The following is a 227,087-nucleotide window of genomic DNA, read 5'->3' on the forward strand; positions in this document are numbered from 1 at the left end:
CGCGCCGACATCGTGCTTGTTCGCATGGATGACCTGGATATCGCCCCCGTATTCGACCCGTTCAATTCACTGGTGTATTCGGGGCAGCCGGAGAATGTCGATACGGTGATCGTGGACGGCCGCATTTTGCGGCAAGGCGGCCGGTTCCTTACGTTCGATGTTGGCGAGGTCGTTCGTAACGCCACCCGTTCGGCCGTGCGTTTGCGACGCGAGGCGGGATTGGCGTAGCGCGCTCGGCAGGCGGCTTGCGCATGCCGGTTTTCCGTCCAGGCGGACGACGGGCGTGCGCCGAGCCGACTGCGCGTCTTGGATGGGGGGCGAAGGTGAGGTTGAGGGCTAAGAGGGAAGGGTGATGCGTGAGAGGTGAGAGGCGAAAAGCGAGAAGTGCGAGGGGAGAGGGAGGATGGGTGAGGGGGAGGATGGGTGAGGGGGAGGGGGAAGGTGTGGGCGGCGCTGCCGCCGAAGGGCGCGTTTCACGGCGCGCCAGCGTTAGATCGGGGCGCGGATTGGGGGCGCTACGGTTCAGGTTTTCGTGGGGGGGCGCACCGTTTCAAAGCAGGTCGTCGCTCGGCAGCAACGTGACGGCGCCTGCCACCGCATTGCGCCAGAATGACGCATAGGGTTCAACGTCGAAGGTGCGCGGTTGACCATTCTCCTCGCCGATCCAGCGCAGCGCCGGAAGCGTCGGCGGGGTGATCGGCGGTGGCGTGGCGTGGTTGGCGGGTGCCAACTCGACGCGAAAACTGGCATGGGGTGACGTCGCCCGGTCGAAAATCCGTGCCATGTGCTCGGCAAAATCCGGGCTGTGGATCACGATCGCTAATTCCGTATTCAGACGCACCGACCGCGGGTCCAGATTAAACGAACCGAGGACGACGTCACGCCGGTCGATGACATAGACCTTGCCGTGCAGGCTGGCACGCGACGTGCTGCCGAACGAGACGCGTCGCAGCGAGCGGGCTCCGTTATTCGTGCGCATCGGCTTGAACTCGTATAGCGCGACGCCGGCTTGCAGCAACGCCGTGCGATAGCGTGCATAGCCGGCGTGGACTGCCACGACGTCGGTCGCCGCGAGAGAGTTCGTCAGCACGCGTACCTTGACGCCGCGCTGCGTGAGCGTCGACAGAAACCTTACGCCGCCGTCCAGCGGGACGAAGTACGGGGAAATGATCAGAACCTCTTGCTGGGCATTCGCCGCCAACTGGCGCAGCTTGTGTCCGGGTGCGCTCTGGGTCTCGGCGGCAGGGGTGTCTATTTTGTCGGGACCGTCGGCCGCAAGCTCGGCGGGCGCCCAGAAGAGCGGGAGCTTGCCGTTGTGCAGACGCTCGGCGAGCGGGGGCGGGTGAAGCGCCAGATGTCCCGCGGGCGTTCGGTCGGTGTCGCGCCAGTGGCGTGCCAACGCGTCGCGCGTGGCGTCGAGCGTTGCTTCGTCGATCTTCGACTGAACCTGCTTGAGCGGATAAGACTGTTGGCTCGTCCAGAAGTGGTCGAAGCTACGGGAGACGGCGTCGACGATCGGGCCGGCACAGAGCAGATCGAAGTCGCGGAAGGACAATTCGGGATTGGCGTCGAAATACTCATCGCCCAGATTGCGGCCGCCCACGATGGCCAGCTGATTGTCGGCGACCAGCGCCTTGTTGTGCATGCGGCGGTTGAGCTGGTCGAACCGGGTGAGCAGATTGCCCGCTCGTTCGATAAGCGTGGTGTCGCGGGTGCCGAATGGGTTGAAGACGCGGATCTCGATGTTGGGATGTTGATCGAGCGCCGCAAACGCCGGGTCGGTATGGCGACGGTTGATGTCGTCGACCAGCATGCGTATGCGTACGCCGCGGTTGGCGGCGTCGAGCAGCGCCTGGAGCAGGAGGCGGCCGGTGACGTCCTCGCCGGCGCTGTAGTACTGAACGTCCAGACTGTGCTGTGCGGCCTGAACCAGTGCGAGGCGGGTGGTGAATGCGTCGGAGCCGGTGGCGAGGAGTTGGAAGCCGGACTGGCCCGAATGGGCGCGGACGGCCGTGGCCAGGGTGCTGGCGAGCGTGCCGGGCGTAGCGGCCGAGGTATGGCTCGTCCAATGAGACGGCTCGGGAGGTGGACGCACCGAACTGCAGGCGGCAACGATGAGTGCGAGCGGGAGAAGCGTGGCCAGGCGCCGCAGGACATCGAGAGAGCGCGACGGAAGGATGCGCGAATGGACCATCTCGAACGCTCTATATATAAGTATAGGAAGGGAAGAGACCCGGGTCGCTGCGTCGCCTTTCCCTATGGGCAAGGTTCCGGCAAGGATAGGCGATTTCGATGGTTACGTCCCGGTGGGATGCCGGACCGATCGTGGATCGGTGTCCTCCATGTGACCCGCGCCGTGGATCTCGGCCCGCTCGAATCGCTGTCTTTTTTGCCCGGCCCCGACCTTTTTCAAATTATTTTCACAAAGGGCTTGCCAGGGTACGGGGTTTTCACTAATATTCCGTCTCTCGCAACGACGGCGACGCAGCGAAAGCGGCGAAGCGGTGGGGGCGACGGGCTGGAAAGCCCGGTGGTTGGTGGTTTTGGAGCTGGTGAGTTGCTACGGCGACGAGCGAAGAAGGCGAAAAAAACTGTTGACGACGACGAGAAGCTACGACATAATCTTGCTTCTCTGCTGCAGATGCAGCGACGCAGAAAACGAAGCGACGGCGCGGTAAGTGTGCGACGAAGCGAAGTTCGATGCGATTGATCTTTAAAAACTAGACAACCGATAAGTGTGGGCACTCGATGAATGGTGCGTCTGCTTCGGCAGATAAGCTTTAAATTTATTGAGGCTCACATAAGTAATAGGTAAGTTAAGTAATTAACTTGTCAGCATACTTTGAGAGCGACCGGTTCGAGTGATTTATCACGAAAAACCGAAAACAGTAACAGGTTTAAACTGAAGAGTTTGATCCTGGCTCAGATTGAACGCTGGCGGCATGCCTTACACATGCAAGTCGAACGGCAGCACGGGTGCTTGCACCTGGTGGCGAGTGGCGAACGGGTGAGTAATACATCGGAATGTACCTTGTAGTGGGGGATAGCTCGGCGAAAGCCGGATTAATACCGCATACGCTCTGAGGAGGAAAGCGGGGGACCTTCGGGCCTCGCGCTACAAGAGCAGCCGATGTCAGATTAGCTAGTTGGTGGGGTAAAAGCTCACCAAGGCGACGATCTGTAGCTGGTCTGAGAGGACGACCAGCCACACTGGGACTGAGACACGGCCCAGACTCCTACGGGAGGCAGCAGTGGGGAATTTTGGACAATGGGCGAAAGCCTGATCCAGCAATGCCGCGTGTGTGAAGAAGGCCTTCGGGTTGTAAAGCACTTTTGTCCGGAAAGAAATCCTCTGGGTTAATACCTCGGGGGGATGACGGTACCGGAAGAATAAGCACCGGCTAACTACGTGCCAGCAGCCGCGGTAATACGTAGGGTGCAAGCGTTAATCGGAATTACTGGGCGTAAAGCGTGCGCAGGCGGTTTTGTAAGACGGATGTGAAATCCCCGGGCTTAACCTGGGAACTGCATTCGTGACTGCAAGGCTAGAGTATGGCAGAGGGGGGTAGAATTCCACGTGTAGCAGTGAAATGCGTAGAGATGTGGAGGAATACCGATGGCGAAGGCAGCCCCCTGGGCCAATACTGACGCTCATGCACGAAAGCGTGGGGAGCAAACAGGATTAGATACCCTGGTAGTCCACGCCCTAAACGATGTCAACTAGTTGTTGGGGATTCATTTCCTTAGTAACGAAGCTAACGCGTGAAGTTGACCGCCTGGGGAGTACGGTCGCAAGATTAAAACTCAAAGGAATTGACGGGGACCCGCACAAGCGGTGGATGATGTGGATTAATTCGATGCAACGCGAAAAACCTTACCTACCCTTGACATGTACGGAATCCTGCTGAGAGGTGGGAGTGCTCGAAAGAGAACCGTAACACAGGTGCTGCATGGCTGTCGTCAGCTCGTGTCGTGAGATGTTGGGTTAAGTCCCGCAACGAGCGCAACCCTTGTCCTTAGTTGCTACGCAAGAGCACTCTAGGGAGACTGCCGGTGACAAACCGGAGGAAGGTGGGGATGACGTCAAGTCCTCATGGCCCTTATGGGTAGGGCTTCACACGTCATACAATGGTCGGTACAGAGGGCTGCCAAACCGCGAGGTGGAGCTAACCCCAGAAAACCGATCGTAGTCCGGATCGCAGTCTGCAACTCGACTGCGTGAAGCTGGAATCGCTAGTAATCGCGGATCAGCATGTCGCGGTGAATACGTTCCCGGGTCTTGTACACACCGCCCGTCACACCATGGGAGTGGGTTTTGCCAGAAGTAGGTAGCCTAACCGTAAGGAGGGCGCTTACCACGGCAGGATTCATGACTGGGGTGAAGTCGTAACAAGGTAGCCGTAGGGGAACCTGCGGCTGGATCACCTCCTTTCTAGAGCATGCACTGGAAGTTGAGTGTTCACGCTTATCGGTTGTTGACTGCGTAGATCTAAGTCGGGTCTGTAGCTCAGGTGGTTAGAGCACCGTCTTGATAAGGCGGGGGTCGAAGGTTCAAGTCCTTCCAGACCCACCAAACTCTTTCCACCGACGCCTGGTAGAAAGAAATCTGGCTGAGGCAAGGCACAAAAGGCCGCCGCATACATCGGTATGTAAGGTTTTTTGTAACGCCGCATCAGACTGATTTGGGGGGCATAGCTCAGCTGGGAGAGCACCTGCTTTGCAAGCAGGGGGTCGTCGGTTCGATCCCGTCTGCCTCCACCAATTCCTTAGATCGCACATCGATGTCAGTCAAAAGCTTTTACGTCTGTAGTAAATCCCAATAGTGATTTAGCGTGAACGTTTTTGAATGACAGCAATGTCATGCAGTATTTGTTCTTTAACAATTTGGAAGAAGTAGTAGTACAACGGAAGCGCGTTAGAGATGGCGCGTGGAAATTGTACGGGTTGTGATTGTATCAACTAGTATTTAAGTGATCGAAAGATGACTTGGAATACGGCACAACGCGAAAACTCAACCTATAGGGAATGTGCCGAAAGACACACTCGTTATAGGGTCAAGCGAATAAGTGCATGTGGTGGATGCCTTGGCGATTACAGGCGATGAAGGACGCGATAGCCTGCGAAAAGTTGTGGGGAGCTGGCAAATAAGCTTTGATCCACAAATGTCCGAATGGGGAAACCCGGCCCTTTGGGTCATCCTAGACTGAATACATAGGTCTAGTGAAGCGAACGCGGCGAACTGAAACATCTAAGTAGCTGCAGGAAAAGAAATCAACCGAGATTCCCAAAGTAGTGGCGAGCGAAATGGGACCAGCCTTCAAGATTTAGCACCGGTGTTATCAAAACGGAATGGAAAGTCCGGCCATAGTGGGTGATAGCCCCGTATGAGAAAACCCTGGTGTGGAACTAAGCTTGAGAAAAGTAGGGCGGGACACGTGAAATCCTGTCTGAAGATGGGGGGACCATCCTCCAAGGCTAAATACTCGTAATCGACCGATAGTGAACCAGTACCGTGAGGGAAAGGCGAAAAGAACCCCGGGAGGGGAGTGAAATAGATCCTGAAACCGCATGCATACAAACAGTAGGAGCCTCGCAAGGGGTGACTGCGTACCTTTTGTATAATGGGTCAGCGACTTACATTCAGTGGCAAGCTTAACCGAATAGGGAAGGCGTAGCGAAAGCGAGTCCGAATAGGGCGTTCAGTCGCTGGGTGTAGACCCGAAACCAAGTGATCTATCCATGGCCAGGTTGAAGGTGCGGTAACACGTACTGGAGGACCGAACCCACTAATGTTGAAAAATTAGGGGATGAGCTGTGGATAGGGGTGAAAGGCTAAACAAACTTGGAAATAGCTGGTTCTCTCCGAAAACTATTTAGGTAGTGCCTCGTGTATCACCTTCGGGGGTAGAGCACTGTCATGGTTGAAGGGTCCATTGCGGATTACTTCGCCATAGCAAACTCCGAATACCGAAGAGTGCAATCACGGGAGACAGACATCGGGTGCTAACGTCCGGTGTCAAGAGGGAAACAACCCAGACCGCCAGCTAAGGTCCCTAAATATTGCTAAGTGGGAAACGAAGTGGGAAGGCTAAAACAGTCAGGAGGTTGGCTTAGAAGCAGCCACCCTTTAAAGAAAGCGTAATAGCTCACTGATCGAGTCGTCCTGCGCGGAAGATGTAACGGGGCTAAGCAATATACCGAAGCTGCGGATGCGAGCTTGCTCGCATGGTAGGAGAGCGTTCTGTAAGCCTGTGAAGGTGTCTTGTGAAGGATGCTGGAGGTATCAGAAGTGCGAATGCTGACATGAGTAGCGATAAAGGGGGTGAAAGGCCCCCTCGCCGTAAGCCCAAGGTTTCCTACGCAACGTTCATCGGCGTAGGGTGAGTCGGCCCCTAAGGCGAGGCAGAGATGCGTAGCTGATGGGAAGCAGGTTAATATTCCTGCACCGTCGTATGATGCGATGGGGGGACGGATCGCGGAAGGTTGTCCGGGTGTTGGAAGTCCCGGTCCCTGCAGTGGAGAAGGCGCTTAGGCAAATCCGGGCGCGTAATTCAAGGCTGTGGGGCGAGTACCTTCGGGTACGAAGCAATTGGAAGTGGTTCCAAGAAAAGCCTCTAAGCTTCAGTCATACGAGACCGTACCGCAAACCGACACAGGTGGGCGAGATGAGTATTCTAAGGCGCTTGAGAGAACTCGGGAGAAGGAACTCGGCAAATTGGTACCGTAACTTCGGGATAAGGTACGCCCTTGTAGCTTGACTGGCCTGCGCCAGGAGGGTGAAAGGGTTGCAATAAACTGGTGGCTGCGACTGTTTAATAAAAACACAGCACTCTGCAAACACGAAAGTGGACGTATAGGGTGTGACGCCTGCCCGGTGCCGGAAGATTAAATGATGGGGTGCAAGCTCTTGATTGAAGTCCCGGTAAACGGCGGCCGTAACTATAACGGTCCTAAGGTAGCGAAATTCCTTGTCGGGTAAGTTCCGACCTGCACGAATGGCGTAACGATGGCCACACTGTCTCCTCCCGAGACTCAGCGAAGTTGAAGTGTTTGTGATGATGCAATCTACCCGCGGCTAGACGGAAAGACCCCATGAACCTTTACTGTAGCTTTGCATTGGACTTTGAACCGGTCTGTGTAGGATAGGTGGGAGGCTTTGAAGCAGGAACGCTAGTTTCTGTGGAGCCGTCCTTGAAATACCACCCTGGTTTGTTTGAGGTTCTAACCTAGGTCCGTAATCCGGATCGGGGACAGTGCATGGTAGGCAGTTTGACTGGGGCGGTCTCCTCCCAAAGTGTAACGGAGGAGTACGAAGGTACGCTAGGTACGGTCGGAAATCGTGCTGATAGTGCAATGGCAAAAGCGTGCTTAACTGCGAGACTGACAAGTCGAGCAGGTGCGAAAGCAGGTCATAGTGATCCGGTGGTTCTGTATGGAAGGGCCATCGCTCAACGGATAAAAGGTACTCTGGGGATAACAGGCTGATACCGCCCAAGAGTTCATATCGACGGCGGTGTTTGGCACCTCGATGTCGGCTCATCTCATCCTGGGGCTGTAGCCGGTCCCAAGGGTATGGCTGTTCGCCATTTAAAGAGGTACGTGAGCTGGGTTTAAAACGTCGTGAGACAGTTTGGTCCCTATCTGCCGTGGGCGTTGGAAGTTTGAAGGGGGCTGCTCCTAGTACGAGAGGACCGGAGTGGACGAACCTCTGGTGTACCGGTTGTCACGCCAGTGGCATCGCCGGGTAGCTATGTTCGGAAGAGATAACCGCTGAAAGCATCTAAGCGGGAAACTCGCCTTAAGATGAGACTTCCCTGGGAACTCGATTCCCCTTAAGGGTCGTTCAAGACCAGGACGTTGATAGGTCAGGTGTGGAAGCGCAGTAATGCGTTAAGCTAACTGATACTAATTGCCCGTGAGGCTTGATCCTATAACCAGTGTGTTTTTCCTGGTGTGAGTGTCGTGCAGTGTGCCGATACAACTCGCAACCCAACCAATGTAGTACTACGCTTCTTCCAAATTGGTTTTGTTGAGCCCCGCTCAGCAGAACATACAAGTTATGCCTGATGACCATAGCGAGTTGGAACCACCCCTTCCCATCCCGAACAGGACCGTGAAACAACTCCACGCCGATGATAGTGCGGATACCCGTGTGAAAGTAGGTAATCGTCAGGCTCCCCCTAAAAACCCCTTGCTAACTCGTGTAGCAAGGGGTTTTTGCTTTGTGCACCCAGCATGGGCGCATTCCTGCGGGTGTAAGGTAAGCGGCTGGCGAACCCGTCTTAACGGTAATGGTTTCAACGGATGGCAGGTGTCCAACGGTGCGGCAGTGACCTGCCCGGGAAACTTCGTACCAACGGAATCTAGAGATAAGGTCACCACTTATCCGCCCGTCCGAATTTGCGCGTCCACCTCTGACCGACATCGTTTCTTCTTCTTGCTTCACTTTACACCCTCAGCAAGGGATTCGTTTTTCGGGAGCGAGGTCATTACATGCTAATCTTCGGACCGGCGGGATTGAAATTTCCCGATGCCTCAGCCGCCCGAGCATCTTGTCTTGCCCGGAAACGCCTTCGGGCATGGCTGACAGCGAAACCGCGACAACTATATCCTCCCAAACGGCCGTGCTGTGCCCCCCACTGGGTGACCACGTCTAGTTTGCTTATCAATTGAAATATCCAATTCTTTCGACGAAAGAACGTTGGTAGATATGAGTGACTTATACAGCGTTGTTATCCCTGTGTTTAACAGTTCGAGAATCATCGCTGAAACCGTGAGGCGAGTTCACGAGTATTTCACATCGTCCGGAAGGTCATTCGAGATCATCTTGGTCAACGATGGCAGCGCCGACGAAAGCTGGAACGTGGTCCGGGACATTGCGCGTGAAAATCATGAGGTCGTGGCGATCAACCTGTTGAAGAACTACGGGCAGCACAACGCGAACTTGTGCGGTTTTCGCGAGGCAAAGGGGGACTATGTCATCACTATGGACGATGATCTGCAGAACCCCCCCGAAGAGATCGGCAAGCTTATCGAGGCTGCGCGAGAGGGCGGGTGCGATCTGGTGTTGGGCCGGTTCGAAACCAAGCGGCACTCGATCATCCGTCGCGTCGGCAGCCGGTTCGTGGGATGGCTTAACCGCAAGGTGTTTGAAGTGAAGGGCGATTTAGTCTTGAGCAACTTTCGGCTCATCCACCGAGATGTCGTCGATCGCGTTTGCCGTGACAATTCGTACGCCCCGTACATTCCGGGATTGGTGCTCAAGTATTCGGCGCGTCGATGCAATGTGCTTGTGAAGCATCACCCCAGAGTCGACGGCAAGAGCAACTACAATTGGCGGAGAATTATCCGGCTGGTAGCCTCGATCCTGTTCAATCACTCCGCCATCCCTCTGCGATGTAGCGCTGCATTCGGATTCGTCGTCGCTGCGTGCGGATTCATCCTGAGTATTTATTTTCTGCTGGAAGCCTTGTTTCATGGAACGAAGGCCCCGGGCTGGGCGTCGCTTGCCGTGTTGTTGTCGTTCTTCAACGGGGTTCTGATCCTGATGCTCAGCGTGATCGGCGAATACTTGGGACGACTTCTGCGTGAGTTCGGGACGCAGCGTAGCTACGAGATCAGGGAGGTCGTGCGCGGATGAAGCATCTGTTTATCGTCGGCGCGCAACGCTCCGGATCGACTTACCTTTATGAGCTCCTCGACAGCCACCCGGAGGTAAGCATGGCGCATCCGGTGCGTCCAGAGCCCAAGTTCTTTCTGAACGCACAACGCGTAAGTTTGGGGATCGCGCATTACATCGATGCGCACTTCGCAGATCGTAAGGTGGGAGGGCTGTATCTTGGGGAGAAGAGCACCTCCTATATCGAGAGTGAGGCTGCGGCCAGGCGAATCTTCGAGTACGCTCCGGATGCTCAAATCCTGATGATCTTGCGAGACCCTGTCCGCAGGGCTTACTCGAATTACCGATTCAGCGTGGCGCACGGGTTGGAGGATTTGTCGTTTTCCGGTGCGATCGACGCAGAACCGGAGCGCTTGAAGGGCGCTCAATTCGCCACGTCGGTGACTCCGTATGCCTATCGTCAACGCGGTCACTATATCGACTACGTGGAGATGTATGAGCGGGTATTCGATCCGAGCCAGCTTCACATCCTCATTTTTGAGGAACTGGTCGGCAATCTTGGTGCAGTCCAGGCGTTTTATCGGCAACTTGAAATCGACGATACCGTTGTTCCCGAGTCATTGCATCGGGTCGTCAACCCAGCCACGGCCAGGAGTGAGGAACCGCGTGACGTCTTCAGAGATCTGGCACTGGGCTATCGGGACAGCATCTCAAGATTGGAGGCCAGGCTGGGTCGCGAGATCGGGGCATGGAGAACGTACCACCAAGCGCTCATCGGTGATGGATTGCAATGAAGCGCGTACTGAAGCTTTTGGTCAGCCTTGCGCTGATCGCTTTCGCAGCTTCGCTTCTGGATCTCGGGGCGATGCTGAGAACCCTCAAAGCGGGATCCCCGGCAAGTTTCGTGATCGCGATCCTGATCAATCTTGCGACGGTCCTGGTTATGGGGTGGCGGTGGTACAGACTCTCGGCCAATGAGGTGCGGCTATCGATTCGGTCGCAGCTTGCCCTCTATTTCAAAGCCACGTTCCTGAATACGTTTACACCGGCCAACCTTGGTGGCGATGCTTATCGCCTGGCTGCGCTGAGTCGCGAGTCGCATTCAACGGGGAGGCTGTTGCGTCTTCTGCTGCGCGAACGTCTCCTCGGCTTATACGGATACGTGCTGCTGTTCGCCCTCGCGTATGCGGCGGTTGCGCTGACTGCCGACGTTGATCTGGATCCTCGCACCAACCCCTATATCTACGGTGTCATGGTTGCGCTCGCAGCCGTGCTTGTCGCTTTGCTTGCCCGCCCGTTAGGACGATGGGCCGTGGCAATCATGCGTCGTGTCGTCAGCGCGCGCCGATTGCCGACGCTGGAGCGTTGGGCCGAAATCGGTGTGGGATTGCTGTCCCCGAAGGGCGCCGCCCCCCTGCTCGGACTGACGTTCGCCGGCATTCTGCTTTGGATTGCGTCCATCAAGGTCATTGCCTACGGATTTGGGCTCCCCGTGTCGTGGGCGCAACTTGCCGCAGTGGCTACCTTGGTCGAGCTGGTTCGCCTCATACCCATCACCATTCAGGGCGTTGGCTTGCGTGAAGGTGTATTCGCCTATCTACTGGGCTACTGGGGCTACAGTCATGAACAGTCCTATGTGGTTGCCATGACGGCGTACCTTGCACTGAGCATTTCGATTTTTCTATGTGGCCCGATCAGCTATTTGATTGGGCTGAGAAGACAAGAGGCTGAAGGATAATGCCGTCCCGGCCGTTATGTGGGGAGTTGATCGACGTGAAAGGGGTCACCAAGTACTCGGGACCGGCGCAAATCTATTTCCGCCATTTGCTGCGTCAAATTGTCGGCGTGGGACAATTGAACCGCCCGGATATCAAGATTCTGGATTTTGGTTGCGGTGTTGGTCAATTAAAGCAAATGTTGGGGCCGCGAGTGATCGGATACGACATCGTCCCCGAACTGAGCGATGTCGACGATTGGCGATCGGTCAACTTCGACGTATTGGTGGCCAATGAGGTTTTCTACAGCTTCTCTGAGAGCGATCTCGACAATCTGCTGAAGGAGTTGCGTTCGAAGAACCGGGATCTTGAGCTTGTCGTGGGGATCAGTCGACAAGGGGCCCTGAACAATATCGGGAAGTTCTTGTTAGGCCGGCCGGACGCGCACTCGGCGACAAGAGTCGGGCCGAAGAAGGAGCTGGAGGTGTTCGAACGTCACTGCACCATTGTGCGGCGGAAGAACGTCTGGAATTTGGCGAACGTGTATTCGTTCGTTTTCAGGTAGGAACGGCAAAGGCTTGATGGGCCCAGAGAGGCATGATGAACCTATTCACCAAAAAAATTCCCCGTGGCGTGATTTATCACACGGTGGGGCAGAGTGTTCGCTATTTGCTGGCATCGATCTTCAAGCCGCTGCATCGGCAGGAAAGGATTACGGCATTTGAACGGGTTTTCGCAAGCTATTGCGAGCGCAAGTATGCGGTTGCGTTCCCCTTCGCGAGAACGGCGATCTATTCGACGCTGAAGAGTCTGAACCTCCCAAAAGGAAGTGAGGTCATCCTGCCGCCCATCACGATCAAGGGGATCGTTGATGTCGTCGTGGACCTTGGCCTCTCGCCCGTCTACGTCGATCTGGATGTGGATACCGTCAATTTTCGAATCGAGCAGTTGCGGGAGAAGATTACCCCCAATGTGAAGGCAGTCATCATTACGCCATTGTTCGGCCTGGTGCCGGATATTTCCGCGATGGTGGCCCTCTTCAGGGACAGGGGAATTTTCATCATTGAAGATTTCTCGCAGTGCCTGAATGGTCGCTATGACGGAAAGCGTATCGGGACGTTCGGTGACGTGGGCATCTACAGTGCCTCCTCGATCAAGACGCTCGATACGCTGGGCGGCGGCATGGCCATCACCGACGACCCTGCCATCGAGACCAAACTGCGAACCGCACAAGCCGAGTTGAAGCCTGCTCGGCGATCGGCACTCGTCAAGAAAGCGTGGGTCAATCTGATCCGGAATGTCGGCACGACAGGGGCGGTGTTTTCGCTCGTTACGTTCCCGGTGCTGCAGGTCTTTCGCAAGCGAGATCCGGAATCCGCACTGAAACACACCGGACATCGAAACCAGGACCGAATTGCCACGCTACCTTCGCTCTGGTTTTGTCGCTATACGTCCCTCCAGGCCCAGATCGGCCTCGAGCAAATCGAAAAAGTGATGGCGGAGGACGCGGCGAGAGTGGCCAACGTGGAGTTCCTGAAGGCCAATTGCAGCATGGGTGACTTCCCCAAGACGACACGCGCATCTGGAAACGTCTATTGGCAATTGATACTGCCGGTGACGGATGCGTTTGAGGCGCAATCCTATTTCGCCAGTCAGGGGGTCGACAGTGCGACGTCGAGCCTCGAGTTGGTGTGTGCCTTGAAGGACTATCCGAATCGCGCCGATTTGCCGACGGCCGGAAATCTGTATCGAAACGGCATCTTCATCCCGTGTTTTCCGAATCTGAGTCGCGCGGACATGGAGCGGATCGCCACGGCGGTCAGGGGCTACTATCAGGCGCATGCTCATGTCCAAAGCCGTTGACGGCGATCTCGGTGCCTTGAATGTTGCCGTCATCGGAAGTGGCCTCTCGGCCGTCGGCGCCATTAAGTCGCTCATACACCGCGGCATTCGCCCGACGGTATTCGACTGGGGCGAGCAACTCGGCAGTGACCGCGAACAGCGCGTCGCCTTCCTGTCGACGAAGTCTCCGGAGGCCTGGACCGCGGAGGAGCGGGCATGGTTGAACGACAATCCCACGGTGAAGGGGCAAGCGGCGATCCCGCGGAAGCTGGCTTTCGGCTCGGACTACTTCTACGGCACATCAATGAAGGCTGCGCCGATCAGTGGTGCGGGAAATCTACCGCCGTTCAGTTATGCGCTGGGCGGATTGAGCAGCGGATGGGGCGCTGCGGTCCTGCCACCTCACGCGTGCGATCTTGCGGACTGGCCTGTGGATGCAGCGGTGTTGCAAAAATATTGCGAGATCGTCTTGGCCGACTTGCCGTACTCGGCGGCGGACGATCGCTTGAGCCGCGATTTTCCGCCCCTTTCGGGCGCCGCTCGACCGCTGCAACTGAGCCGCGCTGCGACCAGGATTCTGTGGGCACTGGAGAAGGCCCGCGTCCAGAAGCCGGGTGAGACAGTCTTTGGCCAGGCCAGATTGCTGGTGCGGGCGGGAGACGAGCGCGAATCCGGCTGCCGGTACTGCGGCCAATGCATGTCCGGCTGTGTCTATGGCGCGATCTACAAGGCGGGCCACGACATCCTGGCCATGGCGGCGCGCGACGAGATCGACTACATTCCGCGATGCTTGATCGATGGCCTCGTAGAGAACGGAGACCGGGTGACGGTCCGGTATTTCGACGCGAATGAGGAATTACACACGCGCGAATTCGACAGGGTCTTTCTCGCGGCCGGCGCGGTGAACAGCGCCAGGATCGTGTGCAACTCCTTGGCGCTGTTCGACGAGAAAATTGAACTCAAGAGTCGGGGCGGTTTTGTGCTGCCGGTATTCAGCCTGTGGCGCTTGCCGGTGGACTGGCCGAACTGTAATACCCAACCCGGACTCTTCCTCGAATTGAAGGGGAAAGGGCTTGAGCATTGGGTCCATGTGCAGATATCCACCGAGAACGAACTGGTGATGAAGAAGCTCGGCATCGCGTCAGGCCGCACAGGGTTTGTTGCCCGTATCAAGCGCTTTGTCGCCGAACATGTCTTCTTCTTGTTGGTGAACTATCACTCCGACCATGCCGGAACTTACGAGTTACGGGTGAAGCCCGCCGAGAACACGGCTGTAGGCGCCAATACCATGCATACCGTGCAGAGAAAGGCCTTTCCGCAGAAGGGCGTGATGTGGGCCTCCGGCCTCAGATTGCTGAAGGTATTCGCACGCATTGCCTGCCTGCCATTGTTCCCGTTCGCCAAGCTGAATAGCGGCGCCTATCATGTGGGGGGAACGTTGCCGATGAAGGCGGAAAAAAGTGGTCCGCTAGACACCGATAGCTTGGGGCGGGTTGGTTCATGGCAGCGCATTCACGTCGTTGATACCGCTGTGTTTCCGTCTTTGCCGGGGACCACCATTGGCTTGCTTGCCATGGCCAACGCCTATCGAATTGTCGATAACATTCACTGGTTCAATCAGATCGGGGCGCAAGAATGATCCGTTTCAATTCTCCTCACCTCGTGGGGACTGAGTTGGGCTATCTCGAAGACGCCATCACGCGCGGTCGTCTGGCGGGAGATGGCATCTATACACAGAAGTGCGCCGAACTGCTGGGCGTCTACCTTGATGGGCCGGCCGGGGTACTCCTAACGCACTCTTGCACTGCTGCGCTCGAGATGGCGGTGATCCTGGCAGACATCCGGCCGGGCGACGAAGTCATCATGCCGTCCTACACCTTTGTGTCCACGGCAAACGCCGTCGTATTGCGTGGGGGGACGCCGGTCTTCGTCGATATTCGCCCGGACACACTGAATATTGACGAACGGCTGATCGAAGCGGCGATAACCTCGCGGACCAAGGCGATTGTTCCGGTGCATTACGCCGGCGTGGCGTGCGAAATGGATGTGATCATGGACATCGCCTCGCGCCATGGCCTGCTGGTCATCGAAGATGCCGCGCAAGCGCTCGGCAGCACGTACAAGGGGCGCAAACTGGGAACGATCGGCGATTTTGCCGCGTTCAGTTTCCATGAAACGAAGAACGTCATTTCAGGGGAGGGGGGCGCGCTCGTCGTCAACAACCCTGTGTTCACGGAGCGTGCGGAGATCATCCGCGAGAAGGGGACCAACCGATCCCGGTTCTTCCGTGGCGAAGTCGACAAGTACACCTGGGTTGACATCGGTTCTTCCTATCTGCCCAGTGAACTGGTTGCGGCGTTCCTGTTTTCGCAGCTTCAGAACATCGACCAGATCAACCACGGTCGACTGGCGCATTGGGGGCAGTACCGACGCATGCTGGGCGAAGGCCTCGCCGATGAGGCCGACTCCATGCTCCCCCGCGTGCCGGACCACATCGCTCACAATGCCCACATCTTCTATGTGATGGCACGTGATGCAGCCGAGCAGCAGCGGTTGCTTGGTGGACTCAAAGCTGCGGGAATCAACGCGGTATTCCATTATGTGCCGCTGCACTCGTCCGACGCCGGATTACGCTTCGGGCGCGTGGGGTCCGCGATGACCGTGACCGATGATCTGTCGGCAAGGCTGGTGAGACTGCCGCTCTACTTCGACCTCGCCGAGTCGGAGGTCGTCAGCATCGCAAATACCACCCTGTCGATCCTGACGACCCCGCCGACGCAAAGCTGAGTCGGTCGCGATCGAGCGCCGTCAGTCGAGGGGCAGGAGCGCTTCGACGATGGCATCGACCCCGGCTTCCAGTGAGAAATCCTGGCCATCGATGACCACTTGCGGGTTTTCAGGGGGCTCGTAAGGGCTGTTGATCCCGGTCATATTGGGAATCATTCCGGCGCGGGCTTTCTTGTACAAACCCTTGGGGTCGCGGGTTTCGCATACGTCGAGCGGCGTGCTCACATAGACCTCGATGAAATTCTCGGGGCCGATCAACTCTCGCGCCATCTCGCGCTCGCGCTTGAAGGGCGAGATAAGCGCGGTCATCACGATCGTGCCGGCGTCCATCATCAGCCTTGCGACTTCCGTGACGCGTCGGATGTTCTCCACGCGATCCGCCTCGGTGAAGCCCAGGTCCTTGTTCAGTCCGTGGCGTACGTTGTCCCCATCGAGGATATAGGTGCGCATGCCGCGGCGGTGAAGCTCGACCTCCAGCGCGTTGGACAAGGTCGATTTTCCGGAGCCGGACAGGCCGGTGAACCAGACAACCTTGCCGGGGTGTCCATTCAATCGTTCACGATCGGCGCGCGTAATGGCGAGCGCCTGGTAGTGAACGTTTTCCGCGCGCCTGAGGCTGTGGCGAATCATGCCGGCGGCCACGGTGGCGTTGGTGAATCGGTCAACCAGAATGAAGCTGCCGAGGGTCGGCGAACTGGCGTAAGTGTCAAACACCAAGGGCTTGTTCGTCGCGATATTGCACGTCGCGATATCGTTCAACGAGAGTGATTTGGCGGCTTGGGTCGCGAGTGTGTTGATATCGATCCGATGCTTGATCGTGGTGATCGCCGCCGATGCCCATTGCGTCGCCAGTTTGATCTCATAGTTGCGGCCGGTCAGCCCCGCATCTTCATGCATCCACACCAACGTGGCCTCGAATTGATCCGTCGACTCCAGTGGGGCACGACTCAATGCGATCACGTCACCACGCGACGCGTCGATCTCGCGATCGAATCGAAGCGTGACGGCGTCGCCCACCGTGGCGGTGTCCGGTGATCCGTCCATGGTGACGATTTGTTCGAGCACCGCCTGCTGTCCAGAGGCGCTCACGCGGATCTCGTCTCCTACGCGAATCGTTCCCCCGGTGACATTGCCGCAATAGCCTCTGAACTCGGAATTGGGGCGATTGACCCATTGCACCGGAAACGCAAAGCGCTCCGTATTGGGGGGCGCGACCTTGATCGTTTCCAGATACCCGAGGAAGGTCGGGCCGACGTACCACGGTGTGTGGGGGGAGTGCTCGATGATGTTGTCGCCGGCGGTGGCGCACAGGGGGACGGCGGTGATCGACGAGAAGCCCAGGGGGTGCGCAAACGATTCGAAGTCGTCGCGAATCTGCTGGAACGTTTCGGCTTTGAAGCCCACCAGGTCCATCTTGTTGATGGCGAGCGCGACGTGGCGGATGCCCATCAACGACACGAGGTACGCGTGGCGTCGTGTCTGCGTGAGCAAACCCTTGCGCGCATCCACCAGCAGCACTGCGACGTCGGCGTTGGATGCGCCTGTCACCATGTTGCGGGTGTATTGCTCGTGGCCCGGCGTATCGGCCACGATGAACTTGCGCTTTGCTGTCGAGAAGAACCGGTAGGCGACGTCGATCGTGATGCCCTGTTCGCGCTCGGCGGACAGGCCGTCGACCAACAAGGCGAAGTCGATGTCACTCCCTTGCGTTCCGTATTTACGGGATTCGGCCTGCAAGGTTGCGAGTTGATCGTCGAACAGCTGACGAGAGTCCCACAGCAAGCGCCCGATCAACGTACTCTTGCCGTCGTCGACACTCCCGCAAGTAATAAAGCGCAAGAGGTCCTGGGCTTGTTGCCGCGCCAAGTGCGCCTCAAAGCTGGCCGGCTGCTGGGTGTCCTTGTCGTGTCGTGCGCGTGGCGACGCGGTCGATGAGCGGGGCGTGTCGGTTGAGGTGCGTCGCATCAGAAATATCCCTCCTGCTTCTTCTTCTCCATACTGCCGGCGGCGTCGCTGTCGATCGCTCGGCCTTGCCGCTCGGAGGCTCGGGTGTTGGCGAGCTCCATCACGATCTCGGGTACCGATTCGGCGCCGGATTCGACGGCGCCCGTGAGCGGGTAGCAGCCCAAGGTGCGGAATCGCACCTTCTTCTCGATGATTTCTTCGCCGGAGAGCAGGCGGAACCGATTGTCGTCAACCAGGAGAATCATGCCGTCACGCACGACCACGGGCCTGGGTTTGGCGAAATACAGCGGCACGACGGGAATGCCTTCCTGAAGAATGTATTGCCAGATATCAAGTTCGGTCCAATTCGACAGTGGGAATACGCGGATGCTTTCGCCGCGGTTCTTGCGCGTGTTGTACAGACTCCAGAGTTCGGGGCGCTGGTTCTTGGGATCCCAGCAATGACTTTGAGTACGGAAAGAAAACACACGCTCCTTGGCCCGCGATTTCTCCTCGTCTCGCCGCGCACCACCGAAAACCATGTCGAACTTGTATTTGTCCAGTGCCTGCTTGAGGCCCTCTGTCTTCGTGATGTCGGTATGCAGCGCGGACCCATGATCGAACGGGTTGATGTCCTTTTCAATCGCCTCTGGGTTCACATACACCAAGAGATCCATGCCTGACGCATGGGCCATTTGGTCCCGGAACAGATACATCTCCTGAAACTTCCATCGGGTGTCGACATGGAGCAGGGGGAACGGCGGCGGCGCTGGATAGAAGGCCTTGCGTGCGAGATGCAGCATGACGGCGCTGTCTTTGCCGACGGAGTAGAGCATGGCCGGATTCTCCGCTTCCGCCACGGCTTCCCGGAGGATGTGGATGCTCTCGGCCTCAAGGCGACGAAGGTGCATCGTGGCAGGGAATTCGCGAGCGCGAATCGGCTCAAGCGGGGGCAAGACGGGGGGATAGGCGCTGGGGTTCAAGGTGATTTCCGGCGTGGACGCCAGTGTGCGCAACCCCTTTACGAGTCTGCCGTGCGGAAACACCGCAATTTCCTTGCCGATATGCCGCTGAAGACGCACGAGCGCGTCACGGAGCGATGCAGGATCGTCATTTTCCTTGACCTGCAGCCAGTAGCGCGCACCGCGGGCGTCGTTGGCCTGCAATAGCGTCACGTCGTCAGGTGTCTTGTGCAATTGGGCGAATAGCGGAAGTTTCCGCTTACTTCTTGCTTCGGTGAGCGCCCATTCCAGCACGAGGCGGTTTGCAGGGCGTTCCAACTCATCCACCAGTGAGTTGGCGTTGAGCCGGTCAGCAAGAATACCGAGTTCGCGCAAGCGTCGCTCGGCCGTGCGCTTGGCGACCACTTCGCCAAGTGACTGCAGATACAAATGGGCCGCATCGATATTCCAGACGCGGTCTGCATGAAGGCCAGAGGCCTCGGAATTCGTCATTTGCGGTGTCTCAATATGCAGTATGTCACTTTTATATATGGGTATTGATGCATGTTACCATCTGTGCGCGTTTGATTGGACATGATATTGCATATCGGTACAGGCATCCCTAAACGTGAGGGCGCTAGCGCTCTCAACAATTTGAGGAATGGATGATTGATCTATCATATTCGGCGGCCGGGGCGCTGACCGGCTTCGTCGTGGGGCTGACGGGGGTGGGTGGCGGGGCGATCATGACGCCGATTCTATTGCTCGTCTTCGGTGTGGCGCCACACACAGCGGTTGCGACCGATCTTTGGTTTGCCGCGATTACCAAGTTGGTCGGTGCACCCATTCATCACCGCTCGGGACATGTCGACTGGCAGGTGGCGAAGCGCTTGTGGATCGGGAGTTTGCCCGTTTCGCTCGTGGTTGCGCTGTGCGTGAACATGGGGGGGGGGAGCGTCAAGGTTGACTGGCTGAGCAAAGCGGTTGGCGGTGTGGTCGTGATGACGGCGTTGGGTTTGATTCTGGCGCCGCAGCTGGCCTCGATGGCTCGGAAAAAGCGCTTGGGAGAGCCGGTCAAGTTCAAGGCGATGCAACCCGGGTTGACCGTATTGGTGGGTGCGCTGCTCGGACTGTGCGTCGCCCTGACATCGGTTGGCGCCGGGGCCATGGGCACGGTCATGCTGATGTATCTCTATCCCTTGCGGATGACGCCCCATCGCCTGGTTGCCACGGATCTGGTGCACGCCATCCCGCTGGCCCTGGTTGCAAGCTTTGGCTATCTGATTGCCGGAGCTGTCGATTGGCACATGCTGGCGAGCTTGTTGGTCGGGTCGATCCCGGCGGTGGTGGCGGGAAGCCTGCTCTCAGGTAAGGCGCCCGGGCGGTGGGTGCGAGTCAGCGTGGCGGCCGTGCTTCTTCTGGCCGGTATCAAGATGGTGGGGTGATGATTGCGGCACGGGGCGCGGTAGAATCGCCCCTCAACTGGGAATTCTCGGGATTTGCGATGATTGGTGTCGGACAGACGGTCGGGCAAGGGGTTGGGGAGACGTTGCTGGATTCCATCTCGGTCCCGGAAAATAAAATAAATATACTGTTCCTGTCCTTGCTCCTGACCGGGGTAGGGGTGTTTTTCGCTCAGAATCTGCTCGCGAGCGACATGGCGGTCGTAATGCAGTCGACGCCCATCTTTCTGGCGTGCATCGCTGTACTCTTTGTCTTTTACGCGCTGTTGCGCGGCCTTCGCAGCGTGACCTGGGCGCTGGTTCTGACTTACGGGTTGCTCTGCCTCGTGACCTTTGGCCGTTCGGGCTGGGTGAACGCCGTCTTTTATGCGATTGCCGTGATCGGCGCGGTGGCTGCCATTCGGTTTGTGCGTGCCGGATGGAACACCCTGCCGTCGATCGTGCTTCTGGCGGCCATGTCGACGTTGACGATACTCGGTGCCAAGCACGCCTACAGCTCGTTCGATATGCTGCAGCGCTTGAGCGCCGGGGCGATGCGGCCGGACCCTCTGTTTCACGCGAGCATTGCCGCGATGATCAAGAACTACGGGGTCGTCTCGAATGGTCTGGAGGGACTGGTCGTCACACCGTATCACGTCCTGTCCCACATTCTCATGGCGGGTATCAGTGACTTGTCCGGGGGCAGTGTCCTCGAAGTCTACGGCGTTGCGACCTGGGTGTTGTTTGCGCCGCTCCTGATTTTTTCCATCGTGGCCTGCAGCCAGATGCTCGACGCGGATGGGCGAGCTGACGTGCGGGTGGCGTGGGGCGTCACGAGCGTCATTCTGGTCGCCCTGCCGCAACTCTTGGGCGAATGGGCTCTCTGGGACACATACCTCGTATCCGAGTCATACATGGTCTCATTGGGGTTGTTGGTTATCGGTTTGCCCCTACTGTTCAAGCAGACGTTGACACGCGCCGACCTTGCATTGATTGCGCTGTTGGGGTTGGCGATAGGCGGAGCCAAGGGGTCTGTCGGGTTGATGTACGTGGGGCTCTGGTTCCTCCGGGTCGCATTTCCGGTCGGTCGAAGAACCGGGGCGGCGCTTGCGGCCTTCCTGCTGGTTTGCATCACGACGACGATCGTGGTGGCCAAGTCGGCGGCCGCGCACATGCCCAGCCAGATTGTGCTTTTCGGGTTGATTCGCTATTTCTCCCTGGGCGGGCGCGATCTGGGTGTTTTGATCGATCAACTGGGGCAAGGGCATTCGGTGACGCCCTCTGGGTGGGGGAGCGCCGGATTGGCGGTGCTCGGTTTCGTCGCCTGCCACTTCCTCATCTCGTGGCTTGCCATCGCGTGGCTTGGCGCAAAGGGCGGCGTTCGTCGTCTTCTGTCGATGCCTGGTGCTGTGTACTCCCTCGGCACTGCCGGCGCGGCTTTGCTGATTCTGACGGTCGTCTATATTGGCGGCGATGTTTATTACTTCACCAACGTCCCGCTTTTCATCTCCTTGCCGATCTTGTCGGGTGTCGTTGCGAGCTGGCTTGGGCCGCGAATTTCTGGGGGGGGGTGCCGCACGTGGCTGGTGCTGGCGCCGATGTTGGCTATCGTGATGTATTTCAGTGTGGATGCCGTCCGGGCCAAACGTGCTGCATACATGGGATACGCACAGAAGCACAGCATGTTCGTGGATTCGTTGATCCGTGCACGGGAGCAGGCTCCGCTCAACGCAGTCTTGCACCCCGGTCCCGACATGAAAGCGGAGGTGCTGCTGCCCGAGTGTTGGGCGCTGCCCTTTATCTACCCGGCGGTGTCGGAGCGCCCTTGGCAGGGCGTTATCGTGCCTCGTCCTGATTGCGTGTACCAGTTCTATAGCTACGCTGAATACGGGATTACGCCGGCGCACCCGGGCGTGGGTGTGACGCCACGACTGCTGTCGGGGATGCAGTCGATACCTTGGCCCCAAAAATAAGGCGGAAATGTAGATCGGGTGTTGACACGTCGCCGGGACATCCATATACTTTTGAATTCTCTGCGGAGGGGTGCCCGAGTGGCTAAAGGGGGCAGACTGTAAATCTGTTGGCTTACGCCTACGTTGGTTCGAATCCAACCTCCTCCACCAGAATGCGGAAGTAATGAGCGCCGGGAACTAAAATTTCCGGCGCTTGTTGCCTGAGGCGAGAGTCGGAATCCAAGCGGGTGTAGCTCAATGGTAGAGCAGAAGCCTTCCAAGCTTACGACGAGGGTTCGATTCCCTTCACCCGCTCCAGGTGACGCGCAGATGCAGCAGTAGTAATGGATTCGCCCATGTGGCTCAGTGGTAGAGCACTCCCTTGGTAAGGGAGAGGTCGGCAGTTCGATCCTGCCCATGGGCACCAAAGATAGTGTGAAGCGCGGCAATCATCATGCCGAGCAACCTCGGCAAAAGATAACCTCGTTAGGAGTCGGAAATGGCAAAGGAAAAGTTTCAGCGGACCAAGCCGCACGTCAACGTCGGCACCATCGGTCACGTCGACCACGGCAAGACGACCCTGACGGCCGCTATCGCAACGGTGCTTTCGTCGAAGTTCGGCGGTGAAGCCAAGAACTACGCGGACATCGACGCGGCACCGGAAGAAAAGGCACGCGGCATTACCATCAACACCGCGCACATCGAGTACGAAACGGCTAACCGCCACTACGCACACGTTGACTGCCCGGGCCACGCCGACTACGTCAAGAACATGATTACCGGTGCTGCCCAGATGGACGGCGCCATTCTGGTTTGCTCGGCTGCCGACGGCCCGATGCCGCAAACGCGCGAGCACATCCTGCTGGCTCGTCAGGTTGGCGTTCCGTACATCATCGTGTTCCTGAACAAGTGCGACATGGTCGACGACGCCGAGCTGCTCGAGCTGGTCGAAATGGAAGTTCGCGAGCTCCTGTCGAAGTATGACTTCCCGGGCGACGATGTGCCGATCATCAAGGGTTCCGCCAAGCTGGCGCTGGAAGGCGACAAGGGTCCCCTGGGCGAAGAAGCCATCATGCAACTGGCTGAAGCCCTCGATACGTACATCCCGACGCCGGAACGCGCCATCGACAAGGCATTCCTGATGCCGGTGGAAGACGTGTTCTCGATCTCGGGTCGCGGTACCGTGGTGACCGGTCGTGTTGAGTCGGGTGTCGTCAAGGTCGGCGAAGAAATCGAAATCGTCGGTATTACCCCGACGGTCAAGACGATTTGCACGGGCGTCGAAATGTTCCGCAAGCTGCTCGACCAAGGTCAGGCAGGCGATAACGTCGGTATTCTGCTGCGCGGCACGAAGCGTGAAGACGTCCAGCGTGGTCAGGTTCTGGCCAAGCCGGGCTCGATCACGCCGCACACGGAATTCACCGGCGAAGTGTACGTGCTGTCGAAGGACGAAGGTGGTCGTCACACTCCGTTCTTCAACAACTACCGTCCGCAGTTCTATTTCCGTACGACGGACGTGACGGGCTCGATCACCCTGCCGGAAGGCAAGGAAATGGTCATGCCTGGCGACAACGTGTCGATCACCGTCAAGTTGATCGCTCCGATCGCCATGACTGAAGGCCTGCGTTTCGCAATTCGCGAAGGTGGCCGTACTGTCGGCGCCGGCGTGGTTGCAAAGATCGTAGCGTAAGCCGGTACCTTAACGGTCCGCGCTTACGGGGTCAGCTTTTGGCGGCTGGCCCCACTGCTGTTTTAGGGGTATAGCTCAACTGGCAGAGCGTCGGTCTCCAAAACCGAAGGTTGGGGGTTCGATTCCCTCTGCCCCTGCCAAACAACTGTCTGCAAGCTGGAAATGGCGAATTCTCCCGTAGAAACTGTACGTACGACTGGCGACAAGCTGCTGCTGGCACTGGCCGGGCTGCTCGTGATTGCTGGTGTCGTGGCCTTCTACGCGCTGGGGCAACAGGCACTGTATGTGCGCGTTGCTGCCATCGTCGTCGTTCTCGCCATCGCAGCAGGTGTTGCATTGGCATCGCAAACCGGCAAAAGCTTCCTGGCTTTTGCCAAGGATGCGTATAGGGAAGTGGGTAAGGTCGTTTGGCCGACCCGTAAAGAGGCCGCTCAAACGACTGCGATTGTCTTCGCGTTCGTCATCGTGATGGCGCTGTATCTCTGGATCAGCGACAAGACGATTGAATGGGCGGTGTTCTCTTTGATTCTTGGCTGGAAGTGATATGTCTGATACCGGGGCTGCACCGAGTAAGAAGCGCTGGTACGTCGTTCATGCGTATTCCGGCATGGAAAAGAGCGTAGCCAAGGCGCTGCGTGAGCGTATTGCGCGTGCCGGCATGGAAGACTTGTTCGGCGAGATTCTTGTCCCGACCGAAGAAGTCGTTGAAATCAAAGGTGGCCACAAGTCGGTCACCGAGCGTCGTTTCTTCCCCGGCTATGTGCTGTGCGAGATGGAAATGACGGATGACACGTGGCACCTGGTGAAGAATACCGCCAAGGTCACTGGTTTTGTCGGCGGTACGGGCAATCGCCCGATTCCGATTCGACAGGCCGAGGTCGACAAGATCATGTCGCAAATCAAGGACGGGGTGGAAAAGCCGCGTCCGAAGACGTTGTTCGAGGTGGGCGAGCTGGTTCGAGTCAAGGAAGGTCCTTTCACGGACTTCAACGGCTCGGTGGAAGAAGTGAACTACGAAAAATCTCGCCTCCGTGTTTCCGTCACCATTTTCGGACGGGCAACTCCGGTAGAACTGGAGTTCGGGCAAGTCGAAAAGATCTAAGAATAAAATGCGCCGGCGCGACGTCCGGCGCGTTTTTGCGTTGGTGACAGCCGTCGCCGAGGAGCGTCAGTAGCCCGTTTTGGTGAACGCGCGCTATGACTCAACCCCGAATATGCGCCACATATTCGTTCCGGAGTAAACCATGGCAAAGAAAATCATCGGCTTTATCAAGCTGCAGATTCCTGCAGGTAAAGCCAACCCGTCGCCCCCCGTGGGCCCGGCCCTGGGTCAACGTGGCCTGAACATCATGGAGTTCTGCAAGGCGTTCAACGCGCAAACGCAGAGCCTCGAGCCGGGTCTTCCGACCCCGGTGGTGATCACCGCATTTGCGGACAAGAGCTTCACGTTCGTCCTGAAGACCCCGCCGGCAACGGTGCTGATCAAGAAGGCTGCCAACCTGCAAAAGGGTTCGAGCAAGCCGCACACCGACAAGGTGGGCAAGATCACCCGCGCACAAGCGGAAGAAATCGCGAAGACCAAGATGCCTGACCTTACCGCCGCCGATCTGGACGCCGCGGTTCGCACCATCGCTGGCAGCGCACGTTCGATGGGCATCACGGTGGAGGGTCTGTAATGGCTAAGATCTCTAAGCGTCAACAAGCACTGGCCGCCAAGGTCGACCGCAACAAGCTGTACCCGGTCGGCGATGCTCTGGCCCTGGTCAAGGAATGCGCAAGCGCCAAGTTCGACGAGTCGATCGACGTCGCCGTGCAACTGGGCGTGGATGCGAAGAAGTCGGACCAAGTGGTTCGCGGCTCGGTCGTTCTGCCGGCCGGTACCGGTAAGTCGGTTCGCGTGGCTGTGTTCGCTCAAGGCGAAAAGGCCGAGCAAGCCAAGGCTGCCGGCGCTGAAATCGTGGGTATGGAAGACCTCGCCGAGCAAATCAAGGCTGGCAAGATGGACTTCGATATCGTGATCGCTTCGCCGGACACGATGCGCGTCGTCGGTACGCTGGGTCAGATTCTCGGCCCGCGCGGCCTGATGCCGAACCCGAAGGTTGGCACGGTGACCCCGGACGTCGCTACGGCAGTGAAGAACGCCAAGGCCGGTCAGGTGCAGTTCCGCGTTGACAAGGGCGGCATTATTCACGCGACCATCGGTCGTGCGTCGTTCGACCCGGCAGCGCTGCGTCAGAACCTGTCGGCCCTGCTGGAAGCCCTGACGAAGTCGAAGCCGGCTTCGAGCAAGGGTGTCTACCTGCGCAAGATCGCCCTGTCGAGCACGATGGGCGTTGGCGTGCGTGTGGATCAGGCCAGCCTGGCTGCCTAAGCCAGACCGTATCGCAATCGCAGGGTGATGGCGTCCCCTGCGACGACTGCGATCCTCAGGATCGACAGTCAGCAGCAAAAGACTTTGGGCGGAAGCGGATTCTTCGGAAATCGCTTCCGGTTATCAAAGACCGTTGGCGGGAATGGGCATGTGTTGACGCTCCCTTAATACGCCAGCCAACGCAGATGGCGAACCCGAACAAGTTATGCAGTCACATCGCCTCACCTGGGCAACCGGGCGTGGTGGTTGAAACTCCAGACATGTCGGTAAGCCGTTAGTGGAACGGCATCACCATGAGGTGATGTCAATTTTGGAGGTTAACCGTGGCACTTAATCTTGATGATAAGAAAGCCGTCGTGGCAGAAGTTTCGGCGCAAGTCGCCGGCGCTTCGACCATCGTTGTGGCTGAATATCGCGGAATCACGGTTGGCGATCTGACGAAGCTTCGCGCCAATGCGCGTCAGCAAGGCGTCTACCTGCGCGTTCTGAAGAACACGCTGGCTCGCCGCGCGGTGGAAAACACCCCGTTTGCTGACCTGGCTGAGCAGATGACCGGTCCTCTGATCTACGGTATCTCGACGGATCCCGTAGCCGCTGCGAAAGTCTTGAACGACTTTTCGAAGGGCAACGACAAGTTGATCTTGAAGGCCGGCTCGTACGACGGCAAGGTGATGGACAAGGCAGGCGTGCAAGCGCTCGCCTCGATCCCGAGCCGCGACGAACTGCTCGCGAAGTTGCTGGGTGTCATGCAAGCGCCGGTTTCCGGCTTTGCTCGCGTCCTGGCTGCCGTGGCCGAGAAGAAGCAAGCAGAAGCTGCTTAATTCTCGTCCCGGTTACACGATCGCTGACTTCGGTCCGAACACAATCTAGGAGTTTTACAAATGGCAATCACGAAAGAAGACATCATCGACGCCGTTGGCGCAATGTCGGTTATGGAACTGAACGACCTGGTCAAGGCGTTCGAAGAGAAGTTTGGCGTGTCGGCTGCTGCCCTGTCGGTGGCTGGCCCCGCGGGTGCTGGTGCTGCTGCAGCAGCCGAAGAGCAAACCGAATTCAACGTCATCCTGGCGGAAGTCGGTGCGAACAAGGTCGGCGTGATCAAGGCCGTCCGCGAAATCACGGGCCTGGGCTTGAAGGAAGCCAAGGACGTGGTTGATGGCGCTCCGAAGGCTGTCAAGGAAGGCGTCGACAAGGCTGCTGCTGACGAAGCCAAGAAGAAGCTGGAAGAAGCCGGCGCCAAGGTCGAAATCAAGTAATTCGGCTCTGCGCGTAGGGAAGGCTGGCGACGAAACGTCGTCAGCCTTTTTGTGCTTTCAGGAGAGCCAAATCCCGAAAGGGGCGCACGCAACTCGAAAGCCAGCGCGAAAGTGTGCCAAGAGGTTGAAAGCAAAATGATTTCGCCGATGCATCCGTGATTTTTGCCGTTTCAAGCGCACGCATCATCGAGGGTACTGGCGATACACAGCAACAGAGAGGAAGCGAGGGTAGTACCGAAGAAATACCGAAGAGGCCAAAGAAAAGATCGCGCCGGGATTCGACCCGTGGCGGTTTTCTCTTTGTCTTCTGAAGCGACTGCAGAAGGCAAGTTTGGTCGGGCGACGGGCAACACAGGCATCCGTCGCCGTCAGCCAGCGGTTGGTAGCGGCCAACCACCAAGCTCGTTGCTCCACGGCAAGCCCGCCGCGGGGGACGTCTGGTCTCAGTCGATGAACACCCGTTGACGATGCCTGCCGTCGTCGCCAGCGTAGTGATTCGGAGATCGTAATGCACTATTCCTTCACCGAGAAGAAACGCATTCGCAAGAGTTTTGCGAAGCGTCCGACCGTGCACAAGGTGCCGTTTTTGCTGGCCACCCAGCTCGCCTCGTACACATCGTTCTTGCAAGCCGAAGCGCTTGCATCGGAGCGGAAGCCGGAGGGTCTGCAAGCAGCCTTTTCCTCCATTTTCCCGATCGTTTCTCACAACGGGTTCGCACGCCTGGAGTTTGTCAGCTATCTGCTCGGCACGCCCGCGTTCGATGTCAAGGAATGTCAACAGCGCGGCCTGACTTTTTGCTCGGCCCTGCGCGCCAAGGTTCGTCTGGTGATTCTCGACCGTGAATCGCCGAACAAGCCCGTCGTCAAGGAAGTCAAGGAACAGGAAGTGTACATGGGCGAAATTCCGCTCATGACCTCGACGGGTTCCTTCGTCATCAATGGCACGGAGCGTGTCATCGTCTCGCAGCTGCACCGCTCGCCGGGCGTGTTCTTCGAACACGACAAGGGCAAGACGCACAGCTCGGGCAAACTGCTGTTCTCCGCGCGTATCATCCCCTACCGCGGCTCGTGGCTGGACTTCGAATTCGATCCGAAGGACATCTTGTACTTCCGCGTCGACCGCCGTCGCAAGATGCCGGTCACGATCCTGCTCAAGGCGATCGGCCTGACGCCGGAACAGATCCTCGCGAACTTCTTCGTGTTCGATAACTTCAAGCTGATGCCGGAAGGCGCACAGATGGAGTTCGTGCCGGAGCGTCTGCGCGGTGAAGTAGCGCGCTTCGACATCACGGATCGCGAAGGCAAGGTCATCGTCCAGAAGGACAAGCGCGTCAACGCCAAGCATATCCGCGACCTGGAGAACGCCAACACCAAGTTCATCTCGGTGCCGGAAGACTACCTGCTCGGCCGAGTGCTCGCGAAGAACGTGATCGATGGCGATACCGGCGAAGTGATCGCCAACGCCAACGAAGAAATCACCGAAAGCGTGCTGGTCAAGCTGCGCGAGTCGGACGTGTCGGACATCCAGACGCTGTTCACGAACGATCTGGATCAGGGGTCGTACATCTCGGCCACGCTGCGCATCGACGAAACCGCCGACCGCACGGCCGCGCGTATTGCGATCTACCGCATGATGCGCCCGGGCGAGCCGCCGACCGAAGATGCGGTCGAGGCCCTGTTCAACCGTCTGTTCTACAGCGAAGAAGCGTACGACCTGTCGAAGGTGGGTCGTATGAAGTTCAACCGTCGTGTCGGCCGTGACGAAGTGCTCGGACCGATGACGCTGGGCGACGACGACATTCTCTCGACCATCAAGATCCTCGTGGATCTGCGTAATGGCCGCGGCGAAGTCGACGACATCGACCACTTGGGCAACCGTCGTGTGCGTTGCGTGGGTGAGCTGGCCGAGAACCAGTTCCGCGCCGGTCTGGTGCGTGTCGAGCGTGCTGTGAAGGAACGTCTGGGTCAGGCCGAGTCGGAAAACCTGATGCCGCACGACCTGATCAACAGCAAGCCGATCTCGTCGGCCATCCGCGAGTTCTTCGGTTCGTCGCAGCTCTCGCAGTTCATGGACCAGACCAACCCGCTGTCGGAAATCACGCACAAGCGTCGCGTGTCCGCACTGGGCCCGGGCGGTTTGACGCGCGAGCGTGCCGGCTTCGAAGTGCGCGACGTGCACCCGACCCACTACGGCCGCGTGTGCCCGATCGAAACGCCGGAAGGTCCGAACATTGGTCTGATCAACTCGCTGGCACTGTACGCCCGCCTGAACGAGTATGGCTTCCTCGAGACGCCTTACCGCAAGGTGGAAGACGGCAAGGTCACCGACCAGATCGACTACCTGTCGGCCATTGAGGAAGGTCGCTACGTGATCGCTCAGGCGAACGCGTCGATTGGCGAAAACGGTGAACTGACCGACGAACTGGTGTCGTCGCGTGAAGCCGGCGAAACGCTGATGGTCACGCCGGACCGCATCCAGTACATGGACGTGGCACCGTCGCAGATCGTCTCCGTCGCCGCGTCGCTGATTCCGTTCCTCGAGCACGACGACGCGAACCGCGCGTTGATGGGTTCGAACATGCAGCGCCAGGCCGTGCCTTGCCTGCGTCCGGAAAAAGCGGTGGTCGGTACGGGTATCGAACGTACGGTGGCTGTCGACTCGGGTACGACCGTGCAGGCGTTCCGTGGCGGCGTGGTCGACTACGTCGACGCAGGCCGTGTGGTGATTCGCGTGAACGACGATGAAGCCGTCGCCGGTGAAGTCGGCGTGGACATCTACAACCTGATCAAGTACACGCGTTCGAACCAGAACACCAACATCAACCAGCGCCCGATCGTGGAAGAAGGCGACAAGGTGGCGCGCGGCGATGTGATCGCCGACGGCGCGTCGACCGATCTGGGTGAGTTGGCGCTGGGTCAGAACATGCTGATCGCGTTCATGCCGTGGAACGGCTACAACTTCGAGGATTCGATCCTGATCTCGGAGCGTGTCGTTGCGGAAGACCGTTATACGTCGATCCACATCGAAGAGCTGAACGTGGTCGCTCGCGACACCAAGCTCGGACCTGAGGAAATCACGCGCGATATTTCGAACCTGGCGGAAGTCCAACTCGGCCGTCTGGACGAGTCGGGCATCGTGTACATCGGCGCGGAAGTCGAAGCCGGCGATGTGCTGGTGGGCAAGGTCACGCCGAAGGGCGAAACCCAGCTCACGCCGGAAGAAAAGCTGCTGCGCGCGATCTTCGGCGAGAAGGCATCGGACGTGAAGGACACCTCGCTGCGCGTGCCGTCGGGCATGAGCGGCACCGTCATCGACGTGCAGGTGTTCACGCGTGAAGGCATTCAGCGCGACAAGCGCGCCCAGCAGATCATCGACGATGAACTCAAGGGCTACCGCCTCGACCTGAACGACCAGCTGCGTATCGTGGAAGGCGATGCGTTCCAGCGTCTGGAGCGCTTCCTGGTGGGCAAGACGGCCAATGGCGGTCCGAAGAAGCTCGCCAAGGGCACCAAGCTCACGAAGGAATACCTGGCGGATCTGGACCGTTACCACTGGTTCGACATCCGTCTGGCGGAAGACGAAGGTGCGCAACAGCTCGAGCAGATCAAGGAATCGATCGAGCAGAAGCGTCACTCGTTCGATCTGGCCTTCGAAGAGAAGCGCAAGAAGCTCACGCAAGGCGACGAACTGCCGCCGGGCGTGCTGAAGATGGTCAAGGTGTACCTGGCGGTCAAGCGTCGTCTGCAGCCTGGCGACAAGATGGCAGGCCGTCACGGTAACAAGGGCGTGGTCTCGAAGATCGTGCCGATCGAGGATATGCCGTACATGGCCGATGGCCGTCCGGCAGACATCGTGCTCAACCCGCTCGGCGTGCCGTCGCGGATGAACGTGGGTCAGATTCTCGAGTCGCACCTCGGCTGGGCAGCGAAGGGTCTGGGCTGGCGTATCGGCGAAATGCTGCAGGCGCACACCAAGGTCCAGGAAGTTCGCAAGTTCCTGACGAAGATCTACAACGAGAGCGGTCAACAAGAAGATATCGACAGCCTGTCGGACGACGAGATCATGTCGCTGGCGCGCAACCTGCAGAACGGCGTGCCGTTCGCAACGCCGGTGTTCGATGGTGCCCATGAAGACGAAATCCGTCGCATGCTGGATCTGGCGTTCCCGGATCACGTCGCGAAGGAACTCGGCATGACGCCGTCGAAGAACCAGGTCACGCTGTTCGACGGCCGTACCGGCGAAGCCTTCGAGCGTCCGGTCACGTGCGGCTTCATGCACATGCTCAAGCTGCACCACTTGGTCGACGACAAGATGCACGCGCGTTCGACCGGTCCGTACTCGCTGGTGACGCAACAGCCGTTGGGCGGTAAGGCCCAGTTCGGTGGTCAGCGCTTCGGTGAAATGGAAGTGTGGGCACTGGAAGCATACGGCGCATCGTATGTGCTGCAGGAAATGCTGACCGTGAAGTCGGATGACGTGACGGGGCGTACGAAGGTGTACGAGAACCTCGTCAAGGGCGATCACGTAATCGATGCCGGCATGCCGGAGTCGTTCAACGTGCTGGTCAAGGAAATCCGTTCGCTCGGTATCGATATCGACCTGGAGCGCAGTTAATTGCGTTCAGGCAACAGGAGAAAGCAATGAAAGCTTTGCTCGATCTATTCAAGCAAGTTCAGCAGGTCGAACAGTTCGACGCGATCAAGATCGGTCTGGCTTCGCCGGACAAGATCCGCTCGTGGTCGTTCGGCGAAGTGAAGAAGCCGGAAACGATCAACTATCGGACGTTCAAGCCCGAGCGTGACGGCCTGTTCTGCGCAAAGATCTTCGGTCCGATCAAGGATTACGAGTGCCTTTGCGGCAAGTACAAGCGCCTGAAGCACCGTGGCGTGATCTGCGAGAAGTGCGGCGTGGAAGTCACGCTGGCGAAGGTGCGTCGCGAGCGCATGGGCCACATTGAGCTGGCCTCGCCGGTCGCGCACATCTGGTTCCTGAAGTCGCTCCCGTCGCGTCTGGGCATGGTGCTCGACATGACGCTGCGCGACATTGAACGCGTGCTGTACTTCGAAGCGTATGTGGTTCTCGAACCGGGCATGACGCCGCTCAAGCGGTGCCAGATCATGACCGAAGAGGATTACTACAACAAGGTCGAGGAATACGGCGACGAATTCCGTGCCGAGATGGGCGCGGAAGGCGTGCGCGAGCTGCTGCGCTCGATCGACATCGACCAGCAGGTCGAGCATCTGCGCGCCGAGCTGCAAGCCACGGGCTCGGAAGCGAAGATCAAGAAGTACGCCAAGCGCCTGAAGGTGCTCGAGGCTTTCCAGCGTTCGGGCATTAAGCCCGAGTGGATGGTGCTCGAAGTGCTGCCGGTGCTCCCGCCCGAGCTGCGCCCGTTGGTGCCGCTCGACGGTGGCCGCTTCGCGACCTCGGATCTGAACGATCTGTATCGCCGCGTCATCAACCGTAACAACCGTCTGAAGCGTCTGCTCGAGCTGAAGGCCCCGGACATCATCGTGCGCAACGAAAAGCGCATGCTGCAGGAATCCGTGGACTCGCTGCTCGACAACGGCCGTCGCGGCAAGGCGATGACCGGTGCGAACAAGCGCCCGCTCAAGTCGCTGGCCGACATGATCAAGGGCAAGAGCGGTCGTTTCCGTCAGAATCTGCTCGGTAAGCGCGTGGACTACTCGGGCCGTTCGGTGATTACCGTGGGCCCGACGCTCAAGCTGCATCAGTGCGGTCTGCCGAAGCTGATGGCGCTCGAACTCTTCAAGCCGTTCATCTTCCACAAGCTGGAAGTGTTGGGCGTGGCCACGACCATCAAGGCCGCGAAGAAGGAAGTCGAGAACCAGACGGCGGTGGTGTGGGACATCCTCGAAGATGTGATCCGCGAACACCCGATCATGCTGAACCGCGCACCGACGCTGCACCGCCTGGGGATTCAGGCGTTCGAGCCGGTGCTGATCGAAGGCAAGGCGATCCAGCTTCACCCGCTGGTTTGCGCGGCGTTCAACGCCGACTTCGACGGTGACCAGATGGCCGTTCACGTGCCGCTGTCGCTCGAAGCGCAGATGGAAGCGCGTACCCTGATGCTGGCCTCGAACAACGTGTTGTTCCCGGCCAACGGCGATCCGTCGATCGTGCCGTCGCAGGATATCGTGCTGGGTCTGTATTACGCGACCCGCGACAAGATCAACGGCCGCGGCGAAGGCCTGTCGTTCATCGACGTCTCGGAAGTGCTGCGCGCGTACGACAACAAGGAAGTCGAACTGGCTTCGCGCGTGAACGTGCGTATCACGGAGTACACGGTCGATCCGGAAACGGGCGAGAAGACGCCGAAGATCACGCTGTACCCGACCACGGTCGGCCGCGCGATCCTGTCGGAAATTCTGCCGCCGGGCCTGCCGTTCTCGGTGCTGAACAAGTCGCTCAAGAAGAAGGAAATCTCGAAGCTGATCAACACGGCGTTCCGCCGCTGCGGTCTGCGCGAGACGGTGATCTTCGTCGACAAGCTGATGCAGTCGGGCTTCCGCCTGGCAACGCGCGCCGGTATCTCGATCTGCGTCGACGACATGCTCGTGCCGACGAAGAAGGAAGAGCTGATCGGCGAAGCGTCGAAGAAGGTCAAGGAATACGACCGTCAGTACATGTCGGGTCTGGTCACGGCGCAAGAGCGTTACAACAACGTCGTGGACATCTGGGGTGCGACCGGCGACGCCGTGGGCAAGGCGATGATGGAGCAGCTCTCGAAAGAGAAGACGACCGATCGCGACGGCAATATCGTCGACCAGGAGTCGTTCAACTCGATTTACATGATGGCCGACTCCGGTGCTCGCGGTTCGAGCGCCCAGATTCGCCAGCTCGCGGGGATGCGTGGCCTGATGGCCAAGCCGGACGGCTCGATTATCGAGACGCCGATTACCGCGAACTTCCGCGAAGGCCTGAACGTGTTGCAGTACTTCATCTCGACCCACGGTGCACGTAAGGGTCTGGCCGATACGGCACTGAAGACGGCAAACTCGGGTTACCTGACGCGTCGTCTGGTCGACGTGACGCAGGATCTGGTCGTGGTCGAAGACGATTGCGGCACGAGCAACGGCGTTGCGATGAAGGCACTGGTCGAGGGCGGTGAAGTGGTCGAAGCCCTGCGTGACCGTATCCTCGGTCGCGTGGCCGTGGCCGACGTCGTGAATCCGGAAACGCAAGAGACGGTGTACGAATCGGGCACGCTGCTCGACGAGGACGCCGTCGAGATGATCGAAGCGCTGGGTGTCGACGAAGTGCGCGTGCGCACGCCGCTGACCTGCGATACGCGCTTCGGTCTGTGCGCCGCCTGTTACGGCCGTGACCTTGGCCGCGGCTCGCGTGTGAACGTGGGCGAAGCGGTCGGTGTGATCGCTGCGCAGTCGATCGGTGAACCGGGCACGCAGCTCACGATGCGTACGTTCCACATCGGTGGTGCGGCATCGCGTGCGGCCGTGGCCTCGTCGATCGAAGCCAAGTCGAACGGTACGGTTCGCTTCTCGGCGACCATGCGTTACGTGACGAACGGTCGCGGCGAACAGATCGCCATCTCGCGTTCGGGCGAAATCCTGATCACGGACGATCATGGCCGTGAGCGCGAGCGCCACAAGGTGCCGTACGGCGCCACGCTGCTGCATCTGGACGGCGCACAGGTCAAGGCCGGTGCCCAACTGGGTACGTGGGATCCGCTGACGCGCCCGATCATTACCGAACACGGCGGTTACGCCCGGTTCGAGAACGTCGAGGAAGGTGTCACGGTGGCCAAGCAGATCGACGATGTGACGGGTCTGTCCACGCTGGTCGTGATCGATCCGAAGCGTCGTGGTCCGGCGTCGAAGAACGTGCGTCCGCAGGTCAAGCTGCTCGACGAACATGGTGTGGAAGTGAAGATCCCGGGGACCGATCACGCAGTGACGATCGGCTTCCAGGTGGGCGCACTGATCACCATCAAGGACGGTCAGCAAGTGCCGGTGGGTGAAGTGCTCGCACGTATCCCGACCGAAGCGCAGAAGACGCGCGATATTACCGGGGGTCTGCCGCGTGTGGCCGAGCTGTTCGAAGCGCGCGCACCGAAGGACGCCGGCATTCTGGCCGAAGTCACCGGTACCACGTCGTTCGGCAAGGACACGAAGGGCAAGCAGCGTCTGGTCATTACCGATCTCGACGGCAACCAGCACGAGTTCCTGATTCCGAAGGAAAAGCAGGTGCTGGTGCACGACGGCCAGGTGGTGAACAAGGGCGAAATGATCGTGGACGGTCCGGCCGACCCGCACGACATCCTGCGTCTGCAGGGTATCGAAGCGCTGGCGCGTTACATCGTCGACGAAGTGCAGGACGTGTACCGCTTGCAGGGTGTGAAGATCAACGACAAGCACATCGAGGTGATCGTTCGCCAGATGCTGCGTCGTGTGCAGATCACCGACAACGGCGATACGCGCTTCATCATCGGCGAACAGGTCGAGCGCTCGGACATGCTGTACGAGAACGACGCCATGAACGCCGCGGACAAGCGTCCGGCGCAGTACGAGAACGTGCTGCTGGGGATTACGAAGGCGTCGCTGTCGACGGATTCGTTCATCTCGGCAGCCTCGTTCCAGGAAACGACGCGCGTGTTGACCGAAGCCGCGATCATGGGCAAGAAGGACGACCTGCGTGGCCTGAAGGAAAACGTCATCGTTGGCCGTCTCATCCCGGCAGGTACGGGTCTGGCGTATCACAAGGCCCGCAAGGCCCGCGAGACGTCGGATCGCGAGCGTCACGACCAGATCGCTCTGGAAGAAGCGTTTGCACCGATGCCAAGCTCGGTGGAAGAGCCTACGGCGGAGTAATCGGGCGGGCGGCGCTGGCGAGAGCGGGCGCTGCCAACCTGATACCCGCGTCGTAACGAAAACGGCACCCTAGCGGGTGCCGTTTTTTTTCGTTTACCGATCCTGCGGCGATCAGAACCCGAAGTGGCCCTGCACGTAGATCATGCGCGGCGCGCCGACCATGCGGCCGGCGTTGCCGTCGACGTTGCGCGTATAGAAGCGTTTATCGAAGACGTTGTTCAGACCCACCGTGACGTCGGCGTTCTTGTAGCCGGGGACCTTGTACATCGCCTGCAGGTTCCACAGACGGAAGCCGGGCACCTTGCCATTGCTGCCGTCGGCCGATTCCGCTTCCGTGTTGGCCAGATCCGAATACTGCGCGCTCTGGCGCGTGGTGGAGACGTTGAATGTCCACGCGCCGATGTCGTAACGGGCGCCGAGCGTATCCGTGAAGCGCGAGTAGAACGGCACGTCGAGACCGGCGGTCGCGCCCGATTTCTGGATCGCACGCGTGTAAGTGAAGTTCGCGTACACGTTCAAGCCGCGCAGCACGCTGTCGCGGTCGAAGGTGTAATCGACGGCGGTTTCGATGCCGTCGTGGTTCGTCGCGCCAATGTTCTGGAAGACGGGCGGGGTCGAGCCGGGCACTTGCAGAATCTGGTTGTCGAACTTCATCTTGAACGCCGTGAGCTCGGCCTTCCAACGCGAGTCCGACCAGCGGGTGCCGATTTCATAGGTGCGCGCGAGCTCCGGCGTCAGCGGGTTCGTGGCCGACATCGAATTCAACTGCGTGTTCTGCACCGGTCCGAACGACGTGCTGTAGTCCGCATAGACCGTCCACGCGCTGTTCACCAGGTACGACAGGTTCACCGAGGGCAGCGGCTTGCTGTTGTCCGAGCGGAAGGTGTTGCCCGTCGACTTGTCGACGCGCTGCGAGTTGATGATCTCGTAACGCACGCCCGGCGTGAGTCGCCAGTTGCCCCAGGCCATGCGGTCGTCGAGGTAGAACGCGTTCGCGCTGGTGTAGTTGTAGAACGTCTGCGTGGCGGAGTTGCGCCCGGTGGCCAGGGTCGTGGTCCAGTTGTTGTCGTCGCCACGCTCGTGCACGTAGCGATAGCCAACGGTCACGTCGTGCGCGGTCGGACCGACGAACAGGCGCTGCGTGAAGCGTGGCTCGATACCGAACGTCTCGTAGTTGCGAGGCTGGTGTGTGGTCTGCGTGCCGGCGGCGTTGATCAGCGTGCTCTGACGATAGCTCTCGTTGTAGAACGTGCGGATCTCAAATTCCTGCGTCTCGGAGATCGTGTTCAGATAGCCGACGTCGAGGCCGGTGCGGTTGCCGCTCCAGTAGTCGTTCGGCCGCGTGTTCTGGAAAGGATCGGCATTGAATTGCGCGACGCTCAGGCCGCCGGGCGTCTTCGACTTCACGTCGTAATACGAGACCTTGCCGTACACCTGCTGGCTCGACGAGATGTCGTACCGCCATTTCAGCGCGAGGTCGTTCACGCGCTCGTCGCTGCCCTTGCGCCAGTCGCGTCCGACCATGCCGGAATACAGCAGCGCGAGTCCCAAACCGTTATCCATCTGCGTGCCGAGGAACGCGCCGTATTGGGTGTTGGCGCCGCCACCGATCGTGTAGACGTTCTCGCGCACGGTGGCGTCGGCCGTAAGGCCCGGCGTGCTGGGGATCGCACGCGTCTTGAAGTTGATCACGCCGCCGACGTTCTGCGGCCCGTAGCGCACGGCACCGCCGCTGCGCACGACGTCGATGGTCTCGATGTTGAAGAGGCTGACCGGCGCAAAGGACAACTGCGGCTGACCGTAAGGTGCGACGGCCATCGGAATGCCGTCGAGCAACACGGTCGAGCGCGGCGAGTAACGGCCGGTGAGGCCGCGCACGCCGATGTTCAGGGAGATGGCGCTGCCCGCGGTACCCGAGTTGTCGCTCGCCTGCACACCGGGGATGCGGCGCATGACATCACCAATGTTCGTCGCACCCGATGCCTCGATCTGCGCCTTCTTCACGACCGTACGCGCACCGGGGAAGGTCTTCGCGCTGCTGTCGAGACCGGTCCCGAGCCAGTCGCCGGAAACGTTGACTGCGTCGAGTTCGACTTCGGCCCTGGATTCTGCTGTCGTCGCACCTGTGGCCTGCTGCGCATAGGCGGTGCCGAGCGTTGTCACGAGCAGCGCGGCGGCGCTGGCGATGGCGTGCGGCAGACGAGGACGGGAGGGGAGGCGGGCGGCGCAGGGGCGGACGCGGGGGGTGTCGGCGGCCACATGTGCGCGGCGACGCGGAGACATCTTCATCTTGGCTGACCTTCTTGACGGCGAGAGTGTGGCGAACCCGAGCGTTGACCGGAACGGCAGCCGACAGCATTCGGTTCGGTTTGCGTAATGCCTTGTAATAAAGCGTTGCGAATTATAAATGCAAATCACTCTCATTTCGAAATTGTATTGACGATACCTGACTGGCAGAAGGTATCCGGCGGCGTTCGATTATCCAGTTTTGCTTATCAATGTCCCTGAATCGATTGATTGTTCCTGGCGCCGGGGGCCGCAAGAATAGGCGTTATCGACCGACAAGAGTGCGTTGCCCGTAGCGGGTGGCGCCATGGAGACCCCCCGATGCCGACGCTCGACGCCGCGACCTGCCAGGCCCTTGCCCGCGAGCTGCACGACGCCGAACGCTGTCGCACGCCGGTCATGCAGTTCTCCCGCCGGTATCCCGAGATGACGACGGCCGACAGCTACGCGATCGCACAGGCGTGGCTGGCGTTGAAGTTCGCCGAAGGGCGTCGCGTGATCGGTCACAAGATCGGGCTGACGTCGCGCGCCATGCAAGTCGCCGCCCAGATCACGGAACCCGATCACGGCACGTTACTCGACGACATGCTTGTGACCGATGGCGCGACCCTCGATGCCTCGCGGTTCATCGTGCCGCGTCTCGAAGTGGAGTTGGCATTCATTCTGGCCAAGCCGCTCAAGGGCCCTGGGGTTACCTTGTTCGACGTGCTCGACGCCACCGCCTGGGTGACGCCGGCGCTCGAATTGATCGATGGCCGCATCGAGCTTTTCGACCGCGACACGAAAGCGCCGCGCAAGGTCGTCGACACGATTGCCGACAACGCGGCGAATGCGGCCGTGATTCTCGGTGGACGTCCCGTGAAGCCGGACGCTGTCGATCTGCGCTGGACGGGCGCGCTGCTCTATCGCAATGGCGTGATCGAAGAATCGGGCCTGAGTGCGGCGGTGCTTAACCATCCCGGCAATGGCATTGCGTGGCTGGCGAACAAGCTGGGCGCCTTCGACGAAGGGCTGCAAGCGGGCGAGATCGTGCTGGCCGGGTCGTTCACGCGACCCGTGGCCTGTGCGGCGGGCGACGTGTTTCACGCCGACTACGGCCCGCTCGGCGCGATCGGCGTGCGCTTCGTCTGACGGCGCCGAACGTCCCCGATGGTTCGCACCTCACTGGAGAGGTTGATATGAAAACACCCCCGAATGCCTTCAAGCAGGCGTTGGCCCGTGGCGAGCGCCAGATCGGCCTGTGGCTGGGACTCGCCACGCCGTACGCCGCCGAGTTGTGCGCCGGCAGCGGCTTCGACTGGCTGGTGATCGACGGCGAGCATGCCCCCAACGATCTGCGCACGATGCTGGCGACGTTGCAGGCGGTGGCCCCATATCCGACACACCCTGTGGTGCGGTTGCCGCATGGCGACGCTGCGCTCATCAAGCAGGTGCTGGACATCGGGGCGACGACGCTGCTGGTGCCGATGGTCGAGTCCGCCGGGATGGCGCGCGCGCTCGCGAGCGCCACGCGGTATCCGCCGCAAGGCACGCGCGGCGTCGGCAGCGGATTGGCGCGGTCTTCGCGGTGGAACGGCTACGACGACTATCTGCACGCGGCGAACACAACGACCTGCCTGCTCGTGCAGGTAGAGACGGCCGACGCGCTAGCGCAGGTCGACGACATTGCCGCCGTCGATGGCGTCGACGGCGTGTTCATCGGCCCGGCCGATCTCGCGGCATCGATGGGGCATCTCGGACACGCGACGCATCACGACGTGCGTCTGGCGATCGGCGACGGCATCGCCCGGATCCGTCGAGCGGGCAAGGCGGCAGGGATCCTGTGCTCCGACGAGGCGCTTGCCCGTCACTACCTCGACCTTGGCGTGACGTTCATGGCGGTGGGCATCGACACCACGCTACTCGCGAACGCGAGCCGTGCGCTGGCCGCGAAATTCGCTGCCGTCGATGACGAAAAGCGCTGAACGATTCGCAAGGCCTCGGACGCGTTCCTCAACGGTTCCCCCAACCGCTCCGCCAAACACTTCCCACGAGACATCGCATGAGTGCTCCCCGTTTTGACGTCGCCGGCGTATCCGTTTCGCCGGATCACTATATCGACGGCCGCCGCGTGGCGTCCGGCGACACGTTCGCGTGCGTCTCGCCTATCGACCAGACACATCTGGGGGAGATCGCCAGCGGCAATGCGGCGCACGTCGATGCCGCGGTGTCGTCGGCGGCGCAGGCCTTCCCCGCGTGGGCGGCGCTTGGTGCGTCGGGACGCCTGCCGTATCTCCAGCGATTTGCCGACGAAGTCGGGCGTCGTGCCGAGGCGTTCGCCACGTTGGAGAGCGTCGATGCCGGGGTGCTGCGCTCACGCATGGCGCATGGCGTGGTGCCGCGCGCCATGCAGAACATCACGTGGTTCGCCGAGCATGCCATGACGTTGCAGGACCGTGTGATCGAGACGCCGCAGGCGCGTCATCTCGTGCGTCACGATCCTGCGGGTGTCGTGGCGGTCATCACGCCGTGGAACTCGCCGCTGATGCTCGCGACTTGGAAGATCGGCCCGGCATTGGCGTGCGGGAATACGGTAGTGCTCAAGGCGCCGGAGTGGGCGCCGCTCACGTCCTCGTTACTCGCGGACTGCGCGCACGAGGCAGGGCTGCCGCCGGGCGTGTTGCAAGTGTTGCAAGGCCCGGGAGCCGTGACGGGGGCGGCGCTCGTGAGCGACGCGCGGCTTGCGCGCATCTCGTTCACCGGCTCGGTCGCGACCGCCAAGTGGATCGCCACGGCGGCGGCGGCCAATCTCGTGCCGTGCAGTCTGGAACTGGGCGGCAAGTCGGCCTTCATCGTGCTGGCGGATGCCGATCTCGACGCTGCTGCCGCCACCGCCGCGCTGATGTATCGCAACGCCGGGCAGGTATGCCTGGCGGGCACGCGTTTGCTCGTTCATGCGGACGTGGCGCCGGCGTTCACCGACAAGCTGCGCGTGCTGGTCGAGCGCCTCGTCGTGGGGGACCCGCGCGATGGGCAGACCGAGATCGGTCCCATCATCCACCAGCGGCAGCTCGAACGCGTACAGGGCTTCGTCGAACGGGCCGTGACAGCGGGCGCGCGCGTGCTGTGGGGAGGCACACGGCATACATTCGGCGAGCAGTACTTCGCGCCGACGCTGCTTACCGATCTGCGTCAGCACGATGAGATCGTGCAACAGGAGGTCTTCGGCCCAGTGCTTACGCTGCAAACGTTCGCAAGCGATGACGAGGTCGTCGACATGGCTAACGGCACCGACTATGGGCTGGGCGGCGTTTGTTATGGCGACGAGGCGCACGCCATTGCCGTCGCGCAGCGCGTTCGCACGGGCTTTCTCTGGATCAACAGCTTCGGCATTCGTGATCTGGCGGCGCCGTTCGGCGGCACCAAGCGCTCCGGCATTGGCCGCGAAGGCGGCGACTGGAGCTTCGATTTCTTTTGCGACGTGAAGGATGTCGTCGTGCCGAAACAGCCGTTCAAGGCCAGCTTCAGCCATCGCTGATGCGCCCGCGGCATCACATCACAACGAGAAAAGAGGAGGGCCCCATGGGACAGATCGTCGGCGCGGCGCTGGTCTCGCATCACCCAGGACTGATGCAGTGTGAGGAATTCCGCGTGCTGCAGGGCGCGGGCACCGATTCGGACTTGATCGCCGGTTATGCGCGGGTGCGTGAGCGCGTCGTGGCGGCGCGTCCGGACGTCATCGTGATTTTCGACTCGCATTGGTTCACCACCGGTTATCACCTGATCGACGGCGGGGCGCACTATTCGGGCATGTACATCTCCGACGAGATGCCCTGGTATCTGCATGGCGTGCCTTACGATTATCGTGGGCATCCCGAGCTGGCGCTGAGCGTCGAAGCCGTGGCACGCGAGCGCGGCGTGCGCGCCCGCGCGGTGTTGCATCCCGACTTGCCGCGCCATTACCCGACGATCAACGTCATCAAACAGATGCGGCTCGACGCGTGGCCGGTCGTGACCGTGAGTTCGTGTCAGAACTGCGAGACGAAGCATTTTCTGCAATCGGGTGACGCGATCGGCGAGGCGATTCGCCGCAGTCCTCTGCGCGTGGTGATGCTGGCATCGGGTTCGTTGAGTCACCGGTTCAACGGCATCGACTGGCAGCCCCATCATCCGCGCATCTTCCACGAGAGCAATGTGTCGCGCCCCGAGAACATCGAGAGCGACAAGCGTGCCATCGAGGCTTTTCGGGAAGGGCGTCACGACCGGATTCTGGCGAACTGGGACGAGGACTACCGCAAGCGCCCGTGGGAGGCGCACGGCGCGCATTACCTGCAGATGATCGGGGCGCTGGGCGGTGCGGCGAGCCGTCACCCGGGCACGGTGCTGTCTGAATACGAGAACGCACGCGGCACCGGCAATGTGCATGTCTGGTTCGATACGATTTGACGGGGCGCGACCATGGACTTCGAATTTCCGCTGCGAGAATTGCCTGCCGTGATGCGCGGCCCGCGCGTCGAGCGTCGTCGCGTAATGTTGGGCGGCAGTGCGTTCTGGGGCACGATCGTCGAGGACGGGCACGAGCGCGGGTTGTTGCGGCTCGACGATGGACGTACGGTGGACCCGCAGGCGGTGGCGCATCTGCCGCCGGTGGATCCGTCAAAGATCATCGCCGTGCATATCTCGTATCGCTCGCGTAGCATGGAGACGCGCAACCGGCCCAAGCCGACCGACACGCCGACGTACTTCACGAAGCCACCGACCTCGTTGAATGGGCATAACGGCCAGATCCTCAAGCCGGCGGATTGTCGGTATCTGAACTACGAGGGCGAGTACGCGGTGGTGATCGGGCGTACGTGCCGCAATGTGCTTCCCGATGAGGCGTGGGATTACATCGAGGGGTTCTGCCCGGCGCTGGACATGGGTTTGCAGGACTTTCGCGACACCGATCAAGGGTCGATGTTGCGCGTGAAGGGGGCCGACACCCTGTTGCCGATCGGCCCGGGCATCGTGCGCGGCGTGAACCTGTTCGAGCAGACGTTGCGCACTTATCGCAATGGACGCGTCGTGCAGGAGGCGCACATCGGTGACGAGACGATCTGGGGCCCGCACTACGTGATCGCAGACATTGCGCGACATATCACGCTGCTGCCGGGCGACGTGATCCTGATGGGCACGCCCTGTCATTCCCGCTCGGTGGACGCGGGGGATCGGGTGGCGTGCGAGATCACCGGACTCGGTTGCCTTGTGGGGCAGGTCGTGGGGATCGATGCACCACGCGCGGCGGCGCTCGGTGTGGGGCACCCGCCGGGCGACAGTCCTGAAGTGCGCCGTGTGGCGCTGGGGTTTGACGAACGTGTGCCGGAGCGATTCAAGGAAAACTATCGACTCGCGGCGCAACGACAGGAGTGAAGGGATGAAGGTGACGATCATTGGCGCGGGCGCCATCGGCGGCTTGCTCGGCGCGCGACTGGCGGCGGCGGGGGAAGCGCGCGTGAGCGCGTTGGCGCGCGGTGCGACGCTGGCGGCGTTGCGCGAGCATGGCTGGCGCGTGAAGCAGGGCGAGACGGTGACGATCGCGCCCGTGGACGCGGCGCTTCCGCTGGAAGACGCCGGCAAGCTCGGCGTGCAGGACCTGATCGTTATTGCGGTGAAGGGGCCCGCGCTTGCGCAGGTTGCGAGCGCCGTGGCGCCCCTGCTCGGCCCGCAAACACTGGTGTTGCCCGCGATGAACGGCGTGCCGTGGTGGTTCTGCAAGGGGGTGGCGCCCTTTGGCGACGATCCGCTGACGAGCGTCGATCCGGACGGGGCGATTGGCGCGGCGATTCCGCTGGCCAATGTGATCGGGTGCGTGGTGCATGCGAGTGCGGCGACATCGGCGCCGGGGGTGGTCGATCACAAGATGGGGCGTGGGCTCATCGTCGGCGAGCCGGGCGGCGGGCAGAGCGAGCGCGTGCAGCGGCTCGCGGGGTTGCTGACGCGGGCGGGTTTTGAAGTCAAGGCGTCGGAGCACGTGCGTCTCGACATCTGGTACAAGCTGTGGGGTAACCTGACGATGAACCCCGTGTCGGCGATCACGGGCGCGACGATCGACCGGTTACTGGACGACCCGCTCGTGCGCGCGTTCTGCTCGGCGGCGATGGCGGAGGCGGCGGCGATTGGGGCCAAGATCGGCTGCGCGATCGAACAGTCGCCCGATGACCGGCATGCCGTGACGGCGAAGCTGGGGGCGTTCAAGACGTCGATGCTGCAGGACGTGGAGGCGCACCGTCCCATCGAACTCGACGCGCTGGTGAGCGTGGTGCGCGAGATCGGTCAGCGCGTGTCGGTTCCTGCGCCCAACATCGACGCATTGCTCGGCCTGACGCGCCTGTTCGGGCGGGTACATGGCCTGTACCCGCAGTGACGGATTCCTTGGCGAGGACAATGACGTTCGGCAGGGCGGTCCTCGCTTCAATGGGAAGTGCGCAAGCCGCTGGTGAGCGCCACGCGTCTTCGGGACAATCCATCGATGCCGGTATATTCGTAGGCGAGACTTGATCATCGACACGACATGCCCCTGACCCGCATCACACTCCGCCAGTTCGAGGCGCTGGTGGCCATTGCCGAATTGCACAGCTTCGCCGAGGCGGGCAATCGCCTGGGGCTTACCTCGTCGGCCGTGAGCCAACTCGTTGCCGAACTCGAATCGGTCCTCGGCTTTCGGCTCTTCGACCGCACCACCCGGCGTGTGGCGCTCTCCAGTGCTGGGCGTGATTTTCTTGCGTCGGCGGAGTCGGTGATTCGGCATGTGCAGGCGGCTGAGAAAACGGCTGACGACGTGCGCAACCGTGCTGCCGGCATCGTGCGCGTGGGCGCGCCGCTGGTGCTCGCGAGCATGGCGCTGCCCGCCGCGATTCGCGCTTACGCCGACCTACGGCCCAAGGTCGTGGTGCGCGTGGTCGATACGCCGGTCGATGCGCTCGTCGATCACGTGGCCAACGGCGACCTCGATCTGGCGATCGGCCCCAATCGCGCAACGGGCGCGCATGTCGCCGGGGCGCCAGCATTCGACAGCCCGTGGGTGTTGTGGTGTGCGCCGGGCCACGCACTCGCGCGACGCCGGCGCGTGCGTTGGGCGGATCTGCGCGATACGCCGCTCGTTGCCGCGGGACGCGATCACGAACGCAGCGTTGCGCAGATGCGCTTGTCTGCGCCGCCCGATGCGCGCATTACACCTATCGACGTGGTCGATAACGTGACGACCGCGCTCGGCGTCGCGTCGCAAGGGCTGGCCGCCACCCTGACACCCGGCTACGTGGCGGCGCTCGCGCCACCGTTCGGTCTGGTGATGCGCCGCGTTGTCTCGCCCGAGACGATTCGTCAGGTCTGTGTGTACCGATCGCTCTCGCGTGCAGCGTCGCCGGCGGCTGAGGGATTCGCGCAGTTCTTGCTGACGTGGCTGCCGCAATGGAACGCGCAAATCATGGCGGCGTCACGGGATTGACGTGTTCGTTATCGCGCGACTCCATCAGCGGCGCCTGGCGTCAAGTGACGGTGACGGCGGCAATGCGGCGAGATCCTCGCGCAATTGCGCGCGCAATGTCGCGATGGCTGCCGTGGTGTCGGCCGGTTTCAACGTCTCGCGCGCGATGGCGTCGCGCAGATGACGGCGCAGCATCGGGTCGCGCGTTTGCGTGAGCGTCTCGCGATAGAACGGCAAGACATCTTCGGGATGACCGCCAACGCGGTACCAGTGCGCAATTTCGTCGATGGTGCGAATGGCTGCGAAGGCAGGCGCGGCCCCACCCTGCGGACCCGGTCCGCCGACGGGCCGACCCATGCGCGGCGGTGGGGGCGGGATGTCGATGGCGTCGTGCATGTCGTGCTTGTTGTCGGCGTCGGCGGCCGGCGGCGCGCTCTGCGCTCGCGCTGTGCTCGATAATGTGTCGGCCGTGGCAATGCCGGTGGCTGTCAATGCCAGCGACATTGCAATGGTGCTGATGGCATGGCGCGTTGCTATCTTCATGATATGGATTCCGTATTAAATTGGCTCGCGGCAGTATCGAACGCCTGTGGCAAGCGTAACGCGCATCCGTCGACCGGCCCGGGGGCGGTAACGACATGTAAGGGGCATCACGGGGGATGGCGAGAGAGCTAAGGGACGAAGCGACGAAACGACGAAACGATGAAACGATGAAGCGACGGTGCCCGCTCAGCGTGATCGGAAGGTTTGGGTTCGGTCGTCGAAACGGCGCACCTCACCGCATCTGCGATACAAGCAGAGTGAGCCGAGAGATGCGAAAGTGGGCACGCGTCGTGCCCCCTGCAGGGCCTTGTGCGGCGGGCTTGGCCGAGCGCTGTGCGCGAGCGCGAAAGTGCCTATACTGATTCGGCCTGACTGCGCGCGGTCGCGCCCGATCCCTGCAGTGGCTCGGTGGTTGTCGCGCGCGGGCAATTCCCCTTTTTTTGATGGAGCAACTTCCGTGTCGAACAGTCAATGGATCCGTGTCGAAACCGTGGACGGCGCCTTCGATGCCTATCTGGCATTGCCGCCGTCGGGGCCGGTCGCAAAGGCACCGGGTATCGTGCTGGTGCAGGAAATCTTCGGCGTGAACGAACACATTCGCGGCGTTGCCGATCAATACGCGATGGACGGCTATGTGGTGCTCGCGCCGGATATCTTCTGGCGTGCCGCCCCGCGCGTCGAACTTGGCTACTCGGGCGACGACTGGGCGCGCGCGATGGAACTGCGCCAATCGATCGACATCGAGAAGGCCGTGACCGATATCGAAGCGACGGCCAAGGCGCTGCGCGGCAAGCTCGATGCCCATGCAAAGATTGCCGCGGTCGGCTATTGCTTCGGCGGACTGCTGTCCTACCTGAGCGCCGCACGCGGGCTGGTCGACGCCGCCGTGCCGTACTACGGTGGCGGCATTCACAACTATCTGGGCGAAGCCGCCCGGCTGAATGTGCCGGTGCAGTTCCACTACGGGGCGCTCGATAGCCATATCACGCCGGATATCGTGACGTCGGTGAGCGAAGCGGTGAAGTCGCGTCCGAACACGGAAGTGTTCGTGTATCCCAACGCCGACCACGGTTTCAACTGCTGGGCGCGCGCGTCTTACCATCAGCCGTCGGCGGCGCTCGCCCACGGGCGCGCGCTCGAGTTTCTCGCGACGTCGCTGTCGAAGTAAGCGTTGTCCGTCGTCCCATCAACGACCAGAAGCCCGCTTAGGCGGGCTTCGTCGTTTCCTGTCACGGGATCGCGGGCCTCCTGAAGGCTGCCAGGTCCGCTAAAAAAGCCCGTCGCCGGAGCGACGGGCAAAGTCCTGTGCGTTGAACCACTACGCACAGCGACAGGAGTCTTGGGTCGGGGGCCGACCGGAGATCACAGTGAGCGCCAGCAATCGCCGGCGCGTCGTTATGCGCAGAACGCGCGCCGCGCCGCGGCCCCTTTGGAGAGGCCCGCGGCGCGGCGAGTTACATTAGGAGCCGAAATAAGTCGAGCCGGCGCTTTGCTGGCCACCCACCGAACCCATCGTGATCGAGGTGCTGGCGGCCGTCGGTTGCGCGCTGGGCGCAGCCTTTGGGTACACGGCATCGTGTTGAACCACCAGTCCTGCTTGTTGCGCCTGGACCAGTTCCTGGCGGACTTGGGCACGACTCAGGACGCTGGTTTGCGGCACCCACGAGAATTCCGAGGGACCGTCGAACGCGTCGCTGGCGAAAGCCGAGCCGGCCGAGAGGGTCAGCATTGCGGAAACCAGGGCAGAGGTAATGAGGGTGCGTTGCATGATGTTTTCTCCTGTCTTTTGAAAGAGGCGATGTGTTATTCATCGTCGACAGTTGAAGTGTATTGCTGTGTCATTTGGCGATAAAGATGAGTTATGACAAGCAACTGTTGCTGAATTTGAAATAATAAATCGAAGCCCTGAGGAGACCGCAATGCTCTATCTATGGATCAAGGCCATCCATCTGATTGCAGTGATCACGTTTATCGCCGGCCTGGTGGCGATGGCGTTGGGCGGGCGTTTGACGCAGCCCGAGTGGCGGCGCATCGCGCGGCGGGCGGATTACGGACTGGCGTCGCCCGCGTTGATCGTGGTGTGGATAACCGGCCCCGCGATGGCCGTCATGGCGAACTGGTGGAGTGCGCCATGGCTGATGGTCAAGCTGGTTTTGGTGGTGATCGTCTCGGGATTGCATGGACGCCTGTCCGCCACGCTCAGGCGGCTGGAGCGCGATGGCGTGACGACGTCCCCGGCGCTCTTTCGGCGAGCGCTCCCCATTACGCTGGTCTCGATGGCAGCGATCGTCTCGCTCGTGATCGTCAAGCCGTTTTGAGCCGTGTTGGCTTTGCGCCGACGCGGCAAGGGATTCGGTTTGGTGGGCGGCGCTACCCGGTGTTACGCTGGCGCAATCGCCAAAAACGACCCAAAAATTACGCCTTTGAAAGGCCTGGTGCCGATGCCGATCACAACTGGGGTACCCCTGGGATTTCAGGGTCAAGACCGCCCCGTGGGCGCGTTGGCGAAAGATTACCCGGATGGCTTCGTCGTGCACCCGCACCGCCACGGGCGCGCGCAACTGATGTACGCGAGTGCCGGCATTCTCGAAGTGCGCACCGAGACGTCGCTCTGGGTCATACCGCCGCAACGCGCGCTGTGGATGCCGGGGGAAGTCACGCATGAAGTGCGCATGCGGGGCCGAGTCGAAATGCGCACGATCTACGTCGACGTGGCGCGATGCGGGATGTCGGCGCCCAGCGCGCCGGTGGTCATCGGCGTGTCCGCGCTGTTGCGCGAGTTGATCCTGCGCGCGATGGCGCTTCCTGCCGATTGGTCGCCCGACGGCAAGGACGCCCTCGTCATGGCGCTGTTGCTCGAGGAAGTGGAATGGAAGAGCGAGTCGCCGCTGCACTTGCAGGTGCCGCGCGACGCCCGTCTGCGCAAGATCTTCGATATCTACCTGAACACGCCTTCGGATCCCCGCAGCCTGCAGGATTGGGCGCTGGATGTCGGCGCATCGAGCCGCACGTTGGAGCGGCGCTTTACGACAGAGTTCGGCTTGCCGTTCCGGGAATGGCGTCAGCACATGCGCCTGCTGGGTGCGCTGCCAATGTTGGGCGCTGGGCGGCCCATCACGCAGGTGGCGCTCGAGGTCGGTTATGACACCCCGAGCGCGTTTTCCACCATGTTCCGCCGCTTCATGGGCGTGACGCCAAGCGAATACCTGATGCGCGTCCGCGGCCCGGCGTGAGCCAGTGCATGGCATCCCACATATCGTCGTAGACGGGCACCCCTTCGGCGCATAGCGGCGAGCGCGAGCGGCGTGAGCCGATCCCAACGAAATCAATGCCGAGACGGCGCGCGACTTTCAGGTCCCACATCCCGTCGCCGATCGAGACGACCGCACGCGGATGTGTAATGCCGTAGCCGGCTTGTGCCCGCTTGATCGCCTCCGCGACGAGTTGTTCGCGTGAACTGTATTCGGAGGAGGTGATGAGCATCGCGTCGGTGTATTCGATAGCGACGGAACGCAGCTTCCGATGGCTGACCTGCCGGATGCCCCCTGTGGCGAACACGACCCCCCAGCGCGATCGGTGTGCCGCGTCGACGAAGGCACGAGCGCCCGGGATTTCGGCCAGACCGTGCGCGTTGAGCAGCGCGGTGAAGCGCTCGTCGATCTCGTGCTCGAAGCGCGCCAGATCGTGCGGCTGCGGCAGCGCGCGTCCGTGCTCCGCGTGGGCATGAATCAGAATGCCGGTGTCGGTGTGATGCGGGTAGCTGCCCCAGTCGGTGTTCAGGTCTTCGAATTCCAGCGACGTCATGGCGCCGAGCAGCGCGCGCTGATGAATTCGCTCCGAATCGGTCAGAGTGCCGTCGACATCGAGCACCAGAATGCTGTCTTTTTCGAAACTCGCCTGCATGGCTGATAGTGGGCTCGCGTCAGGGCAGGAGGACTCGCCGCCTAAACCTCCGAGTGTACGAATTCGCGCCTCCGTGAAAAACGCGCGGGATGACACCCGTTACGCCGGACACGACAGGCGAGGCTGCGAGATTTGATAGGGCGTGCATATCATTCCACGGTGACGGACCGGAGACGTGACTCCCGGCGGTCGTTCCTGGGGGAGGGCGCCGGGCGAAGCATTGTGCCGGTCACCCGAAGCGAGGGCGTCCCAGCGAACGGTAACGCTTGTCCAGACGCTCTAGCATCGCGATGGCTTCTGCGATTTCGGCGACCGAGGGCTGTCGAGCGCGCGGCGAACGGGCGAAGGTCGGGGCGGTGCCAGTCGGCGGTGGCGTCTGCGCTGCGGTGGGTGCTCGTGGCGGGGCGGCCGACGGGCATGTTTGCTGTACGACGTGGCGATGCGATTCCGGTGCGAGACACTCGCGCGTTTCGCTGCGGGCGAAGTCGCGATAGCGTTGATGACCGTCATGGAGCCACTCCGCGAGTGTTCGCACGATGTCGTCGCCCGGCCCTACCGTGCGCATCTGTAAACGAGTGGCCTGAAAGTATTCCGGGACGTCGCCGAAGAGGGCTGGCAGGTGCTGATCGGCGTGGGTGCGCGAATCCTGGCGAATCACCTCAACGGTATTCGGCGTGGCGAGCGAGACGAGGAACGTGTGGACGGCACCCCCGATCGGGAGTCGGATGTAGGCGCCAAGCATGGCGTCGCGCACGTCCGGGGCGCCGGTGACGTGACGAATGGGCGGGTCGGTGAAGGCGGCTGTGACGTGATGGCGTCGGGCTTCCTGCTGGCTGGTCAGCACGCGCAGGAACGTGACCCGCGGCATCTCGAGGTAGACGTCGGCCCGGCGCAGCAGGTGATGCATGCCCGGCGACATTTCGCGAAGGCGCTGGGTGATCCGCCGCTCGATCGCCGCTACGGAGAATTTCCCATGCGACTCCGCAGCGAAGGTTGCGGAAAATGCACGCTCGAGAGCGCTGGCATCGCGTCCGTCGCGCGAGAGCGCATCGCGGATCGTCGCCGGGAGCGACGCTTCGCAGCCCGCCAGCATCAGACGGCTTGCGCTGACGTTGACGTTCAGGCCCGGTGTGAGGTCGAGCAGACAATTTTCGCGGTCGTTACCGCTGCCGACCACGCAAACTGGCCGTACGTCCTTCAACCGCTCGGCGAATACCCGTGCGCGGGTCGCCGGGGGCTGCGACCAGTCGAACGACGTGCCGTTGGCGACAGCGTCCGCATGGCGAGGTGTGGCACGTTGGGCGCTGGCTGAGACTGGCGCCGACGTAATTTGTCTGAGGTCGGTCGTCATGCTATGGGTGTACGCGACAAGGTCCGGATACGGCATTGCGTTCGACACTGCCAGCGCAGTCGTGAGCCATTCTCCAATCGCAAAATACATCGCGGTCACTCCAGTTGATGTCACAGGACGCTTCCCGTGGTGGCCCGGAGTATTCCTGTTGCAACGATTTCGGTTGTCGCGTCGGAACGCCAACGTTTGCGGTTTGGCACCCGCGAGGACATTCGCTCAACCCATACCGCCGCGTGACGACCCAAGGCGGCGCTCGGCAACGCGTTAACAATCAACGACTTACGGGGTGAATTTGCGTGCAAGTGCATTGACACTTGCGCTGACCAGAGGTATAGTCGCAGGCTCCGGTTTTTCCGGCGGTATGCGCGTGTCCAATGCAAAATGCTTATGCATCAAGCGTTTAGGTGCGGGCAATCCGCAAGAATAGCCGGGTGAATGCGCAGTAAATCTGCATGACGGCCCGCCTTGGTTTTCATGCTTTTGACACATTTAGGAAATCACAATGCCAACGATTAACCAATTGGTCCGCAAGCCGCGCACCTCTGCTCAAATCAAGAGCAAGAGCCCGGCCCTGCAGGACTGCCCGCAGCGTCGCGGCGTGTGCACCCGTGTGTACACGACGACGCCGAAGAAGCCGAACTCCGCACTGCGTAAGGTTGCCAAGGTGCGCCTGACCAACGGTTTCGAAGTCATTTCGTACATTGGCGGTGAAGGCCACAACCTGCAGGAACACTCGGTCGTGCTGATTCGCGGCGGTCGTGTGAAGGACTTGCCGGGTGTGCGTTACCACATGGTGCGCGGTAGCCTCGACACGCAAGGCGTCAAGGACCGTAAGCAGTCCCGTTCGAAGTACGGCGCGAAGCGTCCGAAGGCCTAAGCGGCTCAGCGGACATACGTTCGGTGATGGTGGTACATCGTCACTGAGTAAGTGGTCACTCGGCCAGGAAGTGGCTAGTAGGTGACTTGGAGCGAAGCTCCAACTGAATTTATTAAGGAAGAAATCATGCCGCGTCGTCGCGAAGTCCCCAAGCGCGAAGTGTTGCCCGATCCGAAGTTCGGCAACGTTGATGTCGCTAAATTCATGAACGTGCTCATGCTTGCCGGCAAGAAGTCGGTTGCAGAGCGCATCGTTTATGGTGCTTTCGAGCAGATCCAAACCAAGGCGGGCAAGGATCCGCTGGAAATCTTCAACACGGCGCTCGGTAACGTGAAGCCGGTGGTTGAAGTCAAGAGCCGCCGCGTTGGCGGTGCAAACTATCAGGTTCCGGTCGAAGTGCGTCCGTCGCGTCGTATGGCATTGGCGATGCGTTGGTTGCGTGAGGCCGCGAAAAAGCGTAGCGAGAAGTCGATGGCCCTGCGTCTGGCAGGTGAGCTGATCGAAGCCTCGGAAGGCCGTGGCGGCGCCATGAAGAAGCGTGACGAAGTTCACCGCATGGCCGAAGCCAACAAGGCATTCTCGCACTTCCGCTTCTGACGCTGGCAAGCAGTACCTAGAGCAGAAACCGGGGCGGGTGCGCATGAGAAATTGCGCCTCGCCCGTTTGTGTTAGTAGCCCCCTCAAAAATGGCGGCTACATTGAAAGAGGCTTAAAGTGGCTCGTACAACCCCTATCGAGCGCTACCGCAACATCGGTATTAGCGCTCACATCGACGCAGGCAAGACCACGACGACCGAGCGCATTTTGTTCTACACCGGTGTGAACCACAAAATCGGTGAAGTGCACGATGGCGCCGCGACGATGGACTGGATGGAGCAGGAACAAGAGCGTGGCATCACGATTACGTCGGCTGCCACGACCTGCTTCTGGTCCGGCATGGCGAACAATTACCAGAAGCACCGCATCAACATCATCGACACCCCGGGTCACGTCGACTTCACGATTGAAGTCGAGCGCTCGATGCGTGTTCTCGATGGCGCGTGCATGGTCTACTGTGCCGTGGGTGGCGTGCAGCCCCAGTCGGAAACCGTTTGGCGTCAGGCCAACAAGTACGGCGTGCCGCGTCTGGCGTTCGTCAACAAGATGGACCGTACCGGCGCGAACTTCTTCAAGGTCTACGACCAGTTGAAGACTCGCCTGAAGGCCAACCCGGTGCCGGTGGTGGTGCCGATCGGCGCGGAAGAAAGCTTCACGGGCGTGGTCGACCTCATCAAGATGAAGGCGATCATTTGGGACGAAGCGTCGCAAGGCATGAAGTTCGACTACGTCGAAATTCCGGCCGAACTGCTGGCGGAAGCCCAGAAGTGGCGCGAAGGCATGGTCGAGGCCGCTGCCGAGTCGAGCGAAGAGATGATGAACAAGTACCTGGAAGAGGGTGACCTCTCCGAGGCTGACATCATCGAAGGTCTTCGTCTGCGTACCATCGCCTGCGAAATCCAGCCGATGCTGTGCGGCACTGCGTTCAAGAACAAGGGTGTGCAGCGTATGCTGGACGCCGTGATCGACTTCCTGCCGTCGCCGGTCGACATTCCGCCGGTCAAGGGTACGGACGAGAAGGAGCAGCCGATCGAACGTCGCGCTGCGGACGACGAGAAGTTCTCGTCGCTGGCCTTCAAGATCATGACGGACCCGTTCGTCGGCCAGCTGATCTTCTTCCGCGTCTATTCGGGCGTGGTGAACAAGGGCGACACGCTGCTGAACTCGGTCAAGGGCAAGAAGGAACGCCTCGGCCGTATCGTGCAGATGCACGCGAACCAGCGCGAAGAAATCGACGAAGTGCGCGCAGGCGACATCGCCGCAGCCGTCGGTTTGAAGGATGCGACCACGGGTGACACGCTGTGCGACCCGACCGCCCCGATCGTGCTCGAGCGCATGGTGTTCCCGGAGCCGGTGATTTCGCAGGCTGTCGAGCCGAAGACCAAGGTCGACCAGGAAAAGATGGGCCTCGCCCTGAACCGCCTGGCGCAGGAAGACCCGTCGTTCCGCGTGCAGACCGATGAAGAATCGGGTCAGACCATCATTTCGGGCATGGGCGAGCTCCACCTCGAAATTCTGGTTGACCGCATGAAGCGCGAATTCGGCGTGGAAGCCAACATCGGCGCGCCGCAGGTTGCCTACCGCGAAACCATTCGCAAGTCGGCCGCGGACGTTGAAGGCAAGTTCGTCAAGCAGTCGGGCGGTCGCGGCCAGTTCGGTCACGCTGTCATCACGCTGGAGCCGAACGAGCAAGGCAAGGGCTACGAATTCTTCGACGAGATCAAGGGTGGTGTCATTCCTCGCGAATACATCCCGGCGGTCGACAAGGGGATTCAGGACACGCTCAAGAGCGGTGTTCTGGCCGGCTTCCCGGTGGTGGACGTCAAGGTTCGCCTGACGTTCGGTTCGTACCACGATGTGGACTCGAACGAAAACGCGTTCCGCATGGCCGGTTCGATGGCTTTCAAGGAAGCCATGCGCCGCGCCAGCCCGGTCATTCTCGAGCCGATGATGGCCGTGGAAGTGGAAACGCCGGAAGACTACATGGGTAACGTGATGGGCGACTTGTCGTCGCGTCGCGGCATTATCCAGGGCATGGACGACATGGTCGGCGGCGGCAAGATCGTGCGCGCCGAAGTTCCGCTGTCGGAAATGTTCGGCTATTCGACGTCGCTGCGTTCGGCCACGCAAGGCCGCGCCACGTACACGATGGAGTTCAAGCACTACGCTGAAGCTCCGAAGAACGTGAGCGAAGCCATCATCAGCAACAAGAACAAGTAATTGAATTGTCGGGCGTCTGCACCACGAGGTGCAGCGCCCGGCGCACTGTTTAATCGTCTATTCAGTATCTGAGGATTCGGAAATGGCAAAGGAAAAGTTTCAGCGGACCAAGCCGCACGTCAACGTCGGCACCATCGGTCACGTCGACCACGGCAAGACGACCCTGACGGCCGCTATCGCAACGGTGCTTTCGTCGAAGTTCGGCGGTGAAGCCAAGAACTACGCGGACATCGACGCGGCACCGGAAGAAAAGGCACGCGGTATTACCATCAACACCGCACACATCGAGTACGAAACGGCTAACCGCCACTACGCACACGTTGACTGCCCGGGCCACGCCGACTACGTCAAGAACATGATTACCGGTGCTGCCCAGATGGACGGCGCCATTCTGGTTTGCTCGGCTGCCGACGGCCCGATGCCGCAAACGCGCGAGCACATCCTGCTGGCTCGTCAGGTTGGCGTGCCGTACATCATCGTGTTCCTGAACAAGTGCGACATGGTCGACGACGCCGAGCTGCTCGAGCTGGTCGAAATGGAAGTGCGCGAGCTTCTGTCGAAGTACGACTTCCCGGGCGACGATGTGCCGATCATTCACGGTTCGGCCAAGCTGGCGCTGGAAGGCGACAAGGGTGCCCTGGGCGAAGAAGCCATCATGAAGCTGGCTGAAGCCCTTGACACGTACATCCCGACGCCGGAACGCGCTGTGGATGGCACGTTCCTGATGCCGGTGGAAGACGTGTTCTCGATCTCGGGTCGCGGTACCGTGGTGACCGGTCGTATCGAGCGCGGCATCATCAAGGTCGGCGAAGAAATCGAAATCGTCGGTATCGCCATGGACGGCGACAAGCCGAAGATCGACAAGACGACCTGCACGGGCGTCGAAATGTTCCGCAAGCTGCTCGACCAAGGTCAGGCAGGCGATAACGTCGGTATTCTGCTGCGCGGCACGAAGCGTGAAGACGTCCAGCGTGGTCAGGTTCTGGCCAAGCCGGGTTCGATCAAGCCGCACCGCAAGTTCTCGGGCGAGGTCTACATCCTGTCGAAGGACGAAGGTGGTCGTCACACCCCGTTCTTCAACAACTACCGTCCGCAGTTCTACTTCCGTACGACGGACGTGACGGGCTCGATCTCCCTGCCGGAAGGCAAGGAAATGGTGATGCCGGGCGACAACGTGTCGATCAAGGTTGACCTGATCCAGCCGATCGCCATGGAAGAAGGTCTGCGTTTTGCAATTCGCGAAGGTGGCCGTACTGTCGGCGCCGGCGTGGTTGCGAAGATCGAAGACTAATGACGGATTGACGGATGACGGGGGCCCTGGCGCTCCCGTCACCGAAGCTGTGTTTGCTCTTTGTGATTTACCCGGCACCCGAACGAGGGCTGCCATGCTCTTTGGAGAATTGACATGCCGAACCAAAAAATCCGCATCCGCCTGAAGGCTTTCGATTACCGCCTGATCGACCAGTCGGCCGCCGAGATCGTTGAAACCGCCAAGCGCACCGGCGCGATCGTCAAGGGCCCGGTGCCCCTGCCGACGCGCATCGAGCGTTTCGACATCCTGCGTTCGCCGCACGTCAACAAGACCTCGCGCGACCAGCTCGAAATCCGCACGCACCAGCGCCTGATGGACATCGTCGATCCGACGGACAAGACCGTTGATGCACTGATGAAGCTGGACCTGCCGGCTGGCGTCGACGTCGAGATCAAGCTGCAGTAAGGCTTGAGCGCGACTTTGCGCTGGAAAGCCCCGCCAATACTGACTCGGCGGGGCTTTTGTTATGCGAATTAGCAACACTTGTCAAGCGATAAAAGCTCGTCTATAATGGCGGGCTCAAGTGTAGTTTTTAAAAGATGGCCCACGTCCGTGGACCATCCTTTTATCATTTAGCCCCGGCCAATCGCAGTCGGGAATGGAGAAAATCATGAGCCTTGGCCTTGTCGGTCGCAAGGTTGGCATGACGCGTATTTTCACGGACGACGGCGATTCGATTCCCGTCACCGTGCTCGACGTGTCTAACAACCGTGTGACGCAAATCAAGACGGATGAAACGGACGGCTACACGGCCGTTCAAGTCACTTTCGGTAACCGTCGCGCCACGCGCGTGACCAAAGCCGCCGCCGGCCACTACGCGAAAGCGGGTGTCGAAGCCGGTGAAATCCTCAAGGAATTCCGCGTCGAAGCTGCCAAAGCTGCTGAACTGCAGCCGGGCGCAGCCGTTGGCGTCGATCTCTTCCAAGTGGGCCAGAAGGTCGACGTGCAAGGCGTGTCGATCGGTAAGGGCTACGCCGGTACCATCAAGCGCTACAACTTCGCTTCGGGCCGCGCTTCGCACGGTAACTCGCGTTCGCACAACGTGCCGGGTTCGATCGGTATGGCGCAGGATCCGGGCCGTGTGTTCCCGGGTAAGCGCATGACGGGTCATCTGGGCGATGTCACCACGACGGTGCAGAATCTCGAAATCGCGCGCATTGACGCTGAACGTGGCCTGATCTTCGTGAAGGGTGCCGTTCCGGGCGCCAACGAAGGCAAGGTTTTCGTGACCACGGCTGTCAAGGCCAAACTCGCGAAGGGAGCGTAACAATGGAACTGAAGCTCCTGAATGAGCAAGGTCAGGAAGGCGCAGCGGTCAACGCGTCGGACGTCGTGTTCGGCCGTGACTACAACGAAGCGCTGATCCATCAGGTTGTGGTGGCTTACCAAGCCAACGCCCGCAGCGGCAATCGTGCGCAGAAAGACCGTGAACAGGTCAAGCACACGACCAAGAAGCCGTGGCGTCAGAAGGGTACGGGTCGTGCTCGTGCCGGTATGTCGTCGAGCCCGTTGTGGCGCGGCGGTGGCCGTATCTTCCCGAATTCGCCGGAAGAGAACTTCACCCACAAGGTCAACAAGAAGATGTACCGCGCGGGTGTGTGCTCGATTCTGTCGCAGCTCGCCCGTGAAGGTCGTCTGTCGGTGGTCGAGGACATCAAGCTGGATGCGCCGAAGACCAAACTGCTCGCTGAAAAGATCAAGGCCATGGGTCTTGAGTCGGTGCTGCTGATCACGGATAGCGTGGACGAGAACCTGTTCCTGGCCTCGCGCAATCTGGCTCACGTTGCCGTCACCGAGCCGCGTTTCGCCGACCCGCTGTCGCTCATCTACTTCAAGACGGTGCTGGTGACGAAGGGCGCGATCGCCAAGATTGAGGAGATGCTGTCATGAGCGACGTGCGTAAAAATGACCATCGTCTGTACCAGGTCCTGCTCTCGCCGGTGATCTCCGAAAAGGCGACGCTGGTGGCTGACAAGAACGAACAAGTGGTGTTCCAAGTCGCACGCGACGCGAACAAGCAAGAAGTGAAGGCTGCGGTTGAGCTTCTCTTCAAGGTGGAAGTCGAGTCGGTGCAGATTCTGAACCGCAAGGGCAAGCAAAAGCGCTTTGGCCGCTTCATGGGTCGTCGCGACCATGAAAAGAAGGCCTACGTGAGCCTGAAGCCGGGTCAGGAAATCAATTTTGAAGCGGAGGCCAAGTAATCATGGCACTCGTCAAAACGAAACCGACGTCGCCGGGCCGCCGTTCGCTGGTCAAGGTCGTCAACAAGGATCTGCACAAGGGCAAGCCGTTCGCCCCGCTGCTCGATACCAAGAGCAAGACCGCTGGCCGTAACAACAACGGTCACATCACCACCCGTCATATGGGTGGCGGTCACAAGCAACACTACCGTATCGTCGATTTCCGTCGCAACAAGGACGGCATCACGGCGAAGGTTGAGCGTCTGGAATACGATCCGAACCGCAGCGCGAACATTGCTCTGCTGTGCTACGCCGACGGCGAGCGTCGTTACATCCTTGCACCGAAGGGCATGACCGTCGGCCAGCAAGTGGTGAGCGGCTCGGAAGCCCCGATCAAATCGGGTAACACCCTGCCGATCCGTAACATCCCGGTCGGTACGACGATTCACGGCATCGAACTTCTGCCGGGCAAGGGTGCGCAAATCGCCCGTGCCGCCGGCACGTCGGCCATGCTGCTGGCTCGCGAAGGCACGTACGCTCAAGTGCGTCTGCGTTCGGGTGAAGTGCGTCGCGTGCACATCGAGTGCCGCGCGACCATCGGTGAAGTCGGTAACGAAGAGCATAGCCTGCGCCAATTGGGCAAGGCCGGTGCAAAGCGTTGGCGCGGTATTCGCCCGACCGTTCGCGGTGTGGCGATGAACCCGGTGGATCACCCGCACGGTGGTGGTGAAGGTCGTACGGCGGCGGGTCGTCATCCGGTCAGCCCGTGGGGTCAGCATACCAAGGGTAAGCGTACCCGTTCGACCAAGCGCACCGACAGCATGATCGTTCAGCGTCGCAAGAAGCGTTAATTGGAGCTAGCAAATGACTCGTTCTGTTAAAAAAGGTCCGTTTTGCGACGCTCACCTGCTGAAAAAAGTGGAAGCGGCGGCTGCATCGCGTGACAAAAAGCCGATCAAGACCTGGTCGCGTCGTTCGACCGTCCTGCCCGATTTCATCGGCCTGACGATCGCTGTGCATAACGGCCGTCAACACGTGCCGGTGTACGTGACGGAAAACATGGTCGGCCACAAGCTGGGTGAGTTCGCTCTCACCCGTACCTTCAAGGGCCATGCGGCCGACAAGAAGGCGAAGAAATAAGGGGCCGACCATGGAAGTTAAAGCAATTCATCGCGATGCTCGTATCTCAGCGCAAAAAACGCGTCTGGTCGCTGACCAGATCCGTGGACTGCCGCTGGAGCGTGCACTCAATGTCCTGACCTTCTCGCCGAAGAAGGCCGCGGTCATCATCAAGAAGGTGCTCGAGTCGGCTATCGCCAACGCCGAGCACAATGAAGGTGCTGACATCGACGAACTGCGCGTCAAGGGCATTTTCGTCGACAAGGCGACCTCGCTCAAGCGTTTCACCGCGCGTGCTAAGGGCCGTGGTAACCGCATCGAGAAGCAAACCTGTCACATCACTGTGACGCTGGGCAACTAAGGGGTCACGATGGGACAGAAAATTCATCCGACTGGCTTCCGTCTGGCGGTCAGTCGTAACTGGGCTTCGCGTTGGTACGCCAACAACCAGAACTTCGCGCAGATGTTGAAGGAAGACATCGGCGTTCGCGAATACCTGAAGAAGAAGCTGAAGAACGCTTCGGTCGGCCGCGTCATCATCGAGCGTCCGGCACGTAATGCTCGCATTACGATTTTCAGCTCGCGTCCGGGTGTTGTGATCGGCAAGAAGGGCGAGGACATCGAAATCCTCAAGGCCGAGCTGCAAAAGCGCATGGGCGTGCCCGTGCACGTGAACATCGAGGAAATCCGCAAGCCGGAAACCGATGCGCAGCTCATCGCCGATTCGATCGCTCAGCAGCTCGAGCGCCGTATCATGTTCCGTCGCGCCATGAAGCGTGCGATGCAGAACGCGATGCGTCTGGGTGCCCAAGGCATCAAGATCATGAGCGCGGGCCGTTTGAACGGTATCGAAATCGCCCGTACCGAGTGGTATCGCGAAGGCCGTGTGCCCCTGCACACGCTGCGTGCCGACATCGACTACGCAACTTCGGAAGCGAAGACGACGTACGGCATCATCGGTATCAAGGTGTGGGTGTACAAGGGTGACACGCTGGGCCGCAACGACGCTCCGGTGGCTGAAGAGCCGGCCGAAGACAAGCGTCCGCGCCGCAACGCGCGTCCGGGCGGCGACCGTCGCCCCCGTCGTGACGATGCTGGCGATAAGGCCGGCGCGAAGCGCGGTGGTGCACGACGCCCGGCTGGCAAGCCTGAAGGCGACGCCAAGACTGGAGAATAATCATGCTGCAACCGAAACGCAGAAAGTATCGCAAAGAGCAGAAGGGCCGTAACACTGGCGTTGCCACGCGTGGTAACGAAGTGTCGTTCGGCGAATTCGGTCTGAAGGCGGTCGGTCGTGGACGTCTGACGGCTCGTCAAATCGAAGCCGCGCGTCGTGCCATGACTCGCCACATCAAGCGCGGTGGTCGTATCTGGATCCGTATCTTCCCGGACAAGCCGATCTCGCAAAAGCCGGCAGAAGTGCGTATGGGTAACGGTAAGGGTAACCCGGAGTACTACGTCGCCGAGATTCAACCGGGCAAGATGCTGTACGAAATGGACGGTGTGGATGAAGCGTTGGCGCGCGAGGCGTTCCGCCTGGCTGCTGCCAAGCTGCCGATTCAGACGACGTTCTTCGTACGTCGCCTTGGCGCCTGAGGGGAGAATTTGAAATGAAAGCATCCGAACTTCGTGCCAAGGATCTCGACGGCCTGAACAAGGAACTGTCGGATCTGCTGAAGGCCCAATTCGGTCTTCGCATGCAAGCGGGCACCCAACAGCTGAGCAACACCAGCCAGCTGAAGAAGGTGCGCAAGGACATCGCGCGTGTGCGTACCGTGTTGACTGAGAAGGCGAGCCAGAAATGAACGATACCGCTAAGACCGCGCTGAAGCGTACCCTCGTGGGTAAGGTTGTCAGCGACAAGATGGACAAGACGGTTACCGTGCTGGTCGAGCGTCAAATGAAGCACCCGCTCTACGGCAAGTACATCGTGCGCTCGAAGAAGTACCACGCGCACGATGAGACCAACCAGTACAAGGAAGGCGATACGGTCGAGATTCAAGAATCCCGCCCGCTGTCGAAGACCAAGGCCTGGACGGTCTCCCGTCTCGTGGAAGCCGCTCGCATCATCTAAAGCGCGCTGAAGCGAAGGCTTGACTTGCAAGTCCGGAATTATCGATGTATAATTCCGGACTTTCCGCTTCTTTCGCTAAAACCGGTCTTTGGTTTCGCAAGGGAGTGGATGGCTTCCGAAGCCGATTCGTATCCTCTACGAGTCTGGTCGAGGTAGCAAAGTTGTCCACTTTTGAACGACTCAACCCAAACGGCACCCTTTGGTGCTGACGGGGACCAAGACTGACCGATGCGTATGTGTCGGATTAAGTTGGGAAGATAACACCATGATTCAAACTGAAACCCGGCTCGAAGTAGCCGACAACACCGGTGCGCGCGAAGTGATGTGCATCAAGGTGCTGGGCGGCTCCAAGCGTCGCTACGCCGGCATTGGCGACATCATCAAGGTCAGCGTGAAGGATGCTGCCCCGCGTGGTCGTGTCAAGAAGGGCGAAATCTATAACGCAGTGGTCGTGCGCACCGCCAAGGGCGTGCGTCGCCAGGACGGCTCGCTGGTCAAATTCGACGGCAACGCCGCCGTGCTGCTTAACACCAAGCTTGAGCCGATCGGCACCCGTATCTTCGGGCCGGTTACGCGTGAACTGCGTACCGAACGCTTCATGAAGATCGTGTCGCTGGCCCCGGAAGTGCTGTAAGGAGCCGACACATGAACAAGATTCGTAAGGGTGACCAGGTCATCGTGCTGACGGGTAAGGACAAGGCCAAGCGTGGCACGGTCCTGGCCATTGATGGCGACAAGTTGGTCGTCGAGGGCGTGAACGTTGCCAAAAAGCACGTCAAGCCGAACCCGATGAAGGGTACGCAAGGTGGCGTGGTCGACAAGACGATGCCGATCCACGTGTCGAACGTGGCGCTGGTGGATGCCAATGGCAAGCCGTCGCGCGTGGGCATCAAGGTCGAAGACGGCAAGAAGGTCCGCTTCCTCAAGACGACCGGTACGGTCGTCGGTGCCTAAGTCGCAGGGAGTATAGATAATGGCCCGTTTGCAAGAATTCTATAAAGACAAGGTTGTCGCCGAGCTGACAAAGCAGTTCGGTTACAAGTCTGTCATGGAAGTGCCGCGCATCACCAAGATCACCCTGAACATGGGCCTTGGTCAAGCCGTTGCTGACAAGAAGATCATTGAGCACGCCGTTGGCGACCTGACGAAAATCGCCGGCCAAAAGCCGGTGGTGACGAAGGCTCGCAAGGCAATTGCCGGTTTCAAGATCCGCGAAGGTTACCCGATCGGTACGATGGTGACGCTGCGCGGCGAGCGTATGTTCGAATTCCTGGATCGTTTCATCACCGTGGCTCTGCCGCGCGTGCGTGACTTCCGTGGTATTTCGGGTCGTGCGTTCGATGGTCGTGGCAACTACAACATCGGTGTGAAGGAACAGATCATCTTCCCCGAAATCGAGTACGACAAAATCGACGCGCTGCGTGGTCTGAATATCAGCATCACCACGACCGCGAAGACTGACGAAGAAGCGAAGGCTCTTCTGTCGGCGTTCAAATTCCCGTTCCGTAACTGAGGTAATCGTGGCTAAACTGGCACTTATCGAACGCGAAAAGAAACGCGCCCGTCTGGCGCAGAAGTTTTCTGCCAAGCGCGCCGCCCTCAAAGCGACCATCGAAGACACCAGCAAGTCGGAAGACGAGCGTTATGAAGCACGTCTGGCGCTGCAACAGCTGCCGCGTAACGCCAATCCGACGCGTCAACGCAATCGTTGCGACCTGACTGGCCGTCCGCGCGGTACCTTCCGCAAATTCGGCCTGGCCCGTAACAAGATCCGTGAAATCGCCTTCCGTGGCGAAATCCCGGGCGTGACCAAAGCAAGCTGGTAATAGGAGAAGCACCATGAGCATGAGCGATCCTATCGCCGATATGCTGACTCGCATCCGCAACGCTCAGATGGTTGAGAAAGCATCGGTGAAGATGCCCTCTTCCAAGCTGAAGGTCTCGATCGCCAAAGTCCTGAAGGACGAAGGCTACATCGAAGACTTCGCGGTTGAAGCAGAAGAAACGAAGGCAGTGTTGAACATCGCACTGAAGTACTACGCTGGCCGTCCGGTGATCGAGCGCCTCGAGCGCGTGTCCCGCCCCGGTCTTCGTGTGTACAAGAGCCGCAACGACATCCCGCAGGTCATGAATGGCCTCGGCGTTGCAATCGTCTCGACCCCGAAGGGCGTGATGACTGATCGCAAGGCACGCGCCACCGGCGTGGGCGGCGAAGTCATCTGCTACGTCGCCTAACCGAGGAGCGTTGAAATGTCTCGAGTAGGTAAGAGTCCCATTGCATTGCCGAAGGGCGTAGAAGCAACGCTGGCAGGCAATGTGCTGACGATCAAGGGTGCCCTGGGTTCGCTGACCCGCGGTGTGAATGCCCTCGTGAACGTCAAGATCGAAGACGGCACCATCACCTTCGCCCCGGCCGACGAAAGCCGCGAAGCGAATGCGCTGTATGGCACCGAACGTGCACTGGTCAACAATATGGTGACCGGTGTGAGCAAGGGTTTCGAAAAGAAACTGCAACTCGTTGGCGTGGGTTACCGCGCCAAGGCTGAAGGTGCAAACCTGAAGCTCGAGCTGGGTTTCTCGCACGATGTCGTGCATGCCATGCCGGAAGGCGTGAAGGCCGAGACCCCGACGCAGACGGAGATCATCATCAAAGGCGTTGATAAGCAACGCATCGGACAAGTGGCTGCGGAAGTTCGCGGTTACCGTCCGCCCGAACCCTACAAGGGCAAGGGCGTCCGCTATGCGGACGAGGTGGTGATCCTCAAGGAAACCAAGAAGAAGTAAGGGTGCGAAACATGGACAAGAAACAATCTCGTGTGCGCCGTGCTCGCCAGACTCGTATCAAGCTGGCAGCTCAAAAGGTGCATCGCCTTTCCGTGCATCGCACCAACGTGCACATCTACGCGCAAGTTTTTTCGGAAGACGGCACGCAAGTGCTGGCCAGCGCTTCGACGCTGGAAGCCGAAGTGCGCAAGGAACTGGGCGACAAGGAAGGCAAGGGTGGCAACGCTGCGGCCGCTGCACTGATCGGCCGTCGTATCGCCGAGAAGGCGAAGGCTGCCGGCATCGAAAGCGTGGCTTTCGACCGCTCGGGCTTCCGCTATCACGGTCGCGTCAAGGCTCTGGCCGACGCTGCCCGTGAAGCCGGCCTCAAGTTCTAAGTAAGGATCCGTCATGGCAAAGATGCAAGCGAAAGTTCAGGCTGACGAACGCGACGACGGCCTTCGCGAGAAGATGATCGCGGTCAACCGTGTCACGAAGGTTGTGAAGGGTGGCCGTATTCTCGGTTTTGCCGCGTTGACCGTGGTTGGTGACGGCGATGGCCGCATCGGCATGGGCAAGGGCAAGGCGAAGGAAGTGCCGGTTGCCGTTCAAAAGGCAATGGAACAAGCCCGCCGCAATATGTTCAAGGTGCCCCTGAAGAACGGCACCCTGCAACACAACGTTCTCGGCCAGCATGGCGCCTCGCGCGTCCTGATGTCGCCGGCGAAGGACGGTACCGGTGTTATCGCCGGTGGCCCGATGCGCGCGGTGTTCGAGGTGATGGGCGTGACCAACGTGGTGACGAAGAGCCTTGGCTCGACGAACCCGTACAACCTGGTCCGCGCCACGCTCGACGGCCTGAAGAAACAATCGACTCCTGCTGACATCGCCGCCAAGCGTGGCAAGTCGGTGGAAGAGATCCTCGGCTAAGGGTGATCAATATGTCGCAGCAAACTGTGAAAGTTAAGCTGGTCAAGAGCCTGATCGGTACGCGTGAAGAACATCGCGCGACCGTGAGGGGCCTGGGCCTGCGTCGAATCAATTCGGTCAGCGAGTTGCAGGATACGCCCGCTGTGCGGGGCATGATCAACAAGGTCTCGTACCTTGTGGCGATCGTCGACTGAGCGAGGGCAAAATGGAATTGAATTCGATTAAGCCGGCAGAAGGCGCCAAGCACGCCAAGCGCCGCGTTGGCCGTGGCATCGGTTCGGGTCTGGGTAAAACCGCCGGCCGTGGTCACAAGGGTCAAAAGTCGCGTTCGGGCGGCTTCCACAAGGTTGGCTTCGAAGGCGGTCAAATGCCGCTGCAACGTCGCCTGCCGAAGCGTGGTTTCAAGTCGCTGACGCGTCGTTTCGTGGGCGAAGTTCGCCTGTCGGACCTGAACAACCTGCCGGTCGACGAGATCGATCTGCTGGTTCTGAAGCAGGCCGGCCTGGTGAGCGAGCTGTCGCTGTCGGCCAAGGTCATCGCCTCGGGCGAGATCACCCGCAAGGTCGTTGTGAAGGGTCTGGGCGTCACCAAAGGTGCGCTCACGGCAATTCAAGCGGCTGGCGGTTCGGTTGCAGAGTAAGTTAGGTCACCCCGGAGCCAGCATTGGCCAAGTCTCCTAATCTCGCTAAGCCTGGTACGCAGGGCCCGAAGTATGCGGATCTGCGCCGGCGGCTGGTTTTCCTGCTGCTGGCGTTGATCGTCTACCGTATTGGTGCGCATATCCCGGTGCCGGGCATCGACCCCGATCAGCTGGCGCAGTTGTTCCAGCGCCAGTCGGGCGGGATCCTGGGCATGTTCAACATGTTCTCGGGTGGCGCGTTGTCGCGTTTCACGATCTTCGCGCTGGGGATCATGCCGTACATTTCGGCGTCGATCATCATGCAGCTGTTGGCGATGGTTTCGCCGCAGTTGGAAGCGTTGCGCAAGGAAGGTCAGTCCGGACAGCGCAAGATCACGCAGTACACCCGGTATTTCACGGTGCTACTCGCGCTCTTCCAGGCCGCAGCGATCGCAGTGACGTTGGAGAGCGAGCCTGGGCTCGTCGTCGATCCGGGCATGCTGTTCCGCCTGACGACGGTGATCACGCTTGTGACCGGCACGATGTTCCTGATGTGGCTTGGTGAGCAGATCACCGAACGCGGCCTGGGTAACGGTATCTCGATCATCATCTTTGGTGGTATCGCGGCCGGTCTCCCGAACGCTGTGGGCGGTTTGTTCGAGCTTGTCAGCACGGGTTCGATTGGTCCGTTCTCGGCCATCGTGATCTGTGCCCTCGTGGTGCTCGTGACGTTCTTCGTCGTGTTTGTCGAACGAGGTCAGCGCAAGATCCTCGTGAACTACGCCAAGCGTCAGGTGGGCAACAAGGTGTACGGCGGCCAGGCTTCGCACCTGCCGCTCAAGCTGAACATGGCAGGCGTGATTCCGCCGATCTTCGCATCGTCGATCATCCTGTTCCCGGCAACGATCGCGAATTGGTTCGGCGCAGGCGAAAGCACGCGCTGGCTCAAGGATTTCGCCGCGAAGTTGTCGCCGGGTCAGCCGATCTACGTGATGCTCTACGCTTTGGCGATCGTGTTCTTTTGCTTCTTCTACACCGCACTGGTGTTCAACAGCAAAGAGACCGCGGACAACCTGAAGAAGAGCGGCGCGTTTGTACCGGGCATCCGTCCGGGCGATCAGACGGCGCGGTACATCGACAAGATCCTGACGCGTCTGACACTGGCCGGTGCGGCTTACGTCACGCTGGTGTGTTTGCTGCCTGAGTTTCTGGTGTTGCGTTGGAACGTCCCGTTCTACTTCGGTGGAACCTCACTGCTGATTATCGTGGTGGTGACGATGGATTTCATGGCTCAAGTGCAGTCGTATGTGATGTCGCAACAGTATGAGTCGCTGCTCAAAAAGGCGAATTTCAAGGGCGGCAATAACATGACGCTTCGCTGACCTTGGGTCATGTCGAAAGACGACGTTATTCAAATGCAGGGCGAGGTCGTTGAAAACCTCCCCAATGCCACCTTCCGGGTAAAGCTGGAAAATGGCCATGTAGTACTCGGACATATTTCCGGCAAGATGCGGATGCACTACATCCGAATCTTGCCTGGAGATAAGGTGACGGTAGAGTTGACGCCCTACGATCTGTCGCGTGCGCGGATCGTCTTCCGGGCGAAGTGATTAGAGAGAGGGAATTGTCATGAAAGTTTTGGCATCTGTTAAGTGCATCTGCCGCAATTGCAAGTTTGTGAAGCGCAAAGGCGTGCTGCGCGTGATCTGCAGTTCGGATCCGCGCCACAAGCAACGTCAGGGCTAATCGGCCTTTAACGCTATTTAGTTGGGGAATTACGAATGGCTCGTATCGCAGGGGTTAACATCCCGAACCACCAGCACACCGCAATCGGCTTGACGGCCATTTACGGTGTCGGCCGCACGCGCGCTCGCCAGATTTGCGACGCCGCCGGTGTGCCGTTTTCGAAGAAGGTCAAAGACCTCGACGACGCTGATCTCGAAAAGCTGCGTGATCAAGTCGGTCAACTGACGGTCGAGGGCGACCTGCGCCGTGAAGTGACCATGAACATCAAGCGCCTGATGGACCTGGGCTGCTATCGTGGTATGCGTCACCGCAAGGGCTTGCCGCTTCGCGGTCAGCGCACCCGTACCAATGCGCGTACCCGCAAGGGCCCGCGTAAGGCCGGCGTCTCGCTGAAGAAGTAACCAGAGGATAGGAACTCATGGCTAAGCAACAGAACAACGCCGCTTCGCAGCGCGTTCGCAAGAAGGTCAAGAAGAGCGTTGCCGAGGGCGTCGTGCACGTCCACGCTTCGTTCAACAACACCATCATCACGATCACCGATCGTCAGGGCAACGCACTGGCATGGGCGACCTCGGGTGGCCAGGGCTTCAAGGGTTCGCGCAAGTCGACCCCGTTCGCTGCCCAGGTTGCTGCCGAGTCGGCTGGCCGCGTGGCACTGGAATACGGTGTGAAGAACCTGGAAGTTCGCATCAAGGGCCCGGGCCCGGGTCGCGAATCCGCGGTTCGTGCGCTGAACGCGCTGGGTATCAAGATCACGGCCATCTCGGACGTGACGCCGGTCCCGCACAACGGCTGCCGTCCGCCGAAGCGTCGTCGCATCTAAGACGCAGAAGCAAATCCTGCTATAATCGCGGGTTCGCGCACGGTCTCAGCCGTGCGCGTAGCAATTTCTAAGACCACCGTCCGGTACACAGGTACCGGACTTGCGTAGTGGACAAAGTTCGCTGCGTCAGATTTTGAGATAAAGGAACAACCGTGGCACGTTATATCGGCCCGAAGGCCAAACTCTCCCGCCGTGAAGGTACTGACCTCTTCCTGAAGAGCGCACGCCGCTCGCTCGCCGACAAGTGCAAGCTGGATAGCAAGCCGGGTCAGCATGGTCGCACCTCGGGTGCTCGCACGTCGGATTACGGCAACCAGCTGCGCGAAAAGCAGAAGGTCAAGCGTATCTACGGCGTGCTTGAGCGCCAGTTCCGTCGCTATTTCGCGGAAGCCGATCGCGTCAAGGGCAACACGGGTGAAAACCTGCTGCAACTGCTCGAGTCGCGCCTCGACAACGTCGTGTACCGTATGGGCTTTGGCTCGACGCGTGCTGAAGCGCGCCAGCTGGTCGGCCACAAGGCGATCTCGCTGAATGGTGTTGTTTCCAACATCCCGTCGATCAAGGTCAAGGCCGGCGACGTGATCACTGTGCGCGACGCTGCCAAGAAGCAAGTGCGTATTCAAGAAGCACTGTCGCTGGCGGAGCAAGTCGGTTTCCCGATCTGGGTTTCGGTTGACGCCAAGAAGATGGAAGGCACTTTCAAGGCACTGCCGGAACGTAGCGATATCGCAGGCGACATCAACGAAAGCCTGATCGTTGAATTGTATTCGCGTTAATATCCGTATGCTGACGCGCCTCACGGCGCGTTTTTGCGTTCCGTGCAGGTTGTCACGCATCAGCCTTATCGGTGTAACGAGCCGAGGGTATTGAAAAGGAAACCTATGCAAACCAGTTTGTTGAAGCCCAAGATCATCGCGGTTGAGCCGGTCGGTGAGCATCACGCCAAAGTCGTGATGGAGCCGTTCGAACGTGGCTACGGCCACACCTTGGGTAACGCGCTTCGCCGCGTGCTGTTGTCGTCGATGGTCGGTTATGCCCCGACCGAAGTGACGATCGCCGGCGTTGTGCACGAATATTCCACCATCGACGGTGTCCAGGAAGATGTCGTTAACTTCCTGTTGAACCTGAAGGGTGTGGTGTTCAAGCTGCATAACCGTGACGAAGTCACCGTTACGCTGCGCAAGGATGGTGAAGGTGTGGTGCGCGCTTCGGACATCGAAGTGCCGCATGATGTAGAACTGATCAATCCCGACCACGTGATCGCGCATCTGGCCAAGGGCGGCAAGCTCGACGTACAGATCAAGATCGAAAAGGGTCGTGGTTATGTCCCGGGTAACGTGCGCCGTTACGGCGACGAATCGGCCAAGGTGATTGGCCGCATCGTTCTGGATGCGTCGTTCTCGCCGGTCAAGCGTGTGAGCTACGCGGTCGAATCGGCCCGCGTGGAGCAGCGTACGGACCTGGACAAGCTCGTGATGAACATCGAAACCAACGGTGTGGTGTCGCCGGAAGAAGCGATCCGTCTGTCGGCTCGCATCCTCGTCGACCAACTGTCGGTGTTCGCTGCGCTGGAAGGCACGGAAGCCGCCAGCGAAGCACCGTCGCGTGCGCCGCAGATCGATCCGATCCTGCTGCGCCCGGTGGACGATCTCGAGTTGACGGTGCGTTCGGCCAATTGCTTGAAGGCTGAAAACATCTACTACATCGGCGACCTGATCCAGCGTACCGAGAACGAATTGCTCAAGACCCCGAATTTGGGTCGCAAATCGCTCAACGAGATCAAGGAAGTGCTTGCCTCGCGTGGCCTCACGCTGGGCATGAAGCTCGAAAACTGGCCGCCGGCCGGTCTCGAGAAGTAAAGGTGTAACGACATGGCCGCCTTGGGGCGGCCGTGTCGCTACGTAAGTGCGGCGCGTCGGAATGTCCTTGATGTTCCGATACGGCCGATAGCGAAGGTACCGGCCCGCGGTGGTTGTCACCGATAGAAGAGCTAGGTCGAAAACTCTGTTTAAAGGAAAGTTGAAATGCGTCACCGTCATGGTCTTCGTAAGCTGAACCGTACCAGCAGCCACCGTCTGGCAATGCTGCGCAATATGTCGAACTCGTTGATCCAACACGAAGCGATCAAGACCACGCTGCCGAAGGCGAAGGAACTGCGCAAGGTCGTCGAGCCCCTCATCACGCTGGGTAAGAAGGATTCGCTGGCCAACCGTCGTCTGGCGTTCAACCGCCTGCGCGATCGTGACATGGTCACCAAGCTGTTCAACGAACTGGGCCCGCGCTTTGCCAACCGTCCGGGCGGCTACCTGCGCATCCTGAAGATGGGTTTCCGCGTGGGCGATAACGCACCGATGGCGTTCGTCGAACTGCTGGACCGCCCGGAAGTCGACACGGAAGCGCCGGAAGTGGCTGAGTAAGCCACACGCGCGACGGTCTTTTCAAGGCCGTGAGCCGTAAAAAAAAGCCAGGTCGTCGACCTGGCTTTTTTCATTTTAAGGCGTCGTCTGAACCCGTCTGCTCGGCAGTCTGGAAATCGCTGGCTGATTGGGCACATTTCGCGGCGTCGGTGTACAGTGAACGATCCTCACGCTCGAATGGTCTACGCCACATCATGGACGCCCTTCTTATCGTCACGACGACGTTTCCCGACGAGGCCAGCGCCAACGCCGCCATCGACGGTATGCTGGCCGAGCGGCTGGCGGCGTGCGTGCAGCAAATGGCACCGGTGCGTTCGAGCTATCGATGGCAAGGCAAGCGCGAGACGAGCGTGGAAGTGCCGCTCATGATCAAGACGACGGCGGCGCGTTACAGCGCGCTGGAGCAATACATTAAAGAACATCATCCCTACGACGTGCCGGAGATTGTGGCGTGGCCCGCCACGGCAGCGCTGCCTGCCTACGCGCGGTGGGTTGAAGATGAAACGCGGGGGGCGTTGCATGTCTGACGTGCAGACAATGGTGGGACGGGGGATCCCGCGAGGCAGTCGCAATGGGCACGGCCCGATGCGACATCGGGTCATGTGGCTATGGTCGGTCGCATTACTGCTGGTGGCGGCGGTTCTGTTGCTCGGGGCCGGGTGCGCCCGCGCCGCTGACGATTTTCTCGACCCGGATGTCGCCTTCAAGGTATCGAAGACAGAGCAGCCCGGTGCGGTGCTGCTGCATTTCGAAGTGGCCAAGGGCTACTACCTCTATCGAGAACGGTTTGCTTTCGCAGCCGACAATCCTGCCGTCACGCTCGGCGTACCGGTGTTTCCGAAGGGTGAAGTCAAGCGCGACGAGACTTTCGGCAAGGACATGGAGGTGTATCACGAGCCCATCGACGTTCGCATCCCGGTGAGTCGGGCGGGGGCCCCGTTTACGCTGAACGTCACCATGCAGGGCTGCGCCGAGAAGGGGCTGTGCTATCCCCCGATGGACAAGCCGTTGAAGATTTCCGCTGCCGCGATTGGCGGCGCGAATAGCGGGAGTTCAACGGCCGCATCAACGCCGGTCCCCGCAACGCCGGCCTTGCTCGGCGGCATGGCGCAAGCGTCGAGCGGTGGGAAGATCGTCACGTCGCCGGAATCCGTGTCGGCAGCCCCCAACGCTGACACGGCCAGCGGCTGGTTGTCCGCGCGAGACGACTATAGCGAGGCCGAGCGGATCCTCTCCGGAGGCAGCTTCGTGCTGGCATTGGCGATCTTCTTCGCGCTGGGTGTCGGGTTGGCGTTCACGCCGTGTGTGTTGCCGATGGTCCCGATTCTCCTGTCGATTGTCGCAGGGCAGGGAGCCAGTCGAGGCAAGGCCGTGCGTCTGGCCATTGCCTATGTGCTCGGCATGTCCGTGGTGAACACCGTCATTGGTGTGGCCGCCGGATTGTTGGGGCAAGGTCTGATCGCGTTCCTGCAGGCGCCGTGGGTGCTGGTCTCGTTCGCGCTGCTCATGATCGTCCTGTCGTTGTCGATGTTCGGCATGTACGAGATTCAGGTGCCGTTGGCGTTGCGCGCTCGAATCGATGACGCCGCTCGCAAGCAGGCGTCGGGTCAATGGGTCGGCGCGGCGATGATGGGCGTGCTATCGGGACTGATCGTGAGCCCATGTGTGACCGCCCCGCTGGCGGCCGCGCTCGCCTTTATCGCGAAGACGGGAGATTCGGTCTTCGGTGGCGCAACGCTCTTCGCATTGTCGCTTGGGATGGGATTACCGCTTGTGCTTCTCGCGGGCGGCGGCGGCGCGTTGCTGCCGCGTGCGGGGGCATGGATGGGCGGCGTGAAACGCTTCTTCGGCTTCCTGCTTCTCGGTGTTGCGCTCTGGATTGTACGGCCATTGCTGACCACGCCCGTTCTGTTGTTGGGATGGGGCGCCTTGCTGTTGGTGGCCGCCGCGTTCATGCACGTTTTCGATAGACTGCCCGATGGTGTCAGCGCTGCACGGCGCGTGCTCAAGGGGTTAGGCGTTGTCGTCGCCCTTCTTGGCGCCGTGGCTTTGGTGGGGGCGGCAACGGGGGCGCGTGATGCGCTTGCGCCACTCGCGGGGTTGACAGTGACCACCTCGGGGAGCGCCAGCGCCAGCGCACCCGTGGACGAGGGAGCCAAGTTCCGGCGCGTACGCAGCGTTGCAGAGCTCGATCAGGTTATCGCGACGGCAGGGCGTCCGGTGATGTTCGACTTCTATGCGGACTGGTGTATTAGCTGCAAGGAAATGGAGCGCTCCGTTTTCACGGATCCGCGTGTCAAAGCCCGTCTCGATCAGGTGGTGCTCGTGCAGGCTGACGTCACGGCCAACAACGCCGACGATCAGGCGTTGCTCAAGCGCTTCGGACTGTTCGGCCCGCCAGGCATCATCTTCTTCGATGGCAGCGGTAACGAGAGGAGGGGGATGCGCGTGATCGGCGCACAGTCGGCGGATCAGTTCCTGCGCAGCCTGGACAAGGCCCTCGGGCCGGCCACCTGAGCGCTGCGGCCGGAATCCGAGCGCTGCGGCCCGAACCCGGGCGCGGATCGTCGCGAACGGATTCGGTGGCGCGCCCACACACGGCTTAGGCTTGCGCGCGAATCAGCCTTGCTGCGTCGAGCGCGAAATACGTCAGGATGCCATCGGCGCCAGCACGTTTGAAGGCGAGCAGCGACTCCATCATGACCTTGTCGTGATCGAGCCAACCATTTTGCGCAGCGGCCTTGAGCATCGCGTACTCGCCGCTGACCTGGTAAGCGTACGTGGGGAAGCGGAACTCGTCCTTCACGCGGCGTACGATGTCCAGGTACGGCATGCCGGGCTTGACCATCACCATGTCCGCACCTTCCTCAATGTCGAGCGCGACTTCGCGCAACGCTTCGTCGGAGTTGGCGGGATCCATCTGGTACGTCATCTTGTTGCCCTTGCCCAGATTCGATGCCGACCCGACGGCGTCGCGGAACGGCCCGTAAAAGGCCGATGCGTACTTGGCCGCATACGCCATGATCCGTGTGTGGATGTGCCCGCCGGCTTCGAGTGCTTCACGAATGGCGCCGATGCGTCCGTCCATCATGTCGGATGGCGCGACGATGTCCACGCCCGCTTCCGCCTGAGTGAGGGCTTGCTTTACGAGAATGCCGGTCGTCACATCGTTGATGACGTAACCGTTTTCGTCGAGCACGCCATCCTGACCATGGCTCGTGTACGGGTCGAGGGCGACGTCCGTCAACACACCCAGATCCGGGAAGTGGCGCTTGAGCTCGCGCACGGCGCGCGGGACCAGACCGTCCGGGTTGGCGGCTTCGATGCCGTCGGGTGTTTTGAGCGTTGCTTCGATATTCGGGAACAGCGAGATCACGGGGACGCCGAGCGTGACACAGGTGTCGGCCACGCGCAGCAGTTCGTCGACCGAGACGCGTTCGACGCCGGGCATAGAGGCGACGGCCTCGCGGCGGTTCTCGCCTTCAAGGATGAACACGGGATAAATCAGGTCGTCGCACGTCAGGTGGTTTTCGCGCATCAGACGACGCGAGAAGTCATCGCGTCGCATGCGGCGCGGGCGAAGCAGGGGGTAGGAACTCATGCGATCGGTCCTTTGGACGGAGATTGGCGTGTCGAAGATTCCGGTGAAATCGGTCGCGCGGACCGCCCTAAAACGGCCAGTCGTCGCCGTTGCTGCAACGATCCCATTCGCGGGAAGGCGCGCAAAAAAGGGCGCTCGGCGGGAAACTTTCGAACGCATGGTATATCATACCAACCGGATGTTCGCACTGCGTGTGACGTCCCCCGCTTCTCCTCCCTGAGCGGGCGCCTGTCGTTCTACGATAAGGCTCATTTAAACCCGCCGTGCCTACACGGCGGTTTTTTTATGGGCGCGCGAATCGTCTTGTCGGATCCCCCGACAGCCCTGCTTTCCAACGAATTCGAGGAAACTCATCCGTTCGGCCTAGGGCACGTTGCGCTGTCCGTTGCGCGCATCTCTATCACGCCCAATCCATCGGCAGCCACGCGGCTCGCCGCGACAATCTGTCGCGCTGGCTTCCCGTTTCCCCCGCCGCTTGATGCCAACTTACTTCTTGGCGGCGTCGCGCGGCGGAATGGCGAGCCAGTCTTCGAGCACGCGCTGCGCAGCGTCGACGCCGGTGCGCTTGAGCGACGAGAACAGTTGCGCCGTGAACTGCGGCGGCGTTGCCGGATCGTCGGACGGCAGGCCATCCGTACGCGGTAGCGCGGCCAGTCGCTTTTGCGTGTCACGCAGCACGACCGTCGCTTCCTGACGCGTCAGCTTGTCTGCCTTGGTCAGCAGGACATGGATGGCGCGCCCGGTCGGCATGAACCAGTCGATCAGCTCGCAATCGAGTTCCGTGAACGGCCGGCGCGAGTCCATCACTAAGACGAGGCCGCGCAATTGCGGACGCTGCACCAGGTAGTCTCCGAGGAGTTGCTGCCAGTGCACCTTCACGCCACCACCGACCTCGGCGTAGCCATAGCCGGGCAAATCGACGAGATAGCCGTACAGATGCTCGAGGTGCGCGATCTCGAAGTAGTTGATGTGCTGCGTACGGCCTGGCGTCTTGCTCGAGAAGGCCAGCCGCTTCTGGTTGCACAGGATGTTGAGCGCGCTGGACTTGCCCGCGTTCGAGCGGCCCGCGAAGGCGACCTCGGGCACGGCCGTGGGCGGCAGGTCGCGCAGATGATTGACGGTCGTGAAGAAGCGGGCTTGATGAAGTAGGGACATGACGGAGACCGAGGAGCGCCACAGCCACGGGAGTCGGGCTGCAACGCGGACGCAGGGCACGCAAGACGGTGGGTCTGATGCCCCCCGGCGATGGCTCGGGAAGCCCCGTTCTGCGGCCTTCTACATGGAAATCCCCTAAAGTCGGGGAAAGACTTTATTGTACAATATGAAAGTTAACCTTGGCCTGGCCAAGGCTTGTCCGAACGTCTCGCGCGCCGTGAGGTTGGAGGAGAAACGCGGCGCCGGACGGTGAGTTCGAACGACCGATTTCCCGACAAAACAGATATAAGGTGTGCGAATGAACCGAGGAGTGTGGAAGTCTCTCGCTGCAACACCGTTGGCACTGGCGTGCTTTCTTCTGAGCGGTGCTGGACAAGCCGCCGAGGCGCAGGCGCCCGCCAAACCCGACCTGAACCGGGGACAGGCCATTGCCAGTCAGGTTTGTGCCGCCTGCCATGCAGCAGACGGCAACAGCGCCGGCGGCGCGTATCCGAAGCTCGCCGGTCAGCACGCCGAATATCTCTACAAGCAACTCACCGAATTCAAGGCCCAGCCCGGCAAAACGCCGGTGCGTAATAACGCCATCATGGCCGGCATGGTCGCCGCACTGTCCGATCAGGACATGCGCAATGTCTCCGCTTATTTCGCCTCGCAGACCATGAAACCGGGTGCCGCGCGCGACAAGGACACCGTGCCGCTGGGCCAGAAGATCTACCGCGGCGGGCTGGCCGAAAAGGGCGTTCCCGCCTGCGCCTCATGCCACGGCCCAACAGGCGCCGGCATGCCGTCGCAATACCCTCGACTGTCAGGCCAGTGGGCGGAATACACCGCCGCCCAGTTGGTGGCGTTCCGCGACGAGGTTCGCAAAAACAACGCGCCGATGCATACGGTCGCGTCGCGGTTGTCGGACAAGGAAATCAAGGCAGTCGCGGATTACATCGCCGGTTTGCGCTGATCGGCAGGCCCCGCCCTGACATCATGTGAACGTCGGGGTATATTCGCTGACTTATAGCGAAACCAGCCGCGGCGCCGCAGGGCGATCGGGTCGAACTGGTTTAGCATACACAGGGTGGCGGGCGCGTAAGACACGCGTCCCCGCCTTTTTTGTTGTCGGAAACAGGATGAGCCTCAGTACCTCCGGAATGCAGATCAAGGGCGCGCAGCGATGGGTGCGCGACGGCGTCGAGCTGGTCAGCTCGATGCGTTTCGCCATCAGCCTGCTGAGCGTGCTTGCGATTGCCAGCATCGTTGGCACCGTGCTCAAGCAGGGCGACCCGTACCCCAACTACGTCAATCAGTTCGGTCCGTTCTGGGCCGGTATCTTCCGCTCGCTCGGTCTGTACACCGTGTACAGCGCGTGGTGGTTCCTGCTGATCCTTTTCTTCCTCATGGCGTCGACGACGCTGTGTATCGTGCGCAATGCGCCGAAGATGATCGCGGACATCCGGAGCTGGCGAGATCACGTGCGCGAGGGCAGTCTGCGGGCCTTCGGCCATAAGGCCGAATACACCGGCCCGGCGTCGCGCACCGAACTCGTGTCGCGTCTCACGGGCTATCTCGGACGTCGTAGTTATCGTTTCGTCGTGCGCGAGCGCGATGGCGCGACGCTTGTTGCGGCCAAGACCGGCGCGATCAACAAAGTCGGCTACATCTTCGCGCACAGTGCGATCGTGATCATTTGCCTGGGCGGGCTGGTCGACAGCGATCTGCTCATTCGTCTCCAGATGGTGCTGTTCGGCAAGTCGCCGCTGCAGGGCAACGCGGTAATTGCCCAGATTCCCGAGACACACCGTCTCTCGCCGAACAACCCGGCGTTTCGCGGCTACGCGTTCGTGCCGGAGGGCGGCAAATCTAACACGGCGATTCTGAATTTCCAGGACGGCTCGGTCGTGCAGGACCTGCCATTCTCTGTCGAACTGAAGAAATTTCACGTCGATTACTACTCGACCGGCATGCCCAAGTTGTTCGCGAGCGATATCGTGGTCACCGACCCGGAGACCGGCAAGTCGATGAACGCGACAGTGAAGGTCAACGAGCCGTTCATCTACAAGGGCGTCGCGATCTACCAGTCGAGCTTTGAGGACGGTGGCAGCAAGCTGAAGTTGACCGGGTATCCCATGCACGGCGTGTCCGACCGGACGTTCGCATTTTCGGGGAACGTGGGCGGCTCGACGCAACTGCGCAGCGGCGTCGCGGGCCAGGATGAATACACCGTCGAGTTCAGCGATTTCCGCGCGATCAACGTCGAGAACATCAGCAATGGCGCGGGCGAGCGCGACGTGCGCGGCGTGGCGCGCAAAACGTTGCGCGACGATCTGAACGCGCGACTGGGCTCGGGGGCTCGCCCCGACGTGGGCAAGGATCTGCGCAACGTCGGGCCGTCGGTACAGTACAAGGTGCGCGACCGCAGCGGGCAGGCGAAGGAGTACCGCAACTATATGCTGCCGATTCTGGTGGACGATGGCGAGCGGGTCTTCATGACCGGTGTACGCGACACGCCAGACGGCCCGTTCCAGTATCTGCGCATCCCGGCGGACGCTGACGGCTCCGTCAAGCAGTGGATGCTGCTGCGCGCCGCGCTTCAGGACGATGGGGCGCGGGCCGAAGCCGCCCGGCGGTTTGCTGCTCAATCACTGCCGTCGCAAACGTCGGCGGCATTGCGAGCGCAATTGCAGGAAAGCGCCAAACGCGAGCTGGATCTGTTTGCCGGCGCCATTCCAGCAAGCAAAACCAGCCAGACGAAGGGCGGCCTGCAGGCGATTGCGGAGTTCGTCAACGAGAAGGTTCCTCAGGATCAGCAATCGAGCGCGGCCGACATGTTCCGTCGTATTCTCGACGGTACCGTCTGGCAACTGTGGCAGGTCGCGCGAGAACAGGCCGGGCAGCCGGCCATGACGCCCACGCCCGAGAACGAGCGCTTCGTGCATACGGCAACCAATGCACTGTCCGACAATTTTCTGTACGACGCCCCGGTTTTCCTGCAGCTCGATTCGTTCGATCAGATTCAGGCGAGCGTCTTCCAGCTCACGCGCTCGCCGGGTAAGAAGATCGTGTATCTTGGCAGCTTGCTGCTGGTACTCGGCATCTTCTCAATGTTTTACGTGCGCGAGCGGCGTCTGTGGCTGTGGCTGAAAGACACGCCGGACGGCGGCAGTTCGGTATTGATGGCGGTGTCGACCACGCGCCGCACACTGGATTTCGAAAAGGAATTCGCCCGTACGAAGGCGGAGATCGACGAGATCGTCACAAAACGATAAGGGTGAGACAGATGGAGTTATCGCAAAACTATTCGGAAGTCTCGTGGCTGCGCCGCCGCAGCGTTGGCGACTGGCTGTTCGCGCTGGCGCTGGCGATCGGGGCGGGCTTTGCTCTGAATCGCTACGGCCATTACATGGATTACTACGAGCACACGATTCTGGTGCTCTGCGTGCCGGCTTTTGCGCTGTTGGGCTGGCATTGGCGGTCCGTGCGGTGGCTGATGGCCGGAATCGCGATTCTCGCCCTTTCGGGCATCGGGTTGTATCACCACGATCTGGCGCGCGCCGATCAGGCCTTCCTGCTCAAGTATTTCCTTTCGAGTCAGTCGGCCATCCTGTGGATGAGTGCGTTGTTCTTCCTGGCGACGACCTTCTACTGGGGAGGCTTGATCGCACGCTCGCCGTTCGGTGCGAGCGTCGGCTCGACGCTGTGCTGGGCCGCCGTGCTGCTTGGCTTCACCGGCATGATGGTGCGTTGGTACGAATCGTATCTCGTGGGCGCCGACGTCGGCCATATCCCGATTTCGAACCTGTACGAAGTGTTCGTGCTCTTCTGCATGATCACGGCGCTGTTCTACCTTTACTACGAACATCACTACGAGACGCGCGCGCTCGGGCCGTTCGTGCTGCTCGTGATCAGCGCGGCGGTCGGTTTCAATCTCTGGTACAGCGTGGCGCGTAGTGCCTATGAGATCCAGCCGCTGGTGCCGGCGTTGCAGAGCTGGTGGATGAAGATCCACGTGCCCGCGAATTTCATCGGTTACGGCACGTTCTCGCTTGCGGCGATGGTCTCGGTGGCGTATCTGCTCAAGTCGAGCGAAAACAAGCGTCTGGCCCTGGCCGGCAAGCCGCTCGACAGCGGATTCTTCTCGTCGCGCCTGCCGTCGCTCGAACTGCTCGATGACCTGATGTACAAGGCGATCGCCGTCGGTTTCGCGTTCTTCACGATCGCGACGATTCTCGGCGCGCTGTGGGCGGCCGACGCATGGGGCGGTTACTGGAGCTGGGATCCGAAGGAGACCTGGGCGCTGATCGTGTGGCTGAACTACGCGGCGTGGCTGCACATGCGGCTGATGAAGGGATTGCGGGGTGTGGTGGCGGCCTGGTGGTCGTTGACGGGCCTGCTGATCACGACGTTCGCATTCCTCGGCGTGAACATGTTCCTCTCGGGGCTGCACAGCTACGGTCAACTCTGACGGGCGTCGTCGCCTCGGGCGCGACTCGAAAGCCGCCGCACGCGGGTGCCGGCGGCTTTTTTGTCATGTCGTATGATTTTTCGCACCGGGAGGGAGGGAACGACGCTGTCTCGGTGCCAGTCTCAACGTTGACATGGACAGGTGAGTCCGCAAATTTGCGGAATCGGCAACGGTGCCGGAAAGGCCAGGCAGGAGGGGGCATCATGAGTCAAGATCAGTCGCGGCTGCGCGGGGCGGATATTCCCGCGAGCGACATTACGCCTCGCGAGGTGGTGACCGCGCGCCGGCGCTTTCTGCGCGCGTCGGGTGCCGGGTTGACGGGGTTGGGCGGCGCTGCCCTCGGCGTGCTGCCGCAGCAGTCGGCCTTCGCGGCTGACAGTCCTGGCGTCGGACTGGCGAAACTGACGGCTGCGCGCAACGCGCGTTACGTCATCACCGACAAGACGACCGATATCAACGACGTCACCACCTACAACAACTTCTACGAGTTCGGCACCGACAAGTCCGATCCGTCGCGCCGCGCCAGCACGCTCAAGCCGCACCCGTGGCAGGTCGCGATCGAGGGCGAGGTCCGGCAGCCGAAGGTCTTCGACATCGATGCGCTGCTCAAGCTCGCGCCGCTCGAGGAGCGTGTCTATCGCCACCGCTGCGTTGAGGGGTGGTCGATGGTGATCCCCTGGGTCGGCTACTCGCTGTCCGAACTCATCCGCCGAGTGCAGCCGACGGGCAACGCGAGGTATGTGGAATTTGTGACGCTTGCCGATCCGAAGCAGATGCCGGGGCTGTCGTATCCGGTGTTGAGTTGGCCGTATGTGGAGGGACTGCGGATGGACGAAGCGATGCATCCGCTGTCACTGCTGACTTTCGGATTGTACGGTGAGGTGCTGCCAAACCAGAATGGCGCGCCGGTGCGCATGGTGGTGCCATGGAAGTACGGGTTCAAGAGCGCCAAATCGATCGTCGCGATTCGTTTCGTCGAGAAAATGCCGCTCACGAGCTGGAATCGCGCGGCGCCGGACGAGTATGGCTTCTACTCGAACGTGAATCCCAACGTCGATCATCCGCGCTGGAGTCAGGCGACCGAGCGTCGCATTGGCGACGGCGGCATTTTCACGCCCAAGCGCAAGACGCTGATGTTCAATGGTTACGGCGATCAGGTGGCCAGCCTGTACCAGGGCATGGATCTGCGAAAATTCTTTTGAACGGACGCGCCGCGTCGATTTGCCGATATGTCCATCACGCCACGTCATCCGTGCGAGGGTTCTGGCGCCACCGTCGAGGCGGCGGCGCCCATCCCCGGTAACGGTTTGCCGTCAGCCGGTGCCGATGCGCGCGCGGCTAATCATTCGGCGCAACACCGGCAACAATGGCTGCCCTGGGTGAAAGCGGTCGTGTTCTTGTTCGCGCTGTCGCCGGGGCTGCGACTGATAGCGTATGGCATGACGGATCGGTTGGGCGCCAATCCGGTCGAGTTCATCACTCGTTCGACCGGCACCTGGACGCTGGTCATGCTTTGCGTCACGCTCGCGATCACGCCGATGCGACGCTTGTCGGGCATGGTTTGGCTGCTGAGGTTACGTCGCATGCTTGGACTGTTCGCGTGCTTCTACGGCGCGCTGCATTTCGCCACGTATGTCTGGCTGGATCAGTGGTTCGATTGGTCGAGCATCCTGCACGACGTGTCGGGCAAGCGTCCCTTCATCACCGTGGGGTTCGCGGCATTCGTGCTGATGGTGGCGTTGGCGCTGACGTCGCCGCACGCGGTGGTTCGGCGCATGGGCGGGCGGCGCTGGCAGCGGTTGCATCGCTTGATCTATGCGATTGCCGTGCTGGCGATCCTGCACTACTGGTGGATGAAAGCGGGCAAGAACGATCTGGCCCAGCCGGCGGTCTACGCGACCGTGGTCGCGAGCCTGCTCGGCGCCCGTGTGTGGTGGGCGCTTCGCAGACGGCGGACTCAGGCGTGGTCGGGCAGCAGTCGTTCGCCCGCGAAGAGCGACTCGACCGTTTCACGTTCGCGAACGAGGTAGGCTTCGTTGCCGTCGACCATGACTTCGGCGGCGCGCGGGCGCGTATTGTAGTTGGAACTCATCGTGAAGCCGTAGGCGCCTGCCGAGCGAATGGCGAGTAGATCGCCGGGCGCAATCGCCAAGGCGCGGTCTCGACCCAGCCAGTCGCCGCTTTCGCACACGGGGCCCACGACGTCGTAAATCACCGCGTCGACGGCACGTCGCTCGACCGGATCGATGCCGTGATAGGCCTCATACATCGCAGGACGCGCCAGATCGTTCATCGCCGCATCGACGATGGCGAAGTTCTTCGTCTCACCATGCTTGAGGAACTCCACGCGCGTGAGCAGGACGCCGGCATTGCCGACGAGCGAGCGACCAGGCTCGAACAGCACTTGACGGTGCCCGTGGCCGCGCTGGGCGATGTGATCGAGCAGCGTGGTGGCGAACGCGGTGATATCAGGGGGCGTTTCGTCCGTATAAGTGATGCCCAGGCCGCCGCCCACGTCGATGTGGTGCAGCGAGATGCCTGCCGCTTCGAGCTTTTCGACCAGATCGAGCACCTTGTCGGTGGCGTCGAGATACGGCGAGATTTCCGTGATCTGCGAGCCGATATGGCAGTCGATGCCGACGACTTCGAGGTTCGGCATGGCGGCGGCAGCGCGATAGGCGTCGAAGGCTTCTTCGTAGGCTACGCCGAACTTGTTGCCGCGCAGGCCGGTGGAAATGTACGGATGCGTCTTGGCGTCGACGTTCGGGTTCACGCGCAGCGAAACGCGAGCGCGCTTGCCCGCTTGCCCGGCCACATCATTGAGTCTGTCCAGTTCGGGACGCGATTCGACGTTGAAGCAGAAAACGTTCTTTTCCAATGCGTAGCGCATTTCGTCGGCGTGCTTGCCGACGCCCGAGAACACGGCGCGCTTCGGATCGCCGCCCGCCGCGATCACGCGAGCGAGTTCACCGGCGGACACGATGTCGAAACCCGCACCGAGCTTGGCGAACACGCCCAGCACGGCGAGGTTCGAGTTCGCCTTGGCCGCGTAGTGCACGGCGGCATTGCGGCCTTCGCAGGCCTTGGCATAAGCCTGATAGGCGCTTGTCAGGGCCGCCTTCGAATAGACATACAGCGGCGTGCCGAAACGCTCGGCGAGGGCCGGCAGTGCAACGCCCTCGGCATGGAGTACGTCGTTGCGGTAGGAAAAGATGGCGTCGGACATCGCGAAAACTCGGTAATCAACTAGGGCACGCCGCGCAGGCGGATGGCTTCCGGCCGGCTGAATTCGGCTTGTTCCGGATGGTCGTGGCTTATTCCGGCTTCGCCGCCGGAAGCGACGCGGCCGGCGGCACGTCCACCGACGGGCCTCGCTGTGGTTCGGGCACGAGCGGTGGCGGGGGCAGCGGGGCCCCCGGCGGCGGCGTCGGTTTCACCGGGCGGGCGGGAATGTACAGTGGCCCGGCCTGACCGCAACCGGCCAATACGCTCAACAGGGCAATCGACGCTACAATCGCGCAGGTTCGAATAGGTGCAGTCATGGGGGTATCGCCGCGTGGTGCGGCATGCAAACGATGACGCAAACCGTGGAGTTTAGCATGACGGAAAGTGAATTCCTGGCGCTGGCCGAAGCTGTGTTGGCGCAGGTCGAGGCGACTGTCGAGGACAGCGACGTGGATATCGACTGCGAACGAACGGGCAACGTCCTGACGCTCGAATTCGAAGACGGCAGCAAGATCATCGTCAACCTGCAAACGCCGATGAGCGAAATCTGGGTGGCCGCGCGTTCGGGCGGCTACCACTACCGTCTCAAGGGCGACGAATGGCGCGATACGCGCGACGGTACCGAACTGTTTGAGGCCCTGTCGCGCTTCGCGTCACAACAGGCGGGCGAAACGGTAACGTTGCAGGCCGAATGACAGCGAAACTGCAGCGCGGCGGGCGCACCGAAATCGACGCCGCCGTGCGGACTGGGCGGTCCGGGAGATTGCCGCGCCGCCGCCCATTCACCCTTCAGGGCTTGTTGTTGAACATGTCCAGGATACGCTGACGCTCCTGACGGTCCACCGGCGCGGGACTCGGCTGGGCGGGCATATGACCGGGCAGCGGTCCCGCCGACGGCCCCAAACCCGCCGAGCCGTCCGGCACGGTATCGGCGCTCAGGCCGACGGTACTCACCGCGCGTCCCGGCGGATAGTCGTCAAAGTAGTAATCGCCATTCGCCTGAATGATCCCCGGTGGTACCGCACGCGTCGATTCCGGCACGCCACGCAAGGCTTTGGCCATGTAGTCGATCCAGATCGGCAGCGCCAGACCGCCCCCGGTTTCGCGGTCCCCCAGATTGCGTGGCTGGTCGAAGCCGATCCAGGCAACGCCAACCAACTGCGACTGAAAGCCGGCAAACCAGGCGTCGTGCGAGTCGTTTGTCGTTCCCGTCTTGCCTGCCAGATCACTGCGTTTGAGCACATTGGTCTTGGCGGCCGTGCCGCGCGTAGCAACGTCGTGCAACATCGAATCCATAATGAACGCGTTGCGCGCCGAAATGGCCCGGATCGATTCGTCGCCCGCAGTGGACGGCTTTTCCTCCATGATCACATTGCCCTTCGAATCGGTGATGCGCGCCACAATGAACGGATTTACGCGGAAGCCGCCATTGGCAAACACGGCGTAGGCGCTCGCCATTTGCAGTGGTGTGACCATCCCCGCGCCCAGCGCCATCGGCAGATAGGCAGGGTGCTTGTCCGCCTCGAAGCCGAAGCGTCCAATGAATTTTTGTGCGTAGCCCGGGGTAATGCTCTGCAGGATACGAATCGACACGAGGTTGCGCGAGCGCATCAGCGCGACGCGCATCGGCATCGGCCCATCGAAGCCGCCGCCGTAGTTCTTCGGCTCCCACGGCTGCCCGCCTGTCTGCGCCGCGGAGAAGTACAACGGTGCGTCGTTGATGATCGTTGCCGGTGCGAAGCCCTTTTCGAGCGCCGCCGAGTAAATGAACGGCTTGAAGCTGGAGCCCGGCTGACGCCAGGCCTGCGTGACGTGGTTGAACTTGTTTCGGCTGAAGTCGAAGCCGCCGACGAGCGAGCGAATCGCGCCGTTCTGCGGGTCGAGCGACACGAATGCCGCTTCGATGTCCGGCATCTGCACAATCCGCCAGTTGTGCTTCGCATCCTGGGTCACACGGATCACCGAGCCCGGGCGAATCTTCTGCTTCGGCTGGGCCTTCGCGCTCAATCCCGCCGCCGCAAAGCGCAGGCCCTCGCCGGTCACGGTCACGTCGTCACCGTTCAGGAGCACGGCTTTGACCTGCTGCGGCGATGACGAGAGCACGACGGCGGCGACCATATCGCCGCTGTCCGGATGCTCGACCAGCGTGTCGTCGATCAGTTGTTCGCGCTCGTCCTGGTCGTTTGGAAGGTCGATATTGGCTTCGGGCCCGCGATAGCCATGACGTAACTCGTAGGCCATGACGCCGGCGCGCAGCGCTTCGTAGGCAGCTTCCTGATCGGCCGAATTGATCGTTGTGTAGACGTTCAAGCCGCGCGTGTAGATCTCGTCCTTGAACTGCGCGTAGAGCAGTTGGCGAACCATTTCGGCCACGTACCCGGCATGAACGCTGAACTCGCTGCCCAGCCCGCGTACCACCAGTTCCTGCGCGATGGCCTGGTCGTATTCGGACTTCGAGACGTACCCAAGGTCGTACATTCGCTTGAGGATGTACTCCTGGCGGATGCGGGCGCGCTTGTAATTGACGATCGGGTTATAGGCCGAAGGGGCCTTGGGCAGGCCGGCGAGCATGGCGGCCTCGGCGAGCGTGATGTCCTTCAGATCCTTGCCGAAATAAACCCGCGCAGCGCTGGCGAACCCATAGGCGCGTTCGCCGAGATAGATCTGATTCATATACAGCTCGAGAATCTGATCCTTCGTGAGGCGCGACTCGATCTTGTAGGCGAGAAGCGCTTCATAGATCTTGCGCGTGTAGGTCTTCTCGCTTGAGAGGAAGAAGTTGCGCGCGACTTGCATCGTGATCGTGCTGGCGCCTTGCGCGGATCCACCACGCGCGAAGTTGGCGATGCCCGCGCGGAAGATGCCGATGAAGTCGACCCCGCCGTGCTGATAGAAGCGGTCGTCCTCGATGGCGAGGACGGCCTTCTTCATCACGTCGGGAATATCGGAGAAGCGCACCAGATTACGGCGCTCTTCACCGAACTCGCCGATCTGGATGTCGTCGGCGGTGTAGATGCGCAGCGGAATCTTCGGCCGGTAGTCCACGATCGTGTCGAGCGACGGCAATTGCGGCGTCATCACCACCAGGATGTACCCCGCGAGCAGCGCGCCACACACGACCATCGCGGCGAACAGGCCAGCGAACCACAGCGTAATGCGCAGCCAGAGAGAGCGGCGCGGCGTGGGTGGGCGCTTGTCGCGGGGTGTCTCGGTTTGGGGTGTGCTTGCCATGGGGGAACCGGAAAAATCAGTGAACCGATTATAACGAACGACTCGACGCCTCTCGCCGCAGCCCCCCGAAATCGGAGTTCTGGCCTATGGGGTATAGGAGTCGGACGAGAAAGGACCGGCGCGGATTCCTAAACCGCGTCGCGTTGGCCCGGCGGCCGTGAGGATTCGGACTGGTCCGATTGGGCTGCTGCGTCGCGCTGGATAGCATCGATGACATCGACTGGGTGAGAGACGGGAGGATGTCATGATCGAAGCAGTTCTGCGCGGTGTGCGCCACATGGGCAGCCAACTGGCGGCGGCGTTGCCGCGTGCCGGGGGCGGCGGTTGCGGTATTCATTTCGACGCTGGCGGCATGCATTTCGTTCGCCTGACCCGGGTGGCCGGACCCGCGCAGTTGCGTCTGGACGCCTGCGGGACTGCCGTGCTCGAGGACGACATATTGCGCGGCGCATCGATCGTCAAACCGGAGGCCGCCGCGCGTCGGCTGGAGGAGCTGTTGGAGCGACTCGGCACCCATGCGCAGGATCTGCGCGACGACACCCTCGTACTGGCACTGCCCGCCCACGGACTGAAAACGCAGGTCATCGAGTGTCCGGAGGATTTGCCGCCGCGTGCGTTGCGAGCGTGGTGCGAGCGCCGTGCCGCCTTGCTGCTGCCCGGTGACGGCGATCCCGCCTTGCGCCATCGCGTGGGCGTGACGTGGGCCGACCCGGGCAACTATCGGCTGCGTTTGTACGCCTGTGAGGCGGAACTGGTCGATAGCCGCGTCGCGGTGCTCGAAATGTCGGGACTTCGGGTGCATGCGACCGATGCGGCGCACGAGGCCGGGCGACGGGCCTTCCGATGGGCATGGCCGGTCGGTGGCGAAGCCATCGCGCAGGCGTCGCCGCGGGCACCGATGGGGTTGCTGCAAATCGACGCGCATCACCTCGATCTATCGGTCTTCGATGGACACACCTGCGTGGCCGACGTCAGAGAACGTTTCGACGGTATCGGCGGCCATCCAGACGCGTTGGCAAGCGTGGTGCGCGAGTTGTCGGGCAAGCTGCCCGTCGCCGTAGGCGTCATGCATATCGCGACGCAAGGCGCGAGTCCTGGGGAACTCGTGGCGATCTGCGACGCGCTCGGCGCGGCCTGCGGTATCCCTGTGCGGCCATTCGATCCGCTGAGACGATTCGAATCGTCGCGTCCGTCCGGGCCACGACGCCAGACTTTCGCGCAGCGGACTGCGCTTGCCGTGCCATGCGGACTGGCGTTGCGTGCCATGTCGATGAGGGGCGTGACATGCGAATGAAGGTGCAATTTCCTCCACTCGATTTCCTCCCCACGCTCGCCCAGCGCCGGCAGCGCGAGTTTGCGCGGCAATGGCGAATATGGGGGTGCGTGGCCGCGTGTGGTGGGCTCGCGTCGCTCGCGCCGATGGCTCGCGACATCTCCCTGCGCCAGCAAACGCAGGCGCAAGTGACGGCGCTACGTGCGGCGAGCGAGAAACTCGGCGGGCAGATCGCTGCGTTCGAGACGGCCGGGCGTGAGTTGGCGGCCATGGATGCCCATCGCCGGGCGGCCGCGGCGTTGATCGAGCGTCGGCAGCCCGTCGCAAACCGATTGCTCGACATCATGCGCGCGTGCGCCGACGGCGTGCGATTGACATCCGTAAAAATCGGCGAGGATCAAGCGCGCGTCGAGGGCTATGCAACGACGCAATCACGCGTGCGCGAAACGCAGAAGCGATTGCGGACGCTGCCATGGGTGCGCAAAGTCGCGGAAGTCGAATCGAGCGTGGTCCCGGAGGCCGTCAGGCGTCAGTGGGCCGGCGGAGCGACTCAGGCCTCTGTGCCGACCCTTCGCCGCTTCACATTGCGTATCGAACTCAAGCGTGCACCGAGGCCCGTTGCGCTTTCGGTCACCGCGGAGGTCGATGGGCTGCCGAGTGAGGAGGTGCCCGATGTACGGTGAACGCCCTCCGCCGGATGATGTCCGCGACATTTTTCGTGATGCAGCAGACCGCTGGCGTGCGCGATGGACGGCGTGGACGTCAGTCTCGCCGGCCGAGTGGGCGCCGCTGGTGCGCTGGGGACTGGCCATCCTTGCCTGGCTGTTGGGGCTGCTGATGGCGTGGTCGGTCTGGTGGCTGGTCGGCCTGCCCGTAAGGGCAACCTTGCAGAAGGATCTTGGCGCCGAGCAGCAGAGGTGGGATCGGGCGAACGACGCCGCGCGTCGCTTACCCGCATTGATGGCAACGCTGCGTGATGCCGAGGCCGAGACGATGGCTTGGCATCGCCGGCTTCCGCTCGCTGCACAGAGGGTGGGGGAAGCGGCAGCCGAGGCGAGCGAAGGCGTGGGCGCGTCGGCACGGCACTCGGCGGCATCCTCGCTACCGGACCTCGCTGACGACACGCGCTCGGCGTGGCGTGCCGATCTCGAGCGCCTTGCTGCACGTTCGGGCCTGACGCTGGAGGCAGCGCGGCCGGGGCCCGCCGCGTCGAGCGGGGACCTCGAAATCGAGCGTGCCGAAATGCGTGTCGGGGGGCGCGTCGCGAATCTGCTCGATTGGCTCGCCGAGGTCGACCGGATGCCTCGGCATCTATCGATCGAGCGCCTGTCGCTTCAGGGGCCGGCGTTGGGAACTTCCGGTGCGACGGTAGTGGCGGAGGCCGAGGCGGGGGTCACGGCCATGGTGGCCGCCTACGCCTGGCGACGTCCCGCAGACCTTCCCGGCATGCCTGCCGGGCGTTCCTTGCCGGCGTTACCGCCGCCAGCCCCGCCTTGGCAGATGCCGGCGGACACGATCGACGTGTTTCGTACGCCACTGACGCGCCGCTCAGCTCAGGACGCCGTGACGATGGCGGCGTCCGGCCCGCAGTCGTCGGTCGACGACGGCACGCCTGTCGGATCGATGCGTGCGGGATCGCGGCGGGTCGTGCTTCACCGGACGTCGGCTGCCGAATTGGCGGCGACCTGGAGCGAAGGTCCACCGCGACAGGGGCCGGCGGCGGAAGACTCCGACGCGTTGAGCGTCGACGTGACGCTCCATGGCGTGGAGGCCGCCGATGCGTTACGGGCGTTCGCCCGTCTGACCGGGCGCAGCGTGGTGATTGGCGAGCGCGTCGTCGGGCGTCTCGACATGGAAGTGCAGCGCGTCTCGGCGGCTGTGGCGTTTGACGTCATGGTCCGGAGTGCCGGTCTCGGCGTTCAATCGTTGAACGGCGTCGACTGGATTGCCCCGCGTGCCGACCTGCTGGCTGACGAGCAGACGCAACTCGAAGCGGCCGCGAAGCGCGAGGCGTTGCTGCCGCTGGCCAGCCGTCGCTTCACGCTGAACTATCCGCGTGCATTGGCGCTGCGGGAGATCATCATGGGCGAAAAGGACCGCAAGGGGCAACGATTGTTGTCCGTGCGAGGCAGCCTGATTGCCGATCCGCGCACGAACCAATTGTTCGTGACCGATTTGCCGGAAAAGCTCGATGCGCTGGCTAAATTCATCGCACGAATCGACGTTCCGGTCCGTCAAGTGCTGATTGAGGCCCGCATTGTCGAGGCCGACGACCGCTTCAGCGAGTCGCTCGGTGTCCGGCTCACGGGACACCACGGTCGCGGCGAAGGCCAGCAGAAGCGCGGCGAGCGGCCGGCCGCGGAGGGGGCGCGGGGTGTCGGGGGCACGAATAGCGGAGGGGGAACGCCATCGGGCAGTGCGCTCGACATTGGCTTGCCCGCGGCGGCGCTGGCCGGCGTGGTGCCGCCGAGCTTGGCGATCACGCTTTTTGGCCGCTCCGCCACGCGCTTGCTGCAACTGGAACTCTCGGCATTGGAGACAAGTGGGCGAGGTCGTGTCGTCTCCCGGCCTCGCGTGGTCACGGCGGACAAGGTTCAGGCACTCATTGAACAGGGCACGGAGCTGCCTTACCAGACGCAAAGTGGCCGCCGCAATGCAACGTCGATTCAATTCCGAAAGGCCACGTTGAGGCTCGAAGTGACGCCGCTCATTACCCCGGACGGTCAGGTGATTCTGGATGTCGACGTGCGCAAGGACAGTGTCGGGCAGGCGGTGGCACAGGGATTCGCCGTGGATACCCGACATGTCAAGACGCAGGTGCAGGTCGAGGACGGAGGGACGGTGGCCATCGGCGGGATCTACCAGGAAGAACGGCGCGACAGTCGAGCCGGCGTGCCGTGGTTGCGCGATGTGCCGTTGCTGGGCGCGCTGTTTCGCAACCGCGCCAACGAAGACCGCCGTACGGAGCTGCTGGTGTTTCTGACGCCCAGTGTGGTGCCCGAGGGTCGGAAGGGCGGCGAGGCCGAGGATAATGCGGCCTCCTCGGGCGCCTCGCCCAAGCCCTCGAAAAACGACCTGCCTTCCGGTCATCCCCGGCTCACCGGAGTGCGCTCCGAGTTGACGCGTTCCGCACGCCCGACGCATATCCCGGTATCATCGGGGGCTGGAACCCAAATATCAGCGATTTATGCTGGAAAACGTAATACTTGTCGGACTGATGGGGGCGGGCAAGACCACGGTTGGGCGCGCAGTGGCGCGACGTCTTGGGCGGCAGTTCTATGACTCCGACCATGAGATTGAAGCGCGCACGGGTGTGCGCATTCCGATCATCTTCGAGCACGAAGGCGAGGACGGCTTCCGTCAGCGCGAAGCCCAGACCATCGACGAACTCACCCAACGCAGCGGAATCGTACTCGCCACCGGCGGGGGCGCGGTGCTGCGCGCGGAAAATCGCGAACACATCAAGTCGCGCGGCACGGTGGTCTATTTGCGCGCCAATCCGCATGACCTCTGGCTGCGCACACGTCGTGACAAGAACCGCCCGTTGCTGCAAACGGCCGATCCACGCGCGCGTCTCGAGCAGTTGTTCAAAGAGCGCGACGCGCTATATCGCGAGTGCGCGACCTTCGTCATCGAAACGGGGCGGCCGAGCGTGAATGCGCTCGTCAACATGGTGTTGATGCAACTGGAGGTCGCGGGAATCGTTCCCAGCAGCGCCGGTCTGCCATCCGACTCTCCTGACGATCGGCATGACGGCGTGCATGGCGACGAGCCGGACGATGCGCACGGTGACGGTGAAGCCGCTCGGGCGGCCGGGGGCGACGCGAAGCTGGCGCAGGCCGAGCGCAATGATGCATCGCAGACAACGTCCGTATCGCCTGCGCCCGACACCTTTCCTCGCTGATATCGCCGATATCGCTGACCATGACAACAAGCGGCATGAAGACCCTCAAACTCGATCTGGGCGAGCGCGCCTATCCGATCCACATCGGCACCGATCTGCTCACGCAGGAGGCCTTGTTCGCGCCGCACGTGCGCGGCACGCACGCCGTGATCGTGACGAACACGACCGTCGCCCCGCTTTACGCCGAGCGCGTCGCGGCAACGCTGCAACGGCTCGGAAAGCGTGTGGTCACCGCTGTGCTGCCCGACGGCGAGGCGCACAAGAACTGGCAAACGCTCAACCTGATTTTCGACGAACTGCTTGGCGCTCAGGCGGACCGCAAGGCGACATTGATCGCGCTGGGCGGCGGCGTCGTCGGCGACATGACCGGGTTTGCCGCCGCCTGCTACATGCGCGGTGTCCCGTTCGTGCAGGTGCCAACGACACTGCTTGCACAAGTGGATTCGTCGGTCGGTGGCAAGACGGGGATCAACCACCCACTCGGCAAGAATATGATCGGAGCGTTCTGGCAGCCGAGCGCCGTGCTGGCCGACATCGGCACGTTGTCCACGTTGCCGGATCGTGAGCTGGCCGCCGGTCTGGCGGAAGTGATCAAACATGGCGCGATCGCCGATGAACAGTACTTCGACTGGATCGAGGCGAATATCGCAGCGTTGAATGCCCGCGATACGGCGGCACTGACCTACGCCGTGCAGCGCTCGTGCGAGATCAAGGCGCAGGTCGTCGCCAGCGACGAACGCGAACAAGGCCTGCGTGCCACGCTGAACTTCGGTCATACGTTCGGCCATGCCATTGAAGCGGGCCTCGGGTATGGCGAATGGCTGCATGGCGAGGCGGTCGGGTGCGGCATGGTCATGGCGTCCGATCTGTCGGCGCGTCTGGGCTTTATCGACGCGGCGTTTGTCCCGCGAATCAAGGCGCTGATCGTTGCGGCCAAGCTGCCGGTCACGGGGCCGGATCTGGGTGAGGATCGCTACATCGATCTGATGCGCGTCGACAAGAAGGCGGAAGGCGGGGACATCCGCTTCGTACTACTCAACCGGCTGGGGCAGGCGTTCATGACGGGCGTTCCCGAGGCCGAGCTTCGCGCGACGTTGCGCGCCAACATCTAGTAAAGGAGGGCTGGCGATGATCGATTACGAAGCGTCGCTTGCCTCCTACGCGGCGCGCTCGAGCGCGTCACGCGGACGGCGGTTTGCGGAACCTGCACCTACGACGCGGACCGAATTTCAGCGCGACCGCGACCGCATCATTCATTCGACGGCGTTCCGCCGGCTCGAATACAAGACGCAAGTGTTCGTGAATCACGAGGGCGACCTGTTTCGCACGCGCCTGACACACAGTCTGGAAGTGGCGCAGATCGGCCGGTCGATCGCGCGAAATCTGCGCGTCAGCGAGGATCTCGTCGAGGCGATCGCACTGGCGCACGACCTCGGTCACACGCCCTTCGGTCACGCCGGGCAGGACGCACTCAACGCCTGCATGCAAGATTACGGCGGGTTTGAGCACAATCTGCAGAGCCTTGTCGTTGTCGACGAACTCGAAGAGCATTACGGCGGCTTCGACGGGTTGAACCTCTGTTTCGAGACGCGCGAGGGCATTCTCAAGCACTGTTCGCGCGCGAATGCGAGAGGGCTGGGTGAGCTTGGCGAGCGATTTCTGAAGGGGCGGCAGCCTGGGATGGAAGCGCAGATCGCCAATCTTGCGGACGAGATCGCTTACAACAATCACGATATCGACGATGGTGTGCGCTCCGGCCTGTTGTCGCTCGATCAACTCGACGACGTGCCGCTCTGGAAACGCTATTGCGCCGAGGCGAGGCTTGCATGGCCGGAAATTTCCGGCCGGCGGCTGGTGCACGAAACGACGCGACGGATTATCAATGCGCTGATCGTCGACCTGATCACGACCACGCGTCAACGCGTGGCCGACGCTTCGCCGTTCTCCATTGACGATGTGCGTGGCGCGGGACCGTTGGTGGCCTTTAGCGGCGAGATGCGCGAGCAGGCCGGGCGACTCAAGCGGTTTCTGTTCGAGAATCTCTACCGGCACTATCTGGTGATGCGCATGGCAGCGAAAGCGCAGCGCATCGTTCAGGAGTTGTTCAACGCGTTTCTTGCCGATCCCCGCTTGCTGCCACCCAACTACCGCACCGAGCACGCAGCGGATCAGCCACGCTGGATCGCGCACTACATTGCCGGAATGACGGATCGCTACGCAATCAAGGAATACAGCCGTCTCTTTACCATCGAGCCGACGCTCTGACGCGTGCCTCGGGAGACGATGCGAAACAGCCGGCTTTCGCCGGCTGTTTCGCTATTGCCACCTCGCGTGTGACGATGAGGGCCGGTATCCCGACGCATCACGTTCGATGTCTGCCGGTGCACAACGGCACCGCCGGCGAGTGAGTTAGCTGCGTCCCGCAATGAATCCGAGCACGAGCGCAACAGCCGCTACCGTGCCAACGGTCTGCCATGGGCGCTCGTGGACATAGCCGTCGGCTTCTTCCCAGACCTCGTTGGCGCGACGGCGCAGGTTGGCGCGGGCATCGCCAAACTCGCTGCGCGCTTCACGAAGCTTGTCGCCGATCTCGGCGCGCAGCGCCTCAATATCCGATGCCGACTTCGCGTTGGACAGCGCGTGGTCCAGATCGTCGAGCAGATCGCGCACGCGTGAAGAGACGTCCTGACTCGCCAGACGTGCCGCGCGTGCGGTACGTCGGCCGGCAAAGCGCGCATCGTCGAGGCTGCTGTTGAGTACCGTTTCCGCTTTCGAGGCAATTCCCATTTTCAGACTCCCAAGAGGTGGTATTGAAATGCGGCGTCCGTCAGACTCGGGGAACGACGGCGCCGGTGGAACCCTGAGGCGAACGGCCATTATGGCGCGACCGTTCGCGTGCGTACACCTTCAGAGACTTTCGGGAAACGAAGAAAGTTGCGTCGCGTTGGCTGAAGATCGTGTGAGAATGGGCTGACATCGCGGCCGGAAATACGAAAACGCCGCACGGGGCGGCGTTTTCTAGACGGCTTGAATCGATTTCGTTGCGCCAAGTCAGACCGAATGCAAGCGCTGGCGTGAGCCGGAAAGCTGGCTTGGCGCGGAACTTAGAAGCGGTAACCCAGCGACAGGAACGTGACCACCGGGTTCAGCTTGACCTTGGCTTCGCTGGTCGTGGTGATCGGGCCGCGGGTGGTCGTCAGCTTGGCGGTGGTGCTGACCGGGATGTACGACACGGAGAATGCGAGCGTCCAGTGCTTGTCCATGTTGTAGTTGATACCCGCGTTGAACACCGGCGCCCACGAATTGGTCAGCTTGGCCGTTGTGTTGCCGCCTGGGCCGCCCGTCAACGCATTGCTGGCCAGCGATTGGAAGCCCGGCGTCAGTTCAATGTTCGTGTACCAGAAGTAGCTGACCCCGAGGCCGACGAAGGGACGCCATGTGTCGTTTGCCTGTCCGAAGTAATACTTCAGCAACAAGGCCGGGCTCCACTGCTTGGCCGATGCCAGCGAACCGCCACCTGGCAGCGCGAGGTTACCCTGTCCGTAGAGGCGGAACTTCGGCGCGAAGCCGGTGACGGCTTCCACGGCGATGTTGTCGGTAAAGAAGTGCGCAAACGTGAGGCCCGCGGTGTCGGCGTCGTCGACTTGGGCACCCGTATTGCCCAGTCGGCTATTCACTGCTGCGGCCAGACCCGGAACGTTCGATCCGGTCACATGCAGCGGATCGCTGGAAACCTGGGGCGAGAGGTGGAACCAGCCAAGGTTGACAACGTTATCGCCGGCTTGCTGTGCAAACGCGGCCCCGGACACCGTGAGCGTGGCCACGGCAGCCATCGTCAAATGCTTCAACTTCATCGATTCGTCTCCTGCTCAAGATTCTTTATTGTCGAGAATTTCGGTAAATGAAATTCAGGGCCATTATGCCGACGGGGCATAGCAGCGGAAAGCAAGAGTCTGGAGTGCGCGCTCTAAAGGTGTTGTTTCCATGCATCGACTCATGGAATGCCCCTAGAAAAATGCGCTGGACGGGCGAAAAGCGCGCCCTGACGCCCAGGGCACGCCTTTAGGATTTCACTGCGGAGTCCGATATGTCGAACGCATTCTGCGCCCCGCACGCTGAGTCTAGAACTTGTAGCCGAGCGAGACGAAGGTGACAATCGGGTTCAGTTTGATCTCGGCGTCGGAGGAGGAGAGGACCGTTCCGTCCTGCGCCTTGATCTTGATGTTCGCGGTGGTCTTGAGGGGAACGTAAGAAACCGAGGCGCTGGCGACCCAGTGTTTGTCGAAGGCATAGGACACGCCGGCATTGAAAACGGGTTGCCACGACGCCGACGATTTCGCTTCGACGGTGGTCGGCCCGTTATGCCCGGAAGTGAACGCGAGCACGCTGCCGAAATTCTGATTCAACGCCGCTTCGAAATTCGGATTGAGATTGACGTTCGTGAAGAACGTATAACTCACACCGACCCCCAGAAACGGGCGCCAGGTGGAATTGGCCTGGCCGAAGTAATACTGGAACACAAGCGCCGGACTCCATTGACGAACGCTCTGCACAATCGGATTGTTTTGTGGCGCGCCAAGGTCGATACTCGTGAGCGCGCCGGCCAGTCCCGGCGGTGCGATCACGCCTTGTCCGGTAAGCTTGAACTTGGCGGGAATGCCGGCAACCGTCTGTACGGCAATGTTGTCGGTGACAAAGTGGGTGATGACGAGGCCGAGCGTGTCGGCGTTACTGACCTTCGCTCCGCTTCCGGGGGACGTGAAGTTCGACGGCACCAGGCTTGGAGTGAGCCCTTCCTGGGTGACACTTGTGGTCATCGGCTTGCTGGAGTCTTGCGGCGCGATGTGAAACCATCCGAGATTGACGACGTTGTCGCCGGCTTGTTGTGCACTGGCGCGGGTGGGCGCCAGGGAAACGAAGAGTCCGAGCGCGCACAAGCACGCCGCGGACCGATAGGCCCGAGTTGTCATTTGTCTATCCTCCCAAGATTATTTATTTATTTTTCGATGCATTATGCGCTTGGGATTTCACGGCGCAATCGCCGTATCTAGAGCTTTTGTACGAATCAACGGGGTTTGGCTAGATATCAGTATTTAAAGGGGTTTTTATGATGAAACTCCCTCGACGATCGTGATATCGAGCTTTAAAGAATTACATTTGAATCCGCATGGCCCGATTACCGCGACTTTTCATTCCACGCCAACCGCAGCATGTGATTCTGCGCGGCAATAACCGGCAGGCGATCTTCGTCGACGACGAGGACCGGCGTGTATTTCACGACCGGTTGCGCGACGCCGCGCGCGCCAACGGACTGGCGATTCACGCCTGGTGCATGATGCCGAACCACCTGCATCTGGTTGCCACGCCCGCAGACGAGCGCAGCCTTCCGGCCACGCTTCAGGCCGTTGGTCGCTACTACGTGTTGTATTTCAACCGGCGTCACCAGCGCACCGGCACGCTTTGGGAGGGCCGGTATCGCGCCACGGTCATCGAAGCGGAACATTATCTGCTGCTTGCCAGCCGGTACGTCGAGCTCAACCCGGTGCGCGCGGGGCTGGCAGATGCCCCCGGGAATTACCGATGGTCGAGTTACCTCCATCACGTCGGCCTCACGGTCGATAGTCTGGTCACGGACCACGCGCTGTATTGGGCGCTCGGCAATACACCGTTCGAACGTCAACGTGCCTACGCCGAGGGGTTTTCGATCCCGCTGCCGGCACCTGAGATTGACGCATTGCGTACGGCAACGCAGAAAGGATGGCTGCTCGGCGGGCCCGATTATCAGGCTCGCATGTCACTTGCCGCCAACCGGCGCGTGAGTCCTCTCACGCGCGGTCGTCCACGCAAAGCGATCTCGGACGCGCTCTGACACTGGCTGGCCGCAGGCCGGTTCCGGTCTGCCTCGCTTTCTCCAGCTATTTGAAATCACAGAATTTTTTGACGAGCACAGATCGGATCGAATTAATCTGACCCTAATAAAAAGGGACCTTCGATCAGCGTGGTTTTTAATACGAATCTGACCCCATTAAATTGTTTTGTCTTTGTGAATTCCTTGGCGTATATTCCAACTTCGGCCGATTGGTGCGATGCGCAAAAGCGTGCGCGCTGAGTCGGCTCCCTGTGGCGACGCCCAAGAACGACCTTCGACGCGCGCGAATCCGCAGTCCTGGCCCACCCGGCCACCCCCACTTAACCCGGTCGAGCGCGACGAGCATGCGCGCGGCGACCTCGCCAAGAGACGGTGTAACTCGTGGAAAAGAAACAGCAACCGATTGCAGCGGCCGTAGCGATGCCGGGTGAGGCGTACGTGGCGCCGGACGCTCAGGGCATGTACGACCCGGCCAACGAACATGACGCCTGCGGCGTCGGCTTCGTGGCCCACATCAAGGGCGTGAAGAGTCATGCCATCGTCGAGCAGGGCCTGAAGATTCTCGAAAACCTCGATCACCGGGGCGCCGTGGGCGCCGACCCGTTGATGGGTGACGGGGCCGGCATCCTGCTCCAGATTCCCGATCAGTTCTACCGCGAAGAGATGGCCCGGCAAGGCGTGACCCTGCCGCCGGCCGGCGAATACGGTGTCGGCATGATCTTTCTGCCGAAGGAACACGCGTCGCGTCTGGCCTGCGAACAGGAACTCGAGCGGACCGTGAAGGCCGAGGGGCAAGTCGTGCTGGGTTGGCGCGACGTCGCGATCGATCGCGACATGCCGATGTCGCCCAACGTGAAGGCGACCGAGCCGGTGATCCGTCAGATCTTCATCGGCCGTGGGCAGGACATCATGGTGACGGACGCCCTCGAGCGTAAGCTGTACGTCATCCGCAAGACGGCAAGCCATCGCATTCAGGCGCTCAAGCTCAAGCACGGCAAGGAATACTTCGTGCCGTCGATGTCGGCGCGCACGATCGTCTACAAGGGGCTGCTGCTGTGCGACCAGGTCGGCCGCTACTACCGCGACCTGGCCGATCCGCGCACCGTCTCGGCGCTCGCCCTCGTTCACCAGCGTTTCTCGACGAACACGTTCCCGGCATGGGAGCTGGCGCACCCGTACCGAATGGTCGCGCACAACGGTGAAATCAACACCGTCAAGGGCAACGTCAACTGGATCAACGCCCGCACGGGCGCGATCTCGTCGGCCGTGCTCGGCGACGATCTGCAGAAGTTGTGGCCGCTGATCTACCCGGGCCAGTCGGACACCGCATCGTTCGACAACTGCCTCGAAATGCTCACGATGGCCGGCTATCCGCTCGCCCACGCCGTGATGATGATGATCCCGGAAGCCTGGGAGCAGCACACACTGATGGACGACAACCGCCGCGCGTTCTACGAATATCACGCCGCGATGATGGAGCCGTGGGACGGCCCCGCCGCCATCGCCTTCACCGACGGTCGTCAGATCGGCGCGACGCTTGACCGTAACGGTCTGCGTCCGGCGCGCTTCGTGATTACCGACGACGACATGGTCATCCTGGCCTCGGAATCGGGCGTGCTGCCGATTCCCGAGTCGAAGATCGTCAAGAAGTGGCGCCTGCAGCCGGGCAAGATGTTCCTGATCGACATGGAGCAGGGCCGCATCATCGACGACAAGGAACTCAAGGACAACCTCGCCAACGCGAAGCCGTACAAGAGCTGGATCGACGCCGTGCGCATCAAGCTCGACGAGATCGAGCCGAAGGTCGAAGAGGCCGGTGTGCATCACGATTCGGCCACGCCGCTGCTCGATTTGCAGCAGGCCTTCGGCTACACGCAGGAAGAAGTGAAGCTGCTGATGACGCCGATGGCGATCAACGGCGAAGAAGCCGTGGGCTCGATGGGCAACGACAGCCCGCTCGCGGTCATGAGCAACAAGAACAAGACGCTCTATCATTACTTCCGCCAGTTGTTCGCCCAGGTGACGAACCCGCCGATCGATCCGATCCGCGAGAACATGGTGATGTCGCTGGTGTCGTTCATCGGCCCGAAGCCGAACCTGCTCGACACGAACAACATCAACCCGCCGATGCGTCTCGAAGTGTCGCAGCCGGTGCTGGACTTCAAGGAAATCGCGAAGATCCGTCACATCGACAAGTACACCGGGGGCAAATTCCGCTCGTACGAGCTGAACATCTGCTATCCGGTCGCGTGGGGCAAGGAAGGCATTGAAGCGCGCCTCGCGTCGCTGTGCGCCGAAGCCATCGACGCGGTGAAGTCGGGCTACAACATCCTCATCGTGTCGGACCGCCTGACGAATCGCGAACAAGTCGCCATCCCGGCGTTGCTCGCGACCTCGGCCGTGCACCAGCATCTGGTCGCGCAAGGTCTGCGCACGAGCACCGGCCTCGTGGTCGAAACCGGTTCGGCGCGCGAAGTGCACCACTTCGCATTGCTCGCGGGCTACGGCGCGGAAGCCGTTCACCCGTACCTCGCGATGGAGACGCTCGCACAGATCGCCCGCAAGCAGGGTGGCGACCTCACGCCCGAGAAGGCGGTCAAGCACTTCGTCAAGGCGGTCGGCAAGGGCCTGCACAAGGTCATGTCGAAGATGGGCATCTCGACGTACATGTCGTACACCGGCGCGCAAATCTTCGAAGCCATCGGCTTGTCGCAGGAACTGGTCAAGAAGTACTTCCAGGGCACGGCGTCGAACGTCGGCGGTATCGGCATTTTCGAAGTGGCCGAGGAAGCGGTGCGTCTGCATCGCGACGCCTTCAGCGACAACCCGGTGCTCGCAAACATGCTCGACGCCGGTGGCGAGTACGCGTTCCGCATTCGTGGCGAAGACCATATGTGGACGCCGGATGCCATCGCCAAGCTCCAGCACTCGACCCGTTCGAACTCGTACCAGACGTACAAGGAATACGCGAACCTCATCAACGACCAGAGCAAGCGTCACATGACGTTGCGCGGTCTGTTCGAGTTCCGCGTCGATCCGCAGCGCGCGATTCCGCTCGATCAGGTTGAATCGGCCAAGGACATCGTGAAGCGTTTCGCCACCGGTGCCATGTCGCTCGGCTCGATCTCGACCGAAGCGCACGCCACGCTGGCCGTTGCCATGAACCGTATCGGCGGCAAGTCGAACACGGGCGAAGGCGGCGAAGATGCGCGCCGTTATCGCAACGAGCTGAAGGGAATTCCGATCAAGAAGGGCGAATCGCTCGCATCGATCGTGGGGCACGACGTCATCGAGGCCGATATCGAACTTCAGGATGGCGATTCGCTGCGCTCGAAGATCAAGCAGGTGGCCTCGGGCCGCTTCGGCGTGACGGCCGACTATCTGGTCTCGGCCGATCAGATCCAGATCAAGATGGCGCAGGGCGCCAAGCCGGGCGAAGGCGGTCAGCTGCCGGGTCACAAGGTGACCGAATACATCGGCAAGCTGCGTTACTCGGTGCCGGGCGTCGGCCTGATTTCGCCGCCCCCGCACCACGACATCTACTCGATCGAAGATCTGGCGCAGCTCATCCACGATCTGAAGAACGTGAATGCCTCGTCGTCGATCTCGGTGAAGCTCGTGTCAGAGGTGGGCGTGGGGACGGTCGCCGCCGGTGTCGCGAAGGCCAAGGCCGATCACGTGGTGATCGCCGGTCACGACGGTGGCACGGGCGCTTCGCCCCTGTCGTCGGTGAAGTACGCCGGCACGCCGTGGGAGCTGGGCCTGGCCGAGACGCAACAGACGCTGGTGCTCAATCGCTTGCGCGGTCGTATTCGTGTGCAGGCCGACGGTCAGATGAAGACCGGTCGCGACGTGGTGATCGGCGCACTGCTGGGTGCCGACGAATTCGGCTTCGCGACGGCGCCGCTCGTCGTCGAGGGCTGCATCATGATGCGCAAGTGCCACCTGAACACCTGCCCGGTGGGCGTGGCGACGCAAGACCCGGTGTTGCGCAAGAAATTCCAGGGCAAGCCGGAGCATGTGGTCAATTACTTCTTCTTCGTGGCCGAAGAAGTGCGCGAAATCATGGCGCAACTGGGCATCTCGAAGTTCGACGATCTGATCGGCCGCGCTGACCTGCTCAACACCCGCGCGGGCGTGGAGCACTGGAAGGCGAAGGGCCTGGACTTCGCGCGCATCTTCCATCTGCCGGAAATGGAAGCGGACGTACCGCGTCTGCATGTCGAAACGCAAGATCACGGTCTGGCCGCCGCACTCGATCACGCGCTCATCGAAAAGGCGCTGCCGGCGCTCGAGAAGGGCGAGCATGTCTCGTTCATTCAGCCGGTGCGCAACCGTAACCGTACGGTCGGCGCAATGCTTTCGGGCGAAGTGGCCAGGCGTTACGGCCATGACGGCCTGCCGGACGACACGATCCACGTGCAGCTCAAGGGCACGGCCGGCCAGAGCTTCGGGGCGTTCCTCGCACGCGGCATCACGCTCGATCTCGTGGGCGACGGCAACGACTATGTGGGCAAGGGCCTGTCGGGCGGGCGCATCATCGTGCGTCCGACCAACGACTTCCGCGGCAACGCCGAAGACAACATCATCGTGGGCAACACCGTGATGATTGGCGCCATCGAAGGCGAAGCCTTCTTCAATGGCGTGGCCGGCGAACGCTTCTGCGTGCGGAACTCGGGCGCCACCGCCGTGGTGGAAGGCTCAGGCGATCACGGTTGCGAATACATGACCGGCGGTACGGTGGTCGTGTTGGGCGAGACCGGGCGTAACTTCGCGGCGGGGATGTCGGGCGGTGTGGCCTACGTGTACGACGCTGACGGCACGTTCGCCGCCAAGTGCAACACCGCGATGGTCGCTCTCGACCCGGTGCTGCCGCACGGCGAGCAGGAGCGCACGGTGAGCCAGGGATTGTGGCATCGCGGCCAGACCGACGAGGCGCAACTGCGCGAGCTGATCGAGCGTCACTTCCAGTTCACGGGCTCGACGCGCGCCAAGGCGCTGCTCGAAGACTGGGACGGCGCGCGCCGCAAGTTCGTGAAGGTGTTCCCGAGCGAATACAAGCGGGCCCTCGGCGATATGGCCAAGGCCAACGAAAAACAAGCACTGGCGGCCTGAAGCCGCTAGCGCGGCGGCGCCACGGGGTGAGGGCCCCGATGGCGTGCCGCGCGCGGGTGAGGCACGGTAACCACAAAACTTTCCGACTGAAGAAACATGGGCAAGGTCACAGGTTTTCTCGAATTCGAGCGCCAGGGCGAGTCTTACGAAGCACCGCTGGCACGCGTAAAGCATTACAAGGAGTTCGTGCTCGCACTCTCCGACGAGCAGGCAAAGGTGCAGGGCGCGCGCTGCATGGACTGCGGCATCCCGTTCTGCACCAACGGTTGCCCGGTCAACAACATCATTCCCGACTTCAACGACCTGGTGTATCGCCAGGACTGGAAGTCGGCCATCTCGGTGCTGCACTCGACGAACAACTTCCCCGAGTTCACGGGCCGTATCTGCCCGGCGCCGTGTGAAGCCGCCTGTACGCTGAACATCAACAGCGATGCGGTGGGCATCAAGTCGATCGAACACGCGATCATCGACAAGGCGTGGAGCGAAGGCTGGGTCGAACCGCAGCCTGCGAAGCACAAGACCGGCAAGACGGTCGCCGTCGTCGGCTCGGGCCCGGCGGGCATGGCCGTGGCGCAGCAACTTGCGCGCGCCGGTCACGACGTCACCGTGTTCGAAAAGAACGACCGTGTGGGCGGACTGCTGCGCTACGGCATTCCCGACTTCAAACTGGAGAAGTGGCTGATCGATCGCCGCATGCGCCAGATGGAAGCCGAGGGCGTGACGTTCCGCACGGGTGTCTACGTCGGCAAGGACGCGCCGGAAGCCCACGTCAACAACTTCTCCAAAGAGACGATCTCGCCGGAGCAGTTGCAGGCGCAATTCGACGCCGTGGTGATCGCGGGCGGTGCAGAACAGCCGCGCGATCTGCCGGTGCCGGGGCGCGAGCTGGAAGGCATCCATTACGCGATGGAATTCCTGCCCCAGCAGAACAAGGTCAATGCGGGCGACAAGCTGGCCAACCAGTTGTTGGCCACGGGCAAGCAGGTGATCGTGATCGGGGGCGGTGATACCGGTTCCGACTGCGTGGGCACGTCGAACCGTCACGGCGCAAAGAGCGTGACGCAGTTCGAACTGCTGCCGCAGCCGCCCGAGCAGGAAAACAAGCCGATGGTGTGGCCGTACTGGCCGACCAAGCTGCGTACATCGTCGAGCCACGAAGAGGGTTGCGAGCGTGACTGGTCGGTGGCAACGAAGCGCTTCGAAGGCAAAAACGGCAAGGTCGAGAAGCTGATTGCCGTGCGTCTCGAATGGAAGGACGGCAAAATGCAGGAAGTGCCGGGCTCGGAATTCGAACTCAAGGCCGACCTGGTGCTGCTCGCGATGGGCTTCGTGTCGCCGTTGCAGACCGTGCTCGACGCGTTCGGCGTGGACAAGGACGCGCGCGGCAACGTGCGTGCCTCGACCGAAGGCGAGCGCGCCTACACGACGAACCTGCCGAAGGTGTTCGCGGCCGGTGACGTGCGTCGCGGTCAGTCGCTGGTGGTGTGGGCGATTCGCGAAGGCCGTCAGTGCGCCCGTGCGGTGGACGAGTTCCTGATGGGCTACTCGGAACTGCCGCGCTGAGCGCGTGAAAGAGTAATGCCTGCCAAAACCACAAATACGGGGTTGAGAGGAGGGGCGCGGAGGTAGGTCTCTGCGTTGCCGTGAAGAAACCGTCCGGGCGACAACGTCCGGGCGGTTTTTTCTTGCCCGATCGCTTTGCGTGTCTTTGTTTGCACGGTATTCGGGCGACCGGGACATGCACAAGATCGATAAATATAAGATGTCATATGACATGGCCGATCTTGCGTCATCGGCCTTCAGGGAAACACCCCTGGTATAGGTGGGCGCCAATGAATATAAGGCTTGTCGCGTCGATGCAAGGCATCGAGTGAAATACTAGGGATTCTCCGTAAACCGACCAATTGGCCATTGTCATCGTACATCGTCTGACGTAGGATGCCTCTCCATGCGACCCCCACGTTTTCGATGAGCGTCGGGCGCGCCGACGCGGCGCCGGGTTTGTTGTGGCAAGGCGTCGTCGCATGCACTGCGATCTACCGACGAACAAGGACTGATATGAGCCAGACATCCGGCAAACCCTTCCGCCGTCTGCTGCTGACCGGCGCAGCGGGCAATCTTGGCAAACAACTGCGCGGCAAGCTCGCCGAGTGGGCGGATATCGTGCGCGTGAGCGACATCGTGCCGCTCACGGCTGATGCGCCGCACGAAGAAGCCATGCAGGTCGACCTCGCGGATCGCGCCGCCGTGCACGCGCTGCTCGAAGGCGTCGACGCGCTGGTGCATCTGGGCGGCATCTCCGTCGAGGCGCCGTTCGACGACATCATGCAAGCCAATATTCTCGGCATGTACAACGTCTATAGCGCAGCGCAGAAGCAGGGGGTGAAGCGCATCGTCTACGCCAGCTCGAATCATGCGGTGGGTTTCCATCCCGTGACGGAAGTGCTCGATGTCGACGCGCCGCACCGTCCGGACAGCATGTACGGTATCTCGAAATGTTTCGGTGAAGACCTGTCCCGCTACTACTTCGATCGCTTCGGTCTGGAGACCGTGTGCCTGCGCATCGGCTCGTCGTTCGAGCAGCCCAAGAATCCGCGCATGATGGTGACATACCTGAGCTATCGCGATTTCGTCGAACTCGTGCGCTGCTCGTTGTTCACGAATCGCGTGGGCCATGCCATCGTCTACGGCGTGTCGAACAACCCGACGCTGTGGGTCAACAATACGAAGGCCGCGTTTCTTGGCTTCCGTGCGCAAGACAGCTCGGCGCAATTCGCCGGCCTGTTTCCGGCGCAGGCGCCCGATCCGCGCATGGACGATGTGACGCAGCGCTACCAAGGCGGACCGTTCGTGCTGCTGGGGCCGATGGAACCCAAGGCATGAAGGTGTCGATCGAACGGCTCGAACCGTCGCGACAGACGCCTCACGCCGTTGGCGAGAGCCCGTTGTGGCGTGCCGACGAGCAGGCGCTCTACTGGGTGGACATCCCCGCGAAGCAACTGCATCGCGTAACGCCCGCCGACGGCGATCATCGTCAATGGACATTCCCCGAGCAGATCGCGTGCTTTACCTTCGACGCCTCGGGCATGCTGCTGGCGGGCTGCGAGACCGGGCTGTTCGCGGTGCGCCTGGGGCCGCCGGGCACGCTTGCGGCGTCTGATTGGCAGCGACTGGCCGCGCCGGTGTTCCCGTTGCCGGGCATGCGCTTCAACGACGGACGCTGCGATCGGCAGGGCCGCTTCTGGGCGGGCACGATGGTGCAGGATATGTCGCTCGCGAGCGACGCAGGCGTGCTCTTCTGTTTCGACACGCACGGCCGTCTGTCGGCGCCGCTCGTCGAGGGCCTGGTGACGCAGAACGGTTTGGGCTTCTCGCCGGACAGCCGCACGATGTACCTGAGCGATTCGCATCCGACGCGCCGCCGCGTGTGGGCGTTCGACTTCGATGCCGAGTGCGGTGCGATCAGCGGGCAGCGGCTGTTCGTCGACATGAATGACTATCCGGGCCGTCCGGACGGCGCGGCCGTCGATGCCGACGGCGCTTACTGGACGTGCGCCAACGACGGTAGCCGCTTGCTTCGCTTCACGCCCGCAGGCGTGCTGGACCGCGAGATCGTGCTGCCGGTGTCGAAGCCGTCGATGTGCGCGTTCGGCGGGCGCGACTTCGACACGTTGTTTGTTACGTCGATTCGTCCGGCAACCGGCGCGACCGAACACGACGGCCATGTGTTGGCAGTGCGTTGCGGCGCGCAGGGATTGCCGGAGGTGCCTTACGCCGGCTAGGCCGCGTCGACCACCCGTGGCGGCGCGACGTCGCCCGCGGCATGCAGCGTCATGGTGTGTTGATGGAAGCGGCCGAGCGTTTCCCTATGGGCCACGCTGACCATCGTGGTGCCCGGTAGGCGCGCATGCAGCGCTTCATACACCGCCTCCTCGGTTTCCACGTCGAGCGCACTGGTCGCTTCGTCGAGGAACAGATAATCCGGCTTTTGCAGCAAGGCGCGCGCGGTGGCGAGCCGTTGTTGTTCGCCGCCGGACAAGCGGCGAGCCCAGTGAGCGACGGTCAGTAACTCGTCACGATACTGCTCGAGGTTGACGGCGCTGAGCACGTCTCGGCATTCGTCGTCGGTAAAAGTATCGGCATGCGAAGGAAAGGCCAGGGCCGCCTTCAGTGTGTCGATCGGCAAATAGCTTTGTTGTGACAGGAACAGCACGCGGGCGTCGGCGGGAACTTCGATGCGTCCGCTGCCGAACGGCCACAGGCCGGCGAACGCGCGCAGCATGGTGCTCTTGCCGCAGCCCGAGCGGCCACGGATGAGCCATCGCGAGCCAGGCGCAAAGGCAAACGACCCGGCGACCGCGAGCGGTGCACCGTCGGGTAGCGCCAGGCGAAGATCGGTGGCCGTGAAGGCTGCCGAGGGCGAATGGGCGGTCGTCACGAGCGCAATGCCACCGGTGCTCGGTGCTTGTGGCGGTGCGTCGATGACGCGCGTGAATTCGCGCAGCCGGTTGATCGTCGCTTTCCAGTCGGCCAACGTCGAGAAGCTGTTCACGAACCACGAAAAACCGTCGCTCACTTGCCCGAACGCACCGATGATCTGCATGAGCACGCCGAGCGTGAACGCGCCGGCGAAGTAGCGCGGTGCGGCCGCCATGATCGGGAACACGATGGCGATCTGCCCGTAGATCGAATTCGCGAAGATCAGCCGTTTCGTCACGACCATGATCTGCCACCAGTTGTCGCGCACGGCCCCGAAGGCCGACGTCAGGCGCGACAATTCAGCGCCTTCGCCGCGATAGAGCGCGACCTGCTCCGCCGACTCGCGCAGACGCACCAGCAGAAAGCGGAAATCCGCTTCCACCTGCTGCTGACGATAGCTCAGCCCCACGAGTGGCCGACCGACCTTGAAGATGAAGAACGATCCCACCAGGGCGTAGAGCGCCGCGACCCAGACCATGTAGCCGGGAATCGTCACGTTCATGCCGCCCAGCACAAATGACACGGCGCCTGAGATCGTCCAGAGAATGGTGATGAACGAAAACAGCGAGACCAGCGTCGTGAGCAAATCGAGCGACAGCGCCAGCGATGCGCTGACCAGCGTGCGGATGTCTTCCGAAATACGTTGGTCCGGGTTGTCCGCCAGATGGTCGCGCTCGATGCGGTAATAGGCTTGATGCGAGAACCACTTCGACAGGTTGGCATCGGTGACCCACTGCCGCCAGCGAATTTCGAGCATCTGGCGGAAGTAGGTGCGGAACGTCGCAATGACGATGAAGCTGAATGCGAGTACCGCGAATTCGATCAGCGACGACTTGAAGATGGGCCAATCGCGCTTGTCGAGCGCGTCATAGAAGCCGGCGTTCCACGCATTCAGTCGTACGTTGATGAACACGACGGCAAGATTGAGCGCCACGACGAGTGCGAGCAACCGACGGCCCTCCCAGCGCTTCTCCGAGGCCCAGTAGGGCCGGATCAACTGCCACGCAGTGGGGTGCTTCGGTGGCTTGGGGGCAGGGACGGCCGGGTTGCCGGCGGGCGGCGCCTCGGGAGGCGGGGAAGACATCGGCGTGTGGGCCATGATCGTCTGGCGGGGTTGCCGCGGAAATGCAACGTGTTATTAGGGTCGACGGCCCATTTGACCGCAGTTCCGGCGGGTGCGTTGCACAATTTCCGGATTGGGGGCGCTTGTCACGTCGGTTTTCAGTTTACGTGGGGTTACACGGCCCGGGGGATTCGTCAAAAAACGAGACGCATCGCGCGTGCAATCGCCCGATGCCCCGGCTTGCACGGGCATCGGCATCTATGTTGTAATGGCTGCGGGCGAAACAGGGGTGCTCCGTGTCGAACGCAGGTGTTGACCATGCGTAACCATACGACGCGGGGCTGAGAGAGACCCTTTGCACCCGACCCGGGTAATACCGGCGTGGGAAGTTTCCGACTACTCCAGTGGGGTAAGGTGTTCAACACCGTTTCGTCCTTTTGCTTTCATGAGGAAAGGACCCCATGCGCTGCCTTCCGCAGATTCCTGCGCTTATCCCTGCGGTTTTCGCCGCAACGACTTCCGAGATTCCGCTCGCGAGTCATCCTTTGCCTGCTTTCGAGTGCCTGCGCGCCGTCCCGGCTTGCGCGGCAGAACGCGTATGAGCGCTTCCACTTCGCGTCCCGACGTCGCCGTGCTCGGCGGCGGCCTGTCCGGGCGTCTGCTGGCGTGGCAACTGATTCGTGCCGGCGCACGCGTGGCGCTCTACGAGCGTGGCGATGCCGACGGGTCGTCGGCTGCCGGCTGGGTGGCAGCGGCCATGCTCGCGCCCTTGGCCGAAGCGGCCGTGGCCGAGCCGAGCATCGTCGAGATGGGCGCCGTCGGCCTGGAACGTTGGCCGGCATTGATCGACGGCCTGCCCGAACACGTCTTCTTCCAACGCAACGGCACGCTGGTCGTGTGGCACCAGCCCGATCGCGCCGAGGCGGTGATGTTCGACCGACGCATGCGCGTCAATGCCCCACCGGCCTTGCTGCGTGACGGTGTGCGACGCGTGTCGGGCGCGCAATTGGCCGAGGTCGAGCCGGCGCTGGCCGGACGGTTTCAGGAAGGCTGGTGGCTGCCGAACGAGGGCCAGCTCGACAACCGGCAACTGTTGCGCGCGCTGGCGGCAGGTCTTGCTAAGGCGGGGGCGGCGCTGCATTGGCATACCGAGATCGCCGAGGGCGCGTATCCGGACGCCGGTCTGGTCGTCGATTGCCGCGGGCTGGGCGCGCGTGCCGCGCTCACGCAATTGCGCGGTGTGCGGGGTGAGGTGGTGCGAATTCACGCGCCGGGCATTGGGCTGCGCCGGCCGGTGCGGTTGCTGCATCCGCGCTATCCGATCTATATCGCGCCCAAGGAAAACGATCTGTATGTGATCGGCGCGACCGAACTCGAGTCGGAAGATATGTCGCCGATGACCGTGCGCTCCGCGCTCGAACTGCTCTCGGCGGCCCATTCGCTGAACCCGGCGTTCGGCGAGGCGCGCATTGTCGAGCTGAATGTCAACTGCCGTCCGGCATTGCCCGACCATCTGCCGCGGGTGCAGTGGGACGGTGCGCGGGTGCTGCGCGTGAACGGTTTGTACCGGCACGGTTATTTGCTCGCGCCGGCGGTCACGGGAGAGGCGTGCGCGCTGGCGCAGGCATTGATGCAAGCGACGAGCGCGCGAGTGGGCCTTGGGCACGCGTTCGACTGGGAGATGTGGCGAGCCAGCCGGCCGTGGCCGGACCTGTTCCGTCGGGCATGAGAGGGGAGGGACACCATGGATATTCATATCAATCAACAGACACTGAGCGTGGCCGAGGCGGCGACGCTGGCCGAGGCGCTCGCCGCCTACGGCGCCAAGCCGCCGTTCGCCGCGGCGATCAACGGGCAGTTCGTGCCCAAGACACAATATGCCGCCCGCGCGCTCGCGCATGGCGACAAAATCGATGTAGTGCAACCGGTGGCCGGAGGCTGACATGAACGCATTCACCGAATCGGCCAACGTGGCCGCAGGCAGCGTGCGCGACGCGCTCACGCTGTATGACACGCGCTTCGGCAGTCGCTTCCTGCTCGGCACGGCGCGCTACCCGTCGCTGCAGGCGCTCAATGATTCCATCGACGCCGCCCGCCCGGGCATGGTGACGGTGGCGTTGCGCCGACAACTCTCGGGCACCGGGGCGCAGGCGTCGGAAGGCCATTTCTGGGAAACGCTGCGCCGCCTCGCGGTGCCGGTGCTGCCCAATACAGCCGGTTGCCACTCGGTGCAGGAAGCGGTGACGACGGCGCAAATGGCGCGCGAAGTCTTCGAGACCGACTGGATCAAGCTCGAACTGATTGGCGACGACTACACGCTCCAGCCCGACCCGTTCGGTCTGGTGACGGCCGCCGAACAACTGATTCGCGACGGCTTCAAGGTGCTGCCGTATTGCACGGAAGACCTGGTGCTGTGCCGTCGCTTGCTCGACGTGGGCTGTCAGGCGCTGATGCCCTGGGGTGCGCCGATCGGCACTGGCAAGGGCGTGATCAATCCGTACGGCCTGCGACTGCTGCGCGACCGTCTGCCGGATACGCCGCTTATCGTCGATGCCGGGCTCGGTCTGCCGTCGCACGCGTGTCAGGTGATGGAGTGGGGCTTCGACGGCGTGTTGCTCAACACGGCCGTGGCGCTTGCCGCCCAGCCGGTGGAGATGGCCGGCGCGTTCGCCGCCGCGATCAAGGCGGGCCGCGCGGCGTGGCTCGCCGGACCGATGGCCGAGCGCGAGAGCGCCGAAGCCAGCACGCCGGTCGTCGGGGTGCCGTTCTGGCATCAGTCGGGCGCGTGATCCCCGAGGAGACGCGCTTGAATTCCACCGCAACCTCGCACCGCCTGACCCACCGGGAAGCTTCATGACGACGCATAGCGGCGGCGCCACCCTGTCTCACGTGCAATGCCTGCCGGCTAACGCACCCCTCGCCACAGCATGGCAACAGGCCGCCGCCGGCATCCGCGCGCGCCTCGCGCCGTGGCCGGACGACCCCGCTACGCCAAGTTGGCGTGTGCACGCGCAGACGCCGGACCGCGCGGGGGCTGGGGACGTGGTCTGGTGGCCGCTCTCGCCGCAGGGCGCTCCCGGAACCGAAGCCACCGTGCAGATCGACGCATGGCGGGCGGCGCACGCCGTTGTCCTTTGCTCGCGGGCGCTGGCGGCGGGACAGGTGGAAGACACCTTGTACACGCACGACACCGTTTATCGTGTTGCGGGCGCGGACGATCCGGCCTTCTTCCCCGCGTTCGCTGCGTTCCTCGACTGCGGATTCGCCCCACACGACGCGCTCGTGCTCGCGCGCGCATGGCGCACCGACGGCAGCCACGCGCGCGCGGCCGATGCCGACACGCTCGGGGCATGGCCGACGGTGCTCGAAACCTTCCCGGTCGTGCTCGGCCAAGTGCCGTCACCCGGCCGGTTCCCGGCCTGCCCGTCACGCCTCGGTCTGTATCCGGTGCTGCCAGATGCCGGCGCTTGCGAGCGCATGGCTGATCTTCAGGTCGGCACCGTGCAGTTGCGGATCAAGGATCCCGCGGATCCGACGCTGCGCTCTGAGATCGAACGGACGGTGGCGGCCGGGCGGCGCGTGATGCACGACAGTGCCTGGTTCATCAACGACCATTGGCGCGAAGCCGCGCAAGCGGGTGCCTATGGCGTGCACCTCGGACAGGAAGATATGGCGGCGCTTTCCGCCGACGAGGTCGCGGCGCTGTTTGCGACCGGCATGCGCCTGGGCATCAGCACGCACGGCTATTACGAGATGCTGGCGGCGCATCACTTCCGGCCCAGCTATCTGGCCGTGGGGGCCGTGTTTCCGACAACCACCAAAGTGATCGCGACCGCCCCGCAGGGACTCGCGAAGTTGGCGCGGTACGTGAAGCTCATCGCGCCGCACTATCCGCTTGTCGCCATTGGCGGCATCGATGCGGACAACCTCGGGCAAGTGCTCGACACCGGGGTGACCAGCGCGGCCGTGGTGCGAGCCGTCACGCAGGCCGTCGATGTGGCGGCGGCGGTGAAGGGAATGCAGCAGGCGTTCGCGCAACGCGCGTGATGTTTGCCGCGCGCAGCCCGTTATAGCGTGCGCGTCATGAACATGGCGCCGTCGCCGTATCCGGCCAACTTCGCGGCCAACTTCGCGGCCATCTGCGGCGAGGCATCGCTCGTTGCAGCATAACCGAAGCGCGCCCAGAACCCCTGCGATTGCTGCACCGCCACGAGGGCCGACGCGCGCAATCCTGACGACCGTGCCACCGCCAGAGCCGCCGCGTAGAGTTGGCAAGCCACGCCCGCGCCGCGCGTGCGAGGGAGCAGCGCCATGTCGTGCACGTACCAGCAGTCGGCCGCGTCAGGCAGGGCCTTGAGGATGGTGTCCAGTGGCGGCGGGGCGGCCATGCGCCACGGGTGTGTCAGTAAATAGCCGACCACGGACGTATCCGTTGGGCCTGTTCCCTCCGCAACCCAACACGTTGACGGCGACAGCGCATGACGTGAGGCCAATGTCGCTTCCGACTCACGCATCGGACCGACATACGCTGCTGCCTGTACCGTCAGGACTTGGGGAATATCGCAGGATTGCATCGGACGAATCCGAAATTCGATCGTCTCCGTATCTTGCGGCAGAAGGGGATGGAAAGGCGTTTGGGGGGCGCGGGGCATCGGGGTCAACGATTTATTGCGTGAAACGGCGTATTGTAGCAACGGCGCAACACCCGACACCCCCGAGGTCTCGATAAGTCCTTGCTGGCGTTACGTTTTTTGTTCGTTGTGCCGGTCGGCGCGCGACAAGGCGAATGGACGCCGGCCCTGTAGAATGCCGCGGGGCAGCGCCAATCCTCGATTTCGTCCATCGCCGTTGGGCGGCATCAATCGGCATTCCCCCCTATAATTGGCGTTTTGCGCCGCACTATAAGACCCGAAACGTGCCTATCCCGAATCCGGAAAATTTGCTCGAATTGCGCGACGTCAGCTTTGGTTATGGCGAACGATTGGTGCTTTCCGGGTTGAATATGCGGTTCCCCCGCGGCAAAGTCGTTGGGGTGATGGGGGGGTCCGGCTGCGGCAAGACGACCGTGCTGCGCCTGATCGGCGGGCTCGTCCATGCCAGCCGCGGCACCGTCGAATTCGACGGGACGGATGTCGCATCGCTCGACCACGCTGGCTGGTACCGCCTGCGGCGTCGCATGGGCATGTTGTTCCAGTTCGGTGCGCTCTTTACCGACATGACGGTGTTCGACAACGTGGCGTTTCCGCTGCGCGAACACACCCGGCTCGACGATGCGCTCATTCGCGACCTCGTGCTGATGAAGCTCAACGCCGTGGGCCTGCGCGGCGCACGCGACATGAAGCCGGCCGAGATTTCGGGCGGCATGGCGCGACGTGTGGCACTGGCACGCACGATGGCGCTGGACCCGGACCTCATCATGTACGACGAGCCGTTCACTGGGCTCGACCCGATCTCGTTGGGTATCACCGCGAATCTGATCCGCAAGCTCAACGACGCGCTGGGCGCCACGTCCATTATTGTTTCGCATGATGTGACGGAGACCTTTGCCATCGCCGACTACATCTATTTCATTAGCGAAGGGCGCATCGGTGCCGAGGGGACGCCGGAGGCGCTGCGAGCCTCGAATGACCCGACGGTGCGCCAGTTCATCGATGCGCAACCGGACGGGCCCGTAAAATTTCAGTATCCCGCGCCGTCGCTTGCGGACGATTTTGGGATGGGAGCGCGTGCATGATCACGACCCTCGGTAGTTTTGTTCGCGGTCACGTAGAGCGCCTGGGGTACGGTGCGCGAATGTTTTGGCGCGTGCTCGCGTCGAGCGGGGCGATGCTGCGCCGGCCGCGTCTGGTGACCGACCAGATTCATTTCGTCGGCAACTATTCGTTCGTCATTATTGCGGTCTCGGGCTTGTTCGTCGGCTTCGTGCTGGGCCTGCAAGGCTATTACACGCTTAACCGGTACGGCTCGGAACAGGCGCTGGGTCTGCTTGTGGCGCTGTCACTGGTGCGTGAGTTGGGGCCGGTGGTCACCGCACTGCTGTTCGCGGGACGCGCTGGAACCTCGCTCACCGCCGAAATCGGTTTGATGAAGGCAGGGGAGCAATTGACCGCCATGGAGATGATGGCGATCGATCCGATCGCGCGCGTGGTGGCCCCCCGCTTCTGGGCAGGCGTGATCGCCATGCCGATTCTCGCGGCCATCTTCTCGGCGGTGGGTGTGTTTGGCGGTTACCTGGTCGGCGTGAAGTTGATCGGCGTGGACCCCGGCGCGTTCTGGTCGCAGATGCAAGGCGGCGTAGACGTGTGGTCGGACGTCGCCAACGGCGTCATCAAAAGCGTAGTGTTCGGGATTGCCGTCACCTTTATCGCCCTGTACCAGGGATTCGAGGCGCAGCCGACGCCAGAGGGCGTGTCGCGTGCGACCACCCGTACGGTGGTGCAGGCGTCCCTCGCGGTACTCGGTCTCGACTTCCTGCTCACGGCCCTGATGTTCAGCTAACGGGCCTGCGTGCCCGCCAAGACATAGATAGATTGCGCACACTGACACAATGAAAAAACACCCCCTCGACTTCTGGGTTGGCCTGTTCGTCGTTCTCGGCTTCGCAGCGCTGCTGTTCCTCGCGCTCAAGGTGGGCAACATGAGTTCGCTGTCGTTCTCGAGTTCGTATCCGGTGACGGTGCGCTTCGACAACATCGGCGGCCTCAAGCCGCGGGCGCCTGTCAAGAGCGCGGGCGTCGTGGTCGGACGCGTGGCGTCGATCAACTTCGACGACAAGCGGTACGTGGCCGACGTGACGCTCAACATCGATTCGCAATATCACTTCCCGAAGGACTCGTCGGCGAAGATCCTGACGTCGGGGCTGCTCGGCGAGCAATACATCGGGCTCGAGGCGGGCGGCGACGATCAAATGCTCAAGGCCGGTGATACGATCACGCTCACGCAATCCGCAATCGTGCTGGAAAATCTGATCGGCCAGTTCCTGTACAACAAGGCGGCAGATGCCGGGGGCGCCCAACCGGGCGGGGCATCGACCGCACCGGCATCGACCGCACCCGCTGCTTTGCCGGCGTCAGGGGCGGCCACGGCAACCCAAGGAAAATAAAAAAGATGACCCGCTTCCGTACTTCGGCAGTGCTGGCCGCCGGCGCGATGGCGCTGGCAGGGTGCGCGACTGTCACGAATCCGAGTCCCGCCGACCCCATCGAAGGGTTCAACCGTTCGATGTACACGTTCAATGACACGCTCGACAAGACGGTCATGACGCCCGTGGCCAAGGGCTACCGCTTCGCCGTGCCGCAACCGGCGCGCGACATGGTCACGAACTTCTTCTCGAACGTGGGCGATGTGTACAACTTCGCCAACAACCTGCTGCAACTGGAAGTCACGGCTGCCGTGCAGGATCTGATGCGCCTGACGATCAACACTTTCCTCGGTGTGGGCGGTCTGGTCGACTTCGCCACGCCGGCCGGCTTGCCCAAGCACAGCCAGGACTTCGGTGTGACGCTCGGCAAGTGGGGCCTGCCCGACGGCCCGTACCTCGTGCTGCCGGTGCTCGGCCCGAGCACGGTGCGCGACAGCGTCGGCATGGCTGGCAACATGTTCATCGACCCGACGTCGTATATCAATCCGACTTGGGTCAGCTACTCGATCTTCGGCGTTCGCATCGTGAATACGCGAGCGAACCTGCTCGACGCATCGAACCTTCTCGAAGCCGCCGCCCTCGATCCATACTCGTTCACGCGCGATGCTTATCTCGCACGACGCAAGTATTTGATCAATGGCGGGGCCGCGGGCAACGCGGCGTTGCCGAATTACGAAGAGGAAGACGGCGCCGGCGGCACGAACGCGCAGCCGATGCCTGCCTCAGGCGTTCAAGCCGAACCTGCCTCGGGCGTGAAAGCCGAACCGGACGCGCCGCAAGGTTCGCCCGTACCGGGCAAGATCGTGCCGGGCGGATTGCCGTTCCGCCGGTGATCGGCGCGAGTCGCCTGCCGCCAGGCATCGATGCCTCCTGATGACAGGGCGCCCCGCCTTACGGGGCGCCGTTGGCAGGCCTGTCGGGCAACAGTTTGTTACACGACACTGCCGGTATTTCGCGAACTCCAGACACAACACGGGTATCCAATCCCGCAACACCTGTCACTCGAAAGAGGAAGTCCACAATGAAGAAGTTTTGGCTCATTCCCGTCATGGCTTTGATGACGTACACCGCCGCCGGCGCCGCCGTGGCCCAGGCGCAAGCGCCTGACGTTCTGGTCAAGCAGACCGTGAACGAAGTGATGGCCGCCGCCAAGTCCGATCCGAACATCCAGAAGGGTGATCTGAACAGCATCACCAAGCTGGTCGAGCAGAAGATCTTGCCGCACGCCGACTTCGCGAAGACGACGCAGTTGGCGACTGGCGCCGCATGGCGCACCGCCACGCCGCAGCAACGGCAGCAGCTGACCGAGCAGTTCAAGACGCTGCTGCTGCGTACGTACGCGGGCGCCATCGCGCAGATTCGCGACCAGCAGGTCAACTACAAGCCGTTCCGTGGTCAGCCGGGCGACACCGACGCCGTGGTCTATACCGATGTCCTCAACAACGGTCAGCAGATCGAGCTCGACTATCGTCTGTACAAGTCGGCCAGCGGCGAATGGAAACTGTATGACCTGAACGTGCTGGGCGCCTGGCTCATCCAGACGTACCGCAATCAGTTTGCCGAGCAGGTGAACAAGTCGGGCGTCGACGGTCTGATTCAGTTCCTGACCCAGCGCAACCAGCAACTGGCCGGCGGCAAGTAAGCGCATGCTCGCGTTGCAGACCGATCTCACGCACGACACCGCCGGCGACGTCCTCGCGCAGGCCATCGATCGCATCGACGCGGGCGAGACCCAGATCGATTGCGCCGGGCTGAAGCAGTTCGATTCGTCGGCGCTCGCCGTGTTGCTGGCCCTGCGCCGCCACGCGGTTCGGCGTGGTGCGACGTTGGCGTTCACTAACCTGCCAGCGGGGCTGGCCAGCCTTGCGCTGGTGTACGGCGTCGACCAGTTGCTCTCGATCTGATTCGCCTGGCCGGATCGCCGTCCCGCAGGAAAGCGCCGTCTCGCAACGGCGCTTTTTTTATGGGCAATGCGGTGATGCCGGCCGAGCGCGACGCATACCCGGCCCGAAGGGCCTTGCGGGCGTCGCGCCCGTGATCGACGTTTCCCTTGGGGGGGCACTGGACAGGGCGTGAGCACGGCCGCCACCGGCTTCCTTTATAATCAGGGGTTTTCTGCCGACTTTTGGGCAGTTACCCTCATCCGGGCACCCACGCCGCCGATATGGCCGCTGCCGCGATCCCAGCGGTTGCGCCCACGCGCGGGCGTGGCCGGAGAATCTATATGGCGCGCTCGCCAATGCGGGTGCGTGCAGTCCATGGCCGCCATCGAAATCCGTAACGTCAAGAAACGCTATCAGGCACTGCAGGCGCTCAAAGGCGTCAGCTTTTCGATCGAAGAAGGGGAATTCTTCGGTCTGCTCGGTCCCAACGGTGCCGGCAAAACCACGCTGATCAGTATTCTCGCCGGCCTCGCGCGCGCGGATGCGGGCAGCGTCAGTGTGCTCGGCCACGACGTGGTGCGCGACTACCGCAATGCCCGCCGCAAGCTCGGCGTGGTGCCGCAGGAACTCGTCTTCGATCCGTTCTTCTCCGTTCGCGAAACGCTGCGTATCCAGTCCGGCTACTTCGGTCTGACGCGCAACGACGACTGGATCGACGAAGTCATGGCGAACCTCGACCTGACCGACAAGGCCGACGCGAACATGCGCCAGCTCTCGGGCGGCATGAAGCGGCGCGTGCTCGTTGCGCAGGCGCTCGTGCATCGCCCGCCGGTGATCGTGCTCGACGAGCCGACCGCCGGGGTCGACGTCGAACTGCGCCAGACGCTCTGGAAATTCATCTCGCGCCTGAACCGCGAAGGCCACACCATCGTGCTGACTACGCACTATCTCGAAGAAGCGGAAGCGCTGTGCGACCGCATTGCCATGCTCAAGCGCGGCGAAGTCGTGGCGCTCGAGCGCACCGCCTCGTTGCTGCAGCGTTTCGCGGGCACGCGTCTCGTGCTGCGCTTCAAGCACGGCACGCTGCCCGACGCACTACGTCCGTTGCTGGTCGACCCGCAAAATACGAGTGGACCTCAGTTCGCGCTGCGTCTGGCGGGCTGCGACGAAGTCGAATCGATTCTCGCCACCTGCCGGGCGGCGGGCTGCATCGTTGAGGACATCGACATCCAGAAGGCCGATCTCGAGGATGTGTTCGTGCAGATCATGTCCGGTTTGCGCGCGCAGGAGGTGGCAGCATGATCGGGGCATGGGTCGGATTCCGCACGCTGTTCTACAAGGAAGTGTTGCGTTTCTGGAAGGTCAGCTTCCAGACCGTGGCCGCGCCGGTGCTCACCGCGCTGCTGTACCTGATGATCTTCGGCCACGTGCTCGAAGACCGCGTGAAGGTCTATGACCAGATCACGTACACATCTTTCCTCGTGCCGGGCCTGGTGATGATGAGCGTGTTGCAGAACGCGTTCGCAAACAGCTCGTCGTCGCTGATCCAGTCCAAGATCACGGGCAACCTCGTGTTCGTGCTGTTGCCGCCGCTGTCGCATTGGGAGATGTACGGCGCGTACGTGCTCGCCGCGGTCGTGCGTGGGTTGTGCGTGGGCGCAGGCGTCTTCGCGGTGACGGTCACGTTCACGCATCTAACGTTCGCCGCGCCGCTGTGGATCATCGGCTTCGCGTTCCTTGGGGCGGCGATTCTCGGCACGTTGGGTCTGATCGCGGGCATTTGGGCGGAGAAGTTCGACCAGCTCGCGGCGTTCCAGAACTTCCTGATCATGCCGGCAACGTTCCTGGCGGGCGTGTTTTACTCGATTCACTCGCTGCCGCCGCTGTGGCAGGCTGTCTCGCACTTCAACCCGTTCTTCTACATGATCGACGGGTTCCGTTACGGCTTCTTCGGTGTGTCCGACGTTGCCCCGCAGACCAGCCTTGCCGTTGTGGGTGCGACTTTTCTGATACTCGCAACCGTCGCGCTGACTTTGCTGCGCCGTGGTTATAAATTGCGTCACTGAACTTCTCTAGGATCGGCCATGCTGCCTACCCCCGAACAAATCAAACAGTACATCGAAGCCGGTCTGGCTTGCGAGCACGTGGCCGTCGAAGGCGATGGTCAGCACTTCTACGCGACCATCGTGAGCGAGCAGTTCGACGGCAAGCGTCTCATCGCCCGCCATCAACTCGTGTACGCCGCGCTGGGCGATCGCATGAAGGCGGAAATTCACGCGTTGTCCATGAAGACCCTCACGCCTGCGGAGTATCGGGCGCAATGAGGATTACGCAAGAAAGCGCCGGCGTCGCCGGCAACGGCGAGACCGCCACCGGCGAGCGCATGGCCGCGGACCACCTGGTGATCGAGGGCGGCGAGCGGCTGGCGGGAGAGATTACCGTATCGGGCGCCAAGAACGCGGCGCTGCCGATCCTGTGTGCGTGCCTGCTGACGGCCGAGCCGGTGGTGCTCGGCAACGTGCCCGATCTGCACGACGTGCGCACCATGCTGACGCTGCTCGCACGCATGGGCGTGAAGGTCGAGCGTCACGGCGAATCAGTGACGCTCGATGCGTCGCAGATCACCGAGCCGGCGGCCCCCTATGAGCTCGTAAAGACCATGCGCGCGTCGATTCTCGTGCTCGGCCCTCTGCTGGCGCGTTGCGGCGAGGCGCGCGTGTCGCTGCCCGGCGGGTGTGCGATCGGAGCGCGACCTGTCGATCAGCACATCAAGGGCCTGCAGAAGATGGGCGCCGAAATCACGCTGACGCACGGCGACATCGTCGCCAAAGCAACGCGTCTGCGTGGTGAGACGCTCGTGACCGACATGATCACCGTCACGGGCACCGAAAACCTGCTCATGGCGGCCACGCTGGCCGACGGCGTTACGGTGCTGGCCAATGCCGCCCGCGAACCCGAAGTGACGGACCTGGCCGAGCTGCTCGTGAAGATGGGTGCGAAGATCGACGGCATCGGCACTGATCGTCTGGTCGTGACGGGCGTGCCGCGCCTGTCCGGCGCGACACACGATGTTGTGCCCGATCGGATCGAAGCCGGCACGTTCCTGTGCGCGGCGGTGGCGACGCGTGGCGATATCACGCTGCATCGCGTTGTGCCGGGTACCCTCGACGCGGTGATCGAGAAGTTGCGCGAAACCGGCGCGAACGTGACGGCCGGCGCGGATTGGCTGCGCGTGACGATGGATCGGCGCGCGCGGGCGGTCAGTTTCCGAACGTCGGAATATCCGGCGTTCCCGACCGATATGCAGGCCCAGTTCATGGCGTTGAATTGCGTTGCCGAAGGGGCATCGCAGGTCGTCGAAACGATCTTCGAGAACCGGTTCATGCACGTGCAGGAGTTGACGCGTCTGGGCGCGAACATCGGCATCGACGGCAACACGGCGCGGATTTCCGGCGTGAATCGCCTGTCGGGTGCGCATGTGATGGCGACCGACCTGCGCGCTTCCGCCAGCCTGATCGTCGCGGGTCTGACGGCCGAGGGCCGCACGCTCGTCGACCGTATTCACCACCTCGATCGCGGCTATCATCGCATCGAGGCCAAGTTGTGCGCCGTGGGTGCGCAAATCCGGCGCGTCGAAGCGCGCCAGGGAGACATTGCATGAATTCCGCCAAGCCCGCCCAGCCGCTTGCTCAACCGCTGACGCTGGCGCTCTCGAAAGGGCGTATCTTTACGGAGACGCTGCCGTTGCTGGCGGCCGCCGGTATCGAAGTCACGGAAGACCCCGAGACCTCCCGCAAGCTGATTCTGCCGACGACGGATCCGAACCTGCAGGTCATCATCGTGCGCGCGACCGACGTGCCGACCTATGTGCAATATGGTGCCGCCGACTTCGGCGTGGCCGGCAAGGACGTGCTCATCGAACACGGCGGCGGCGGTCTGTATCAGCCAATCGATTTGAACATTGCGCGTTGCCGCATGTCTGTTGCTGTACCGAAGGGCTTCGATTACGCGAATGCCGTACGTCAAGGGGCACGTTTGCGCGTGGCGACCAAGTACGTGCAAACGGCGCGCGAGCACTTCGCGGCCAAGGGCGTGCACGTCGACCTGATCAAGCTGTACGGCTCGATGGAGCTGGGCCCGCTCGTGGGTCTGGCCGACGCGATTGTCGATCTGGTGAGCACCGGCGGCACGCTGCGGGCCAACAATCTGGTGGAAGTGGAAGAGATCATGGAGATCTCCTCCCGCCTCGTGATCAATCAGGCTGCACTCAAGTTGAAGCGCGAGTCGTTGCAGCCTATTCTGGATGCCTTCGAGCGGGCGTCCCGGCAAACAGCATGAAACTCGATATTCGCAAACTCGATTCCTCCGCCGAAGGCTTCGCGGCGCAGCTTCGCGATGTCCTGGCGTTCGAGGCGAGCGAAGACGCCGCCATCGATCGTGCGGCGGCCGACATTCTCGCCGACGTGAAGGCGCGCGGCGATGTGGCCGTCATCGAATACACCAACAAGTTCGACCGCTTGAGCGCGACGGACATGACGGCGCTGGAGCTGCCCGCCGAAGCGCTGGCGGCTGCGCTCGAGAGCCTTGAGCCGAAGCGTCGCGCGGCGCTCGAGGCCGCAGCGGCCCGCGTGCGCGCCTATCACGAGAAGCAGCGCATCGAGTGCGGCAGTCATAGCTGGCAATACACCGAGCCGGACGGCACGATGCTGGGCCAGAAGGTCACGCCGCTCGATCGGGTGGGCATCTATGTGCCGGGCGGCAAGGCGGCTTATCCGTCGTCGGTGCTGATGAACGCCATTCCGGCGCGTGTGGCGGGGGTGAAAGAGATCGTCATGGTGGTGCCCACGCCGGATGGCGTGCAGAACCCACTGGTGCTCGCCGCCGCGCAAATCGCCGGGGTGGACCGCGTGTTCACCATCGGCGGCGCACAGGCGGTCGCCGCGCTGGCCTATGGCACCGCCACGGTGCCGGCCGTCGACAAGATCGTCGGCCCGGGCAACGCGTTCGTGGCTGCCGCCAAGCGCCGCGTGTTCGGCACGGTCGGGATCGACATGATTGCCGGGCCGTCAGAGATTCTTGTCATTTGCGACGGCACGACCGATCCCGACTGGGTCGCGATGGACTTGTTCTCGCAGGCGGAACACGACGAACTCGCGCAGTCGATCCTGTTGTGCCCGGACGCCGCGTATCTCGCGCGCGTGCACGCTTCGCTGGAGCGCCAGATCGACGAGATGCCGCGCCGCGAAGTGATTGCCGCCTCGTTGCGAGGCCGCGGCGCGCTGATCAAGGTGCGCGACATGGCCGAAGCGTGCGAGATCGTCAACGTGATCGCGCCGGAGCACCTCGAAATCTCCACCGAAACCCCGCAGCAGTGGGGCGACAAGATTCGCCACGCCGGCGCGATCTTCCTCGGCAAGTTCACGAGCGAGAGCCTGGGCGATTACTGCGCCGGTCCCAACCATGTGCTGCCGACGTCGCGCACGGCGCGGTTCTCGTCGCCGCTGGGCGTGTACGACTTCATCAAGCGTTCGAGCCTGATCGAAGTGAGCGAGGGTGGTGCCCGCATGCTTGGCGAGATCGCCGCGGAATTGGCTTACGGCGAAGGCCTGCAGGCGCACGCGCGCAGCGCCGAATACCGTCTGCATCGCGAGTCCTGAGATGCGCGACGACGCCCTGCGGCCCGCGTATTGTCCAACGACGTCGGCCACCGCTCGGCGTCGGCCCCGTGCCATCGCGCTGTCCCCGGGGTCGTTGTCGTGGCCGCTGCCGGCCCGCCTCGCGCGCGCTGTGCGCAGAGTGGCTGTCGTGTGCGCCCTCGCGGCTGCCAGCAGTCCCTCGGCCTACGCCGCCGGTCAGTATTGCCAGCACGCCACCTTCGAAGGCACGTCGGTCGAGCGTATGACCGTGTGCGTGAGCCGTCAGGCGTTCGACAACGATATTTACGTGTTGCGACTCGGCGGCAAGACTGCGCTGCGCGGCACGGACGACGAAGTGGCCCACGGCGTGTTCGGCCGCGTTGGCAACCGCCTGGTCGCCATGCGTTGCGAGGCGGATGCCGCGCACGCGCGCGTGAGCCCGGCGGTGGCGCAGGCGCTGTCCTGGCAGACCGGCGTGCGGCTGCAGCGCATTACCGATGCGCTCGGCAGTGTGGAAACCGGTCGACGCTGCGTCGTCAAAATCGACGGCGCCGACGCCGGACGGCTGACGTTCGCCTTCAACTGATCCTTTATCAATGATTCCGCGCGATGTCGCGCAACCCGCCTCTACTGCCATGTCCGTCGACTCAGTGATCCGCTCCGATGTGCTCGCCATGAGTTCCTACGCCGTGCCTGACGCGAGCGGTTTCCTCAAGCTCGACGCGATGGAGAATCCGTATGGCCTGCCGCCGGCGTTGCGCAGTGCGCTGGGGCAGCGACTGGCCGACGTGGCGCTCAATCGTTACCCGGCACCGCGTCCGCATGTGCTGCTCGAGACGCTCGCCCGCACGATGGGCGTGCCGGCCGGGGCCAAGCTGCTGCTGGGCAACGGCTCGGACGAGATCATCAGCATGATCGCGATGGCCACCGCTCGGCCGGGGGCCACGGTGATTGCGCCGATGCCGGGCTTCGTCATGTACGAGATGTCGGCGCGCTTGGCGGGCATCGAGTTCGTCGGTGTGCCGCTGCGCGCCGATTTTTCGCTCGACATGCCGGCCATGCTGGGCGCCATTGCGGCGCATCCGGGCGCGGTCGTATACCTTGCCTATCCGAACAATCCGACGGGCAATCTGTTCGCCGACGACGACATCGAGACGCTGGTGCGTGCCGCCAGCCGCGGCCTCGTGGTGATCGACGAGGCGTACCAGCCGTTTGCCGGGAAGACGTGGATGCCGCGTCTGCCGGAGTTCCCTCAACTGCTGGTCATGCGCACCGTCTCGAAGCTCGGGCTGGCGGGCATCCGGCTGGGCTACGTGGCGGGCAGCGCACAATGGCTCGACCAGATCGACAAGGTGCGTCCGCCCTATAACATCAATGTGCTCACGCAGGCATGCGCCGAATTCATGCTCGATCACCTTGGCGTGCTCGACGCCCAGGCGGCCGAATTGCGCGCCGAACGCACGCGGCTGGCCGCCGCCGTGGCGGCGCTGCCCGGGGTGAGTGTGTTCCCGAGCGATGCGAATTTCCTGCTCGTTCGCGTGCCGGATGCCGACAAAACCCACGCGGGTCTGCTCGCACACAAGGTGTTGATCAAAAACGTGGGTAAAATGCACGTATTGCTGGCCAATTGCCTGAGATTGACGGTCGGCACCCCCACGGAGAATGCGGCAATGGTGAAAGCCCTGGCCGCATCACTCTAACAAGCCATACGACGAGAACTCACCACCATGCGCATTGCGGAAGTCGTTCGCGATACCAGCGAAACGCAAATACGCGTCAAGATCGACCTGGACGGCACTGGCCGCAAGGCCCTCGATACCGGCGTGCCGTTCCTGGACCACATGCTCGACCAGATCGCGCGCCATGGCCTTATCGACATGGATGTCGAAGCCCGCGGCGATACCTTCATCGACGATCACCACACGGTGGAAGACGTCGGCATCACGCTGGGCATGGCGGTGGCCAAGGCGATCGGCGATCGTAAGGGCATCGTGCGCTACGGCCACAGCTACGTGCCGCTCGATGAAGCGCTGTCGCGCGTCGTGATCGATTTCTCGGGTCGTCCCGGTCTCGAATTCCATGTGCCGTTCACGCGGGCGCGTGTCGGCAATTTCGACGTGGATCTGACCATCGAGTTTTTCCGTGGCTTCGTCAATCATGCGGGCGTCACGCTGCATATCGACAATCTGCGCGGCATCAACGCCCACCACCAGTGCGAAACGGTGTTCAAGGCGTTCGGTCGCGCGCTGCGCATGGCGGTCGAGATCGATCCGCGCGCAGCGGGTGTCGTGCCGTCCACGAAGGGAAGCCTGTAACGCGAGACGGGTCGGCGCAGCCGGCCCGGTAGCCCGATAGCCCGCCGGCCCGCAAGGCCGGCGCCCCTGCGACGATTCACCGACCGGCCGGCCGCCGGCGCCGCGTGCCCCTATGACGCTCGACGCCTTCAAGTTCTTCATCTCGCTGCTGGCCCTGATCAATCCGCTCGGGGCGATCCCGCTTTTCATCAGCTTGACGTCCTCGCAGACGCGCGAGGAGAAGCGCCGTACGATCAATGTCGCGGCGATTGCGGTCGCCCTGGTGGTCGCGGGCTCGGGGTTGTTCGGTGAAGCCATCATCCGCTTCTTCGGTATTTCGATCGCATCGCTTGAAGTGGGCGGCGGCGTCATCATGTTGCTCATGGCGGTGAACATGATCAACGCACAGACCGGGAACACGCGCTCGACGGCGGAAGAGCGCGACGAAGCGGAGGAGCGGCCGAACATCGCCGTGGTGCCGCTCGCGATTCCGCTGCTCACCGGCCCGGGCACGATCAGTACCGTGATCATCTACTCGGGGCGTGCGCACGGCTGGGCCCAGATTCTGATGCTCCTGGCGATCGGCGTGGGCCTGGGCGCGGTGTGCTGGGTGGCACTGAGCAGCGCCGGGCGCCTCGAAGGCTGGCTCGGGCGTACGGGCATCAATATCGGCACGCGTCTGATGGGGTTGATCCTCTCGGCGCTGGCCGTGGAATTCATTATCGATGGTTTGAAAATACTGCTGCCGGGTTTGAGATGAATAAGATTGCGATTGTCGACTACGGAATGGGCAACCTGCGCTCGGTCTATCAGGCGCTGCGTGCCGCCGCGCCGGAGGCCGATGTGAGCATCAGCAGCGACGCCGCCGAGATTCGCGCCGCCGACCGGGTGGTGCTGCCGGGGCAAGGCGCGATGCGCGACTGCATGGGCTGCCTGAACGAGTCGGGCCTGCGCGACGCGGTCGTCGAGGCCGCCGCGACCAAGCCGATGTTCGGCGTGTGCGTGGGCGAGCAGATGCTGTTCGACATGTCCGACGAGGGCAACACGCCCGCGCTCGGCCTGCTGCCGGGCCGCGTGGTGCGCTTCGACCTCGAGGGCCAGTTGCAGGACGACGGCTCGCGCTTCAAGGTGCCGCAGATGGGTTGGAACCGCGTGCGTGAGACGCGGCCTCACCCGATCTGGGCGGGCGTGCCCGACGACAGCTATTTTTACTTCGTGCACAGCTACTACGTTGTGCCCGCAAGGCCCGAGTTGACCGTCGGCGAGACCGTCTACGGGGTGCCCTTTACCTGTGCGGTGGCCCAAGATAATATCTTTGCCACCCAGTTCCACCCGGAAAAGAGCGCTCAGGCGGGCCTTACCCTTTATCGCAATTTTGCGCAGTGGAAGCCTTGAGCGTGACCCGTCTCGCGTATTCGCGCCCGGATGTCACTCGGAGCATGCCCTGCGTCACGGCTTATACTGTGTGTCATGTTGATGAATCCGATCCCGACGTGCCGATGCCCGGCAAGGCAGGGGTCGGTTTTGTATTGTCCGCGTAATTTGCGAATTTCTTTTACCTCCCTCTAGCGACGTTTCACGATTGCCTATGCTGCTCATTCCGGCCATCGACCTTAAAGACGGTCAGTGTGTTCGCCTCAAACAAGGCGACATGGATCAAGCCACCGTATTCTCGGAGGACCCCGCGGCCATGGCTCGACATTGGGTCGAGCAAGGCGCTCGCCGCCTCCATCTGGTGGACTTGAACGGCGCATTCGTCGGCAAGCCGCGCAACGAAGCGGCCATTCGCGCCATCATTCAGGAAGTCGGGGCCGATATCCCCGTGCAACTGGGCGGCGGCATTCGCGACCTGGCCACCATCGAGCGCTATCTCGACGACGGTTTGTCGTACGTCATCATCGGGACGGCGGCGGTGAAGAATCCCGGGTTCCTCCGGGACGCATGCACCGCATTCGGCGGGCACATCATCGTTGGTCTCGACGCCAAGGATGGCAAGGTCGCCACCGACGGCTGGAGCAAGCTCACCGGCCACGAAGTCGTGGATCTGGCGCGCAAGTTCGAGGACTACGGCGTCGAATCGATCATCTACACCGATATCGGCCGCGACGGCATGCTCCAGGGCATCAATATCGACGCGACCGTGCGCCTCGCGCAGGCCGTGACCGTGCCGGTGATTGCCAGCGGCGGCCTGTCGAACCTGGGCGATATCGACGCGCTGTGCCAGGTTGAGCGGGAAGGCGTCGAAGGCGTCATCTGCGGCCGCGCGATCTACTCGGGCGACTTGAATTTCTCGGCGGCGCAAACGCGTGCGGACGAGCTTTCCGGAGGAGCGGCATAAGCGAGACCACGGCTGCGGCCGCCTCGCCTGCCAACATCATGGCTCTCGCTAAACGCATCATCCCGTGTCTGGACGTAACGGCCGGCCGCGTGGTCAAGGGTGTCAATTTCGTCGAACTTCGCGACGCGGGCGACCCCGTCGAGATCGCCCGCCGCTATGACGAGCAGGGCGCCGACGAATTGACGTTCCTCGACATCACGGCGACCTCCGACGGGCGCGACCTCATTCTGCCGATCATCGAGGCGGTGGCCGCGCAAGTATTCATTCCGCTGACCGTGGGCGGTGGCGTGCGCGAAGTGGCCGACGTGCGCCGCCTGCTCAACGCCGGTGCCGACAAGGTCAGCATGAACTCGTCGGCCGTGGCCAATCCGCAGTTGGTGGCCGACGCGGCCGCCAAGTACGGCGCGCAGTGCATCGTCGTGGCGATCGACGCCAAGCGCGTCTCCGCCGACGGCGAAACGCCGCGCTGGGAGGTCTTCACGCACGGTGGTCGCAAAGCCACGGGCCTCGACGCCGTGGCCTGGGCCAAGCGGATCGAGGCCTTGGGCGCGGGCGAAATCCTGCTCACCAGCATGGACCGCGACGGCACCAAGAGCGGCTTCGACCTCGCGCTCACGCGCGCAGTGTCCGATGCCGTGAGCATCCCGGTGATCGCCTCGGGCGGCGTGGGGTCGCTGGCCGATCTGGCCAACGGCGTGACTGAAGGCCATGCGGATGCCGTGCTCGCAGCGAGTATCTTCCACTACGGCGAGCACACGGTCGGTGAAGCGAAGCGCTTCATGGCCGACAAGGGCATTTCGGTGCGGCTCTGAACGGAATTCCACGGATCATGACGCAAGATTGGCTGGACAAGGTAGCTTGGGACGCGCAGGGCCTCGTGCCCGTGATTGCGCAGGAACTCGGCAGCAACGATGTGCTGATGTTCGCGTGGATGAACCGCGAGGCGCTCGCGCGTACGGTCGAGACCGGCGAGGCTGTCTATTATTCGCGCTCGCGCAAGCGTCTGTGGCACAAGGGCGAGGAGTCGGGCCACGTGCAGAAGGTGCATGAGATTCGTCTCGATTGCGACGAAGACGTGGTGCTGATCAAGGTCGAGCAGATCGATGGCATTGCCTGCCACACCGGTCGCCATTCCTGTTTCTTCCAGAAGTTCGAGGGCAGCGTCGAGGATGGCCATTGGGCATCCGTCGAACCGGTGCTCAAGGACCCGCACAAGATCTACAAGTGAGCACCATGAACGATACGCTGGAGCGTGTGGCCGAGGTCATCGCCTCGCGCAAGGGAGCCGACCCCGACAAGTCGTACGTTGCCCGTCTGTTCCACAAGGGTGACGACGCCATCTGCAAGAAGATCGGCGAGGAAGCCACCGAAGTGGTGCTCGCGGCGAAGGACATTCGCATTGGCGGGGCCGACAACCTGCGCCAGAAGCTCGTCAACGAGACGGCCGACCTGTGGTTTCATTGCATGGTACTGCTCGCGCATCACGACCTGAGCCCGAACGAAGTGCTCGCCGAACTGGCGCGCCGCGAAGGGTTGTCGGGGCTCGTCGAAAAGGCGCAGCGCGGCGTCCGTGGCGAACACGCGGACTGATTTCCTTTGGCCACGATGGCCGTGATCATCGATATGCCGCGCTGGCTCACGCGAGGAGACGCTTCATGAACGATTCGCAGCCCCCGGGCGCGACCGGATCGCCCGGCAGCCCCGGCAATCCTTACCTCGCGACACCCCCGAATGCGCCGAGCGCCGAGCAGGAGCGCGCGTTGCGCAAGCTCACGCACGTGCTTTATGCGCTCTATGCGCTGTTCTGGCTCACGGGCGGCGTGACCGCCATCGTCGCGATCATCATCAACTACATCAAGCGCGATGACGCCGCCGGCACGCTCTACGCCTCGCATTTCACGTGGCAGATCCGCACGTTCTGGTGGTCGGTGGTCTGGGGGGTACTCGGCGTGGCGCTTGCCATCGTGATGGTCGGCTTCGCGATTCTCTGGGTGCTGGGCATTTGGGCGCTGTATCGGATCGTCAAGGGCTGGCTCTACCTGAACGACAACAAGCCCATGTACGCCGCGCGCGCCTGAACGATACCGAGCGGCACCTAAGCTCCCTACAAGCATTCGAGAGGAAGACACACGCATGACGCACGACAACTGTATCTTCTGCAAGATTATTGCCGGGCAGATCCCGAGCGCGCAGGTCCATGCCGACGACGATGTCGTGGTGTTCAAAGACATCAATCCGGCGGCCGACCTGCACCTGCTCATGGTGCCGCGCAAGCACATCGCCACATTGCAGGACTGCCAGCCGGAAGATCAGGCGCTGTTGGGCAAGATGATGCTGCTCGCGCCGAAGCTGGCCGCCGAGCAAGGCTATCGTTTCGACGGCGATGCGTCGAACATCGAAGGCAACGGATTCCGCGTTGTGATGAACACCGGACCGGGTGGCGGCCAGGAGGTTTATCATCTTCATATGCACATTCTGGCCGGACCGCGGCCGTGGAAGCGCATGTGAGTGTCGCCGGCGGCATGACGCGACGCGTTGCCGCATAGTGCTGTCGGAGCGTGCAAGTGTTCCGCATCGACGACGGTTTCACGAAACATTTATTTCTACCCGGTGTCCGACCCGGTTACGATGCAGGACGTGCCGCGCAATGTGCCACAATGGGGCACGTTGCTGCGGGCACGGCGGCAAACATGGAGCGCTTGTTCCTGGCTGTCACGCCGGGGCAACCGTGCACGACAAGATCCCGTCGCGACGCGGCAGGGGTGGGGAAACGCAAGGAGAGTGGTCATGGGTTCGTTGAGTATTTGGCACTGGCTGATCGTGCTGGTGATCGTGATGATGGTTTTCGGTACCAAGAAGTTGCGCAACATCGGCACCGATCTGGGAGGCGCCGTCAAGGGGTTCAAGGACGGCATGAAGGAGGGCGAAGGTGCCCCGGCCGCCAAGGATGACCCGGCGACTGCCAAGGAACTGCGCGACTCGACCACGATCGACGTGCAGGCCAAGGACACGAGCGATCGCAAGCAAGGCTAAGCCGGCGTCGACATGATCGATCTCGGTCTTTCCAAACTGATGTTGATCGGCGTTGTTGCGCTGGTCGTAATCGGGCCCGAGCGCTTGCCTAAAGTGGCGCGCACGGCGGGCGCGCTCTTTGGCCGCGCACAGCGCTATATCAACGATGTGAAGGCTGAGGTGAGCCGCGAAATGGAACTCGACGAGTTGCGCAATATGCGCACGCAGTTCGAGGACGCGGCCCGCAGCGCACAGAACACCATTCAGAAGCAACTGCACGAGCAGGAGGCGTCGCTCAACGACGCCTGGGCGAGTGCCACGGGCACGTCGTCCGGCGAGATCGCCGGCGGCGGTACGGATGCGGCGACCGGGTATTCCGACAGCTACCTTTCCGAACCCGTCGTGACGTCCGGTATCCGCGCGTCGACCAAGCGCCGCAACTGGCGCGTACGCCGGACTGCTACGCCGATCTGGTTCAAGCAGGCCAGCGCCACGCGCACGCAGGTGCAGTCGGGGGCGGCGCGTGTGGCGCGTCACACACCGGCCAAGTTGCGCCGGCCCGTCAAGTTCTTCTGAGGCGCTTGCGCACCGAACTTCCCGCCATCTGGCACTGTGCCGGCTTCATTCCTGGATAAGTCGACGTGAGCGACGACAAGCAAATCCCCGACGGGGGCTCCGAAGAGACCTTCATCTCGCATCTGATCGAGCTGCGCAATCGCATCATTCGCGCGGGCGCGGCGGTGATCGTGGCGTTCCTCTCGCTGGTCTACTGGGCACCGGACATCTTCCGCCTGCTCTCTCGCCCGCTGATGCAATCGCTGCCCGCGGGCGGCAAGATGATCGTCACCGATATTACCGGCTCGTTCTTCGTGCCGATGAAGGTCACGATGATGGTGGCGTTCGTCATTGCGCTGCCCGTGGTGTTGTACCAGGCCTGGGCGTTCGTGGCGCCAGGGTTGTATCAGCACGAGAAGAAGCTGGTGATGCCGTTGGTCGTGAGCAGCTACACGCTGTTCCTGCTGGGCATGTCGTTCGCCTACTTCCTGGTGTTCCCGACCGTGTTCCACTTCATGGCGCATTACAACGCGCCATTGGGTGCGGAGATGAACACCGATATCGACAATTACCTGAGTTTTGTGCTCACGATGTTCCTATGCTTCGGGGTGACCTTCGAAGTGCCGGTGGTCGTCGTGGTGCTCGCGCGCATGGGCGTGGTGAGCATCGAGAAGCTCAAGCAGATTCGGCCGTACGTGGTGGTGGGTGCCTTTGTGCTGGCTGCCGTCGTGACGCCGCCGGACATGCTCTCGCAACTGATGTTGGCGATCCCGCTCTGTATCCTTTATGAGTTGGGCTTGATCGCGGCGCGGCTGTTCGTCAAACAGGGCCATCGGCAAGACGAAGGCAGCGAGGGGAACGGCGAAGCGACGCCGTAACCTTGGCGTGGCTTGCCGCGGCACAGTCGGCTCGCGACATCGATAATGCAGATACAGAAAAGCACGGGTCTCATGGCCCGTGCTTTTTTTGTAGGCGATCGCCGCAGGCGAGGGCCGAAGATGCACGAGGGCAGGCGTGACAATGGGCGAAGCCCGTCGCGGCGACGCAAATGAAAACGGCCGCGCCCAGGCGCAGCCGTTGTGTCCTTCCGGGCGGTCCGATGCCCTCAGTCGGCGCTGTTCCCGTCGGTGCCATCGCCGCCGTCGGTACCGTCTCCACCGTCCGCACCGTCCTGCGCCGGTCGCTTGGGCGGCGGCGGGCGCTTGCCGATCGTCACGGTAAGATCCATCGCTTTCTTCTTGCGCGTGACGTTCAGCTTGGCCTGCGTGCCCGGCTTGATCTGGGCGATGACGTTGAGCAGTTCGGTGGTGTCGCGAATCGATGCGTCGTTCACCTTTGTCAGGATGTCGCCCGGCTGGACGCCGGCCTTGTCGGCGGGGCCACCCTGCACGACGCCGGCGATGATGACGCCCGAATCCTGCTGCAGGCCAAACGACTCGGCGATATCCGAGGTGATGTCCTGCGGCTCGACCCCGACCCAGCCGCGCGTGACTGAACCGGTGGTGATGATGCTCTCGAGCACCGAGCGCGCCGTCGACACGGGAATCGCGAAGCCGATGCCCATGTTGCCGCCGCTACGCGAGTAGATCGCCGTGTTGATGCCGAGCAGGTTGCCGTTGACGTCGACCAGCGCGCCGCCCGAATTGCCGGGGTTGATGGCGGCGTCCGTCTGGATGAAGTTCTCGAACGTGCTGATATCGAGGTGATTGCGCCCCAGCGCGCTGATGATGCCCATCGTAACCGTCTGGCCGACGCCGAACGGGTTGCCGATGGCGAGGACCACGTCACCCACGCGCACCTGTTCCATGCGGCCCAGCGTGATGGCGGGGAGGTTGTCGAGCGTGATCTTGAGCACCGCGAGGTCGGTTTCGGGGTCGCTGCCGACCAGCTTGGCGCGGGCCTTGCGGCCGTCGGCAAGGGCGACTTCGATCTCGTCGGCCCCGTCCACCACGTGATGATTCGTGAGAATATAGCCTTCGCTGCTCACAATCACGCCCGAGCCGAGGCTCGAGACCGGGTCTTGCCGCATTGTGCCGCCGCCGTCGCCAAAGAAATACCGGAACAACGGATCATCGAGGCGCGGATCGCGATTCTGCTTTTGTTCCTTGCTGGAAAAAATGCTGACGACCGCAGGCATCGCCTTTTGTGCGCCATCGGCGTACGAGCCGGTCGACGGCTTCTCGGACAGACTCGGCGCGACTTCCTGCAGGGCGATGATGGGATTGGCCAGTTGCTTGCCGAACGAACCCTGGCGTTGCAGCCACTGAGGCTTGAGGGTGGCGACGATGAAGAGCAACGCAAGCAGCACGGTGACCGCTTGCGCGAACAGTAGCCAGAAGCGTCTGAGCATGAAAGAGCGAGACCTTATATGAATCGTGTTGAACTCGAATTGTATCTGAACGATACCCTGCAAATCGCGCAATTTCGCGATTACTGCCCGAATGGCCTACAGGTCGAAGGGCGCGGCGAGATTCAGAAAATCGCCAGCGGCGTGACCGCCAGCCTGGCTTTTCTCGAAGCCGCCCGCGACTGGGGCGCCGATGCCGTCCTCGTTCACCATGGTTACTTCTGGAAGAGCGAAGATGCCCGAATTACCGGGATGAAGCGACGTCGTTTGGGGGTGTTGATCGGTCACGACATCAACCTGTTCGCCTACCACCTGCCCCTCGATGCCCATCCCGAACTGGGCAACAACGCGCAACTCGGCAAGTCGCTGGGCTTCTCCGACGACGGCGGCCGTTTTGGCCCGGATCAGCTTGGATGGCTTGGCGCACCCGCCGCGCCGACGACATTGGCGGCGCTTGCGGCCCACGTTGAAGCAAGGCTGGGGCGCGCGCCGCTGTTGTTGGGCGACCCGAATCGCGAGGTGCGCCGTGTTGCGTGGTGCACCGGCGGCGCGCAGGGCTTCTTCGAGGCTGCCATCGGGGCGGGCGCGGATGTGTATATCAGCGGCGAAGTCTCCGAGCCTACCCAGCATCTCGCGCTCGAGAGCGGCGTGGGTTATCTGGCGGCGGGCCATCATGCGACCGAGCGTGGCGGCGCGAAGGCCATTGGCGAGCATGTCGCAGCCCGGTTCGGGCTCACGCATCGATTCTTCGATATGCCGAACCCGGCTTGACCTGAGGCGCCTTTCGGGGGCGGCACGAGGCCGCCCTGCGCAGCTTTACCCGTTCTGCTTCTTGAGGCTGTCGCGGATTTCGCGCAGCAGAACGATGTCTTCCGGCGTGGGCGCGGGGGCTGCCGGGGCTTCCGCCTCCGGACGCTTGAGCCGGTTGATCTGCTTGACCATCAGGAAAATGATCACGGCCAGGATCAGGAAGTTCAGGGCGACGGTGATGAAGTTGCCGTAACCGAAGACGGCCACACCGGCTTTGGTCAGATCGGCGTAGGACGTCGGGTTGCCCTTGAAGTCGGGCGGGATGGTGCCAAGCAGAATGAACTTGCTCGAGAAATCTAGGCCACCGAAGATTGCACCCACGATCGGCATGATCAAGTCTTTGACGACCGAATCAACGATCTTGCCGAAGGCCCCGCCGATGATCACGCCGACGGCCAGATCGATCACATTGCCCTTGACGGCAAATTCCTTGAATTCCGACATGAAGCTCATGCCATTTCTCCCTGTTATGTTGCGTGACCCGGAGGAGCATCGCGCTACACCGGGACTCATGAACTGGCATTGATTGACCGGTAATTCCGTGCGGGCCGCACGGCTGCGGCGGGGGTCGCGTCAAATAATGTCACGCGAAATGTCACGCGAATGCCACAGGCCGCGCACGATGTCACCGGGACGAGACAGGGAAAATGATGACTAAATGTCGTGCACGCGTCAACGAAAGCGGCGATCATGACGGTTCTCGTGCAGCATCCCAGAAGCGAAACCCCGGGTGAGCGCTGGCCACCCGCAGGGTACGTTAATCCTTTGAAAATACGCGAAAACCACTAGGAGGCTGGGGCGTTTTGCCGTTGTTTCAGGCATTCACGCTCGCGTATGATTTAAGGTTGACGGAAATACCAATTCAACCGTGTGGGGCTTGTGATGAGTGACAATCAAGAAAAGGCCGTCGACAGTAGCCGTCGGAATCTGTTGATTGCAACGTCCGTAGCGGGAGGCGTGGGCGGCGTTGCAACGTTGGTTCCCTTTGTCAGTTCGCTCGAACCCTCGGAGCGCGCCAAGGCAGGCGGGGCGCCCGTCGAGGCAGACATCAGCAATCTCAAGCCAGGCGACAAGATGACCGTGTCCTGGCGCGGCTTGCCCGTGTGGATCGTGCGTCGCACGCCTGACGAGATGGCTTCGCTGTCCAAAGTGACGGCGGAGTTGGCCGATCCGGACTCCAAGGAAACGTTTTCCTACCCGATGCCCGACTATTGCAAGAACGCGTTCCGCGCGCGTGTCGAGCACAAGGATCTGCTCGTGGTCGTCGGCATCTGCACTCACCTCGGTTGCATTCCTTCCGGCCCTTACCAGGCGAACGCCAACGCCGCGCTGGGCCCCGATCCGGGTTTCCTGTGCCCGTGCCACGGGTCGACCTACGATATGTCTGGCCGTGTCTTCAAGAACAAGCCGGCGCCAAAGAATCTCGACGTTCCCCGGTTCATGTTCGTGAACGACACCAAGCTCGTGATCGGTAAAGACGAAAAAGGAGAAGCGTAATCATGGCCGCCGACAAACAGGTCGACACGACGGGCTTGCTGGGCTGGATCGATCGCCGGTTTCCGCTCAGCCAGCTCTGGAGGGAGCACGCGTCCGAGTATTACGCGCCCAAGAATTTCAACTTCTGGTATTTCTTCGGATCGCTGGCCATGCTGGTGTTGGTGATTCAGATCCTCACCGGTATTTTCCTGGTGATGAACTACAAGCCCGACGCCAATCTCGCGTTCGCGTCGGTCGAGTACATCATGCGCGAAGTGCCGTGGGGCTGGCTCATTCGATATATGCACTCGACGGGCGCATCGATGTTCTTCGTCGTGGTGTATCTGCACATGTTCCGCGGGCTGTTGTACGGTTCCTACCGCAAGCCGCGTGAGCTGGTGTGGGTGTTCGGATGCTTGATCTTTCTGTGCCTGATGGCTGAAGCGTTCATGGGCTATCTGCTGCCGTGGGGGCAGATGTCATACTGGGGCGCGCAGGTGATCGTGAACCTGTTCTCGGCGATTCCGTTCATCGGTCCGGACCTGTCGCTGTGGATTCGCGGCGACTACGTGGTATCGGATGCCACGCTCAACCGCTTCTTTGCGTTCCACGTGATCGCCGTTCCGCTGGTGCTCATCGGGTTGATCGTCGCGCACATCATCGCGTTGCACGAAGTCGGGTCCAACAACCCTGACGGCATCGAGATCAAGGACAAAAAAGACGCCAACGGCCGGCCGCTCGATGGCATTCCGTTCCACCCGTATTACACGGTGCACGACATCATGGGGGTGGGCGTGTTCCTGATGGTGTTCTCGGCGATCGTGTTCTTTGCGCCGACGATGGGCGGTTACTTCCTGGAAGCGAACAACTTCATTCCGTCCGACTCGCTCAAGACGCCGCCGCACATTGCGCCGGTGTGGTACTTCACGCCGTTCTACTCGATGCTGCGCGCCACGACCGACGACTTCAAGCATTTGTTGATGGGGCTGGCGGTGATCGTTACGGCGATCTGGTGGGTCAAAGGCAAAGCGGCCGCGACCACGAAGGTGGCGGCGTCTGGCGGTGTCGTGTTGCTGCTGCTGGCGATGTATCTGACCGAGGCCAAGTTCTGGGGCGTGGTGGTGATGGGCGGCGCGGTGGTCACGCTGTTCTTCCTGCCGTGGCTGGACCATAGCCCGGTGAAGTCGATTCGTTACCGTCCGGGATTCCACAAAGTGTTGTTGGGTATTCTCGTCGTTGTTTTTGCGGTGCTGGGGTATTTGGGCATTCAGGAACCGACGCCCATGAAGACCGCGATTTCGCAGGTCGGCGCGCTGTACTACTTCGGATTCTTCTGGCTGATGCCGCTGTGGAGCAAACGCGGCACGTTCAAGCCGGTGCCGGATCGCGTGACCTTCGCGGCGCATTGAGCGCACGCCAACGACGACTAGGGATATCACGATGAGAAAACTGTTGCTTGTCCTGGCGCTCCTGAGTGGTTTCGCGGCGCCGGTCTTGGCTGAAGAAAGTATGGCGCTGGATACGGCGCCCAATCGGATCGACGACCTGGCCTCGCTGCAGCGAGGCGCGAAGCTGTTCGTGAACTACTGCCTGAACTGCCATTCGGCGGCGTCGATGCGGTATTCGCGCCTGAAGGATCTGGGATTGTCGGATGCAGAGATCAAGAACAATCTGCTTTTCACGACGGACAAGATTGGCGACACGATGACCGTGGCCATGCGTGCGGCGGATGCCAAGGAGTGGTTTGGTGCACCGCCGCCGGATCTGTCGGTCGAGGCCCGGGCGCGGGGGACGGACTGGCTGTATACCTACTTGCGTACGTTCTATCGAGACGATGCGCGGCCGACGGGGTGGAACAACCTGGTGTTCCCGAATGTGGGCATGCCAAACCCGCTTTGGCAGTTGCAGGGACAGCGGGGATTGAAGCATGGGGAGGGGGCGGAGCATGGTCCGGCCCAGTTCGTGCAGATTACGCAGGGGACGATGAAACCGGTGGAATTCGATGCTGCCGTGGCTGATCTGGTATCTTATCTGGATTGGATGTCGGAACCGGCGCAACGCACACGCCGGCAGTTGGGTGTCTGGGTTTTGTTGTTCTTGGGACTCTTTACGGTACTTGCCTGGCGCCTGAATGCGGCCTATTGGAAGGACGTGAAGTAAAATAACGTCTGTACGACGGGGCCAGGGTATGGGGAGCGTCGATTTCCCGCCCCGGCCCCGTTGGTTTTTAAGGAAGACGCGCTATGATGGTTTTGTACTCGGGCACTACGTGCCCCTTCTCCCAGCGTTGCCGGCTGGTTCTGTTCGAAAAAGGCATGGATTTCGAAATCCGTGACGTCGACCTGTTCAACAAGCCGGAAGACATTGCGGTGATGAATCCGTACGGTCAGGTGCCGATTCTTGTTGAACGCGACTTGATTCTGTACGAATCGAACATCATCAATGAGTACATTGACGAACGATTCCCGCATCCGCAGTTGATGCCGGCCGATCCGGTGCAGCGTGCGCGTGCGCGTTTGTTCCTGTTCAATTTCGAGAAAGAGCTGTTCGTGCATGTGAGCGCGCTCGAGAACGAAAAGGGCAAGGCGGCGGAGAAGACGCATGAGAAGGCGCGTGCGTCGATTCGCGATCGTTTGACGCAGCTTGCGCCGATCTTCGTGAAGAACAAGTACATGTTGGGCGAGGAGTTCTCGATGCTCGACGTGGCGATTGCGCCGTTGTTGTGGCGTCTGGATCACTATGGCATCGAGTTGTCGAAGAATGCCGCGCCGTTGATGAAGTATGCCGAGCGGATTTTCAGCCGTCCGGCCTACATTGAAGCGCTGACGCCGTCCGAAAAGGTCATGCGTCGCTGATGCGTTGATTGAACCGCTGGCGAGGCTGGCCTGCCGAGTGCGGTGGGCGGGTTTCGCGGCGGGATAAGTTGGTCATATGCCTGAAACGTCTACCAAGCCTTACCTTTTGCGCGCGCTGTACGAGTGGTGTACCGACAACGGGTACACACCGTATTTGGCCGTGCATGTCGATGCCAGGACGCGAGTACCGCGCGAGTTTGTGAAAGATGGCGAGATCGTGCTGAACATCAGCTTCGATGCCACGAGCGGATTGCAGATGGGCAACGACTGGATTGAATTCAGCGCCCGCTTCGGCGGCATTTCACAGAAAGTGGAAGTGCAGGTGCCGAACGTGCTGGCGATATATGCTCGCGAGAATGGCCAGGGGATGGCATTCCCGGTCGACAAGCAGGCGTCTGCGGAGGAGGGTGCCGAGTTGGAAGCGGTGCCGTCGGTGCAGGCCGCGAGCGACGACGATTCGGATCCGACGCGCCCAGGTGGCAATGGCGCGGCGGGTGGCAGCACCGGACGGGCTCGCCTGAAGGTGGTGAAGTAATTCGAGAGCGCGGGTGAGCGGGGTGGGCGCTTTGTGCGTGTTTCCCCAAAGGCCTCCGTCGCCGGATGATTTCGCCCTGACAGGGGGTCGTCAGTAACCGATGAATCGGTTACAATACGCGACTTCGCCGGCTTAGCTCATCTGGTAGAGCAGTTGATTTGTAATCATCAGGTGGCGGGTTCGAGTCCTGCAGCCGGCACCAATAAAATCAAGGGGTTACAGCGTTTTTGCTCGTAACCCCTTTTCGTTTTGGGCTCCATGTAACCGATGTGTAACCCGATTCGAACCGTTGGTCAAAACATCCACCAGCACCACACACGCCGGAAAACGGGCTCCGCTGTATACATAGCGGCGTGCCAAGTCAGCTTGCTCTAGCCTCAACGACGACGCGTGGGGCGATCTCGATGTCTTCCACTGGAAAGAATTCTTTACCCCGGGGGACCACCCCAAGGGGGCCATCCGATTCAGGGGTGGGGTGCGCCTTGCACCGTGTCGTATAAATTTTTCCCCCAAAAGGCTAATAGTTACAATTTCGCTTTGAACTGCATGCAGTTCATGATGGGCGATGCCAGGTCGGAAGAGAAAGCGCTAGCGCTGCATACGCAGGCGCGCTCATGATCACCGAATTCGGTAGCCTCTGACCGATCGTTTCAGTTCGTGTGGGCTAGCGGAAGCGGCGGTCATCGCTGGCACATGATTGAGCCCTACGATTACGGCGGCCGGACTCGACGGAGGCCAGTGTCCGAGGTCAGCCATGAAGAGATGCTCGGCCGGCCGTCCGATAACCGGACCTTCGACGTCGTGGCCAGCGAGCAAGCAGTTGATGTTGTCGGAAACCGGCGGTGGGAAGCGCAAGAGCGTAACGGTGCGTTGCCCACGCGGCGGCACACACGCCGGACAACATGGAGAAGGTCATCTTCCCTGTCGCTCGGCGCGCACGGCTAACGCGGTATATGCCGCGTTGTATGCGTCGGAGAAAATGTCATATGGTGCGGTTCCCGCCTCGAATCCCTCAAGGATCCACGCGCGCAGCGGCGACAGCTTTTCCTTGAGCTTCGCGTCGAACTCGACCGCGCAACGCGCGAGCTCGCGATAGGCGTGATTCTCGGCCACTTCGTCCATGCGATCACCGAATTCCAATTCGACCAGGTGCATGAAAACCTGTATCAGTCGGCGGTGAGCCTCCGGCTTCGCCTTGGCGCCCAATCCCACCCATGTCGCGGCAACGGCCAGCGCGAGATTGGCCAACAGCGTGAGCGGCGGACGAGGCGCGTCGTGGCGGATTTTCGCCTTCAAGTACCACACGCCCGCGAAAGATGCGGCGACCACGGTGGGAACGGACGGCTCATTGACCAGGTTTTGCAGCACGGCGGCGACGTGGTTGAGATTGCGCAGGAAGTCCGAACGGAAATCCCACATGCCGGTGGCGATGGACATGAAGTCCTCGTCGCCCTGTAGTCTTCCGACTCCCTCGAAGATGTTCCGGGCTGCGATGGCGCCTTGGGGCACGATCGCAAGCTGGTGTTTCTGCAGGATTACGACACTGACGTTCCACGCGCACAACTTCGCGACCTCCCTCGCAGCCCTCGCCCGATCAATGATTTCTCCCTCTTCCAGCGCTTCGAGCAGGTCAAGAGTGCTCATGGACTGCTGCACCGAGGCTTCCCCTAGGCACCAGACGCGGAAGACGAAGTCGTCCGAATACAGGAAGTAGCCGCCCGTGGTGCAGAGGGTCTTGATCTCCCCGGCCGAAACAGGAATGCCTTGCTGAGCTTCGACCTCTTCCTCGTCCTGCGACTGTGCGATGGGCTGCGTGATCTGTCCGAGCTTCGCGCGCAGGCGGCTTTGAAGGTCCAAGCACTTGTCTCGCCAGGGGCAACCAGAGAACACTTGGCAGAGCGTCGCGAGCTCCGCCAGGGTGCTCTGCGCGATCGCGACTGTCGTGAACTGCGCAAAGAGGGCGTCGAGCAGATCCAGGTCGAGCAGGACGAACAGCGTCGTCAAGTCGACCAACGGGATCTTGCCCCGCAGATCGGCCGCGCGCTTTGGTTTCCAATCCGCGGTTTCCATGGTGAGATGGAACTGCTTGTCGTCGGGGGTGACCCGCTTGCTCACTTCCCACAAGTGCAGTTGATCCCTTATGTTCAGAAGCGCGAGCTTGGGGCGCCAAGCAAAGGGGATAGGCAGCTTCCCGTCCCGCATTTCGCGCTCCATGCGCGCCTGCGCCCGCTGCCTTTCCTCAGTGACGCCGCTGATCTCTTTGAGTCGCTGCAAAAGCTCGTCGCCCGAGGCATTGCCAGTGTCGATTCGCCGCAACACCTTGGAATCCGGAAATCGCTCGAAGAAAGCGTTGGCGCGCCCGCTGATCTCCTTCTGCTTCTCGGGGCTCAGTGCGCCGTAGCTGGTGCTCGTGCCCACAAGAACCATCGCGAGAAACACGCCCTCCTCGGCCTCGTTTGTGGGTTCGGCGAGTTCTCCCATCCGAACGGCTAAGTCGACCAAGCGCGGATCGTTCGGATTCTTGGTTTGCACCAGGTTGAACAGGAGGCGGATGCAATCGCGCTTCTGCGCGGCCGAGCTCGCGGCGTCGAGAATCTGCTCGCCCGCCACGAGCGCTTCGTCGAAGAAGCCGCAGCGAACCATGATGTTGATGTAGGTCCTGAGGGCGAGGCTGTCGGCGATGCCGCCGTCCAGCATGCTCTTCAGGACTTGCCGAGCGCCCCCGGTATTGCCAAGCCGATCCAGCGCGAGGCCCTTGAACGCCACCAGACGAGGATTGCCATCGAACTCGCGCTCGGCTTCGTCGCAGAGTTGGAGGAGTTTGTCCCACTCTCTTAGCGTGACCAGAGCCATGCCAAGGTGAACTGACATGCCGGGCGCCAACCGGCTGTGCGCCCTCAGCTCCTTGGCCAACTCGAGAAGCATAGGCGCTTGCGCCTCACTGGCCGGGTCGATCTCCTCGAAGAGTGTGATCGCCGTCGGCAACGGCCGTCTGAGATCTTCGTGACGCTTCGCCAGCACCGCCAGAGCATCCGAGGCGCTCAAGGGGCTCTTCGCCACAGACAAGTGGTAGCCGAGGACCGCTGCGTGGGGGCGCAGGTTCTCGTCGGATTCGAGCAGATCCGACCACGACTTCACAAGGTCCTCGCGAGCCATGTCGTGCGCCGCTCGCCCGGCAAGTACCAGCACCGCTCCGAAAAGCTGGTGGTCGCGAGACAGTTTGGGTAGCTCCTGTTCCGTCAGCGCGACGCACTCGCGCCTCCGTTTCCCCACCTCGTACAGGAACGCGATCCGGCGCAAGATCTGCGTGTCGCTGCGGTCGAGCCTTATGTTGGCTTCCAGCGCGACATCGAACTGCCCGCATTGCGCAGCGATCACTTCCAAAGAAGCATTCAAGGCCAGCGACGCCGGGCGCTTCTGAACCGCCGAGCGCAAGATCGTCAACGCTTCCTTCTGCTTGCCCAGCATGGCTGCGCACGCGGCCAGGATATCGGCGACAAACTCGGAGTTGCTAGCCCAGCCGATCTCGTCCATCGACTCAACCACCACGAGGATGTCGCTCCATGCTCGCCTCAGGAGCTCAGCATCCACGCCGGGAGGGCCGGAAGGCGGAACGATCTCCTCCTCGACCTTTCGGGTTGCCGCCGCAAGAGACTTGTGAAATTTGCCGCGGGCCCTGAGGATCTGAAACAGCAGGCGCGATGAATCGGAGCACTGCGGGTCCGCCAGCCCCGCATCGCAGGCCGCCAACGCAGCGTCCCACTTGCCGTTCATGGTTTCAACCACGCCGAGTCCAGCCATGCTCTCGGCGCCCGGGAATTGGACCAGCACAGCGCGAGCTTCGTCGGGCTTGTGGCTGGCAGCTAGCAGCCTCGCCCTGGCGGCGGCGAGCACCGCATCCGTGGCTTTCGGCAGATGGTCGAGCACGTCGGAGAAATCGAGATCCGCGATGTTTGAGTCGTTCGGGTCGTAGCGCCTGCGCAGCTCGCTCTCGACCCAGGCTGCCCAATGCTTGCTCTGACCTGTCGTCCGAGCAGCGAGCAGGAAAGCCAAGCTAGCAGCCTTGTCGTCGCCACTCAGCATTGCCTGACGGCCCCTGAGAAAGTGAAACTCGCCGCGTTCGAGGTCCACAGCGCCCTTCAGCCTCGCCTCCGCGCGATCCAGTACTGCGATCGCTTTGTCCAACTTCCCGTTCTTCAGCAGCTTGGCTGCGTCTATCAAGTCCGCGGCTAGCGTGCCCGCCTCCGGCTTGGGCCAATGCTCGCTGGCCGGCGCGGCGACCGCTTCCAAGAAGGCGGCGCTGCGTTTGTTGAAGCCTTCGGCAAGGTCGCGCACGACCTCGACGCGTTGCTCAGGCTGCAGTTCCGGGCGCAAGTCGGCGACCCGCACATCCAACGCGTGCCCAGCTTCTGCCAGCTCGTTGGCGTTCTGGACGGCCGGCAGCAAGTCCAACTCGTAGGTGAGTTGGTTTGCCGTGGGAACTCGCAGGTTGGCCTTCTCCTGTTCCAGATCCAAGCCGTCGACGTCGACTCGTCGAAGTTCCTCGCGTACCCAGGTGTAGTAGAGAGGGCACTGGCGAGGGTCTGCGTTCGCGCTGAGGTCGCACACGACCAGCAGAATCGGCTCCGCGACGTTGCGGTAATAGCGCAACGTCGAGGCGGACAAAGGAATCGAGATGAACTTGCCGCCTTCGATGAACGTCGGGCTCTTGGTCCCTTTCAGCTGCAATCGGAATATCGCGGCTGCTTGGCTCTGAACTTTCAGTTGAATCTGAAAATCAAGGCCATAGTCGTCCGTTCCACCCAAGTCCTTGGGCGTAACCCAGTTCCTCGGGGCATTCGTATGCAGGCACCGAGTCGCGTCTTGTCCGATCTCTTGCGACTGCCCGATTCCCGGAAGTCCCTCCTCGTGCGCCATCACGGCCCCCTTGTTCGTTGCTGCACGTTTCGCCACATCCCTTTCGGAGCACCAAAAGCAGCCGCAGCGCTTCCGTCTCATTCCCGCTTCGATGGGTCTGAGCTAACGCGGCCGGCACCCGACGGCTTCATGCTAGCGTATCAGGCAGCCGCCGCGTGGCAATTGTGCCCGCCCACCGCCGCCCGCGAACGTCCGGTGACGCGAATCGCGAGCGTCCGGAGTGGGTCGATTCTGTTGAAAAACTCGTAGCACGCCGCTCTCGAACCTCTGGCAAAAAATTCGACCTCTTAGATCGGCCTACAAACCGCTCGCGAGCATCGATTAAGGGTAAAGCGACCCGAAAAACCTCACGAGATCGACCGTCACCGAGTTTTTCAACAGAATCGGCCGAGTTGAGCCGGCCGGAAATCACCAGGACAGTGGCCGACTGGGTGCGGCCAGTTAGCCTCATCCATGCCCGACGCACCTTCACGTCATCGTGAGCACGGCGACCTGCTCACGCTCGACCTACCAAGTAACGAGCAGGCCGAGACCATGATCAGCCGCCTTTGAATGGGAAGCAAACTGACGTCACAACAGCTCATCGTTGGCTTCGAGACGGACATATGCGCTCTATGCGGCAAGGACACAGAAAATGTGTGGGTAGACTGGTCAGCCGTCCAGCCGCTTCAGCATCTCTCGAAAAACCGCTGTTGCCTGCGACTGTCGGCATATGACAGGATGTGACGATTAGGCATCAAGTGCGGCAGCAATCGCTCGGAAGCTATCCAGCCCGGCCTCGAGGTTGTCGATGATGTCGATGGCTAGCTCGTCCGGTTCGGGAAGATTGTCGAGGTCGACAAGGCTTTTGTCCTTGAGCCAGAAAATATCAAGGCTGGTTTTGTCGCGAGCCAAGATTTGCTCGTGGGTAAATTTGCGCCAACGGCCCTCGGGGTTGTTCCTCTCGCTCCACGTTTCCTTGCGTTCAAAGCGGTTGCCCGCGTTGTAGCAGGTGATGAAATCCTTCAAGTCCTCAAAGCGGAGCGGCTTCTTCTTGAGCGTGTGATGAATGTTGGTGCGGTAGTCGTAGAACCAGACTTCCTTGGTCCAAGGGTCTTTGCTGGCGGCATGGTTGTCGAAGAACAGCACGTTTGCCTTAACGCCATTGGCATAGAAGATGCCGGTCGGCAGCCGCAGAATCGTGTGCAGATCGGTGTTCCCCATCAGCTTCTTGCGCACGGTTTCGCCGGCGCCGCCTTCGAACAAGACATTGTCAGGCACGACCACGGCGGCGCGCCCGGTAGTCTTGAGCATGGTGCGGATGTGCTGGACGAAATTGAGCTGCTTGTTTGACGTGGTGGCCCAGAAATCCTGGCGGTTGTAGGTCAGGTCGTCCTTTTCCTGTTCGCCTTCTTCATTCGTGAAGCTCATAGAGCTCTTCTTGCCGAAGGGTGGATTGGCGAGCACATAGTCGTAAGTTTGCGGCGAACTGGCGACCAGCGCATCGTTAGGGGAAATCATGCTGTCGCCGTCGATCTCGCCGATGTTATGAAGGAACATGTTCATCAAGGCGAGTCGGCGAGTGCTGGCAACGATCTCGTTGCCGTAGAAGGTATCGTGCTTGAGGAAGGCCTTCTGCGCCTTATTCATCTGGTGCGTCGCCACCAGAAAGTCATACGCGGCAAGAAAGAAGCCGCCGGTGCCGCAGGCAGGATCAGCGATCGTCTTGTTAGATTCAGGGCGAACACATTCAACCATGGCACGAATGAGTGCGCGCGGCGTGAAATATTGGCCAGCGCCAGACTTGGTGTCTTCTGCATTGCGTTCGAGCAGCCCTTCATAGATGTCGCCTTTTACATCCGCGCCCATGGTGACCCACTGGGTTTCATTCACCATGTCGATCAGGCGATACAGCTTGGCCGGGTCCTGAATCTTGTTCTGGGCCTTGATGAAGATCGCGCCGAGCATGCCGGGCTTGCCTCCCAGTTCGCGCAACAGCGTTACGTAATGGACTTCCAGCTCGGCGCCGCGCTTGGCCTTGAGGCTCTGCCAGTTGTATTCGGCCGGGATGCCAACCTCGCGGTTATGCGGCGGCTGGCTGTACTCGTCCGCCATCTTGAGGAAGATCAGGTAAGTGAGTTGTTCCAGATAGTCGCCGTAGCCCACGCCGTCGTCGCGTAGCGTGGTGCAGAAACTCCAGACCTTGGAAACGATGGATGCGGTTGCGTTCATTTGCGGGCTTTCTTGTCTTGAGAGTCGGCGAACTTCTCCGCCCTGATGTGGGCGAGCAGGGCCGAAGCTGGCTCGTCGTTCGGGTCTTGCGGCACCAACTGGCCGGAGAAGGCTTTTTTCAGGATGGACTGGCGCAGGGCTTCGGCCTGTTGTAGGGCGGTGGTAATGATTTGGTCGAGATGTATTGCCTCACTGAATACTCGTTCCAATTCATCAACCAAATACGACAGCTCGCTAAAGCTAAATAAAGGAATTGCATATTCCATCAATCTTGATTGATTGATAAACGGAATGTTCACTCCCCGCAACTCTGCTTTGAGTGAGCTGATGAATATTGGTGATCGCAAATACCAATAGATCAGATTTCTAATATTGGGCTCGTGAGGGACAAACTTGCCGACTCGTTGGTAAAGAATCGATGGAGAGTCAGTTGTGCGCAACTTGCAAATTTTCAAGTCATCGCCTATTAACGGCCGGTTTAAAGCCATGACGATATCGTCCGGAAATAACCTTAGCTCTTCAAATGTTTCCCAATATTCATTAGGCAAGAGAACTTCTTTATCCCAAGAGACCTCCCCGAAAGATACGTTTGCGATTTGAAACAGTCTCACTCCAGAATCAGAATACTCAGATTTCTCAAAGGCATGTCCTGCAATGATTGTTGCAACGTCTCCTAGCCTCACCCACGACCACCCGGTCGGTAGATCCGGCAATTTGCCCAACTCTTCAGCCGTCAGACGCGGTAGAGCTTTCGGGGTTCTTGGTTTGCCGCCTTGTTTGTCACTTGCTTCCCAATCAGTGAGTCGTTGCTGGTAACGTTGCGCGCGCTCTAGCTGAATGCGCTTCAGCAAGGCGTCGGCGGTCTCGAGTTTGTCCGGGTTGTCGGCGCGCCATTGGGCGGTGAGCTTGCCATCGAAGGCGTGCTTTAGCAGGGCCTGGCGATAGACCTTGAGCTGGTCCTGAGCGGTCTTCAGGCCTTCTATGCCATTGTCCAGCTCGGATAACAGCTCTTCTATTTTGGCGACGATGCGGCGTTGTTCGTGTTCGGGCGGAAGCGGAAGTTTGCAGGCGGTCAAATACGGGGTTGTGACGCGTCGCTGGCCAACCGCGCCGGACATGTTGTGTTGCGCTTCGCGGCGAAAGCTCTCGGAGGAAACGTAGTAATAAAGGTAGTTCTTATCGATACCCTGATGAGGGCGTAGTACGTGAAATTCGGTCGACCCAAACCCAAGCCCGCCTTTAAGTTGGGGAACAACGGCCATCTTACCGTTTTCCATACAAGGGGTGATTTTTGCAAAAAGGACGTCCCCTTCCTGAAATGGGGTATAGCCTTTTCTTACTGCCCCAAACAGACGTGTTTGAGATACATCAATGCCACCCGTCCCGGCTTGAACGGCCGGCATGGGTACAAAAGAAACTTCCAGCGTATCGGGAATACTAGATTTATCAATCGTCGGATTAATGACAGCTATTTCTGAGAGTACGGTTAATCTCCAGCCACTCGGGAGCTCAGTGGAATGTTTGGCCGTCATCATGCCACCAGCACTTCATTCAGCTCATCCAGCAACGTATCCATCTGGGTTCCAAACAGTTGATACATCTTTCCCAGCCCGCCTTGCCCATCAAAGGGTGACATTTCCAGATCGTCGCGCTCGATGTGAAAAGAGTTGGCAACGTGGTCGCGGATCATACGCAGCCAGTTCATTTGTTCCTCGTTAAATTTCTCGCTCCCGCCGGAGTGGTGCTTCATCACCCAGTTCTGAAAGTTGCGGCGGACGGTGTTGTCGAAAGTAGATAGTTTTTCATCCATGCCGCAGACGCGACGGATGAGCGCAACGAGCGCCGTGAGCTCGCTGATCGGCTGCTCGCCCTTGTAGTCGTCTAACTGTCTGTAGGCCTGCCACACGCGCAGTGGCGCGAGCTTGGGTTTGTCGATCTTGAGCTTGTCGAGTACCTGCCGGATAAGGTCGAAGCTGAGTTCGCGCCTTCTGTACGGCTCGCTGAAGAAGATGGTGAGGGCGCCGATGTTGTCTTGGTTGGACTTCAGGTATTCGGCAAACTCATCGGTGAGGGCCTGGGCATTGTTCGCGGCGTCCTTGTCCCATTCGGCACGCAGAACAATGTCGATGTTGTCGTGGTCGATGGTTTGCTCTTTGTCGCGGCGGATGGCGTCGATGAGTTCGATCAGCTCGCCGTTGAGGACACTGGAGGCGGTACTTATTAATTGCTCTTGCGCTTGCTGGCGCTTGGTATCGCCGGGGTCGTAGCCTATTGGAAGGCCGGCAAGCTCCAACGCTCTGGCTTCAATGTTGTCGGCGTCGATGGCGCCAAACAGCCTGCCGACGATCTGGCTGAGCTCGACGCCGCCGGCGGCATCGCGGATTTGCTGTTGCTCGTCGGCATCGAGTTGCTTGTTGAGGCGGGCCAGACGGCCGGCAAGGGACGAAACCGTGTCTTCGTCGGTGGCGCCCATCATGACGGCCATGGCCAAATCTTTGAGTGGGACCGAGGGCTTGCTGATGAGGGGCTGGCTTGCAGTCTTTAGCGACTTAGTAACGCCGATGGCGTCGACGATGACATAGTGGGTCTTGGCGCTCTTGGCAGACGGCGTGACCTTCCTTAGATCGTCCATGTCAAGCGTGCGGGTGCCGCGCCCCTTCATCTGCTCGAAGTAGTTGCGGCTTTTGACGTCGCGCATGAAGAGCAGGCATTCGAGCGGTTTGACGTCGGTGCCGGTGGCGATCATGTCCACGGTGACCGCGATGCGCGGGTAGTAATCGTTACGGAGCTGGGCTAGGACAGACTTGGGGTCTTCATCACTCTTGTAGGTAAGCTTCTTGCAGAAGGCATTACCCTCGCCAAATTCTTCGCGGGCGGTCTGGATGATGTCGTCGGCGTGGCTGTCGCTCTTGGCGAAAATGAGGGTCTTGGGCACTTCTTCGCGGCCGGGGAATATTTCGGGCAGCTTGTCGCGGAAAGTGCGGATGACGGTGCGAATCTGGTCCGGGTTGACGATATTGCGGTCGAGCTGAGTCGCGGAGTAAGCCTCGTCTTCGTCCTGCTGTTCCCAGCGCTTCTTGCGGGTGAGCTTTTCGCGCCGCTCGACCTGCTGCTGTGCTTTGATTTCGCTGCCAGCTTTGGTGATCTGCGTTTCGATGACGTAGATTTCATTGCCGACATTGACGCCATCGGCCACGGCTTTTTCGTGGCTGTAATCGCTGACGACGTTTTTCTTGAAGAAGCCGTAGGTCCGGTTATCAGGCGTGGCGGTAAGACCGATCAGGCTGGCGTCGAAATAGTCGATGACCTGTTGCCAGAGGTTGTAGATCGAGCGGTGGCATTCGTCGATATAGATGAAGTCGAAGAATTCCGGAGGGATGTTGGCGTTATAGACGACGGGCATCGGAGCCTTGGGCTGAACGAGCTCGGCTGGATTGATTTCCTCGGTGGCTTCGTCGAGCTCAGTTCCCTTGAGGATGGAGTACAGGCGCTGGATGGTACTGATGCATACCTGGCTATCTTTGGCGATGTACGAGGATTTGAGCCGCTGGACGTTGTAAAGCTCAGTGAATTTGCGGTTATCGTCAAGCGGAACGTAGGACATCATTTCCTGCTCGGCCTGCTCGCCAAGGTTCTTGGTGTCGACGAGAAAGAGGATGCGTTTTCCCTCGGCGTACTTGAGCAGCCGATAGATGGAGGTGATGGCGGTGTAGGTCTTGCCGGCACCAGTGGCCATCTGGATCAAGGCGCGAGGTCGATCTGCCTTGAAAGATTCCTCCAAGTTGGTGATGGCAATTTCCTGGCAGTCGCGCAGGTGCAGTTCCTGGGCGGGCAAGTGGTTCGGATTCAGAGCGGGGATCGTCTGCAAGCGCCGGCGCAGGCTGCCGCCTTGGGATAACCATTGCTTGACGGTTTCCGGGCGATGGAAGCTGAACACCTCGCGGGAGCGTGGCTTGGGGTCACGGCTATCGGTGAAACGAGTGATGATGCCGGTGCTCTCGTACAGAAAGGGCAAGGGCTCCTTGTTGTTCACCCACTTTAGCTTGGCAGCAGCGTAACCTTCGGTCTGCTGTTCGACTTCGGTGATCTTGTGGCCAAGGTCTTCCTTCTTTGCCTCGATAACTCCGACTGCCTTTTTGTCGACCAATAAGACATAATCAGCCGGACCGACATCGGTTTGGTATTCCCTGACAGCGATGCCGAGCCCCGCGCCGAAATCAATCTTCTTCGCTGATTGAACGACCCAACCTGCTTGCTTAAGCAGCGCGTCGATATTGTCTCGGGCCTTTTGTTCTGGGTTCTGGTTCTCTGTCATACGCGAGGTCGCTCTTGGCCCTAGTTGGCGTCATGCGAATGATAAAGGAAGTGGCGAGGGTAGGCGAAAGGCATTGGCTACGCCTCTTCGTAAGTCGGTGTCACCCCGTAACGACTGAAATTTTGAGCTGCCCAAACTCGACTTCTGGCGTGATCGCACGACCCGGTCGACAAGCGAACTTCATTTCCTTCTAAGCCGGTACCGAATTGCCAAAACGCGCCCAGGATGGGCAGGAGCGCCCCAGCCTGTTCCCAATCTTCCCGAACAACCGGCAATTGTGGGACCTCAGCGGCCCATGACATCCGTGGAATCAACCGGGCGGGCGCCCTTGAGGCGACCCAGTTGCCAACTTTCAGCAAGTATAGCCGGGTGACCGGACCACCTCGTTACCTGCCTTTTGACTGCTGACAACGCGACCGGCGGTAGTGGGTCGCTTCCTGCCCCTCGTCGCTGTGGTTCGCCAGGCGCAACCAGCGGCCCCGATCACCGTTCATGGTGGCCGCCTCGCCGATCCGACGGATACCAAATACAGGAATACGCAAGCGCCAGGCCTCCAAGCACGCCGTCGTATCGTCAGTTAGTGGGTTGCAACTCTTTCAATCACGCCCCCCGGTTCGGGCGCGCGCAAATCACATCCTATCGCGCGCGCTTCGCCAACACACAAATCCCCATAGACACCCCGACTCCAGTCCCCCACGTTTCAGCCATGAAACGTTTTCGGCTGATAGCGATGTCGTTTGAATCGGTCCAGAGGAAAATCCTTGGGATAATCAATTATCTGACCAGCATGGAACAATTTTTGCGTTCCGCCTGTGAGCCAATCGCGCTGCGCTCGTCAATCTGGGCGAGCAATTGTTGTCGCTATACGAAGGAGCCGTGCGATGGCCGCGGGCGTAATCTGACCGTCGCAAGAATCATCCTCGCAGCGCTTGAAATATCGCTTGCGTCGCAAATTCGGGCCCGGGAATGTTTCGCCAACGAAAGTGTGAATCGGTGTTCGATGGTACGGGGAAAATTCACCCCCCCGGCCGCTGGCGAACGCATCCGCGATGTTGTGACTTTATAGGAGAGCGTGATGACTACCGAACTGGAAATTCTGCAAGAGGTTCGCGACCGGGTGGTGCGCACCGAATCCCGCATGGTGCAGCTCGGGGACTTCGTGGGCACCAACCTGCGGGTGCGCATGCATATCGAAGTGCGTGATGTGGACGGCGACGTGTGGGTCGACGTTGACGCGCTCGACGTGTCGGTCTCGCGCATCTACACCGCGCTGGAGCAGGCGGGGGTGCACGGCATCGCGGTGCCGGTGCGGCGCAACGGGCGCGACATTGCCATGGTGTATCCGCAATGAGACAGATCTCCCACTGTCACCGCACACGCTTACGGGCCCCCAACATCGACAAGCGGACGAATCGACCATAGCAATGATCCGATTCAACGCTAGTTCGCGCTGGGCGGCGCTATATTGCGCCGCAATTTCCATTCCAGAGACGGCGTTCGGTCAGGCGTTTGATCCGCAGACCGGTCCATCTACCCCGACGTCGGGGGGGACAAATTGACCCTTCAACGAGGCGGTTCATACCGAAGCAAGTAGGTCGGATCGGTCGACTACTATTTGGGCGCGCGAAATTCGCGTCGTTGTATCACCATATCAGGGGAGGATTGAGATCCTGTCACTACCTCCCGTCAGATCGCGAACGGAGGCGTCAAAATGATTCGATATGCCAATTTTGACAGTGCGCTATTGGCAGCCTGCTTGTCTCTGATTTTTGTTGGTGGCGCCGGCGCACAATCGGTTAGCCAGGGTCTCGAGTACCAGATCAGAGCTTGCTTTTCTAGCATTGATCGCTCGGCAAGCCTTGCAAGTCAAGGCGACTCGCGTAATGTCAGCGGTCGTCTAAATTCAATGGTGCCCACGATGCGGACGACCTGCCGACTGAATCCGCGCCTGATTAGCCAACGCGAGGAGCAGATCGGATATTGCAACTCCGTGAAAGAACGAGTCATGCAGGTGGCAGAGAATGTCGGCGACCCGCGCAATTACAGTGGCCGGCTCAATGCGATGAGTCCAGTCATTAGCGCCGCATGTGGGGGCTAGCCGGCACGGTCACAAGGAGTTTTCAGGGCCGGCGACACCCAATACCGATGGTACTGTCCGTGCGAACTCCAGCGACGCTTGCGCTGCCAGCCTAACTGCAGCAGAACCGGGCTAATGTACTTCCCCTGCGTGCCGAGTGCAGCCTCAAACTCGACCATCGAAAACGGGCGGTTCCGCGCGACCTCCGGCAGGGCGCCGTACCACGTTACAAACCGATCACTCAGCGACGATTTCGCGACGGGCATGGCGGCGCCCATGCGCCGCTGCAGGTTCTCGATATATGCACTCATGTTCACGCTCGGTGGTGGTTAGGGTCCGCGCCCCCGTGACGGAGACGACGACGTTCGCCGGGTGCGTGGTTTGCGTCGTTTGAAGGCCAATTCCAAAAACTTCTCCATGAGAGAGAATTAGAGAAAGTTTTTGTTTTTCACGTCAAACGACGCAAACCGCGCAAGCTCGGTCACTGCTGGGCGGCCCAAGTACCCTCTTGATTCAGGGCCAGCCCGCCGATGGTCCGCTTGTCAGGCAGGGGGCGGAACCCCTTGTCCCTGAGCCGGCGAGTAAAGCGCCCCTTCGTCAGCGGGCGATAGCCGTTTTTCAAGGCCCATGCGTGGTACGCTCTGTACGCCTGATCTTTTTTCACCGTCATGCTGGCCCCCTTGTCGCAATGGTCGCCGAGCCATTCGCCGATGATGTCCTCCTCGTCCCGATACGCTGCGGTCGCTGCGTTGATCGTCTGGGGAATGGCGAGCCCGTCTTTCTGATACTTGCGCAAGCCTTCCAACGCCCAGTTGAGAATTCCCGAACCCTCGTATTTCAGCTTTTCCAGCAGCGTCACATCGCGATTGTTAGCGGGAATCGTCACATCGAACGGAACCAGGCACATGCGCCGCCACATGCCATTACTCGTATCGCCGATGTCCGGCTTATGGTTGCCAACGAGAACCAGCTTGTGCGTCGGTGCGAACGTGATATCAGCCTTGCCGTAGACGACGCGCCCGGTCAGCGTGTCGCCCCCCGTCATGTCTTTCACCCTGGCTTCGGCCAGCCTCCGGCCTTCCTCCGTTTCGTTTGCGTAGATGAAGCGCATGCCCTTGAGGGACACAATGTCAGAACTGGGGGCCTGCGGGTTCCGCTGATGCTGCATCAACATCTCGGTTGCGACCTTCTTCGCGTAATCGCCCAAGAGCCACGCAAGCAGTTCCACAAACACACTCTTTCCGTTTGCTCCACCGCCATGCAGGAAGACGAGCTTGTGGTCCCGTACACTCCCGGTCAAGCAATACCCCACCCAACGTTGCAGGAATTCACGGATGGCCGGGTCCGGTTGTACGTCAACGAGGAATTGAATCCACCGTGGGCTCGTCGCACGCGGGTCGAAGGCAACGTTGCAGCGCTTTGTGACCAGCAGATCAGGCGAAATCGGAATGAGCGTGCCTCTCTGGAGATCGATAACACCGTTCGTCGCCCCGAGTTTCATCGGGTCCGAATCGAAGTCGGAAAGCGAGCGTGTCATGCCGGATTCGGATCGCCCCATCTCGATCATCGCGCGAAGGTTGGTAGCCTTGCTGGCGCGAACCACTTCCGTCATCGCGCGCTTCGTTTTCGGATCATCCGACGCCGCCTTGAAAAGCTTGATCGCCTCGTCGCGCATTTGGTCCAGGACTTGTTTTGCCGCGCGATCAGCTTCACCCGCAGGTGCCGATACCCAGCCAGCTCGTGCGTCGAACTGCAGCACGTCCCCGGTCTCATGCACGAAAAGCAGACGGCCCCGAAACGAATCCGCAAAACGCCGACCGTTTTCGACGTCACCGCCGGTCCACGTGAAGCGCTCGGGCAGGCTCGGCGCGAAACCGTTTTCCTTCGCCAGATGGACGAGAGTCCCGAATCCGACACCACCGTCAGCTTTGAAAGCCCTGAAGACCTTGAGGAAATCGACCTCGTTGAACTTCTGCGGCGCCGTTTGGCTCCACGCACGCGCAACAGCCTCCGCACAGGCCCAGCCGGTCGCTGCGATTGCCCACACAACACGGCGCCACTGCTCATAACCGCAGTTCGCAGGGATCTTATGCAGCATCGATTTGACGCGTTCGATCTCCTCCGGCGTTTCCGGAGGCCCGGGGAGCTTCGCCACACTGCCCAAATTGCCTACGGAGAATATCGATGCCTGTGCGAGGGCAGCCTGGCGAGCGAGATCGATCAACACATCGGGATCGAGCAACTCGCCGTCGTTCGTCTCGAAAAACGCGTCGATCTCGGATCCCGCCGGACAGCTCGGCAGGTAGTAAAGACGAGACGCATCCTTGCAAGCGGGGTCGCAATGCCCACCCAGCAGAATGTGCAACCCCTTCCAGACCTGCGGCCACTCCTCCAGCGTGCAGGGGCGAGAAAAAGGGAGCACGATTCGGTATTTGACGACACCCCGTTGCGGCTCGTGCCAGTGGGACGAATGCGCGGCCCAGGTATAGCCGCGGATCTTGGGGCGCAATTCGACCGACAGCGGAGCTTGCTTCGAGACCGACACCAACCGCCCCGTCCCCTTTTCCTTTTCGCCCTCGGTGTCGATATCGGCAACGGCCATGTGGATTTCGATCACATTGCCGTTGGAGCGGGTCGCCCTCGTCTTCATCAATACAGGAGCGAACGCCTTCCCCGATTTTCCCGGCCGGATATCGCGTTTAGCCAACAGGGCGATTACCTGCTGCCATGTTCCCCAGAGTTGCCTGCCAACAGAATCGTGCTCATTTGCGTAGGCCATGACCGCGTATTTGCGCTCCATGGCGTGAGCTTCGGCGGCATCGTTCATGCCCCACCCGCGAAGTTGCGTTGGAATACGCGCATGAACGCGACCGCCCATTCCGGATCCGGCATCAGGCACCCGAGTTTCTCGAGCAGGCAAAGCCACTCAACGAACGCGCCCACAGGCGTGTTGAGTTCAATTTTCCAAGCAAGCCCCCCGCCGGGGCACAAATTGACCCTCACGCCGTCGAACCCCTCGCTCATCAGAGTGATCAAGATCGTGCGCAGATCCTCGGTGAGGTCGATGTAGTCGATGATGCGCAGCTCCCGGTCGTCCCCGGTGCGGGCTCCGGGAATCAGAGGCGGCGCCTTGTCTTTGTCGGTGGAGCCCATTACGCAACCTCCCCGCGCAGCAGCGCCATGAGGTCGGTAACGCGCCAGGCCAAGCGGCCATTGATCCGGACAGGGCGAATCGGGCCATTCTCCAGGCAGGCCCACTTGCGCAGGGTTTGCGGCTTACGATTGATCACGGCGGCTGCCTCGTCCGTCGGCAGGACTTGGGGCAAGCTTGCACGGGACGTCGGCGCATTGAAATGTGCCATCTGAAAACCTCATCTGTCGTTAAAACAGATTCCATTTCAGAATCGGCACATACGCCGATCAAACAATCAACACGCTGCGCCGAAACCCTTTATTTACAAGGGTTTCGGCAATTTTTTGAATCGGCGTAGCAAATCGGCGTAGCGTTGAATCGGCACGCCGACTTACTTTTTCGTGGATTTCACGCCTCTCCCTTTTCGTCCGCCGGTCAAGCCAGCCGGAAGGTTGCGCACAATTGACGGAACGGTTATGGCCCCCCGCTCACCTGAGCACCCGGCAGGAATGTGATCGAAAATCTTCTCCGCGAGCGCCTGCGCTGTGTCGTCTTTGCCACGAAGCTTTGGCGCCCAGTATCCGATATAAGCAACTACGGCCGCCTTTGCATTGCTACCAATCTTCAGTTCCGGCGCAGCGTTGCACGTCGGTGTACTGCCCGCGCCAATCGCGCTCTCGCGCTCGGAGAGCTTTACCTCGAACCCGAAGTGCGAGCCGGTCCTCTGGCCAACGCCGTTCGGAACCGAAGGGGGCTCGACAGCCGACCCCGCCGAGGACTGCCCAGCAGATTTCGCAAGCGCTACGAGTTGAGGCGGCAAACCGTCCCATGCGACGATCGACAGCGCCCATGTCGCAAAGTCGGACAGATAGATTTTCCGCTCGCCGTGACCGCGCGGGACATCCCGAGGGCGGCGAAAATGCAGTCCGCCCGCACTGAGCGTCGAAGCCAGCAGCCGCAGGCGCTTTTTGAATTTTTCCTCCAGTTCAGCGGTGGGAAAGCAGAACGCATCGAAGACCGGCAAGCTTTCCGGCCTCGCATATGCGTTCGCATATTGATCTAACCGTAAATAATCTGGATCCATTTGGAGCGAAAGGGCGCAAGCCTGCCACTCTTCAACAGTATGCAATCCTAACCAAAATGACCAATCCACACTCATTTGCACACCTTCAGGCGCGGCCTTCAATTGGGGGGCGCCAGGCAGGCAGGTGAAGGTTTTCCTGCTTTTCGGCCCGTCGGTCTAGCCTGGCACATCACTACTCAGCTTGAACTTGCGATCCGCAGTCCCGGGGTGGCGGGCACAAATTCAATCCCGCCTTGCTCCAGCAACCACGCCTCGATTTTAGTGTGCCACATGCGCAGCATGTCGAGCGGGCGGCGGCGGTAATGCTTCTCCGCCAACGCACTTGGCTTGTGGCCTTGGATTTGCGCCACGATGCCCACCGGCACCTCACACCACTCGGCCAGCGTGCCGAACGACCGGCGCAGGCCATGCAGCGTCACATGTGGCAGACCGGCTACCGCAATGGCGTGATTGTGCGCATACCTCGGCTCTGAAATCCGTCCGCTTGCCGCGTTTAGGCTGGAGAATACCCACTCATTGCGCCGGGGCAGTGCCGCCAGCACGGAGGCAAGGTAGGGCGTCAGAGGAATCACGCGGCCCGTCTCGGTTTCAATCTTATCGGCAATGTGCAGGCTACACCATTGGAAGTCCACGTCATCCCATCTGAGCGCGGCCAGTTCCTCGCGTCGTGCGCCAGTGATGAGCAAGCCTTGCAGGTAAGCGGATTGCACGGGATTTTGCAGCGAGCGCACAGCCGCGAACCATGCGGCCAGTTGCTCGCGCTGCAGGCTGTCGCCGTCTTTGGTGCCGCCGCTCGGAAGTGCGCCTGTTACCTTGGGTGATGTGCAGCAGTCGGCGGGGATGATGCCCATATATCTGTCCCGTCCTTCGCACCATCTGACAAAGGCCTTCAGCATCCGGAAAGCGTAGGCTGCGCTCGTTGGTCGCGCAGGCGTCTCCGATTCGAGCCATGCGCTTACCCTGTCGGCGGTCAACTCAGACAGGTTCAGGTTCATCAGCGGCCAGAGTGGCCCACGCGCGATTTTCTTGCCGCCGCGCTTCGCCCTTTCGCCACCGGGGGCGGCGAGCTTGGTGTGGTCGTTAATGTAGTGCGCGGACCTCGGCCTTTTGGTTTTGGGGGAAATCTTGGTACGCAGGTATTCGAGATAGTCTGCCCATGCCTCGGCCACGGTCGCCCTCTTGCGCTGCTTGTCGGCCTGCTCGGCTTCATGGGCGGCGCGCCTCTCGGCCTTCTCGGTTCGCGGGTCTACGCCATCATCAAGCAGCCGCTGCAGGCGGCGCGCTTCATCCTGTGCTTGGTCGATGCCCCAGTCTCGCGGGGCGCCAATCGTCACGCGCACCGTGCCGCCGTGGAGCTTGCCCTGAAAGATGTAGGATTTCGCGCCGCTTGCCGTTGTGCGTAAGCCCAAACCGGACGCCTTGCTGTCCCATATAAACGCTTGAGACTTGCCAGCGGGGCAGCTATGTCCGCCGACCCGCGCCGCCGTGAAATTGACCTTTGCCACCTTCGCCGCTCCTTCGGACCGGGTTACATGAAATCCATGTAACCGCCATGTAACCCGATTATGGGCAAATCAATCAATCCAGGTCAATGGTTAATCGGACTGCGTATGCGCAAAAGCCTTGTGTGGTAAGGATTTGCCCGGTTGCCTAAACTTAGGTCAACGTAGGGGAATACCGGCTACCGGCGATTTGTAATCATCAGGTGGCGGGTTCGAGTCCTGCAGCCGGCACCAAATACCATGCGGGTCCCAGAAATGGGACCCGTTTTTTTTGTTCTACAAAAGCTTGGTTGTTCTACAATGCGCGCGCTCAGGTCGCTGAGAACGCTAGGTCATTCACAGTAACTCTCTTGCTTCTCGGATGCGCTGAGCGGTCGAAGGAAGGCCACTACGCTCCATCGCTTGAGCAAAATCTTCGACGCTTGATTCAGGTGGCTGGAAAAAATCGAGCGCTACCCCAAGGAAAGACGTATGACGGCGGATGCCTCCTGCAAGCGGCTCAACAGGCGAGCGTTCGAACTGGTATCAAAACGCTGAACGCTGCCTACGAGTGCCAGCGCAGCTACGCAATCACCTTCGGCATTGAAAATTGGAACAGCCACTGCGCCGAGCCCGGATTCCAACTCGCCTTGCGAACGATAAAAGCCATCCTTGCGGATTTTCGTCAGCACGCTCAAAAACTCCCGCCAAGTATCTCCCATGCCATTGAGGCCGATCTCCTTGGCGTGGGTTGCGTAAATCTTCTTGAGCGAGCTGCGCGGCAGGTGCGCTAGCAGAACTTTTGGGGCGGCAGCAAGGAATAAGGGGCGGGGCCGCCCGCGCCCATAAGAAAGTTGAAGATTTTTTTCCGCGCTGACGCGATGGACGTCGATGACCTGCGGCCCGGCAAACATGACACTGAGTGCCGCGTCAAACTTGGTGCTGGCTGCCAGCTTGCGCATGACCGGATCGGCCGCGAACAACACCGGGTCGGTTTGTCGCAACTGATAGTCCAGCGCGATGATGCGCCCGCCGAGAGAGTAGCGCCCCGCCGCGACTTTTTGCAATAACCCCGCCTCGACCAATTCCTTCACATAGCGGTAACCCGTGGGGCGGGAATAGCCCAAAACATCGTTGATTTTGTCCGGTTGCCAGATCGGATTTTCCTCGGTGAATAGATCGAGAATGGCAAGAACCCGGCCGGGGCTGCTCATATTAGATTTAGGTATTGAAGTTCAAAGTGAACATGATAGCGGCCTGTGGCCGCCTCGTTACACACATCTCGGTTCATGTGGCCTCACCCCGAAGCGCACGTAGCGTTTCGGCGGGTATGATAACGCGCTGCAAGCCCTCCCAGATCGTGTTGGCACCAGGCTCGCCTTCGGCCTTGTGCGCAAGGAATGCCCGCCGTCGGCTTCTCTGCAAACCGCATCAGCAGTGTCTTTGCGCGTTCGTTGCGCCTCGCGTCGCCAAGATCCACGCCTTCCAACTCCCTATATGCCCAGCTATCCGATTCTCTCGCGATCTGGTGCCGCCACAATAGGCAAGAGTAAACGCCGATTGGCTTCCGTTTATAACCCCCCAGAGCCGGCCTGACATCGCCCGCCATCCTTTGTCCATCAAGGCCTGGCGGACTGCTGTATGACTAGGTGGCGGCTGGTGCGTCGCCCCGCCGTGATTGCGAGACAAGCGAACACTATTCGCGATGTATGGCGCTTGATAGGCCGACTGAGTTCTCATTTCACACCCATGCGCTGCGCCATCTCCGCACGCCAAACCGACCGCGGTCTGAAACCCGGCAGCGTGCGCGCATGCGATTCCAGGCGCTGCATCAGCGTGCTTCGATCCTTTAGATCGATCGCCACGCGCATGGGTTGTGAAACGTACCAAGGCAAATCGAAATAGAGCTCCAGCCGATTGCCCTCTGGGTCGGGAACATAGATGGAAAGTGCATTGCCGTGTGTCACCGGCGTGATATTGGGCAGCTTCTCGGCCAGCAGAGTCTCGTGCATCTCGCACAGCGTATCCAAGCTGTCTGTTTTGAGCGAAATCTGGTTGATGGGATTGAAGGGCATATCGTTGGGGCGCCCCGTCAGAAGCACGATCTGGTGGTGCTCATCCGGGTCTCGACTCAGAAACACGAGGTCCATCACTCCGTTCGGTCCGGGCAACTGGCCTCGGTCCGTCACGGTGAAATCAAGTAGGCGGGTGTAGAAGTCTGTGACCTTCGCAATGTCGGTCACGAACATGCCAAAGTGGCTGAACCTGAAGCCGGGCTGATTCGGGGTTTCCAGTGACATAGGGTTTCTCCGTGGATTGACAGTGATCCATGGTATCAGCTTAAATCTCGATTTATGAGATTTTGTAACTTATAAGGGGGGATTCGATGAATCAGGCGAGCTTCGAGTGGCGCAACATGTGCGCAGTGCCATTTCAGCATTGCGAGCGCGATCGACGGCTACGGATGCCGGCCGTACCCGAAAGCCTTTGCAGTTGTGTTCCCCGGGCTATTCCTTCCTAAGGGGCGCCCGTCTGGTCTGGCGGTCGGGCTGGCACAGTTCTTTGGATCGCCGTGATGGCGATCCTCGCTCCAGCGCCCTGTGCCTGTTCTCCGTGCGCATCAGCGAGACGCTCCCGTTACACATGCGCTGTGAGAGATCGGCCGTAATCAACCAGATCTCACGGTCGCAAGTCGCCTTGCTGACCCATTCGGCGACGCGGCCTTCCGCGGCCACTCGCCAGTGTTTGCGAAGTCAATCGGGACAGCAACGAGAAAGAGGCGTGCGCCTGTGCCTCCTGTCCAGCAATGAAAACCTTTCTGCTATGCCTCTAACCACTACTGCCATTGAAACTCCGGGTGTTGACGACGTCTTTTGGCGCGAGGAATACGCGCAGATCGACGAGGACGATGCCTTTCTCGCCGACATCGTGGCGGAAGCCGACCTGCCCACGCTTCTCACTGCGCTTTCCGCCGTCACCGGAGACTTGTCGATGCTCCGTCCGGACCTGCGCGCGCCGTTTCCTCTTGTTGATACGGTTGGGCCTGCCCATGGAGGCATGAGCGAAGCCGCGCAAATCGAAGCCCGCGCACTGGCCCTGGCTGCACTCAAGCGCGTGCGCGACGACAGCTTGACTCGGCCACGTCCTCTTGAGGATGCCGAGACACGCATCCTGATCGATTTCCTCACGAACGGTGCCGGAGAGGCCGATGCTGAGCTCCTCACCCACGAGATGGATCTCGCCCCGAAAAAGCTCGGCGCGCCTGGTTGGAAATTCGAGAATGTGGCGGGTGATCGCCAGTTCGCTGTCGCGGTCATTGGCACCGGCATGTCGGGCATTGCCGCCATGTATCGGCTCAAGCAGGCAGGCGTGCCCTTCACGGCCTTCGAGAAGAACCCCGACGTTGGCGGCGTGTGGTGGGCGAACACCTACCCGGGCGTGCGGCTCGACACACCGACGTTCGGGTACAGCTTTTCATTTGCTCAGCGCACGGACTGGCCGCATGCGTACGCGACCGGTGGTGAAATTGAAGACTACGCTCGCGAGATCGTAGCGCGTGCCGGGCTTCGCGAGCATATCCATTTCGGAGTCGAGGTTCTCTCGCTCAACTGGGACGAGGCTTCCGGCAATTGGGATGTGATGACTCGCACAGGTAGTGACGAGCCGGTGCACCATCGTTTCAATGCCGTGATTTCGGCGGTGGGCCAGCTCGAGCGACCCAATATCCCTGAGATCGAAGGTCAGAGCGATTTCAAGGGCGTGTGTATGCACTCCGCTCGCTGGAACCACGATGTTGATCTTCACGGAAAGCGCATCGCAGTCGTCGGTACTGGAGCAAGTGCGTACCAGATCGTCCCTAACATCGTTGATAAGGCTGAGCACCTTACTGTGTTCCAGCGCTCTGGTCCGTGGATGGTTCCTGCGCCGAACTACTACGCTGACACTCCGAGGGCGCTGCAGTGGTTAGCTGAGCATGTTCCATGCTACGGTCAATGGTTCCGGCTTTCAGGCTTCTTCCAGTCAGCGACCGGACGTGTGCATACCGTCGTCACCGACCCTGGTTGGACTCGAGAGGATTCGGTATCGGCAAAGAACCTGGAGGTGCGCGAAACGCTGACCGAGATCATTCGCGAACAGTGGAAAAGCCGCCCCGAACTCATCGACAAGATCGTGCCGACATACCCGCCCGGGGGCAAGCGAATGCTGCGCGACAACGGCGTGTGGGCCGCCGCGTTGCAGCGGCCAAATTCCGCGCTTGTCACCAGTCCCATTGCGCGCTTCACGGAAACTGGCCTGGTGACTGAAGATGGCGTCGAGCATCCGGTTGATGTCGTCGTCTATGCAACAGGATTTACCGCTGCCGAGTTTCTCGATCCGATGAAGATTCACGGTGCTTCAGGGCGAACGATCAAGGAGCAATGGCAGGGCAACGCGAAGGCGTGGGGGGGCATTGCCGTGCCTGACTTCCCCAATTTCTTCATGGTGTTGGGCCCGAACACGAATTACGTTGTGCACGGCAGCCAGCACTTCATGATGGAGTGTGCAGCCGAGTTCGCTGTCGAAGCGATCCATCAAGTTCTGCGCCGAGGCATCAAAGGCATCGAAGTAAAGCCAGAGGTTCTTGATGCCTTTGTCGAGCGAGTCGACGCCGAGAATCAGCGCCGCGCTTGGGGCCGGCCGCAGATTCGCTCCTGGTACAAGAATCGCTTTGGTCGGGTTTCTCAGGTGTGGCCGTTCAGTCACCGCGAGTACTGGCAACTTACCCATGACGTCGACTTTGACAGCGACTTCATCTCGCATTGAGCTAACAGGCCTTCGGAGCGTAGAAAACTATGGCTTTGGATAGTGTCTCGCAGGCCCTTTTGCAGTCCTGGGCCGCAGCAGCAGGGGCGAATGCGACTCCACTATGGAAACTCGATGCCGTGCAAGCGCGGGCAGCCGCCGGACGCAGAGTGCTTCAGCGTGACCCAGGGCCAGCGATGGCGCGCAGTGAGGAAGTCGCGATTCCGGTACGAGATGGCTCCTCTATCCCGGCTCGACTGCTGGTGCCTACGGTGCGACCGCGAGGTGTGTTGATGTACGTGCATGGCGGCGGCTGGGTGTTGGGCGAACTGTCCGAATTCGAGGCCATCGGGCGGAAGCTTGCTACATGCACGGGCGCGGCGGTATTGCTGGTGGGCTACCGCCTTGCGCCGGAACATCGTTTTCCAATCCCGCTGCAAGACACGTGGGACGCTCTGCTATGGGCGAATCAGCACAAAGTGGAGATCGCAGGAGACGACGTCCCGCTGGTCGTCGCTGGGGACAGCGCTGGCGCCAATCTGGCGGCTGTCGTCGCTCGGTGGTCGCGGGAGCGAAACAGCCCAAAGCTGGCGGCGCAAGTGCTGGTGTATCCCGTGACCGATGCAGATTTCACGCGCGCCTCCTATCACGAACCGGAGAACCAGACCTTCCTCTCAACGCCATCCATGGCCTGGTTCTGGGACCAATATGTGGCCGAATCATCTGCACGCATGCATCCCGATGCATCTCCGCTGCGTGCCAAGGACTTGTCGGGCTTGCCTGCGGCATTCGTGGTGACAGGGCAGCACGACATCCTGCGTGATGAAGGACAGGCCTACGCCGCCGCGATGGCTGATGCTGGCGTGGAAGTGGAACAGCATGAAATGGCAGGCCAGATGCACGGATTTTTCACTATGACAGGCATCCTGCCGGCCAGCGATCAGGTGCTGGAAAGAATAGGCGCCTTTCTTGATCGCAAATTGCTCGCATGAAGTCGCGCCATCCAACAGGCTGCCGAGCTACTTCTCAACACGAGTCGTCTACAGGCACTTGATCGAGCGGCGGCCCTAGTTGTTCGGCGTTGCCTGCGCAATCACGCCCCGTGCATAGGCGCGCGTTGATGAGCGCTCTGGCGTCACGGCGCTTGTCCGTACCAGCGTGTGCGGCGCGTGTCGTCGTTGGGTGCCTCGCGCTCGCCATGGCCATCGGCAATGGTGACCGTACTGATGGCGATCTGTGCATCTTCTGAGATCTTGTCTTGCGACTCTCGTGGGATCAACTTACAGCGCCTGTCACGCACCACGCGCCGACCGAAACGAAGTGCTTCGCCAGCTCGCCTAGGGGTGGTTCAGGCTTGCATTCGAATTCTGCATGGCTTGACGATAAAATATAAATCTCGAATAATGAGATATATTAACTTTAATTAAAGGGCATTAAATGAAACTGGTGAGCTTCGAATGGCAAGGCCGTGCAGGTTTTGGTGCGGTGATCGATGCAGGCATCGTGGACTTGGGTCAGGCGTTCAACGGGCGGTATGTCAGCCTGAAGGATTTGCTGGCTGCAGATGCCGTGGGTGAGGCTGCCGAGCTGGTATCGGGGCGCCAGGCAGATTTTCAGATGTCGGACGTGACGCTGCTGCCGGTGATTCCCGACCCCGGCAAGATCTGGTGCTGCGGTCTGAACTACCACGCGCACGTTCAGGAAACCAATCGCGAAGTCACTGAAGAGCCGACCTTCTTCTTGCGCGTGGCAAGTTCACAAGTCGGTCATGAGCAGGCCATCGTGCGGCCCAGGGAATCGACGCAGCTCGACTTTGAGGCGGAAATCGCCGTTGTCATCGGCAAGGGCGGGCGTCGCATCGCCCCAGCAGAGGCGGCCCAGCACATCGCGGGTTATGCCTGCTACAACGATGGCAGCGTGCGCGACTGGCAGCGCCATACCTCGCAGTGGATTCCGGGCAAGAACTTTTGGCGCACCGGCGGATTTGGCCCCTGGATGGTGACCGCAGACGAAATTCCGTTTGACACGCGCCTGAAGATGGTGACGCGCCTCAATGGACAAGAGATGCAGAACACCACCACCGACATGATGATTCATAGCATTGCCAAGCAGATTGCTTACGTGTCCACCATTGCGCCGCTTGAAGCGGGCGACGTCATCGTTACAGGTACGCCGGGTGGCGTCGGTGCACGACGCCACCCACCAGTCTGGATGAAGGCGGGCGACGTGGTGGAGATTGAGGTGGAGCGCATCGGCGTGCTGCGCAATCCGATTGCTGACGAGCAGTGATCCGGCTCCGTACGAATCGCGCATCAGCCTTGGCTTCTTTCATGTTCACGGTCATTCACAGACCGGCATGAAGACCCTATACCGATGCATGGTGGGCTGCGTGCCCATCGCATGGCTTCCTATCCTGAACAGCGCTCAGAACTAGCTGTCCCAAGGTCGCGCAGACCTGATCTGCGGGAGCCTAAATCAACGCAATGGCTTCCAAAAAAGGAAGAGGCGATCCGGGACATCGCCATCAGGCAAACCAGAGCAACGCTCTATCGAAAAAAGAATTTATGCACGACGTTGCGATCATCGGTCTCGGCCCCACGGGGGTAACGCTGGCAACCCTGCTCGCACAGCAAGGCCTTCGGGTGCTGGCGATCGACCGCGAGGCGGGCATCTATCCCCTGCCGCGTGCAGTGCATTTCGATGGTGAGTGCATGCGTGTGTTCCAGAGCATCGGCGTTGCCGATGCCTTGAAATCCCAGGTGCGTCCATCGCCGGGCATGAAGTTCATTGACTCCGACGGGCGGCTGCTGATTGATTGGTCGCGCGATTTGGAAGTCGGGCCCATGGGCTGGTATGCCAGCTACCGTTGTCACCAGCCCTGGCTGGAACAAACGCTGCGGCAAAAACTGGCCGAGCACGCCGGTGCGGACATTCGCGTGAAGCACGAGATGCTCGACTGCACGGTTGCGTCAGACGGCGTTGATCTACGCATTAAGGATCTTTCCACCGGCAAAGCGCTGCAAGAGAAAGCTCGCTACGTCGTCGGTTGCGATGGAGCGCGATCCATCATGCGTGGACTTACCGGAGCGCGCATGGACGATTTGCAGCAGCACGAACAATGGATCGTGGTGGACATCGTTCTGAATCATGAGCGCCCCGATTTAGGCGACTACAGCATCCAGTATTGCGATCCGTCGCGCCCGGGAACTTACGTACGCGGCGTGGGCATGCGCCGGCGCTGGGAGCTGATGTTGGTGCCGGGCGACGATCCAACAATCATTACGCAGCCGGAATCCATCTGGAAACTGCTGTCGCGATGGGTCACGCCACAAGAGGCCACGCTGGAGCGCCCCGCGCTCTATACCTTTCGCGCTGTTGTCGCGCGCGGGTGGCGAAAAGACCGCCTGCTGCTGGCGGGCGATGCTGCGCATTTGACTCCGCCGTTCATGGGGCAAGGCATGTGTGCGGGTATCCGCGATGCTTCCAACCTCGCATGGAAGTTGGCGGCAGTGATTCGCGGCGAGGCAGGTGAAGACTTGTTGAACACTTATGAATCCGAGCGCGAGCCGCATGTGCGTGAGTTCGTCTCAACGGCGGTGCGCCTGGGGCACATCATCCAAACTACCGACCCGGATGTCGTGCGGCGGCGCGACAAGGAGTTTGCACAGCCTGAATTGTTTTCGACTCCGCAACCGTCGCTCGGCCCTGGCGCTCATGTGGGAGGCGCCCTTGGCGGACGCATGATCCCGCAGGCGGTTCGCGCCGACGGATCGCGCACGGACGATGACACGGGCTACGCCTATTCGTTGTTTGTATCGCCCGTCGCGCTAGGTGCGGCGAAGGCCCTGATCAAGGACCGTATGCCCATCGTCGCGGTCACCGAGCCTTCGCTGACGAATTGGATGGAGGCGTCGGGCATCGTTGCCGCGTTGGTACGCCCCGACCGCTATGTCGCGGGGGGCGCCGCGACAGACCGCGAGCTGGAGCAATTGCTACAGGCACGCGGCGCAGATTCCCCGATCTGTGCATGAGCGCCGGCGGCAAGGGCGCCACAAACACTTGAGCAACATTGCGCAGCGCAACCTGCGCAAGTGTTGAAGCGGGCGTGACCCGTAGCGTAGCAGTCTGGACGACCCAATGATCGGTGTTGCGTCAGACCGAGCGGGTTTCCCCGCCGTCGGCGCGCACGTTCTGCCCGGTGATGTACGCGGACTCGTCACTCGCGAGAAAGCGTACGACCCGGGCCAATTCGGCGGTACTTTGCGCGCGGCGCAAGGGGATCTTGCTGGTCCATTCGGGCGGCACTGCAGCGGGATCGTCCTTTGTAAATCCGGGGAGCACGTTGTTCATGCGGATGCCTTGCGGCCCGTACTCATCGGCATAGAGCTTGGTGAACGAACCCAGCGCGGCGCGCAGCGTTGTCGAGATAGAGAACATCCGGTTGGGTTCGAAAGCCCCGGCTGTAGAGATGTTGACGATCGCGCCACCGCCCGACGCAAGAAGGTGCGGGGTAGCGATGCGAGCCATGCGAACTACGCTCAACAAGTACAAATCCACACCGTGCAGCCAGTCGTCATCGCTGATGTCGAGCAGCGTCCCGCGTGCGGCGTGGCCACTGTTGTTGATCACCGCGTCAATGCGACCGAACTTTTCGATTGCGAGATCAACCGTCGCGCGCAGGTCCGCGATGTTGGTGTTGGAGCCATCAACGCCGGCACCGCCTAGTGACTCGGCGAGCATGCGACCGCGGCCGGACGGAGACAAGGCCACGACACGCCAGCCGCAGGCCGCAAGCTCACGCACGCAGGCTGCGCCAATGCCGGAACCTCCGGCGACAACAATGCCGACCTTTTGCTTTTCCGTGCCTCGCGGGCTATCTCCAATCTTGGTCATGCGCTGACTCCTTCGAGTGTGTGGTGTTAACTGCGGCTCCGGGAATGCCCCAATGCCGAAATTGACTTTTTTCTCAATTGCTGAGATAAAATTACAAAATCAATTATACAAAAGAGACAGCGTTTTATGAAAATTTCCGATCACATCGCAGATTCGCCCATGACCGGCTTACAGCTGCGCGTCGTCTTCGTGTCGATCGTGCTCGTCGTGCTCGATGGTTACGACTTGACACTGGCGGCATTCGCCGCGCCGTTCATTGAGCGGGGCTTTGGCGTTTCGAAGACGCAGTTGGGGATGGTGCTGTCGGGCGCCCTCATCGGGATGTTGGTCGGCTCGATCGTCGTCGCACCCATTGCCGACCGAATGGGGCGCCGCCTGACGGGGGTGCTCGCGACGTGCGTGATCGGGATCGGGATGTTGATTGGTCCGTTCGCTTCAGCCGAACGTGGAACCATGCTGTTGGTCATCAGCCGCATCATCACCGGCGTCGGCATTGGTGCCCTTGTCGCCGTGGTCGGCGTGATCCTGTCTGAATACACCGCCAAGCGCGTCTATCCATTGGTGATGGCGATCTACGCGGCCGCGATCAATATCGGCGGATTGCTCGGTGCCATGCTTGTCGGGCCGATGCTGGCCACCCACGGGTGGCAATTCGGCTGGTGGGTCGGGTTTGTCCTCAGCGTGATTGCCGCGATCGGGACCTACTTTTTGCTGCCGGAGTCGCTCGCCTGGTTGGCCGAGGGGCGTCGTCGCGACTCGCTGCTGCAACTGAACAGGATCCTCGCGAAGATGGGGCAGCCCACGTTGACCGCGTTGCCGGAGTCTTCGAATCCCGATGTCAAGGTGACTGGGGCATTGCGCACCATTGCCAGCGCCCCGTTGCTCTGGCAGACGGTGCTGATGATCTTGTCCTACGTTGCCTACATGGTGAGCTTCTACTTCCTGACCACCTGGGCGCCCACCACGGTGGCCAGTATGAACCACAAGCCGTTGCTGGCTCCCCAGCTCGTTGTTGCATTCAGCTTGGGTGGCATCGCCGGGAGCCTCGTCTTCGGCTTCATCGGCAACCGCATCAACTTGCGCATCCTGACGCCCATTTTCCTGGTGATGGCCGCGGCGGCCATGTCGTACTTCGGCATCGCCGGCCCGGCGATGCCCGGTGCGATGTGGACGGTGTTCATCGCGTCGTTCTTCGTCTGTGCCGGAACGGCGGGTTTTTACGGGATCGTTCCGCTCCTGTATCCAACGTTGGCCCGCTCAACGGGCTACGGGGTGGTCATCGGCATGGGTCGCTTTGGCGGCATCGCGGCGCCCATCCTTGGCGGTATGTGCTTCGATGGTGGCATGGACATGGGTACGGCCTTCACACTGTTTTCACTTCCGATGTTGATCGCCGCCGTCGGCCTTTTGGTACTGCACGTTGGACTTAAGTGCTCGGCATCACGTGAGCGCGCAGCCTTGGCTGCGAGATCTGGTGGCAAGCAGGCGGACCGCAGTCAGCAAGCCTACTAACAAGAGGGCTGCCCTACAGGTCGCCTCGAAAAGGAATACACATGTCACTCGCTGTCGCAGCGCTATCCCATGCGCCGTCTTTCGGTAACGTCGATCCAGGCGGTACCACGCTTGCTGAAATCATGGCCGGCATCCAGGAGGTTCGCGCCTTCATTGAGCGTTTTGCCCCCGAGGTCGTCGTCGTTTTCGGGCCCGATCACTTCAATGGCCAGCTGTATTCGTGCATCGCCCCGTGGGTGATCGGTGCGCAGGCTGAGGGGGTCGGCGACTACGGCACGACCGAGGGCTTCATCAATGTTGATGGCGAGACCGCGCGGCAGCTGCATGCCGCAGTGCTGGATCAGGGCATAGACATCGCGCGATCGGAGCAAATGATGGTTGATCATGGCGTCATGCAGCCCGTGGACTTCTTGCTTGGCAAGCGTCATACGCGGCCCATCGTCCCGGTGTTCGTCAACGCAATTGCCTTTCCATTGACACCGATGAGGCGTGTGCGCGAGATGGGTGAGGCGTTTGGCAAAGCTGCGCTACAGCTTGGAAAGCGAGTGCTCTTCATCGCCTCGGGTGGCATTTCGCATTCCCCGCCAATTCCGCGTTGGGAGGGGGCTCCTCCCGAACTGAAAGCACGTTTGGTTTCGTATGCCCCCACGCGCGACGAGCGCCGCGCACGTGAACAGGCCATCGTGGATGCGATCCAGAGGATCGCGGATGGCAAGGGTTCGAGTGCCCCGCTGAACGAGGCTTGGGATACCTTGCTGCTTGACACCTTCCGATCGGGTGATTTGTCACCGGTTGATACGTGGAACAACGACCAGTTCGTCATTGATGGTGGCTCAGCTGCACATGAGATGCGCAGTTGGATAGCGGCTTATGCCGCGCTCTCAACTGCTGGTAAATACAAGCTGCCTGTCGACCGGTATTGGGCCGTCAAGCGCTGGGGCGCCGGTTTTGCCGTTCAGGCGGGGTGTGCAGCATGAACCGTCTTGTGACCTTCTGGGAAGCAGTGTCGGATCTTCCGCATCGTCTGCATTACGTTGACGTCGGGCCGTGGCGCACGCGTGTGCTCGACCTCGGCGAAGGTGACAGGGTCGTAGTGCTTGCCAATGGCACCAGTGGCCACATCGAGGCCTGGACGCAGAACGTGCGTGCGCTGGTTCAGGCCGGCTACCGTGTCATCGGTTACGACTATCCAGGTCATGGGTACACAACCCTGACCGATCACGACTTGGAAATCCCCGAGTACGGGTCGCACTTGCTAGGGCTGCTGAATGTGCTCAATCTCGAGCGTGTCCATCTTGCCGGGGAGTCACTCGGGGGATGGATCGCGGTCAAGTTTGCTGCTCACCACTCTAATCGTTTGCTGAGCGTGATTCTGAGTGCGCCCGGCGGCCGCGTGGTTGGCGAGCAGAAGGTAGACAAGGCTCAATCAGTGAGCAAGCAAGCGGTCACCGAGCCGACGTTCGAGAACGTCAAAAAGCGCCTTCAGGTCGTGATCCACGACCCACAGAAGATAACGGACGAGTTAGTGCGCGTTCGCCAAGCTATATACAGCCGAGATCCGAGCGGGGCAAACATGGCTCATATCTCGGTGTTGCGTCAGCCGGACCAGCGTTGGCGCAACCGTGTCACAGATCAGGATTTCGCGGCCATCCCCGTGCCAGCGCTCTTTGTCTGGACAGACCATGAACCTACGGGCGACGCTTCAGAAGGCCGGCGCTTGGCTGCGCTTATTCCTCAAGGCGAGTTTCTGCTTGTTGAGGGCGCTGCGCACTGGCCCCAGTGGGAAGGTGCGGAGGTGTTCAATGCGGCGGCTATCTCCTTCCTCGACAAACAGCACCGCCAGAGCTAGCCAGAACATGACCCCTATGACGATCCTCTCTGAAACTATCCCTGGCATCGCTCGTGAGCTCTACGACGCCCGCGTTGGTGTCTATACCGTTCCTTACGTCAGCCCGCGACTGCCTGAGCGCGACCTTGATGCGGCCTATGCAATCTCGGCTGAGTTCGCCGCACTGCGCGAACGGAATCTAGGCGTGCGCAGGGTAGGTCGAAAAGTGGGACTGACCAATCCGAACGTGCAAAAGCGCGTCGGCATTAGTGAACCTGATTACGGAGTTATCCACGACGACATGGTTTTTCAGTCGGGTGTGGTGTTGCCCAAGTCGCGCTACAACCGATTGCTAATCGAAGCCGAAGTCGCATTTGTGCTCAAGAGCGATATTTTCGATGCCACGCTCGAGCGAGTGGCGGCGGCCATTGACTACGTGACACCCGCCTTCGAGGTCGTTGATTTCCGCTACGACGGCAGCGTGGGGCAGATTGTGGACACCATCGCCGACAACGCCGGATGCAGTGGCATCGTGGTCGGCGAGGAAAAGCATCCCTATGGCTCGGTAGATCTCAAAGCGGTCGAAATGGTGATTACCGGGGGCGGCAAGGAGATTACTCGCGGCGTCGGAAGCAATGTACTTGGCGACCCGATCAACGCCGTGCTCTGGCTGGCCGACACAGCCATCCGCACAGGGCAGCCGTTGCGAGCTGGCGAGGTGCTGCTCTCGGGTTCGATCGGCTACATCGAGCCTTGGCCGGTGGATGTCGAGTGTGTTGCCACCATTACAGGTCTCGGCCGTGTGGTCGCGAGTGTCGATTCCAAGGCATGAGTTTCGAGAGAGAGCTACACCATGAGTAACTATTTCCCCGTTGATGCAGTCACCCGCGTCGAGATTGAGCAGCTCATTTCCGAGATGCTTTACCGCCTGGATCACAACCAGGCCGATACCACGTGGGAGCTCTATACCGAAGACGGTGTCTCAGTCGGGCCCTTGGGCACGATGAATCGCGAGCAGAGCAAGACTTGGGGTGCCAAACGGGTGAAGCAAGCCGACATCGTCAGCCGCCATTTCATTGGTGGAGTCCGGTTGGTCTGGGACGGCGATGAAGTGGCCGGCACCGTGCAGTATCTGACGTTCCGCGACACCAATGAGCCGCAGACACAGCCCGCTTCTGTGGGTGAGTTCCGTGAGCGGTATCGCAAGGTCGATGGTCAGTGGCGATTCGCCCGCCGCGAGATCGTGCCAGTCTTCGGAGGCAACGCTGCTGCTGCGCATGCGGCGCGGCTCACAGAAAGTGAGAGCAAGTCATGAAAGCAGCAGATCTCGTGAGCGGGCCCAAGATATTGGTGCATCAGACGTTGCCTTCGTTCTCCATTCCGGAATGGGTTGAGGTTGCCGGCTACCACGGCGTCATCCTCGATCTTCAGCATGGCGAACTCGGTGTCGACGCCGCGTGTGGCATCCTGCGCTCGATTCCTCGCCACAACGCTTACGCTTGGGCACGTGTCGGCTCGACTGACCCCGGCCAGATCCTGCGCCTGCTTGACAGCGGCGCGCGCGGCATCGTTGCCCCCACGATCGAGTCGCGCGAGCAGGCACAGGCCTTGGTGGCTGCGACCAAATATCTACCCGTTGGTAATCGCAGCATGGGACCGTCGAGGCCAGGGCTCTACATCGGTGATTCGTATGCCGAAGCAGGCAACCTCGCCGTCTCGACCATTGCGCAGATCGAGACCCGGATCGGCGTCGAACGCGCGGAGGAAATCATCTCCACTCCGGGGCTGGACTCGATCTACATCGGTCCTGCCGATCTTGCCGTTTCCTATGGCCTGCCGGGGCGTGGTGACTGGGACGACGGGCCTGTTCGCGACGCGATCGTCCACTTGCGCAAACTCACCCGGGCCCATGGCGTGACCCTCGGCATCTATTCAGGCAAATCTGCATACACCGCGGCGTTGTTGGCCGATGGACTGGTTGACTATGTCGCATTCGGTATTGACCTCGTTCTGTTGAATCGCGCGCTCGGCGACAACATCAACGAACTCAAGACCGCGCTATCTACAAGGAATCGCTCATGAGCAAAACCGCGGACGTTCTCATCATCGGTGCGGGGCCTGTTGGCCTTTTGCTAGCCAACCTGCTTGGACAGCAGGGAGTTAATGTTCTTCTCGTCGAGAAGAGCGAGACCCTGATCGATTACCCACGCGCAGTGGGAATCGACGACGAAGCCCTGCGGGCGATGCAGACTGCTGGCCTTGTGGATGAGGTGTTGCCTCACACCATCCCCGATCAGAAGATCTATATGGTCAACGGTGATCGACAGATCCTTTCTGAAGTCAACCCGACAACTCGCGAGTTTGGGTGGCCCCGCCGCAACGGATTTGTTCAGCCGCTGGTGGATAGGGTGCTGCTTGACGGGCTCAAGCGTTTTCCGAACACAGCGGTGCGGTTCAGTACCGAGGTCGTCGATTTGCTCGACGATGGCGAGGGTGTGGTGGCCACAACTGAGCGTGGCGAGAAGCTGCGCGCACGCTACGTAGTCGCAGCAGAAGGCGGTGCCTCGCGCACTCGCAAGCAACTGGGTATTTCGTTCGACGGCGAAACTCGACCCTCCGATGGCATCGTCATTGACGTTGCCAACGACCCCATTGGAACGCCGCACGCCGTGTTCGGCGGCGACCCGAAACGCAGCTATGCCAGCATCGCACTGCCGCATGGGATCCGTCGTTGGGAATTCACGCTGTTCGAAAGCGAAGATCCTTCGCTGGTGGAAAACGATGACTACATCCACGCGCTGCTGGCACCGCATGTGCCTGACCCAACCAAGTTGGAGATCATTCGTCGTCGCGTCTATCGGCACCACGCGCGCGTGGCCGGACAGTTCAAGGTTGGCTCCATCTTCCTCGCGGGCGATGCCGCGCACGTGATGCCGGTGGTGGGTGGACAGGGATGGAACTCCGGCATCCGCGACGCTTTCAATCTGGCCTGGAAGCTTGGTGCGGTGATCAATGGCGCATGCGGCGATGCTCTGCTCGAAACCTACGAGATGGAGCGAATGGGGCACGTCAAGCAGATGGTCGCCGTCTCACTTGGCATGGCCAAGGAAATGACGGATCACGACCCCGCGAAAGCCGCGGAACGAGACCGGATCGCTGCCAACCGCACCCCCGAGGAACGTGAAGCACAGAAGCGGCAGGCCTTCAAGCCTCAACCCAAGTTCGACAAAGGTGTGGTGGTACACACACCGCTGCCGAGCTTCAAGACGGTGCCGGCGCGCGATGTGCCCAGCATGGCTGGTGCCATCTTCCCGCAGCCACGAGTGACCAACGCTGAAGGCGTCGAAATGCTGCTCGACGACGCCACCGGTCAGGGTTGGCGCGTAGTGATGTGGAACAACAATCCGATGGCTTTTATTTCGGCCGAGCGTTGCGCTGCGCTAGCGCATCTGCGCGTACGACTTGTTCAGGTGGTGCCTAAAACACAACTGCCGTGGGCGCGTCGCCACGCCCCTGCGGGAGTTACGGTGATCGGTGACTTGGGTGGAGAGCCCAGCTTGCAAGCCTGGTTTGACGCTAGGCCGGTCGGTGCGGTTGTTGTTCGTCCTGACCACGTGGTTGCCGCCGAATGCTTGGCACAGGTGCTGGACGATGTGCTGGCACGTGTATTGGATGCTGCGCATTTCTGTATGCCGCATGAATAACTAAATCAGCCAGAGCGACAAGAAGCTCATCTTCGAGGAAAACGCACGAAGAGTATTCGGGCTCACGTGCTGATGATCCAGTGAAGTCCGGGCGCCCGAAAAAAGCGGCGCCCACCACAAAACCCGTTCAGTCATCCGGCTCCATCCGGATGAGCGGGACGCGCTGTTCGTCTAAAAAGTAACAGCCTGATGCAGCACTTTCCGGAACGGGCCGTTTAAATCAGGCACGTAGCGCGACTGCTTTCGGGCAATCCGCTTTTCGTATTGCAGTCCACTCTTATAACTACGCATTGGAGACGCATATGAATTCGAAGTCACCCAACGCCGTGCTGCGCCGGAGCGCAGCTATGGCGTCCCTCGCCACCTTGCTCTTTGGCGCCCAGGCTGCGCACGCACAGAGTTCGGTCACGCTGTACGGCATTATCTCCACGGGCGTGGGATGGGTCAGTAACGTGGGCGGAAGCTCGTCCGTCCAGATGATTGCAGGCACGATGCAGAATAACCGCTGGGGCCTGCGCGGCGTCGAAGATCTGGGCGGCGGTCTCAACGCGATCTTCACGCTCGAAAACGGCTTCGACATCACCAACGGCCAATTCCAGCAAGGTGGACGCATGTTCGGACGCCAGGCCTACGTCGGCCTGAGCGATAAGTCGTGGGGTACGGTGACGCTCGGTCGCCAGTACGACATCCCGTTCGACTATCTCGACCGTTTCGAAGCGCCGGTTGCCGCGCTGGGCCTCGCCACCCATATCGGCGACAACGACAATCTGTTCGGATCGTATCGCTACAACAACGCGATCAAGTACCAGTCGCCGACGGTAAACGGCTTGCGTGGGTCGGTCATGTACGCGATGAGCAACGCGCCCGGCCAGTGGTCCGTGAATCGCTCGGTGAGCGCGGGCGTGGCCTACGACAACGGGCCGCTCAAGCTGGCGCTGGTCGGCCTGAATACGAATTACCCGGGCGCGACGCTTAATCCGAACGGCGCGGTTACCGACGATTACGTCGGGCCGCCGTTCCTGCTGTTCCATACCAGCCCGATCAACAGGAACGCGGGCGTGAGCCGTCAGCGCGTATTCGGCGGCGGCGCGCAATACACGTTCGGCAAGCTGCGCCTGGGCGGCGTCGTCACGGACGTGCGGTACGACTATCGCGACCACACGTCGCTGCATCTCGACAACTTTGACATCAACGTCACCTACGACATCACGCCGTTCCTCGTGCTCGGCGCGGGCTATGTTTACACGAAGGGGCAATACGGCGGCGGTATCGACGCGGCTCCGCACTGGAACATGGGGCAGATCAGCATCAACTATCTGTTGTCGAAGCGTACCAACGTCTACGTCTTTACCACCTATCAGCGTGCGACCGACGCGAAAGCCGTTACGTACCTGCTGGCGCCGTCGAGCAACGGAAACCAGACGGTGGTCGTGACTGGCATTCGTCACGTGTTCTAAAGCGCGCCCTCAGTCGCATCGCGCCTGACTTCACCCGCTTGAAAAACGACGCCTCCGCAACGTGCCGGAACCGGCGAAACGGAGGCGTCGAAGCGGTGAAATTCGCACAACGCGAATACAGTCGAAATCTAGTCGGGATAGTCATGAGCAGCGTGCGCGTGCTCGATCTGACCAACGTGCTGCCCGGCCCGTTCGCGGGCTATCAGCTCGCGTTGCTCGACGCCGACACCGCGCTGAACCGGCGCGGCATGGGCACCTCCTTTCTCTCGCAGAACGCTGGCAAGCGCTCGCTGAACCAAAAGCGATGACGGCAAGGCGATTTTCCGGCGCCTCGTGCGAGCGCGGACGTCGTGCTTGAAAATTTCCGGTCCGGCGTGATGAGCGTGACCGGCGACGCGTATGCCGGCAAGGATGATGCACTGCCCGCGCCTGGCATCCGCCCTACCCGTTTCGGCGCGCTGGCGCGCGCTGACCGCTTTCGAAACGTCTGCTCTCGGAAATCATGAAATTGTTGATATCGTTTATTGATCGCCTGCCTATCGCCCGAAAGCTTCTCCTGTTGGGAATCCTGATTCTGCCCACCATAGGCGTCCCAACGTACCTCCAGGTCAAGTCATCGTTGAACGCCGTGAGCGCTGACAGCATCGAACAGGCCGGCCTCGAGTCCGCACGCGCGCTCCTGTCATTGATTCAGCTGACGCTGCAGCACCGGGCGCAAGCCGCCACGCTGCTGGGCGGCAACAACGCCGTCGCCGCGAGTCGCGAAGCGACGCGGGCAGCGATGGACCAGGCCATCGCCCGCATCGACCAGGATCTGAAGACACGAACGCGCCGTCCCGACATGATGCGTGCCTGGGAAAGTGCGGTCGCGAACTGGCGTGAGATTGCAGCGGCAGTCGACGCGCGCAAGCTCAGCGACAAGGAATCCACTATGCGCCACACGGAGATCATTGAACAATACCTCTCCCTTCTTGATCTCCTGCTCGACGACAGCGGCCTCGCGCTCGATCCCGAGGTGGGGACGCACTATCTCGTGCGGGCGGCACTCGTGAGCTTGCCGAAGGCCACCGCAACGCTGAGCCTCACGCGGTCCCGGGGCGCCGGAATACTGGCCAGAGGAGACGCGAGCCCGACGGAACGGGCCATGCTCGCCTCGCTGGCCAACGCTGCATCGGATCAGGCCGACGATCTGAGAAAGGCCTTTGACAAGGCCTTTCACGCGGAGCCCGGACTCAGTGCCGCGCTCGCGGACGAGCTCGATCGCGCCAATACGTCGATTCGCGCGGCCCTTGATCTGGCGACCCGAGAGATCGTCAGTGCCGACGCGATCCACTACGCGGCAATCGACTACATCAAAACCTTCACGGGCGCGTTGGACCCGCTCTTTGCGCTCGAAGCCCGCGCGCTCGACAGCCTTAAGGCACAACTCGACCTGCGCTCGAACCGCGTGCATCGCGCGATGCTGGTCCAGGTCGGACTGCTTGGCATGATGCTGCTCATCGCGATCGTTTTGTCCAGTATTGTGGTACGCCGCATCACGGGGCCGCTCCGTAATGCGCTGGCCTTGGCGAATCGTGTGGCCGACGGGGATCTCACGAGTCATATCGAAGTGGCCACCACGGACGAAACCGGCCAGCTAATGCAGGCGCTGAAAGCGATGAACAGCAGCCTGGCCAGCATGGTTGCCCGGATTCGCACGGGAGCGGAAACCATTTCCACGGGGTCGGCGCAGATCGCTGCCGGCAACGCGGATCTTAGTTCGCGAACGGAAGAACAAGCCGCGTCACTTGAAGAAAGCGCGGCGAACATGATACAGCTGACGTCGACGGTTCGTCACAACACCGAAAGCGCGAGACAGGGCAACACGCTCGCGGCCCACGCATCCGAAATCGCTGCGCGCGGCGGCGAGGTAGTGGGGCGCGTGGTTCACACGATGCGCGATATTTCGAACAGCTCGACGAAAGTCGCCAACATTACCGCCACGATCGAATCCATCGCATTTCAGACCAATATTCTCGCACTCAACGCGGCCGTGGAGGCCGCCCGGGCCGGCGAACAGGGGCGCGGCTTCGCGGTGGTCGCGAACGAAGTGCGCAACCTGGCGCAGCGCGCGGCCACGGCCGCGAAGGAGATCAAGGACCTCATCAACGAGTCGGTGGATCACGTGAGCGCCGGCGCCGAACACGTGGACGAAGCCGGCCGGACGATCAACGAAGTGGTGTCCGCCGTGCGCCGCGTGGCGGATCTGATGGGCGAGATCGCAGCCGCCTCGGACGAACAGCACAAGGGCATCGAGCAGGTAAATTCGGCGGTGGTCCAGATGGACCAGGTCACGCAGCAAAACGCGGCGCTCGTCGAGCAGGCGACGGCGGCCACCCAGTCGATGAGCGAACAGGCCGCGCTGCTCAAGCGCGCGGTGGATGTGTTCAAGGTGTCGGACGGAAGGATGCCTGCGTACCTGTCCTCGCCCTCACACCACCTGGCAAACGCCTCGAGCATGCGGAAGGCGTAGGCGGCGCTGGTGAGACCAACCGGCACCTCGGATTCCAGCCACGAGCTAACCGGTTGTGCCGCAAGGTGGGAAAGCTTGATGGGCATGAGCGAGTCAAGCGGTCCTCGTTCCATTCTGCTTTTTCCGCGCTTGGTCAATTCGCCCCCGGGTGCGGGGCGCCGCAGGGACGCCCGACGACGCCCAGTCGCGAGGATCAGCCCGGCGGAACACATAACGCCACGCCAAAACAATCGCCGCACCCGAACCAGCGGATCAGCGCGACTGCCGCTTGTATCCTTCGCCGCCGATGCGTGCTCGGTCTACCGCCGCAATTCGGTTGCGTCCCTGGTCTTTTGCCTGATAGAGCTGCGCATCAGCCAGATTGATAAACGCGGTGATATCGATGTCTCCGGTCGGCACGACGGTGGCTACCCCGAAGCTTGCCGTCACTCGCTGACCGTGCGGGGAGCGCAGGTGAGCGATGGCTTCCTCCGCGATCAGCGCGCGGCAACGCTCCGCGACACGCACGGCGTCATCGGCATTCGTGTCGGCGAGCACGAGTATGAATTCTTCCCCGCCAAACCTGCCCAGAAACGCATTCGGCCCAACTGCCTCTTCGAGCACGCGCGCGAGGCGTTTCAGACATTCGTCGCCTTGAAGATGACCGTAATAATCGTTGTACGATTTGAAGAAATCGATGTCGACCATCACGAGCGAAAGCGGGTTGCCCGATGCCGCCGCGCTCGCCCATTCGCGGGCAATGATCGTGTCGAACATGCGACGGTTGCCGACCCCGGTCAAACTGTCTGACAACGAGAGCCGCTCCAATTCGCGCTGGAGTTCCGCGAGCCGGGCCTCGGTGCGCTTACGTTCACTGATGTCGAACATGAAGCCGATTAGCGCGTCAACGTCACCGTTCGCTTTGCGCACGACGTGGACAACGTCGCGAATCCACACATACCCGCCGTCCGCAGTCAGCGCGCGATAGTCCGCCTCATGATCGGCGCCCGCTTGCGACTGTGCGACGCAAAATTCAACAACCGCTTCACGGTCCTCCGGATGCATCCGAGAGGCCCAGTCCTCGACCGTTCTCCACGTCGACGGCGCGTAGCCAAGCAGTTTCTCAATCTGCGGGCCGATATAGGTGAACTGCATTGTCGCCCAGTCGATCTTCCAGGGGATCGCTCGGGTTGACTCGAGCAACGTGCGATAAACCGCGGGGTTGTCCTCGCCGGGCTGCTGTCCGGACGATACCAGGCTGTCCTCGTGGCGCAGGAATGCGGCTTGAAGCGAGCTCGGAGCTAAATCCTTTTCTTCGTGACTCATCGTGGTCTTCCAATACCCTGTAAATCCATTATCGGCCGGTGCGGCAGGGCCTTGAGCACAGCGCGAAGATTGATCGCCTGCAGACCCGCAAGTCATCGGTTGCCAACAACCGCACGTTTCCAATTGTCGCCGAGGTTGAGGCAAACTGGGCTGCTGCCGATTCGGTGCGACGTCGCCCCGAATTTGAGTTGCGCGCGGATATGGCGCCCATCATGTAGTCGGGAAATTGGACATGAAGAAGCGAGACCCGCCGCCGCAGACGGGCCTCCGCTACAGCTACCCCCTCACTTTCGGCTGCAGCCCCTTGCCCGGCGAGTAGAGGATAAGACTCGGGCTAATCAATTTGTCCGACGCGACCACGGCATGTGCCAAGGTGTCGAAATAGATGGCGTGCTCCGGATCGGCAACCGCGGACTTTTTGATTTCCCTTGCCAGTTCGTCCCACTCGAAGCCGAGGTATTTCCTGTGTTCGTAGAACCAGACGACGTGTCCTTCACGTGCTAGCGACTTCGGGATGTCGCGTCCGTCATCTCCTGCATCTGCACAGCCCTTTCCGTCGTCATTCTCTGAAGTACTCATCAAGGCCTCCTGTGATGTGCGCGGGTTCAGCCGAGCTATCGGCCAAGCTCATCATCGCAGCAGTATCGAGCCTTGAGTTTCAGTAACTTCCGAATAACTTCGCCGATGTGTCGACACTCGAAACGTATCGGCTACCGACAAAAACGCTCGCGACGTACGACGGGTTGAAAACACGAGTGCGTCACTCCCTAGCCGCTTCCCGCTTCCCGCTCCCGCCGCCGGTTTCCCGCTTCTCCGCGAAGCCGGACGTCGCGTTCGATTCGAACCCGCGCGGCGTAACCGGCGGGCAATGCCGGTGTCACGCCAATCCTTCGGCTTTCAGGCGCCGATACAGGGTGCGCTCGCTCAACCCCAGATGGGCCGCCAACGCCTTGCGTGTGCCCTGAAAATCGCGAACCACCGTGGCGAGATCGACCTCGCCGCCAGTCGTGCGCATCTCCGTCTGGCGGGTTGTTGCCACGTCAAGTGCGAGGTGCTCGGGCCTGATCACGCCGTCGTCGGCAAACAGACGCGCGCGCTCAAGCACGTTTCGCAATTCCCGGATGTTGCCTGGCCAGTCGTATCGAACGAGTTGCGCCATGGCCTCCGGCGAAGTATGCAGTCGTTGATCCGGCGCGTTGCTGCCTCGCTGCAGCAGCGACTCCACGAGCAGGGGAATATCGTCTCGCCGCTCCCGTAACGCGGGCAGGTGAATGGGGAAAGCGCTGATCCGGTAATAGAGATCCTGTCGAAACGCGCCTTCGGCCACCATCGTTTGCAGCGGCTTGTGGGTGGCGGCGACCAAACGGAAATCCGCCTGTTGCGTGTCGACGGAACCGACCCGGCGGTAGGTGCCCGACTCGATCAGCCGCAACAGCTTGACCTGCATCCCCAGCGGCACGTCGCCGATCTCGTCGAGGAAAATCGTGCCGCCTTTTGCCGTCTCGACGAGTCCAGCCTTGCGAGTATGCGCGCCGGTGAATGCCCCCTTCTCGTAGCCGAACAGTTCGCTCTCGAATAGGGTTTCGGTCAGCCCCGAGCAGTCGACCACCACAAACGGGCCACGCGAGCGCTGGCTCGCCTCGTGCAACGCGCGCGCGAACAACTCCTTGCCACTGCCAGACTCCCCCAGCAGCAACACCGGCAGTTCGGCAGTAGCCACCCGCTGCAGTTCGCCAAGGGCGCGATTGAACGCGGGCGACTTGCCGACCAGCCCCTGACGACTGGCTTGCACCGACGCGTGTCTTACGGTCTGCAACCGTTCGACGAATCCCACGACTTGATGATGGCTGTCCACGATCGGCCGGAGTTCAACGTCGACATGCTCCGGACCCCGCGGCGTGTGGTGGATGTGGAGAACGCGATCCGGCCCCTTGCTGATCAGCGCGCTTTGCATAGGGCAATGCTCGCCGGCCTGATCGCAGGGCACCGCGTAATGGTGCGACATCGCATAGCACTTGTGGCCGACGTAAGGCTTTCCTGCCGTCGCGAACTGGCGCTTGTAGGCCGTATTGGCCGCCAGGATCTCGTAATCGGTGTTCATCACGATCATGGGCGCGGATTCGTGATCGAGATAGGAAATCAGGGCCTGGACCTGAAAGGCCTGAAGAACTTCGGGAACGGGGTGCATGGCGGATGCTCGCGATAGTCGACCGGCAACGACTGCCAGTACTGCCATTTGGCAGTATGCCACTGCCAAATGGCACTGTCACGAGCGACAGAAATCGCTCGGTCTCATCCGAGAACTAAATTTTTATTATTTAAATCATTGGGTTAATGGAATTTCGTGAGTTGGCACGAATTTTGATAGTTATCAGACATTCGATTGATTCATGAGGCGGAGATCATGGAGAACTTGTACATCGAGGGTCACTTCGACCCGGCGACCAGCACCATCAGCTATATCGTGCTGGATCGCGCCACAAACCAATGCGCATTGCTCGACACTGTGCTTGATTACGACCCGAAGTCCGGCCGGACCTCGACACACAGCGCCGACCACCTTATCGAGCGGGTTCAGGCGCTGGGCGCGACGGTGCAGTGGATTCTGGAGACCCACGCTCACGCCGACCATTTGTCGGCTGCGCCCTATCTCAAGCAGAAGCTGGGCGGTCGTATCGGCATTGGCGAGCATATCCGCCAGGTGCAGGATGTGTTCGGCAAACTGTTCAATGCGGGCAGCGAATTCGCGCATGACGGAAGTCAGTTCGATCACCTGTTCGCGCACGGCGAGCACTTCCAGATCGGCGATCTGAAAGCCCGCGTCATGCATACGCCGGGGCATACCCCCGCGTGCATCACATACGTGGTCGAGGAAGGCGACCAGATCGCCGCCTTCGTGGGCGACACGCTCTTCATGCCCGACTACGGCACGGCGCGTTGCGATTTTCCCGGCGGCAATGCACGCACGCTGTTCCACTCCATCAACGAGGTCCTCAGCCTGCCGGCACATACGCGGCTCTACCTCTGCCACGACTATCAACCCAACGCCCGCAAGCTGGAATTCGTCACCACTGTCGCCGACGAACGCAAGCACAACGTTCACGTGCGTGACGGAATCAGCGAGGAAGAGTTCGTGGCCATGCGCACGACACGCGACGCGACGCTGGACATGCCGACGCTGCTGCTTCCGTCAGTCCAGGTCAACATGCGCGCGGGGCAGTTGCCGCCAGCGGAAGGCAATGGCGTGCGCTACCTGAAGATTCCCCTTAACGCTGTCTGAAAACGCGAGGCGCCATCATGAATATCAATGTGGGCGGTGTGGACCGTGGGCTGCGAATCGTCGCCGGCGCGGTGCTGATGATGCTTGCGGCCACCGGGACCATCGGCTGGTGGGGGTGGCTGGGGCTGATTGCCGCGATCACCGGGCTGGTCCGGTTCTGTCCGCTCTACTCGCTGTTCGGCATCAGCAGTTGCAAGACACGGGGTCGCTGACCCCATCGCTCGGACGGCACCTGCGCGGCTTTGCCCCCGAAATGCCGACGCCGAAGCACCTATAGTCACCGAGGAGACACGCCATGAATACCAAGCAACTGACGGCGCAATTGTCCGTCTGCGCGCAGGTCTCGCCTGCCGACGTTCCGGACATTGCTGCCGCCGGCTTCAAGTCCATCATCTGCAACCGGCCGGACGGCGAAGCCGCCGACCAACCCAGCTTTCGCGAAGTGGAGCAGCAGGCTCAGGCGGCAGGGCTGGAAATCCGCTACTTGCCGGTGACACCCGGCAGGGTTTCCGACGAACAGGCCGCGCAGTTCGATCAACTGCTCGACGTGTTGCCCAAGCCGATCCTTGCGTATTGCCGCAGTGGCATGCGAAGCACGACGCTGTGGGGACTCTCGCGCGCCGATCGCCTGTCCACCGGCGAAATCCTCAAGCGCGCCGAAGCGTGCGGCTACGACCTGAGCGCGGTGGTGCGCCGGATCTCACAGACCGCTGCCACGCCGTTCACTGTCGCTGATTCGACCCACCGGGTCGTCATCGTGGGCGGCGGTGCGGCCGGCATATCCGTGGCGTCGAGTCTGCTGGCCCGCCAGCCGGGCCTCGACATCGCCATCATCGATCCCGCCGACGTGCATTACTACCAGCCTGGATGGACGCTGGTGGGCCGCGGGGTATTCAAGCCCGCACAGACCGCCAGGGTCATGGGCTCGCTGATTCCGCGCGGCGTGCGCTGGATCAAGTCGGCTGTCGCAGGCTTCGAACCGGAGCGCAACGCGGTCTTGCTCGACGGCTGCCGGGTCGTGAAGTACGAGCAGTTGATTGTGTGCCCGGGGTTGAAACTGAACTGGGAGGGTATCGAAGGGCTCACGGATACGCTGGGGCGCAACGGCGTGACGTCGAATTACCGCTACGATCTCGCGCCCTACACGTGGGAGTTGGTCGAGCGCTTCAAAGGCGGCAATGCGCTGTTCACCCAACCGCCGATGCCGATCAAATGCGCCGGCGCGCCTCAGAAAGCGATGTACCTCTCGTGCGACGCGTGGCGACGCGCCGGTGTGCTCGACCAGTCTCACGTGAAGTTCTTCTCGGCCGGTAATGCGCTGTTCGGCGTGCCGGAATACGTACCGGCCCTCATGGAGTATGTGAAGTCCTATGCCATCGATCTCAATTTCGGCCACAACCTGACGGCCGTCGACGGCGTACGCAAGATTGCGACCTTCAGCGTGGCATCCGCCCAGGGCGACGCCGGAAAAATCGAAGTTCCGTTCGACATGATCCACGTGGTGCCGCCACAAACGGCGCCCGACTTCGTCAGCCGCAGTCCGCTGGCCGATCCCGCCGGGTGGATCGACGTCGATCAGGAGACGCTGCAGCACAAGCACTTCAGCAATATCTTCGGACTGGGAGACGCCAGTAATTCGCCCAACGCGAAAACTGCTGCGGCCGCGCGAAAACAGGCGCCGGTGGTGGCGCACAACGTGCTCTTCAACCTTGGCCTCAAACGCGGGCAGGCACGCTACGACGGTTACGGATCGTGCCCGCTGACGGTGGAGCGCGGCAAGATCGTGCTGGCCGAGTTCAAGTACGGTGGAAAGCTCGCGCCCAGCTTTCCTTCCTGGCTGATCGACGGCACGCGCCCCTCGCGTCTGGCGTGGCTGCTCAAGGAGCGCATTCTGCCGCCGCTCTATTGGGAAGGCATGCTCAAAGGCCATGAGTGGATGGCACAGCCGGAAATGGTCGGCTGATGCGCGCTCGTTCCATGACAACCCATCGAGATCCTTTGCCATGACTGTCAGTCTGTTGCTGGGCGCCATCGTCGGCTGCGTCATGGGCCTGACCGGCGCCGGCGGCGGTATCCTCGCGATTCCGCTGCTGGTGTTCGGCCGGCATCTGAGCGTGCCGGAGGCCGGTCCGATCGGCCTGCTGGCCGTGGGCATCGCGTCTGCCATGGGCGCATGGATGGGCGTGCGCGCCGGTATCGTCCGTTATCGCGCGGCAATGCTCATCGCCACCATTGGCATTGTGCTCACGCCGTTGGGTTCATGGTTGGCGCATCACATGAATACCCGCTATCTGACGCTATTGTTCGCGGCAATCATGATTTGGGTGGCGCTCAAGGGGTTATGGGAAGCCCGCCGCGGCAAGTCGCTGGCGCCGGTGCAGCCCGATTGCCCTTGTTTGCGCGACAAAAGCGGCCGCTTCGTCTGGACGCCGCGCTGCGCCAGCCGGCTCGCGGTGATGGGCGGCGTGGCGGGGGTGCTCTCCGGTCTGCTCGGTGTGGGCGGCGGATTCGTCATGGTGCCGGCGTTACAACGCTTTACCGATCTGGCGATGCACTCGGTCATCGCGACCTCGCTGGCTGTGATCGCGCTGATCTCGCTGGTGAGTGTCGGAACCAGCATCTACGGCGGCCATTTCGATCTCACGATCGGATTGCCGTTCTCGGCAGGTGCGGTGGCCGGCATGCTGGTCGGCGGCAGACTGCTGACTCGATGGCATCCCTCCCATCTCAAGCAGGCGTTTTCCGTGGTGTGCATGATTGTCTCGATCGGTCTGATCGCCAAGTCGATCTGAGCGTTGCCCCGATGTTCCGCGAAGATCCGTCGGAGCGCCTCTTTCGGAATCCGGAAAACAGTGGTGCGTTCTGCACTGGCGGCCTCAGCGCGACGTGGCGAAGCCGATACGTTGAACGTGGCGGTTATCGGGAGCGTAGCGAGCCAGTCAACTGAACGTCGGGCATCGGGTACCACTGTATCGCCTCATCGCACTCAGGCCGCCTGCTCCGGCGTCTCACGCCGGTGCCAGTGCGGCGGCGCGTCCAGCGGCTCCAGGGCGCTTGTCTCGTCCAGATGAAACACTGCATCGAACTGGTGGGCGAGTGATGTCCAGAAATAGTGACTTTCACGTTCGCTCTGAGGCAGATAGATCACGCCGATCGCCCGTTCAAGCATGGCTTCGCAAAGCGGCTCCGCCGCAACCTCGTTGAGTGGTAGGAAAAACCGGTCTAGCCCGGTGCTGTGAAACAGGTATTCATAGCTGTCGTGCAATGCCGGACGCACCCACTTGTGCTCGACGTCGCCGTCCCATTGAGACGCGGCCGACACGTGTCCCGTGTAGGTGCTGAAGCCGACCAGCAGCGCTTTCGCACCGGCCGCTTCACGTACCAGTTGACCAAGATTCCACTCGCCGCGCCAATGGGAGTCCGTCGCGCGTGCATCGCCCAGGTGCGAATTGTGTGCCCAGACGACAATTCGCCCCCGTCCACCACGCTGTAGACGATAACGGGAGAGGGCGGATAGCGTGCGGTGCATGTGCGCATCACGCAGATTCCAGGTATTCAGGCGCCGCCCGAACATCGACCGATAGTAATTCTCCGCGTCGACGACAACTTCAGCATTCTGTTGCGCAAAGAACTGCGCATCGAGCGCTGCGAGGCCATCCTGCAAGAGATGGAGGCGCGCGTCGGCCCGCAGTTGCAGTAACTGGGCGACCACGCCTTCGCGTGCATCCGGCCGGCCGCCGACCGCAGTAGCGTACCCATACGCCTGAGGCTCGCGCACGTGATCGAGCGCCGCGTACCGATCGCGCGCCCTGGCAGCCTGCTCGGGATCGACCCGCTCAAGATAGCGGATCACCGCATCCGCCGACTGGTACATGCTGTAGAGGTCGAGTCCATAAACGCCGACCCGTGCTTCGGGCGACAGCGAGGCGTTGTGCTCACGCAGCCACAGGATGAAGTCGCGCACCTCACGATTGCGCCACATCCAGGTAGGGAAGCGCTTGAAATCCGCAAGTGCGGCCTCCGCATCGGCATCGCCTTCGCCTTGCACGAAACAGTTCACGCGCCAGGTATCCGGCCAATCGCCTTCGATGGCGACAGCGTCGAATCCCCCCTCCACGATCAAGCGGCGGGTGATCTGTGCTCGCATCCGGTAGAAGTCTTGCGTGCCGTGCGTGGCTTCGCCAAGCAGCACGAATTCGCGATCGTGCGCCATCTCCAGCAACGCATCGTAATCGCCATCGTTGTCATTGAGCCGTTGCGCGAGCTCGCGCACGGCGAGAAAGGGTGTTGTGGCGGGATGCATCATTGAACATCCTGATGTGCGCGGGCGAGGAGCGCGCGTACTTCGGCGTCGCTCGTCTGCCCAAAGTCCCGATAGAACCGGCCAACGCCACCGAACTCGCGCTCGCTGTGGGGGCAAACGAATTCATCGGCGAGACCATCCAGTCGTTCCGCTGTGCCCTCGGGGGCGACCGGCACGGCAACAACGATCCGCGCCGGTTTGCCAGTACGCAACGCCTCGATGGCGACGCGCATCGAGGCGCCGGTGGCGATGCCATCATCGACAACGATGACGGTGCGCCCCTCGATTTTCAATGGCGGTCGATGCCCGCGGTATAACGCTTCCCGTCGCGCCAGTTCGCGGCGTTCATCGCTCAGTACGGCGACGATCTCCGGCTGGGTGATGCCGGCGGTCCGGATCGTTCGCTCGTCGAGGTAAAGTACTCCGCCAGACGCGATCGCGCCCATTGCCAACTCGGGATAGTGCGGCACGCCCAGCTTGCGCACGACCAGCACGTCGAGTTCGACCCCCAGCGCGTGCGCGACCTCATAGCCAACCGGCACGCCACCGCGCGGCAGTGCCAGTACGATCACGTCGCTGCGTCCCGCATATGGGGCCAGTTGTCGTGCAAGCACGCTTCCGGCCTCGGCGCGATCGCTAAATCGCGGCGCGTTACCCACCCGGTACGAATTCATGAGATCACCGCTTCGGCTGTGGACCTTGCTCCGAGGGGAGAGTTCGCCACGTTGGCGCTCCCTTTGAGGTACGCGGTTCGGCACGAAGCGCGATGCGATCGCCGAGAGCGCGATTCCCCATAGGCGAATTGTGGGCGTCCGGTCGAGGCAATCGTTGAGGTTGATCAACAAAGTGGTACAACGAGGCGCCCCTGCCGACGCTGATTGCAACCTGGGGCAATCTCGACCCCGGTCGACGATCGTGTGAAACTGGATCGCTAGCGTGCCGCCCAGCAAGCCGTGACACCGGCGACCGGTGGGGCATCGGGAATGGAAGCGGCCCACCGCATCGGATGGGCCTCGACCTGAGCTATCTCACTAATCGGGGTTTCTCGCCCCGTTTTGCCGAGTGAAGAATGACGCAGGGGCGCATTACGCGATTCGCCGCGACCATCGCCTCCGCGAACCCACCAAAGTAAATCGCGTGGTCGGGGCTGGGCAAGTGGGCCCGCTGCGCCCGTCGATCCGACCATGAAGCGACCCGCTTCGGGAGATCGGTAGATCGACGTCGTGTGCGCTCTAGGGACCGAGGTGAACTCCAGTGCAGGAACGACGCGAATGGTTTCGGTCAACGTCTCTGTTGTATCCACGCACGCCCCCGACCTTTGACAGGGTTTTCGGGTAAACGCGTATGCAAGATCTTGCACCCCGGCCGTAAACAGCAAGTGCAAGGGGCAATGCCTTGATCGCGTTTCGAAATATCAGGCCTGTATGGACTGATCTGAAGGCCGAACCCCCTGCATTCCGGTAAAACAAGCGCGCGCGACATCAAGTCGAAAAACATCAGCCTGTGCCGTACGGCCTCCCTTGGCGGTACGTTTCATGGCGCTGCCGCGTCGCCACTCACGAAGGAAGAGAAGTGCAGCGATTTGTCTTCACGATCCGATTCAAGTTGATGCTTGCCTTCGGCGCCTGGGCAACCCTGATGTTGGTCGTCGGACTGGTGGCGCTCACCTCGCTCTGGGGCCTCGACGCGAACGCGGCGTCGTCATACCGCCTGTCGCTGACCAGCCTGATCGCCGTGGCGTCGATGGGCGGTGCCGTCGCGATCTATTGCGGTGTGCATCTGAACCGCGTGGTATGCGGTGGGTTGAACCGCATGGGCAAAAAATTCGAGGACATCGCGGTCTCCCTTGACCTGTCAAAGCGCTCATCCAGCCCGCGCATGGACGAGTTCGGCCGCGCCGCCGTGGCGTTCGACAAGTTGATGCGTCGTGTCGAAGCGACTGTGTCCGCCGTGAATGTATCGACCGAATCGGTCGCCACCGCGACGCGCGAAATCGCGGCCGGAAATCTCGACCTTTCCGCGCGCACGGAAGAGCAGGCCGCGTCGTTGGAGCAGACCGCCGCCAGCATGACGCAACTGACCGAGACGGTGAAGCAGAACGCCGACAATGCACGCCAGGCGAACGTACTGGCTACGAACGCCACGGACATCGCCGGTACCGGCAGCAACGCGGTGCAAACCATGGTGGCCACCATCGAGCGAATCAACGGCAGCTCGAACAAGATTTCCGAAATCACGAGCGTGATCGAGGGGATTGCGTTCCAAACGAATATCCTCGCGCTGAATGCCGCCGTGGAAGCGGCGCGGGCCGGCGAGCAGGGACGTGGCTTCGCGGTGGTGGCCAGTGAGGTGCGTAGCCTGGCCCAGCGATCGGCGTCGGCGGCAAAGGAAATCAAGGACTTGATTTCCTCGTCGGTCGCCACGATTCAGGATGGCTCGCAACAGGCCGTCGAAGTCAGCGCCGCGATGGACGAGATCAAGAGCGCAATCAAGCGGGTGACGGAAATCGTCGGCGAAATCGCCGGGGCGTCGGAAGAGCAAAGCCGTGGCATCGAACAGGTCAGCCAGGCCGTCACGCAGATGGACCAGGTGACGCAGCAGAACGCCGCGCTGGTCGAGCAGGCGGCCGCGGCGACCCACTCGCTCGAAGACCAGGCGGCCAAGCTCAAAACCGCGGTCTCGTCATTCAGGATTACCGAGTCAGCGCACCTCGCGGTTGCCATCGCCGCATAGCCGCGTGTAGCCGCGTCGTCGCGAACGTCACCATTTCGCCGGTGCGGGCACGGCGCACGGCCCCTCGACGCCCACGCTGGTGAATTCCGCAGGGCCCACCACTTCCAGGTATTCCATATCCGGCGAATAGTCGAAAAGGAAGTGGCGGATGCCGGGTCGTTGATGCACACAATCGCCCGCTTCCACGAGCGTTTCCTTGTCTTCATACATGAACTTGGCCCAGCCTTTGAGCATGTAGACGATATGGAAATCGGCACCGTGGATATGCCACCCCGTACCCGCCTCGGGTGCCTGATTGGCGCGAACCAGATGCGCGATGACTTTGCCGCCGGTGGCGTCGGCAATGCCAAGGTCGCGATACATGAAGAAGTCGCGCAGACCGCCGCTCACAAATGCGGTGTCGCCCGGCTTGACGTGGGAAAAATGGCTTTCGTTGCTGTTCATGATGTCGATGACAAATCAATGAAAACTGCGGGTTAGGAATACGAAGTCGCCGTGCCTTGTACTCACGTCACAGCACGTGGGCCCATCGCGCCTCTCGGTCTGCGAGGGCCCGTACCACCGGCCAAGCCTATTGCGCGGTCCAGCCACCATCCGCGGCCCATGTGGCGCCACGCACCTCAGACGCCAGCGGCGAACAAAGCATCAAGGCAAGGTTGCCAAGCGCCTCGGGCGACACGAATTGGCCGGACGGCTGCTTTTCCCCCAGCAGGCGAGCTCGCGCGTCGTCGGGAGAAAGGCCGTCGCGCAGCGCCAGGTCGTCGATCTGTTTCTGCACCAGCGGCGTCAACACGAATCCCGGGCAGATGGCATTGCATGTCACGCCGGTCCTCGCGGTTTCCAACGCCGTGACTTTCGTCAGCCCCACCAATCCGTGCTTTGCGGCCACATAGGCCGACTTGCCCACGGAGCCAACGAGGCCATGCACCGACGCAATGTTGATGATGCGTCCCCAGTTGCGAGCGCGCATGCCAGGTAACGCGTGGCGGGTCGTGTGGAACGCCGAACTCAGGTTGATGGCGATGATGTCGTCCCATTTGTCGAGGTCGAACGTCTCGATGGGCGCCACGTGCTGAATGCCGGCATTGTTGACGAGAATGTCCACGGTACCGAAGCGATCCTGCGCCGCAGCGAACATGGCGTCGATGGCTTCGGCGCTACGCATGTCGGCCGGATGGTGCATGACCTCGGCACCCTCCGATGCGATCGTCGAGACGGCGGCATCCACGTCGCCGAAGCCGTTGAGAATGAGGTTGGCACCGGCGTGTGCCAGTACCCGTGCGATACCCAGGCCAATGCCGCTGGTCGAGCCAGTGACAAGCGCGGTTTTTCCGTTCAGCGTCGTCATGGAATCCATCGTTCACACCCATCCAGTCGTGTAATAGAGCGCGATCACGAAGAACACCGCCATCGTCTTGATACACGTCACCGCGAAGATGTCGCGGTACGATTCGCGGTGCGTCAGTCCGGTGACGGCGAGCAGGGTGATGACGGCGCCGTTGTGCGGCAGCGTGTCCATGCCGCCGCTGGCCATCGCCACCACGCGATGCAGCACTTCGAGCGGGATGTGCATCGTTTGCGCCGCCTTGATGAACGTGTCGGACATGGCCGCGAGCGCAATGCTCATGCCACCGGAGGCCGAGCCCGTAATCCCCGCGAGCGTCGAGACGGACACCGCTGCGTTCACGAGCGGGTTGGGAATTCCCTTGAGCGCATTGGCGACCACGAGGAAGCCGGGCAGGGCGGCAATGACGCCCCCGAATCCATACTCGGAAGCCGTATTGAGCGTGGCGAGCAAGGCGCCGGACACGGCGGCTTTGGTGCCGTTCGCGAAGCGGTGGCGCACCTTGCCGAAGGCCGTCAGCAGCACGAGCAGAATGCCGGTGAGCAGCGCGCCTTCGACAGCCCAGATCGCCACCACGCCATTGATCGATATCGTCAGCGGGGCATGAATGCCGGGAAGAATGTCCGGGGTCACGTCAAAGCGATCGCCATACCAATGCGGAATCGCCTTGGTGAGCGCGTAATTGACGACGCCCACCAGGACCAGCGGCGTAATGGCCAGAATGGGATTGGGCAGGTTCTCGGTGTTCACGCGCTCGGGCTCGTTGTGCAGCGAATCGCCGTAGCCTTCGCCGTTGGCCGCGGCAATGCGGCGACGCCACTCGAGGTAGCTCAGGCCAACCACAACGATGAAGACCGCCCCGGCAACCCCCAGCACAGGCGCTGCCCAGGCCGTGGTCTTGAAGAACGTGGTCGGGATGATGTTCTGGATCTGCGGCGTGCCCGGCAGCGAATCCATCGTGAAGCTGAATGCCCCCAGCGCAATGGCACCGGGCATCAGGCGCTTGGGGATATTGCTCTGTCGGTAGAGTTCCGCTGCAAACGGATAGACGGCAAATACCACCACGAACAAGGAGACGCCGCCATAGGTGAGCAGCGCACACACCGCGACGATCACGGCGTTTGCCCGTGTGCGGCCAATGTACTTGATCGCAGCGGCAACAATGGACTCGGAGAAGCCGGACAGTTCGATGACCTTGCCGAATACGGCCCCGAGCAGGAATACCGGCAGGTAGAGCTTGACGAAGCCGACCAGCTTTTCCATGAAGATGCCGGAAAAGACGGGCGCAACGGCGTCGGGCTGGATCAGCAGCACAGCACCCAGCGCCGCGATCGGGGCAAAAAGAATCACGCTATAGCCGCGATACGCAACAAACATCAGAAACGCCAATGCGGCGAGCACGATGAGAAACGACATTTTGTCTCCAGTATGTTTGCCTGCACGTTGTTGTGCAGGCTGAAGTTCTTACGACCGGCAGCCGCTTACGCAATAACCGTGCCTTCGGTGCTTAAGTCCTTGATCGGGAAGGACTCCGGCAGTTCTCGCCCCGCAGTGACCGACGAAACGAACAGCGAAGCGCGGCAGAAAGGAGTTGGATTGTCTCGATTTGGAGACGGCCGGTGAGCGTTGCTTGGGCTGCAATACCCAAAATTCCCAACAAATCAGTGTTGAGAAGGCGTTTTCACGGATAGAGCCGGCGTCTCAGTTTGTGGAATAATCGTCTCGAAATATGGACAAATGGCGATTTCGAGATGACTGATGACAAAACGCCGGACACCGTCACGCTAGGCAAGGCGAGAGGCTTGCTTTCCGATTACGGATTCGTTCGCAAGCACGCCATGCAGTCGCTGTTCGAGACGCTGGACAATTCCAGCGAGGGCACCGTGGTCGTCGACAGCGATGCGCGGATTGTCTGGATCAATCGCAGTTACGCCGCTCGCTTCGGATTCACCAATCCCGACGAAGTGATCGGTCTGGATTGCGAAACCGTGATTCCCAATAGTTTGATGCGCGAAGTTGTGGCGACGGGCAGGCCAATCCTGCTCGATATTCTGGAGACCGGGCAGGAGCCGCTGGTGGTCACGCGGCTTCCGATTCGGGATTCGCGCGGTGGAACCATTGGCGCCGTGGGATTCGCGTTATTCGACGAGCTGAAGGCGCTGACGCCGATGTTCAGCAAATACTCGCGACTGCAGTCGGAGCTCCTTGCGACGCGCCAGTCGTTGGCGCAGGCGCGGCGGGCGAAATACAGCTTTTCGAGTTTTGTCGGCACCAGTGCGGCAAGCCTGGAGACCAAGCGCCTCGGGCGTCGCGCCGCTCAGCTCGATTCGCCGGTGTTGCTGCTTGGGGAAACCGGGACCGGCAAGGAGTTGCTGGCCCATGCGATTCATGGCGAATCCATGCGCGCAGACAAGCCGCTGGTCACGGTCAATGTCGCCGCGATTCCCGATGCGCTGCTCGAAGTGGAGTTCTTCGGCGCAGCGGCCGGTGCCTATACCGGAGCGGACCGTAAAGGCCGAACGGGCAAGTTTGAACTGGCACACGGCGGAACACTCTTCCTTGACGAAATTGGCGACATGCCGCTATCCCTGCAAGGCAAACTGTTGCGGGTCTTGCAAGAGCGCGAATTCGAGCCGATAGGGTCGAACCGTGTCGTCCAGACGGACGTGCGCATCATCGCCGCCACGTCGGCGGATTTGCCGAACCTGGTCGCGCAAGGGAAGTTCCGGGCCGATCTGTACTATCGCCTCAACGTGTTGATGATTCGGGTTCCGCCGCTGCGCGAGCGTGCGTCGGACATCGAGGCCATGTCATATGCGATTCTGGATAAATTGAGTTCGCGCCGTGATGCGGGGCATCTGGAATTGAACGAAGACGCCATCGGCCGACTCAGGGCCTATCGCTGGCCGGGGAATGTGCGTGAATTGCACAACACGCTCGAGCGCGTGGCATTGCTCTCGGAGAGCGGGCGCATCGACGCGCGTTCATTGGCTCGCTTCATTGGCGACGGCGTCGGCGCGCAAAGCGAACCCGATGGGGCGGCGGATGCGGAGGCGGTCGTCGGTCAGGCGAGCGGCGATCCGGGCGCGGCTGACGTGCCGCGATACGACGAGGCGATGAAAGCGTTCGAGCGACAGTTGCTGATCGACGCGTTGCGTGCCGCAGGCGGGCGGGTCGCGGAGGCTGCCGCGCGATTGGGTATCGGGCGCGCCACATTGTACAAAAAGATGGCACTCCTTGAGATCGGCGCGTAGCCGCGCCAGCCGAACCACGATCGTTCGATGCCGGAACGTGCGAAAGCCCCGCCGGCAGCCATGCCGGCGAGGCTGCTTCCAACGTATCGCAGGGGACGTTGCAATACGATCAGAAAATGACGGCCATGCCCAGCATGCCGACGAACTGGCCGGACGTGCTCGACCCGGTCAGGTTCTGCGAGTCGCCGACGGCCGGCGAGGCGGCGATGATGTTCCCCGCCCCGTTCTTGCCCAGCGTCTGCCCGCTCGCGTGCTGATAGGCCTGAAGCGCATACAGCACCGTGCGCTTCGACAACCGGTAGTACTCACGCAGCGAAAACTGATGATAACGCGCGCTGTCGGTCACGCCGTTCGCACTCGTCGCGGCGGTGTACGAATAGCCCGCGCCGACGTCGAAGGCCGGCGTGAGCTTGTACACGCCCAGCACGCCCACCGTATTGAAGATCGCCGAGTCGGTGAAGATCGAACGGCTGCCCGGCAGATATGTGACGTGCGAGATGTTCGCGCCGAGAACGAAGTTGCCGAACGAATAGTTGCCCGCCGCCGCCCACTGCTCCAATGCCCGCGCGCTGACATATCCCTGGTTCAACACGGACGTGCCGAAAGAGCCCGTCGACGCACTGTCGAACCCGGTCGTCGTGGCCGCATTGTTCAGGCGCAAATACCCCGCACCGACGGACACCGGCCCATTGTCGTAACGCAAGGCCGCGCTGATCGTGCTGCCCTTGCCTGTGCTGCCCGCCTGACCGCCGAACGCATACATCACGCTGGCTTGCAGGCCCGCATACGTTGGCGTCGTGTAGACAATCGAGTTGTTGATGCGGATCGTCGTGTCGAGGCCGTCGATATCGCCTGGATGCGCGCCGGTAGCGCCCGTCAGCAGGTTGCTGCCCGTGAGCGGGCCGACGAACTGGTAATACGGCGTGTACTGACGACCGATCGTCGCCGTGCCGAACTTGTTGTCCTGCAGGCCGACGAATGCCTGACGATTGAATAACTGACCGGCGCTCGCGGCTGCGCCCGTGTTCAGGTCGAAGCCGGCCTGCACGTCGAAGATTGCCGCGGTGCCGCCGCCCAGATCCTCGCGTCCGCGCAGGCCCCACTTCGATGCGTAAAGATTGCCCTGCCGCAGATAGACGTTCGACGCGCCGTTTTGGTTGTTTACGTAGGTGACCGCGCTGTCGACCATCCCGTAAAGCGTGACGTTCGATTGCGCGGCGGCCGCGCCGGCAATCGTCATCCCGGCCGCAAGTGCGACCGCGCGCCTGCACTGACGTGCATTCCTCATGTGTGTCTCCTTCTTGGTGATTGACGTGGGTGGTGCTTGTTTTTCTGGAACCCAGTGATTGCGCGACGCCGCACTCAGCTACGCAGTGCCGACTGCGCGGCCAACCGCACGGACGCATTGGGGGCGCCGTAGCCGTCATAGCCGCCGCGCCGCTCGACCAGTTCGAAGAAGAAGCGGTGATCGACTTGCGCCGTATAGGCGTGCAGGAACTCGCCGCCGCTCGCATCACGGTCGAACAGAATGTTGTGCTTGCGCAGGGTGTCGACGAACGCCTCGTTCAGGCCGAAGCGCGCGGCAATGTCGTTGTAATAGCTTTGCGGAATTCGCAGGATCGGCACGCCGTCGCCTTCCAATCGACGAACCGCCAGGGCGATATCGTCGGTGCGGAACGCCACGTGGTTCAGCCCGGAGCCCTTGTAAGCGGAAATCGTCTCCGAGTGGATCGTGCGCGGATCGACCGACGCGTTGAGCACAATGCGCACCGATCCGTCATGGCTGCGGATCGCCTGGCTCTGGATCTGCCCGTAAGGATCGTGCAACACGACGCTATGCTCCGCCTGGAATCCGAACACCGACCGGAAGAACAGCGCCCAACGTTCGAGCGAGCCGCCCGGCACCGACAGCGCAACGTGATCGACCGCCGTGATCGGGCCGGTCTGGGTCGGCCCGTCGATGTCTGTGAGATGGAAGTCGGACTCGAACAGTGTCGGCGCATCGGGCAACTCGTCGACGAGATAGAAGAGGCTCTGGTCAGGGGCGAGCACGGCGGGCACATTGCGCTCGTTCGGTCCCACGCGTCCTTCGAAGCGCGCGTAGCCGACTTGCGTCGCACGCGTCACGGTGTCGTGCGCCGACGGCACGCGAAAGGCCGATGCGCACAGCGATACGCCGTGGTGCATGAAGAACGCACTGGCGAACGAATCGGACTCGGCGTTGAGGATGATGGACGCGCGGCCGTGCTGAAACAGCGTGACATCCTTGGAGCGATGGCGGCCCATGCGCAGGAAGCCGAGCTTTTCGAGCCACGTCGTGAGCGTGGCGCGCGCGTTCGCATCCACCGCAAATTCCAGGAACTGAAGGTCGATGGCCGCCGGGGCCGGGGGCAGGCTCGTCAGCGTGTCGAGTCCGCGCGTCGCCTTGTCGTCGACCAGCACATCGCGCACCTGGGATTCGAGATAGCGCAGCGAGCGAATGCCATCCTTGGCGGTCGACTCGGCCGGGGCAGCCCGGAATCCGTCGTTGAAAATCTCCAGCGACAGCGGACCCCGATAGCCTGCCGCCAGCGCGGTGGCAACGAAGCGCGTCACATCGAGGTCGCCCTGGCCGGGGAAGCAGCGGTAATGGCGGCTCCATTCGAGCACGTCCATCTTGCGCAGCGGCGCGTCGGCGACCTGTAGGAAGGCCAGCTTCTCGCCGGGGATCGATGCCAGGTCGGCGAGGTCGTCACTGATGGACAAGGTGTGGAAGCTGTCGAGCCCGAGCCCGAGGTGCGGGCTGTTCACCGCCTTCACGTACTGCCAGGCGTGGCGATACGAGTTGACATGGGCGCCCCAGGCAAGCGCCTCGTAGGCGATGACGATGCCGGCCTGACGGGCGAGTTCCGCAAGCGCGCCAAGCTGATCGATCGCCAGGCGATCGTCCCGAATCACGTTCGGCGACACATTGCTGCACACCAGCATCGTGTCGACCCCGAGCGCGTGCATCACGTCGAACTTGCGCCGCGCCCGCTCGAGGTTCTGATCCAACTGGGTCGGCGACACGCCTTCGAAGTCGCGAAACGGCTGATACAGAAAAATCGCAAGCCCGAGATCGCTGGCCATCGAGCGCACCGTCCTGGGTGCGCCGTCGAAGTACAGCAGGTCGTTCTCGAACAGTTCGAAGCCGTCGAAGCCGGCGGCGGCAATGGCCGTCAGCTTGCTCGGAAGCATGCCCGACAGCGATACGGTGGCAATGGATGTCTTCATGCGCGGTGCGATCCGATCGCCCCATGGCGGGGCTGAAAGCTACATGATTCGATGATCGATGACTGGTTATACCCACCAGTTAGATCATGCATAACTAAAGGTAATTCAATTGATGTAACGGTTGTGAGGCAAATTATAGTAACTAACTAGATGGTTAAAATTATAGTTAACCCCAGATGACGCCCGACGTTTTTGTTCTCAGAATCGGTGGCCTGATGAGCGTGAATCGGTGCTGTGCCGCCGAATGGCGACCCGCCTCGACCCTCCCCTCTGAGTGCCGGAGGGTGTCGCGCCAGCAGGTAACGTGAAGAGGAGTGAAGGGATGTCGAATGGAATGAGGCCGTCGGTATGGGTGCTGAACGGGCCAAATCTGAACATGTTGGGAACGCGTGAGCCGACCATCTACGGCTCGGAGACGCTTGCCGATATCGAGGCGAAATGCCGTCGCGTCGGCGACGCACTGGGCGTGGACATTCGTTTCCATCAATCCAACGCCGAGCACCAGATCATCGACTGGATTCATCAGGCCCGTGTCGAAGCGCACGGTATCGTGATCAACCCCGCCGCCTACACGCATACGTCGGTCGCCATTGGCGACGCGTTGCGCGCATCCGATCTGCCTGTCGTGGAGGTGCATCTCTCGAACGTGCACCAGCGCGAGGCGTTTCGCCATCGTTCCTATGTGTCCGCGGTGGCGCGCTGCGTGATTTGCGGCGCGGGCTCCGACGGTTACGAGTATGGCTTGCGCTACCTGGCCAAGCTGCTGGGCGACGCGACGGAGTGAGTATGAAGAACGATCTGCGAGTCGAGCCGAAGTCGTGGCTCATCGGCCTCATCGGCGACGGCATCGGTGCCTCGATGTCCCCGGCCATGCACGAGGAGGAGGCGCGCCGCATGGGCGTGTCGTATGTCTATCGCCGTATCGATATGGCGGAACTCGGGCGCGGCGCCGCGGACCTGCCGGCCACGGTGAAGGCGCTGGAGGCGGCGGGCTACGATGGCTTCAACGTCACGTATCCGTACAAGCAGGCCATCATCGCGCAGCTCGACGAGTTGTCCGAAGACGCGAAAGCGCTCGGTGCCGTGAACACGGTGGTGTTGCGAGGCGGGCGCCGGATCGGCCACAACACCGACTGGTCGGGCTTCTACCGTGCATTCCGCGAAGGCATGCCGGGCGACGTGGCGATGGCGCGCGTGGCGCTGATCGGCGCCGGTGGCGCGGGTTGCGCCGTCGGTCATGCCGCCATGAAGCTTGGCGCGCAGGAGCTGCGAGTGTTCGATGTCGACGCCGCGAAGGCCAACCACCTTGCGCAGGATCTCGCGGGGCGCTTCCCGAAGGCGCGCGTGCTGGCCGTCACCAGCATTGCACAGGCGCTGGACGCGGCCGACGGCGTGATCCACGCGACCCCCACCGGCATGACCAAGCTACCGGGCATGCCGATTCCGGCGACGTTGCTGCGCGCCGCGATGTGGGTGGCCGACATTGTGTATTTCCCGCTGGAAACCGAACTGATCCGTACCGCCCGGTCGGTGGGCTGCCGCACGCTCAACGGCGGCGGCATGGCCGTCTTCCAGGCGGTGGATGCCTACGAGATCTTTACGCGGATGGCGCCGGATCCCGATCGAATGCTCAATCACTTCCGAAGTCTGCTGTCGAGCTGATACCCTTTCCCTAGGAGGAGACATGTCTTACCCATCACAAAGCGCCGGATCTCAAGGCGTAGAAGCACGAGCGAAGGGCGGCCCGAACGTGGCGGCCGGTACGAAACGAACCAACGCGCGCTACAAGATTCTCGCGCTGCTGGCGATCGGCACCATGATCAATTACCTCGATCGCACGGTGCTGGGCGTTGCCGCACCGCAGCTGACCAAGGAGTTGGGGCTGTCGGCCGCCGTCATGGGCATCGTGTTCTCGATGTTCTCGTGGAGTTATGTGCTCGCGCAGGTACCGGGCGGCATGTTCCTCGACCGCTTCGGCAGCAAGATTACGTACTACCTGGCGATGACGCTCTGGTCGATCTGCACGCTCGCGCATGGCCTCGTCACCGGACTGTCGGGGCTGATCGCCTGCCGGCTCGGACTGGGGCTGGTCGAAGCGCCTTGCTTCCCGGTCAACAGCCGCGTCGTTGCCACATGGTTCCCGCAGACCGAGCGCGCGATGGCGACCGGCACCTATACCGTTGGCGAATACATCGGCCTGGCGTTCTTCTCGCCGGTGCTCTTCGCCATCACGGGCGCCTTCGGCTGGCGCGTGTTGTTCATCACCGTGGGTGTAGCGGGGGTGTTGTTCGGGCTGGTGTGGTGGCGTTTCTACCGTGACCCGCAGGATCACCCGGGGGCCAACGCCGCCGAGCTGGCCTACATTCGCGGCGATGAAGCGGCCACGCCGGCGGTTGCCGTCGAACGGCAGCCGTTCAGTTGGAATACGGTCGGTCAGCTGATTCGTCGCCGCCAGTTGCTCGGCATCTGTATCGGCCAGTTCGCGGGCAACTCGACGCTCGTGTTCTTCCTCACCTGGTTCCCGACGTACCTGGCGACCGAGCGTCACATGGGCTGGCTCAAGATCGGCTTCTTCGCCATCCTGCCGTTCATCGCGGCATCGGTGGGGGTGATGTTCGGCGGCTCGCTGTCCGACTGGTTGCTGCGTCGTGGCCTCTCGGCCAACGTGGCCCGCAAGCTGCCGATCATCGCAGGGTTGCTGGGCGCATCGAGCATCGTGGCGGCGAACTATGTCGACAACAATGCCGTCGTCATCGCGATTCTGTCGGTAGCGTTCTTCGCGCAAGGCATGGCGGCGCTGGGCTGGACGCTGGTCTCGGACATCGCGCCGAAGCACCTGTTGGGCCTGACGGGCGGTATCTTCAACTTCGCGGCGAACCTCGCCGGTATCGTGACGCCGCTCGTGATCGGCTTCATCGTCGCCGCAACCGGATCGTTCGTCTGGGCGCTCACGCTCATCGGCGCCATCGCGATCATCGGCGCGCTGTCCTATATCTTCGTGGTGGGGGACATCAAGCGGATCGATCTGGCAAGCTGATCGACGTGGCACGCCAATGAAACGCCCCGGCACGCCGTCAAGGCGTCCGGGGCGTTTCGCATGTCTTCGACCACGGATCGAATCGAGCGAGTGCGCAATTGGCGTCGTGTGATTCGCGCGATGGCCGGGCGATTAACTGTACGCGCGATGCTACCGCTCAGGCGGCGACGTAACGCTGCACGACGTCGACGAGCGTGTCGCGATGCTGCGTGCGCAAGCGCGCGTGAGACGGGTCTCGCCCGAAGGCCGCCGCCCATGTGTAGCGGTTCGAAATGCGATGGAAGCAGAACGAGCTGATGATGAGGTGCAGGTCGACCGCGTCGATGCCCGCGCGGAACTCGCCGGACGCGGTGCCGCGCGCGAGCAACGATTCCAGCGTGTTGATGATGGTGGCGTTGCGGTTCTTGAACGTCTTGAGTTGCTCGACGTACTTCGCCTGATGAATGTTTTCGATGGCCACGAGGCGCACGAAGTCGCGATGCTTATCGTGGTAATCAAACGCGAACTCGACCAGTGTGCGCATGCCCTCGGCGGGATCCATGGCATCGACGTTCAGTGCCTGCTCGAGTACGCGGATGTCGCTGTACACCTTCTCGAGCACGGCTTCATACAGCTTCTCCTTGCTCTCGAAGTAGTAATAGATCATGCGCTTGGTCGTGTGCGTGCGCTCGGCGATCGCATCGACGCGCGCGCCCGACAGACCCATCGTGGAAAACTCGTGCGTCGCGATATCCAGAATGTTCTGCTTGGTCTGTTCGGCATCGTACTTGCGCCGGCCGTCGGCGGCGGGCGCCGCCGCGACAGACCCCGGACTCTCAGATTTCACCGCGCGCTTCATAGCTATTGGCTGGCAACGAAAATGAGAATGTTAGCACGCAACAATCTCGGCCAACGCCCCGTGTCGCCAGCGTCGTCGATGCCTGCAATCCCTTGAGCGTCCGGCACAGCGGCGCCTCGATCGCTGCCCGTTCTGCCGGCTCATCGCATGGCGCGCGGGTCAGCGCGCCATGCGTCGCACATCGCCCGATGACTCAGAAGAAGCCGAGCGGATTGACGTCGTAGCTCACCAGCAGATTCTTCGTTTGCTGATAGTGATCGAGCATCATCTTGTGCGTCTCGCGGCCGATACCGGACTTCTTGTACCCGCCGAACGCGGCGTGCGCCGGATAGAGGTGGTAGCAGTTGGTCCACACGCGTCCGGCCTGAATGCCGCGGCCCATGCGATACGCGCGATTGATGTCGCGTGTCCAGACCCCGGCGCCCAAGCCGAACTCGGTGTCGTTCGCGATCGCCAACGCTTCCGCTTCGTCCCGGAACGTGGTCACCCCAACGACCGGGCCGAAGATCTCTTCCTGGAATACGCGCATGCGGTTATCGCCCTTGAGCAACGTCGGCTGAATGTAAAAGCCCGACGCCAGCGGTCCGCCCAGCGCTTCGATGCCCCCGCCCGTCAACACCTGTGCGCCTTCCTTGCGGGCGAGATCGAGATACGTGAGGATCTTGTCGTACTGCTGCTGCGACGCCTGCGCGCCGACGGCCGTGTCGGTATCGAGCGGATCGCCGCGCTTGATGCGCGCCACCCGCGCCATCACCACTTCCATGAAGGGCTCGTAGATCGATTCCTGCACGAGTGCCCGCGACGGACACGTGCACACCTCGCCCTGATTCAGGAAGCCCAGCACGAGACCTTCGGCCGCCTTCTCGATGAACGCCGGCTCGCCGTGCATGATGTCGTCGAAGAAGATATTCGGCGACTTGCCGCCCAGCTCGACCGTGCTCGGGATCAGGTTGGCCGCCGCCATCGACAGAATGTGGCCACCGACCGGCGTCGACCCGGTGAACGCGATTTTCGCGATGCGACGGCTCGTCGCCAGCGCTTCCCCGGCTTCCTTGCCGAAGCCCTGCACGACGTTGAGCACGCCGGGCGGCAGCAGATCGCCGACCAGCTCGGCGAACAGCGTGATCGAGAGCGGCGTCTGCTCGGCAGGCTTGAGCACGACGCAGTTTCCGGCCGCGAGCGCCGGCGCGAGCTTCCACGCAGCCATCAACAGCGGGAAATTCCAGGGAATGATCTGTCCGACGACACCCAATGGCTCATGAAAGTGATACGCGGCCGTGTGCTCGTCGATCTCGGCGGCGGTGCCCTCCTGCGCGCGAATGCAACCGGCGAAGTAGCGGAAGTGATCGATCGCCAGCGGCAGATCCGCCGCGAGCGTCTCGCGCACCGGCTTGCCGTTGTCCCACGTCTCCGCCACGGCGAACCGTTCGAGGTGCGCTTCGAGCCGGTCGGCAATCTGCAACAGAATGCGCGAGCGCGCCTGCACCGACGTCTTCCCCCATTTGGGCGCCGCCGCGTGTGCCGCATCGAGCGCCAGCTCGATATCCGCCCCGTTGGAGCGTGGGAACTCTCCGATAACACCGCCGGTGACGGGCGATGTGTTGGTGAAATAACGGCCTTCCACGGGCGGAACGAACTTGCCGCCGATGTAGTTCTCGTAGCGCGTCTGCAAAGTCAGCAGGGCACCGGGGGTGCCGGGCGGGGCGTATCGCATGGTGTGTCTCCGGATAATTGTCGTGTCGGTGGCGCGGCGGCCACACAGGGCAATAAGCAAGTCGCGGGCCACCCGGGGCCGGTCGCCGATTCACGGGCCAGACGCCGGTTCGACAACGGGCGATGTGTGCCGAATCCGAGACAGGGTTGTCTCGTGCCATGACACGGTTGTCTCATCCTCATGACAGGCAATCGCCCAATGGCCATCGATTGACATACCGCATTGCAATCGCCTCCGGCATGGGACATGCTTCGGGAACGACTACGAGATCATCCGGCACGGGGGAGACGACCAATGCCAGCCAAGACAGAATCCGCGCACGCGCGTCGTGTGCAGGATGTCGTACAAGGTCACCTGTCGTCCGTCGCGACGGCGACGGACCCGAACATCGCGAGTTCATGGCGCCGATGTCTCGACACCTACGCGCTCGATCCGGGGGCGCGCATGACGCCGCGGGTGTTGGCGTCGTCGCAACTGCGTGAGCGGCGCAGCGCGATGGAGCGGCTGTGTCATGTCTCCATGCCGGTGCTCGAGCGTTTGCAGCGTCAGTTGATGAATCCGCGCCAGGCCGTGCTGCTCACGGCCCCTGACGGCGTGATCCTCGACTCCCGGCTGCACGACGACACGCGCGACGACTTCCACCGCGCAGGCTTGTGGCCGGGCGCCGACTGGAGCGAGTCGTGCGAAGGGACCAACGGCATCGGCACCTGCGTGGTCGAGCGTGCGCCCGTCATCATCTGCCAGCAAGATCACTTCCGCGCGCTGCACACGCCGCTCACCTGTACGGCAAGTCCTGTCTTCGCGCCGCAAGGGGACTTGCTTGCCGTGATCGATGTCTCGTCGACGAGCGCCGATGAGACCCGGCAAAGCCAGTTTCATACGCTGGCGCTCGTGAACCTGTCGGCCAAAGTCGTGGAGCGCGACTATTTTTTCCAGCACTATCGCGACGAGTGGCTGCTGCAGTTGCAGGAACCTGGCGACCATTTGGGTGACTTCGCGCAAGCATTGCTTGCGTTCGACGACGCCGGCCATATTCTCGCTGCCAATCAGAGCGCACTGAATCGCCTCGGCGCGACGCGCGACGCGCTGGTGGGCACGCGCGTGGATCGATGGTTCGCGCAAGCGCTCGACACCCTGCTCGCGCAAGCGCATCCGGCGCCGAGTGCGTGCTGGCCGATTCGGACGCATACGGGCGAGGCGCTGGTGGCGATGGTGCGTTCGCCGTTGCGTGCGGCGCGCCGGGCAACGCGTGCGGTGAGCGTGCCGCATGAGGTGGCGGTCGAGCCGTTTTCCGATCCGGTGCTGGCGCGTGAATTTTCGCGTGCGTGCCGCGTTTTCGCGCATGACGTGCCGGTGCTGATTCGCGGTGAGACCGGCAGCGGCAAGGAAGTCTTCGCGCGCGCCGTGCATGCGGCAAGCGCACGGGCCAGCGGCCCGTTCGTGGCGTTGAATTGCGCGGCGATTCCGGAGTCGCTGATCGAGAGCGAACTGTTCGGCTACGTGGGCGGCAGCTTTACCGGGGCGCGCAAGGAAGGGATGGCCGGAAAGCTATGGCAAGCCAACGGCGGCACGCTGTTTCTCGACGAAATCGGCGATATGCCGTTCGCCATGCAAACCCGTTTGCTGCGCGTGCTCGAAGACCGCAGGGTGTCGCCGCTCGGCGGTGGCGAACCGGTGCCGCTCGATATTCGCGTGCTCAGTGCAACGCACCGAGATCTGTCCGAACGGATTGCCGAGCGGCAGTTCCGCGAAGATCTTTTCTATCGGTTGAGTGGCCTCGAGGTTCGCGTGCCGTCGCTGCGCGAGCGCGACGACAAAGTCGACGTGATGCACACGCTGCTGGCGCAGGCCTGCCCTCAAGGTCCCATCGGCCTGACGGACGCCGCGCGGGATCGGCTGTGCGCGTATCCGTGGCCCGGCAATGTGCGTCAGATGCGCAGCGTGATTCGAACGCTGGTCGCGCTGAGCGAGCGCGGCGTCATCACGCTGGACGACCTGCCGGACGCATTGCGCGACGCATCGGGGCTTCCCCCGGTCGACCCGCCGGCGGAGGCGCCCCTGGAAGCGGCGGAACGCCAGGCGTTGCGCACAACACTTGATGCCTGTCAGGGGCAGGTCAGTGCCGCAGCGCGCAAGCTCGGCGTGAGTCGGAATACGCTTTATCGAAAGTTGAAGCGATTCGGCCTGCTGCGCGGATAACACCGGTCGCGCAGCCGCCGAGCGGGGCATTCACTTCATCGGGATCGGCGTTGCGCGATCCACGGGAACGGCGGTCACGCTGTTCTGCGGGGAGCCGTCGATGAGCTTGTCGGAGTAGGTGAGATAGACGAGTGTGTTGCGCGCCTTGTCGACCATGCGCACGATGCGCAGCTTCTTGAAGAGCGGAGACAGGCCTTCCGAGAAGACTTCTTCCTTCTTGGGCAGTGTCCCTTCGAACGACACCGGCCCGACCGAACGACAGGCAATCGAGGCTTCCGCCTTGTCTTCCGCAAGCCCGACCAGGCCTTTGAGTCCACCGGTTTTTGCGCGCGACACGTAACAGGTCACGCCATGTACCTTCGGATCGTCGTAGGCATCGACGACAATCTTGTGATCCGGCCCCACGAGCTTGAACGCGGTATCGACGTCGCCGATCTTCTCGGCATGCGCCCAACTCGTGGCGACCATTAGTGCCAGGGCGGCGGCTTTCTTCATGAGAATGTCTTCCGTCAGGAGTCTACGGCGGCTGCGACCGCATCCGCCACGCGTCGCCCGAGTCGGGCGCCGTGCGGCCGATTCTACCCGCGTCGCGCGATCTTCAACATCCTGCCAGGGCGCCTGCCGTGCTGGGGTCGAGCAGTTGCCGGTCGCGATCAAATGCGCTATAGTCACGCCTCTTCGCGCGGGGGGTATAGCTCAGCTGGGAGAGCGCTTGCATGGCATGCAAGAGGTCAGCGGTTCGATCCCGCTTACCTCCACCAAACGAATGACGGTTTACGTCCCCTTCGTCTAGAGGCCTAGGACATCACCCTTTCACGGTGAGTACAGGGGTTCGAATCCCCTAGGGGACGCCATCTCACGGCAGCGGTGTGACATCGACACATCGACGCCCGCCGGCGTCAGATTCGGCAAATCGCATCATGAAGCCGGCTGTCTTTCACGACATCCGGCTTCTTGCGTTTACGGACGGTCTTTCGCGAAGGGCGGCAAGATGGCGACGTGCGCCGCCGTGTGCGGCAGGCCGCGGCCGTTGCCCGGTGTCAGGGGATCAGCGGGCGTTGCCGGTACAATACCGGCTTTGCGCACGCCATGTCGACGCGCGCCGTGGTGAATTCCTCATGAGCAAACCTGCCCTCACTCTCAAGTTCAAGTGCACCCAGTGCGCCAAGCCGGTCACGTTGTATCTGCAGAAGACGACCGCGTGTTCGCACATCACGCCGTATCAGGGCTGGTGCAAGTGCGGTCAGTTGATGCGTCATGCCACGGGCGACAAGAGCGCAGTGGCGTCGTTCGTCGACTCGATGGACCCGCTATGGTCGCATCACCATCACCATTGAGCGCTGCGCCCCGCATTGTGCGTGCCGCCAGTGCGGCCCGAGCCGGCGGGGTGTGCCACCCATGACATCCGTGCTCACGCCGTGGCGTCCCGCGCCGAAGGACCCCATGCGCTTCATTGCGGCCTATCCGGCGGGCGTGCTGGCACAAGTGCGCGAACTGATCGACGCGGGCCAGCTGGCCGCGCATCTTGACCGGCGCTATCCCGAGCGCCACACCGTGCAGACGGACCGCGCGCTGTACGACTTCACGGCGCAAATCAAACAGGACTACTTGCGCAGCGCACCGCCCATCCACAAAGTCGCTTACGACGCCAGGATCGACGTCGTGCATCATGCGCTGGGGCTGCACACGGCGATTTCGCGGGTGCAGGGTGGAAAGCTCAAGGCCAAGAAGGAGATTCGGGTCGCCTCATTGTTCCGCGAAGCCCCGCCCGAGTTTCTGCGCATGATCGTCGTGCACGAACTCGCGCACCTCAAGGAAAGCGACCACAACAAGGCCTTCTATCGCCTGTGCGAGTTTATGGAGCCTCGGTACCGTCAACTCGAGTTCGATACACGGCTGTTTCTCGTTCGGCGCGAGATCGAGGCGGCCTCACCCGCTGACGATTGAGCATTGCGCGCGGGTCAAACGACAACGCCCGCCGGCATGACACCGGCGGGCGTTGTTTTTGGCGATTGCCGTTGCTATAACGCGCGAGCGATCAGTACGGATACACCATATCGTTCGCGACGGCGGCCCGCTGGCCCTGCTGAACGCGCAGCGGCGGCGCTTGCGTGACCGTCGCGACGCGACCGTCGTCCAGGCGCACGGTAATGCGGTACAGCACGTTCGGCTGACCCATGCCGTTCTCGATGCGATTCCCGGCGATGGCGCCGATCACGGCACCCCCGATGGTGGTCGCAGTGCGCCCACGCCCGCCGCCCATCGTATTGCCGAGCAGGCCGCCCGCCGCGCCGCCGAGCACCGTCCCGAGGATGTTCGGGCTGTTATTGGCGCCGTTCACTTGCTCGATCGATTCGACGCGGCCATACAGTGCTCCCGGAATCTGCTGCTGTTGCGGCTGCTGATACCCCTGTTGGTAGCCCGGCTGCTGCTGATAGCCCTGTTGATACCCCGGTTGCTGATAGCCCTGCTGGTATCCCTGTTGCTGATACCCATACTGCGGGCCCGGTGCAACGCAACCGGCCAGCATGAGGGCGGCCAGTGCCGCGCTGATTCCCGTAAGTGTCTTGATGTTCATTTTGGTTCGTCCTCGTGAGCGTGAGGTAAATGCGCCATCACCGACGTTCGCGGTGACACTGCGCACCCTGTGGTGAGTCTATTGCGACCACGACGCGGAATGTAGGGTTCCGCAGACCTTTGTGCTGTAAGAAAAGGTAAGCGTTTGTAATGGCGTGGCGCGTACCGCGACGACGGTTTCAGGCGCATTGTCGCCCTTTCGGGGCGCCCATCGATTATCGTCTCGCCAGACGAGGCATGCGGGCATGTTCTGCACATGCGTCACGAAAAGTGGGAACTTACTAACGATTTACGATTTGAGCGCTGTTTGAGGTCGTTATCCAACAGGGGGGCGGCCGCTCCTGACCGCCGAGGCGACGATGCCACGGGCCTGCCCGTGAGCGGGCGGGGGCGTCAGGCGGGCGGGTGCCGACATTTTGAGGCGCGACCCGAAAAAAGCGCCTCGAATGAGGCGCTGTATCCCTGATTGCGCTGCCGTGATCGTCAGGTCAGCTCGGCCGCGACGGTGTGCGGCCCGCCAGCGCGGCGCCACCTCCCATGATGTAATTCTCCAACTGGTCGATGGTGAACTGCTGTTCAGTGATGATCGCCTTGACCAGGTCGCCGATGGAAAGCAGGCCCATCAGTTCGCCGTCTTTCATGACAGGCAGGTGACGAATGCGATGTTCTGTCATCAGCGACATGCATTCGTCGTTGGTCTGCTCGGGGCCGACGTAACGCACGGCTGAGGTCATGACGTCGCGCACCGGGGTATTGACTGAGGTGCGCCCCATGAGGGCGACTTTTCGCGCGTAATCGCGCTCGGTGAAGATGCCGACGATCGTGTGATCGTCTTCGCTGACCAGCACCGCCCCGATGCGTGCTTCGGCCATCAGGGTCAAGGCATCGAGTACCGAATCGGACGGGCGCACCTTGTACACCGTGTCGACCGATTTGGACTTCAGGATCTGAGCGACTGTTTTCATGGTCATCCTCCTGCGGGCTGCGGGTACTTACAGCATAGTTGAGGGCGGACCGCGCGTCATGTTCGCGTTGTCCCCGAGTGAATCCGCGCGCGGCAGACCCGCGCGGGCGCCACGACCGGCCACTTTTTGTGCATTGCGGAACCCAGCGGTGGCCGGGGCCCTCCAGATTGTTGCCCGAATGCCATTTTTTTCCCACGAGCAACGTAGAAAGGCGTATCCTAGCGGGATCGGCGAAAATTCGTCGATCATCGCCTGACGATCGCGAAAAGCTTTATCGGCGTCGCTGACAACCATGTCTTGCGAGCCGGATCACTCGCTGTGCCGATGGCGCAGACCCCACGGTCTTCGCCCTCCCGACACACACTGCTCGTCATTGTGGCACTGCCGCAATGTGCCTTGCTCCTTCGAACCATCGCCGCGTTTCGGTGCACCGCCATGCTGTCATGGCCAGTCCACCGGGTAGGCTCCTTTTGGCGTTCGATGTGCACCCGGTCACCGCCAGGGTGCGGCGACGGTATTGGCGAACGAACCTTCAGTAACATCGGTGCTGCGCTCTCGCGAGCGGTACCCTCAAGAGGACACGATATTGGCCAAGGAAGAACTGATCGAATTCAGCGGACACGTTTCGGATGTATTGCCGGACAATCGCTTTCGCGTCACGCTCGAAAACGGCGTGGTAGTGATGGCATATGCGAGCGGCCGTATGCAGAAGAACCGCATCCGCATTCTCGCGGGTGACCGCGTGACGCTGGAAATGTCGCCCTATGACCTGAGCAAGGGCCGCATCAACTATCGTCACAAGAATTAAGTCAGCGAAAACGTCTGGCTTTTGCGCGTCGCAAGGCATCGCCTCGACGCGCACGGAAGCGATGCGCGGCGACCCGACGGTCGGTCGCTGCCCATCACTTCGCATTTTCTGCCGAATTTCCCCTCGCGTTTCCCTTCACATTCCCCCTCGGATTTCCCCTCCCGAGTTGTTGCCCGGATAGTCCCCGTATTGCTCGCAGAACGTGCTGCCTGAGCGGCCGCCCGAGCGTCTGCCATTCGCACCCGCCCGACGTCAGCGAGGCATAGGCGAGGCCGGCGGTGCGCGGGTGTCGTGCTGTCAGAGTTGCTCGAAGCGGTCGAATCGGCGGCCCGTGTATTCCACTTCGCTTTCGAAAGCCGTCACGCGCGCGCCAGGCGGGCCGTGCCGCATCCATTCGAGCATTTTGTCGACTTGATCGGGCGTGCCTTGCACCAGCGCGAGAATGTCGCCCTCGGGCAGTGCCTGCACCCAACCGCGCACGCCAATCAGGTGCCCTTCGCGCACGGCCGCCTGCCGGTACCCCACGCCTTGAATCTTGCCGCGCAAACGCACGGCAACGGTTTCTAGCGTGGAACTGGGTGAGAGTGACTTCATGGCGGCGAGCAGCGGAAAAAGCAACGACAAGGATTCGAAAGACGAGCCTTCAGGGAAGCGGCGATTGTAGCGCCATCGTTTGACGCTTGCCCGCCCGGTTGTCCGTGCGCGCGCTCAGTCCTTGCCCGTGACCAGCCGCAGACGCGTGATCTCCGACGGGGCGCCGAAGCGCTTGGGTGGCCCCCAGTAGCCGGTCCCCCGACTGACGTAGATGGCCAGCCGGCCGAGCCGGTGCAGGCCATGCACGTAAGGCTGTTGCAGCGGCACGAAGTACATCCACGGCCAGAACTGCCCGCCGTGCGTGTGTCCCGAGAGTTGCAGGTCGAAGCCGGCTTCCTGCGCCGCCGGCGCGCTGCGTGGCTGATGCGCGAGCAACACACGCGGCACGCCTTCGGGGGCTCCGGCCACGGCCGCGAGCGGGTCGCTCGACTTTTCCGGGTCGAAATGGTGCGCGGTGAAGTCGGTCACGCCCGCCACAGTCAGCGACGCGCCTTCGTGAGCGAGCACCACGTGTTCGTTTTCGAGCACCGTCAGGCCGATGCGCCGCAATTCTTCGACCCAGGCCGGCGCACCCGAGTAGTACTCGTGGTTGCCGGTACATACGTAGGTGCCGTGGCGCGAGGTAAGCTGCGCGAGCGGTGCGATATGCTCGCGCAAGGCGGGTACCCCACCGTCGACCAGGTCGCCGGTAATGGCGATGAGATCGGGCGAGAGGTCGTTGGCCGCCTCGACGATGGCCTCGATATAGCTGCGGCGAATCGTGGAACTCACATGAATGTCGCTCAACTGCACGATCGTGAATCCGTGGAGTTCGGGCGGCAGGTTGGCGATGGGTACGTCCACGTCGACCACGCGCGCGAGGCGTCGTGCATTGTAGAAGCCCAGCAACGTGGCGATGGCGGTGAGCATCAGCACGATCACCGCCGAGCGGACGACGAGTTGCGCGTCGAGTGCCGAGATGAGCATCGCCACGCCGAGCACGACGTCGCGCAGCACCGTGAGCACGAACAGTGTCGAGAAGATGCCGATGGCCGTCATGCCGGTCCAGGTCAGCAGCGTCGCGAGCGGCTCCCGTTGGATCGCGCGGCTCATCAGACCGAGCGGAATGAGCGCGACCGAGGCGGCGAGCCACAGTCCGCCCACCACCTTCCAGCCGACGGCGACCGGTAACGGCGTAAGCAAACGCCAGCCAATGTAAGCATGCAACAGCGCGATGAGCGCGAGCATCAACCAGCGCGGACGCGCGGGCAGGGTGCGCCGTGGCGATTTACCGTGCGCGTGGGCGGCGTCTGGCGAGGGGCGGGATGCGGTTGAAGCGTGTGGGGTTTGCGACATGGCGTTGACTGTTCGAAATTCGGGGGCGGACGAGCTCACTATCGGGGCGCGCGTCGCAATCGCAAGGGCGGCAGACGAATTACGCAGGCGGTGCCGGGTATTTCTGCGCGTTCATGACGAGCTTGTCTGCCACGGCGCGGTTCAGGTCGACACCAAGGACCGATGACAATCGCACGAGATACATGGCGATATCGGCCAGTTCCTGCTCGACGTGTCGGGCTTCGGTCGTCTGCATGACGGTCTGGGCTTCGGCGTCGGTCTGCCACTGGAAGATTTCGACCAGTTCCGCCACTTCGACGGACAACGCCATCGCGAGGTTCTTGGGCGTGTGGTACTGCTGCCAGTGTCGCGCATCGGCGAACGCCTGCAGAGCCGTTTCCAGTCCGGCCGTCTCGATGAGACGCGCGTGGGGGGCGTCGACGTTACCTTGTGCAGAAGCTTCGTTCAGAGCAGCGGTCATGGGGTGCGAAGTTCGGAGAAGGTCCAGAGGCGACCCACTGGCAGCCGGCGGGCCGACGGCGGACTGGGCAAACGCGACAAAAAGCTGTGCGAACGGAGTATGGTAGCGCGTTGGCGCTGGATGCGCCGTGCACCATCCTCGTTCCTGTCCCTCCCGAGCTCGTCACCCTTGGACCGTTTCACGCCCGACCCCGCGCCATCCGACGCAAAGCCCGAGCCGGTCTCCTGCCGCGTCACGCTCGTGCCGTCGGGCTGGCACTTCGACGCCCCGGCCGATACGCCGATTCTGCTCGCGGCGCAATCCGCCGGCATCAAGCTGCCGAGCCTGTGCCGCAACGGCACCTGCCGCGCCTGTCTCTGCCGGGCCCAGACCGGCGGCGAGCCCGCCCCGGTGGCTTACCGCATCGCGTGGCCCGGGCTGTCGCGCGAGGAGAAAACCGACGGATGGCTGCTGCCGTGCTGCGCCTATGCCCGTGCTGACCTCGTCATCGACGCGCCCGACGCCACGCTTTGTTAAACTTGGCGCTATCTGACGCTCGCCCCCGAGCCGACATAACCGATTCAGGATCAGGAAAGCCGAATGGCACAGTACGTATTCAGCATGAACCGCGTGGGCAAGATCGTGCCGCCCAAGCGTCACATTCTCAAGGACATCTCCCTGTCGTTCTTCCCGGGCGCCAAGATCGGCGTGCTGGGCCTGAACGGTTCGGGCAAATCGACCCTGCTCAGGATCATGGCCGGCGTCGACAAGGAGATCGAGGGCGAAGCGGTCCCGATGCCGAACCTGAACATCGGTTATCTGCCGCAGGAGCCGCAACTCGATCCGGAGCAGACCGTGCGTGAAGCCGTTGAAGGCGGCATGGGCGAAGTCTTCGAGGCCCGCACGAAGCTCGACGAAATCTACGCCGCCTACGCCGAACCGGACGCCGACTTCGACGCGCTCGCCGCCGAGCAGGCCAAGTACGAAGCGATTCTCGCCGCGAGCGACGGCAACAACATCGAACAAACGCTGGAAGTGGCCGCCGACGCGCTGCGTCTGCCGCCGTGGGACGCCAGGATCGGCGTGCTCTCCGGCGGCGAGAAGCGCCGCGTGGCATTGGCACGTCTGCTGCTCTCGAAGCCCGACATGCTGCTGCTCGACGAACCGACCAACCACCTGGACGCCGAATCGGTCGATTGGCTCGAACAATTCCTCACGCGCTTCCCGGGCACTGTGGTGGCCGTCACCCACGATCGCTACTTCCTCGACAATGCCGCCGAGTGGATTCTCGAACTCGACCGCGGGCAAGGCATTCCCTGGAAGGGCAACTACAGCTCCTGGCTCGACCAGAAGGAGCAGCGCCTGAAGCAGGAAGAGGCAACCGAGTCGGCGCGTCAGAAGGCGCTGCACAAGGAACTGGAGTGGGTACGTCAAAACCCGAAGGGCCGTCAGGCGAAGTCGAAGGCGCGTCTCGCCCGGTTCGACGAACTGAATAGCCAGGAATACCAGAAGCGCAACGAAACCCAGGAAATCTTCATCCCGGTGGGTGAGCGTCTGGGCAACGAAGTCGTCGAGTTCAAGCACGTGTCGAAGGCGTTCGGCGACCGTCTGCTGATCGACGACCTGAGCTTTAACGTGCCGCCGGGCGCTATCGTCGGCATCATCGGCCCGAACGGCGCCGGTAAATCGACCTTCTTCAAGATGCTGACGGGCCGCGAGCAGCCGGACAGCGGCGAGATCAAGATCGGGCCGACGGTCAAGATGGCCTATGTCGACCAGAGCCGCGACGCGCTCGATGGCAGCAAGACCGTGTTCGAAGAGATCGCGGGCGGTGCCGACATGCTGACGGTGGGCAAGTATCAAACGCCGTCGCGCGCCTACATCGGGCGCTTCAACTTCAAGGGCTCTGACCAGCAGAAGCAGGTCGGGTCGCTCTCGGGCGGTGAGCGCGGGCGCCTGCACATGGCCAAGACGCTGATTTCCGGCGGCAACGTATTGCTGCTCGATGAACCGTCGAACGATCTGGACGTCGAAACCCTGCGCGCACTCGAGGACGCCCTGCTCGAGTTCGCCGGGTGCGTGATGGTCATCTCGCACGACCGCTGGTTCCTCGATCGTATCGCCACGCATATTTTGGCCTTCGAAGGCGACTCGCACGTCGAGTTCTTCCCGGGCAACTATCAGGAATACGAGGCGGACAAGAAGAAGCGCCTTGGCGAGGAGGGCGCAAAACCGACGCGAATCCGCTACAAGCCGATCGCGCGGTAAGGCACGAGAGGGCGCCGCAAGGCGCCTTTTCTGTTTGAACGACGGTTCGGCCGAGCGCATGACAAGTGCGTGGCAGTAGGCCGGCTGTCATTACCCGTGTTCGACGTGCCATGCCGGCGCCCGGTGCGCCGCATGACCCGCCATTTTGACGAATCAGGAGTGTGCAAATGAGCCAGTCAGTGAATCAGTTGAATGGGAAAGTCGCCGTGGTGACCGGTGCCGCCAGCGGCATCGGCCGCGAAATTGCGCTCACGCTCGCGCGTGCCGGTGCGGCCGTGGCCATTGCCGATCTGAACCAGCAGGGCGCGGACGCCGTGGCGCAAGAAATCGAGGCCGCCGGTGGCCGCGCCATTGGCGTGGCGATGGACGTGACCAGCGAAGAGGCGGTGAACAGCGGCATCGACAAGGTGGCGGCGACCTTCGGGTCGGTCGACATCCTGATCTCGAACGCGGGCATTCAGATCGTCAATCCCATCGAGAACTATTCGTTCGCCGATTGGAAGAAGATGCAGGCGATTCACGTGGACGGTGCCTTTCTCACGACCAAGGCGGCGCTCAAGCATATGTACAAGGACGACCGCGGCGGCATCGTCATTTACATGGGCTCGGTGCATTCGCACGAGGCGTCGCCGCTGAAGTCGGCCTACGTGGCGGCCAAGCACGCGTTGTTGGGGCTCGCGCGCGTGCTCGCCAAGGAAGGCGCGAAGCACAACGTGCGCTCGCACGTCATCTGCCCGGGCTTCGTGCGCACGCCGCTCGTCGACAAGCAGATTCCGGAGCAGGCCAAGGAATTGGGGATTTCGGAAGACGAGGTCATCAAGAAGGTCATGCTCGGCGGTACGGTCGATGGCGTATTCACCACGGTCGACGACGTTGCGCAAACCGCGCTCTTCCTCGCCACATTCCCGACGGCCGCATTCACCGGCCAGTCGTTCGTGGTGAGCCACGGCTGGTTCATGCAGTAACGCGCGGACGGTGCGGGGGGCGCCGGCCGCGCCATGCGCCGGCGCCGTCCCGTTCGGTCGCGCTTCGATTCAGCCTCAGACAGCTTCAGGAGAACGGTCATGACGGCCAACCCGCCGAAAGTCCCCAAACGTGCCATCGACCTCCCACCTTACGAGACGGTCGCGCTCGTCTTGCAGGGTGGTGGTGCGCTCGGGGCCTATCAGGCAGGCGTATACGCCGGTCTGTTCGAGGCCGGCATCGCGCCGAACTGGATTGCCGGTATTTCCATCGGGGCGCTCAATACCGCGATCATCGCGGGCAATCCCCCCGAGCGTCGTGTGGCACAGCTCGAAGCGTTCTGGCGCACGATCTGCGAGCCCGCTGTTTTCCCGCCGTTGCCGGCACCGCTGGAGGCGGCCATCCTCAATGGCCCCGAGACGGGACGCATCGCCTACAGCGCATGGCAGGCATGGCGCGCCGTCGCCGAAGGCCAGAAGGGCTTCTTCACGCCCCGCTGGCCACAGCCGTTGCCCGCGGCGATGGGCGACCCGGCGCACGCAAGCTACTACGACACCACGGCGCTGCGCGGCACGCTGGAGCGTTTCGTCGACTTCGACCGAATCAATGCATGCGAGACGCGCGTGTCCGTGGGCGCCGTCAATGTGCAAACGGGCAATTTCGTCTACTTCGACAACACGCGTGAAAAGCTGCGTGCGGAGCATTTCATGGCATCGGGGGCCTTGCCGCCGGGGTTTCCCGCCGTGGAGATCGACGGACAGTATTTCTGGGACGGCGGCCTTGTGTCGAATACGCCGCTCTCGGAGGTGCTCGGCACGTCGCCGCGCCGCGACACGCTCGCGTTCCAGGTGGATCTGTGGAGTGCGCGCGGGCCACTGCCTGACAATCTGAACGATGTCGCGGGCCGCCAGAAGGACATCCAGTTTTCGAGCCGTACGCGCTTGGTGACCGACAACCTGCAGCGCGCCCAGCACTATCGTCGCGTGTTGCGCGAAGTGCTCGAGCGTGTGCCGGCCGACGTTCGCGCGCGCGATCCGTGGTGTCACGCGGCGCAGGAGATCGCCTGCAGCAAGCGCTATAACGTCATCCAGCTCATCTATCGCAACAAGGAAAACGAGGGGCACTACAAGGACTATCAGTTCGGGCTCGCGACCATGCTCGATCACTGGGCAAGCGGACTCGACGACGTGCGCCGCACGCTCACGCATGCCGACTGGCTGTCCATGCCCGACGACACCTCGGGCTTCGTCACGCACGACATCCATCGTCACGAAGTCGTCTGACCCGTCGTTAACGGGCCTTATCCCGTTCGAACTACCCCTGTGGCGTGCCCCCCGACACGCCACAGGGTCCCGCGACCGGCTCGTGCGAATCGCCGGCACTTCGTTGAACCGATCCGCTCACACCGCCGACTGCGCAAGCGCCGTCGCCATCCGCTGCTTGAGCGGTTGCAGATCGAGCAGCATGGCCGTGCGCGCGGTGCCGTCTGCGGCGGGCAGCTCGACGGCTTCGCGCATGTCGTTGCGCATTTCGTGCGTGGCGCGTCCGAGCAGCATGGCGGGCACCGGCAGCTTGTCTGCCTCGTCGAGCGTGACGATGTTCTCGATGGCGTCGACGAGCAGCCCGAGCTTGTCCTTTCCATGTTCGATGACGAGAATCTTGCGCGCCTGCGCATCGTCCGGGGGCGGCATGCCGTACAGCGTGCGCAGATCGACGATGGCCACCAGTTCGCGTCGCAAATTGAGCATGCCGCGTACAAAGGGCGGTGCGCCCGGCGCGGGCATGATGTCCGCCGAGTCGTGAATGATCTCGCGCAACTGATCGAGACGCACGGCCAGCATGTGTTGCAGACGGAATGACACATACGCGTGGCGCGTGCCGCGTGACGACCTGACCCCGGTGCGGCGCCATGCCGAATCGCCTGGCGTCGCGCGCTGTGCGCTGTCCGTCTCCCGGTATAGCTCGCGATGGCCGCGCGTGAGCTCGAGCACCTGCGAATGCGTGAAGAGTTCGTCGGCGTTGAGCAGCACGATGTCGTCGGCTTGCTCGCGCGCGATGCAGCCCGAGAAGAGCTGCGCGTGCGAGGCGCTGAAGGACGGCATGGCGAGCAACTCGTCGGCGAAGTACGTCACGATGCTGTCCACGGCGTCCACCAGCAGACCGAAATGCACGTCTTCCTGCTTGACGATCAGAATCCGTCGCGGATCCGACGCCGTGCCCGCGATTTCGGGCTCGGGGCGGCAAGGGTGCAGGCCGAGGAAGTGAGCGAAGTCGATGACCGGCACGACGGTGCCGCGCAGATTGAGCATGCCGACGCAAAACACGCTGGCGAGCGCCGAATTCTGCAAGTCGGGAATACGGATGATTTCGCGAATCGCACTCATCGGCAGCGCCAGGCGCGATTGCTCGACCGTGAACGACACGCATTGCAGGCGCTGACGCTGCTGGCGGCGCTGTGGCGCGCTCAGCGCCTGACGCGCGAGCAATTGCGGCATGTTTTCGATGCGCACGAGGGCACGCGGCGCGAGAATCTGCAGGATGCGGTCGCCGTCGTCGAGCTTGATGGCCCCGCAGACGACCTGCGGCGCCGTGTGCGACGGGTCGTATTCGAACCCGGTGCGCTGCGATGCGCGCACGCGCAGTATCTCGCTCGTGGTGTCGAACAGCAATCCCACCCGTACGCCCTCGACGTCGACAATCGCAATCTTCTCGCTCGCGGGTGCCGGCCTGTCCCGCGCGTCGGCGACCATCGCCAGTAGCGGCTTGAGATCGACGATGGGAATGAGCGTGCCGCGCAGATTGAACAGGCCAAGCAGAAAGGGCGGCGAGAGCGGCACGGGCGTGACGCGCGCCGGATAGTTCACCACCTCCTGCAATGCCGCGATGGGCAGCGCGAATTCCACGTCGCCCAGATGAAACGAGCCGAAGACTTCGACGTCGTCCGGCGTTGAAGCGCGCGGCAGCACCGGGGTGTCGGCGACGGCGTCGCGCTGCGGAAGCGGAAATTCTGGTTTCGGTGCATTCATGATGGTGGTCCCGGGCGTCAGAGAGCGGGCGAGGTCGGTGCCGCCGCCGCCCCATGGGTACCGATCGTGCGCACATGAAAAGTGTGGTGCGCGCAGTGGATCGTCAGTTGCCGACCGATTTCGCCGCCGACCTCGACGTGCACGATCGGAATGCCGGTCTCGGCCATCAGGGACTGTGCCATCGCGGCGTTCGCCACGCCGATCAGCCCGTGCCGGGCGGGCGGCTGGTGCGGCATCATGTTGCCGCCGCCCGCGATCACCGCCTCGATTTCGCTGCGGCGTGCGTGGTCCGCCCGCATCAGCGCGAGGAGCGACGGCACGGCTTGCGTGACGTACTTCGCCCCGATAGCGAAGGTAGGGTTCGGCGCCTCGGGCAACAGGCAGTGCGCGAGGCCGTAGAGTCCGCGCGCGCGCCACATCAGACCGATACCCACGCACGAGCCGAGGGTGGCGCGCAGCACGTCTTCGCCGCGCCCGATGCGCACCTCGCCCATCAACACCTGGATGTCATGCGACGGCCCCATTCGATGCCCCCTGGTTCCGGTAAATGAGCGGTTGCTCAAACTGGTAGCCGGTCGAGAGCCGCGTCAGCGACTCCGATTCCCCGACAATCAACACGCCATCGGGGGTCAGCGTGTGGCGTACGTTCTCGAGAACGCGTTCTTGATCGGCGGATTCGAAATAGATCAGTACATTGCGCAGCATGACGAGATCGAACGCGTCGCGACGTGGCATGCGCTGGTACAGGTTGTGCTCGGCAAACGTGATGTGCGCCCGCAGTTCGGGGGCGACGGTGAAGCCGCCGGCGCCCGGGCGGAAGTACTTTGCGAGCATGGCCGGACGCTGCTGTTTGAGCCCGTCGATGCTGCGCCCGCTGAAGTTGCCGGCCATGGCCACCGCCAGCACCTGGCTCGAAATATCGGTGGCGTGAATCTGGTACTGAAAGCCGCTGTGCCGAGCGCGGAATTCCTCGCAGAGCATCGCGGCGGAGTAGGACTCCTCGCCGGAAGACGCCGCTGCGGACCACATCCGGAACATCCGGCCGGGATTCGCGGCATGCCAGCGCGGCAGGTAGTGTTGCGCGAAATAATCCCAGACGCGCGGCGTGCGAAAAAACGTGGTCTCGTTCGTCGTGACCAGGTTCACGAAGTTGCGCACTTCGTCGGGCGTGTTCTCGAGCAGCGCCAGATAGTCGCGGTAGCTGCACAGCGAGAGCGTGCGCAGACGCGGGCGAATACGGCCCTGCAACATCGTCCACTTCTTCTCGTTCATCGAGATGCCGGTGTGCCGGTGGACAGCGCGCAGAAGCGCCTGCTGGGTACCGGGATCGGCGTCGGCTTCGATTTCCATATCGGCCCCTCGTGGCGGACGTGTGATCCGGCGCGGCACGAACGACCGCAACCGGGAGATCCCGGCGAACGGCCCGGGCCGATGCCCGTGGTGTTCGCCGGATGGGGCTTACACCTTGAATCGCGACACGGTCTGGTCGAGGTCTTGCGCACCGTGGTTGAGTCCGGTGGTCGCCTGCGCGATGGTCTCGCAGGCGCCCGCGGATTTCTCCGTCTCTTCCGCCACGTGCTGAATGGCAAGGCTCACTTCGCGAGCGGCAACGAGTTGCTCTTCCGCCGCGCAAGAGATTTCGGAGATCGCCTGCGTGGTACGCGATACGCCGCCGACGATCTTCTCGAACGCCTCACCGGCCTGTCGCGACACGTCGCTGCCCTGCGCCACGCGCTTGGTAGACTCGTTGATCAGCTTGGAGATTTCCTTGGTCGCCTGCGACGAGCGTTCGGCGAGCTTGCGCACTTCGTCGGCCACGACCGAGAAGCCGAGGCCGTGTTCGCCGGCGCGGGCCGCCTCGATGGCCGCGTTGAACGCGAGCAGGTTGGTTTGCCCGGCGATCTCGCCGATCACTTTCACGATCTCGCTGATGTCTTCCGACGACTTGTTGATCAGCTCCATGGCTTCGACCGACCGCGCGATCGCACGGGCGCCGGTTTCGGCTTCCTGTTGCGTTGCCTTGGCGAGCTGGTCGGCACCCTTGGTGTTGTCCGCAATCGAGTTGATCGATGCCGTCAGCTCCTCGATCGACGCGTTCATTTCCTCTACCGTAGCACCGAGCGCTTGTGCGCCGGTGGCGACGGTATTGGCACGGTCGGCGATATCGCGCGAGGCGCCCGAGAACTCGCCCGCCGATTTGACCACCTTGCCGATCACCCCGCGCAAGTCGTCCATCATGTGGCGAATGCCGTCGGCCAACTGGTCGATGGGGTCGTTGCCCGCCACGGCGATCTCGCCCGTGAGGTCGCCCGCCGCCGCGCGATTGACCGTGTCGAGCAGCAGCGCCACCTTGCGCTGGTCGTCTTCGGCGCGGCGCTTCACGCTCGCTTCCAGTTCGACCTGCTGGGTGATATCGGTGGCGAACTTCACAACCTTGTAGGGGCGGCCGCTCGCGTCGAGGATCGGGTTGTAAGTCGCCTGGATCCAGACTTCCCGCCCGCCGCGCCCGATGCGCTTGTAGCGGCCCGCGTCGAACTCGCCACGATTGAGCTTCCCCCAGAAATCGCGATAGGTCGGCGACGCGGCGTAGTCCGCCTCGCAGAACATGCGATGGTGTTTGCCGCGAATCTCGTCGAGCGAGTAGCCGAGCGTGTTCAGAAAGTTGTCGTTGGCGGCGATGACCGTGCCGTCGAGGTTGAATTCGATGACGGCCTGGGCGAGGTCCATGGCGCGCACCTTACCTTCGAATTCGGCCTGGCGTGCGCGATCCGCCGTGATGTCCGTGGCGAACTTGATGACCTTGTACGCGGTGCCATGGGCGTCGAACACCGGGTTGTACGACGCGCGGATCCACACCTCGCGGCCGCCTTTGCCGATGCGCTTGTATTCGCCGGCGTCGAGCTCGCCGCGGCCCAGCTTGGCCCAGAAGTCGCGGTACGCACCGGACGCCACGTAGTCGGACTCGCAGAAGATGCGGTGATGCTGCCCCCGTATTTCGTCGAGTTGGTATCCGACGGTCTGCAGGAAATTCTCGTTGGCGTGCAGGATCTGACCCTGCAAATCGAACTCAATGACGGCCTGCACGCGATTGAGCGCCGCGCTGACGGCCTGTAGTTCCTGTTGTTCCATCTGTAAATCAGGCGTGGCGATTTCCATGACGTTCTCCCTTGATACGCTTGCCCCGGCGCGTGTCGTGCGGCCGTCACGAAAGGGATGCTGCGCTAACGCTGCGTTGGCGTGCAGTCCTCTATAGACGCGATTACGACAGGGAAGGCGGCAACTTGAGATCGGGCCTACCCGCATGGCGTTTGTTGCCGCGAACGGTGAATTCCGTCGAAAGCCGCGCCAAATAAGACGCTCACGATAAAGCAACCGTGTGAGAAGTCGACGCGCTTATGTCGTCGATACATTTCAAACGCTCAAATGAAGTGGAATTCGGAGGAGGCTTGCACAGTGGGCGATGCAGGCAAGGCGCGCGACCCGGTGTTGGGCTTCCGGAGGCATGCAGGGCGGAGGATCGGGAAAAAGCCCTCCTCCCGCGTCTGAAACGGGAGGAGGGGTAGACGCAAAGTCGCTCTCTTCGGGGCATTTGAAAGAGCGACCTTCAATCTTCACGCAAGCCTCGTGCCAGATGCGCCGACACTGGAAACCCGCGTCGCTATTGATGCGTGGGGGAGCGCAGTGGGGCGATGTTACGGTGTCCGGTCTGATCTGTTACGTAACAAAGTGCGACGCGTTCGCCGTTTTGGCAACCTTCGCTTACACGGCTTACAGACGTGTGATGGGATTCCTGCCAGCGCGGCGATATAAAGAAGGCGAGCAGAGTCACGTTTCCCCTTCCAGGAGTCAGATCATGAAGTTAGTCGTTGCTGCGCTACTCGCCGTCACGCTTGCCGGGTGCGTTGTCGTGCCGGCCCAACCGTATTACGGCGGGGGCTACGGCCATCGGTGCTGTTATCGCTATTGATCGATGACGCGATTCACGAATGACAAAAATGAAGCCCCGCCGGTTCGACCTTGCGGGGCTTTTTCTATCGTCGCTCGTGATCACGCGGGGCGAGGAAGCTCGCGGGGCGGCGTGGGCGGCGCGACGATGCTGCGAAGTACGAAGGGCGCCGCAAGTCCTGCGTGTCGTTCGGTGAGCGCCAGTAGGGCGTGCGCGGTGTGCCGAGCAGGTCGCCTGGACGATGGGGCGACAGCGGGGGCACCGACGCGGGCCAGACCATCTGACGCCAACGGGCACCGGCAGGCACTACGAGAATCAGCAGGACGAAAACGAGCGTCACGACGGCATAGACGACAACAGGCGAGAGGTGGGTCTCCATCACAAACTCCAGTCGCAAAGATGTCACGCCACGGGAATGCGGTTCGGCAGGCAGCGCGTGGCGCTTTCACTATAGGCCATGGCGGCGCTCACCGATCCTGAGCGTCGGTCTCCCTGCCCAGGCCGCTCCAGCTCGTGGCGACGGGGGGCGCGATCCCGAACAGATCGATCACGCGTGCAACCGTGTCGTCGACCATCGCGTCGAGCGATGCGGGGTGGTTGTAGAACGCGGGAAGGGGCGGGTAGACGATGCCCCCCATTTCCGTGACCGCCGTCATATTGCGCAGATGCGCGAGGTTGAAGGGCGTTTCGCGCACCATCAGCACGAGGCGGCGCCGCTCCTTGAGCGTGACGTCGGCGGCGCGTGCGATCAGGTTGTCCGACAGCCCGTGGGCAACGCTCGCGAGCGTTTTCATCGAGCAGGGGGCCACGACCATGCCCGCCGTGGCGAACGAGCCGCTGGCGAGGTTGGCGCCGACTTCGCGCACGCTGTGATACGCATCGGCCAGTGCCTGCACGTCGGCGCGTTCCAGGCCCAGTTCGTGGCGCAATGTCAGCCAGCCCGCACTCGACACCATCAGGTGGGTTTCGACGCCACCCATCGCGCGCAGTCGCTTCAGCAGGCGCACGCCATAGACGGCACCGGTCGCGCCGGTGATGGCAACGACCAGACGCGTGGGCTGCGAGGCTCCCGTCGACACCATCGTCAATCAGTGGCGTATTACGCCAGGTCGGCGAGGACCTGCTTGAGTTCGCCGCTCTGGTACATCTCCATCATGATGTCCGAGCCGCCGACGAATTCGCCGTTGATGTAGAGCTGCGGGATGGTCGGCCAGTTGGCGAATTCCTTCACGCCTTGACGGATCTCCTCGTCTTGCAGCACGTCCACGGTGAACAGGTTGTCGACGCCGCATGCCTTCAGGATCTGCACGGCACGGCCCGAGAAGCCGCACATCGGGAATTGCGCGTTGCCCTTCATGAAGAGCACGACAGGATGTTCGGTGACGATTTGCTGGATACGTTGCTGGGTGGTCATGGTGGAAAGCCCGTGGAGATACCGGAAAGTCGGCGTATCCGGCATTTTAGCGGTTTTCCGCCGCGTCCGTCGGTGCGCGCTCAGACGCGCCACCCCCCCGTGGTGCGCTCGATACCCGCGAGATCGCGTTCGGAGGTGACGTCGGCCAAGCCTGCTGCTCGACAAAGCGCGCGTACGTCGGCGGCCTGATGGTAGCCGTGCTCGCAGAGCAGCCAGCTGTTCGGCAGCAGGCGCGACGGCGCACCGGCCACGATCGTGCGCAGGGCGGCGAGACCGTCCGCGTGATCGGTCAGCGCATCGACCGGTTCGAAGCGCAGATCGCCTTGCGAGAGATGCGCGTCGTCCGACACGATATACGGCGGATTCGAGACGATGATGTCGAATGGCGCGGCATTGCCCGGCAATGCGGCATACCAATCGCTGGCGAGGAAGGTGACGGAGGCCGCTAGCCCAAGCTGCCGGGCGTTTTCGCGGGCGACGTCGAGCGCGTCGGCCGAGCGGTCGAGCGCCGTGACGTGGGCGTCGGGGCGGCAATGCGCAATGGCCAGCGCAATTGCGCCGCTGCCGGTGCCCAGATCGAGCACGCGCGGCTCCGGCCGGCCTTCCAGACGCGCCAGCGCCAGTTCGACGAGCAGTTCGGTTTCGGGGCGGGGAATCAGCACGGACGCGCTGACCGTCAGCGTCAGGCCGAAGAATTCGCGTGTGCCGGTCAGGTACGCGATGGGTTCGCCCGCCACGCGACGCGCATGCAGCGCACGGTAGACAGCGAGCGTTTCGGGCGCCAGCGGCTCGCGGTCGCGGGTGATCAGCTGCGTGCGGGACCAGCCCAGCACGTGCGAGAGCAGGATGCGCGACTCCATCGGCGGCAATCCCGGCTCGCGCAGCAGCGAGGCCACCGTGGCGACGTCGTGCCCGGCGTCGGGCGCACCCAGCGACATCAGGCGGCCTCGCCCAGCGACGCCAACTGCTCGGCCTGATGCTCGGTGACGAGCGCGTTGATCATGTCGTCGAGATCGCCGTCCATGATGTATTCGAGCTTGTAGAGCGTGAGATTGATGCGGTGATCCGTCATCCGCCCCTGCGGGAAGTTGTACGTTCGAATGCGTTCCGAGCGGTCGCCCGAACCGATCAGGCTCTTGCGCGTGGCGGCTTCCTTGGCTTGCTGGGCGCGCAGTTGGGCGTCCTTGATGCGCGCCGCGAGTACCTTGAGCGCCTTGTCCTTGTTGCGGTGCTGCGAGCGATCGTCCTGGCATTCGACGACGATGCCCGTGGGCAAGTGCGTGATGCGCACCGCCGAGTCCGTCTTGTTGACGTGCTGGCCGCCGGCACCCGACGCGCGGAACGTGTCGATACGGATGTCGGCCGGGTTGATGTCGACGTCGGCGACGTCATCGGCTTCCGGCATCACGGCCACCGTGCAGGCGGACGTGTGAATGCGGCCCTGCGTTTCGGTGGCCGGTACCCGCTGCACGCGATGGCCGCCCGACTCGAACTTGAGGCGGGAATAGGCCCCCTGACCGATCAGCCGAACGATGACTTCCTTGTAGCCGCCCAGATCGGATTCGCTGGCCGACATGATCTCGACCTGCCAGCGGTGGCGCTCCGCATAGCGCGTGTACATGCGCAGCAGATCGCCGGCGAACAGCGCCGATTCGTCGCCGCCGGTGCCCGCGCGGATTTCGAGGAAGATGTTGCGTTCGTCGTTGGGGTCGCGCGGCAGCAG

General features: G+C 61.7%; 209 protein-coding genes, 9 tRNA genes, 3 rRNA genes, 4 pseudogenes and 1 riboswitch (2 of these 226 running past the window's edge). Of the genes and pseudogenes, 162 read left to right on the forward strand and 63 right to left on the reverse strand.

All coding sequences use genetic code 11. From position 1 onward, the window contains the following. On the forward strand, positions 1-228 hold the final stretch of the coding sequence (locus PanNE5_RS08565) for an amidohydrolase family protein (RefSeq protein WP_017234995.1). 1,233 nt of this gene lie to the left of the window's left edge; 228 of the gene's 1,461 nt are visible here — the last part of the coding sequence; its start codon lies beyond the left edge, outside the window; its stop codon occupies positions 226-228. Between the two features lie 322 nt (positions 229-550). Here PanNE5_RS08565 and PanNE5_RS08570 read toward each other — a convergent pair whose 3' ends face one another. Further along, positions 551-2,266, reverse strand: a complete 1,716-nt coding sequence (locus tag PanNE5_RS08570) for a phospholipase D family protein (RefSeq protein WP_261939620.1) — start codon at positions 2,264-2,266, stop codon at positions 551-553. 78 nt (positions 2,267-2,344) lie between these two features. Between PanNE5_RS08570 and PanNE5_RS08575 the strand changes: the two genes are divergently transcribed. The 13 genes from PanNE5_RS08575 to rffA all read left to right on the forward strand — a co-directional run bounded on the left by PanNE5_RS08575 (position 2,345) and on the right by rffA (position 15,963). Next, positions 2,345-2,710: a hypothetical protein gene (locus tag PanNE5_RS08575; protein ID WP_261939621.1), complete on the forward strand. Its 366-nt coding sequence runs from the start codon at positions 2,345-2,347 to the stop codon at positions 2,708-2,710. Between the two features lie 189 nt (positions 2,711-2,899). Next, positions 2,900-4,432: ribosomal RNA gene (locus PanNE5_RS08580) — 16S ribosomal RNA — on the forward strand. Between the two features lie 64 nt (positions 4,433-4,496). Beyond that, positions 4,497-4,573: transfer RNA gene (locus PanNE5_RS08585), tRNA-Ile, on the forward strand. 112 nt (positions 4,574-4,685) lie between these two features. After that, positions 4,686-4,761, forward strand: a tRNA-Ala gene (locus PanNE5_RS08590). 291 nt (positions 4,762-5,052) lie between these two features. Then, positions 5,053-7,930: ribosomal RNA gene (locus tag PanNE5_RS08595) — 23S ribosomal RNA — on the forward strand. Between the two features lie 132 nt (positions 7,931-8,062). Beyond that, positions 8,063-8,175: ribosomal RNA gene (rrf, locus tag PanNE5_RS08600) — 5S ribosomal RNA — on the forward strand. Together the 16S, 23S and 5S rRNA genes with 2 tRNA genes alongside form the textbook arrangement of a ribosomal RNA operon. 535 nt (positions 8,176-8,710) lie before the next feature. Then, positions 8,711-9,640 (forward strand): glycosyltransferase family 2 protein, encoded by a 930-nt coding sequence (locus PanNE5_RS08605; RefSeq protein WP_083902201.1) that lies wholly within the window; start codon positions 8,711-8,713, stop codon positions 9,638-9,640. Next, the gene (locus PanNE5_RS08610; protein ID WP_017232389.1) at positions 9,637-10,413 is read left to right on the forward strand and encodes a sulfotransferase family protein; all 777 of its coding nucleotides are present in this window, start codon (positions 9,637-9,639) and stop codon (positions 10,411-10,413) included. Before PanNE5_RS08605 ends, PanNE5_RS08610 begins: the two co-directional genes overlap by 4 nt. Further along, positions 10,410-11,357 carry a lysylphosphatidylglycerol synthase transmembrane domain-containing protein gene (locus PanNE5_RS08615; RefSeq protein ID WP_017232388.1) on the forward strand — a complete coding sequence of 316 codons (948 nt, stop codon included), beginning with the start codon at positions 10,410-10,412 and terminating at the stop codon, positions 11,355-11,357. Before PanNE5_RS08610 ends, PanNE5_RS08615 begins: the two co-directional genes overlap by 4 nt. Positions 11,358-11,392: 35 nt before the next feature. After that, positions 11,393-11,899, forward strand: a complete 507-nt coding sequence (locus tag PanNE5_RS08620) for a class I SAM-dependent methyltransferase (RefSeq protein WP_198288658.1) — start codon at positions 11,393-11,395, stop codon at positions 11,897-11,899. Between the two features lie 32 nt (positions 11,900-11,931). After that, positions 11,932-13,197, forward strand: coding sequence for a DegT/DnrJ/EryC1/StrS family aminotransferase (locus PanNE5_RS08625; RefSeq protein WP_017232386.1), 1,266 nt, complete (start codon positions 11,932-11,934; stop codon positions 13,195-13,197). After that, on the forward strand, positions 13,181-14,815 hold the full coding sequence (locus tag PanNE5_RS08630) for a GMC oxidoreductase (protein WP_017232385.1): 1,635 nt from the start codon (positions 13,181-13,183) through the stop codon (positions 14,813-14,815). The genes PanNE5_RS08625 and PanNE5_RS08630 overlap by 17 nt, the downstream gene beginning before the upstream one ends. After that, on the forward strand, positions 14,812-15,963 hold the full coding sequence (gene rffA / locus PanNE5_RS08635) for a dTDP-4-amino-4,6-dideoxygalactose transaminase (RefSeq protein ID WP_017232384.1): 1,152 nt from the start codon (positions 14,812-14,814) through the stop codon (positions 15,961-15,963). The genes PanNE5_RS08630 and rffA overlap by 4 nt, the downstream gene beginning before the upstream one ends. 21 nt (positions 15,964-15,984) lie before the next feature. On the opposite strand, the gene cysN is transcribed toward rffA, so the two are convergent. Together cysN and cysD are read right to left on the reverse strand one after the other, a co-directional pair. Beyond that, positions 15,985-17,928, reverse strand: coding sequence for a sulfate adenylyltransferase subunit CysN (gene cysN / locus PanNE5_RS08640; RefSeq protein ID WP_017232383.1), 1,944 nt, complete (start codon positions 17,926-17,928; stop codon positions 15,985-15,987). After that, on the reverse strand, positions 17,928-18,818 hold the full coding sequence (gene cysD, locus PanNE5_RS08645; RefSeq protein ID WP_198288659.1) for a sulfate adenylyltransferase subunit CysD: 891 nt from the start codon (positions 18,816-18,818) through the stop codon (positions 17,928-17,930). Before cysD ends, cysN begins: the two co-directional genes overlap by 1 nt. Before the next feature lie 695 nt (positions 18,819-19,513). On the opposite strand from cysD, the gene PanNE5_RS08650 reads away from it, so the two are divergent. The 15 genes from PanNE5_RS08650 to rpoC all read left to right on the forward strand — a co-directional run bounded on the left by PanNE5_RS08650 (position 19,514) and on the right by rpoC (position 36,412). Beyond that, positions 19,514-20,293 (forward strand): sulfite exporter TauE/SafE family protein, encoded by a 780-nt coding sequence (locus PanNE5_RS08650; RefSeq protein WP_261939622.1) that lies wholly within the window; start codon positions 19,514-19,516, stop codon positions 20,291-20,293. After that, on the forward strand, positions 20,293-22,263 hold the full coding sequence (locus PanNE5_RS08655; protein ID WP_261939623.1) for a hypothetical protein: 1,971 nt from the start codon (positions 20,293-20,295) through the stop codon (positions 22,261-22,263). Before PanNE5_RS08650 ends, PanNE5_RS08655 begins: the two co-directional genes overlap by 1 nt. A 64-nt stretch (positions 22,264-22,327) precedes the next feature. Then, positions 22,328-22,413 (forward strand) — tRNA-Tyr (locus PanNE5_RS08660). 73 nt (positions 22,414-22,486) lie between these two features. Then, positions 22,487-22,560: transfer RNA gene (locus PanNE5_RS08665), tRNA-Gly, on the forward strand. Between the two features lie 34 nt (positions 22,561-22,594). Further along, positions 22,595-22,669: transfer RNA gene (locus tag PanNE5_RS08670), tRNA-Thr, on the forward strand. Between the two features lie 72 nt (positions 22,670-22,741). Next, positions 22,742-23,932, forward strand: a complete 1,191-nt coding sequence (tuf, locus tag PanNE5_RS08675; protein ID WP_150563277.1) for an elongation factor Tu — start codon at positions 22,742-22,744, stop codon at positions 23,930-23,932. A 64-nt stretch (positions 23,933-23,996) separates the two neighbouring features. Beyond that, positions 23,997-24,072, forward strand: a tRNA-Trp gene (locus PanNE5_RS08680). Positions 24,073-24,094: 22 nt separating this feature from the next. After that, the gene (gene secE / locus PanNE5_RS08685; protein ID WP_017232380.1) at positions 24,095-24,475 is read left to right on the forward strand and encodes a preprotein translocase subunit SecE; all 381 of its coding nucleotides are present in this window, start codon (positions 24,095-24,097) and stop codon (positions 24,473-24,475) included. Between the two features lies 1 nt (position 24,476). After that, positions 24,477-25,034 carry a transcription termination/antitermination protein NusG gene (gene nusG / locus PanNE5_RS08690; RefSeq protein WP_026131673.1) on the forward strand — a complete coding sequence of 186 codons (558 nt, stop codon included), beginning with the start codon at positions 24,477-24,479 and terminating at the stop codon, positions 25,032-25,034. A 142-nt stretch (positions 25,035-25,176) separates the two neighbouring features. Continuing rightward, on the forward strand, positions 25,177-25,608 hold the full coding sequence (gene rplK / locus PanNE5_RS08695) for a 50S ribosomal protein L11 (RefSeq protein WP_017232378.1): 432 nt from the start codon (positions 25,177-25,179) through the stop codon (positions 25,606-25,608). Continuing rightward, entirely contained in the window at positions 25,608-26,303 is a 696-nt protein-coding gene (gene rplA / locus PanNE5_RS08700) for a 50S ribosomal protein L1 (RefSeq protein ID WP_017232377.1), read from the forward strand. The genes rplK and rplA overlap by 1 nt, the downstream gene beginning before the upstream one ends. Before the next feature lie 323 nt (positions 26,304-26,626). Further along, on the forward strand, positions 26,627-27,124 hold the full coding sequence (gene rplJ / locus PanNE5_RS08705; RefSeq protein ID WP_010804162.1) for a 50S ribosomal protein L10: 498 nt from the start codon (positions 26,627-26,629) through the stop codon (positions 27,122-27,124). 60 nt (positions 27,125-27,184) lie between these two features. Beyond that, entirely contained in the window at positions 27,185-27,559 is a 375-nt protein-coding gene (rplL, locus tag PanNE5_RS08710; RefSeq protein ID WP_017232376.1) for a 50S ribosomal protein L7/L12, read from the forward strand. 508 nt (positions 27,560-28,067) lie between these two features. Continuing rightward, positions 28,068-32,174: a DNA-directed RNA polymerase subunit beta gene (gene rpoB, locus PanNE5_RS08715; RefSeq protein WP_017232375.1), complete on the forward strand. Its 4,107-nt coding sequence runs from the start codon at positions 28,068-28,070 to the stop codon at positions 32,172-32,174. A 26-nt stretch (positions 32,175-32,200) separates the two neighbouring features. Continuing rightward, complete coding sequence (rpoC, locus tag PanNE5_RS08720; RefSeq protein ID WP_017232374.1) at positions 32,201-36,412, forward strand: DNA-directed RNA polymerase subunit beta'; 4,212 nt, start codon at positions 32,201-32,203, stop codon at positions 36,410-36,412. Between the two features lie 111 nt (positions 36,413-36,523). Here rpoC and PanNE5_RS08725 read toward each other — a convergent pair whose 3' ends face one another. Further along, entirely contained in the window at positions 36,524-38,701 is a 2,178-nt protein-coding gene (locus tag PanNE5_RS08725; RefSeq protein ID WP_261939624.1) for a TonB-dependent receptor family protein, read from the reverse strand. A gap of 318 nt (positions 38,702-39,019) precedes the next feature. Between PanNE5_RS08725 and hpaH the strand changes: the two genes are divergently transcribed. The 7 genes from hpaH (at position 39,020) to PanNE5_RS08760 (ending at position 46,160) form a co-directional block, all read left to right on the forward strand. Further along, positions 39,020-39,829 (forward strand): 2-oxo-hept-4-ene-1,7-dioate hydratase, encoded by an 810-nt coding sequence (gene hpaH, locus PanNE5_RS08730; RefSeq protein ID WP_261939625.1) that lies wholly within the window; start codon positions 39,020-39,022, stop codon positions 39,827-39,829. A 47-nt stretch (positions 39,830-39,876) separates the two neighbouring features. Beyond that, positions 39,877-40,662: a 4-hydroxy-2-oxoheptanedioate aldolase gene (gene hpaI, locus PanNE5_RS08735; protein ID WP_017232371.1), complete on the forward strand. Its 786-nt coding sequence runs from the start codon at positions 39,877-39,879 to the stop codon at positions 40,660-40,662. 77 nt (positions 40,663-40,739) lie between these two features. Beyond that, the gene (locus tag PanNE5_RS08740) at positions 40,740-42,215 is read left to right on the forward strand and encodes an aldehyde dehydrogenase family protein (RefSeq protein ID WP_261939626.1); all 1,476 of its coding nucleotides are present in this window, start codon (positions 40,740-40,742) and stop codon (positions 42,213-42,215) included. Positions 42,216-42,259: 44 nt separating this feature from the next. Then, a complete protein-coding gene (locus PanNE5_RS08745; protein ID WP_017232369.1) occupies positions 42,260-43,123 on the forward strand; it encodes an extradiol ring-cleavage dioxygenase in 864 nt (287 codons plus the stop codon). A gap of 12 nt (positions 43,124-43,135) precedes the next feature. Beyond that, a complete protein-coding gene (locus PanNE5_RS08750; protein ID WP_017232368.1) occupies positions 43,136-44,086 on the forward strand; it encodes a fumarylacetoacetate hydrolase family protein in 951 nt (316 codons plus the stop codon). 4 nt (positions 44,087-44,090) lie between these two features. Then, complete coding sequence (locus tag PanNE5_RS08755; RefSeq protein WP_261939627.1) at positions 44,091-45,080, forward strand: 2-dehydropantoate 2-reductase; 990 nt, start codon at positions 44,091-44,093, stop codon at positions 45,078-45,080. A 147-nt stretch (positions 45,081-45,227) separates the two neighbouring features. Next, positions 45,228-46,160: a LysR family transcriptional regulator gene (locus tag PanNE5_RS08760; RefSeq protein WP_261939628.1), complete on the forward strand. Its 933-nt coding sequence runs from the start codon at positions 45,228-45,230 to the stop codon at positions 46,158-46,160. Between the two features lie 24 nt (positions 46,161-46,184). Here PanNE5_RS08760 and PanNE5_RS08765 read toward each other — a convergent pair whose 3' ends face one another. Further along, positions 46,185-46,682: a hypothetical protein gene (locus tag PanNE5_RS08765; RefSeq protein ID WP_261939629.1), complete on the reverse strand. Its 498-nt coding sequence runs from the start codon at positions 46,680-46,682 to the stop codon at positions 46,185-46,187. A gap of 457 nt (positions 46,683-47,139) precedes the next feature. Between PanNE5_RS08765 and PanNE5_RS08770 the strand changes: the two genes are divergently transcribed. Further along, positions 47,140-47,850 carry a dienelactone hydrolase family protein gene (locus PanNE5_RS08770; RefSeq protein ID WP_017232364.1) on the forward strand — a complete coding sequence of 237 codons (711 nt, stop codon included), beginning with the start codon at positions 47,140-47,142 and terminating at the stop codon, positions 47,848-47,850. A 291-nt stretch (positions 47,851-48,141) separates the two neighbouring features. Here the strand turns inward: PanNE5_RS08770 and PanNE5_RS08775 are convergent, their stop codons facing one another. Further along, entirely contained in the window at positions 48,142-48,450 is a 309-nt protein-coding gene (locus PanNE5_RS08775) for a DUF4148 domain-containing protein (protein ID WP_017232363.1), read from the reverse strand. 151 nt (positions 48,451-48,601) lie between these two features. Between PanNE5_RS08775 and PanNE5_RS08780 the strand changes: the two genes are divergently transcribed. Continuing rightward, positions 48,602-49,000, forward strand: coding sequence for a CopD family protein (locus tag PanNE5_RS08780; protein ID WP_261939630.1), 399 nt, complete (start codon positions 48,602-48,604; stop codon positions 48,998-49,000). Between the two features lie 123 nt (positions 49,001-49,123). Then, the gene (locus tag PanNE5_RS08785; protein ID WP_026131672.1) at positions 49,124-49,915 is read left to right on the forward strand and encodes an AraC family transcriptional regulator; all 792 of its coding nucleotides are present in this window, start codon (positions 49,124-49,126) and stop codon (positions 49,913-49,915) included. Here PanNE5_RS08785 and PanNE5_RS08790 read toward each other — a convergent pair. Together PanNE5_RS08790 and PanNE5_RS08795 are read right to left on the reverse strand one after the other, a co-directional pair. Beyond that, positions 49,863-50,585, reverse strand: a complete 723-nt coding sequence (locus PanNE5_RS08790; protein WP_150552126.1) for an HAD family hydrolase — start codon at positions 50,583-50,585, stop codon at positions 49,863-49,865. The genes PanNE5_RS08785 and PanNE5_RS08790 overlap by 53 nt on opposite strands. 229 nt (positions 50,586-50,814) lie before the next feature. Then, positions 50,815-52,026 (reverse strand): hypothetical protein, encoded by a 1,212-nt coding sequence (locus PanNE5_RS08795; RefSeq protein ID WP_261939631.1) that lies wholly within the window; start codon positions 52,024-52,026, stop codon positions 50,815-50,817. A 412-nt stretch (positions 52,027-52,438) separates the two neighbouring features. On the opposite strand from PanNE5_RS08795, the gene rpsL reads away from it, so the two are divergent. From rpsL to dsbD, 35 genes are all read left to right on the forward strand, one after another. Further along, positions 52,439-52,813, forward strand: coding sequence for a 30S ribosomal protein S12 (rpsL, locus tag PanNE5_RS08800; RefSeq protein WP_017232358.1), 375 nt, complete (start codon positions 52,439-52,441; stop codon positions 52,811-52,813). Positions 52,814-52,939: 126 nt separating this feature from the next. Beyond that, positions 52,940-53,410, forward strand: coding sequence for a 30S ribosomal protein S7 (gene rpsG, locus PanNE5_RS08805; protein WP_017232357.1), 471 nt, complete (start codon positions 52,940-52,942; stop codon positions 53,408-53,410). Positions 53,411-53,527: 117 nt separating this feature from the next. Next, on the forward strand, positions 53,528-55,630 hold the full coding sequence (gene fusA / locus PanNE5_RS08810) for an elongation factor G (RefSeq protein ID WP_130027429.1): 2,103 nt from the start codon (positions 53,528-53,530) through the stop codon (positions 55,628-55,630). A gap of 82 nt (positions 55,631-55,712) precedes the next feature. Then, positions 55,713-56,921: an elongation factor Tu gene (gene tuf, locus PanNE5_RS08815; RefSeq protein ID WP_150563290.1), complete on the forward strand. Its 1,209-nt coding sequence runs from the start codon at positions 55,713-55,715 to the stop codon at positions 56,919-56,921. A gap of 114 nt (positions 56,922-57,035) precedes the next feature. Beyond that, positions 57,036-57,347, forward strand: a complete 312-nt coding sequence (rpsJ, locus tag PanNE5_RS08820; RefSeq protein ID WP_017235803.1) for a 30S ribosomal protein S10 — start codon at positions 57,036-57,038, stop codon at positions 57,345-57,347. A 205-nt stretch (positions 57,348-57,552) separates the two neighbouring features. Then, complete coding sequence (rplC, locus tag PanNE5_RS08825; RefSeq protein WP_026132333.1) at positions 57,553-58,209, forward strand: 50S ribosomal protein L3; 657 nt, start codon at positions 57,553-57,555, stop codon at positions 58,207-58,209. 2 nt (positions 58,210-58,211) lie between these two features. Continuing rightward, entirely contained in the window at positions 58,212-58,832 is a 621-nt protein-coding gene (gene rplD, locus PanNE5_RS08830; RefSeq protein ID WP_017235801.1) for a 50S ribosomal protein L4, read from the forward strand. After that, positions 58,829-59,143 (forward strand): 50S ribosomal protein L23, encoded by a 315-nt coding sequence (gene rplW / locus PanNE5_RS08835; protein WP_017235800.1) that lies wholly within the window; start codon positions 58,829-58,831, stop codon positions 59,141-59,143. The genes rplD and rplW overlap by 4 nt, the downstream gene beginning before the upstream one ends. Positions 59,144-59,145: 2 nt before the next feature. Further along, positions 59,146-59,973 (forward strand): 50S ribosomal protein L2, encoded by an 828-nt coding sequence (gene rplB, locus PanNE5_RS08840; protein WP_017235799.1) that lies wholly within the window; start codon positions 59,146-59,148, stop codon positions 59,971-59,973. A gap of 13 nt (positions 59,974-59,986) precedes the next feature. Continuing rightward, positions 59,987-60,262, forward strand: a complete 276-nt coding sequence (gene rpsS, locus PanNE5_RS08845; protein ID WP_010804133.1) for a 30S ribosomal protein S19 — start codon at positions 59,987-59,989, stop codon at positions 60,260-60,262. Positions 60,263-60,272: 10 nt separating this feature from the next. Beyond that, positions 60,273-60,602, forward strand: a complete 330-nt coding sequence (gene rplV, locus PanNE5_RS08850; protein ID WP_017235797.1) for a 50S ribosomal protein L22 — start codon at positions 60,273-60,275, stop codon at positions 60,600-60,602. 9 nt (positions 60,603-60,611) lie between these two features. Continuing rightward, positions 60,612-61,418: a 30S ribosomal protein S3 gene (gene rpsC / locus PanNE5_RS08855; protein ID WP_017235796.1), complete on the forward strand. Its 807-nt coding sequence runs from the start codon at positions 60,612-60,614 to the stop codon at positions 61,416-61,418. A gap of 2 nt (positions 61,419-61,420) precedes the next feature. Next, positions 61,421-61,837: a 50S ribosomal protein L16 gene (gene rplP / locus PanNE5_RS08860; RefSeq protein WP_010804130.1), complete on the forward strand. Its 417-nt coding sequence runs from the start codon at positions 61,421-61,423 to the stop codon at positions 61,835-61,837. Positions 61,838-61,851: 14 nt separating this feature from the next. Further along, positions 61,852-62,046 carry a 50S ribosomal protein L29 gene (rpmC, locus tag PanNE5_RS08865; RefSeq protein WP_017235795.1) on the forward strand — a complete coding sequence of 65 codons (195 nt, stop codon included), beginning with the start codon at positions 61,852-61,854 and terminating at the stop codon, positions 62,044-62,046. Continuing rightward, a complete protein-coding gene (rpsQ, locus tag PanNE5_RS08870; protein ID WP_017235794.1) occupies positions 62,043-62,315 on the forward strand; it encodes a 30S ribosomal protein S17 in 273 nt (90 codons plus the stop codon). The genes rpmC and rpsQ overlap by 4 nt, the downstream gene beginning before the upstream one ends. A gap of 265 nt (positions 62,316-62,580) precedes the next feature. Then, positions 62,581-62,949, forward strand: a complete 369-nt coding sequence (gene rplN / locus PanNE5_RS08875; protein WP_010804127.1) for a 50S ribosomal protein L14 — start codon at positions 62,581-62,583, stop codon at positions 62,947-62,949. Between the two features lie 11 nt (positions 62,950-62,960). Continuing rightward, positions 62,961-63,269 (forward strand): 50S ribosomal protein L24, encoded by a 309-nt coding sequence (gene rplX, locus PanNE5_RS08880; protein WP_017235793.1) that lies wholly within the window; start codon positions 62,961-62,963, stop codon positions 63,267-63,269. 19 nt (positions 63,270-63,288) lie between these two features. Next, positions 63,289-63,828: a 50S ribosomal protein L5 gene (gene rplE / locus PanNE5_RS08885; protein ID WP_010804125.1), complete on the forward strand. Its 540-nt coding sequence runs from the start codon at positions 63,289-63,291 to the stop codon at positions 63,826-63,828. Positions 63,829-63,835: 7 nt separating this feature from the next. Beyond that, positions 63,836-64,141, forward strand: coding sequence for a 30S ribosomal protein S14 (gene rpsN / locus PanNE5_RS08890; RefSeq protein ID WP_017235792.1), 306 nt, complete (start codon positions 63,836-63,838; stop codon positions 64,139-64,141). 13 nt (positions 64,142-64,154) lie between these two features. Beyond that, positions 64,155-64,550 carry a 30S ribosomal protein S8 gene (rpsH, locus tag PanNE5_RS08895; protein WP_017235791.1) on the forward strand — a complete coding sequence of 132 codons (396 nt, stop codon included), beginning with the start codon at positions 64,155-64,157 and terminating at the stop codon, positions 64,548-64,550. A gap of 15 nt (positions 64,551-64,565) precedes the next feature. Next, the gene (gene rplF / locus PanNE5_RS08900) at positions 64,566-65,099 is read left to right on the forward strand and encodes a 50S ribosomal protein L6 (RefSeq protein WP_026132332.1); all 534 of its coding nucleotides are present in this window, start codon (positions 64,566-64,568) and stop codon (positions 65,097-65,099) included. Positions 65,100-65,110: 11 nt separating this feature from the next. Further along, on the forward strand, positions 65,111-65,476 hold the full coding sequence (gene rplR / locus PanNE5_RS08905) for a 50S ribosomal protein L18 (RefSeq protein WP_010804121.1): 366 nt from the start codon (positions 65,111-65,113) through the stop codon (positions 65,474-65,476). Between the two features lie 13 nt (positions 65,477-65,489). Continuing rightward, positions 65,490-66,008 (forward strand): 30S ribosomal protein S5, encoded by a 519-nt coding sequence (gene rpsE, locus PanNE5_RS08910; RefSeq protein ID WP_010804120.1) that lies wholly within the window; start codon positions 65,490-65,492, stop codon positions 66,006-66,008. Positions 66,009-66,019: 11 nt separating this feature from the next. Next, a complete protein-coding gene (rpmD, locus tag PanNE5_RS08915; RefSeq protein ID WP_017235789.1) occupies positions 66,020-66,202 on the forward strand; it encodes a 50S ribosomal protein L30 in 183 nt (60 codons plus the stop codon). A gap of 11 nt (positions 66,203-66,213) precedes the next feature. Continuing rightward, positions 66,214-66,648, forward strand: coding sequence for a 50S ribosomal protein L15 (gene rplO / locus PanNE5_RS08920; RefSeq protein WP_017235788.1), 435 nt, complete (start codon positions 66,214-66,216; stop codon positions 66,646-66,648). Between the two features lie 23 nt (positions 66,649-66,671). Continuing rightward, positions 66,672-68,009 (forward strand): preprotein translocase subunit SecY, encoded by a 1,338-nt coding sequence (gene secY, locus PanNE5_RS08925; protein WP_017235787.1) that lies wholly within the window; start codon positions 66,672-66,674, stop codon positions 68,007-68,009. A gap of 9 nt (positions 68,010-68,018) precedes the next feature. After that, entirely contained in the window at positions 68,019-68,237 is a 219-nt protein-coding gene (infA, locus tag PanNE5_RS08930) for a translation initiation factor IF-1 (protein ID WP_007869286.1), read from the forward strand. A 19-nt stretch (positions 68,238-68,256) separates the two neighbouring features. Then, positions 68,257-68,373: a 50S ribosomal protein L36 gene (rpmJ, locus tag PanNE5_RS08935; RefSeq protein ID WP_010804115.1), complete on the forward strand. Its 117-nt coding sequence runs from the start codon at positions 68,257-68,259 to the stop codon at positions 68,371-68,373. 35 nt (positions 68,374-68,408) lie between these two features. Then, the gene (gene rpsM, locus PanNE5_RS08940) at positions 68,409-68,774 is read left to right on the forward strand and encodes a 30S ribosomal protein S13 (protein WP_017235786.1); all 366 of its coding nucleotides are present in this window, start codon (positions 68,409-68,411) and stop codon (positions 68,772-68,774) included. Positions 68,775-68,791: 17 nt separating this feature from the next. Further along, positions 68,792-69,196 (forward strand): 30S ribosomal protein S11, encoded by a 405-nt coding sequence (gene rpsK / locus PanNE5_RS08945; RefSeq protein WP_010804113.1) that lies wholly within the window; start codon positions 68,792-68,794, stop codon positions 69,194-69,196. Positions 69,197-69,348: 152 nt separating this feature from the next. Beyond that, a complete protein-coding gene (rpsD, locus tag PanNE5_RS08950) occupies positions 69,349-69,972 on the forward strand; it encodes a 30S ribosomal protein S4 (protein WP_017235785.1) in 624 nt (207 codons plus the stop codon). Between the two features lie 105 nt (positions 69,973-70,077). Beyond that, on the forward strand, positions 70,078-71,055 hold the full coding sequence (locus PanNE5_RS08955) for a DNA-directed RNA polymerase subunit alpha (RefSeq protein WP_017235784.1): 978 nt from the start codon (positions 70,078-70,080) through the stop codon (positions 71,053-71,055). Positions 71,056-71,220: 165 nt separating this feature from the next. Next, complete coding sequence (gene rplQ / locus PanNE5_RS08960) at positions 71,221-71,613, forward strand: 50S ribosomal protein L17 (protein ID WP_017235783.1); 393 nt, start codon at positions 71,221-71,223, stop codon at positions 71,611-71,613. A 194-nt stretch (positions 71,614-71,807) separates the two neighbouring features. After that, positions 71,808-72,140, forward strand: a complete 333-nt coding sequence (gene cutA, locus PanNE5_RS08965; RefSeq protein ID WP_017235782.1) for a divalent-cation tolerance protein CutA — start codon at positions 71,808-71,810, stop codon at positions 72,138-72,140. A 73-nt stretch (positions 72,141-72,213) separates the two neighbouring features. After that, positions 72,214-74,130: a protein-disulfide reductase DsbD gene (dsbD, locus tag PanNE5_RS08970; RefSeq protein WP_261939632.1), complete on the forward strand. Its 1,917-nt coding sequence runs from the start codon at positions 72,214-72,216 to the stop codon at positions 74,128-74,130. Between the two features lie 85 nt (positions 74,131-74,215). Here dsbD and hemB read toward each other — a convergent pair whose 3' ends face one another. Both hemB and yihA read right to left on the reverse strand, forming a co-directional pair. Next, complete coding sequence (gene hemB / locus PanNE5_RS08975) at positions 74,216-75,214, reverse strand: porphobilinogen synthase (RefSeq protein ID WP_026132330.1); 999 nt, start codon at positions 75,212-75,214, stop codon at positions 74,216-74,218. Positions 75,215-75,700: 486 nt separating this feature from the next. Then, positions 75,701-76,369, reverse strand: a complete 669-nt coding sequence (gene yihA, locus PanNE5_RS08980; RefSeq protein ID WP_017235779.1) for a ribosome biogenesis GTP-binding protein YihA/YsxC — start codon at positions 76,367-76,369, stop codon at positions 75,701-75,703. Positions 76,370-76,667: 298 nt separating this feature from the next. Between yihA and PanNE5_RS08985 the strand changes: the two genes are divergently transcribed. The 5 genes from PanNE5_RS08985 to msrQ all read left to right on the forward strand — a co-directional run bounded on the left by PanNE5_RS08985 (position 76,668) and on the right by msrQ (position 82,852). Next, positions 76,668-77,324, forward strand: a complete 657-nt coding sequence (locus tag PanNE5_RS08985) for a c-type cytochrome (RefSeq protein ID WP_026132329.1) — start codon at positions 76,668-76,670, stop codon at positions 77,322-77,324. A gap of 166 nt (positions 77,325-77,490) precedes the next feature. Then, positions 77,491-79,626 (forward strand): cytochrome c biogenesis protein ResB, encoded by a 2,136-nt coding sequence (locus tag PanNE5_RS08990; RefSeq protein WP_083902419.1) that lies wholly within the window; start codon positions 77,491-77,493, stop codon positions 79,624-79,626. 11 nt (positions 79,627-79,637) lie between these two features. After that, entirely contained in the window at positions 79,638-80,822 is a 1,185-nt protein-coding gene (gene ccsB, locus PanNE5_RS08995) for a c-type cytochrome biogenesis protein CcsB (RefSeq protein ID WP_017235776.1), read from the forward strand. Between the two features lie 203 nt (positions 80,823-81,025). Then, positions 81,026-82,024 (forward strand): protein-methionine-sulfoxide reductase catalytic subunit MsrP, encoded by a 999-nt coding sequence (msrP, locus tag PanNE5_RS09000; RefSeq protein WP_261939633.1) that lies wholly within the window; start codon positions 81,026-81,028, stop codon positions 82,022-82,024. A gap of 27 nt (positions 82,025-82,051) precedes the next feature. Next, positions 82,052-82,852 carry a protein-methionine-sulfoxide reductase heme-binding subunit MsrQ gene (gene msrQ / locus PanNE5_RS09005; RefSeq protein ID WP_261939634.1) on the forward strand — a complete coding sequence of 267 codons (801 nt, stop codon included), beginning with the start codon at positions 82,052-82,054 and terminating at the stop codon, positions 82,850-82,852. Here msrQ and lysA read toward each other — a convergent pair. Both lysA and lptM read right to left on the reverse strand, forming a co-directional pair. Then, positions 82,780-84,048, reverse strand: coding sequence for a diaminopimelate decarboxylase (gene lysA, locus PanNE5_RS09010; RefSeq protein WP_017235773.1), 1,269 nt, complete (start codon positions 84,046-84,048; stop codon positions 82,780-82,782). The two genes, msrQ and lysA, sit on opposite strands and share 73 nt — an antisense overlap. Positions 84,049-84,136: 88 nt before the next feature. Next, the gene (lptM, locus tag PanNE5_RS23035) at positions 84,137-84,364 is read right to left on the reverse strand and encodes an LPS translocon maturation chaperone LptM (RefSeq protein WP_085982717.1); all 228 of its coding nucleotides are present in this window, start codon (positions 84,362-84,364) and stop codon (positions 84,137-84,139) included. A gap of 57 nt (positions 84,365-84,421) precedes the next feature. Between lptM and cyaY the strand changes: the two genes are divergently transcribed. Continuing rightward, positions 84,422-84,742, forward strand: a complete 321-nt coding sequence (cyaY, locus tag PanNE5_RS09015) for an iron donor protein CyaY (protein WP_017235772.1) — start codon at positions 84,422-84,424, stop codon at positions 84,740-84,742. A gap of 94 nt (positions 84,743-84,836) precedes the next feature. Here cyaY and PanNE5_RS09020 read toward each other — a convergent pair whose 3' ends face one another. Continuing rightward, complete coding sequence (locus tag PanNE5_RS09020; protein WP_261939635.1) at positions 84,837-87,278, reverse strand: penicillin-binding protein 1A; 2,442 nt, start codon at positions 87,276-87,278, stop codon at positions 84,837-84,839. A 244-nt stretch (positions 87,279-87,522) separates the two neighbouring features. Here PanNE5_RS09020 and pilM point away from each other — a divergent pair, with 244 nt between their 5' ends. The 6 genes and pseudogenes from pilM (at position 87,523) to PanNE5_RS09050 (ending at position 94,720) form a co-directional block, all read left to right on the forward strand. Beyond that, on the forward strand, positions 87,523-88,572 hold the full coding sequence (pilM, locus tag PanNE5_RS09025; RefSeq protein WP_017235770.1) for a pilus assembly protein PilM: 1,050 nt from the start codon (positions 87,523-87,525) through the stop codon (positions 88,570-88,572). A 2-nt stretch (positions 88,573-88,574) separates the two neighbouring features. After that, positions 88,575-89,234: a PilN domain-containing protein gene (locus PanNE5_RS09030; protein ID WP_157211563.1), complete on the forward strand. Its 660-nt coding sequence runs from the start codon at positions 88,575-88,577 to the stop codon at positions 89,232-89,234. Then, complete coding sequence (gene pilQ / locus PanNE5_RS09035) at positions 89,224-91,833, forward strand: type IV pilus secretin PilQ (protein ID WP_261939636.1); 2,610 nt, start codon at positions 89,224-89,226, stop codon at positions 91,831-91,833. The genes PanNE5_RS09030 and pilQ overlap by 11 nt, the downstream gene beginning before the upstream one ends. After that, positions 91,739-92,257: pseudogene (locus PanNE5_RS09040) on the forward strand (shikimate kinase); the annotation flags it as partial. The gene pilQ and the pseudogene PanNE5_RS09040, both read left to right, overlap by 95 nt. A 233-nt stretch (positions 92,258-92,490) precedes the next feature. Next, positions 92,491-93,567, forward strand: coding sequence for a 3-dehydroquinate synthase (gene aroB / locus PanNE5_RS09045; RefSeq protein WP_261939637.1), 1,077 nt, complete (start codon positions 92,491-92,493; stop codon positions 93,565-93,567). A 16-nt stretch (positions 93,568-93,583) separates the two neighbouring features. Further along, positions 93,584-94,720: a deoxyguanosinetriphosphate triphosphohydrolase gene (locus tag PanNE5_RS09050; RefSeq protein ID WP_017235765.1), complete on the forward strand. Its 1,137-nt coding sequence runs from the start codon at positions 93,584-93,586 to the stop codon at positions 94,718-94,720. Between the two features lie 144 nt (positions 94,721-94,864). Here the strand turns inward: PanNE5_RS09050 and PanNE5_RS09055 are convergent, their stop codons facing one another. The 3 genes from PanNE5_RS09055 to PanNE5_RS09065 all read right to left on the reverse strand — a co-directional run bounded on the left by PanNE5_RS09055 (position 94,865) and on the right by PanNE5_RS09065 (position 97,425). Continuing rightward, complete coding sequence (locus tag PanNE5_RS09055; protein WP_017235764.1) at positions 94,865-95,242, reverse strand: YqjD family protein; 378 nt, start codon at positions 95,240-95,242, stop codon at positions 94,865-94,867. Between the two features lie 317 nt (positions 95,243-95,559). Then, positions 95,560-96,309, reverse strand: coding sequence for an OmpW/AlkL family protein (locus PanNE5_RS09060; protein ID WP_150610054.1), 750 nt, complete (start codon positions 96,307-96,309; stop codon positions 95,560-95,562). A gap of 267 nt (positions 96,310-96,576) precedes the next feature. Then, a complete protein-coding gene (locus PanNE5_RS09065; RefSeq protein ID WP_017235762.1) occupies positions 96,577-97,425 on the reverse strand; it encodes an OmpW/AlkL family protein in 849 nt (282 codons plus the stop codon). 197 nt (positions 97,426-97,622) lie between these two features. Here PanNE5_RS09065 and PanNE5_RS09070 point away from each other — a divergent pair, with 197 nt between their 5' ends. The 5 genes from PanNE5_RS09070 (at position 97,623) to PanNE5_RS09090 (ending at position 107,221) form a co-directional block, all read left to right on the forward strand. Further along, entirely contained in the window at positions 97,623-98,324 is a 702-nt protein-coding gene (locus PanNE5_RS09070; RefSeq protein WP_017235761.1) for a transposase, read from the forward strand. 420 nt (positions 98,325-98,744) lie between these two features. Beyond that, positions 98,745-103,439, forward strand: coding sequence for a glutamate synthase-related protein (locus PanNE5_RS09075; RefSeq protein ID WP_150563391.1), 4,695 nt, complete (start codon positions 98,745-98,747; stop codon positions 103,437-103,439). A 96-nt stretch (positions 103,440-103,535) separates the two neighbouring features. After that, positions 103,536-105,002 (forward strand): glutamate synthase subunit beta, encoded by a 1,467-nt coding sequence (locus PanNE5_RS09080; RefSeq protein ID WP_150563303.1) that lies wholly within the window; start codon positions 103,536-103,538, stop codon positions 105,000-105,002. A gap of 495 nt (positions 105,003-105,497) precedes the next feature. After that, positions 105,498-106,322: an NAD-dependent epimerase/dehydratase family protein gene (locus PanNE5_RS09085; protein ID WP_017235759.1), complete on the forward strand. Its 825-nt coding sequence runs from the start codon at positions 105,498-105,500 to the stop codon at positions 106,320-106,322. Further along, positions 106,319-107,221 carry an SMP-30/gluconolactonase/LRE family protein gene (locus tag PanNE5_RS09090; protein ID WP_261939638.1) on the forward strand — a complete coding sequence of 301 codons (903 nt, stop codon included), beginning with the start codon at positions 106,319-106,321 and terminating at the stop codon, positions 107,219-107,221. Before PanNE5_RS09085 ends, PanNE5_RS09090 begins: the two co-directional genes overlap by 4 nt. Here the strand turns inward: PanNE5_RS09090 and PanNE5_RS09095 are convergent. Further along, positions 107,218-109,002, reverse strand: coding sequence for an ABC transporter ATP-binding protein/permease (locus tag PanNE5_RS09095; protein ID WP_026132326.1), 1,785 nt, complete (start codon positions 109,000-109,002; stop codon positions 107,218-107,220). The two genes, PanNE5_RS09090 and PanNE5_RS09095, sit on opposite strands and share 4 nt — an antisense overlap. Before the next feature lie 254 nt (positions 109,003-109,256). Further along, positions 109,257-109,386: riboswitch (TPP riboswitch) on the forward strand. Positions 109,387-109,579: 193 nt separating this feature from the next. Between PanNE5_RS09095 and PanNE5_RS09100 the strand changes: the two genes are divergently transcribed. The 4 genes from PanNE5_RS09100 to PanNE5_RS09115 all read left to right on the forward strand — a co-directional run bounded on the left by PanNE5_RS09100 (position 109,580) and on the right by PanNE5_RS09115 (position 113,028). Next, positions 109,580-110,710: an FAD-dependent oxidoreductase gene (locus PanNE5_RS09100; protein WP_261939639.1), complete on the forward strand. Its 1,131-nt coding sequence runs from the start codon at positions 109,580-109,582 to the stop codon at positions 110,708-110,710. A gap of 15 nt (positions 110,711-110,725) precedes the next feature. Then, positions 110,726-110,923, forward strand: coding sequence for a sulfur carrier protein ThiS (thiS, locus tag PanNE5_RS09105; RefSeq protein ID WP_017235755.1), 198 nt, complete (start codon positions 110,726-110,728; stop codon positions 110,921-110,923). Position 110,924: 1 nt separating this feature from the next. Beyond that, entirely contained in the window at positions 110,925-111,770 is an 846-nt protein-coding gene (locus PanNE5_RS09110) for a thiazole synthase (protein ID WP_150563307.1), read from the forward strand. Positions 111,771-111,834: 64 nt separating this feature from the next. Next, on the forward strand, positions 111,835-113,028 hold the full coding sequence (locus tag PanNE5_RS09115; protein ID WP_261939640.1) for a thiamine phosphate synthase: 1,194 nt from the start codon (positions 111,835-111,837) through the stop codon (positions 113,026-113,028). 20 nt (positions 113,029-113,048) lie between these two features. On the opposite strand, the gene PanNE5_RS09120 is transcribed toward PanNE5_RS09115, so the two are convergent. Further along, on the reverse strand, positions 113,049-113,633 hold the full coding sequence (locus PanNE5_RS09120) for a GNAT family N-acetyltransferase (protein WP_315973476.1): 585 nt from the start codon (positions 113,631-113,633) through the stop codon (positions 113,049-113,051). A 269-nt stretch (positions 113,634-113,902) separates the two neighbouring features. On the opposite strand from PanNE5_RS09120, the gene PanNE5_RS09125 reads away from it, so the two are divergent. The 26 genes from PanNE5_RS09125 (at position 113,903) to tatC (ending at position 132,718) form a co-directional block, all read left to right on the forward strand. After that, positions 113,903-114,715 carry an ABC transporter ATP-binding protein gene (locus tag PanNE5_RS09125; RefSeq protein WP_026131562.1) on the forward strand — a complete coding sequence of 271 codons (813 nt, stop codon included), beginning with the start codon at positions 113,903-113,905 and terminating at the stop codon, positions 114,713-114,715. Continuing rightward, positions 114,712-115,479: a lipid asymmetry maintenance ABC transporter permease subunit MlaE gene (mlaE, locus tag PanNE5_RS09130; RefSeq protein WP_017231779.1), complete on the forward strand. Its 768-nt coding sequence runs from the start codon at positions 114,712-114,714 to the stop codon at positions 115,477-115,479. The genes PanNE5_RS09125 and mlaE overlap by 4 nt, the downstream gene beginning before the upstream one ends. Before the next feature lie 49 nt (positions 115,480-115,528). Further along, positions 115,529-116,083 (forward strand): outer membrane lipid asymmetry maintenance protein MlaD, encoded by a 555-nt coding sequence (gene mlaD / locus PanNE5_RS09135; protein WP_017231780.1) that lies wholly within the window; start codon positions 115,529-115,531, stop codon positions 116,081-116,083. Positions 116,084-116,088: 5 nt separating this feature from the next. Further along, positions 116,089-116,955 (forward strand): VacJ family lipoprotein, encoded by an 867-nt coding sequence (locus tag PanNE5_RS09140; protein ID WP_017231781.1) that lies wholly within the window; start codon positions 116,089-116,091, stop codon positions 116,953-116,955. A gap of 188 nt (positions 116,956-117,143) precedes the next feature. Then, entirely contained in the window at positions 117,144-117,764 is a 621-nt protein-coding gene (locus tag PanNE5_RS09145) for a phospholipid-binding protein MlaC (protein ID WP_017231782.1), read from the forward strand. Between the two features lie 4 nt (positions 117,765-117,768). Next, positions 117,769-118,026: a lipid asymmetry maintenance protein MlaB gene (locus tag PanNE5_RS09150; RefSeq protein WP_017231783.1), complete on the forward strand. Its 258-nt coding sequence runs from the start codon at positions 117,769-117,771 to the stop codon at positions 118,024-118,026. A gap of 354 nt (positions 118,027-118,380) precedes the next feature. Beyond that, positions 118,381-119,307: an ABC transporter ATP-binding protein gene (locus PanNE5_RS09155; RefSeq protein ID WP_261939641.1), complete on the forward strand. Its 927-nt coding sequence runs from the start codon at positions 118,381-118,383 to the stop codon at positions 119,305-119,307. Next, on the forward strand, positions 119,304-120,071 hold the full coding sequence (locus PanNE5_RS09160) for an ABC transporter permease (RefSeq protein ID WP_017231785.1): 768 nt from the start codon (positions 119,304-119,306) through the stop codon (positions 120,069-120,071). Before PanNE5_RS09155 ends, PanNE5_RS09160 begins: the two co-directional genes overlap by 4 nt. A gap of 18 nt (positions 120,072-120,089) precedes the next feature. After that, positions 120,090-120,329: a BolA family protein gene (locus tag PanNE5_RS09165; RefSeq protein WP_017231786.1), complete on the forward strand. Its 240-nt coding sequence runs from the start codon at positions 120,090-120,092 to the stop codon at positions 120,327-120,329. 59 nt (positions 120,330-120,388) lie between these two features. Continuing rightward, positions 120,389-121,666, forward strand: coding sequence for a UDP-N-acetylglucosamine 1-carboxyvinyltransferase (murA, locus tag PanNE5_RS09170; protein ID WP_232424490.1), 1,278 nt, complete (start codon positions 120,389-120,391; stop codon positions 121,664-121,666). After that, positions 121,663-122,343 (forward strand): ATP phosphoribosyltransferase, encoded by a 681-nt coding sequence (gene hisG / locus PanNE5_RS09175; protein WP_017231788.1) that lies wholly within the window; start codon positions 121,663-121,665, stop codon positions 122,341-122,343. Before murA ends, hisG begins: the two co-directional genes overlap by 4 nt. Continuing rightward, positions 122,340-123,662, forward strand: a complete 1,323-nt coding sequence (gene hisD, locus PanNE5_RS09180; RefSeq protein WP_150563311.1) for a histidinol dehydrogenase — start codon at positions 122,340-122,342, stop codon at positions 123,660-123,662. Before hisG ends, hisD begins: the two co-directional genes overlap by 4 nt. Positions 123,663-123,810: 148 nt before the next feature. Beyond that, a complete protein-coding gene (locus PanNE5_RS09185) occupies positions 123,811-124,227 on the forward strand; it encodes a hypothetical protein (protein WP_261939642.1) in 417 nt (138 codons plus the stop codon). A gap of 49 nt (positions 124,228-124,276) precedes the next feature. Next, positions 124,277-125,341 carry a histidinol-phosphate transaminase gene (gene hisC / locus PanNE5_RS09190; protein ID WP_017234570.1) on the forward strand — a complete coding sequence of 355 codons (1,065 nt, stop codon included), beginning with the start codon at positions 124,277-124,279 and terminating at the stop codon, positions 125,339-125,341. Positions 125,342-125,368: 27 nt separating this feature from the next. Then, on the forward strand, positions 125,369-125,956 hold the full coding sequence (hisB, locus tag PanNE5_RS09195; protein ID WP_017234571.1) for an imidazoleglycerol-phosphate dehydratase HisB: 588 nt from the start codon (positions 125,369-125,371) through the stop codon (positions 125,954-125,956). 112 nt (positions 125,957-126,068) lie between these two features. After that, a complete protein-coding gene (locus tag PanNE5_RS09200; RefSeq protein ID WP_017234572.1) occupies positions 126,069-126,695 on the forward strand; it encodes a MarC family protein in 627 nt (208 codons plus the stop codon). Next, on the forward strand, positions 126,692-127,330 hold the full coding sequence (gene hisH, locus PanNE5_RS09205) for an imidazole glycerol phosphate synthase subunit HisH (RefSeq protein ID WP_017234573.1): 639 nt from the start codon (positions 126,692-126,694) through the stop codon (positions 127,328-127,330). The genes PanNE5_RS09200 and hisH overlap by 4 nt, the downstream gene beginning before the upstream one ends. 193 nt (positions 127,331-127,523) lie before the next feature. Next, the gene (hisA, locus tag PanNE5_RS09210; RefSeq protein ID WP_017234574.1) at positions 127,524-128,273 is read left to right on the forward strand and encodes a 1-(5-phosphoribosyl)-5-[(5-phosphoribosylamino)methylideneamino]imidazole-4-carboxamide isomerase; all 750 of its coding nucleotides are present in this window, start codon (positions 127,524-127,526) and stop codon (positions 128,271-128,273) included. A gap of 38 nt (positions 128,274-128,311) precedes the next feature. Beyond that, entirely contained in the window at positions 128,312-129,085 is a 774-nt protein-coding gene (gene hisF / locus PanNE5_RS09215) for an imidazole glycerol phosphate synthase subunit HisF (RefSeq protein ID WP_017234575.1), read from the forward strand. Positions 129,086-129,102: 17 nt separating this feature from the next. Beyond that, a complete protein-coding gene (hisI, locus tag PanNE5_RS09220; RefSeq protein ID WP_017234576.1) occupies positions 129,103-129,501 on the forward strand; it encodes a phosphoribosyl-AMP cyclohydrolase in 399 nt (132 codons plus the stop codon). Positions 129,502-129,506: 5 nt separating this feature from the next. Beyond that, positions 129,507-129,863, forward strand: a complete 357-nt coding sequence (locus PanNE5_RS09225; RefSeq protein WP_039830469.1) for a phosphoribosyl-ATP diphosphatase — start codon at positions 129,507-129,509, stop codon at positions 129,861-129,863. A 65-nt stretch (positions 129,864-129,928) separates the two neighbouring features. Continuing rightward, complete coding sequence (locus PanNE5_RS09230) at positions 129,929-130,351, forward strand: DUF4870 family protein (protein WP_017234578.1); 423 nt, start codon at positions 129,929-129,931, stop codon at positions 130,349-130,351. Positions 130,352-130,406: 55 nt separating this feature from the next. Continuing rightward, the gene (locus tag PanNE5_RS09235; RefSeq protein ID WP_017234579.1) at positions 130,407-130,781 is read left to right on the forward strand and encodes a histidine triad nucleotide-binding protein; all 375 of its coding nucleotides are present in this window, start codon (positions 130,407-130,409) and stop codon (positions 130,779-130,781) included. Positions 130,782-131,060: 279 nt separating this feature from the next. Further along, the gene (gene tatA, locus PanNE5_RS09240; RefSeq protein WP_017234580.1) at positions 131,061-131,306 is read left to right on the forward strand and encodes a Sec-independent protein translocase subunit TatA; all 246 of its coding nucleotides are present in this window, start codon (positions 131,061-131,063) and stop codon (positions 131,304-131,306) included. 12 nt (positions 131,307-131,318) lie between these two features. Beyond that, on the forward strand, positions 131,319-131,861 hold the full coding sequence (tatB, locus tag PanNE5_RS09245; protein WP_017234581.1) for a Sec-independent protein translocase protein TatB: 543 nt from the start codon (positions 131,319-131,321) through the stop codon (positions 131,859-131,861). 65 nt (positions 131,862-131,926) lie between these two features. Then, a complete protein-coding gene (gene tatC / locus PanNE5_RS09250) occupies positions 131,927-132,718 on the forward strand; it encodes a twin-arginine translocase subunit TatC (protein WP_017234582.1) in 792 nt (263 codons plus the stop codon). Between the two features lie 227 nt (positions 132,719-132,945). On the opposite strand, the gene PanNE5_RS09255 is transcribed toward tatC, so the two are convergent. Next, the gene (locus PanNE5_RS09255; protein ID WP_017234583.1) at positions 132,946-134,190 is read right to left on the reverse strand and encodes a Do family serine endopeptidase; all 1,245 of its coding nucleotides are present in this window, start codon (positions 134,188-134,190) and stop codon (positions 132,946-132,948) included. An 18-nt stretch (positions 134,191-134,208) separates the two neighbouring features. On the opposite strand from PanNE5_RS09255, the gene PanNE5_RS09260 reads away from it, so the two are divergent. Beyond that, the gene (locus PanNE5_RS09260; RefSeq protein ID WP_261939643.1) at positions 134,209-134,958 is read left to right on the forward strand and encodes a Nif3-like dinuclear metal center hexameric protein; all 750 of its coding nucleotides are present in this window, start codon (positions 134,209-134,211) and stop codon (positions 134,956-134,958) included. Between the two features lie 45 nt (positions 134,959-135,003). On the opposite strand, the gene mscL is transcribed toward PanNE5_RS09260, so the two are convergent. Next, entirely contained in the window at positions 135,004-135,450 is a 447-nt protein-coding gene (gene mscL, locus PanNE5_RS09265) for a large conductance mechanosensitive channel protein MscL (RefSeq protein WP_017234585.1), read from the reverse strand. Between the two features lie 429 nt (positions 135,451-135,879). On the opposite strand from mscL, the gene petA reads away from it, so the two are divergent. From petA to PanNE5_RS09295, 6 genes are all read left to right on the forward strand, one after another. Further along, positions 135,880-136,494, forward strand: a complete 615-nt coding sequence (petA, locus tag PanNE5_RS09270) for a ubiquinol-cytochrome c reductase iron-sulfur subunit (RefSeq protein ID WP_017234586.1) — start codon at positions 135,880-135,882, stop codon at positions 136,492-136,494. A gap of 2 nt (positions 136,495-136,496) precedes the next feature. Beyond that, complete coding sequence (locus PanNE5_RS09275; protein ID WP_017234587.1) at positions 136,497-137,882, forward strand: cytochrome b; 1,386 nt, start codon at positions 136,497-136,499, stop codon at positions 137,880-137,882. Between the two features lie 31 nt (positions 137,883-137,913). Beyond that, a complete protein-coding gene (locus PanNE5_RS09280; protein WP_026132066.1) occupies positions 137,914-138,633 on the forward strand; it encodes a cytochrome c1 in 720 nt (239 codons plus the stop codon). Between the two features lie 83 nt (positions 138,634-138,716). Next, the gene (locus PanNE5_RS09285) at positions 138,717-139,328 is read left to right on the forward strand and encodes a glutathione S-transferase N-terminal domain-containing protein (protein ID WP_023593906.1); all 612 of its coding nucleotides are present in this window, start codon (positions 138,717-138,719) and stop codon (positions 139,326-139,328) included. Positions 139,329-139,404: 76 nt separating this feature from the next. Continuing rightward, on the forward strand, positions 139,405-139,863 hold the full coding sequence (locus PanNE5_RS09290) for a ClpXP protease specificity-enhancing factor (protein ID WP_026132067.1): 459 nt from the start codon (positions 139,405-139,407) through the stop codon (positions 139,861-139,863). Positions 139,864-139,989: 126 nt separating this feature from the next. Continuing rightward, positions 139,990-140,065, forward strand: a tRNA-Thr gene (locus PanNE5_RS09295). A 710-nt stretch (positions 140,066-140,775) separates the two neighbouring features. Here the strand turns inward: PanNE5_RS09295 and PanNE5_RS09300 are convergent. From PanNE5_RS09300 to PanNE5_RS09315, 4 genes are all read right to left on the reverse strand, one after another. Beyond that, positions 140,776-144,816 carry a DUF4365 domain-containing protein gene (locus PanNE5_RS09300; protein WP_261939644.1) on the reverse strand — a complete coding sequence of 1,347 codons (4,041 nt, stop codon included), beginning with the start codon at positions 144,814-144,816 and terminating at the stop codon, positions 140,776-140,778. 693 nt (positions 144,817-145,509) lie between these two features. After that, positions 145,510-146,991: a class I SAM-dependent DNA methyltransferase gene (locus PanNE5_RS09305; RefSeq protein WP_261939645.1), complete on the reverse strand. Its 1,482-nt coding sequence runs from the start codon at positions 146,989-146,991 to the stop codon at positions 145,510-145,512. Then, on the reverse strand, positions 146,988-148,526 hold the full coding sequence (locus PanNE5_RS09310; protein WP_261939646.1) for a restriction endonuclease subunit S: 1,539 nt from the start codon (positions 148,524-148,526) through the stop codon (positions 146,988-146,990). Before PanNE5_RS09310 ends, PanNE5_RS09305 begins: the two co-directional genes overlap by 4 nt. Continuing rightward, positions 148,523-151,306: a type I restriction-modification enzyme R subunit C-terminal domain-containing protein gene (locus tag PanNE5_RS09315; protein ID WP_261939647.1), complete on the reverse strand. Its 2,784-nt coding sequence runs from the start codon at positions 151,304-151,306 to the stop codon at positions 148,523-148,525. Before PanNE5_RS09315 ends, PanNE5_RS09310 begins: the two co-directional genes overlap by 4 nt. A gap of 1,075 nt (positions 151,307-152,381) precedes the next feature. Here PanNE5_RS09315 and PanNE5_RS09320 point away from each other — a divergent pair. Next, on the forward strand, positions 152,382-152,657 hold the full coding sequence (locus tag PanNE5_RS09320) for a hypothetical protein (protein WP_261939648.1): 276 nt from the start codon (positions 152,382-152,384) through the stop codon (positions 152,655-152,657). 743 nt (positions 152,658-153,400) lie between these two features. Here the strand turns inward: PanNE5_RS09320 and PanNE5_RS09325 are convergent. From PanNE5_RS09325 to PanNE5_RS09360, 10 genes and pseudogenes are all read right to left on the reverse strand, one after another. Then, complete coding sequence (locus PanNE5_RS09325; RefSeq protein ID WP_261939649.1) at positions 153,401-153,694, reverse strand: hypothetical protein; 294 nt, start codon at positions 153,692-153,694, stop codon at positions 153,401-153,403. Between the two features lie 170 nt (positions 153,695-153,864). Beyond that, a complete protein-coding gene (locus PanNE5_RS09330; RefSeq protein ID WP_261939650.1) occupies positions 153,865-156,210 on the reverse strand; it encodes a phage/plasmid primase, P4 family in 2,346 nt (781 codons plus the stop codon). Continuing rightward, the gene (locus PanNE5_RS09335) at positions 156,207-156,536 is read right to left on the reverse strand and encodes a hypothetical protein (RefSeq protein ID WP_261939651.1); all 330 of its coding nucleotides are present in this window, start codon (positions 156,534-156,536) and stop codon (positions 156,207-156,209) included. Before PanNE5_RS09335 ends, PanNE5_RS09330 begins: the two co-directional genes overlap by 4 nt. After that, entirely contained in the window at positions 156,536-156,745 is a 210-nt protein-coding gene (locus PanNE5_RS09340; RefSeq protein WP_261939652.1) for a helix-turn-helix domain-containing protein, read from the reverse strand. The genes PanNE5_RS09335 and PanNE5_RS09340 overlap by 1 nt, the downstream gene beginning before the upstream one ends. A gap of 162 nt (positions 156,746-156,907) precedes the next feature. Further along, complete coding sequence (locus tag PanNE5_RS09345) at positions 156,908-157,675, reverse strand: hypothetical protein (RefSeq protein WP_261939653.1); 768 nt, start codon at positions 157,673-157,675, stop codon at positions 156,908-156,910. A gap of 101 nt (positions 157,676-157,776) precedes the next feature. Continuing rightward, on the reverse strand, positions 157,777-159,105 hold the full coding sequence (locus PanNE5_RS09350) for a tyrosine-type recombinase/integrase (RefSeq protein ID WP_261939654.1): 1,329 nt from the start codon (positions 159,103-159,105) through the stop codon (positions 157,777-157,779). A 449-nt stretch (positions 159,106-159,554) separates the two neighbouring features. Then, entirely contained in the window at positions 159,555-160,295 is a 741-nt protein-coding gene (locus PanNE5_RS09355; RefSeq protein WP_261939655.1) for an IclR family transcriptional regulator, read from the reverse strand. Positions 160,296-160,368: 73 nt separating this feature from the next. Beyond that, positions 160,369-160,506: an IS4 family transposase gene (locus PanNE5_RS23040; protein ID WP_410007571.1), complete on the reverse strand. Its 138-nt coding sequence runs from the start codon at positions 160,504-160,506 to the stop codon at positions 160,369-160,371. Positions 160,507-160,522: 16 nt separating this feature from the next. Continuing rightward, positions 160,523-160,690 (reverse strand): annotated as a pseudogene (locus PanNE5_RS23045) (hypothetical protein); the annotation flags it as partial. 127 nt (positions 160,691-160,817) lie between these two features. After that, a complete protein-coding gene (locus tag PanNE5_RS09360; RefSeq protein WP_017234592.1) occupies positions 160,818-161,381 on the reverse strand; it encodes a VOC family protein in 564 nt (187 codons plus the stop codon). Between the two features lie 481 nt (positions 161,382-161,862). On the opposite strand from PanNE5_RS09360, the gene PanNE5_RS09365 reads away from it, so the two are divergent. Continuing rightward, a complete protein-coding gene (locus PanNE5_RS09365; RefSeq protein ID WP_261939656.1) occupies positions 161,863-163,884 on the forward strand; it encodes a flavin-containing monooxygenase in 2,022 nt (673 codons plus the stop codon). A gap of 272 nt (positions 163,885-164,156) precedes the next feature. Further along, entirely contained in the window at positions 164,157-164,855 is a 699-nt protein-coding gene (locus tag PanNE5_RS09370) for an alpha/beta hydrolase (RefSeq protein ID WP_261939657.1), read from the forward strand. Between the two features lie 143 nt (positions 164,856-164,998). Here the strand turns inward: PanNE5_RS09370 and PanNE5_RS09375 are convergent, their stop codons facing one another. After that, a complete protein-coding gene (locus tag PanNE5_RS09375) occupies positions 164,999-165,142 on the reverse strand; it encodes a hypothetical protein (RefSeq protein ID WP_261939658.1) in 144 nt (47 codons plus the stop codon). A gap of 158 nt (positions 165,143-165,300) precedes the next feature. Between PanNE5_RS09375 and PanNE5_RS09380 the strand changes: the two genes are divergently transcribed. Continuing rightward, entirely contained in the window at positions 165,301-166,152 is an 852-nt protein-coding gene (locus tag PanNE5_RS09380; RefSeq protein WP_017234596.1) for a fumarylacetoacetate hydrolase family protein, read from the forward strand. A gap of 275 nt (positions 166,153-166,427) precedes the next feature. Beyond that, the gene (locus PanNE5_RS09385; protein WP_410007585.1) at positions 166,428-167,894 is read left to right on the forward strand and encodes a bifunctional 3-(3-hydroxy-phenyl)propionate/3-hydroxycinnamic acid hydroxylase; all 1,467 of its coding nucleotides are present in this window, start codon (positions 166,428-166,430) and stop codon (positions 167,892-167,894) included. Between the two features lie 121 nt (positions 167,895-168,015). Here PanNE5_RS09385 and PanNE5_RS09390 read toward each other — a convergent pair whose 3' ends face one another. Then, positions 168,016-168,756, reverse strand: coding sequence for an SDR family oxidoreductase (locus PanNE5_RS09390; RefSeq protein WP_017234598.1), 741 nt, complete (start codon positions 168,754-168,756; stop codon positions 168,016-168,018). Between the two features lie 126 nt (positions 168,757-168,882). On the opposite strand from PanNE5_RS09390, the gene PanNE5_RS09395 reads away from it, so the two are divergent. The 10 genes and pseudogenes from PanNE5_RS09395 (at position 168,883) to PanNE5_RS09440 (ending at position 179,769) form a co-directional block, all read left to right on the forward strand. Further along, a complete protein-coding gene (locus PanNE5_RS09395; RefSeq protein ID WP_150552216.1) occupies positions 168,883-170,268 on the forward strand; it encodes an MFS transporter in 1,386 nt (461 codons plus the stop codon). 41 nt (positions 170,269-170,309) lie between these two features. Next, positions 170,310-171,245 (forward strand): 3-carboxyethylcatechol 2,3-dioxygenase, encoded by a 936-nt coding sequence (locus PanNE5_RS09400; protein WP_261939660.1) that lies wholly within the window; start codon positions 170,310-170,312, stop codon positions 171,243-171,245. Further along, on the forward strand, positions 171,242-172,117 hold the full coding sequence (locus PanNE5_RS09405; RefSeq protein WP_261939661.1) for an alpha/beta fold hydrolase: 876 nt from the start codon (positions 171,242-171,244) through the stop codon (positions 172,115-172,117). The genes PanNE5_RS09400 and PanNE5_RS09405 overlap by 4 nt, the downstream gene beginning before the upstream one ends. Before the next feature lie 16 nt (positions 172,118-172,133). Beyond that, the gene (locus tag PanNE5_RS09410; RefSeq protein WP_261939662.1) at positions 172,134-172,928 is read left to right on the forward strand and encodes a 2-keto-4-pentenoate hydratase; all 795 of its coding nucleotides are present in this window, start codon (positions 172,134-172,136) and stop codon (positions 172,926-172,928) included. Between the two features lie 21 nt (positions 172,929-172,949). Beyond that, positions 172,950-173,411 (forward strand): nuclear transport factor 2 family protein, encoded by a 462-nt coding sequence (locus PanNE5_RS09415; protein ID WP_261939663.1) that lies wholly within the window; start codon positions 172,950-172,952, stop codon positions 173,409-173,411. Further along, positions 173,408-174,178, forward strand: a complete 771-nt coding sequence (locus PanNE5_RS09420; RefSeq protein WP_017234604.1) for an HpcH/HpaI aldolase family protein — start codon at positions 173,408-173,410, stop codon at positions 174,176-174,178. Before PanNE5_RS09415 ends, PanNE5_RS09420 begins: the two co-directional genes overlap by 4 nt. Then, a complete protein-coding gene (locus tag PanNE5_RS09425) occupies positions 174,175-175,800 on the forward strand; it encodes a bifunctional 3-(3-hydroxy-phenyl)propionate/3-hydroxycinnamic acid hydroxylase (protein WP_017234605.1) in 1,626 nt (541 codons plus the stop codon). Before PanNE5_RS09420 ends, PanNE5_RS09425 begins: the two co-directional genes overlap by 4 nt. A 302-nt stretch (positions 175,801-176,102) precedes the next feature. Then, positions 176,103-177,257, forward strand: a complete 1,155-nt coding sequence (locus PanNE5_RS09430; RefSeq protein ID WP_017234606.1) for a porin — start codon at positions 176,103-176,105, stop codon at positions 177,255-177,257. A gap of 143 nt (positions 177,258-177,400) precedes the next feature. Further along, positions 177,401-177,658: pseudogene (locus PanNE5_RS23050) on the forward strand (CoA transferase); the annotation flags it as partial. Between the two features lie 101 nt (positions 177,659-177,759). Then, positions 177,760-179,769, forward strand: coding sequence for a methyl-accepting chemotaxis protein (locus tag PanNE5_RS09440; protein WP_261939664.1), 2,010 nt, complete (start codon positions 177,760-177,762; stop codon positions 179,767-179,769). A 252-nt stretch (positions 179,770-180,021) separates the two neighbouring features. On the opposite strand, the gene PanNE5_RS09445 is transcribed toward PanNE5_RS09440, so the two are convergent. From PanNE5_RS09445 to PanNE5_RS09455, 3 genes and pseudogenes are all read right to left on the reverse strand, one after another. Further along, complete coding sequence (locus PanNE5_RS09445; RefSeq protein ID WP_261939665.1) at positions 180,022-181,074, reverse strand: sensor domain-containing diguanylate cyclase; 1,053 nt, start codon at positions 181,072-181,074, stop codon at positions 180,022-180,024. A 276-nt stretch (positions 181,075-181,350) separates the two neighbouring features. Further along, positions 181,351-181,653, reverse strand: coding sequence for a hypothetical protein (locus PanNE5_RS09450; RefSeq protein WP_261939666.1), 303 nt, complete (start codon positions 181,651-181,653; stop codon positions 181,351-181,353). A gap of 474 nt (positions 181,654-182,127) precedes the next feature. Further along, positions 182,128-183,262: pseudogene (locus PanNE5_RS09455) on the reverse strand (sigma-54 interaction domain-containing protein); the annotation flags it as partial. Positions 183,263-183,478: 216 nt separating this feature from the next. Between PanNE5_RS09455 and PanNE5_RS09460 the strand changes: the two are divergent. The 4 genes from PanNE5_RS09460 (at position 183,479) to PanNE5_RS09475 (ending at position 187,146) form a co-directional block, all read left to right on the forward strand. Beyond that, positions 183,479-184,354: an MBL fold metallo-hydrolase gene (locus PanNE5_RS09460; RefSeq protein WP_026132073.1), complete on the forward strand. Its 876-nt coding sequence runs from the start codon at positions 183,479-183,481 to the stop codon at positions 184,352-184,354. A 17-nt stretch (positions 184,355-184,371) separates the two neighbouring features. After that, on the forward strand, positions 184,372-184,566 hold the full coding sequence (locus PanNE5_RS09465) for a DUF2892 domain-containing protein (protein WP_017234613.1): 195 nt from the start codon (positions 184,372-184,374) through the stop codon (positions 184,564-184,566). An 83-nt stretch (positions 184,567-184,649) separates the two neighbouring features. Continuing rightward, positions 184,650-186,317 (forward strand): bifunctional protein tyrosine phosphatase family protein/NAD(P)/FAD-dependent oxidoreductase, encoded by a 1,668-nt coding sequence (locus PanNE5_RS09470; RefSeq protein ID WP_017234614.1) that lies wholly within the window; start codon positions 184,650-184,652, stop codon positions 186,315-186,317. A gap of 40 nt (positions 186,318-186,357) precedes the next feature. Then, positions 186,358-187,146, forward strand: a complete 789-nt coding sequence (locus PanNE5_RS09475) for a sulfite exporter TauE/SafE family protein (protein WP_017234615.1) — start codon at positions 186,358-186,360, stop codon at positions 187,144-187,146. 194 nt (positions 187,147-187,340) lie between these two features. Here the strand turns inward: PanNE5_RS09475 and PanNE5_RS09480 are convergent, their stop codons facing one another. Both PanNE5_RS09480 and PanNE5_RS09485 read right to left on the reverse strand, forming a co-directional pair. Continuing rightward, entirely contained in the window at positions 187,341-188,657 is a 1,317-nt protein-coding gene (locus PanNE5_RS09480) for an erythromycin esterase family protein (protein WP_261939827.1), read from the reverse strand. Continuing rightward, positions 188,657-189,331: a phosphoribosyltransferase gene (locus tag PanNE5_RS09485; RefSeq protein ID WP_017234617.1), complete on the reverse strand. Its 675-nt coding sequence runs from the start codon at positions 189,329-189,331 to the stop codon at positions 188,657-188,659. Before PanNE5_RS09485 ends, PanNE5_RS09480 begins: the two co-directional genes overlap by 1 nt. Positions 189,332-190,229: 898 nt before the next feature. Here PanNE5_RS09485 and PanNE5_RS09490 point away from each other — a divergent pair. Beyond that, positions 190,230-191,390, forward strand: a complete 1,161-nt coding sequence (locus PanNE5_RS09490; RefSeq protein ID WP_286798284.1) for a methyl-accepting chemotaxis protein — start codon at positions 190,230-190,232, stop codon at positions 191,388-191,390. 27 nt (positions 191,391-191,417) lie between these two features. Here PanNE5_RS09490 and PanNE5_RS09495 read toward each other — a convergent pair whose 3' ends face one another. The 3 genes from PanNE5_RS09495 to PanNE5_RS09505 all read right to left on the reverse strand — a co-directional run bounded on the left by PanNE5_RS09495 (position 191,418) and on the right by PanNE5_RS09505 (position 194,151). Continuing rightward, positions 191,418-191,834: a cupin domain-containing protein gene (locus PanNE5_RS09495; protein WP_017234619.1), complete on the reverse strand. Its 417-nt coding sequence runs from the start codon at positions 191,832-191,834 to the stop codon at positions 191,418-191,420. Between the two features lie 127 nt (positions 191,835-191,961). After that, a complete protein-coding gene (locus PanNE5_RS09500; RefSeq protein WP_261939668.1) occupies positions 191,962-192,738 on the reverse strand; it encodes a 3-hydroxybutyrate dehydrogenase in 777 nt (258 codons plus the stop codon). Between the two features lie 12 nt (positions 192,739-192,750). Beyond that, positions 192,751-194,151 carry a GntP family permease gene (locus tag PanNE5_RS09505; RefSeq protein ID WP_261939669.1) on the reverse strand — a complete coding sequence of 467 codons (1,401 nt, stop codon included), beginning with the start codon at positions 194,149-194,151 and terminating at the stop codon, positions 192,751-192,753. A 335-nt stretch (positions 194,152-194,486) separates the two neighbouring features. Here PanNE5_RS09505 and PanNE5_RS09510 point away from each other — a divergent pair, with 335 nt between their 5' ends. Further along, positions 194,487-195,989 (forward strand): sigma-54 interaction domain-containing protein, encoded by a 1,503-nt coding sequence (locus PanNE5_RS09510; RefSeq protein WP_261939670.1) that lies wholly within the window; start codon positions 194,487-194,489, stop codon positions 195,987-195,989. A 109-nt stretch (positions 195,990-196,098) separates the two neighbouring features. On the opposite strand, the gene PanNE5_RS09515 is transcribed toward PanNE5_RS09510, so the two are convergent. After that, entirely contained in the window at positions 196,099-197,277 is a 1,179-nt protein-coding gene (locus tag PanNE5_RS09515; RefSeq protein WP_286798282.1) for a porin, read from the reverse strand. A gap of 74 nt (positions 197,278-197,351) precedes the next feature. Beyond that, positions 197,352-199,241, reverse strand: a complete 1,890-nt coding sequence (locus PanNE5_RS09520) for a bifunctional sugar phosphate isomerase/epimerase/4-hydroxyphenylpyruvate dioxygenase family protein (protein WP_261939671.1) — start codon at positions 199,239-199,241, stop codon at positions 197,352-197,354. A 322-nt stretch (positions 199,242-199,563) separates the two neighbouring features. Between PanNE5_RS09520 and aroQ the strand changes: the two genes are divergently transcribed. From aroQ to PanNE5_RS09535, 3 genes are read left to right on the forward strand one after another with little or no spacing between them, the layout of a single operon-like run. Next, positions 199,564-200,025 carry a type II 3-dehydroquinate dehydratase gene (aroQ, locus tag PanNE5_RS09525; RefSeq protein ID WP_017234626.1) on the forward strand — a complete coding sequence of 154 codons (462 nt, stop codon included), beginning with the start codon at positions 199,564-199,566 and terminating at the stop codon, positions 200,023-200,025. Between the two features lie 2 nt (positions 200,026-200,027). Continuing rightward, positions 200,028-200,903, forward strand: a complete 876-nt coding sequence (locus tag PanNE5_RS09530; protein WP_017234627.1) for a shikimate dehydrogenase — start codon at positions 200,028-200,030, stop codon at positions 200,901-200,903. Between the two features lie 22 nt (positions 200,904-200,925). Then, positions 200,926-202,278, forward strand: a complete 1,353-nt coding sequence (locus PanNE5_RS09535; RefSeq protein WP_026132078.1) for an MFS transporter — start codon at positions 200,926-200,928, stop codon at positions 202,276-202,278. Between the two features lie 157 nt (positions 202,279-202,435). Here PanNE5_RS09535 and PanNE5_RS09540 read toward each other — a convergent pair whose 3' ends face one another. Both PanNE5_RS09540 and PanNE5_RS09545 read right to left on the reverse strand, forming a co-directional pair. After that, on the reverse strand, positions 202,436-203,116 hold the full coding sequence (locus PanNE5_RS09540) for a TetR family transcriptional regulator (RefSeq protein WP_017234629.1): 681 nt from the start codon (positions 203,114-203,116) through the stop codon (positions 202,436-202,438). A gap of 193 nt (positions 203,117-203,309) precedes the next feature. Continuing rightward, the gene (locus PanNE5_RS09545; protein WP_017234630.1) at positions 203,310-204,830 is read right to left on the reverse strand and encodes an aldehyde dehydrogenase family protein; all 1,521 of its coding nucleotides are present in this window, start codon (positions 204,828-204,830) and stop codon (positions 203,310-203,312) included. A gap of 294 nt (positions 204,831-205,124) precedes the next feature. Here PanNE5_RS09545 and PanNE5_RS09550 point away from each other — a divergent pair, with 294 nt between their 5' ends. Beyond that, positions 205,125-207,029 carry a sigma-54-dependent Fis family transcriptional regulator gene (locus PanNE5_RS09550; protein WP_017234631.1) on the forward strand — a complete coding sequence of 635 codons (1,905 nt, stop codon included), beginning with the start codon at positions 205,125-205,127 and terminating at the stop codon, positions 207,027-207,029. A 30-nt stretch (positions 207,030-207,059) separates the two neighbouring features. On the opposite strand, the gene PanNE5_RS09555 is transcribed toward PanNE5_RS09550, so the two are convergent. Further along, the gene (locus tag PanNE5_RS09555; protein ID WP_017234632.1) at positions 207,060-207,524 is read right to left on the reverse strand and encodes a CreA family protein; all 465 of its coding nucleotides are present in this window, start codon (positions 207,522-207,524) and stop codon (positions 207,060-207,062) included. 190 nt (positions 207,525-207,714) lie between these two features. Here PanNE5_RS09555 and PanNE5_RS09560 point away from each other — a divergent pair. The 4 genes from PanNE5_RS09560 to PanNE5_RS09575 all read left to right on the forward strand — a co-directional run bounded on the left by PanNE5_RS09560 (position 207,715) and on the right by PanNE5_RS09575 (position 208,976). Beyond that, positions 207,715-207,790 (forward strand) — tRNA-Ala (locus tag PanNE5_RS09560). A 17-nt stretch (positions 207,791-207,807) separates the two neighbouring features. Next, positions 207,808-207,883: transfer RNA gene (locus PanNE5_RS09565), tRNA-Glu, on the forward strand. A gap of 264 nt (positions 207,884-208,147) precedes the next feature. Further along, on the forward strand, positions 208,148-208,366 hold the full coding sequence (locus PanNE5_RS09570) for a hypothetical protein (RefSeq protein ID WP_017234634.1): 219 nt from the start codon (positions 208,148-208,150) through the stop codon (positions 208,364-208,366). 106 nt (positions 208,367-208,472) lie between these two features. After that, a complete protein-coding gene (locus PanNE5_RS09575) occupies positions 208,473-208,976 on the forward strand; it encodes a M48 family metallopeptidase (protein ID WP_026132079.1) in 504 nt (167 codons plus the stop codon). Between the two features lie 91 nt (positions 208,977-209,067). Here PanNE5_RS09575 and PanNE5_RS09580 read toward each other — a convergent pair whose 3' ends face one another. Both PanNE5_RS09580 and PanNE5_RS09585 read right to left on the reverse strand, forming a co-directional pair. Next, positions 209,068-209,607, reverse strand: coding sequence for a glycine zipper 2TM domain-containing protein (locus PanNE5_RS09580; protein WP_017234636.1), 540 nt, complete (start codon positions 209,605-209,607; stop codon positions 209,068-209,070). Positions 209,608-210,094: 487 nt separating this feature from the next. Next, the gene (locus tag PanNE5_RS09585; RefSeq protein ID WP_017234637.1) at positions 210,095-210,571 is read right to left on the reverse strand and encodes a CBS domain-containing protein; all 477 of its coding nucleotides are present in this window, start codon (positions 210,569-210,571) and stop codon (positions 210,095-210,097) included. Between the two features lie 586 nt (positions 210,572-211,157). On the opposite strand from PanNE5_RS09585, the gene infA (PanNE5_RS09590) reads away from it, so the two are divergent. Further along, positions 211,158-211,379, forward strand: coding sequence for a translation initiation factor IF-1 (infA, locus tag PanNE5_RS09590; protein ID WP_017234638.1), 222 nt, complete (start codon positions 211,158-211,160; stop codon positions 211,377-211,379). Between the two features lie 297 nt (positions 211,380-211,676). Here the strand turns inward: infA (PanNE5_RS09590) and PanNE5_RS09595 are convergent, their stop codons facing one another. From PanNE5_RS09595 to PanNE5_RS09605, 3 genes are all read right to left on the reverse strand, one after another. Further along, positions 211,677-211,973 (reverse strand): acylphosphatase, encoded by a 297-nt coding sequence (locus PanNE5_RS09595; RefSeq protein ID WP_026132080.1) that lies wholly within the window; start codon positions 211,971-211,973, stop codon positions 211,677-211,679. A 114-nt stretch (positions 211,974-212,087) separates the two neighbouring features. Continuing rightward, a complete protein-coding gene (locus tag PanNE5_RS09600) occupies positions 212,088-213,200 on the reverse strand; it encodes a metallophosphoesterase (protein WP_261939829.1) in 1,113 nt (370 codons plus the stop codon). Between the two features lie 187 nt (positions 213,201-213,387). Next, on the reverse strand, positions 213,388-213,768 hold the full coding sequence (locus tag PanNE5_RS09605) for a nucleotide pyrophosphohydrolase (RefSeq protein WP_150563340.1): 381 nt from the start codon (positions 213,766-213,768) through the stop codon (positions 213,388-213,390). 168 nt (positions 213,769-213,936) lie between these two features. Here PanNE5_RS09605 and PanNE5_RS09610 point away from each other — a divergent pair, with 168 nt between their 5' ends. From PanNE5_RS09610 to PanNE5_RS09625, 4 genes are all read left to right on the forward strand, one after another. After that, positions 213,937-214,284 carry a 2Fe-2S iron-sulfur cluster-binding protein gene (locus PanNE5_RS09610; protein ID WP_017234642.1) on the forward strand — a complete coding sequence of 116 codons (348 nt, stop codon included), beginning with the start codon at positions 213,937-213,939 and terminating at the stop codon, positions 214,282-214,284. Between the two features lie 63 nt (positions 214,285-214,347). Beyond that, positions 214,348-216,015 (forward strand): energy-dependent translational throttle protein EttA, encoded by a 1,668-nt coding sequence (ettA, locus tag PanNE5_RS09615; RefSeq protein WP_017234643.1) that lies wholly within the window; start codon positions 214,348-214,350, stop codon positions 216,013-216,015. Between the two features lie 167 nt (positions 216,016-216,182). Further along, the gene (locus tag PanNE5_RS09620; RefSeq protein ID WP_130027320.1) at positions 216,183-216,980 is read left to right on the forward strand and encodes a 3-hydroxybutyrate dehydrogenase; all 798 of its coding nucleotides are present in this window, start codon (positions 216,183-216,185) and stop codon (positions 216,978-216,980) included. A 99-nt stretch (positions 216,981-217,079) separates the two neighbouring features. After that, entirely contained in the window at positions 217,080-218,261 is a 1,182-nt protein-coding gene (locus PanNE5_RS09625) for a patatin-like phospholipase family protein (RefSeq protein WP_261939672.1), read from the forward strand. A 117-nt stretch (positions 218,262-218,378) separates the two neighbouring features. Here PanNE5_RS09625 and PanNE5_RS09630 read toward each other — a convergent pair whose 3' ends face one another. The 9 genes from PanNE5_RS09630 to prfA all read right to left on the reverse strand — a co-directional run. Then, complete coding sequence (locus PanNE5_RS09630; protein WP_261939673.1) at positions 218,379-220,004, reverse strand: chemotaxis protein CheW; 1,626 nt, start codon at positions 220,002-220,004, stop codon at positions 218,379-218,381. Positions 220,005-220,021: 17 nt separating this feature from the next. Continuing rightward, on the reverse strand, positions 220,022-220,528 hold the full coding sequence (locus PanNE5_RS09635) for a chemotaxis protein CheD (protein WP_261939674.1): 507 nt from the start codon (positions 220,526-220,528) through the stop codon (positions 220,022-220,024). Then, positions 220,512-221,354, reverse strand: coding sequence for a CheR family methyltransferase (locus tag PanNE5_RS09640; protein ID WP_261939675.1), 843 nt, complete (start codon positions 221,352-221,354; stop codon positions 220,512-220,514). The genes PanNE5_RS09635 and PanNE5_RS09640 overlap by 17 nt, the downstream gene beginning before the upstream one ends. 108 nt (positions 221,355-221,462) lie before the next feature. After that, the gene (locus tag PanNE5_RS09645) at positions 221,463-223,307 is read right to left on the reverse strand and encodes a methyl-accepting chemotaxis protein (protein ID WP_261939676.1); all 1,845 of its coding nucleotides are present in this window, start codon (positions 223,305-223,307) and stop codon (positions 221,463-221,465) included. Between the two features lie 728 nt (positions 223,308-224,035). Then, entirely contained in the window at positions 224,036-224,329 is a 294-nt protein-coding gene (locus PanNE5_RS09650) for a hypothetical protein (RefSeq protein WP_017234650.1), read from the reverse strand. An 88-nt stretch (positions 224,330-224,417) separates the two neighbouring features. Next, complete coding sequence (locus PanNE5_RS09655) at positions 224,418-225,032, reverse strand: UbiX family flavin prenyltransferase (RefSeq protein ID WP_017234651.1); 615 nt, start codon at positions 225,030-225,032, stop codon at positions 224,418-224,420. Between the two features lie 17 nt (positions 225,033-225,049). Further along, positions 225,050-225,364, reverse strand: a complete 315-nt coding sequence (grxD, locus tag PanNE5_RS09660; RefSeq protein WP_026132086.1) for a Grx4 family monothiol glutaredoxin — start codon at positions 225,362-225,364, stop codon at positions 225,050-225,052. A gap of 80 nt (positions 225,365-225,444) precedes the next feature. After that, positions 225,445-226,302 carry a peptide chain release factor N(5)-glutamine methyltransferase gene (prmC, locus tag PanNE5_RS09665; RefSeq protein WP_261939677.1) on the reverse strand — a complete coding sequence of 286 codons (858 nt, stop codon included), beginning with the start codon at positions 226,300-226,302 and terminating at the stop codon, positions 225,445-225,447. Continuing rightward, on the reverse strand, positions 226,302-227,087 hold the 3' portion of the coding sequence (prfA, locus tag PanNE5_RS09670; protein WP_017234654.1) for a peptide chain release factor 1. The gene runs 297 nt beyond the window's last position; only the last 786 of its 1,083 coding nucleotides appear in the window; its start codon lies beyond the right edge, outside the window; the stop codon is at positions 226,302-226,304. The genes prmC and prfA overlap by 1 nt, the downstream gene beginning before the upstream one ends.

Source organism: Pandoraea sp. NE5 (assembly GCF_024363545.1).
Lineage (GTDB): Bacteria > Pseudomonadota > Gammaproteobacteria > Burkholderiales > Burkholderiaceae > Pandoraea > Pandoraea cepalis.

What these genes read in the sequence shown, in the direction of transcription:
- msrQ (WP_261939634.1), top strand. Translation starts at nt 82,052, where the DNA reads ATGTCCATCACGCCACGTCATCCGTGCGAGGGTTCTGGCGCCACCGTC.
- PanNE5_RS09145 (WP_017231782.1), top strand. Translation starts at nt 117,144, where the DNA reads ATGAAGAAGTTTTGGCTCATTCCCGTCATGGCTTTGATGACGTACACC.
- PanNE5_RS08745 (WP_017232369.1), top strand. Translation starts at nt 42,260, where the DNA reads ATGGGACAGATCGTCGGCGCGGCGCTGGTCTCGCATCACCCAGGACTG.
- PanNE5_RS09315 (WP_261939647.1), bottom strand. Translation starts at nt 151,306, where the DNA reads ATGACAGAGAACCAGAACCCAGAACAAAAGGCCCGAGACAATATCGAC.
- hisA (WP_017234574.1), top strand. Translation starts at nt 127,524, where the DNA reads ATGCTGCTCATTCCGGCCATCGACCTTAAAGACGGTCAGTGTGTTCGC.
- PanNE5_RS09585 (WP_017234637.1), bottom strand. Translation starts at nt 210,571, where the DNA reads ATGAAAACAGTCGCTCAGATCCTGAAGTCCAAATCGGTCGACACGGTG.
- PanNE5_RS09475 (WP_017234615.1), top strand. Translation starts at nt 186,358, where the DNA reads ATGACTGTCAGTCTGTTGCTGGGCGCCATCGTCGGCTGCGTCATGGGC.
- tuf (WP_150563277.1), top strand. Translation starts at nt 22,742, where the DNA reads ATGGCAAAGGAAAAGTTTCAGCGGACCAAGCCGCACGTCAACGTCGGC.
- rpsJ (WP_017235803.1), top strand. Translation starts at nt 57,036, where the DNA reads ATGCCGAACCAAAAAATCCGCATCCGCCTGAAGGCTTTCGATTACCGC.
- PanNE5_RS08760 (WP_261939628.1), top strand. Translation starts at nt 45,228, where the DNA reads ATGCCCCTGACCCGCATCACACTCCGCCAGTTCGAGGCGCTGGTGGCC.
- rplR (WP_010804121.1), top strand. Translation starts at nt 65,111, where the DNA reads ATGGACAAGAAACAATCTCGTGTGCGCCGTGCTCGCCAGACTCGTATC.
- PanNE5_RS08750 (WP_017232368.1), top strand. Translation starts at nt 43,136, where the DNA reads ATGGACTTCGAATTTCCGCTGCGAGAATTGCCTGCCGTGATGCGCGGC.
- PanNE5_RS09550 (WP_017234631.1), top strand. Translation starts at nt 205,125, where the DNA reads ATGCCAGCCAAGACAGAATCCGCGCACGCGCGTCGTGTGCAGGATGTC.
- cyaY (WP_017235772.1), top strand. Translation starts at nt 84,422, where the DNA reads ATGACGGAAAGTGAATTCCTGGCGCTGGCCGAAGCTGTGTTGGCGCAG.
- mlaD (WP_017231780.1), top strand. Translation starts at nt 115,529, where the DNA reads ATGAAAAAACACCCCCTCGACTTCTGGGTTGGCCTGTTCGTCGTTCTC.
- PanNE5_RS09605 (WP_150563340.1), bottom strand. Translation starts at nt 213,768, where the DNA reads ATGACCGCTGCTCTGAACGAAGCTTCTGCACAAGGTAACGTCGACGCC.
- PanNE5_RS09630 (WP_261939673.1), bottom strand. Translation starts at nt 220,004, where the DNA reads ATGAATGCACCGAAACCAGAATTTCCGCTTCCGCAGCGCGACGCCGTC.
- PanNE5_RS09085 (WP_017235759.1), top strand. Translation starts at nt 105,498, where the DNA reads ATGAGCCAGACATCCGGCAAACCCTTCCGCCGTCTGCTGCTGACCGGC.
- rplQ (WP_017235783.1), top strand. Translation starts at nt 71,221, where the DNA reads ATGCGTCACCGTCATGGTCTTCGTAAGCTGAACCGTACCAGCAGCCAC.
- PanNE5_RS09080 (WP_150563303.1), top strand. Translation starts at nt 103,536, where the DNA reads ATGGGCAAGGTCACAGGTTTTCTCGAATTCGAGCGCCAGGGCGAGTCT.
- PanNE5_RS09595 (WP_026132080.1), bottom strand. Translation starts at nt 211,973, where the DNA reads ATGAAGTCACTCTCACCCAGTTCCACGCTAGAAACCGTTGCCGTGCGT.
- aroQ (WP_017234626.1), top strand. Translation starts at nt 199,564, where the DNA reads ATGTCGAATGGAATGAGGCCGTCGGTATGGGTGCTGAACGGGCCAAAT.
- PanNE5_RS09600 (WP_261939829.1), bottom strand. Translation starts at nt 213,200, where the DNA reads ATGCTCGCGCTCATCGCGCTGTTGCATGCTTACATTGGCTGGCGTTTG.
- PanNE5_RS09410 (WP_261939662.1), top strand. Translation starts at nt 172,134, where the DNA reads ATGACGATCCTCTCTGAAACTATCCCTGGCATCGCTCGTGAGCTCTAC.
- PanNE5_RS08605 (WP_083902201.1), top strand. Translation starts at nt 8,711, where the DNA reads ATGAGTGACTTATACAGCGTTGTTATCCCTGTGTTTAACAGTTCGAGA.
- PanNE5_RS09395 (WP_150552216.1), top strand. Translation starts at nt 168,883, where the DNA reads ATGAAAATTTCCGATCACATCGCAGATTCGCCCATGACCGGCTTACAG.
- PanNE5_RS09420 (WP_017234604.1), top strand. Translation starts at nt 173,408, where the DNA reads ATGAAAGCAGCAGATCTCGTGAGCGGGCCCAAGATATTGGTGCATCAG.
- petA (WP_017234586.1), top strand. Translation starts at nt 135,880, where the DNA reads ATGAGTGACAATCAAGAAAAGGCCGTCGACAGTAGCCGTCGGAATCTG.
- rpsS (WP_010804133.1), top strand. Translation starts at nt 59,987, where the DNA reads ATGACTCGTTCTGTTAAAAAAGGTCCGTTTTGCGACGCTCACCTGCTG.
- PanNE5_RS09225 (WP_039830469.1), top strand. Translation starts at nt 129,507, where the DNA reads ATGAACGATACGCTGGAGCGTGTGGCCGAGGTCATCGCCTCGCGCAAG.
- yihA (WP_017235779.1), bottom strand. Translation starts at nt 76,369, where the DNA reads ATGTCCCTACTTCATCAAGCCCGCTTCTTCACGACCGTCAATCATCTG.
- rplD (WP_017235801.1), top strand. Translation starts at nt 58,212, where the DNA reads ATGGAACTGAAGCTCCTGAATGAGCAAGGTCAGGAAGGCGCAGCGGTC.
- PanNE5_RS09445 (WP_261939665.1), bottom strand. Translation starts at nt 181,074, where the DNA reads ATGAGTCACGAAGAAAAGGATTTAGCTCCGAGCTCGCTTCAAGCCGCA.
- PanNE5_RS09255 (WP_017234583.1), bottom strand. Translation starts at nt 134,190, where the DNA reads ATGCTCAGACGCTTCTGGCTACTGTTCGCGCAAGCGGTCACCGTGCTG.
- PanNE5_RS09650 (WP_017234650.1), bottom strand. Translation starts at nt 224,329, where the DNA reads ATGGAGACCCACCTCTCGCCTGTTGTCGTCTATGCCGTCGTGACGCTC.
- rplF (WP_026132332.1), top strand. Translation starts at nt 64,566, where the DNA reads ATGTCTCGAGTAGGTAAGAGTCCCATTGCATTGCCGAAGGGCGTAGAA.
- PanNE5_RS08790 (WP_150552126.1), bottom strand. Translation starts at nt 50,585, where the DNA reads ATGCAGGCGAGTTTCGAAAAAGACAGCATTCTGGTGCTCGATGTCGAC.
- PanNE5_RS09480 (WP_261939827.1), bottom strand. Translation starts at nt 188,657, where the DNA reads ATGCATCCCGCCACAACACCCTTTCTCGCCGTGCGCGAGCTCGCGCAA.
- PanNE5_RS08625 (WP_017232386.1), top strand. Translation starts at nt 11,932, where the DNA reads ATGATGAACCTATTCACCAAAAAAATTCCCCGTGGCGTGATTTATCAC.
- PanNE5_RS09100 (WP_261939639.1), top strand. Translation starts at nt 109,580, where the DNA reads ATGAGCGCTTCCACTTCGCGTCCCGACGTCGCCGTGCTCGGCGGCGGC.
- PanNE5_RS09325 (WP_261939649.1), bottom strand. Translation starts at nt 153,694, where the DNA reads ATGAGTGCATATATCGAGAACCTGCAGCGGCGCATGGGCGCCGCCATG.
- PanNE5_RS09110 (WP_150563307.1), top strand. Translation starts at nt 110,925, where the DNA reads ATGAACGCATTCACCGAATCGGCCAACGTGGCCGCAGGCAGCGTGCGC.
- PanNE5_RS09545 (WP_017234630.1), bottom strand. Translation starts at nt 204,830, where the DNA reads ATGCGATACGCCCCGCCCGGCACCCCCGGTGCCCTGCTGACTTTGCAG.
- PanNE5_RS09655 (WP_017234651.1), bottom strand. Translation starts at nt 225,032, where the DNA reads ATGGTGTCGACGGGAGCCTCGCAGCCCACGCGTCTGGTCGTTGCCATC.
- PanNE5_RS09515 (WP_286798282.1), bottom strand. Translation starts at nt 197,277, where the DNA reads ATGAGGAATGCACGTCAGTGCAGGCGCGCGGTCGCACTTGCGGCCGGG.
- lptM (WP_085982717.1), bottom strand. Translation starts at nt 84,364, where the DNA reads ATGACTGCACCTATTCGAACCTGCGCGATTGTAGCGTCGATTGCCCTG.
- ccsB (WP_017235776.1), top strand. Translation starts at nt 79,638, where the DNA reads ATGGAGTTATCGCAAAACTATTCGGAAGTCTCGTGGCTGCGCCGCCGC.
- rpsL (WP_017232358.1), top strand. Translation starts at nt 52,439, where the DNA reads ATGCCAACGATTAACCAATTGGTCCGCAAGCCGCGCACCTCTGCTCAA.
- PanNE5_RS09530 (WP_017234627.1), top strand. Translation starts at nt 200,028, where the DNA reads ATGAAGAACGATCTGCGAGTCGAGCCGAAGTCGTGGCTCATCGGCCTC.
- rpsG (WP_017232357.1), top strand. Translation starts at nt 52,940, where the DNA reads ATGCCGCGTCGTCGCGAAGTCCCCAAGCGCGAAGTGTTGCCCGATCCG.
- PanNE5_RS08610 (WP_017232389.1), top strand. Translation starts at nt 9,637, where the DNA reads ATGAAGCATCTGTTTATCGTCGGCGCGCAACGCTCCGGATCGACTTAC.
- PanNE5_RS09060 (WP_150610054.1), bottom strand. Translation starts at nt 96,309, where the DNA reads ATGAAGTTGAAGCATTTGACGATGGCTGCCGTGGCCACGCTCACGGTG.
- PanNE5_RS09390 (WP_017234598.1), bottom strand. Translation starts at nt 168,756, where the DNA reads ATGACCAAGATTGGAGATAGCCCGCGAGGCACGGAAAAGCAAAAGGTC.
- PanNE5_RS09340 (WP_261939652.1), bottom strand. Translation starts at nt 156,745, where the DNA reads ATGGCACATTTCAATGCGCCGACGTCCCGTGCAAGCTTGCCCCAAGTC.
- PanNE5_RS09120 (WP_315973476.1), bottom strand. Translation starts at nt 113,633, where the DNA reads ATGCCCCGCGCCCCCCAAACGCCTTTCCATCCCCTTCTGCCGCAAGAT.
- PanNE5_RS09140 (WP_017231781.1), top strand. Translation starts at nt 116,089, where the DNA reads ATGACCCGCTTCCGTACTTCGGCAGTGCTGGCCGCCGGCGCGATGGCG.
- PanNE5_RS09020 (WP_261939635.1), bottom strand. Translation starts at nt 87,278, where the DNA reads ATGGCAAGCACACCCCAAACCGAGACACCCCGCGACAAGCGCCCACCC.
- hisG (WP_017231788.1), top strand. Translation starts at nt 121,663, where the DNA reads ATGAATTCCGCCAAGCCCGCCCAGCCGCTTGCTCAACCGCTGACGCTG.
- PanNE5_RS08725 (WP_261939624.1), bottom strand. Translation starts at nt 38,701, where the DNA reads ATGAAGATGTCTCCGCGTCGCCGCGCACATGTGGCCGCCGACACCCCC.
- PanNE5_RS09500 (WP_261939668.1), bottom strand. Translation starts at nt 192,738, where the DNA reads ATGACGACGCTGAACGGAAAAACCGCGCTTGTCACTGGCTCGACCAGC.
- PanNE5_RS09540 (WP_017234629.1), bottom strand. Translation starts at nt 203,116, where the DNA reads ATGAAGCGCGCGGTGAAATCTGAGAGTCCGGGGTCTGTCGCGGCGGCG.
- infA (WP_007869286.1), top strand. Translation starts at nt 68,019, where the DNA reads ATGTCGAAAGACGACGTTATTCAAATGCAGGGCGAGGTCGTTGAAAAC.
- PanNE5_RS09430 (WP_017234606.1), top strand. Translation starts at nt 176,103, where the DNA reads ATGAATTCGAAGTCACCCAACGCCGTGCTGCGCCGGAGCGCAGCTATG.
- PanNE5_RS09485 (WP_017234617.1), bottom strand. Translation starts at nt 189,331, where the DNA reads ATGAATTCGTACCGGGTGGGTAACGCGCCGCGATTTAGCGATCGCGCC.
- PanNE5_RS08765 (WP_261939629.1), bottom strand. Translation starts at nt 46,682, where the DNA reads ATGAAGATAGCAACGCGCCATGCCATCAGCACCATTGCAATGTCGCTG.
- PanNE5_RS09335 (WP_261939651.1), bottom strand. Translation starts at nt 156,536, where the DNA reads ATGGGCTCCACCGACAAAGACAAGGCGCCGCCTCTGATTCCCGGAGCC.
- tuf (WP_150563290.1), top strand. Translation starts at nt 55,713, where the DNA reads ATGGCAAAGGAAAAGTTTCAGCGGACCAAGCCGCACGTCAACGTCGGC.
- cysD (WP_198288659.1), bottom strand. Translation starts at nt 18,818, where the DNA reads ATGCACCTTCGTCGCCTTGAGGCCGAGAGCATCCACATCCTCCGGGAA.
- rpsC (WP_017235796.1), top strand. Translation starts at nt 60,612, where the DNA reads ATGGGACAGAAAATTCATCCGACTGGCTTCCGTCTGGCGGTCAGTCGT.
- PanNE5_RS09320 (WP_261939648.1), top strand. Translation starts at nt 152,382, where the DNA reads ATGACTACCGAACTGGAAATTCTGCAAGAGGTTCGCGACCGGGTGGTG.
- PanNE5_RS09280 (WP_026132066.1), top strand. Translation starts at nt 137,914, where the DNA reads ATGAGAAAACTGTTGCTTGTCCTGGCGCTCCTGAGTGGTTTCGCGGCG.
- hemB (WP_026132330.1), bottom strand. Translation starts at nt 75,214, where the DNA reads ATGAGTTCCTACCCCCTGCTTCGCCCGCGCCGCATGCGACGCGATGAC.
- rpsK (WP_010804113.1), top strand. Translation starts at nt 68,792, where the DNA reads ATGGCTAAGCAACAGAACAACGCCGCTTCGCAGCGCGTTCGCAAGAAG.
- aroB (WP_261939637.1), top strand. Translation starts at nt 92,491, where the DNA reads ATGAAGACCCTCAAACTCGATCTGGGCGAGCGCGCCTATCCGATCCAC.
- dsbD (WP_261939632.1), top strand. Translation starts at nt 72,214, where the DNA reads ATGTGGCTATGGTCGGTCGCATTACTGCTGGTGGCGGCGGTTCTGTTG.
- PanNE5_RS09155 (WP_261939641.1), top strand. Translation starts at nt 118,381, where the DNA reads ATGGCCGCCATCGAAATCCGTAACGTCAAGAAACGCTATCAGGCACTG.
- PanNE5_RS09165 (WP_017231786.1), top strand. Translation starts at nt 120,090, where the DNA reads ATGCTGCCTACCCCCGAACAAATCAAACAGTACATCGAAGCCGGTCTG.
- ettA (WP_017234643.1), top strand. Translation starts at nt 214,348, where the DNA reads ATGGCACAGTACGTATTCAGCATGAACCGCGTGGGCAAGATCGTGCCG.
- hpaH (WP_261939625.1), top strand. Translation starts at nt 39,020, where the DNA reads ATGCCGACGCTCGACGCCGCGACCTGCCAGGCCCTTGCCCGCGAGCTG.
- PanNE5_RS08785 (WP_026131672.1), top strand. Translation starts at nt 49,124, where the DNA reads ATGCCGATCACAACTGGGGTACCCCTGGGATTTCAGGGTCAAGACCGC.
- tatB (WP_017234581.1), top strand. Translation starts at nt 131,319, where the DNA reads ATGATCGATCTCGGTCTTTCCAAACTGATGTTGATCGGCGTTGTTGCG.
- rplO (WP_017235788.1), top strand. Translation starts at nt 66,214, where the DNA reads ATGGAATTGAATTCGATTAAGCCGGCAGAAGGCGCCAAGCACGCCAAG.
- PanNE5_RS09055 (WP_017235764.1), bottom strand. Translation starts at nt 95,242, where the DNA reads ATGGGAATTGCCTCGAAAGCGGAAACGGTACTCAACAGCAGCCTCGAC.
- PanNE5_RS08615 (WP_017232388.1), top strand. Translation starts at nt 10,410, where the DNA reads ATGAAGCGCGTACTGAAGCTTTTGGTCAGCCTTGCGCTGATCGCTTTC.
- PanNE5_RS08655 (WP_261939623.1), top strand. Translation starts at nt 20,293, where the DNA reads ATGATTGCGGCACGGGGCGCGGTAGAATCGCCCCTCAACTGGGAATTC.
- PanNE5_RS09150 (WP_017231783.1), top strand. Translation starts at nt 117,769, where the DNA reads ATGCTCGCGTTGCAGACCGATCTCACGCACGACACCGCCGGCGACGTC.
- PanNE5_RS09470 (WP_017234614.1), top strand. Translation starts at nt 184,650, where the DNA reads ATGAATACCAAGCAACTGACGGCGCAATTGTCCGTCTGCGCGCAGGTC.
- PanNE5_RS08795 (WP_261939631.1), bottom strand. Translation starts at nt 52,026, where the DNA reads ATGTATTTTGCGATTGGAGAATGGCTCACGACTGCGCTGGCAGTGTCG.
- rplB (WP_017235799.1), top strand. Translation starts at nt 59,146, where the DNA reads ATGGCACTCGTCAAAACGAAACCGACGTCGCCGGGCCGCCGTTCGCTG.
- rplX (WP_017235793.1), top strand. Translation starts at nt 62,961, where the DNA reads ATGAACAAGATTCGTAAGGGTGACCAGGTCATCGTGCTGACGGGTAAG.
- PanNE5_RS09415 (WP_261939663.1), top strand. Translation starts at nt 172,950, where the DNA reads ATGAGTAACTATTTCCCCGTTGATGCAGTCACCCGCGTCGAGATTGAG.
- mlaE (WP_017231779.1), top strand. Translation starts at nt 114,712, where the DNA reads ATGATCACGACCCTCGGTAGTTTTGTTCGCGGTCACGTAGAGCGCCTG.
- rplW (WP_017235800.1), top strand. Translation starts at nt 58,829, where the DNA reads ATGAGCGACGTGCGTAAAAATGACCATCGTCTGTACCAGGTCCTGCTC.
- rpmD (WP_017235789.1), top strand. Translation starts at nt 66,020, where the DNA reads ATGTCGCAGCAAACTGTGAAAGTTAAGCTGGTCAAGAGCCTGATCGGT.
- PanNE5_RS08985 (WP_026132329.1), top strand. Translation starts at nt 76,668, where the DNA reads ATGAACCGAGGAGTGTGGAAGTCTCTCGCTGCAACACCGTTGGCACTG.
- rpmC (WP_017235795.1), top strand. Translation starts at nt 61,852, where the DNA reads ATGAAAGCATCCGAACTTCGTGCCAAGGATCTCGACGGCCTGAACAAG.
- PanNE5_RS09115 (WP_261939640.1), top strand. Translation starts at nt 111,835, where the DNA reads ATGACGACGCATAGCGGCGGCGCCACCCTGTCTCACGTGCAATGCCTG.
- PanNE5_RS09505 (WP_261939669.1), bottom strand. Translation starts at nt 194,151, where the DNA reads ATGTCGTTTCTCATCGTGCTCGCCGCATTGGCGTTTCTGATGTTTGTT.
- PanNE5_RS08740 (WP_261939626.1), top strand. Translation starts at nt 40,740, where the DNA reads ATGAGTGCTCCCCGTTTTGACGTCGCCGGCGTATCCGTTTCGCCGGAT.
- cutA (WP_017235782.1), top strand. Translation starts at nt 71,808, where the DNA reads ATGGACGCCCTTCTTATCGTCACGACGACGTTTCCCGACGAGGCCAGC.
- msrP (WP_261939633.1), top strand. Translation starts at nt 81,026, where the DNA reads ATGAGTCAAGATCAGTCGCGGCTGCGCGGGGCGGATATTCCCGCGAGC.
- PanNE5_RS09450 (WP_261939666.1), bottom strand. Translation starts at nt 181,653, where the DNA reads ATGAGTACTTCAGAGAATGACGACGGAAAGGGCTGTGCAGATGCAGGA.
- murA (WP_232424490.1), top strand. Translation starts at nt 120,389, where the DNA reads ATGGCCGCGGACCACCTGGTGATCGAGGGCGGCGAGCGGCTGGCGGGA.
- nusG (WP_026131673.1), top strand. Translation starts at nt 24,477, where the DNA reads ATGTCTGATACCGGGGCTGCACCGAGTAAGAAGCGCTGGTACGTCGTT.
- thiS (WP_017235755.1), top strand. Translation starts at nt 110,726, where the DNA reads ATGGATATTCATATCAATCAACAGACACTGAGCGTGGCCGAGGCGGCG.
- rplC (WP_026132333.1), top strand. Translation starts at nt 57,553, where the DNA reads ATGAGCCTTGGCCTTGTCGGTCGCAAGGTTGGCATGACGCGTATTTTC.
- PanNE5_RS09065 (WP_017235762.1), bottom strand. Translation starts at nt 97,425, where the DNA reads ATGACAACTCGGGCCTATCGGTCCGCGGCGTGCTTGTGCGCGCTCGGA.
- hisB (WP_017234571.1), top strand. Translation starts at nt 125,369, where the DNA reads ATGCGCATTGCGGAAGTCGTTCGCGATACCAGCGAAACGCAAATACGC.
- rpsH (WP_017235791.1), top strand. Translation starts at nt 64,155, where the DNA reads ATGAGCATGAGCGATCCTATCGCCGATATGCTGACTCGCATCCGCAAC.
- hisH (WP_017234573.1), top strand. Translation starts at nt 126,692, where the DNA reads ATGAATAAGATTGCGATTGTCGACTACGGAATGGGCAACCTGCGCTCG.
- PanNE5_RS09095 (WP_026132326.1), bottom strand. Translation starts at nt 109,002, where the DNA reads ATGTCTTCCCCGCCTCCCGAGGCGCCGCCCGCCGGCAACCCGGCCGTC.
- PanNE5_RS09460 (WP_026132073.1), top strand. Translation starts at nt 183,479, where the DNA reads ATGGAGAACTTGTACATCGAGGGTCACTTCGACCCGGCGACCAGCACC.
- PanNE5_RS09520 (WP_261939671.1), bottom strand. Translation starts at nt 199,241, where the DNA reads ATGAAGACATCCATTGCCACCGTATCGCTGTCGGGCATGCTTCCGAGC.
- pilM (WP_017235770.1), top strand. Translation starts at nt 87,523, where the DNA reads ATGATCGAAGCAGTTCTGCGCGGTGTGCGCCACATGGGCAGCCAACTG.
- PanNE5_RS09310 (WP_261939646.1), bottom strand. Translation starts at nt 148,526, where the DNA reads ATGATGACGGCCAAACATTCCACTGAGCTCCCGAGTGGCTGGAGATTA.
- PanNE5_RS08955 (WP_017235784.1), top strand. Translation starts at nt 70,078, where the DNA reads ATGCAAACCAGTTTGTTGAAGCCCAAGATCATCGCGGTTGAGCCGGTC.
- PanNE5_RS09050 (WP_017235765.1), top strand. Translation starts at nt 93,584, where the DNA reads ATGATCGATTACGAAGCGTCGCTTGCCTCCTACGCGGCGCGCTCGAGC.
- PanNE5_RS09535 (WP_026132078.1), top strand. Translation starts at nt 200,926, where the DNA reads ATGTCTTACCCATCACAAAGCGCCGGATCTCAAGGCGTAGAAGCACGA.
- rplP (WP_010804130.1), top strand. Translation starts at nt 61,421, where the DNA reads ATGCTGCAACCGAAACGCAGAAAGTATCGCAAAGAGCAGAAGGGCCGT.
- PanNE5_RS08990 (WP_083902419.1), top strand. Translation starts at nt 77,491, where the DNA reads ATGAGCCTCAGTACCTCCGGAATGCAGATCAAGGGCGCGCAGCGATGG.
- PanNE5_RS09355 (WP_261939655.1), bottom strand. Translation starts at nt 160,295, where the DNA reads ATGAGCAGCCCCGGCCGGGTTCTTGCCATTCTCGATCTATTCACCGAG.
- PanNE5_RS08775 (WP_017232363.1), bottom strand. Translation starts at nt 48,450, where the DNA reads ATGCAACGCACCCTCATTACCTCTGCCCTGGTTTCCGCAATGCTGACC.
- rplK (WP_017232378.1), top strand. Translation starts at nt 25,177, where the DNA reads ATGGCAAAGAAAATCATCGGCTTTATCAAGCTGCAGATTCCTGCAGGT.
- grxD (WP_026132086.1), bottom strand. Translation starts at nt 225,364, where the DNA reads ATGACCACCCAGCAACGTATCCAGCAAATCGTCACCGAACATCCTGTC.
- PanNE5_RS09625 (WP_261939672.1), top strand. Translation starts at nt 217,080, where the DNA reads ATGACGGCCAACCCGCCGAAAGTCCCCAAACGTGCCATCGACCTCCCA.
- hpaI (WP_017232371.1), top strand. Translation starts at nt 39,877, where the DNA reads ATGAAAACACCCCCGAATGCCTTCAAGCAGGCGTTGGCCCGTGGCGAG.
- PanNE5_RS09360 (WP_017234592.1), bottom strand. Translation starts at nt 161,381, where the DNA reads ATGTCACTGGAAACCCCGAATCAGCCCGGCTTCAGGTTCAGCCACTTT.
- rpoB (WP_017232375.1), top strand. Translation starts at nt 28,068, where the DNA reads ATGCACTATTCCTTCACCGAGAAGAAACGCATTCGCAAGAGTTTTGCG.
- hisD (WP_150563311.1), top strand. Translation starts at nt 122,340, where the DNA reads ATGAAACTCGATATTCGCAAACTCGATTCCTCCGCCGAAGGCTTCGCG.
- PanNE5_RS09235 (WP_017234579.1), top strand. Translation starts at nt 130,407, where the DNA reads ATGACGCACGACAACTGTATCTTCTGCAAGATTATTGCCGGGCAGATC.
- PanNE5_RS09400 (WP_261939660.1), top strand. Translation starts at nt 170,310, where the DNA reads ATGTCACTCGCTGTCGCAGCGCTATCCCATGCGCCGTCTTTCGGTAAC.
- PanNE5_RS09070 (WP_017235761.1), top strand. Translation starts at nt 97,623, where the DNA reads ATGGCCCGATTACCGCGACTTTTCATTCCACGCCAACCGCAGCATGTG.
- PanNE5_RS09305 (WP_261939645.1), bottom strand. Translation starts at nt 146,991, where the DNA reads ATGAACGCAACCGCATCCATCGTTTCCAAGGTCTGGAGTTTCTGCACC.
- PanNE5_RS09385 (WP_410007585.1), top strand. Translation starts at nt 166,428, where the DNA reads ATGCACGACGTTGCGATCATCGGTCTCGGCCCCACGGGGGTAACGCTG.
- PanNE5_RS09620 (WP_130027320.1), top strand. Translation starts at nt 216,183, where the DNA reads ATGAGCCAGTCAGTGAATCAGTTGAATGGGAAAGTCGCCGTGGTGACC.
- rpsE (WP_010804120.1), top strand. Translation starts at nt 65,490, where the DNA reads ATGGCAAAGATGCAAGCGAAAGTTCAGGCTGACGAACGCGACGACGGC.
- PanNE5_RS08755 (WP_261939627.1), top strand. Translation starts at nt 44,091, where the DNA reads ATGAAGGTGACGATCATTGGCGCGGGCGCCATCGGCGGCTTGCTCGGC.
- PanNE5_RS09160 (WP_017231785.1), top strand. Translation starts at nt 119,304, where the DNA reads ATGATCGGGGCATGGGTCGGATTCCGCACGCTGTTCTACAAGGAAGTG.
- rpmJ (WP_010804115.1), top strand. Translation starts at nt 68,257, where the DNA reads ATGAAAGTTTTGGCATCTGTTAAGTGCATCTGCCGCAATTGCAAGTTT.
- hisF (WP_017234575.1), top strand. Translation starts at nt 128,312, where the DNA reads ATGGCTCTCGCTAAACGCATCATCCCGTGTCTGGACGTAACGGCCGGC.
- hisC (WP_017234570.1), top strand. Translation starts at nt 124,277, where the DNA reads ATGTCCGTCGACTCAGTGATCCGCTCCGATGTGCTCGCCATGAGTTCC.
- PanNE5_RS09330 (WP_261939650.1), bottom strand. Translation starts at nt 156,210, where the DNA reads ATGAACGATGCCGCCGAAGCTCACGCCATGGAGCGCAAATACGCGGTC.
- rplL (WP_017232376.1), top strand. Translation starts at nt 27,185, where the DNA reads ATGGCAATCACGAAAGAAGACATCATCGACGCCGTTGGCGCAATGTCG.
- secE (WP_017232380.1), top strand. Translation starts at nt 24,095, where the DNA reads ATGGCGAATTCTCCCGTAGAAACTGTACGTACGACTGGCGACAAGCTG.
- cysN (WP_017232383.1), bottom strand. Translation starts at nt 17,928, where the DNA reads ATGCGACGCACCTCAACCGACACGCCCCGCTCATCGACCGCGTCGCCA.
- rplA (WP_017232377.1), top strand. Translation starts at nt 25,608, where the DNA reads ATGGCTAAGATCTCTAAGCGTCAACAAGCACTGGCCGCCAAGGTCGAC.
- PanNE5_RS09275 (WP_017234587.1), top strand. Translation starts at nt 136,497, where the DNA reads ATGGCCGCCGACAAACAGGTCGACACGACGGGCTTGCTGGGCTGGATC.
- rffA (WP_017232384.1), top strand. Translation starts at nt 14,812, where the DNA reads ATGATCCGTTTCAATTCTCCTCACCTCGTGGGGACTGAGTTGGGCTAT.
- PanNE5_RS09555 (WP_017234632.1), bottom strand. Translation starts at nt 207,524, where the DNA reads ATGAAGAAAGCCGCCGCCCTGGCACTAATGGTCGCCACGAGTTGGGCG.
- PanNE5_RS09425 (WP_017234605.1), top strand. Translation starts at nt 174,175, where the DNA reads ATGAGCAAAACCGCGGACGTTCTCATCATCGGTGCGGGGCCTGTTGGC.
- PanNE5_RS09200 (WP_017234572.1), top strand. Translation starts at nt 126,069, where the DNA reads ATGACGCTCGACGCCTTCAAGTTCTTCATCTCGCTGCTGGCCCTGATC.
- rplN (WP_010804127.1), top strand. Translation starts at nt 62,581, where the DNA reads ATGATTCAAACTGAAACCCGGCTCGAAGTAGCCGACAACACCGGTGCG.
- rpsM (WP_017235786.1), top strand. Translation starts at nt 68,409, where the DNA reads ATGGCTCGTATCGCAGGGGTTAACATCCCGAACCACCAGCACACCGCA.
- PanNE5_RS09405 (WP_261939661.1), top strand. Translation starts at nt 171,242, where the DNA reads ATGAACCGTCTTGTGACCTTCTGGGAAGCAGTGTCGGATCTTCCGCAT.
- PanNE5_RS09075 (WP_150563391.1), top strand. Translation starts at nt 98,745, where the DNA reads ATGCCGGGTGAGGCGTACGTGGCGCCGGACGCTCAGGGCATGTACGAC.
- rplE (WP_010804125.1), top strand. Translation starts at nt 63,289, where the DNA reads ATGGCCCGTTTGCAAGAATTCTATAAAGACAAGGTTGTCGCCGAGCTG.
- PanNE5_RS09495 (WP_017234619.1), bottom strand. Translation starts at nt 191,834, where the DNA reads ATGAACAGCAACGAAAGCCATTTTTCCCACGTCAAGCCGGGCGACACC.
- rplV (WP_017235797.1), top strand. Translation starts at nt 60,273, where the DNA reads ATGGAAGTTAAAGCAATTCATCGCGATGCTCGTATCTCAGCGCAAAAA.
- PanNE5_RS09285 (WP_023593906.1), top strand. Translation starts at nt 138,717, where the DNA reads ATGATGGTTTTGTACTCGGGCACTACGTGCCCCTTCTCCCAGCGTTGC.
- PanNE5_RS08780 (WP_261939630.1), top strand. Translation starts at nt 48,602, where the DNA reads ATGCTCTATCTATGGATCAAGGCCATCCATCTGATTGCAGTGATCACG.
- PanNE5_RS09260 (WP_261939643.1), top strand. Translation starts at nt 134,209, where the DNA reads ATGAATCGTGTTGAACTCGAATTGTATCTGAACGATACCCTGCAAATC.
- PanNE5_RS09380 (WP_017234596.1), top strand. Translation starts at nt 165,301, where the DNA reads ATGAAACTGGTGAGCTTCGAATGGCAAGGCCGTGCAGGTTTTGGTGCG.
- PanNE5_RS09290 (WP_026132067.1), top strand. Translation starts at nt 139,405, where the DNA reads ATGCCTGAAACGTCTACCAAGCCTTACCTTTTGCGCGCGCTGTACGAG.
- mscL (WP_017234585.1), bottom strand. Translation starts at nt 135,450, where the DNA reads ATGAGCTTCATGTCGGAATTCAAGGAATTTGCCGTCAAGGGCAATGTG.
- PanNE5_RS09090 (WP_261939638.1), top strand. Translation starts at nt 106,319, where the DNA reads ATGAAGGTGTCGATCGAACGGCTCGAACCGTCGCGACAGACGCCTCAC.
- tatA (WP_017234580.1), top strand. Translation starts at nt 131,061, where the DNA reads ATGGGTTCGTTGAGTATTTGGCACTGGCTGATCGTGCTGGTGATCGTG.
- PanNE5_RS09570 (WP_017234634.1), top strand. Translation starts at nt 208,148, where the DNA reads ATGAGCAAACCTGCCCTCACTCTCAAGTTCAAGTGCACCCAGTGCGCC.
- PanNE5_RS09230 (WP_017234578.1), top strand. Translation starts at nt 129,929, where the DNA reads ATGAACGATTCGCAGCCCCCGGGCGCGACCGGATCGCCCGGCAGCCCC.
- PanNE5_RS09635 (WP_261939674.1), bottom strand. Translation starts at nt 220,528, where the DNA reads ATGGGGCCGTCGCATGACATCCAGGTGTTGATGGGCGAGGTGCGCATC.
- hisI (WP_017234576.1), top strand. Translation starts at nt 129,103, where the DNA reads ATGACGCAAGATTGGCTGGACAAGGTAGCTTGGGACGCGCAGGGCCTC.
- rpoC (WP_017232374.1), top strand. Translation starts at nt 32,201, where the DNA reads ATGAAAGCTTTGCTCGATCTATTCAAGCAAGTTCAGCAGGTCGAACAG.
- rpsQ (WP_017235794.1), top strand. Translation starts at nt 62,043, where the DNA reads ATGAACGATACCGCTAAGACCGCGCTGAAGCGTACCCTCGTGGGTAAG.
- PanNE5_RS08630 (WP_017232385.1), top strand. Translation starts at nt 13,181, where the DNA reads ATGTCCAAAGCCGTTGACGGCGATCTCGGTGCCTTGAATGTTGCCGTC.
- PanNE5_RS09370 (WP_261939657.1), top strand. Translation starts at nt 164,157, where the DNA reads ATGTACGTGCATGGCGGCGGCTGGGTGTTGGGCGAACTGTCCGAATTC.
- PanNE5_RS09640 (WP_261939675.1), bottom strand. Translation starts at nt 221,354, where the DNA reads ATGGAAATCGAAGCCGACGCCGATCCCGGTACCCAGCAGGCGCTTCTG.
- lysA (WP_017235773.1), bottom strand. Translation starts at nt 84,048, where the DNA reads ATGTCCGACGCCATCTTTTCCTACCGCAACGACGTACTCCATGCCGAG.
- PanNE5_RS08650 (WP_261939622.1), top strand. Translation starts at nt 19,514, where the DNA reads ATGATTGATCTATCATATTCGGCGGCCGGGGCGCTGACCGGCTTCGTC.
- prmC (WP_261939677.1), bottom strand. Translation starts at nt 226,302, where the DNA reads ATGTCGCTGGGTGCGCCCGACGCCGGGCACGACGTCGCCACGGTGGCC.
- PanNE5_RS09645 (WP_261939676.1), bottom strand. Translation starts at nt 223,307, where the DNA reads ATGCGGGTAGGCCCGATCTCAAGTTGCCGCCTTCCCTGTCGTAATCGC.
- PanNE5_RS09440 (WP_261939664.1), top strand. Translation starts at nt 177,760, where the DNA reads ATGAAATTGTTGATATCGTTTATTGATCGCCTGCCTATCGCCCGAAAG.
- PanNE5_RS09510 (WP_261939670.1), top strand. Translation starts at nt 194,487, where the DNA reads ATGACTGATGACAAAACGCCGGACACCGTCACGCTAGGCAAGGCGAGA.
- PanNE5_RS09580 (WP_017234636.1), bottom strand. Translation starts at nt 209,607, where the DNA reads ATGAACATCAAGACACTTACGGGAATCAGCGCGGCACTGGCCGCCCTC.
- PanNE5_RS09345 (WP_261939653.1), bottom strand. Translation starts at nt 157,675, where the DNA reads ATGAGTGTGGATTGGTCATTTTGGTTAGGATTGCATACTGTTGAAGAG.
- PanNE5_RS09465 (WP_017234613.1), top strand. Translation starts at nt 184,372, where the DNA reads ATGAATATCAATGTGGGCGGTGTGGACCGTGGGCTGCGAATCGTCGCC.
- PanNE5_RS09575 (WP_026132079.1), top strand. Translation starts at nt 208,473, where the DNA reads ATGCGCTTCATTGCGGCCTATCCGGCGGGCGTGCTGGCACAAGTGCGC.
- pilQ (WP_261939636.1), top strand. Translation starts at nt 89,224, where the DNA reads ATGTACGGTGAACGCCCTCCGCCGGATGATGTCCGCGACATTTTTCGT.